The organism is Caballeronia sp. EK (assembly GCF_014384845.1).
GTDB classification, from domain to species: Bacteria; Pseudomonadota; Gammaproteobacteria; order Burkholderiales; family Burkholderiaceae; genus Caballeronia; species Caballeronia jiangsuensis.
In genome coordinates, this window is the sequence record NZ_JACSUE010000013.1 from 1 (window position 1) to 166749 (window position 166749).

The window sequence follows — 166749 nt, forward strand, 5'->3', positions numbered from 1 at the left end:
ATTGCCGGCAAGGTAGCCGGCCTGCACCAGCCACGAGAACATCACGTTCAGGATGACAGTCGCCTGGCGGTGGCTGGACGACGAGAGCGGCCCATAAAACGGCCGCCAGCGCGCGTCGCTGCGCGTAAATCAAATTAAGTCTGTCAACCCGGAAAGCCAGGAAACCACCGACTCCTCGGATATTTTGAGGACCGCATTGACATATTTATTCGCAATCCGAACGAAATAAAATCGTCAATTCGCATAAGTCCGCATTAACTTTGTCAATTCGCATTCTAGACTCCGAGTCACTGACCTAAGTACCTGATCCCATGGAACAAACTAGGAAGGCTCTGGAGCCGATCAGCATTGTCCGACCGCGTGGCTCGCATCGGATCGAAACGTTCAGTCCGAAGATGAACCGAAGGCTGACGCTATATCGTCGTAGTGAGTTGGATTTATGGGTTCGCATTGAGACGGACCCGACTGTTCGCTCTTTTTGCGAGCGCCCTGGGTATGTTCAGTACGATGGGCATCGGCAACTAGCGGATTTCTTGGTCGCGTATCGAGACAGCCAGGAGATTTTATTACTCACGGAGCGTGAACTTCCTGACGATCTGAGATACGACGGTAACGTCGAAAATCCGCTCAGCTTCCAGTCTGTTCGCGTGGCCGACCTGGCCGCATCACGGGCTTGGATTGACAACTGGAAGCGCATGCTTCCCTGCATCGTTATTACTCGGGGCCTCTTGTCGAACGCGCTCCTCGATGGGATTGAACATTTTTTAACAAGCCCTCAACCCTTGGCGGCCGTCGAACGCAAATTTTCAGGCGGGGATCCGATTCTTGCGCGCGCGGCAACCTTCGCGCTGCTCTATGCGGGACGGGTGAGTGCGCCGACGTTGCGAACAACGCCATTGTCGTCTTTGACTCCGTTCGTCTGCCATGGGATCTAGCATGAATCGTCGTAAGCCTGAACTGCAGACACTTGATTTAGCGACTTGGCCCGGCGTCGCGTGGACGGAACTCGACGCGGCGGCGCGCACGCTCATCGAAACGCGAATGCAGGCGATTGAGCGCTTCGCCCGTGGAGAGGCAATCACGTCCATCGAACAGGCCACTGGCGTGAACCGGCGTCAGTTATATCGTTGGCTGAAGCGCGGATTGTCGACTCACCCTGATGGACGGATTTTTGGGTTCCGCGGGTTGCATAGGTACCGGAGGGTCACGGAGTACGTACGCGTCAGCAAGATCACCGTGCAGGGTGAGCGAGGGAGTCGTGGTGCGGCAGGTGCGTTCTGCCAACTGCTCGATGCTCATCCCTCACTCCCGGCATGGCTACGATTACAGGTTAAGCGCCGGCGTGTGACACTGAGTCAGGTTCATACCGAAGATCGGCTTCGCACCAGACTGTGCGGGCTTCGAGCGCTTCACGCCGACTTTCTGCAACAGTGTCGTGCAGCAGGTCTGACCGTCGCCGACTATCCGTTCAATACTGACGGGCGAGCGGTCCGTTCACTTGCCGCCTATCTGAAGGGCGAGATGCTGCGTACGTTTGCCACCGGTGCACGGGCGGTCGGCGCTTCGCATCTCAAAGGGTTGCCTACCCACGACGAGGATAACGGCGCCCAACGTGTAACAAGACCGTATCAGGTGGTGGAATTCGACGGGCATCGCCTAGATATCCGTCTTAAAGTCGTGGTGCGAGATCAGTTGGGCTTTGAACATCAGTTTGAAATCGAACGTGTCTGGTTTCTAGCGATCATCGATGTGTGCACCCGAGCGGTGCTGGGTTACCACATCGCGCTGGGTCGCGAATATAGTCGCTATGATGTCGTAAAGACGATCGAGAACGCACTGGAGGGGCATCGAGCACGATGTTTCACGATTCCCGGTCTGAGCTACGAGGCAGGCGGAGGTTTTCCATCACAACGAATGCCAGAACTTGCCTATGCAACGTGGGAGTGGATCAAACTCGACAACGCGAAGGCAAACCTTGCCAACGAGTCGCTCGCTGCTCTGTGTGAGTTCGTGGGCTGTTGTGTTGATGCAGGGCCGACCTTTAGCCCGGACGAAAGGCCGTATATCGAACGATTCTTCGGAACCATCGCCAGTAGGCTGTCTTCTAGACTGCCGGGTTACACAGGCTCGCACCCGCACGATGTGCGTCGTGCATTGTCCGACCCCAAGGGTAACGTGCGATTGTACATATCGCTCGACGAGCTCGACGAACTGGTTGAATATGCAATCGCGACGTATCACGGAACACCGCACGCCGGCCTGAACAATGTTACGCCGCTCGAGGCAATGGAGTATTTCGTGCGCGGGCGTCAGCAGCTGCTCACGTGGCTCCCCGAACGTCATCGACGTACCCTGTGTCTGTTGCAATCCGCAAGACGCTGCCCTGTGCGTGCTTATCTGAACAAAGGCATCCGGCCGCATATCAACCTTTACGGCGTGCGTTATACGAGCGATGTGCTTGCGTGCAGCACGTCCTTGATCGGCCAGAGGTTGCTGATCTATTTAAACGCGGGCGATCTGCGTAGCGTTCGTGCGTTCCTGCTCGACGGTACGGAACTCGGCGTACTCGACGCGCAGGGCGCGTGGCGGGTGATGCCTCACAACCTCAAACTAAGGCAGGAGATTCTTAAGGAGAAGGGTCGTCGGCGATCACGAACGGCCGTCGAGTCCAATCCCATCGAAGAATATGTCCATGAAAAACTTCACAAGGCGAAGGGCGCACGCAGGGCAGCGTCCGACCTGTCTCAATTAGTGCGTCTTCTTGCGTCCGCACCGACAGTGCGAACACCCTTGGGACCGGGGACCGGCTCAGCTAAGGCAAAGCTAACGACGCACGACGGATCAGCTACAACGCGAGATGATGCCGCCAAGCCGTCAGCGCCAACACGCGCACGAAAGCTTGGGATCGGTACTGGTCAAGTCTTCTGAAGCCAGCTATGCGGGAGGAGCAGCATGCCAGTTGAGATAAAACGCCCGGTCGATTCGTCGCTTCACCCGCTCGCGACCGGGAACTACCGAATCGCCACGCCAGCGATCGAAGCGTTCTACGAGTTAGTGGTCCGGTGTCTTCGTTACCGGATCATGGGAGCGCTGATCTATGGGCCTTCTCGTATCGGTAAAACTCGAGCGATTGAGTATATTCGTCTTTTGCTGGCGCGCAACAATCCTCGCGTCACGACCTTTCACGCTCAATGCGAGCACAAGCCGCGACACGCTGAGGGACCATTCTTCGCGAACCTGCTTGAAGCGGTAGGTGATCCTGATCCGAACGGGGGTTCCAACACATCGAAGCGGATGCGTCTGACGCTGCGAATTAGACAAGCTGCTTCCTGCGCCGGGAGCGGTGTCGTATTGCTTTTCTGCGATGAAGCGCAGCGCTACAACGACAATGAATACGAGTGGCTGCGTGATGTTCATGACGCGCTCGACAGGCAGCAGATCAAGCTGTTCACGTTCCTCGTTGGTCAACAAGAGCTGATTGGCCAGAAACACGCGATGCAGGTCGCAGGCAAAACGCAGATCGTTTCGCGTTTGATGGTGGAAGACCTCGCATTTTATGGAATTCGCAATGCACACGACGTTGCGACATGCCTGAACGGCTACGATCAGACAGCTTATCCAGAAGAGAGTGACTGGAGTTTCTCGCGCTTCTATGTTCCGCGAGCGTTCAATTCCGGGTTTCGGCTCGTCAACGACGCTGATACGTTGTGGAGAGCATTCGAGGCAGCCCATCACAAGGCCAATCTTCCCGGCGAACTTGAGATACCGATGGAATCGTTTGCGCGGGCGGTCGAGATCGTACTGAAAGACAGCGAGCTACGCGATGGTCGTGGGTATCGTCCAGATGAAGTCCTCTGGGAGCACGCGGTGCGACAGTGCGGATACGTGCAGTCTCGTCACGCCACGGGACGAGTCCTTGTCGCCGCGGCGTAGAGCGATGCCGCTTCACGAGCTAAAATTCCCAATCCTCACAATTGACGAGAGCAGTCTGTCCCCTGCGCTCGGATATCTTTTCCAGAAAAGGTGGGTCTATCCTCACGAGTCGCTGGTCTCGATCTTGTGGAAGTTTGAGCGAGCCAACGCATTGTCTGGGGCAATGGTTGCGCGATTCATGGGCCCCGACATCGACCCTTACGAGGGCGTGGCACCATACCGTGATCTGATCGACCTACACCACCTATGCGAACATCTGCGATTGCCAGCCGACATCGTGCGAATGGCAGTCATTGACCGAATGGGCAAGCAACGGTACAGCGATGTGTTTCGCTTTTGCCGACGATGTCTTTCGCATGGATATCACAGCGTTCTGCACCAACTCGAGTCCATAACTCGATGCCCGGGTCATCGAACCGTCTTGGAATCGGTCTGTCGTCGTTGCTCACACCAGGCTGCGTATCGGATATGCGCGCAATCGCTTGAGGCCCGCTATCGATGCGCGAATTGCTTTGCACCGTACTGTCAGGCCGGCTGGACTCCGGAAAATCACCGGCAGCTAAAGCCAAGGCTTCGCAGCAAGTTCACACGATGTTTTCTCGAACGCTGTCGAGGCTAGCGTTTCGTAGAGTTCGCAACAGTCTGATCGATCGCTCCTGTTTTAGCTCGCCTATCGTAGAAAGGCTTGAGGCGGCAGCGGCGAGTATCAATCTCGCCCGATTGAAGCTTCGCGACTAGATCGCAGTGACAGATCTATTTCGCGGACGTCGGCTTCCTTATTGTAGAGGGACATAACTCCCTGGTCTCCCGTCATGTCGACGAGTTGACGGATTTATCTCGCAAACGGTGACAGAATTATTTTTATCTACGAATGCGCGGAAGCTTTTTCGAGCAGATCAGCCCGCGCGCTTGCCGCATCGTCGCGCTCCCGCAGACGCGCGGCGGCACCCGCGAACACGTTCTTCAAGATCGCGTGAAGCGCCGCGCACGTCTGGGCGCGTTCGTTTGACGCCGCGGCGCCGATCGGCAGACCCAGGGGCGTGTCCTCGTATGGAGCCAGTCGTAGCACGCCGAGCGACGATCCAGCGCAAAATCAGCATCGCGGCGTGCGACTTGGATTCCGGTTCAATTCGACGTGCGAGGTCCCCCCTACTTACGGGTGGGAGAATAAGCAGCACCATTGGCGTATCGTGCTGCTAGCTCGTATGCAGCGACGGTGGCCGAAATGAGAGCGAGCTTCGCGCGTTGCTTCACCACCAGCCGCGACACAATAGGCTTCGACGATCGCGGTGAGCGGCTACCTTTTTGTACCCGTACGAAACGCGAGACGAATACCCAAAAAGCCCGGACGCGTCAACGCGGGCGAATAAAAGAGTGGAGACATTCATGAGCGGTAAGAATTCGGGAACCCTGGTTCATCGCTTCCTGCATTGGGAGCTCGTCCAACCCGACGCGGTTTATCTGACCGAACCCACGCGGGACGGCCGCGTCGTGAATTACACGTGGAAGGAAGTCGGCGAGGAGGCGCGGCGGATGGCCGGCTGGCTTCGTTCATTGCAGTTGCCGCCTGGCAGTGCCGTATCGATCATCGGAAAGAACAGCGCGCACTGGATCATCGCAGATCTGGCGATCTGGTTTGCCGGACACATTTCCGTGCCGCTCTACCCGACCATCAGCGCAGATACGGCGAAGTTCGTCTTCGAGCATTGCGACGTGCGTGCCGTGTTCGTTGGCAAACTCGACGATAAGGCGGATGCCTTCCGGGCGATCCGCAAGGTCTTGGCCCCGCATGCGCGACTAGTCGGCCTGCCGATGTCGCCGGCAGTTCCGGACGCATCGCAATGGGACGATATCGTCGCCGACGTCGCGCCGCTTCAGAACGTGCATCTGCCGTCACCCGACGATCTCGCCACGATCATCTACACGTCGGGAAGCACCGGCCGTCCAAAGGGCGTCATGCACAGCTTTCGCACGATCTTCGCCTACGCGACGCAGGCGGGTCGATTTTGCGAGTTCTCACCCGCCGACCGGCTGCTGTCATATCTGCCGCTGGCGCACACGGCCGAGCGTTCGTTCGTCGAGGCGAACTCGCTGTGCCACGGCATTCAGGTGTTTTTCAACGATGGCCTCGCCACGTTCGTCCAGGACCTGCTGCGTGCGCGGCCCACGCTGTTCATCTCGATGCCGCGGCTGTGGACGAAGTTCTATCAAGGCATCTGCGCGAAGCTGCCCGAAGAGCAGCAGGCCCTGCTGCAGACGGCCACGCCCGAAGCCGAAGCGCTGAAGCACCGTATTCTGACGATGCTCGGCCTCGACGCGACGCGGATGGCGTTCACGGGCTCCGCGCCGTTGCCGGAGCAAATCACGCAGTGGTATCGCTCGCTTGGGCTCGAACTGCTAGACGTCTACGGGATGACGGAAAATTTCTCGTATTCACATTACAGCCGGCCGGGCCTCTCGCGGCTCGGCTATTCGGGGCAGGCGATGCCGGGCGTCGAATGCAGAATCGCAGAAGACGGCGAGATCCTGCTCAAGTCGCCGACGATGATGCTCGGTTACTATCGCCAGCCCGAGCTTACCGCGCAGAACACGACCGAGGACGGTTTCTTCAGGACCGGCGATCGCGGCGAACTCGATGAAATCGGCCGCCTGAAAATCACGGGCCGGGTGAAGGAGATCTTCAAAACGAGCAAGGGCAAATACGTCGCCCCCGCGCCCATCGAAAACAAGCTGAGCCATCCGAAAGTAGAGGCGGTCTGCGTCACGGGGCCCGCGTTCGCCCAGCCTTTCGCGCTGCTGATGATCTCGGCGGCGGCGAAAAGCGAGCTCGCGGACGACGCGGCGCGCGAAGCGTTGCGCGCGGAACTGCATGCACTGCGGGATGAGGTGAACGCCACGCTCGAAGATCACGAGAAGCTCGATTTCGTGGTGATCGTCGAGAATAACTGGACGACCGACAACGACTTCCTCACGCCGACGATGAAGATCAAACGCGCCAGAATCGAAGATCACTATCTGACGGCGGCGCGCGCGTGGGCGGAACTCGGACAGGCGGTCATCCTCGAAGGCGAAACCGCAAAGGCGCATTAGTAAGGCTACACTGTCTTCTCTCGCTGTGATCGACGCGCGCCTCACGAAGCGCGCGTTTTTGTTATGTGCCGCCAATATTGCTCGTGGGCCGCCGCGCGGCCCACGGCTCGCGGCGCGCGTCGGGATGTTCAGAACTGCGCGTCGGCGAGCGCGAGCACGCCTTCCTTGTCCCGCGCGCTGATCACGGCGACCTCATGCGCCACGGCCTGCGGCAGAATGTGCGTCGCGTAGAAGTGAGCTGTCGCCATCTTGGCGCCATAGAACGCCGGATTGACCGTCTCGCGGTCGTACGCGGCGATGAGCGCGCGGGCCATCATCCAGCCGCATAGCACGATGCCCGAGAGCTTCAGATACGGGACGCTCGCCGCGAACGTCGCATTGGGATCGGTCTTCGCGTTCGCGAGAATGAAGTCGACGGCTCGCGTCATCGACACCCGGCCCGCTTCGAGATGGCGATGCATCGCAGCAAACGCGGGATGGGAGCCGAATGCCCGATGCGTACGAAGCACGGCAAGCGTTTCGTCGATGCGCTTGAGCATGGATGCCGCCACGGCCCCACGATCGCGCACGGTCTTGCGGCCGATCAGGTCGTTGGCCTGAATCGCGGTGGTGCCTTCGTAGATCGGCAAGATGCGCACGTCGCGATAGTATTGGGCCGCTCCAGTTTCCTCGATGAAGCCCGTGCCGCCGTGCACCTGCACGCCGAGGCTCGCGACTTCCACCGCGAGCTCGGTGCTCCAGCCCTTCACGATGGGCACCAGAAATTCGTAAATGGCGCGATGCGCGGCACGCTCCGATTCGTCGAAATGCCGGTGCGCGAGATCGCCGTGCGCCGCCGCTGCATAGGCGAGCGCGCGCGCGCCTTCGGTCAGGCCGCGCATCGTCGAGAGCATACGCTTCACGTCGGGATGGCGGATGATGGGCACCGGCCCGTCCGATGAACCGTCCACGGGCCGGCTCTGCACGCGCTCCTTCGCGTACGCAGCCGCCTTCTGATAGGCACGCTCGGCGACGCCGATGCCCTGCAGGCCGACCGCGAAGCGCGCGGCGTTCATCATCACGAACATGTATTCGACGCCGCGGTTCTGCTCGCCGATCAGGTAGCCGGTCGCGCCGCCGTGGTCTCCGAACTGGAGAACCGCCGTTGGGCTCGCCTTGAGGCCGAGCTTGTGCTCGATCGACACGCAATGCACGTCGTTGCGCGCGCCGAGACAGCCGTCGTCGTCGACGAGAAACTTCGGCACGAGAAAGAGGGAGATGCCCTTGATGCCAGGCGGTGCATCCGGCGTGCGAGCGAGCACGAGATGCACGATGTTCTGCGCCATGTCGTGCTCGCCCCAGGTGATGAAGATCTTCGTGCCGAAGAGCTTGTACGTACCGTCCTCCTGCGGGACGGCGCGTGAGCGCAGCATCGCGAGATCGGACCCGGCCTGCGGCTCGGTCAGGTTCATCGTGCCGGTCCACTGGCCCGACACCAGCTTCGGAAGGTAGCGTTGCTTCTGCTCGTCGGAACCCGCGAGCAGAAGAGCTTCGATCGCGCCGTCGGTGAGTGACGGGCAAGTAGCGAACGACAGGTTGGCCGCCTTGAACATTTCGAGGCAGGGCGCGGCGAGAAGCCTCGGCAAACCCTGGCCGCCGTATTCGACCGGGTGAGCGAGGCCTTGCCATCCGCCTTCGACGAACTGCGCGAAGGCTTCGCTGAAGCCCGGCGACGCGGTGACCTCGCCGCCTTTCCAGACGCTTGGGTGACGATCGCCCGCGACGTTCAGCGGCGCCAGCACTTCGCCGCAGAAACGGGCGCCTTCTGCGAGGATGGCCTGCGCCGTCTCGCGTGTGGCGTCAGCGAAGCCCGGCAGAGCCGAGATGGTGTCGAGGCCGGCCAGTTCAGTCAACACGAACATCATGTCCGTGATGGGCGTGGTGTAGCTCATGATTCTCCCTGAGTGATCTGATCACGTTTGTGCGGGCAAAGCCGCGCGGGCGCGCATGCCCGCTCAGCCTGCATGGTCGCGCAAGCAAGCCGTGCCGCCGCCCCTCGAAATGAGGGGTGAGCGCGGCGCCGCCGAGCAGGTTCGCGGACCTTCCGACACCGCACCGGCGTCCCCCTCGTAACGAGGGGGAGGGACCATCCGCGAAAGGTGATTAACTTGCCGGACCCAGCATGCGGCCGTGCGGGCACTCGGCGCACGGCCGGAGGCGCCGCCCAAAAACATCACAACATCGAGACAGAGGAAACAGCATGACAGTGCAGTATCAGGTCCGTGACGGCGTGGCCGTCATCACGCTCGACAACCCCCCTGTCAACGGCTTGGGCCACCGCACGCGGATCGCGATCGCCGAGGCGATGAGCCGTGCGCAAGACGATGCGGCCGTCGGCGCGATCGTGCTGACCGGCGCGGGGCGGGCATTTTCCGGCGGCGCGGATATTCGCGAATTCGGCACCCCGAAGGCGCTGCAGGAACCGCATCTGCATACGGTCATCGAAGCGGTGGAGGGATCGGCCAAGCCGGTCGTCGCGGCGATCCATTCGGTCGCGCTGGGCGGCGGGCTCGAACTCGCGCTCGGCTGCCACTATCGGGTGGTCGCGAAGGGTACGCAAATCGCGCTGCCCGAAGTCAACCTCGGACTGCTGCCGGGCGCGGGCGGCACGCAGCGTCTGCCGCGTGCGATCGGTCTCGAAGCGGCGCTCAACGTGATCGTGTCGGGCAAGACGACGAAGGCGGAAGCGTTCGCCGGCACCCGCCTCTTCGATGAAGTCGTGGAAGGCGACGTGCTCGAAGCCGCGATCCGCTTCGCGCGGCGCGTCGCGAGCGAGGCCGCCGTGCATCCGCGCTTGCGCGATCTGAAGGTCACGCATGCCAACGCCGAGGCGTACCTCGGCGTCGCGCGGAGCACCGTCGCCGGCAGCGCGGGCCCGCTTCCGGCGCCGGTCGCGTGCGTCGACGCGGTAGCCGCGTCGCTCAAGCCGTTCGACGCGGGCATCGTGGCCGAGCGCGAAGGGTTCATGCATCTTCTCGGCACCGCCGAAGCGCGCGCATTGCGCCACGCGTTCCTGGGCGAGCGCGCCGCCGGCAAGATTCCCGACGTACCCGCCTATACCCCCGTGCGCGCGATCGCGAAAGTCGCCGTGATCGGCGCGGGCACGATGGGCGGCGGCATCGCCATGAACTTCCTGAACGCCGGCATTCCCGTCACGATGCTGGAGACGAAGGCCGAAGCGCTCGAACGCGGCGTGGCCACGATCCGCCGCAACTACGAGGCCACGGCGAAGAAAGGCAAGCTGACGACTGAAGCTGTCGAGCAGCGCATGAGCCTGCTTTCGACCACGCTTTCCTATCCGGACCTCAAGGACGCGGACCTCGTGATCGAAGCCGTGTTCGAGGACATCGGCGTGAAGGAGAGCGTGCTCCGCATGCTCGATGAAGTCATGAAGCGAGGTGCGATCCTCGCATCGAACACTTCGACGCTCGATGTCGATCGCATCGCGTCGTTCACGAGGCGGCCGCAGGACGTGGTGGGCCTGCACTTCTTCAGCCCGGCCAATGTGATGAAGCTGCTCGAAGTGGTGCGTGGCGCGCAAACCGCGCACGACGTGCTCGCCACGGTCATGCAGCTCGCGAAGAAGATCGGCAAGGTGGCCGTGGTGTCGGGCGTATGCGACGGTTTCATCGGCAACCGCATGATCGAGCAATACAGCCGCCAGGCCGGTTTCCTGCTCGACGAAGGCGCGCTGCCCGAGCAAGTGGACCGCGCCGCCGAGCAGTTCGGCTTCGCGATGGGCCCGTTCCGCATGATCGACATGGCCGGCAACGACATCGCCTGGGCGATCCGCAAGCGCCGCGCCGTCGAGCGGCCCGAGTTCAACTATTCGAAAGTGGGCGACCTGCTGTGCGAGCTGGGCCGTTTCGGGCAGAAGACCGGCGCGGGCTGGTACGACTTCAAGCCGGGCGACCGCAAGGCGTATCCGAGCCCGGTCGTGCGCGAGATGATCGAGCGGCATTCGAAGGACCTCGGCATCGCGCGGCGCCGGATCAGCGACCGCGAAATTGTCGAGCGCCTCGTCTTCGCGCTCGTCAACGAGGGCGCGCTGATCCTCGAAGAAAGCATCGCGTCGAAGGCATCGGATATCGACATGGTGTATCTCAACGGCTATGGCTTTCCGAAGTTCCGCGGCGGCCCGATGCTGTACGCGGACCAGGTCGGCCTCTTCAACGTCGCGCAGGCGATGCGGCGCTATGCGAAGGGCTATCAGGGACATGCCTGGACGATCGCCGCTTCGCTGCAAAAGCTTGCCGCCGAAGGCCGCGGCTTCAACGACTGAACACGGTCCGCGAATGCGGACATCTTGGACTAGCCAGGGATACGACATGAATGAGGCAGTAATCGTTTCGACCGCGCGCACCGGTCTCGCGAAGAGCTGGAAAGGCGCCTTCAACATAACGCACGGCGCGTCGCTGGGCGGTCACGCGGTGCAGCACGCGATCGCACGCGCGGGCATCGAGCCGGCCGAGGTGGAGGACGTGCTGATCGGCTGCGCGAATCCGGAAGGCGCGACGGGCGGCAACATCGCGCGGCAGATCGCCTTGCGCGCGGGCTGCCCCGTGAACGTGCCGGGCGCGACCGTAAACCGCTTCTGCTCGTCGGGCCTGCAGGCCATCGCGATGGCCGCGCAGCGCGTGATCGCCGACGAGGGAGATATCTTCGTCGCGGGCGGCGTCGAGAGCATCTCGTGGACGCAGAAGCAGATGAACCAGACGTTCGCCTCCGACCCGTGGCTCGTGCAGCACAAGCCCGAAATCTACTGGAGCATGCTGCAAACCGCGGAGCAGGTCGCGAAACGCTATGCGATCCCGAAGGAGCGTCAGGACGAGTACGGCGTGCGCAGTCAGCAGCGCGCGGCCGCGGCGCAGGCGGAAGGCCGTTTCGACAAGGAAATCGTGCCGATGACCGTGCTCGCCGGCGTGACCGACAAGGCAACCGGCCAGATCGTCACGCGCGAGGTCACGATCGCCGCCGACGAAGGCATTCGCGCCGACACGACGCTCGAAGGCGTCTCGAAGATCCGCACGGCCTTCGCGGGCGGCGTCATCTCGGCGGGCAACGCGTCGCAGTTCTCGGATGGTGCATCGGCCGTCGTCGTGATGAACGGGCGCACTGCGCAGGCGAAGGGCCTGCAGCCGCTCGGCCGGTTCATGGGTTTTGCGGTGGCGGGCTGCGAGCCCGACGAAATGGGCATTGGTCCGGTATTCGCCGTGCCGAAGCTGCTCAAGCGCGCGGGCCTGAAGGTCGAGGACATCGGCCTGTGGGAGCTGAACGAAGCATTCGCCGTCCAGGTGCTCTATTGCGCCGACACGCTCGGCATTCCGATGGAACGGCTCAACGTGAACGGCGGCGCGATCGCGGTCGGGCATCCGTACGGCGTGTCGGGCGCGCGGCTCACCGGTCACGCGCTCATCGAGGGCAAGCGGCGCGGCGCGAAGTACGTCGTGGTCACGATGTGCATCGGCGGCGGCCAAGGCGCCGCGGGACTCTTCGAAGTACTGTGAGCGGGAGTTGCCCATGTCTCTGATCCTTTCCCGGCGCGATCTGGAGTTCCTTCTCTACGAATGGCTCGATGTCGAGACGCTCAACGCGATTCCGCGCTACGCCGACCATTCGCGCGAAACGTTCGACGCCGCGCTCGACACCTGCGAGAAGATCGCCACAGATCTCTTCGCAACGCACAACAAGAAGAATGACCAGCACGAGCCGCATTTCGACGGCGAGACGGTCCACATCATTCCCGAAGTCGGACGGGCGCTCGACGCCTTCTGCTCCGCCGGACTGATGGCCGCGGGTCAGGACTACGCGCTCGGCGGCATGCAGTTGCCGCTCGTCGTCGAGAAGGCAGGGTTCGCGTATTTTCTCGCAGCGAACATCGGCACGGCGGCGTATCCGTTCCTCACCATCGGCAATGCGAACCTTCTGCTTGCGCACGGCAGCGAAAAGCAGATCGATACCTTCGTGCGCCCGGAAATGGAGGGCCGCTTCTTCGGGACGATGTGCCTGTCCGAGCCGCAGGCGGGTTCGTCGCTTGCCGACGTCGCGACGCGAGCGGACTACGAAGGCGAATCGCTGCTCGGCGCGCAATATCGGCTGCGCGGCAACAAGATGTGGATTTCGGGCGGCGAGCACGAGCTTGCGGAAAACATCGTGCATCTCGTGCTCGCAAAGATTCCCGGTCCGGACGGCAAGCCGATTCCGGGCGTGCAGGGCATCTCGCTCTTCATCGTGCCGAAGTATCTCGTGAACGAAGATGGCACGCGCGGCGAGCACAACGACGTCGTGCTTGCGGGCCTCAATCACAAGATGGGTTATCGGGGCACGACGAACTGCCTGCTGAATTTCGGCGAAGGGACCCGGTACACGCCGGGCGGCCGCGCGGGCGCAATCGGCTATCTCGTGGGCGAACCGGGACAAGGGCTCGCGTGCATGTTCCACATGATGAACGAGGCGCGTATCGGCGTGGGGCTGGGCGCCGCGGTGCTCGGCTATACCGGCTATCTGCATGCGCTCGACTATGCGCGCAATCGTCCGCAAGGGCGCACGGTTTCGAACGGCGGAAAGGATGCGGCCAGCCCGCAGGTGAAGCTCGTCGAGCACGCGGACATTCGCCGCATGCTGCTCGCGCAGAAGAGCTACGTGGAAGGCGCGCTCGCGCTCAATCTCTACTGCGCGAAGCTCTGCGATGAAGAACGCGCCGGCCGCGACGACGCACTCCTTCTGCTCGACATCCTCACGCCGATCGCCAAGAGCTGGCCGTCGCAGTGGTGCCTCGCGGCGAACGACCTCGCAATCCAGATCCACGGCGGCTACGGCTACACGCGCGAATACAACGTCGAGCAGTTCTATCGCGACAACCGTCTCAATCCGATCCACGAAGGCACCCACGGCATCCAGGGGCTCGACCTGCTCGGACGCAAGGTGGTGATGAAGGAAGGCGCGGCGCTGCGCTCGCTCGTCGCGACGATATCGGCCACGATCGCTCGCGCGCTGGAATGCGACGACGCGCAGGCGTCGGACTACGCGCGTTCGCTCGATGCGGCGCTTTCGCGTCTCACCGACGTGACGCGCCAACTGTGGAGTGCGGGCGATCCGAAGCTCACGCTGGCCAATGCATCGGTCTATCTGGAAGCCTTCGGGCACGTCGTGATGGCGTGGGTCTGGCTGGAACAGATGCTCGCGGCAAGCGACGCCCTGCGGCGCGACGACGCATCCGGCGACGAAGCGTTCTATCGCGGCAAGCTCGCGGCTACGCGCTATTTCTTTCGCTGGGAGTTGCCGCGTGCGTTCCCGCAACTGGATCTGCTCGCCTCGCTCGACCGGACCACGCTCGACATGCACAACGCGTGGTTCTGATGCGCCGCACCGAATCGACAAGGAAACCCAATGCGTACCGTGCAACAACTTTTCGCCCTGAGCGGCAAGACGGCTCTCGTGACCGGCGGCTCGCGCGGCCTGGGCTTGCAGATCGCGCAGGCGCTCGGCGAGCAGGGCGCGCGCGTCATGCTAGCGGCGCGCAAGCCCGGGGAGTTGAAAGCCGCCCAAGCCGTGTTGAGCGAACGCGGCATCGACGCCGGATGGATTGCCGCCGACGCAGCCCGCGACGAAGACATCGCGCGGCTCGCCGACGAAGCGCTCGCGCAAATGGGTCGCGTGGACGTCCTCGTGAACAACGCGGGGGCGACCTGGGGTGCGCCCGCCGAGGATTACCCGGCCGACGCCTGGGACAAGGTGATGAATCTGAATGTCCGCGGGCTCTTCCTGCTGACACAGCGCATCGGCAGGCTGTCGATGATTCCGCGGCGGTATGGCCGGATCATCAACGTCGCGTCCATCGCGGGCCTCAGCGGCAACGCACCCGGCACGATGCAGACGATCGCCTACAACACGTCGAAAGGCGCAGTCGTGAACTTCACGCGAACGCTCGCGGGCGAGTGGGGCGAGCACGGCATCACGGTGAACGCGCTCGCGCCGGGCTTCTTTCCTTCGAAGATGACGCAAGGATCGCTCGACCGCATGGGCGTTGAAGCCATGTGCGCGCGCGTGCCGCTGCGCCGCCTCGGCGACGACGAAGACCTCATGGGCGCCGCGCTGCTGTTCGCGAGCGATGCGGGCAAGCACATCACGGGGCAGATTCTCGCAGTGGACGGCGGCGTGAGCGCTGTCGTCTGAAGCACACGAACGTGGACTCGAACAAAGAGGAAGAAGCATGAAGCGAGACATCCGGCAAAACGCCAGATCCGCCATCGCCGCCGTGAGCGCGGCCGTGGCCACGGCCGCGCTCGTCAGCGCGTGCGCATCGGGCGGCGGCGCAGGCAGCGCGGCGCCTTCGCCATCCGAACTGGCCGGGCATCGCGCGGCGCTTGCGCAACTGAGCTTTGCGCAGGGCTATCCCACGAAAGACGAAGCCTCGGCGCTGCGCGACGAGCTCCTGTTCCAGCGCGCGACGCAGGTCTATCTTTGGGCGCTTCCGGCAGTGAACCTGTACTCGCTGAAGCAGGCGTCAGAAGGTCGGTTCGGTTCGGGCTACACGGTGTTTCCGGTCTGGAAGAAGCGCCTCGATGCGAAGACCATCATCCCCACGCCGAATTCGGACGTGATCTACGCGCTCGGCTATATCGACGTGGGCCGCGACGGCCCGATGGTGATCGACGTTCCGCCGCGTCAGCAAGGCATCCTGAACGATTTCTGGCAACGTCCGGTCGAAGGGCCGTCGCTCGACGGCAAGAGCTATGCCGGCGATGTCGGCTTCGCGGGCCCCGATCACGGCAAGGGCGGCAAGTTTCTCGTGCTGCCGCCGGGCTACCGGGGCAACGTGCCGGAGGGCTATTACGTCTATCGGTCGCGCACGAACAACGTGCTCGTTTTCTGGCGCGCCTTCTTCGCCGATCCGGCCAACCTCGCGCCGGCAAACGGCCTGATCGAGCAGACGCGCATGTATCCGCTCGGCAAGCCCGCCCAGCCGATGCACTTTCCCGACGCATCCGGCGTTCCGCTCGACATGGACTTTCCCGCCGATGGCCGCTTCTTCGACATGCTCGCGCGCTTCGTCGACAGCGAGACCCTCGACACCGCCGACGCCGACTGGCGCGGCATGATGGCGGCGATCGGCATCGTCAAGGGGCGCCCGTTCGCGCCTGACGCCCATACGCGCGCGATCCTCGACCAAGCCGCGCGAACCGCCTTCCGCATGAGCCACGCGATGATGTATGAAGACATCGAGATGCGGCCCGGCGGCCTGATCTACCCCGACCGTCATTACGTCTCCCCGACGCGCAACTTCGCTACAGACCTGGAGTGGAAGGACAAGAGCGGCCAATTCCTCGATCTCGATTCCCGCACCGCGGCCTACAGCATCATCTACGGTACGAGCCCCGCCATGCTGTCGCAGGTGCCGGGTCAGGGCGCGCGCTTCCTGACCACGTTCAAGGATGCGAACGGCGCCTTCCTCGACGGCAGCTGGTCCTATCGCTTGCATCTGCCGCCCAATGTGCCGGCCGCGATCTTCTGGTCGGCCACGCTCTACGACCCGCAAACCGCTTCCGGCCTCGACAACGGCCAGCCGCTGCCTTCCATCGGCTCACGAGACAAGCCGGTCGCGAACGCCGACGGCTCGTACGACCTCTACTTCGGGCCGCAGGCGCCTGCCGGCAACGCGCAGAACTGGCGGCGCACGGTGCCGGAGAAAGGCTTCTTCCTGATGTTCCGCCTCTACGGCCCGACGGAGCCCTTGTTCAACGGCAGTTGGAAGCCGAGCGACCTGGAAAGACTGGATTGACCGGGACACGCGTCGCGTGCCGGATGCCCTTTAATCAGACGATGGAAAACTCGAAGCAATGAGAAGAACGACGACATCCCGCGCGCTTGCGCTTCCGCTCGTCATGGCCGCGCTGTCCGCTGCCGCGCTTTTGCCGGTTTCCGAAGCCGGCGCGGTCGAAACCGTGCCGGAGTTTTCGCACGCGCAGCCGCCCGGCCCGGACGCGCGTGTGCGCATCACGGAGCCGTACGCACGGCTCGTCGCCCGCGACGCCATGTTCTGGGCATGGCCAATGGTCAACGTCTACAACCGTCGCCTCGCGTTCAAGCGCGCGCCGGAACCGGGTCTCGCCGGCGGCGTGCTGCCGCTCGCGCCGCCGAACCGGATGGCGATGCTGACCGACTACGTCGAGCCCGAGCAGCGTTGGGTGACATGCCCGAATCAGGACGTCGTGTACGGCGCTGGCGTGCTCGCGCTCGACGAGAGCCCAGCGGTGATCCAGGTGCCGGACTTCGGCAAGCGATTCTGGGTCTACCAGCTCGCCAGCACGCGGACCGACGGTTTCGCGAAGCTCGGCGCGATGTACGGCAGCAAGCCGGGCTTCTACATGGTTGTAGGCCCGCACTGGAAGGGCGATGTTCCGCCAGGCATCACGGCTGTGTTCCGCGCGCCGACGAATACGGTCTTCGTCATCCCGCGCGTATTCCAGGAGGATACGCCGGAAGACCGGCAGGCCGTCCAGTTGCTGATCCGCGACATCGACCTGTATCCGCTCGCGGAATACGACGGCCATGTGAAGCGGCACGACTGGAAGACGCTGCGGAATTTCCCCGCGCCCGGCGGCGGCCAGCCCGGCGAGGTACCTTGGGTGCAACCGGAGAAGTTCTTCGACGAGTTGCCGGCCGTGCTGGCCGATACGCCACCGCTGCCCGGCGAGGAAGCGCGCTATGCCGAGGTGCTCGCGGTGATCGCGGCCGCGCGCCAGGATTCCGTGCTGAAGGCCGCCATGATCGACGAGGCCGAAAAGGCGGACAAGGAACTGATCGATCCGCTGCTGCAGTTCCGCAATTGGGGCGTGCCGCTGCCGTACCACTGGACGACGATTCGCAACGGCGCCAAGTTCGGCACGGACTACTTCACGCGCACCGCCGTGGCGAAGTCGAACATCATGGTCAATGCGCCGGCCGAGACGAGCTACTACTATCAGGACCTCGACGCGTCCGGCACGCGCCTCTCCGGCGATGGCAAATACACCCTCACGTTCGACAAGGGACAGTTGCCGCCGACGCACGGTTTCTGGTCCCTGACGGTCTATGACGAGCATCACTTTTTCGTCAAGAACACGCTGAACCGCTACTCGCTCGGGACTCGCAGCAAGTCGCTGCAGTACGGCAAGGACGGCTCGCTCACGATCTACGTGCAGCCGGACTCGCCCGGCCCGAACAAGGAGGCGAACTGGCTGCCTTCGCCGGTAGGTCAGCCGTTCTCGGTTTACCTGCGCAACTACTGGCCTGCCGATGACGCCGTGCAGGGAAGATGGACGCCGCCGGCCGTCGTGCGCGTGCAATGAAGCGGATGCGCACGCGCCGCACACGGCGCGTGCAGCGCGTGCGGCTATTCGATGAGATTCTGCTTGCGCGCCCACACCATCGCGTCGTAACGGCTCGACACGCCCAGCTTGGCGAAGATGTTGCGCAGGTTCCACTTGACCGTTTCGAGCGTGATGTTGAGTGCAATCGCGATGCGCTTGTTCGACATCGCCTGCGCGACGAGGCCGAGAATCTCGACCTCGCGTTGCGTCAGCACCGGTTGCACCTTCGCGCCCGCCGGACGACGGCCCGAGCCCGCCGGGCCATCGGGGACGGTGCCTTCGGGGAATTTGTCGAGCAGTTCGTTCGCGTACTGCAGCGCGGCGCCCTCCAGCTTGCGCTCCCGCGCGAGACGTGCGAGCAGCCTGGCCGCCGGCGCGCCCTCGTCGATGAACGTGCGCACGAGGCCGAGCCGTCGCCCCGCCTCGATGGCGCGCACGAGGCACGCCTGCGCGTCATCGGCGTGCTTTGTTTCCGCGAAGACGATCGCGGAGAGCACGTCCGCGAGCACCGCGAGGCGGCCCCGGCCGAACGCCCGCGCATGGTCGCGCACGATCTCCAGCGCGCGCAAGGCTTCCTCCGGCTGGGCTTCGCACGTGACGCGCGCACGTGCGAGCGCTGCAATCGCGGGAATCTCGGTCATGTAGCCCTGTGGGGCGGCATGCGCTTGCGCGAGGTCGTCGAGCTGGCTCATCGCCTTGAGCGTGTGCGCGTGGTCGCGCTTGAGCAACAGCACCTTCACCTGTTCCGCCAGCATGTGCGCGACCGCGCGTGGCTGACGCACACTGGCGACGTGCGCCGTCTGATGCTGGAGAAACGCGAGCGCGGTATCGGCGCCTTCCTGAAGGAGATCCAGCCGCGCGCGGCATAGCGATGTGCGGATCATCACGTCCGGCCCCGAGGACTGGAGCAGGCCGCGACGGTTCGCGATCGTCTCGCGGGCGTCGTCGATGCGATCGAGCTCGTAGTACGCGTCGGCGACCACGCTCGCGCTCACGTTCGCGCTGATCGAGTAGCGCCCCACGGCGTGCAGCGAACGCGCGAGTAAGGCCGCGCTGTCGCGCTCCGCCTCGCGCACGTTGCCTTCGAAAATCGCCACGGAAGCACGCGACGCCTGGGCGACGAGCGCCATGTCGTTGTCTCGCTCGCCCGGTGCCACGGGATGCCGTTCGAAGAGCCGCTTCGCCTCGGCATAGCGGCCAGCGGCAGCATAGGCGGAGCACAGTTCGGCGACAAGTAGATAGCGGAGGAACGGGTTCTCGATCGACGCGTCGCGAAGCGGTTCGAGCACGTCGATCATCCGTTGGATGTCGTCGTGCTGGAACGCGATGGCGGCATGAATCAGCGGCAGGCTGTCGGCAATCTCGGGATGGGCCGCGAGCGCTTCGGTCCTGAGGTGCGCGAGCCACGCCTTGGCTTTCGAGGGACGTGTCGTGAGCGCGACGGTGAGGCAGGCGATGAAGAGCAGCTTCTGATGCCTGAAGAGCGTGTCTTCCGGCAGCCGTTCCAGCAGATGCAGCGTGGGGCTCAGGTATTCGAGGCTCCACGTCGCGGGCGCGGAGCGTTCGATGACCGCCGCCGCGAACTCCACGTCGCCGCCCGCGCTTGCGTGTCGCACCGCTTCGGCGAGCAGCTCGTGTTCGGCGAACCAGCGGCTCGCGCGGCGGTGCAACTCGCGCACCGCATCGGGCTCGCGCTGGACGAGCCGTGTCGCAAGGAATTCGCCGAAGAGCGGGTGAAAGCGATACCAAGACGCGCGATCTTCGGAGTCCACACGGTTGATCAGTAGGTTCTCGTCCTCCATGCGCTTCACGAGGTCGGCGGCGTGCTCGTTGCCCGTCACGGCGCGCGCGAGCGAGGCGCTGAAGCGGCGCAGGATCGACAGCTCCACGGCGAACCCGGCCAGATCCGCTGGCAGGTGCGCCATGACCTCCTCGCTCAGATAGGTCTGCAGATCGCTCGATCGCCAGACGAGATCGCGCAGCATCGCGCGTGTGTCGGGCCGGTTCTTGAGCATGATGACGGTGAGCTGGATGCACGACGGCCAGCCGCTCGTCAGTTCGTGAATGAACGTGATCTCGTCCGCGTTGACCTTGCCGGCGCCGAGATTTTCGTCGATGAAGGCGCGCGTTTCGGCAAGATCGAACGGCAGGCCGTCGCTGCTGATCTCGACGATCTGATCCATCATGCGCAGGCGGCTCAGGCTCAGCGGCGGCGCGACACGCGAAGCGATCACGAGATGCAGGTTGCCCGGCCCTTGGTCGATCAGCTTCTGCATGAAGCGGTGCGCGAGCGGCGCCTCGACGTGATGGTAGTCGTCGATCAGGAGATACAGCTCCTTCGGCTGATCGATCGCGGCCTCGACGATGGCCGCGACCGACGCATCCATTGCCGCGGCGCTCGCGCTTTCGAGCGGCAAGTCCATTTCCACGGCGAGGCCCGTGCGCTGCATCGCCGAAAAGAGCGCGGTGCAGAAGTCGATATAGCTCTTGTCGTCGGCCGTGAGCGAAAGCCACGCGACGTCCGCGCCCGCTTTCAGGCACGCCTGGCGCCACTGCGCGAGCAGGGTCGTCTTGCCGTAGCCCGCGCTGCCGGTGACGAGCGCGAGGCGGCAGTACTGCATGCGCGTGAGCTGGCCGAGCAGGTCCGCGCGCGCGACGTATTTGGCGCCGATGCGCGGTGGCGAGAACTTGGTGGACACCAGGTGCTTGGAGAAAGGCATATTCAGATCGTCACCCAGTCGAGGCTTCAAGACACGCGGAAATTCGTGCGCGGATAAGGCTTTTACCTTCGCAAACCCCCGACCGCCAAAGCCCCCCTCAAAACGAGGGGTGATAAATGATCTGCCGGAAACTAACTTACCACAACCGCATCGTCAAGGACGTGTGTACAAAGTTCAGGAGGAGAGATGAGTTATTCGCAGGCAGTGGTGGGCTCGGTGGGCTGGTTGACGATGGATCGTCCGGCCGCCATGAACAGTCTCAATCGCGAGATGGCCACCGGCCTGATCGCCCAGTTGAACGCATGGCGCGACGACCCCGCCGTGCGCGTCGTCGTCATGACCGGCAATGGCCGCGCGTTCTGCGCGGGCGCCGACCTGATCGAGGCTGCCGAGCCGCCGCACCCCGACAAGCGCGAGTTCCTCGAGCTGATCGTCGAATTCTTCGACACCCTGCGCGCGTTCCCGAAGCCAGTCATCGCCGCGGTCAACGGGCTCGCGCTGGCGGGCGGGCTCGAAATAGTGCTGGCATGCGACCTCGTGCTCGCCGCCGAGTCCGCGCGCCTCGGCGACGCGCATTCGAACTTCGGCGTGTTTCCGGGTGCGGGCGGCGCCGCGATCCTGCCGCGCAAGGTGCCCGCGAACGTCGCGCGCTATCTGCTGTTCACGGGCGACTCGATGACCGCCGCCGAGCTCAAGGGCTACGGCCTCGTCAACGAGGTGCTCGCCGACGCCGAACTCACGTCGCGCGCGCAGGCGCTCGCCGACAAGTTCGCCAAGAAGAGCCCGCTCGTGCTCGCGCGCATGAAGCGCGTGGCCAGCGAGGCGCCGGATAAATCGGCGGCGGACGCGTTGCGCCACGAACTGCTGGAACTGCGCAATCACCAGCGTTCGTATGACGTAAAGGAAGGGCTACGCGCATTCGCGGAGAAGCGTGAGCCGCAGTTCAAGGGCTGTTGAGATCAACTCGAAGACAACACACATACGACATGGAAAACATCTACATCGTCGGCGTCGGCATGACGCCCTTCGGCCGCCATCTCGACAAGTCGGTCAAGCAACTGACGGCCTGGGCCGTGGAAGATGCGCTCAAGGACTCGGGCTGCGAACGCGGCTGGATCGAGGCGGCGTATTTCGGCAACACCACGCAGGGCCACATGCAGGGCCAGCACATGATCCGCGGTCAGGTCGCACTGATCCCGCTCGGCCTGGGCGGCATTCCGATTCACAACGTCGAGGCCGCGTGCGCGTCGGCGAGCAGCGCCTTTCACCTTGCCGTGACGCAACTGCGCGCGGGCATGGCCGACGTCGTGCTCGCCGTGGGCGCGGAGAAGATGTATTCGCACGACAAGGCCCGCATGTTCTCGGTGTTCGACTCGGCCTGGGACGTGGAAACGGCCGAAGCCAACGCGGCGCAGATGGTCGAACTCGGCCGTGGCGTGAAAGTGCCGGACGGTTCGCAGTCCGACAAACCCTATAGCGTATTCATGGATGTCTATGCCGGCATCGGCCGCCAGCTGATGGACCGCTACGGCATCACGCAGCGCCAGTTCGCAGCGGTGTCGTCGAAGAATCATAATCACTCGGTGCACAACGAACGCTCGCAATATCGCAAGCCGATGTCGATCGAGGAGATTCTCGCTTCGCCCCCGATCACCTATCCGCTCACGCTGCCGATGTGCTCGCCGATCTCGGACGGCGCCGCCGCCGCGATCCTGTGCACGGAGTCCGGCCTCAAGCGCTACGGCTTCGACCGTAACCGCGCTGTGCGCGTGCTCGCGACGATCGTGCGCTCGGCCTCGCAGCGCTCGGGCGACGATCTCGCGAACCACATCACGGTGCACGCCGCGAAGCTCGCCTACGACGAAGCAGGCATCGGGCCAGAGGACATCAACGTGGCCGAACTGCACGACGCGTCGGCGATCGGCGAAATCGCGCTGTGCGAAAACCTCCGTCTGTGCAAGCCGGGCGAGAGCGGCGCGATGGCCGAGCGCGGCGAGAGCACGATCGGCGGCCGTCTGCCGATCAACCCCTCGGGAGGTCTCGAATCGAAGGGCCACCCGATCGGCGCGACGGGCATCGGGCAGATTTTCGAGCTCGTCGAGCAACTGCGCGGCGAGTGCGGCGCGCGTCAGGTGGAAGGCGCACGCTTCGCGATCCAGGGCAACGGCGGCGGTCTGTGGGGCGTCGAGGAAAGCATCGACCACATCGGCATCTTTGGCCGCGCCTGACCCAGCAACGAATCCAGGAATACACACCATGCCGTATCAACTGCCCACCGAAGAGCAGACGCTGGCTGTCGAGAGCTTTCGCAAGTTTCTGCAGTCGGAAGTCAAGCCGGTCGCCCGCGAATACCGCGACCGATTCATCCCGAAGGAGAGAATGCGCGAGCTGACGCAGCGCATCGCCGAATTCGGCTTGCCCGGCTGCACCATCCCCGTCGAGTATGGCGGCATGGGCTGGTCGTTCACCATGCAGGGCATGCTCTTCGAGGAACTCGTGGCCTGCTCGTGCGACATCGCGCTGTGCGTGATGCTCAACATGGGCCTTGCGTCGATGCTCTGCAACGCCCGCCCCGAAGTGCGCGAACGCTATATGCCCGACGCGCTCGCGGGCAAGATCTTCGGCTCGATCGGCATCAGCGAGCCGGACGTGGGCTCGAACGTGGCCGAGCTCAAGACGCGCGCCGTGCGCGACGGCGACCACTTCATCATCAACGGCGAAAAGACCTGGATCACGAACGGCGTCTACTCGGACGTGCTGATCTGCACCGTGCGCGGCGAGAAGGGCCTCTCGCACATTCTCATCGACCGCAAGGAGCACGGCTACGAGTCGCGCAACATCGACAAGATCGGGCTCTGTTCGCAGTCGACGGCGCAGATCTTCATCACGGATGCGCGCGTGCCGGAAACCAACCTGATCGGCGAGGAAGGCGACGGCCTGCGCAACACGATGAAGGTTTTCGAGGTCGCGCGGGCGCACGTGGGCACGCTGTCGGTCGGCATCATGCGCGCGTCGCTGGAGGAGTCCATCGTTTATGCGAAGGAGCGCAAGCAGTTCGGCAAGGTGATCGCGGCGCATCAGTTGATCGCGGCGAAAATCGCGAACATGGCGATCATGCTCGATGCCTCACGCCTGATGTGCCAGCGTGTGTTCGGCCTGATCGACGCGGGCGTGCGCTGCGACCTGCAGGCATCGATGGCGAAGGCATTCGCAACCGAAGCCGCTGTCCAGGTTTGCCGTGACGCGGTGCAGTTGCACGGCGGCAACGGCATCACGAAGGAGTTCAACGTGGAGCGCCTGCTGCGCGAGGCGATCATCATCCCGATTCCGGACGGCACGACCGAGATCCAGCAGCTCATCATCTCGCGCGCGCTGACGGGGGTCGCGGCCTTCTGACGGACCGGCTGCACGGACGGATGCCGCCGCCCGATTGGCGTCCGTCCGACGCGGGTTCTTCGTTTTTGTGAACGAGGAACCCCTTTTTCATGGCGCATGCACGGCGCGAACGGCGCGGGCTTGCGCAAAAAGGACGGAATGCGCATGAGCAGCGATGATTCGATGATCCTTCGCGCGCCCGGCGGCGCGCTGCGCTATCCGTTCGACGCACCACCCATGCAGGGCGCGGCGCTCGAAGTGGCGCCATCGGTGCACTGGTTGCGGCTGCCGCTGCCCGTGGCGCTCGCGCACATCAACGCCTGGGCTATCGAGGACGGCGAGGGCTGGGCGATCGTCGACACGGGGCTGTGCCTGCCCGATTCGGCGAGCGTCTGGGAGACGCTGCTCGCGGGGCCGCTCAAGGGCCGCCCCGTGACGCGCGTCTTCGTCACGCATCTGCACGCGGATCACGTCGGCATGGCGGGATGGCTCACGCAGCGTTTCGATTGCGCGCTGTGGATGACGCGCACCGAGTACTGGACCTGCCGCGCCAACGTGGCCGACGTCGCGCGCGCTGTGCCACGAGACGGCGTGCGCTTTTACCGGCGCGCGGGCTGGGACGAGAAGGCCATCGACGACTATCGCGGGCGGCCCGGCTGGTTCGGCCGCATGATTCACGCAATGCCCGACAGTTTCGTCCGGCTGGAGGATGGCGCGACGATATCGATCGGCGACCACGAATGGCAAGTCGTGGTCGGCCGCGGGCATACGCCGGAGCATGCGTGTCTCTATTGTCCGCGATTGAACGTGCTGATTTCGGGCGATCAGGTGTTGCCGCGCATTTCGTCGAACGTGTCCGTGAATCCGTCCGAGCCGGACGCGGATCCGCTGGGCGACTGGCTTGCGTCCATCGAGAAGATCCGCGCGGACGTGCCCGCCAGCGTGCTGGTGCTGCCCTCGCACAATACGCCGTTTTTGGGTCTGCACGAGCGCCTGGAACGGCTGGCGCAAGGTGTGCATCGCGGCCTCGAACGGCTGCGCGAATGTTTGTCGGAGCGGCGGCGAGCGGTCGACACGTTCGGCGTGCTGTTCGGCGGCGCCATCGACATTCAAGACCCGACCACGCGCACGCTCGCCACCGGCGAGGCGCTTGCCTACCTGAACTACCTGGTGAAGCGGAACGAGGCGCGCTGCGAGATCGACGCGAACGGTGTGGGCTGGTATCTGGCCATATCGTAAGCGCCGCTCGCCGTTTTCAGCCCACCTGCCGCGCTCCGTCGCGCCAGTATTTGTCGCGCACCCGGCGGCGCAACACCTTGCCGACCGCGCTGAGCGGCAACGCGTCGACGAACGCGATCGACTTCGGCGCCTTGAAACGGCCAAGACGCCCTTTCGCGTGCTCGATCAGCGCTTGCGCGTCGATTGCGGCACCGGGCTTAAGGACCACCTCGGCGTGGACCGCCTCACCCCATTCGTCATGCGGTACGCCCACGACGGCGGAAATGGCGACGGCCGGATGAGCGTCGAGCGCCGCTTCCACTTCGATTGCATAGACGTTGAAGCCGCCGGTGATGACCATGTCCTTCTTTCGATCGACGATGTACAGGTAGCCCTCCTCGTCGAGATAGCCGAGATCGCCCGATTTCCAGAAGCCGTTCGTGAACTCGCTCGCGGTGTCTTCGGGATTGTGGAGGTAGCCACGGATCGTGGCGCCCGCGCGCACCCATATTTCGCCGATGACGCCCTGGGCGACCGGTGCGCCGTCGGCTTCGACGACGAGCAGTTCGACGCCGCACGCGATGCGCCCGGCGGAGGCGAGCCGCGCGGGCGTGGCGACGGCATGATCGGACTTGTTGAGCGTCGCGACGGGCTGCAGGCATTCGGTCGAACCGTAGACTTGCACGAAGATATTGCCGAAGCGTTCCTGCAGGGGCGCGAGCTTCGCGGGACTCATCGGCGCGGCGCCGTAATAGATGGTGCGCAACGTCGTCAGGTCATGCTTCAGCGCTTCGGGCATGTCGAGGAGGCGATAGAGCAGCGTCGGGACGAGCATCGCCATCGTGATGCGCTCCGCTTCCAGATTGCGGCACCATTGCACGAGATCCGGCGTGTTCTGCGTCACCGTGCAGCCGCCGCGAAAGAGCGTCGGCAGCAGGCCGAGGCCGGAACCGTGGCTCAACGGCGCCATGTGCAGGAAGCGCGTCTGCGCCTCGAAGGTCTGTTCGCGTTCGAGATAGTACGAGTCGCGGCACGCGAGCCAGTTGGCGATCGTGTACTGGGCGCACTTGCCCTTGCCCGTCGTGCCGCCGGTGAAGCGGTGGATCAGGACGTCGCGATCCGTGTCGCTCTCGATGCCGGGATCGGCGTCGCTCACGCCTTCGAGCAGGTCCCAGAAGCCGTGCAGGCCGTCTCGCGGCACGGGCACGTCGTCCATGCTGACGACCGTCGCGCCAAGTTCGCGCAGCATGTCGTAGTAGGGCTCGACGAGATCGCCTTCGAGGAACACGGCTTTCGGCCGCATGAAACGGGCTTGCCAGCGGTGCTCGTCGGCGCTGTCGCGGCGATTGGTCCAGGCGGCCGCCGCTTCGCCCTTGAGCGCGGTCCACGCGTGCAGCAAAGAGAGATTATCGTTGTCGAGGACGCAGAGATAGACGTCGCCGCGCCGCAGGCCGAGGCGTTCGCGCATCATGTTGACGATCCGGTTCGTCAGGCGGTGCAGCTCGCGAAACGAGTAACGCCGCGAACGTTCGATGTTCACGAGCGCCTCGCGCTCACCGTGGCAGATGGACAGCTGTTCGACGGTTCGGGCAAAGTTGATGATCACTGCATCGGTCTCCGCTGAGTGGGCAGGGCCTGCCGGTTCGCGGAATATAAGTGCCTCATGCGTGCCGTATCGCCCCTCGTTTGGCGGGGGCGGGCAGACCCGGATGCGGCTGCCGGCGCCGGGTCGCGTGTCGCTGCCGCACCCCTTCAAACGAGGGGGGCGGCATGGCGGGCGACATGCCTATGATGGGCCAGTGCCGGTCAGACCGACCGGCGGCGATAACAACAAGGAGATTGTATGACGCGCAAAGTCGTCGTCGCGGGTGTGGGCATGGTCCCGTTCCGGAAGCCAGGCGCCAGCGAAACCTATGACCTGATGGGCGCGCAAGCAGCGCGTCTCGCGCTCGCCGACGCCGGCGTCGCGTATCAGGCGATCCAGCAGGCTTATGCGTGCTTCGTCTACGGCGATTCCACGGCCGGCCAGCGCGCGCTCTACCACGTCGGGATGACCGGCCTGCCGATCATCAACGTCAACAACAACTGCTCGACAGGCTCGACGGGCCTTTTCCTGGCGCGTCAGGCGATCGAGGCGGGCGCGCTCGACGTCGCGCTCGTGGTCGGCTTCGAGCAGATGAATCCGGGCGCGCTCGGCAGCTATTTCAACGACCGGCCACTGCCTTCGGAACTGTTCCTCGCGCAATGCGACCGCCTCGGCGTGCCGACCGAGATTGCCCCGGCGCTGCGCATTTTCGGCGGCGCGGGCATGGAGCACATGAAGCGCTTCGGCACGCCGCTCGCGAGCTTCGCCAAGATCCGCGCGAAGGCGAGCCGCCACGCGGCGAACAATCCGCTCGCGGTGTTCCGCAAGGTCGTGACCGCCGAGGACGTGCTCGCCGATCAGGTGGTATGGCCCGGCGTGATGACGCGGCTCATGGCCTGCCCGCCCACGTGCGGCGCGGCGGCGGCCGTGCTGTGCAGTGAAGACTACGCGCGCCGGCACGGGCTCGACGCGTCCGTGTGGATCGCCGCGCAGGCGCTCACGACCGACGGCCCGGAGTCGCTCCAAGGCGACGATCTGCGCGACGTCGCCGGCTTCAGCATGTCGAGGAACGCGGCGCGCCAGGTGTATGAGGCGGCGGGCATCGACGCCCAAGACGTGGATGTGGTCGAACTGCACGACTGCTTCGCCCACAATGAGCTGATCACGTATGAAGCGCTTGGCCTGTGCCCTGAAGGCGGCGCGGCGAAGTTCATCGACGATGGCGACAACACCTATGGCGGGCGGCATGTGGTCAATCCGTCGGGCGGGCTGCTGTCGAAGGGGCATCCGCTCGGCGCGACGGGCCTCGCGCAATGCACGGAGCTCGTGCAGCAACTGCGCGGCACGGCGGGCGAGCGCCAGGTGGACAACGCGCGCGTCGCATTGCAGCACAACGTCGGCATCGGCGGCGCCTGCGTGGTGACGATGTACCGCAACTGATTGGGAGACACGATGGACTTTCAACCCGACGCCGGTCTCGATGCCTTTCGCGTCACGGTGCGCGCTTTCCTGCGCGAGCATCTGCCGGCCGATCTGGCCAACAAGCCGGTAGGCAGCGTGCGGTCGATGCGCCCGGATCTCGTGCGCTGGCAAAAGATTCTGAACGGCAATGGCTGGGGTGCGCCCTACTGGGCGCAGAAGGACGGCGGCACCGGCTGGACGGTGCTGCAGCGGCTCGTGTTCGACGAAGAATGCGTCGCGGCGGGCGCGCCCACTCAGGACGGTTTCGCGCAGAAGCTGCTCGGCCCGGTCATCAACGCATTTGCGACGCCCGAGCAAAAGGCCGAGCACATTCCGCGCATTCTCGGCGGCGAACGGCTCTGGTGCCAGGGCTTCTCCGAGCCGGGCTCGGGCTCGGACCTCGCCTCGCTGCGCACGCGCGCCGATCGCGAAGGCGACCATTACGTCGTCAACGGCCAGAAGATCTGGACGAGCTATGCGCACGAATCGGACTGGATCTTCCTGCTCGTGCGCACGGATGCCGACGCGAAGAAGCAGGCGGGCATCAGCTTCCTGCTCGTCGACATGAAAACGCCCGGCATCACCGTGCGGCCGATCCGCAGCATCGACGATTGCCATCACCTGAACGAGACGTTCTTCGACAACGTGCGCGTACCGGTCGCGAATCGCATCGGACTGGAGGGCGATGGCTGGACGATCACGAAGTTCCTGCTCAACAACGAGCACGCGACCGCGGCGGATCTGCCGATGCTGCGCCGCTATCTGATGCAACTGCGCACGCTCGCCACGACGCAGCGCGCGGGCAGCAAGCCGCTGATTGCGCGTCCGGAATTCGCGCTGCGTCTTGCGCGCCTCGAGGCCGAAGTGACCGCGATCGCGACGATGGTCAAACGCGTGGCAGCGATGGAACAGGACCATAGCCCCGCTGCGCACGCGATGGGTTCGATGCTCAAGGTGCGCGGCACGGAGCTTCAGCAGCGCATGAGCGAGTTCATGGTCGAAGCCCTCGGCGATTACGGCGCGGTGGCGTATCCCGAGCCGCACGATGCCTGCCTCGAAACGCCGATGCCGCATCAGGACGTGGGCCGTGGCATCGCGAATGACATGTTCTTCCGGCGCGCATCGACCATCTATGGCGGCACGAGTGAGGTCCAGCGCGGGATCGTTGCCAAGATGCTGTTTCAACTCTGATTTCCGGACCGAACATGAACTTCAATCTCGATGCAGAGCAGCAACTGCTGCAGGATAGTGTCCGTCGTTTCGTCGACAGGGACTACAGTTTCGAAGCCCGCACCGCGCTCGTGAAGGCGCGCACGCCTGCGCGCACGGCGCACTGGCAGACCTTCGCCGACAACGGCTGGCTCGCCGCGGCGCTGCCGGAATCGTGCGGAGGCCTCGGCGGTTCGATCGTGGATACGGTGCTCATCGCCCAGCAACTCGGGCGGGGACTGGTCGTCGAGCCGTTTCTCGGCTGCGCGGTGCTGGCGGCGCAGACGCTCTCCGCCGCGGGCACGCCGGCGCAGCGCGAAAAGTGGCTTCCTTCGCTCGCCGACGGCTCGCGCCAGTTCGCGCTCGCCTACAGCGAGGCGCAGTCGCGAGGCTTTCCCGATTCCGTCGAACTGAGCGCGACGGCCACGGCGGACGGCTATGTGCTCACCGGCTGCAAGACGCTCGTGCTGGGCGGCGCAAATGCGGATGGCTTCATCGTCTCGGCGCGCGTGTCGGACGCGGACGGCATCACGGTCATGATCGTTGCTGCCGACGCGCGCGGCCTGACGCGTCGCGTATTGCCGCTGCACGATGGCAGCTTCGCGGCCGAACTGACGTTCGATGGCGTGCGGGTGACGCGCGACGCGGTGCTGGGCGAACCGGGCGGCGGTCTTGCGGCGCTCCGGCATGGTCTCGCGCACGCCACCGCCGCGCTCGGCGCGGAACTGGTGGGCGCGATGGAAAAGGCCATCGAGCTCACGGCCGAGTACCTGAAGATGCGCAAGCAATTCGGTGTGCCGATCGGCAGCTTTCAGACGCTACAACACCGTCTCGCCGACATGGCCGCCGAGCTGGAGCTCGCGCGCTCGATGCTCTACGCGCTGCTCGCATCGCTCGAAAACGACGACGCCCCGACGCGAGCGCGCACCGTCTCGCAGGCCAAATCGCTGATCGGGCGCGCCGCGCGCTTCGTTTGCGGCCAGGCCATCCAGCTGCACGGCGGCATCGGCATGACCGAGGAGTATCAGGTCGGCCATTACTACAAGCGTGCGGTCGTCGCGGACGTGCTGTTCGGCAATAGCGACCGTCATGACGCCGCGTGTGCGGCGCAGTTGGAAAAAGACCTGCTTCAAAAGGACAACCACGCATGAAGAGTTTCGAGAAAATTGCCGACCTGCAGCGGCTCGTCGGCGAATCGCTCGGCATGAGCGAATGGCTGCTGATCGATCAGGAGCGCGTGAACCGGTTCGCGGATGCGACGGGAGACCACCAGTGGATTCATGTCGACGTGGAGCGCGCGAAAGCAGGCCCGTTCGGCGGGACCATTGCGCACGGCTTCCTGACGCTCAGTCTCTTGCCCACCTTTAGCGCGACGGCGTTCGAGATCAAGGAGACGAAAAGCGGCCTGAATTACGGGCTCGACAAGGTCCGCTTCATCACGCCCGTGCCGGTGGGCAAGCGCGTGCGCGCGCATTTCCGGCTCGTGGAATGGACCGCGATCAATCACGGCGGCGCGCAGATGAAGATCGAAATGACGGTCGAATGCGAAGGCGCGGAGAAGCCCGCCTGCATCGCGGAATCGATCCTGCGTCTCTTTCCCTGACGTTTCCACTACTGACAACATTCGAGGAGATTCGAACATGAGCATTCGTTTCGATGGCAAGGTCGCGATCGTGACCGGCGCGGGCGCGGGGCTGGGCCGGGCGCATGCGCTGGCGTTCGCGGCGCGTGGCGCCACGGTCGTGGTCAACGATTTCGGCGGCGCGCGCGACGGCACGGGCGGTTCGTCGCAAGCCGCGCTCGCCGTGGTCGAAGAAATCCGGCAGGCGGGCGGCACGGCGATCGCCGACGGCGCGAACGTCGCGGACTACGAACAGGTTCAGGCGATGGTCAAGCGCGCGGTGACCGAGTTCGGCCGCGTCGATATCCTCGTCAACAATGCGGGCATCCTGCGCGACAAGAGCTTCGCGAAGCTCGAGATGAGCGACATCGAAGCCGTGCTCGACGTGCACCTGATGGGCTCGATCAACTGCTCGAAGGCGGTGTGGGAGATCATGCGCGAGCAGGGCTATGGCCGCATCGTGATGACGACGTCCTCCTCCGGCATGTACGGCAACTTCGGGCAGTCGAACTACGGTGCGGCGAAGATGGGCGTGATCGGCCTGATGAACGCGCTCACCACCGAAGGCCGCAAGAACGACATCCGCGTCAACACGATCGCGCCAGTCGCGGCCACGCGTATGACCGAAGGAATCCTGCCCGAAGCCATGCTCGCGCGCATCCAGCCCGAGCGCGTGACGCCGGCCGTGCTGTTCCTCGCGAGCGAGAACGCGCCGTCGAAGACCATCATCGCGGCGGGTGGCGGGGCGTTCGCGGCGGCCACGGTCGTCGAGACGGCGCCGGTGCTGCTGCCCGACGAAGCGGTCACGCCGGAGGGCGTCGCGGCGCGCTTCAGCGATATCGCGAACTGGGAAACGGCGCGTCCATACGAGGAGTCCGGCCATCAGGTGCAGACCTTCCTCAAGCTCGTCTGCGGGATGTAAGCAGTCTCGATTCGGTATGCAAACCGCCGCTTTTGCGGCGGTTTTTTTATGCCCGCGATTTTGCATGTGGCGCGAGCGCGAATAAAAAGCCCGCACGGATTGCGTCCGTGCGGGCTGAGCAAACGGCTAGTCGAGATTGCGCGAGATGATCAGCTTCTGGATGTGGCTCGTACCTTCATAGATCTTGCAGATGCGTACGTCGCGCAGAAAGCGCTCGACCGGGAAGTCGCTCAGATAGCCGTAGCCGCCGTGAATCTGCAAGGCGTCCGAGCACACCTTCTCGGCGATCTCGCTGGCGAAGAGCTTCGCGATCGACGCCTCCTTGATGCAGTCCACGCCGGCGTCGCGCAGGCGCGCCGCGTGCAGGCAGTATTGCCAGGCCACTTCGACTTGCGCGGCCATGTCGGCGAGATCGAACGAAACGGCCTGCAGCTTGATGAGCGGGCCGCCATAGGCCTCGCGCTCGCGCGCGTAGCGGGTGGCCGCCTCGAGCGCGCCGCGCGCGACGCCGGCCGCGATGAAGGCAATGCCGATACGGCCATCGGAGAGGCCGCCCATCACGGTGCGATAACCGTCGCCTTCGCCGCCGAGCCTTTCGCTCGCGGGGACGCGAAAGTCTTCGAGCGCGATCTGCGCCGTGTGCGCGGTGTGCTGGCCGAGCTTGCTCTCGATGCGCGTGACGGCATAGCCGGGCGCTTTCGGATCGATGATGAACGTGGTCGCGCCGCGCTTGCCCGCCGTTTTGTCGGTGATGGCGAAAGCGACACCGACGCCCGCCTCGCTGCCGTTCGAGATGAACTGCTTGGTGCCGTTGAGCACGTAGTGGTCGCCGTCGCGGCGCGCGCTCGCTCTCAGCGCGGCAGTGTCGGAGCCGGCATGCGGTTCGGTCAGCAGGAACGCGCCGATCGATTCGCCGCTCGCCATCGCCGGCAGATAGCGTCGCTTCTGCGCTTCGGTGCCGTGTTCGGCGATGCACAGCGCCGTGAAGTTGTGCACGTGCAGGATCGTCGCGAGCCCGGCGTCGATCGAAGCGAACTCATGCTGCGCGAGGCAGAAATCGAGCACGCTCGAGCCGCTGCCACCGTACGCTTCGGGCACCAGCATGCCCAGAAAGCCGAGATCGGCGAGCGACTTCAGTTCCGCGTGCGGCCATGCGGATTGGAGATCGCGTTCGGCTGCGGTCGGCGCGATGATCTCGCTCGCCACCCGGCGCGCGCTGTCGCGGATCATGATCTGTTGCTCGTTCAGAAACGAGCGCGTGGTGTCGGTCATCGGTTTTATTCCTTCGCGTGAGATGCGGAATGCAGCTGGACGACGGGGCAACGCGGGACGTCGCGCTCGACCGTCCATTCGTTCAGAACGATGTCGTTGTGTTCGCCCCGTCGCGGAATCGCGCCGGGGCGGCCTGCCGGTGTGACGGAGAAGCGCGGAGCGGGATTGGCCTGCAATGCGTCGTCTTGCAACGAATAGACTTCGCGAGCGCGCATGTGCGGATGCGCGGCGGCTTCTCCGGGGCTCAGCACGGGCGCGAAGCAGGCGTCGCTGCCTTCGAGCAGGCGGCACCATTCGTCGCGAGTGCGCTGTGCGAACAGGGTCGCGAAACGGTCGCGCAATTGTGGCCACTTGCGTGCGTCGTAAGGCTTGTCGAATTGCGGATCGTCGGCGAGACCCAGCTTGTCGCGCAACTCGCAGTAGAACTTCGGCTCGAGCGAGCCGACCGAGATGAAGCCGCCCTCGGCGCAGCGATAGGTGTTGTACCAGTGCGGACCGTCGAGCAGGCTTTGGCCGCGCTCGGTCTGCATATGGCCCGACGCCTGCAGCGCAAGGAGCAGCGTGGTCATGTGCGCGCTGCCGTCGACGATGGCCGCATCGACGACCTGGCCAGTATGGGTCGCGCGCGCGTTCATGATGCCGGCGAGCAGCCCCACCGCGAGATACATCGCGCCGCCGCCCACGTCGCCGACGAGGCTCGGCGGCGTCACTGGCGCTTCGCCGGGTTGTCCGGCATACCAGAGCGCGCCGGACAGTGCGATGTAGTTCAGATCATGGCCTGCGGCGTGGGCCAGCGGACCGCTCTGGCCCCAGCCCGTCATGCGCCCGTAGACGAGACGCGGATTGCGCGCGAGGCACACGTCCGGGCCGAGACCCAGGCGCTCCATGACGCCGGGACGCATGCCCTCGATCAGCGCGTCGCATTGCTCGACGAGCCGCAGCACGGTCTCGACGCCCTCGGGCGTCTTCAGATCCACTGCCACCGAACGCTTGCCGCGATTGGCGATCTGCGCGCTGCCCAGGTCGAGCGAGTCGGTTCCGGCCTCGGTGCGCTCGACCACGACCACGTCCGCGCCGAGGTCGGCAAACAGCATCGCGCAGAACGGACCCGGGCCGATCCCCGCGATTTCCAGCACCTTGAGCCCGGCGAGCGGGCCCTGTCGTTGTGTCGTCATTGACGGTCTCGATACATTGCCGATAGTGCGGCCAATGATAGAGAGCGCCGTGGGCGGGCACGCCCCCTATTCTTGAGGGGGACGGCCGGCTGAGGCCACCGCCTATCCTGTGCGCCACGTCAGGCTGCGTTCCTTCCGCGTTTCGCACGTGTGCACTTACCCGACGTCACCCGACGGTTGAACGGAACCCCCTATTCGCGAGGGGGAGAGTCCGGTTGGTGATCGGCCTATGCTTGGTCACACATCGATCGACAGCACGTCTGTCCAGTCCGTGATCGCATGTTCTGCAAGCGGGCAAAAGAAGAATCGTCCCGGCTTATGTCCCGTCGCACGCGGGACGCGTGCTTTTACAGGAACCGAGATTCCTGCACGCCTTGCAGTCCGGGCCGCATGACACCGCATCGGCCGCGTCCTGCCGGAGAAGGTGGAAATCGAAGGAGACATGCATGCATAACATCAGCAAGGCTTTGGTGGGCGCGTCGCTCTCGGTGGCGGCGGTCGGCGCCCTGGCGCAGTCCAGCGTCACGCTGTATGGCGTGGCGGACGTCTTCGTCCAGTATCTCGGCAATGGTTCAACCCATTCGTGGTCGGAGCGAAGCGGCGGCAACTCGGGTTCGAACTTCGGGCTGCGCGGAAGCGAGGATCTGGGCGGCGGTCTCAAGGCCGCGTTCGTCCTGGAGAACGGCTACACCATCAACAACGGCGGGTTCTTCGTCGACAGTTCGACGATGTTCTACAGGCAGGCATGGGTCGGCCTGAACCACGAGGACTATGGATCGCTGACGTTCGGCCGGCAGTATCAGCCGACCTTCTGGGCGATCTATCCGACCGACCCGTTCCGCGGCGCCGAAGTTCTTTCGCCGTTATCGGCCGCCGCCAATGCGGTCGACAGAAATACGCTCGCCACGCAGAGCGCGAGCGGGCGCAGCAGCAATGCCATCGTCTATCAGTCGCCGGTGACGGCCGGGTTCAAGCTCTACGCGATGTACGGCCTCGCGTCGACCGCGACGCAACCGGTGCCGCAATCCATCGGCAACATTCTGGACCTTGCGCTCACCTATCAGGGCGCCGGTCTCTACGCCGGGCTCGCGTATCAGAACCAGCATGCGGGCACGGAAGCGTTTCCCGGTTTGCCGGCCGCGCTGAACGTGCTTGGCACGGAGCGCTTCACGGGCGCGCTGGGCTATCGGATCGGCGTCGTGAACCTGCAGGCGAACTACACGTACAACCGCTCGAAAGACGCGCCTGCGGGCTCGCTCGCCGCGCGACTCGGTGCGAGCCACTCGTACAGCATCGCGGAGGTCGGCGCGACGATTCAGGCGACGCCCGCCGACGTCATCGAAATCGCCGGCATCGAACGCGACGTGCGCGGCGTGCACGACGAGACGCCGGGCATCGAACTCGGCGTCGAGCATCTGCTGTCCAAGCGCACCACGATCTACGCGCGCGCGGGCTACATGAAGAACAACGGCGTGGCGAAGATGAGCTGGCCGGCCGTGGTCGTCACCGAAGCGAATGCATCGCAAACGCTCGTCGCGCTCGGCGTGGCGCACCGCTTCTGACGTGCCGGCGCGCCTCGCGTCAGGCATGCGCTCACGAATCAGGTTTGAGATCAGTCAAGGAAAACAGAGAACATGAATCTGCAAAGGAAAGTAGCAATCGTCACGGGCGCCGCTTCGGGGCTCGGCCTCGCGACCTACAGGAAGCTTGCGGCCGCGGGCGCGCAGGTGGTGGGCTTCGACCTCGATCAGGCGAAGCTCGACGACGTGCTCGGCCCCGACATGAAGGGCATGGCTGTCGACGTTTCGAGCGAGGAGAGGGTGAAGGCGGCGGTGGATGCCGTGCTCGCACTGCACGGCCGCCTGCACGTCGCGGTCAACTGCGCGGGTGTGCTCGGTCCCTGCAAGACGCTGTCGAAAGGCCAGCTGTTTCCGAGCGAGCTCTGGAATCGCGTGCTGGGCGTGAACCTCACCGGCACGTTCAACGTGATCCGCCACGCGGCGCAGGCGATGGCCGCGAACGAACCGGGCGACGACGGCGAACGCGGCGTGATCATCAACACGGCGTCGGGAGCGGCGCGCGAAGGCCAGATGGGTCAGGCAGCCTATAGCGCGAGCAAGGCGGGCGTGATCGGCCTCACCACGCCGGTTGCGCGCGATCTCGCCGAGCACGGCATCCGCGTGGTGTCGATCGCACCGGGCCTGTTCGAGTCGGGCATGTCGAGCGGCATGCCGGAGAAGGTATCGGGCGCGCTCATCGACAAGATGCTGTTCCCGCGCCGCATGGGCCGCGCCGACGAGTTCGCGGGCCTCGTGCAGCACGTCGTCGAGAACGCCTATCTGAATGCGCTGACCATCGACATCCACTGCGGCATGCGTTGATGCGCCGTGTGTGCTCAAAGAAAAGGAAAGTAACGTGAAGGTACTCGTAGCAGTCAAAAGAGTCGTGGACGCCAACGTGAAGGTTGGCGTCAAGTCGGACGGTTCGGGCGTGGATCTCGCCAACGTGAAGATGGCCGTGAATCCGTTCGATGAAATCGCCGTCGAGGAAGCCGTGCGCCTCAAGGAAGCGGGCGTGGCGACCGAGGTGATCGCCGTCTCGTGCGGCGTTGCGCAGGCGCAGGAAACGCTGCGCACGGCGCTCGCGATCGGTGCGGATCGCGCGATTCTCGTGGAGTCCGCCGCCGAATTGCAGCCGCTCGCGGTCGCGAAGCTGCTGAAAGCGGTCATGGACCGCGAACAGCCGCAACTGGTGATTCTCGGCAAGCAGGCCATCGACGACGATTCGAACCAGACCGGCCAGATGCTCGCCGCGCTTGCAGCGCTTGCGCAGGCGACGTTCGCATCGAAGATCGCGATTGCCGAGGGCCGCGCCACCGTTTCGCGTGAAGTCGATGGCGGCGCGGAAACGCTGTCGCTGGCGCTTCCCGCCGTCGTGACGACCGATCTGCGCCTGAACGAGCCGCGCTACGTGACGCTGCCGAACATCATGAAAGCGAAGAAGAAGCCGCTGGAGACGATCAGGCCGGAAGACCTCGGCGTGGATGTGACGCCGCGCCTCAAGACGCTGAAGATTGCCGAGCCGCCGAAGCGTAGCGCGGGCATCACGGTGCCGGACGTGAAGACGCTGGTCGGGAAGCTGAAGACTGAAGCCAAAGTGCTGTAACGGAGCGATTTCGAAATGACGATTCTGGTAATTGGCGAACACGACGCCTCGCAGTCGGTCAAGGCCGCCACACTGAACACGGTCGCGGCCGCGCGGTGGATTGGCGCCGATGTTCACGTGCTGATCGCGGGTCACGATGTGCGGGGCGTGGCCGCGCAGGCCGCGAAAATCGCGGGCGTATCGAAGGTTCTGCTCGCGGACGCGCCGCAACTCGAAGCGGGTCTGGCGGAGAACATCGAAGCGACGGTGCTTCTCATCGCGAAGCACTACACGCACATCCTCGCGGCATCGACGGCTGCGGGCAAGAACGTCGCGCCGCGCATCGCCGCGAAGCTCGACGTCGCGCAGATCAGCGATATCACCGCCGTGGTCGACGCCGATACGTTCGAGCGTCCGGTCTACGCGGGCAACGCCATCGCGACGGTTCAATCGCAAGACCCGGTCAAGGTCATCACGGTCCGCACCACCGGCTTCGATGCGGTCGCGGCCGAAGGTGGCAGTGCGTCGATCGAGCCGATCGAAGCCGCGGCGGACTCCGGCCTGTCGCGGTTCGTCAGCCGTGAAGTGACGAAGCTCGATCGTCCGGAACTCACGAGCGCGGCGATCATCGTGTCGGGCGGCCGGGGGCTGGGCAGCGGTGAGAACTACACGAAAGTGCTCGAACCGCTCGCCGACACGCTCAATGCGGCGCTGGGCGCCTCGCGCGCCGCCGTGGACGCGGGCTACGTGCCGAATGACTATCAGGTGGGCCAGACCGGCAAGATCGTCGCGCCGCAGTTGTATGTCGCGGTCGGCATCTCGGGCGCGATCCAGCATCTGGCCGGCATGAAGGACTCGAAAGTGATCGTCGCGATCAACAAGGACGAAGAGGCGCCGATCTTCAGCGTGGCCGATTACGGCCTCGTCGGCGACCTCTTCTCGGTCACGCCGGAACTCGTCAGCGAGCTCCGGACGCAGTCGTGAGCCATGCGCCCGTAATCGGCCGACGCGGCCAGCCGGAGGATCCGATGAACAGCCGGGAAAGGTCATTGCGCGCACTGGTCGACAAGTGGCTTGGCTCCGATGACGAGCACGTTGCCTGCATCACGCGGCTGAGCCGTGGCGCACGCGGGCCGTGGCGCCATGTTTGCGTCGAGGCGCAGCGTGCGTCCGGCCCGTTCGCGATCGTGTTCTTCCGGCATGACGACGGATCGTGGTGTGTCTATCCGCCTCCGATCCGGCGCCCGGCCATGGCCATTGCGTGGCCCGTGCCACGAGTCGCGGCAGAACCGGTCGCCGCCTGAACGCCCGGTCATCCCTCAATCAGCAATCTGGAGTAGCAGCAACGTGTCAATCTCGGAGATGCCGGAAAGCGGCGTGGATAACGCACGCGAATCGATGGAATACGACGTGGTGATCGTCGGTGGCGGCCCGGCCGGACTGTCCGCGGCGATCCGCCTGAAGCAACTGGCGCAGCAAAAGGGCGTTGAGATCGGTGTGTGCGTATTGGAAAAAGGCTCGGAAATCGGCGCGCATATTCTTTCGGGCGCGGTCATGGACCCGCGTGCGCTCGATGAACTGATCCCTGACTGGAAGGAGCAGGGCGCGCCGCTCACGGTGCCGGTCACCGAAGACCGCTTCCTCTTCCTGTCGGAAACCGGCGCGAAGGCCGTGCCCAACTGGGCGCTGTCCGACAATTTCAGGAATCACGGCAACTATGTCGTCAGCCTCGCGAATGTCACACGCTGGCTGGGGGCTCAGGCCGAGGCGCTGGGCGTCGAGATTTTCCCCGGATTCCCGGCGGCCGAAATCCTGTACGGCGACGATGGCTCGGTGAAGGGCGTCGCCACCGGCGACATGGGCATCGGAAAGAATGGCGAGCCGACCGAGAACTTTCAGCGCGGCATGGAACTGCACGCGAAATACACGCTGTTCTGCGAAGGCTGCCGCGGGCATCTGGGCCGGCAGCTCAACGAAAGGCTCGGGCTCTCCGAGCATTCGAATCCGCAGGTGTACGGCCTTGGCATCAAGGAACTGTGGGAAATCGATCCGTCGAAACATCGACCGGGTCTCGTCATTCATACGGCAGGCTGGCCGCTCAACCAGAGCACGTACGGCGGGTCGTTTCTCTATCACACGGACAACAATCAGGTGATGGTGGGATTCGTCGTGGGCCTCGGTTACACGAATCCATACCTTTCGCCGTTCGAGGAATTCCAGCGCTACAAGACGCATCCGGCAATCCGCGCGTATCTCGAAGGCGGCAAGCGCGTGTCCTATGGGGCGCGTGCGATCACGGCAGGGGGCCTGGTATCGCTGCCGAAGCTCGTGTTTCCCGGCGGCGCGCTCGTCGGGGACGATGCGGGTTTCCTGAACGCCTCGCGCATCAAGGGCAGTCACGCGGCGATCAAGACCGGCATGCTGGCGGCCGAAGCGGCTTTCGATGCGGTGCGCGCAGGCCGCCAGAACGATGAACTCACGGCTTATCCGGAAGCGTTCAGGCGATCGTGGCTGTATGAAGAACTGCACAAGGCGCGCAATTTCAAACAGTGGATGAGCAAGGGCCTCTATCTGGGGACGCTGATGGTGGGCATCGAGCAGAAGCTGCTGGGCGGCAAGATGCCGTGGACGCTGCGTCATCGGCACCGCGATCACGAGAAGCTGAGAGCGGCGGCGCAGTGCAAGCCGATCGGGTATCCGAAGCCGGACGGCAAGCTCACGTTCGATCGCCCCTCCTCGGTGTTCATGTCGAATACGAACCACGAGGAAAACCAGCCCGCGCACCTGTCGCTCAAGGACGCGAGCGTGCCGGTGACGGTGAACCTGCGCACCTATGCGGGTCCGGAAGAGCGCTTCTGTCCTGCGGGCGTCTACGAGTATGTGAAGAACGAGCGGGACGAAGACCGTTTGCAGATCAACGCGCAGAACTGTGTCCACTGCAAGACCTGCGACATCAAGGATCCGACGCAGAACATCGTATGGGTCACGCCCGAAGGCGGTGGCGGCCCGAATTATCCGAATATGTGAGCCGCTGAGCGTCGGCCGGCCGCGGCGGCGCTCGGTTCTGCATCGCAAGCCCGTGCTGATCCTCGTCCCGACGCGTTGCGCAAGACGCTCGACGAGTCTCGGCAGCGCGGCGCTTTCGCAGCGATCGCGCGCTTCTCGATGAGAGCGCGCGCGTCGCAACGCTCGCATTCGCGTGGCTCCGGATTTCAAAAACCGATCCCCCCCATAACGAGAGGGTGTCATGTCGTCCGGGCGACAGTACCTTTCGATTCATGAGCCGTCCGAGGCGTTTGCCAACAGTGACGGGAATAGCGGGTAATTAGGCATGCAAAGAGAAATGCGCGATCGTCACTGGATTCATCGGGGCGCGTATCGCGGCGACAGGAGCGTCGACAGCAGAAGGAGGAATCAGTGATTCGTCATGCCGCCGGAGGGGACCGGCGCACAACCATCGGCAAGATCATCGACGTCCCGGTATTCAACTTCACGGCGTCGTAAACGAAAAAAAGTCAGGAGACAAAGATGTTGCGGGAGACACAACAAGGCGCCCGGAAGCGGAGACTGCCACGCCTCACCTTACTCGCCGCCCTCGTATCGGCGACGCTGCCCATGCATGCCCACGCGTTCAAGATCAACGCTGGATCGTCGGACTGGGACATCAACTGGGACAACACGGTCAGCTACAACCTTGGCATGCGCACGCAAGGTATTGACCCGATGATCGGCAATAACCCGAACTTCGACGACGGTGATTACAAATTCCGGCATGCCGGCGACATCGTGACCAATCGCGCGTCGATCGTATCGGAGTTTTCGGCTGCTTATCAGGGCTACGTCGGCTTCAAGCTTTCGGGCTCCGCGTGGAAGGACTTCGCGTACGGCAGCGGCAACGCGACGAACCCCGGCGTCTACTCCCCGGGCGTGACCTATCAGTCGATTCGCGCCTATCCCAACGGGCAGTACGGCTCGTTCACGAACCGCTACTACGTGCAGGGCGCGCAACTGCTCGACGGTTTCGCGTTCTACAACACCGAGGTCGCTGGCCACGCGATCTACGCGAAGGCCGGTCAGTTCACCGAATACTGGGGCAACTCGCTGCTGTCGCCGCTGCAAGGCATCTCGTATGGCCAGGGCGCCACCGACGGCATCAAGGGACTCAACTCGCCGGGCACCACGACCAAGGAACTTCTGCTGCCGCGTCCGCAGATCAGCCTGATCGCACAGGTGACGCCTGAGGTTTCGGTCTCGGGACAATACGACCTCGGCTGGCAGGCGAACCGTCTCGGCACGGGCGGCACGTACCTCGAAGCGAACGATGCGGTCGCACAGGGGCCGTCGGGACTGTTCATCGCCTCGTTGCCGGGCGCCGCCCGCCCGCTCTTCGGCATGCCGCCGGGCGGTGCGTTCGGCTATGTGATTCCGCAGGGCGACCCGGACAAACCGCGTCAGGTGAACAACAACTTCGGCGTGAAAGTGGGCTGGACGCCTCACTTCATGGACGGTTCGATGAACCTCTACTACCGTCGCTTCGACGAGTCGCAACCGTGGGTGCTGTCCGACTGGAAGCGGTTTCCCGGCGTCGGCGTACTGCCGACGGACTATCACCTGTCATACAACCAGGGCGTGCAGATGCTGGGCTACAGCATGGACACGACCCTCGGCAACGTGAGCACGGGCCTCGAAATCTCGTATCGCCGCAACACCGCGCTGAACACGGCGCTGAGTTCGGCAATCATGAATCAGACGCAGGGCGCGAAGGGTGACGTGCTCAACGTGGTGACCAATGCGATCGTTCCGCTCTCGCGCTCGCCGGTCTGGGATACCGGGACGCTGACTGCGGAAATCGGTTACACGCATCTGCTTTCCGTGACGCAGAACGCCGCACTATACAACGGCGTCGGCTATCCGGGCTGCCCGAGCAACAACAAGTGGAACGGCTGCTCGACGCGCGACTATGTGAACTTCGGCGTCGTGTTCCAGCCGCAATGGCTGCAGGTATTCCCAGGTGTCGATCTATCGATGCCGACGTCCGTCACGGGCGGCCTCTACGGCACGAACCCGATCAACCCGGGTTCGTCGGGCGGCGCGCAAGGCTTCTTCATCTATTCGATCGGCGTGCAGGCGCTGATTCGCCAGAAGGCCACCGTCACGCTCGCCTACAACGGCTATCACGCGCACGTCAGCGGCGTCACGCAGGCGGGGCAGTCGGGCAATCTCGCTGCATACAACAGCGCGGGCAACGGGCTTTACGACCTGAACGATCGCCCGTGGGTATCACTCACGTTTCAATCGTCGTTCTGACGATCGGACGAGAGATTTTTGGAGACAGGCATGAAAAAAATTGTACAAATCGCGGTCGCCAGTGCGGTGGCGCTGCACGGCGCGGCTTTGTTCGCTGTCACGGCGGAAGAGGCCAAACAGCTTGGCACGTCGCTCACCGCGTTCGGTGCCGAGAAGGGCGCGAGCGCCGACGGCGTGATTCCCCCCTACACCGGCGGTCTGACGCAGGCGCCGGCGGGCTTCTCGGCGAAGAGCGGCGTCTGGATCGACCCATTCAAGAGCGAGAAGCCGCTTTTCAGCATCACGCAGGCCAACATGGCGCAGCACGCCGATTACCTCACGCCGGGTGTGCAGGCGCTACTCAAGCGCTTCCCCGACTATCGCGTGGACGTCTATCCGACCCATCGCACGATGCACTACTCGCAGTGGGTCCTCGAAAACACGCTGAAGAACGCGACGAACGCGAAACTTGTCGGCAAGGTGAAGGGAGACGGCGTGGAGGGTGCGTTCGGCGGGATTCCGTTTCCGATTCCGAAGGACGGGTATGAGGTGATGTGGAACGCGCTGATGAGCTATCAGCGCACGCAGGTCAGGGTGAACAACGCGGGCGCATATCTGATGGACACGGCAGGCGGTCGCACCGACCTGCCGATCCTGAACTTCGCCGAATACCGTCCGTACTACGATCCCGCGAAGCAGTCCGATACCTACACCGGTCCGTACGATCGACTCTGGGCGCAGACCACGACACCGCCGACCACGGCGGGCACCACGGTGCTCGTCGATTATCCGAGTAACTACTCGGTGACGGACCAGTCGAGCTGGGCATATTTCCCGGCGCAGCGCCGCACCCGCATGGCGCCCGACTACAAGTACGACACGCCGATGGCGAGCTATGGCGGCGTGACCTTCTGGGACGAAGCGGCGATCTTCCGCGGCCGCATGGATCGCTTCGAGTTCAAGCTGCTCGGCAAGAAGGAGATGCTGATTCCGTACAACAATTACCGCCTCTCGCAGCTGGGCGGTGATGACGTGTTCGGTCCGAGGCACACGAAGGCGGAAGCGGTGCGCTGGGAACGTCACCGCGTCTGGGTGGTCGAGGCGGCGCTCAAGTCTGACGCACGCCACGCCTACTCGAAGCGCGTGTTCTACGTCGACGAGGATAGCTGGTTCTTCGCCGAGTCGGACGGCTACGGCCAGGACGGCAAGTTGTGGCGCGTGGGCATCGACTATCCGTTCAACTTCTACGACGAAGCCGGCGGCGTGTACCCGACGTCGCTCGGATTCTACGACCTCGACAAGGGCAACTACTTCGTCGCCGCCGTCGCGACGCCGAATGGCCCGATGACCGTGCGTCCGTCCGACAAGCTGGCCGACCCGAACCTCTTCACGCCGGCCGGCATGGCGGGCACCGGGTTGCGTTGATGGTTCGCCCCGCGTTTCGCGGGGCGTCCGGTCGAACGGACAGGGCCGGCGCAATTCGTTCGAGCCGAACAGGGGACAACCGGCAAGACAGGGGAAAGCGATGTTCCAGCAGTTCTGCGTGAGTGCGGTGAAGACCGTTGTTGCGCTCGGCGCGGCGGCGTGCATGGGGACGCATGCGTTCGCCGCGCCGTCCGCCGCCGATCCTTTCGTGGATCCGCTCGACGTGGCGGCGGTCGTGCACAGGGATATCGACGGCAGGCCGCTCATGGCGGTGGCGAATGCCGGTGAGCGCCTGGTGGCCGTGGGTATGCGGGGTCTCGTGGTCGTGTCGGAAGACGCGGGCAAGCACTGGACGCAGGTGCCCGTGCCCGTGCGCAGTGATCTGCTCGCGCTCAGCTTCCCGACCGCATCGGACGGCTGGGCGGTGGGGCACGACGGTGTCGTGCTGCACACGGCGGATGGCGGCCGAAGCTGGGTGAAGCAGTTCGATGGCCGGATGGCGAGCGTCGCGCTCGCCGCCGCCTATCGCAAGCGCATCGATGCGGGAGAGAAGACGCTGCAGCCGTTTCTCGACCAACTCGTGCTCAACTATAGGGCCGGTCCTTCGGTGCCGTTCCTCGGCGTGTGCTTCACCGATCCGCTGCACGGCATGGCCGTCGGTGCCTTCGGCATGGCGATCGCCACAGACGATGGCGGCAAGACCTGGACACCGGCGCTGGAGCGGATCGACAATCCGCAGTTTCTGCACCTCGACGCCGTGCGTGCCATCGCGGGCGTGCGCTACATCGTGGGCGAGCAGGGACATATCTATCGCGAGCAGGCCGACACCGGCCGATTCGCGGCCATCGACACGGGTTATTCGGGCAGCTTCTTCGGCGTCGCGGGCCAGGGCGATATCGTGCTCGCTTATGGCCTCAAGGGCACGCTCTACCGCAGCGACGATCGCGGCGCGAGCTGGCACGCGGTGAACACATCGCTGCGCGGCGCCATGACGAGCGCCGTGTGGATGCCGGACCGCCGGGCCTTCGCGCTCGTGACCGCGGCCGCCGAATCCGTGCTCTACGATCCCGCGGCCCGCACGTTCAAGGCGTTCAAGGCCGATCACCCTTCGGTCTTCACGGCCGTGCAGGTTCTTCCCGGCGGCGGCGTCCTGTTCGCCGCGCTCGACGGCATCGGCCACGCCTCGCTGAAATGAGCGGGCGCTTCCACGCACCACATCACGCGCAGGGATACAACGTATGAAACCAGATGCACAGCGGCTCGATGCGATGCCGGTGATCCGCGATCGGGCGGACTTCGACGCGGCATCGGGCTCCCGCCTCGAGCGGCTCATCTTCAATCATCGGCGGTGGATCGTCGTGGTCTGTGCGATTCTCACCGCATGTCTCGGTCTGATCGCGACGCAATCGAACATCAGCGCGAGCTATGAACGAATGATGCCGCAGTCGAGTCCGTTCATCCGCAACTATCTCGCCAATATCGGCTCGCTGCGCGGCCTTGGCAATTCGGTGCGCATCGTCGTCGAGAACCGGCGCGGCACGGTCTACGACGCGTCGTTCCTGCAGAAGCTGCGTGCCATCAATGACCGGGTCTATCTGATTCGCGGCGTCGACCGTTCGTTCGTGAAGTCGCTGTGGATGCCGGTGGTGCGCTGGACCGAAGTGACGGAAAAGGGTTTTCGGGGCGGCCCGGTCATGCCGGATGACTACGACGGGACCGCGCGCAGCGTCGCCCAACTGCGCATGAATGTGGCCCGCGCGGGCATCGGGGGAGCGCTCGTGTCGAGCGATGAGCGCTCGACGATGATATTCGTGCCGCTTCTCGACCGCTACGCCGATTCCGGCAAGCCGCTCGATGCGCGCGCCGTGCACGACGCGATCGAGAAGATCCGCCATGACTTAGCCGGCCCCGGCGCCGACGTCGATATCCACGTCATCGGCTTCGCGCAGCTCGTGGGTGACCTGATCGTTGGACTCATGCAGGTCGCCGTGTACTTCGGCGTGGCGGCGGCGATTGCAGCCCTCGTGATCTATGCCTACACTCGATGCGTGCGCAGCACGATACTCGTGGTCGCCTGTTCGACGATCGCCGTTCTATGGCAGCTCGGCATCGTGCATCTACTCGGCGTCGATCTCGATCCTTATTCGATCCTGGTTCCGTTCCTGATCTTCGCGATCGGCGTCTCACACGGCGCGCAGAAGATGAACGGCATCATGCAGGACATCGGACGCGGCACGGACCGCTACGTGGCGGCGCGCTACACGTTTCGGCGGCTTTTCCTCGCGGGCCTCACGGCGCTGCTCGCCGACGCCATCGGTTTTGCGGTATTGATGCTGATCGACATCCCCGTGATTCGTGGTCTTGCGTTGGCGGCGAGCGTCGGCGTGGCCGTGCTGATCTTCACGAACCTCGTGTTTCTGCCGGTGCTGCTTTCCTATGCGGGCGTCAGCGCGGCCGCAGCGGCGCGCAGCCTGCGCGCAGACGACCGGCATCCGTTCGTGCGGCTGCTCACGCCATTTACGCGTGCCGTGCCGGCGACCATCGTGGTGCTGGCGGCCGGGGTTCTGACGGTGGGCGGCCTGATCGTGGGCCAGCATCTGAAAATCGGCGATCTCGATCCCGGCGCGCCGGAGCTGCGTGCGAACTCGCGCTATAACCGCGACAACGCGTACATCACGAGTCACTATCGTCTTTCGTCGGATCAGTTCGCGGTGATCGTGAAGACGCCGCCGGGCGGCATCAACGACTTTCGGACGCTCATCGGCATGGACGGTCTCGAACAGGCGCTGCGCGACGTGCCCGGCGTGCAGACCACCACGTCGGTGAGCACGCTGGCTCGACGCAATACGGCAGCGGGCTACGAAGGCGATCCGCGCTGGATGACCATCAGCCGCGATCCGGCCGTCTCGACCGATGCGGTAAACAACGCCTACGTCTCCAATCCCGAACTCGTGGACGGGGCGCATGCCGTCGCGCCTGTGGTCGCGTTCCTCGCCGATCACAAGGCGGCGACGCTCGAACGCGTCGTGCAAACGGTGGAAGCCTTCGCCGCGCGCAACGATGCGCCGCAGCGCCAGTTCCTGCTGGCGGCGGGCAGCGCCGGCATTGAGGCGGCCACCAACATCGCCGTCGAGAAAGCCAACCGCATGATGCTCGCGCTCGTCTACGCGGCTGTCGTGGTGTTGTGTTTCATCACGTTTCGCAGCTGGCGGGCGGTCGTGGTCGCGGTGTTGCCGCTCGTGGTCACGTCGATTCTTTGCGAGGCGCTGATGGTCGTGCTCGGCATCGGCGTGAAGGTGGCGACGCTGCCTGTGACGGCGCTTGGCGTCGGCATTGGCGTGGACTACGCGCTTTATCTCGTGAGCGTGCAACTCGCGCTGCAACGGCAGGGCGTGGCGCTGACCGATGCGTATCGCGAGGCGCTTGGCTTCACGGGTAAGGTGATCGCGCTGATCGGCGTGACATTGGCGGTCGCCGTCGTGACTTGGGTATGTTCGCCCATCAAGTTTCAGGCCGACATGGGCATTCTGCTCACGTTCATGTTCCTTTGGAACATGGTCGGTGCATTAATGCTAATCCCGGCATTGTCGCATTTCATACTTCGGAAAGCGCCTGTTAAAAAGACTGAGTCCGCATCTATCGATTTTTCAGCCAATGGCCGTACTGCAGAATCGGACCGAAGACCCGAAAGCGGAGACGTAACGGCGCCATGGTAATTCGGTTCATCTGTAATTTCCCCGTAATGGACTATAGAAAATCTTAAGAAGCTGCAGGCCGCGTTACGCGTGAAGGCGACAGCGAGTATTTGAACACGTTGCTAACTTTGAGGCGACATCCGCAGCAGATGGACAATTGATTCCGAATACTATCCGTACAGACGTCGAGCAATATTGATCGCCGTTTTGACGGAGCGTATTCAACCGATGCGGCAACATTTCGGTTGGTCCCTCGAAAGTTCATACCCAAAGGCGCGAAGGTATTTACAACGATGAACGCGCGATCAGAGACAGTTGGGCAAAAGGAGAGCTTTCGCTCGGCGTGGAACAAGCTCCAACTTGCCCTGATCCCATGCAACCGGTTCTATGAGCCTAACTATGAGACCGGCAAGGCCGTTCGCTGGCGTATTGGAACGGCAGGTGGTGCGCCGCTGGCGATCGCGGGTCTGTGGCGCGAATGGAAGGATCCGACTGACGGCTTTAAAAGCTTGAGCATGACGATGCTCACGGTGAATGCTGATGATCACCCGCTGATGAAGCGGTTTCACAAGCCTGGCGCGGAGAAACGGTCGGTGGTGATAATCCCCCCGACCGAATATGAGGACTGGCTCTCTTGCAAGAGCACTGACGAAGCCCGGTCGTTTCTGCAACTGTACCCAGCGGACGCGATGCATGCGGAACCGTTTCCTTTGCCGCCTCGCGAGCCGGCGCAGCCGAAACAAGATCTTGCGCAGGCATCGCTTTTGGCCGACAACGGCGGCTGACCTGATGACAATCGCCCGCCTAGGGTCGGCTGGCTAGCGCACGCTCGATCTTGCGGTCGGTTTTGTACTGGCTCAATGCGAAGACCGACCAAATCGCGGCGGGCAGCCAACCGATGATGGTGAGTTGCAAGAGCAAGCAAATGATTCCCGCGATAGGGCGGCCGATCGTGAAAAACTGAAGCCACGGGACGATGATGGCAAGGAAGAGGCGCATTTTTTGATAAATGAGAGTCTGACGAGACTGGAATAACGGCGTATTAATCAGTTTCTTAATAGGGCGGTTCGTGCATCCGCCCCTTGAGCATGTTAGTTGACGAGCAAAGAGCCGCCATTGCCAAGGCCGCCTTTGACGTTCTGCGCACGATATTGCCGAACAGCGCCAATAAGGTTATTGAGCGAGTCGGTGAACGCCGCAACCACCACCTTGCCTTGTGCAGTGCGCGCATAGGCACTGCCGCCGGCGCCAGCTGCGCCGCCGAAGCCGCCAGCGAGCACGCCCGAGAGCATGCCGTAGTCGACGTTGCGCGCCGATCCCTCGGCTGCTGCCAGTTGGACACTCGAGCGGTTGTCGACGAGCGTCAGCATCGTCGAGGCTTCCTGCGCTTTCATCGTGCCCGCGACGCCGGCCAGGGCGCCACCGACGACAGGCACGAAGGCGAGCAGGCCTGCCGCACCGCCGCCCGCGTCACGGTTACTGAAGGTCACGCTCGGGCTGATCGTGTAGTCGGCCGCGACCATCTGGCCTTTGTGCATCTTCGAGGTCTTGCGCAGTTCGCCCGATGCGTTCAGGGCGCGCTCGCCCATAGCGGTGCCGAGCGCGCGGCCGCGATCGACGATCACGAAACAGTTGCTTTGCTGGACGAGCAGCTTGAGCACTGGCACCGTCGAGCCAAGCTGGTATTGACCAGTGAGAAGGCCGTACCACGGTGCTTCCGTATCCTCGACGATAGCGACAGTGCCGAGCGGCGCCGGGCAGTGCTGCAGGCCTGCATTGGCGTTCTGCGATGCTTCGCCGGCAGCGGAACCAGTCGCCGCCGTCTTGGCGGATTGCGCGCCCGGCTGCATCTTTGAGCAAGCGGACAGGGCGAAAACGGACAGGGCGGCGATGCCGATCATTTTGAGCTTCATGGTTCCTCGTTGTAGTCGTGAGTTCTTGATTTGTGGCGCAACGGCCGATTGAGCCAGCAGCGGTTGCGCGGTCACCGCGCAGACGCTTTCATGAGCGAAGACAAGGCTACCGCCCGTGGGCGCGCCTCGGATTTAGAAAGACGCCTGTTTTTGAGCGTCTTTTCGTTATCTGCGCTGTCTAACGCCAGCGGCGCTCGAGCGGGGTCACTCGCCACCACACGCCGTCGAGGCTCGATGCTTGCGCGCGAACGCGACGCATCGCCCCGCGCTTCACCATCAGTCCGCCGTCCTTGACGAACCCCATGCCTATCAATGCCTCAGTGGTGTATCGCTTTCTCAACGCCGCGTAGATGCGAGTCATGACGACTTGCCGACCGCAGCAGTGGCCACCTTCGGAGGGCAGTCGAAGCCAGTCCGCTCCCCGCGGATCACTTCCACATCCGCGCGGTTCGTTCGCACAAGAACGTCTCGCGACCCGTTTGTTTCGTCGAAGAGTCGAACATACGAACTGCCACCCACGCCATGCCACACGGCGCGGGCGTCGCGCGTGCCCCATTTATCCGTGTTGGGCAACTTGCAGAACTGGACCTTCACACCGCTGGCCGCTGCGATCGCGGCTAACTGCGTATGCTCAGCATCGGAGAAGATGACAACCTGGCCGGGCGCCGAGCGCACGCCGAGATTAACCATCGACAGATTCAGAATGGCGGGGCGGGTAGCTACGAGCGTGCCGAAAATGGCCATCGCCAAGAAGACCACGGTGAGACGAATATCGCGCTGCTGCACTTTCGCCGGAACGATCAGCACGATGATCGCCGTGATCGCGCCCACCGCCGCAAAGAACATCAAGGTCGCGTGCATGCGTGCATCAGGAGTCTGATCCCTGCCGAAGACCAGCAGATAGGCCAAGGGGAGCGCCACGAGAAACGACATAAAAACCATCGATCCGTTATCGACTGCGCGATGCAGCGAAGCCGCCGGCGGCTCCCCGCGGCGCTTGAGGCGGAAGTTGTTCGCGACAACGAGAAGCTTGAGCGCCCACAACGTCGAAAAGACACCGAAGCCGACGCCTACCAGCGCGATGCAGGTGAATGAGAACGCGGCGGACGCGAGGAAGAATGCATCGCCGAGCGACAGGCCCTCGGGCACGATGCTCTCGAAGTAGCAGTAGGCGACCAGGATCAGACCGCCGAGGAGGAGTACCGCTTTCCATGCGGCCGTGAATGCAGCTTGAATGACGTCGATGAGCGACTTGATCGCATCGACGGGCTCTTTCTTTTTTGGTTCCATGTAATGCCTCGCTAGGTGACTAAGGGACGCGAAACAGTCGCGTCATGAACAAGGCTAGAGAGCCACACTCAAAGTCAAGGATGACTTCTTAATCCTCAGGGAAGCCGCGGACAGCAACTCCTCCTGATCCAAACCTAAAAGCGGAGGTGGTGCCTCCGCTCCTTTGGGATCAACTCAGTTTGGTTGCTGTTGCGGCCTGCTCTTGCGTGTCATTCAGGCACGACGTGGAACTGCTTCTCGTTGCCCATGACTTTGGCTGATGCAATGGCTTCCGTTGTGAACGACCATGTGACGTCGATAGGATGCGTGTCGCCATGCAGCGCTTTAAGCACGCCGGTCACATGAACCGAATACGCGGTGCTCCCCTTGAGTGCGGTGTACGGGATGCACATGGCACTGTTCGTCACTTCCGTGTTGCTGTCGGGCGTGAGTTGCAAACACGGGACGTCATTGCCGCCGCTATCAGTGATTTTGATGCTTACCGAGGTCAGGTGCCCCGTTAGCTTCGCCTGAATCGTCACCGGATAGCCCACGTAGGTGTTCTGGTACTGCGGCTGACTGGCAAACGGATTCGGGTTTTCGGCCGCGAACCACCTAGCCGGCACACCCGTTTGACCGGAGTACGGATACGCGACGAACTGCGTATCGCCAACGACCGGGGTGAATCCGCCGAAGTCAATGTTGACCGCTTCCCACGTTGCACTGGTCGACGCGCCAACACCGAGCGATGTATAGCCCTCAAGCATCAAAAAACGGTGGAACGGTGCGTCGAATAGCGATGTAACGCCGGTCAACGATGTCGAAAAAGCCCGAATGTCCCCGGCTGTCGTAACTTCACCGAACACGGCATCTGAGCGAGTAAACGGCGACTGCCCCGTGTAGCCTGGAAGTCCTTGCGTTTCGTTATGCCCGGTAGCCTGGTTCAGAACCAAGTAGTTGGCGTGTTTCAGCGACGACGTAACCAGCTGCTGGTCAACGGTGAGTTGACTGAGACCGACGTTGTGGCGTACCGCGCTCATAAATGCGATGCTGTCCGCTGTCGGGTCCCCCGTGGGAGAGACATTCTGCGGCACAGATGCGGGCGGGAGCAGCGTTACCTTCTGCGACGAGGCCAGAGAGCCGGTCTGATCGCCCGCGTTTGTGGAACCAGTGCCGGCTTGGCTACTTGTGCTGTTCGAGTCGGAGGAACTAGAGCCGCCGCCGCACGCAGCGAGTACGGCGATGGTCAGCGCAGTCAACGCAGAGACGCGGGCGGACGGATATACAAAACACAATCTTTTCAAAATCAAGCCTCGTTAATTCGTAGGCGCCTGCGCGGCGTTCTGATTGTTTCGTCACCGATCCGGTCGTAAGCGCAGGATCGTTGACCACCAGTGTTGTCCGAAAAGGCACTTGTCAAGGCGGTGGAGTCCCGCCCACTGCATGGTCGCGCTGCGGACTATTGCGAATTCGGTATGCCAGCCCGGACCAGCATGAGCATGGTGAACAGAACGCCGGTTCCTGAGCGGGCGAAAGCTACGATTTTTCGAGCGCCTTTCGCCCGTAACTGACGATGGCCGGCGATGTATCGTTCGCAAGGGTGAGCGCGGCCGCTGAACGGAGCGGAACCGCTAAGGCCCGGCGTCAAGCGACCGATAGAAGGGTTGGCAGGCATTGGCACGTCATGTCGCGGTTCAGGCCGCGAGTGAAAGCAAAAAACGAGATGAGGCAGATGAAAATGGTTGGAAACAAAGTTGTCGCAATCGCGTTGATGGTGGCTGTCGGCGCGACCGGCTGATGAGAGCGCCGGGACAAGGCTCGGCCTTGAACTGACCGAAAAAAGATCGAACAATGGGAAACCCGGAGGAAAAATGCAGACGGAGGTTTTTATGACGGCACTCGTCGCGCTGCTTATTTGCGGGGTGTCATAGCTCGGATGATGTGGCCCGGCTCTCTGATCGGGCAAATCCTTCTCTTCTCCGCACCCGCCGTGTTTCTGGCATGGCAAGTGACGCATCGGATACGTGAGCGCTTGCGCAGCAATTAGAGCCGGAAAGCCTGAACGAAGATAACAACTCGAGCCGCTGCCAGATAGACGCCGCTGACTGACCCACAAACAACACGAATATGAGCGCCCTAGCCGAATCCGCGTCAATCAAAGCGATGGCCGAGAAGATCGTGCGTCTTGAGAAAGAGCTTGCGACCTGGCAGTCAGCGTCGCACCTCCCTTCACAGTTTGGAGACTTTGCGCGCATTCTGCGCAGTCATGGCATCGCCACCGTTTTTCACGCCGGAAAGATCGATCCCATAGACGGTGGGACCGCGGCCGAAAGCCTGCGGGCGGCAGTCGAACAGTTTGGCCTCCGCGAGCGCCTTACGCCCGAGTGCCAGGCGAGACTGATCGGCGAGATTTCCGGGTCCCTGTTCGACGCTACCGACGGCTTCGACGCAGTTAAGAAAGCCAAGGTGGCTTGAAAGTACAGCGACAAGTTCGGAGACGATCGACCAGTTTCGCGTGGGTAAAATTGGACGCGTCTACCTTTCGCGCGGAGGTCAGCGCATCCGACTCTATGGCTTTCTCGCATCGACGATCGACGGATCTCCGACTTGGCGCAGTGGAAGCCTACGCGCGCCGGAAGCGTCGCGTCATGAAAATCGCGGACAGTCCGGTCCTGTTCACCGTGCAGGCGGCTGACCCGATGATCATCCCCGAGTCGCTGTTCGCGCTGAAAGAGGGCGACTGCCTTTCTCCGAGTGACCTCGAGCCCGTTGTCCCCGGTCTCGCCGACACGCCAAGCTCCTTCGGACCGGCGACGGCGGCGAACCCCCTGCACACGCTCACGGCCCTTACCGACGGCATCCTCGTCGTTCTCGAGCTGGCGCAGGAGGCGCAAAGGGATTCCGCGCGAGCGGAGGCGAAGCTACGCGGAACCCTAGCGCGGTTCATCGTGACGATGCTCTGGCCGCCGGGATCCGAGGTGGACGAAGCGCAGCATGCCTTGGCAAGCCGACCGTTCGGATAGGTGGCGAGCTTCGACGCCGCGAAGATCTTCTTCTCGTTGAGCCGTTCACGCAGCAACGCAAGAGGATGCCGGTCGAACGTGAAGCCCGTCGAGCGATAGTCGCTAAGCGCCTGCGCCACATGGGTCGGCCCGGCTATCCGCGTACACACGCGTATTTACATTTACTCGTCAATCGCTTATAGTACATCCATCGTACATACGCAACGAGGAGCGAGATGCAGACCACGCGAGTTTTCAGGAACGGCAATTCCCAGGCCGTCCGCATTCCTGCTGACCTTGCCTATGAGCGCAGCGACCTTGAACTTGAGATCGAACGCGTGGGCGATGAAATCCGCATCCGACCGGCGCGCCGACCGCTCGCGGGTGTGTTGAAGAAATTCGCCAAATTCAGCCCCGACTTTATGGCCGAGGGACGAGGCGAGCAGGAACAAGCAGAACGCGAGGGCTTGTAATGCCGCGCTTCATGCTCGACACCAATATGTGCATCTACCTGATGAAGAACCAGCCCGAGCAGGTGGCGAAACGCTTCGCGGAGTGCTTTGTCGGTGACGTGGTCATGTCAGCTATCACGTATGCAGAGTTGGAATACGGTGTCGCCGTTTGTGCGAATCCGGCGAAAGAGCGGCGCACCCTCGCCGCGTTGACTGAGGACATTCCGGTGGCTCCGTTCGATGCTGCGGCGGCGGTGGCCTACGGCCCGATTCGTGAGGCTACTCGGGAGCGCAAGAAGGACCACCTAGATAAGCTGATCGCCGCACATGCGATTGCGCTCGACGTTGTCCTTGTCACGAACAACACAAAAGACTTTGTCAGTTATCCGGGCGTCAAGCTCGAGAACTGGCGGAGCGATTGAACACGGAAAACGAACCATGTCCAATTTGACTCCAGCGCTTGCTCTGCGGGCAGCGATCAACGTTTTGCGCGATTCTGCTGAGTCACGCAAGATGCCCAACGGTGAGCCGCTAACCGATGCCTCAGTGCAGCTCCATTTCGACGCGGCGGACTTGCTCGATGAGTCCTTGTCGGACCTTCGCGACCACGAGTAAAAGGAAGCGACGCAGCCCATTAGGGAGATGACACGATGCCGACTATCGAACTCCGAATCAACGATCGTGAACTTGAAGCCGAGCTTACTGCTGGACTTAGGGTAATCATTCGTGAGCGCGATGTGGCCGAGGTTGCTTACTCGCTGAGTGAAGCATTTGCCGCGCTGCTTCCGCACGGTCCGGAGTATGTGCTCCGGTCAACCGTCGACGATGCAATCAGGGCACTGTTACGAAAGCACGCACTGCCCAACTGAAGGGAGAAAGAATGGATGCGCTGTATGCCGCGGATGCGGCTCTAAAAGACGCCGTGCCTGCGGCGGTGCAACGCCATCGGACGGCAGGTACGCTGACCTGGGCGCTGATTCATAGAATTGAGTCGGAGATTCTCAGTGAGGTTGCGTCCAAGGGCGAACATAGCGCGAGGATGCTGGGCATGTTGCGAGCGTCTCCGGCATTGGGCTATCCAAACGACGACCGACCGGTTTCGTTCGAAGGCCACGATGTGGTTCCCTCGGTCTTCGGCGCGATCTACGCCGAGTGGAAGCGCATCAACTGACAACGAGAAACACTCAGCGATACCTTATATGGCATGGACCTAACAAGCTCATTCTCCCTTTGGGGAACGGATTGAGTGTGGCCGGTGTACCGCAGCGTCGGCTGCACGGCGAGGGACCCAGCGACCGAGAGACCACTTCCGTGTTCGGCCATTTTGGGACGTTCATCACCGCCTTCACATCGACGTTCAAGCGTCGGCTTTGTACAAGTAACGGACCTTCGCGTGAATCGGCCCCCCTCCGCCATCCTCACGCCGAACTATGCTTAGCAGTCACAAGCCAGTGGCACGTCGTGCCAAATCGAATAACTTGCTTAGCCACTCTACAGTGGCTGGTTTTGTTATCCAGTTTAAAGCTGACGCCTGCATGTTTCCAATCGAGTAAGCCATGCCGGCGTTCTTCAACTCGTCCTGCAAAATTGCGGAGAATGATGGGAAGGAAAAAGAGACAAATTCTCTCATAAGAGAATCTCGCTCCTCCTTTTGAGAAATAGCACGCGATAGACGCTCTTCCCGAAACCGCGATCTAGTTGTAAATTCGGCCCGAACGCGTTCGTCGAGTTCCTTTTCAATCTCCTGAACAGGGGGAACGGTGTACAAGACGGTGTCGACCTCCAAGCGCAGTTGTTGCTGAAGGCTTAACTTCAGCTGTTGCCATTCATCAGCCGTGTTAGGAGGCTGAAGCGTGTGTTCAGCAGGAAGAAGAGGAGCTATCGACCTGCGAAACACACGTTTTGGCTTAATCTCCAGCTCTGCATCGGTACCGAGAGATGCCGCGCAACGGTCTACATTCCACAGTGCGTCGGATAGTTTCTTTCGGTGGCCATGCGTCCTCGCTATGGAAACTCGCACGCACTCCTTGACTGCGCTCGGCAGTTCTAGAGCAGATAGGCACTGGAGCGTTTCGCCTTTTGCGCTGCCGCCGAGGAGACAGCGGCTTAACGCTGAAAACGATTCAGAGTAGAACTTGATCTTAGCAAGCTCCTCACTCCGAATGCCCTCTATCGTAGGCTCCTGTGGAACGTACGTCTCGTCGATCGCCTGATTTAACTGTCCTATCCTTTGAATTATCTTTATTTGTTCTCGATAGTGCGGCCCCGAAACTTTCCCAACGACATTCCTAAATAGCTTAATCAGGTTGTCAACAGCGAATTGATCAAGCGGAACAATGGTCGGATCTTTATGGGGTATCGCATCGAATACCAAGATGCACGGCAGCTTTGGGGTCGCCCCAAACCATCTTGCAATCTCATTGACAGCATCGGACATTGCGAGCAATTCGCCGCGATCTGATTTGGTGAACGCAGACCCATAGCTGGCAATACCACGGGCCTTTATGTAAGAGAGTCGATCCTTCTCGCACTGGACCGCCAGCGCGCTTTTGCTTGCGTAGTCCTCGTATGCTGCGGGTTCCCATTGAACGTTATCTATTGGAATGGATGCCTCATTGGCTACCAAAACATAGGCAAAAGTATCGCGGCTCAGCGACTCGAATTCTCCAAACTGTCGCGACAACTCTGAGATCAGCTGCTTCTCGTTCCCCGTTAGAAGAAACAGTAAGTAACCAAAAAAGGGTTTGTCGAACACCTCAGCCGGCGACTCACTTAGCAGATCACAAAGCCGTTGAGCGTCTCCGGAGTAGGATATCTTGACCTTATAGCCCACGACGATCTCCTTCTTTCTATGCGGCGGCTACAGCGGCACAGTTTAGTGCGCAGCGCCGTCAAATCCGGCCTACCGATGTTGGTAAAACTCGAAAAGAGCGACCGGCCGGCGCATGAACGGCCAACGTTCCTCGTGCCGGCTGTTTCCATTGCAGTCTTCAGATGCGTACGCGACCAACTGCGCAGTCGTTTTGTCGGCTTTGCCTTTTGCGGCTCTCCAGGCGCATTCCGCGGTGCCGCCGGCGGAATTCTGAATCCGTGCGTTGATCATCACATCGGCGATGGTGCCGTTAGGATCCGCCGCGATACGTTTGTACGACGGCCACCAATAGCGCGACAACCAGTTGGAAATTAGCCATACCTGGGAGTCTTTTTCGCGCAACATCAGTCTGATGTTATGGCGAAATATTTGCCAGTCTTTAGAGTCTGTCCGGCCCTTCGCATATTTCCGACAATATTTGTCTCCCCCGTATCCATATTCCTTGTAGCCGAATGGCTTTCCGTCCAAGTCGGTCGAGATCACGGAAACAGGCTTTGTGCAATGGCCACCGTTTGCATAGAGCACATCGAAATTCACGCCACGCAGCGCATAGAATCGCGCGGCTTCCGGCAGCGACGATCCCTTCCGCTTTTTAATGTATGTGATGAAGTCCGCGAGCAAGCCACTGTCGGCGTGAGCGATGCCAACGCCGCCCTTTGAATAACTCATAAGTCGCTTGCCGTCGCCGACGCCCACGCCACGCCAAGCCATGTGGGCGGGGTCCGCCGGCAACCCGTCGGACGGAACGACGCCCCATTCGGCCACGGACTCGGCCAGTGTGATCAGTCCGAGCGCCGAGACGGTGTTGGGAGCGGACGGATTCGCCGTATATCGATCTACGAGCTGCTTTACAAAGTCGGCCTGAAGCTGCGACGGCGCTGACGTGTCCTCGGCTTGAGGAGACCATCCACCTTGCTGCAGGAACGAATCAAGTGTGACTTGCTCAATCAACTCTTCGGGCACGCGGACATCCGGCAGTTTGGCCTCGGCACGTGAAATGCCGAAACATCCTGCGATGAGGACAATACTTACCAATCTGAGCCGTGCGGGGCTCATGACGACGTTTGGTCCGGATCTTGAGCGCATGCAGTTCTCCCGGCGGTCGAATGCAGTTGAGGCGAGTCGCAAGTGTTGCCATGAAGTTAGTAACTGGAAGCGGACTGCCCGGTGAAAACCTCGATTTTAGGTGATGCCCGAAATCCCCAGCAACGCAACAATTGTTCCGGACAGGTCGATGAGCGTGCCCGTCCTTAACACAAGCGAGAGTACGAGGCTGTTCCTCGTCTCTCGTCAAAACATGTGTTGCACCTTCCGTTGTGCTGTTCACGGTCCTACGGGACATCGCTTAGCACAGTGTCTAACATCGTCCTTCAAGTTGAGAGGCCCTGTCGCGCGTACGTCCGCTGGCGAGCTTGCGCGATGCGACGACCGGGAGCATACGTACTTGCAGTCTCAACTGCATACTACGGAGTATGTGCGTTCTGAACGCTCACGGCGCTGTCGCTGGCTGTCCATAAAGACCGTGAGGACATCCATCGCTTACACCACAGACGCGCTGTAGGTGACGGTCCCGCCATTGAAGTGCGCAGTCAGGATCTGTTGCCTGACCGGTTCGCCTGCGGGTGAAAGTCCGATATGTACCCATGTCCCTTCGAAAATCAACTGATCGAAAATCAGCGCAGAGCTTTTGATCTTGAGGCATATATCGCGTGGCCCGCCAAACGACGGACACGTGAAGTCGGCGGCGAGTCCCAGAAGATGTCTGCTATTCGGTGCGCCACCGACGGCAGCATTCACACCCGGCGATCTGTAACCCGATGAGATCGATATCGGCTGGTTGCCGAGTAGTGTGCGCACGCTTTCCAGCAATTGCGCCACGCGCGTGAGGTTGTCGATTGCCGCAGGCGAGGGCGTGTTATTAATGCCACGCCGTGTCGCTGTCTGACTTTGCGTAAATTCGGCGAGCCCAAAGTGTGTGGACAGTTGCGTCATGTTGACCTCCTTTGATCAGGGTCACGGGCTTACGAAGGCGTCGCGCGTCGGACCCGCAGATTCGCCAGCGGCGTCCTGCGACGCCGCTGTGCATGTTCACGATCATCCCTGGTCAGTCGAGGACGGCGCGCTTTTGCAATAGTCTGCAAACGGCCACGATTCCTTGAGGCCAGCGAGCGAACCGGCAAAGCAGTTGCGATCGGTGTGTCCCAAGCCGTTCACCTCCTGTGGCATCGGACCAGCATTGCCGTCTGTGTACTGCCATAGCGTGAATTTCGGCCAGGTATCTTCGGGCAATCCTATTGGTTGGTCACGATAGCGCGCATACCACAAGGGACAGTTCTTAAGGATCGGGTCCGCGCCATGTGATTGAACGGCGTCGCGAAGCATGTTCCCGCCATAGATCATTGGCCAACGTCCAGTTTTGTTCTTGATGGCCGTCACGAACTCGTGTGCCTGATCGAGTGTCATGTCAGGTCCGCTGGTACTCGGCTCGAAATCGAGGCAAAGCAGGGTGCCGGTGTTATCCACGCCGGCAGCGCCCCATTCGACGGCCTCCAGGAAATTGCGAACCTGGTCGGCGACGGGTCGACCGCTCGAGAAGTGATACCCGCCCCAGAGCAAGCCAGCTTTTCGCGCTGCTTCCCGGCGGGTTTTGTACTGGTCGTCCTTGAACGTCGCACCTTCGCTGGCTTTATGGATGACCGCGGCTATGCCGTCCGCTTTTGCCTTGGCGGCGTCGAACGGCCTGTCGTGATGGAGGTCGACGATCGCATCGATGGTTCCTGCAACGGTAACGGGCATGTCAAGCTCCTTTAACTGATCTTTGAACGGCTCCGTCCAGCTGTGAGCCTGGTCACGGCAGCATTCTCTGCGTGGCGACTTCGTTGCAGAACCTGGCCGCAATCTGCGCATACCCAGCGGAGGTCGGATGAATCTCGTTCAGCCAGTCGGCGCATTTGATCAGCGGGTTGACGTCGGCAGGCTGCAATGTGCCAAGCGTCTTCACGACATGGAAGTTCTTCAATGGCATGCTGCTCACCAGTCCGAACAGGCGATCGAGCAACACCTTGGCTAGCGACTGCCAGTCTGTGGCTGGCACCTGATAGCTGACCAAAGCGGGGAATAGCCACGGTCCGAAATGCAGCCCTGCACCGACGTCGCGCGGCATCGGGTAGTCGTATGTGTGCGTGATGATCGGCACGTCGCGATTGTTCTTGCTGGCCGCGCATCGAATCGAGCGCCACGAACTGTGCCTGCAGATGCGCGGCAAAGATCGCCCATCCGTCTTCGGACAGGTAACTTCCAGCAAGAAGCTGCGCACGCTCTGCCGGGGTCAGCAGCAGGCGGTCGCTTGGGGGATGCGGCGTACCGTGCGGATCGGTCGGTCCGACACCCAGTGCATCGATGAGATCGTTTCCGCCCGCCGAAAGCAGCATGGCGTCCCACGATCGTTCGCGCGGACCGCGCAGGTAGCTGGCGAACCACGGGTCTCGTCGCCAGTCCACCGTGTGTGCGAGCGTATCGCCGGGGTCCGCGCAGTTCACGACGATCGTGGACGCGCCGAAGTCCAGATGCGGCAGCAGGGATGACGCCCGGAACAGGTTCAGGCCATTAATCGAGAACCATGAGTCGCCTTGCGCCAGCATCCTGTATTTCGGCGAGGAGAAGTCAGGTGCCATTCCGCTATCGACTTGCGATGCGGGCACGATCTGGATATTCGACATGGCGCCTTTGCCTAAGAGGGTTTGCTTCATCACCTGACGCCCGGCCCCTGAATGCGGCCTATGCGTGGGCCCCTACCTGGTCAATACAGACGGCTTTGCGCTCCACTTTCAGGCCGCCACACGAGGTGCGACCAACGCAACCCCTGCCACACTGTTGATGGCGTCATAAATCGCCGAGACCACCGCATTAATCAATTTCTCGATTTCGATCTCGATAACCTGAATCACCGTCTGTGCAAGCCCCTTTGCCATTTGCTCGAGACCATCGAGATAGAAGATCTGTTCGGCGGCAGTGAACGCATTGGCCTCGATCATCCCAGCGACTAGCGCAGACTGTTGAGCAAGCGATTGAAGCTGGCTTTGAGCGAAACCGGCCGCGGCGGGCAGATCCTTTCGCGTCACGTTTTTGACGGCCGACAGGATGTCGGTCTTGAAAATAGAAGCGGTGTGGGTCAGATCCAGTGCCATGGCAGCTCCTTAAGTCGCGACGACCTATCTTTGCAACATGTACTCGTAGAAAAGTGCTTCTGAAATGAAGTGCTGTACTTCGCCTTTATTCGCTGCCACCCGGCCGCTATTAAGGCCGTGGGCGCAGTCGGTGTCGCGCAGGAATGCGATTGCGCGCGAAACCTGGGTAAGTGCCATCGCGCTTAGCGGGATGTACTGTTGCGTATCGGCAGGTACGGGGGCTACGGGTGGAATGGCTGGCGCTCGCGGTACATGCAGAGCATCGGCGCATTCGTCGGCTGCCATTTTCGTCGCACTGGTGGCAGCAGCGGACGGTTGCGGGTCGGAAACGAAGCGCGCGTGGAGGGCATTTTCGACTTTGTATCTGACGGCGCTATCGGGAACCGGGCGGCTTTGCGACTGCAACGCCAAGGCGTCAGCAGTTCCGATGATCTTGTTGTATTGGCCGGCCCGCTGCGGGAAACTGTCCTTCGTAGCCGCCATGCCTGCGGTCGCGTATAAGGTCATGATGTCGTTGTTCAGACCTTTGATTCCATCGCTCAGTGCCTTGTCAGGGGCGGGAGCCAACTGGACCGTGCAGGCAGAAAGAATCGTCGCCGCCACAGTGGCAAACGCGATGATCGCGGTCGATGATCGCCAGCGACGTGCCAAGCCGACCATGATCTGCTCCTCGAATCAAAGAGAAAGGGGACGTGCGCGTTCGAAGCACACGATGAGTGTCCTGACGGCAGGCGTGCAGAAATGCTCTGTAATGCCGCATCATCTGAGGCCCTCATGAAAGACGCGTAAAGTTCTCGTTTTTCTGCGCTAATGTTTTTGAAAGTAGCCGAAGGACGAGTGACTTTCTGTCAGGCATTCCCTAACGGTAAGTTGGCGAAATACGCTGGCTAGCGCACAGACGAAGTGCTTTTCGCGCCGATCAATGATCGCGTGTCGATTTGGGTAGCACTTCCTGGCCGGCTTCCAGACAAATGCTATTGTTCAGGGTTGAAACCATGGAACGCACGGAATAACTGAGCTTCATTGAATCGCGTTGTGAAACGGTGGGACGGTCTATAGTCAATGGCAGCTTTACGGCAGATTGGGTGAACGCTTACTTGCGGCCATGAGCCGTCACTCGCTCGCAACCATCGCAATGCTCCGTCGTCACGATGGCACTACATTCGCACCGCACGCGCCGTGTTCAAGACGGGATGCGCTGACGCATACTCTTCGGCAGCCGGCCAATAAGCGGCCTTCGCTGGCTACTCCGTGCGGACGTTCGGGGGACGCTTGCGCCGCAGAAGCGGCCATCGAAGTCGCAGAAAAGGAGGTCGATGAGTTGATGATGCTTCGTCGGTTATTGTAGAAACCGCTCCGCGGTAAGCCCGGTACCTGAATACCTCGTCCAGGTAGATCATTAGCAACTCGCAGCAATCGCTCTCGGACGGAGCAGGCTAATTTGAAGTCGTTCGCGAGTTGCCATGGCGGTTTCAAGGTTGAAGTGCAACAGCGGTTTTAATGTTTAGAGCCATGAGGTTGAGCTGCCGAAGCGAGTGTTGCAGCGAAGACCTCGAGCGGCGAATGGAAGGCGTGAGTGGCGCGAGGCCTGCTGTTCAGACTGTCGGCAATGGCGTCAAGTTCGTCCTGACTGTAGACGGAAAGGTCGGTGCCTTTGGGCAGATACTGGCGCAGCAGGCCGTTGGTGTTTTCACACGTGCCGCGTTGCCATGGGCTGTGCGGGTCGCAGAAGTACACCTTCACACCGGTGGCGGCGGTGAGCTCTGCATGCCGCGACATCTCCTTGCCTTGGTCGTAGGTGAAGCTCTGCCGTAATGGCTCGGCAATCGAATTGAGCTTGGTAGAGAAGCCTGCCAGCGCGGAAGCAGCTGTAGCATCTTCCATCTTCGCCAGCAGCACCAGGCGGCTGGTCCGTTCCACCAGCACTCCGACTGAAGAAGCATTGTTGGCGCCCTTGATGAAGTCGCCCTCCCAATGTCCGGGCAGCAGTCGGCCCTCGATTTCGGGCGGCCGCACACGAATACTGACCATGTCGGGAATCTGTCCGCGTCGGTCTGTACCCCGTGTGCGCGGCATGCGTGTGCTGTGGCCGTGGCGCAGGCAGGCGATAAGCTGACGGCGCAGTTCGCCGCGCGGCTGGGCGTAGATGGCCGTATAGATAGTTTCGTGGGACACGTGCTGGGTCGGGTCGGTCGGATAATGCGCTTGAGTGTGCCCGATATCTGCTGAGGTGACCATTTCCACTCGAGCAGGGTAAGAACGATGCGCCAGCACACACTCTGCGGGCAGAGCTTTGTGGGACGGCGACCCGCACTCCGACGCGCGGCGCTGAGCACTTCTGCAGGTGCGGATGCATAGCCCGCAGGAGAACGATTTCGCCTCAGTTCACGGCTGACGGTGGCTGGCGAGCGGCCGAGTATCCGGGCCATGGCCCGGATACTCGAACGCAAATGCAGGCTGGCAATGGTCAGGCGCTCTTCGGGTTGAAGCTGTTGATACTGGGTCTTTTCGTGCATCGCAACACCTTATACGAAACAGGTGTTGCACTTCAGATTTGAGGCCGCCCATTAAAACAAGAATGACGCAGATACAATCAATAGTAGACGTCTCATTCGAGCGGGGCCGCATCAGGTCGTTTTTCTAGAACACGCTGCAGAAGCGCGACAGCCTCCGTAATCTGCGCGTTAGACATCGGTATGTTTCGCTTTTTTGCCGCGTTCGCTATAAATCGCCGGGCATCTTGTTCGCTCAGTGGGAGCGCTGCGTTGTCCGCGTCGCTCATCGCCTGGATGGCTACGGCACTGACATCGTCATGACGGCGCAGCAAGCCCGCAAAGTACCAGCTCAGCCTTTCTGCGCAAGCACGAATTGTTGACGACGATATCTCTATCTTGTCTGTTGAAGCTCCTTTGGGTAACTCATCGCGAATTGCCTTTCGACGGACTCGCTCGTCTGGCGGCAGCGTAGCATCAAGCAGAGCGGTTTCATCAGCTTCGATTTCTAGCGTGGATTCAAGCATGGGCATGACCTGAAAAACGAGTTCGCGATATTGGCGCTCTGCGTTCTCGGCGGGCTTGCCTCCCGGTGGGAGACCGTCAAGGAGCTTGCCATTCGCATCGACGTCCGTCTTGCGGGCGCGTGCTTCGATGACTCGTTGTGCTGCTGCGCGGAGATCGACCAAGCGCTTATCCAGATCTTCTGTCGCGGGTGGGCGCACCAGGATGCCACCGACAAACACCACTTGTGACAAGCCAAGCACCCCAAGCATGGCATCTGGAATGGAGAAGGTTGCAAGATTGGAGGCGCCATCGACAACCAGGGCGGCGGCGACGGACAAGCTGAAAATTATGGTCTGTAGCTTGTAGACATCGAACTCTCGGTTGGTCATCACTAGGTCTTTCCACTCTGGCCCGCGCACCTTGTCCTCAGCTAGAACGTGGTTCGTTTGCAGCCAGGCCCAGTTATCGAAAGACAGCCGTGTCTTGGTTGTGTAGGTAATCTGCGATACGGTAGCGCCGAAACCGGATATGCCAAGGAGTGCGACGACGGTTGCGGACATATTTGCCAGCGTGCCGGTCCTCAAAACCAGTGAAAGCACGAGGGAGCCAATGACAAACGAAAACATCAGTACTTGCAGCTTCTGCACGCTGCCCTGATTGAAAGCGTTGGCGGCAAGCTGGATCGGATTGAAATAGTCGTAATTTCGGAAAGGTTTCATCGCGAAGACCGATGGATATTTTTCCGCCAAGCTCTTGCCCGTTTCGAGACCTTCCAGAAGTTTCTTTCGCGACCGGGAGACCGCCGTAATGGCCAGCCCGTAGATGAGCAAGGCAGTCGGAATCCACAGTACTCCGACCAGGGGCGAACTGACGCTGGCGTCGACTGGCGCCCAAGAGACGGGAGTATCACCCCGGCATTCGACGACCACGAAAGATCGCCGATGCCAAAAAGGAAAGCCGTCGCCTTCCTTGTCAATGTGAAGATGGATTACAAAGCTTCTGTCGGCGGGAAAGTCCGGCAGAACCTTTTCCGTAGTTTGCTCAACGGAGGTTACACGCGCGCGATCATAGTGGTACCGCTCGTAAGCGACAAAACGCTGCGGCGTATCGGGTTGTTTCTGCGCGCTGTAAGCGATGCGCGCGTCGCCCTGCGCTGGGAGAACCCGGGTCACAGGCGCTGCTGACGCCACTCTCAATGAAGGATCGGTCTCGACCGAGGTGACCATTTCATTCGTGCAGCTTGGAGCCGCGACCGCCGCGTGCAAAGCGGAACACGACAGCGCCCACAGCCACACAACTATCGCCACGCGAAACCTAGCCATTGCGGTCTCCGCAATCCAGTGAGCGCGTCCGTCGAAAGGCTGCCAAGCGGTTGCGATACGCGCATAACTGAAAAGCGTAGTAGACGCATCAATACAAAACACATAGGGTTTTTCCGGGGCAAATGCTGCCAGCGCAACGCGCTCGATCAGGGCCCGCGATCCGACGCTGCCCGACGGCTTGTTCGACAGGTCTCCTGTTGACGCGATTTTCCGCGCGCTCGACACGCGCGGCATGCCGGCCGGCAGTTTCGCAACCGGTCTAAACGGCATCGCGGCGTCCGACTATCTGTTTCCGAGCCGCCTTCGCGCGTCAGCGCACGTCTGGACGCGCTAGTGTGCTCGCATCGTGCATCGTTGGATCGCGTCAATCGGGCTCGATGACGCCGACTACGGTACGCCCACGATGCGCCGCACGAAGGCGTCGTTGATCTATCGATGCACGAACAACTTGCGGACCGGTTCAGCTGTTCCTGCTCCATACGAAGCTTGGGAGCACGGTGCGATACCTCGGCATCGAGCTAGACGACGCGCTCGAGACGGCCGAGCAAACCGAAGTCTGATAGCTGTTGCCCGGTGAGCGGGCGCTTGCCGGCCAGTTCCTGCCGCTCGCCTTTGTCATGGAGCGGCCACTCGAACGGCTGGTCCACTCCGAAACCCGCCCGACGCTCACCACGCGCATAATCGGCCATGAACGGTCGTTGGTCCGCGCGTTCGTGACGAACATTGACTGTCCGGTCCTTTGCTTACGTCTGCTACTATGCTTCGGCTGCAGGCCTAGTGTGGACAGATTCAGAACGAACAGTGTTATGTGCCATAACGCACCAAGGCAGTTGCATCGCTTCCTAACGAAAGTATCGCAACTATGCTGTGTGAGTTGGATGACACGCGTCGAAATCGCGAATATGAGGAGGCAGTATGCACAGCGAAGGCGATACAAGGGATCGGAAGCGAATGGGATGGTGGAGCTCATAAGGAGGCGAGCAAAGGCAGGTAACGACGTTCACACCACTCTCGACTACATGAAACTGGCTTAGCGACCGGAGATTACAAGTGAAGCGTCGTTTGCCCCAAAGGTTTCGCTGGATCCCGAAACGGGCGTCCACACCGCCACAGTTTTGGACCTCCGTTCTTCATGTAATACAGGTTCTCGGAATTGTCGGGTCCGGCGCTTGGACAGTGGTGACCTTCCTGACCTTCCAAAGCAAACAAGAAGAATTTCGCACACGGCAGATGGAGTTGACGAATCAGCAGCTGGAAATTCAAGCGCAAGAGACTCGCGCCCTCGCAGACATCGATGTCCGTGCCAAGCAAGATCAATTGAACTATCAGATTAGAGATTTAGAGTACGGAAAAATCAAAGTTACCCATTCGCTAAAAATAGCTTGTGAAGAACCTGGAAAATACACTGCGGAGTTTATATTCAAAATCGAAAATGTCTCCAAAACTGACGTCGAGGTATCTTGGACTCTCCTCCATAGATATTTGGGCATATTTATAACTCCCAAGGCCACAGACGTGATCATGCAGTTGAATCATCCACCCGTACCGGTGATAGGTCTTGCCCCATCAGGACCTATATCGTGGAGGGACCAGGGCTACTGGGGAGCGTACTACGATTCGCCCCGTGCTAAGTCCAGTGCGAACCATTTGAGAGAATATATCTTTCATCGCTACGGACAAGGCACTAAGTATTTGCATCCTGGCGAAAAGTCTGAGGGAAGTGATGACTTGGTCATATTTTCAAAACCGGGAAATTATATCGGCGTTGTTCTGAGCATGGAGTTGGACGATAAGAGTGCCAACGTCAATAATCGGAATCATGTTTTTGATTGGGAGGTGTTGAAACCTTGCGACAAAAGAAAGCGGGGATTGTCGCAGCCGCCCTCCGAAGCTCCCGAGCCTAACTCCAGCTCTTAATGCTGCAAAATTGCAACGTTCGGTGTCGCTAACAGACGGACTGTCGGACACCTCAAGCAGACATCGAGGTAAGTTTCGCGCGACGATCCTGTTTCGGTCGACTGCATGTCCGACGCGGCCAGTCTATGGCCGACCTCGCGTGCCGGTATGCGTCTGGCCGGGCTCGGCCAAGAAGAGACCTTCGTCCGATTGCGCCGCCAGACATTCGGACGGCTGTTACGTTCAGCAAGCGGTCATTCGCTCGCCGAGAGTCGGCTCCGTGTCGTCGGCCTTTGCGGACGTTGGAGTTGCTTGCGTTCAACGTCGGCAGCTCGGCGTGTGGCTGGCCGCGTCGCGAAGCGGAACTCTGACTGCCTGAATTAATAATAATGAAACGCCAAGAATGAAGTGCATCTGCGCTTCAGACTGCGCCCCCAAGGTATGCCAGCGTTTTATCGATGCGTTTGCATTTTTTCTTTTCACCGGGCTGTATCCCGCGGCGACGGCTTGCGATCGTTTCAAGTTGGCTGTCCTCCTGCGTTTGCACCTTTCCAGGCGTCTCGCACCATTGAAGCAATCCTCAGGAAATCGAGTGCTGCTTCGGAGCCGTCATCATATCTGGCACGATAATTCTGCCACCACTCATCAGATCCATCACCCGATCTTACAGCGTGATGGGCAGCTAATACTTGCGCTAAGGTGTCAATTGTAAATGCGAGGAACGTGCTGCCGAGTTTACGTTCGCTTACGAGGATACCTGACATGATGATGTGATTCAGGAAGACTGAATCTAAAGCACTTCCTCCTTCGACCACCGCCTGTACTGCCCTGTCATACGGAAACGGCTTCGGTGAGAATCCGTTCGCTAACGACAAGACGGCAAGCTGCTCACCTATGGCAATTACAGTGTCATAAGGCGGACTGCCCTTTTCCCCGCTTTGTACCGTCGAATAGAAATATTGAAGGAACGTTTCGATCGCGGTGTCTGGTAATTTAAGATCGCTCACTGACGGCTCGTAGGTGGTTCGCACGAAAATCTCGACAAACATCGCGGCGAGCAGCGGAGTTATTGACAAGCCAACCTCCTTTTCGAGACGGCTCGATAATTCCGTCACAAGCCAAGCACGCATCGAAAGCCGCTCGAAAACTCCGCGTCGATCTGCTCGAATAAGCTCGCGTTCTACGAAGTTTGTGAGGCGAGTAGCGCTGCGTATCGGCTGCGGCCAGATTTCAATCACGTGAGCGTCCGTCTCAATTTTGGTGCGCGTCGTAAACAAGCAAAGATCGAGAGCTGATGTCGCTCGGAACGCGCGCCGACCCGCTTCACGAGTGACGTCATCCTGCTCTGAGAATCGGTCGAATATGGGAACAATTCGTCGGTTCCGCAGAAGGGAAGAAAGGAGCGCTGGGCTAGGTGCATCGGACCCGAGCAAACCGCTCATCGCTTCCGAGAAAGCGCTCGACACATCAGAGAAATGCGTATCGAATGGAACTACCATGCATCGGTGTCCCAGGAAGCTCGAATCCGTCAACCAGCGGGCGACGGCTGCCGCCAAGGTTGTTTTCCCGATTCCGCCTATTCCGACAATCTGTATTGATATCGGCCCTTTCCTCAAGAACATTTGCCGAAGCGTATTCGGGCTGGGTTCAAAAGGATCCGATTCGCTCCCGTTTTCGTCTTTGGAGACGATCTGGAGCGGCGTGTATGTCGTGTTCAATCGTATGAACGTAAGCGCCTGCCACCTCGCCGAGAAATTGCTCCAAACGGAAACCATCCATGCGTCTAACACCCGTGGTCGCTCGCATAGATATTTTAGAAGCAGATATTTCTCGAACAAGACAAACGGGACGTCGAAGGGAAACGGTAAGCGGATCGTGGCAATTGCTTGCTGCAGTGTTAGAACGGATAGGGGGTGCAGAAGGTACAACGCAAACGAAAGAGCAGGAAGAATGACAGACAAGATTACTGCATAAACTGTCCTTAAACCGCCGGGGATGCGATCGTACCACCTTATCTGCGAAAACCCGTCAAACTGGTATTTATAGTTGAAGTTCGAGGTACATGCTGTCGATATGATTAAGCTCAAACCGTCCTTTGGAGTGTCGGGCGGGAGATCGAAAGTCAGCTTCACAGTTTTGCTATCAACGGTCGTTGCTTTAGACTGAACTGAAAGTTCCACTCGACCACCCAGCGCACGCATTGATGTTCCGAACTGCATTGCGTTTGCTCCGGCGCATGCTTTGCCGTCAGATAGTTGCACGGTTATCTCGTTAGCGCTAGTCTGTAGAACTCGATGCGCGCTTATAGATCTAATTACGGGGAAAATAGCTCCATCTGGGGCTCCAGTAACGACTTCACCCTCGTAAGTAGCGAGCCACAGCTTTCCGAACCCTTGTGCGGCACTCCCGCGGATGTATGTTCCGACGGCAGGATCCGGGGACTGGATCGAAAATGTTTTGCCATTGTCGACGGTGTACGACACGCCGTTTTCCTTTACGATCCACAAGAAGGGCTTCGCCCATATAAGATCTACGATCGCCGTGCTGCCAGGAACAACAATCTCTCTCCATGTGGCGCCACGATTGTCGGAATATGCAAGCAAGCCAGCAGCGGCATTCACCCATATTCTTTCTCCTGTCACAGCCACCGCTTTTGTGAAAGAGTCCGGACCTTCATCGGTGATAGTCCGGGTCGGCTGTTGCCATGACCTTCCGCCGTCTGTGCTTGTCATGACGGTCTCCCAATCTCCCACAGCCGCTAGCATTGAGTCATCGTCGTTGCTAGCTATGCGGGTAATTCTGCGACTGTTTTTGGACGTTCCTACTGTTCGCCAACCCACCTCGCCGGCCGCCCGGCGAAAGAATATGCCATTTGTGTTGGCAAGAACGACAACGTCGCCGCTCCCGCTCATCCACACTGCATGGATTGCTTCGCTGCTATCAGGCGGAGAGTCTCGCTGCCACGTCGTCGTTCCAAGAGCCCACCTATATACCGCGCCTCCGCTGCCAACGGCATACGCAACACTTCCTCTGGAATCGGTGGCGACACCGAAGAAAAAGACGTTTGGCGCCTTGAAATAGTCCCAATGTTCGCCAGCGTTCAGCGAGGTGCGAATGTAGCCGTCCGGCCCGACAGCAAAGATGTGCTTACCGTCCTTGGATGCTGCCAGCCCGCGAAGTCCCGAGACGTCAGCCGGCTCAGTCAGCAACGTTAAATTCTCACCGTCGCGACCACCGCGGTAGACGGCTCCATTATTTCCGCTTGCCCAGAGACGTCCTGTCGAATCGATGGTCAATGCTCGGAGATCGGCTTTGATCGATCGCTGGTCGAGAGTGAGCCATTGCCCGGTATGCGTATCCTGCATTTCGATCGCTGAGCCCGCAATAAATAGACGCTCAGTCGGCGGCAGAAAAGCGAGTGCCTCTATGTCCTGTTGGAACTTCCCATTGAAAGCGAATGCGGGTAACCAGGTTTTGCCTTGATCTTCGGACCGGCACAGTAAGCCGGCAGTGCCACCAAGCCAGATCTGCCCGCTATCGGCGTCAGTCGCGAATGCAGAAAACGTGGCGCTGTAGCCGCACGAGCGTCTTTCGAAACCGCTTCCTCCTTCACGCTTGATCGCGATGAGCCCGTTTCGCCCAGCGGCAATGAGAGTTCGACTTGCTTCTAAGAAGCGCAGTACCCAGAACGTTTCTCCACGTCCAGCATTTATTACAACGTCGAAGGGCATTTCCGCTATGCTGGAATGCCACACGTTCCCGTCACTACCCGCTACCCAGACCTCTGAGCCGTCGCTCGTTGTGGCGATTGCGAACGGCATAAAATTAAGCTTGTGGGGGAAAACTTTCCAAGTGATACCCTCATCTTGGCTATAGATCACTTCACCCTTGTTCGGATCTTCGCTCGTTGCCGCAAGCCATAAAATACGGCCGTCTCGCGACGATGCCATGCTTTGAAAATCCCACTTAGCGCTGTGATGCTCTTTCTTCCAATGCCGCCCATCGTCGTCGCTAGAAACAATACTTCCTTCCGATCCGACGCTTATAATTCGGCCGCCACGCGTTACAGCTATCGCATTGAGCTGCGGGTGAAGGGTGTGCAGGACGAACTCTGGGATGCCCTGATCAGCTAATCCCATATCCGTCTTTATAATTTCACCGCTACTTTGAGGCCGACATCCTGCGAGGCAATAAAGTACTACCAGGCATATTCTTAATATCGTACCTCTGCATGGGCATGCTCGCCGCTTGCACTTAGTCACGTCACGATTCCTGATACTGATGAAGGCTCGGACGATGAGCACTCTTCCGCAGTTATAGGTGTCACTAAGGAAGGAAGCAAGGAGTTTGCAAGCGACACTGCGCTGGGAACGCTAGTCAGGCTATCGAAAATTGGGGACCAGTATGGCCTAGTTTCTTCTAACCGACGAAGGCCGGATTGACGCCTTAGACAGCCTTAGCAGCGTCCACCGTCGAACGTCAGGACCCAACTTGAAACGTCATCAACTGCTGAAGCGTGAAGGTCGAATATCCGGCAGGACCCGGGCCATATGGGGTCATTGACTTCCTAGTCTGCGTGGACATTCAGGCGTCGCTTCCGCACCAGGGAGCGGACGTAAATTGCTCCATTGCCAGCAGCGCATAATCGGCCGTCTGCCGTCTGCCGTCTGCCGTCTGCCGTCAGAACGTCGCAAATGCCGAGCGACTTCGGCGGACCGCGATGTTAGTTAACCTGCATCGCTTCTGTAGTACCTGCTTTGCACCCACAACCAATACAAAGCTTTCGTCGGGAGAGAACCCTTTCTCGACCGTGCCGATGTCGTGGGATACATTCCCAGCCGTGAGCATTTGCAATAGCAATCGCGCTTCTTCCGGCATGTTGGCCACATCCCGCACTCCGATATGCACGCCCTGGATGTCGGGGCGAAGCCCCGGTATCGGGAAGCTCAATTCCGAGTGGCAACCTGCGTCCCTTAGGATTCGCACGAATACTGAAGCATAAGCCTGCGCCTCTTGATTACCATTCGCCGCGGTCACCGCAACTCGACCAATGCGCGGGCAGAACTCATTTGCTGCCGCCGCCATTCGGACGGCGTATTCCGGCGGCATGGTTCTAGGGGCGACCTTTGCCTCAAGCTTTAGGCGTTCGGCCCGCTCGTGTTCCGCCTGTTGCCGAAGAATCAGGTTGGACTCGCGTAACTTTTCGGTCTTTTCGTTTTCCACCGCGGCGCTCTCATTGGCGCGGGCTGCTTCCTTTCTAGCGGTCTCCGACATCGCCTCATATTGGACGCGTCTCTGGTCCGCGTAGTAATCTCGAATCTGGCTACTACGAAACGACAAAAACGTGCAGACGGCCGCGAGACAGGCCGCGAATATGGCTACTATGTTCGCATATGTATAAATCTTGTCCGCCCAGTCAGACGAAAAGGAAAATGAAAGCAATGTCGGCATTTTGTTTTTCATATTTGCGTTTTGGACTGGATCGCCCCGGTTGTCAGAAGAGCGGAGCGGCGAATCCGTAATATAGACCTAAGGCTTGCGCGTGATTCGTTCGGTGTGAGGGAGTTGTACGAACGGGCTTTGCGAAAGCTTGGACATTGAGTTCGAATTGCTGTTCTGGATCGTTCCGCCAGGAGGTTCAAAATGTCAGATCCCGTCGCGTCCACAATGTTCAGTGTTGCAGTTTCCGGCATAGCTGTAGTTGCAAGTGCGATCATGCAGTACCTAACTTTGAGGGTTACACGCACCAATACCCTGTCAACGCTCAATGTTGGCGTCGTTCAGGCAACGATTGCTGCTTTGCAGAATGCACTGGCCGAACACCTAACAACTATCTCCGAGCTGGCCAGATGTGAAGATGTGTGCCGACGAAACAATCAGCCGCTTACAGAGGAGCTCCACCAACTGTCTATAAAGGAAGATCAGCTTTATAACCTGATTCTTCTGCATTTGAATCCCAACGAGCCGACCCATGTTGAACTCCGCCACGCTGTAGATGAGATACGCGAATATGCCGCACCAGGCTACGTTTGGTGGAATAAACGCTCTGAAGTCGTTATCAAAGCCAATGCGGCTTTCTCGTATGACCGGACCGGAGCTCTTTTTGGCCGCTAGCGGAAGTGCCGTTTTAGGGGCGTCCTCCGTTCTGAATGGCCGGCTTCGCGATGGACAAAGGCAGCAACGGCCGATGACTGTTCCTCAACGGCAACAGGAGGATGACTGCTGTATTTCACCAAAAGATCACCGGCCTTCCGCGCGGCGAACGGCCGAAAGGGAGCGAACTGGGCCGGACGCCGTCGGACTCAGTACGGCTCATCCGCTGTCGGAGATGGGTTCGGCTAGGCCCGCGGCGGACCACCCGGAGAAGGTATTACTGCAAAGTTTATTTGTGGCTTGGCTTAAGGTTTCGGTTCAACCCAGTTTGGATCGTACTTCTTCACGTCGAGATTCTGTCGAATCCAAAAGAAGAAGGCTTGTACCCAGTCTTCCTTCTTTCCTGCAAGCACAACGTAGTTCGCCATCGCCTTGAGGATGACGGCGAGCGCGGTCTCGTCCAAGTTGCCTACTTCCACAGTCCCGTCTTCGCCCCTATTAAAATGCTTCAAAGCGTTAATGAGGAGCATGTCGTTGACCGCCTTGCCGACTTCCGCTCGCGTTCGCTCAGGCCCGCCCTTCTCGACTTCCATTCGAATGATCGAGTCGGTGAAATTCTCCTGTCCGGTATTGAGAACGAGCTGGGAAAGGATGACGTCTGCTGCGCCCGCGAGCGTGATCACCGAGAAACGGTCGCGACTTGCAACGAAAAGGCCGACGGCCGCACGAAGCTGGTCCGCCGCGATTTGAAGTCGAGTGTAGGTCTTGGTCATGATTCTGTTTTCGGCTTCATCCTCGTAGGTAACTCGGCATACTTCTTCATTAGACCTTGGCCGTCCATAGTCACCCAAGACCGTTGCAGGAACGCCTTAACGAACGGCTCTTCCTGTCCGTTCAACGCAATGTAGTCGCCGATTGCTTTAGTTAGTGCGTTTGCACCCTGCCGTTTGAGGTCTAGTTCAACCGCATCCGTGCCGGTCTTGTGCATGTGCTTGTGCGATGAGATACCGAACATCTTCTCGATGTAGTGGGCAAACTTGATTCGACCCGGCATCTGACCCTGTAGCTCGGCGTGAACCCGCCGCGCATAGTCTATGAACGGCTCCTTGTTCGCCGCTAGTACAAGGCCGTCCAGTATTCCGCTTGCCGCGCCCGCGAGCGTGATGACTGAGTGGTAACTGAGACCTTTCAGGAAGATGTCCACAGCTGTTTCAAGCTGTGCTCGCGCGATGTCGCTCTTGTGGAATGTCGGCATATGACGAGGCCCACCCGGTTTTCGGATTAGTCAAATATACCAGTGCGCCCGCGTTGCCCAGCAAGGAGAAGTGGGAGATGCGAGCGAGTCCCGTCCGCGTCCCGCGCAGCGGGAGTCCGGGCGGGAAGTCCCCGCCCCGTCTCGAGTGCGTACCGCCTAGTAAGGGCGGTAGCGCGGAGGGAAGGCAGGAGGGCCCGCACCGCGTTCAAATCCGGCAGAGCGAATGACAGGGCCGCCGATAACATGCCGGGCGCCAAGAGTGACAGGGGACCGTTGTTCTCCCATACCTGCCGTTACACAGCAATCGGCTTGAGCGTCGGCAACGGGTCGATTTCGCCCCTTGGGGCGCTGTGAGTAAGCAGCGCTGTGTTCGGCCGCGATCGTGGGCGCGTGTTACTGGATGGAGCTCGCAAGTTGTGAGCGGAGCTGGAGAGCGACCTCTTCGAGCGTGTGCGGAATGCTGAGTTGAGCGTCGAGAGGGCCGGCGATGCTGTAGCCACCATTTCCGGCGGCGTCGACGACTATCAGAGCTACGCAGGCGGCGCCCGTTGCCTCTCTGACTTGTGCGGCGAGTTCGCTGAATTGTCCGGGTGAGCCCGGTGCATGCGCGATCACTTTGGGAACCTGGTTGCTCATGTTTTGAATCCCGAAGATATAGGCAATTTGGCCCGCCGCGAAGAATCCGGTTTCGCGACGCGATCGATCCGCGACACGACAGAGGATGTCCGCCCAACGGGGAAGGGCAATGCACACCCACCGAAAAATAAGGCACAGAGCGTCGCTCGGCAATCTCTCAAAGAAACGGCCGCGAGATGGCGGTCGGCGACCGCACAATTTTGCAACTAATCGTCTGCCCCGCGAACGACCTCCACAGCTGCGCCAGCAACACATGCCACTAGCGACTCTCGCTCAGCCGCGGGAGAAGTCGGCCGTCGTTAATTCGAGGCGCGTCGAGGGACGCGCGAGTAGCTTGCGATGCGCAACGGCGTGAATACGGTGGACGCCATCGTGGAAGGTCTTCAACATCTTGGCATCATCCGCATCGGCTGGCAGCCAGAAACAGGCCTCCAGCGCGGCACGCACAATCATGCATTCGACCGCGCCGTTCTTTCCCGCTAGGACGAAGGTCACGCCGCGTCGGTTAGTCGAAATCTGTGCTTCAAAGTCAAGGGCTTCCATGGCGAGTTCATCGTGTTGCGCGGTCAAGCGATTTTGGCATGACCTCGCCCGGTTTGGGAGACGTGCCGCTCGAACGGGCGCAAGACACCGATGATGTCCGGTTCAGTCACCAGTCTACCCGGTGCTTTTCTTCGGTCTCTTGATGGCGCCGATCGTCGTCGACGTGCAAGTAGATGCTGGTCGTCGTCAGCGAAGCGTGGCCGAGGTTGTCGCGCACCATGCGCAGGTCAATCTTTTGGTCGGCCATGTGCGAGCCGGCGCTGTGCCTGAGCCAATGCGCGGAAGCTTTTTCGAGCAGATCGGCCCGCGCGCTTTGCGCATCGTCGCGTTCACGTAGGCGCGATGCAGCGCCCGCAAAGACGTCCTTGACGATGGCGTGAAGCGCCGCGCGCGTGAGCGGCGCGCACGTCTGGGCGCGTTCGTTCGACGCCGTGGCGCCTATCGGCAGGACGAGCGGGGTGTCTTCGCTGGGCGACGGCAGGGCGCTCAAGCCGAGGTGCTGCCGATAGCGGGACAGTTCCATCATCATCTCGCGGGTCGCGGGCACGAGCCGTTGCTTGTCGCCTTTGCCGTGCACGGCCAGCCACCAGCGCAGCGCGCCGTCCGCATCGTGTCGCACGAAGAACTGGCCCATGGTATTTGCGCCGACCTCTGCAATGCGCAGGCCGCCGAGATAGAGCAGAGTGAATAACCATCGGACGCGGTACGCGTGGGCTTTTTCCCGGTCCGTTTGCTTGGGCATCGTCGCAATGAAGTCCTTGACCTCCTGCCACACGCTCGGCTCCAGATAGCGGGTGATACGAGGCGCCGCGTGGCGCGTGCGTTGGCGTGAGAGCGACAGTGGATTGCCGGCAAGGTAGCCGGCCTGCACCAGCCACGAGAACATCACGTTCAGGATGACAGTCGCCTGGCGTTGACTGGACGGCGACAGCGGGCCGTAGAACGGCCGCCAGCGCGCGTCGCTGCGTGGATGCTTGCGGCCGCCCCCGGCCACCCACGTGCCGGCAGGCTGCGGGTCGGCCAGAAACTGCTGATAGCGCAAGCAGTCTTCATGGGTCAAAGAAGAGAGGGGTTTGCCCATCTCGACGACCGACCAGAGCAGGAGCCGTTCGGCTTCCTTGCGGTAATTCTCGAAGGTGGTTTTCGTGTCGACAAAGCGTGACAGCCATGCGCGGATCGCATCGAGGTCTTGATCGGCGGCAATCTGGGCGCGCCCTGTCACGGCCCGATTGAGCCCCGCGGACCCATCGAGCTCGGGGGGAATGACGAGCGTCTCGAGCGGTGTCGGCTGCAGTGCATACGGTGGTGAGGTCGGCGCAGCGGGCATGGAAGTCACGTTCGTTTTGGCGACAGCTCGGCATAGGAATATCAACATTATACGGTTAATGTCAAATCGAAAGCGCCGATGAGTTGGATAAACAGCGAAATACGTTGTATTATCATTGCATCCTCGGCTCTTACCCGTTTATGTCCGAACCACTTTCCGACGAAACCCGTCTCGCGGCGGACATCGAGCGCCTCAAGATCGAATTCCCCAAGACGCGCGAACTCTACCGTGAGGTGTGTGCGCTGCTGTTTTTCCGCTTCGGCGTCGCGCCGACCGCCAATCGTCTCTACAACCTGGTCCGCCGCGGCACCATGAGCACGCCGGCCTCCGTGTTGAGCGAGTTCTGGGCAGAGCTGCGCGAGAAAAGCCGGGTGCGCATCGAGCACCCGGACTTGCCGACGGACTTAAGCGAAGCGGCGGGCGAGCTGATCGGGACGCTCTGGACTCGGGCGGCGACGTCTGCACAGGCCGAACTGACGTCCCTGCGCGACGAAGTCGAAGCGAGTCGCGCCGAGGCAGAGCAAAAGGTCGTCGCCGCACGGGAAGAACTGGGTCGCACGGAAACGGCGCTGGAGCAGCGTACCGCGGCACTGCTAGCGGCCCAGGTCGAGATTCGGGAATTGGAGCGACAGCAAGCAGAAGAGGCCGCCACGCGTAAAGCGCTTGAGGCGCAGATCAAGCGTCTCGGCGAAGAGGCAGTCGCGCGCGAGCGGGAGCTGGAGAAGGTGCGCGACACGTTCTCGCGTGATCTGGAGAAGCTTCGCGAGACCGCGAGCCGTGCCGAGGAGCGCCTGCGCGCGTCGGAAAAGCGGGCGCTCCTGGAGATCGATCGGGAACGCAGCGTCACGGCCAAGGCTCAGAAGGAAGTGGCCGAGGTGGCCAAGCGGGCGGACAAGCGAGAGGCCGAGCATCGTCGCACCGTCGAAGCGCTGCAGGCGCAGCAGGGCGACACGCGCCATCAGAACGGGGTACTTCAGGGCAAGCTCGCCGCGCTCGAAGCGGCGCATCAGTCGCTTCAGGAGCAGCTGAAGGCGCTGCGCACAACGGCGCGGCCGTCCACGCGACGTCTGCCCACTGCCGAAGCCACCCCGCCAGCCAGGCGAGCCGCCCGCAAGGCAGTGGCTGGCAAAACGGCGAGCGTGAAAGGTCGCCCGTAGATAATGATCGGATGGCGCTGCGGGGCGGCGCGGTCCACGGCCAGTTGGCGTTGCAGTCGCGCCGACGGTCAAAAGGAGCGAACAGATGAGAAGATCGGCAGAGAATAAATTGCGGGTTGTAGCAGTGCGCATCGACCCCGTCATCGAACAGCGCTTGCGGGTGCTGGCAGAGGCAACGGGCCGGAAACAATCGTTCTTTCTGCAGCGAATGATCGAGGAAGGCATCGATGCGATGGAAGAAATCTGGCTGTCGCCGGACACGCTGGCAAAGGTTAGAAAGGGTGCTCTGCCCGAACTGCTCGCCGCTCAGAGCACCACCTCGGATCTGTTCGATCTGGATGCGACCGACGCAGCCTCGTAGCAGCGACGGTCACCTATTTTCGTCGCGGTTCGGTAAGATCGCGTTCGTTTTCACAGTGAGGAAGAGACTTCAATGAACAAGCAGGAACTGATCGACGCCGTGGCGTCGGAGTCGGGTACGAGCAAGGTCGCGGCCGAAGAGACCATCAATGCCGTTTTTGAGACGATTTCGAAAGCAGTGGCTGCCGGTGACGCCGTTCAGCTGATCGGCTTCGGATCGTTCGGGGCCGGCGAGCGGGCCGCACGAACGGGTCGAAATCCGCAGACCGGTGAGACGATCGAGATTGCGGCAGCCAAGACCGTCAAATTCACGGCCGGCAAGGGTTTCAAAGACGCCGTCAACCAAGCGTGAACCAGGGCGGCGTCAGTCATGCCGCCGCTTAGAAGAGCTGGTCGTCCAACGGCCGCAGATTGGTCAGCTTGACTGCCGTGAGGCGTTCGGTGCCGTCCGCGTGAATCGACCGGATCATGATCCGTTGGCCACGCGCTTCGCCCAGCACCTCGACGATGCGGTCCTCATAGCGCACAAGCGTGCCGCGAGGCGGTTTGCGTTTTATGCGGCTGCGACCGGTCGAAGAAGGCATAGGGCGTCAAAGCTCGTGCGTCGATCGCATTATGCCAATTCGCAGCGGCGATACCACATCGTTTAGCCGGCTACGGCACAAACAGAGAGGGCAAAGGTTATGCGCCGCATCGTGGTACGTTCTTCGCCGGTCCACGGACGCGGTGTATTTGCACTCACCCAGATCGGGGCTGGTGAGACAGTCCTGGAATACAAGGGCAAGCGCGTGTCTTGGGCACAAGCGCAGCGCCAGTATGCGCGTTCGGCCGCCGAGGACGGCCACACGTTTTACTTCGACCTTGACGACGGGCGCGTGATCGACGGCGCGCAGGGCGGCAACTCGGCGCGATGGGTCAATCACAGTTGCGCGCCGAACTGCGACACCGAGCAAGATGGCAGCCGGGTTTTCTTCCACGCGCTACGCGACATCAAGCCGGGCGAAGAGTTGTTTATCGACTATCGACTTTTTGTGGAAGGGCGAAAAACTGCTGCGCTCAAAACCCTGTATGCGTGCCGCTGCGGTTCCCACGCCTGTCGAGGGACGATGCTGGCCGGGTCCTGAACCGCCGACCGAATGGTGACCACGCACCACCGACTATCGCATCCCGACTACGGACCTGCTCGCGACCGCGACGACTTCGACGCACTGAAATGCTGCCGGAACGTGACTGTCATGCCCTCCTCAAAATGGACCTTCGCTTCGCGCTTTCGACGCAACGCATTCGGATGGAGATCGTCGCTGCCCATCCAACGCCTGAAGGAGGCGGTCTCCGAGATTCGTTCGGTCGCCCGCACCGATCGCGCGCTCGCGGCCGACGGCGCTGTTCTTCTTCTTGAAAAACTGTCGCCTGCACTCGAGCACGTCGATAGTTCATCGGGCGCACTGGGCAGCGCGGTCAATCGTGCAATCGAGGCGCTCGTCCCACTGATTGCCGCCGCCGACGTTGCGCCCGCAGCACGGGAGCGCTGGCTGGAAAGGCTTTTCGAGGCGTTGCAGGACGATCAGATGCCCTACATTGAGAGCCTCGGCGAACACTGGGGAACCTTGTGCGTGACGCCCTCGTTGGCATCTGACTGGGCCGACCGGTTGTTGCCGCTCGTCACCCATGTGCTGGAGGCGGAAGGATTCAACTACTTCGTCGGCGTGGTGCCGTGCTTGAGTGCGCTCTACGCAGCCGGCCGCTTCGAGGAAATCGTTGAGCTTGTGCGGCGCGATCGCCTAAGTTCCTGGTGGTATCGGCGTTGGGCCGTCGACGCGCTGGTCTGCCTCGGACGTCCGGGCGACGCACTTCGCCTTGCTGAAGCGAGCCGAGGGCTGAATGCGCCCGAATCCGCAATCGCGCGCACCTGCGAGACGATCCTCCTCGAGTCCGGCATGACCGAGGAGGCCTACGAGCGCTATGCGTTTGCCGCCAATCGTGCAGGCACGTACCTCGCAACTTTCCGCGCGATCACCAAGAAATATCCCGGGAAAGCCCCGGCAACGATCTTATCGGACCTGGTTCGAAGCGAGCCTGGGTCCGAAGGCAAATGGTTTGCCGCCGCCAAAGACGCCGGGCTGTTCGATCAGGCCATTGCGCTGTCCAGACAGAGCCCCACCGATCCCAAGACGCTCATACGCGCCGCGCGAGATTTCGAGACGAAGCAGTCCCGTTTCGCGATGGACTGTGCGCTGTGCGCACTGCAATGGATGGAGGCCGGCTACGGCTATGAGGTGTCGATGACTGACGTCACCGATGCCTATGATGCCCTCATCGCCGCGGCAAGTGCGAATCAGGTCTCTAAAGGAGCGGTGGACGATTGCGTGCGAAGCCTGATTCGCAATGCGGACTCGCTGGTTGGGCGAGCGTTGCACACGCGCATGGAGGCCGACCGGCGCTAGACAAGAAGAGAACAGGTTTGTGCTGACGTAGCGCGTCGGCGCCGCTTGCGCCTTTGCGTGAGCCCGGCAAGGACCTACCCTCCAGCGACACGGTCCGACACGCCCCCGCATGCTTCCTTGACTTCTCGTGAGCCTCGATACGCTGGTCTCAACGGATCAGGAGACGCACAGCGTATGAAGTCAATCGTAGCAAAGCGAAATCATCAAGTGCCGGATACTTCAGCCGACGTGCCGAAGCGGACGTCCCTGGAAGCGGATCGTGAACTCGCGCATATACAGAAAGTGGTGACGGCAGTACGGGCAACATCCGTTCCGTTGCCGATAAGCGTTCGGTATTGGAAAGTGCGCCTGCATGAGCTTCGCATTGGCTACATGTTGCTTCCCGTCCAACTTGCCCGGCTGTCCGCGCTTGAGATTGACGTCGAGAATATCGCACAAGGACAGGCGGACGTCGGCGCGGGCGACGGACGCCGCGTGGCGTAGTGAGTGAGGCCGGCAAGCGGTCTGTGACCGATGCGGTTCTTACGCGTCGACCCCGACAACTCGGCATTCGCGCACGAAGCCCCGCGCGCAGCGCGAATTCGATTGTCCTGGCGCCCTGTGTTCATAGGTCGTGACGTTGCCGCTAGAGCAGAACCGCCTGTTGTAATAACTCCAACGCCTTCAATTCGTCCAAGCGACCGGTGCGTGCCTTGCCGGCGAGCGTCTTCAGGAGCGCCTCTGCGATAGGTGAGATCCCATCGAGACCGTCCAAGTTGGTCGCGGAAGTGGGGGAGGACGGCGTGTCAGCGGGCGGTGACATTGCAACCGCAGGCTGCGACGCCACCGGTGCGGAAACGGCTGCTGGCGTGTGGCTTTCGATGCGTTCCACGGGACCGTCGGCGCGCATCGCAACTGCGCTGCTGACGTTCTTGTGCTGAGCGCTCGCAACGCTGCCGCCGTCGCCCGCCGCATCAGTTGGCAATGGCTCGGTGTGCGGATCGCTCGTGATGCTAGGTACAGCTCGATCGTTTTCGCTCGTCGGAGTGGCTGCGACCGGTGTGTCCTCATACGCCGCCGCGGCGGTGGGCGCCTGTGCTTGACCCGGCGCGCGCGCGCGTGATGCGGGCGCGAGCAGCTGCGCGACTGACTCGGGAATATCGGCTTCGGCGCGGGGTGTGTCCAGCCACCCCGCAGGCAGACCCAGCCCCGCGGTGAAGCGCTCGGCTTCAGCATCATCCATGCGCTTTTTACCGTGGAGTCGGTGCGCCATATTCGATCCGCTCAAACCCAAGACTGCGCCGAGCTTGACCTTCGAACCGTTGCGTGTGGTGAGAACGTGAAGGTTGGCCTGCCTGATGCGCTCTACGGTCACACCGCCGTTTCGTTGCGCTGCTTGTTTCCGCCCGGCCACTTGATGCGACTGATGCGGTGTGGGCGAACCTCCTGCTCTTGCAGCGTGACCGCTTGTCGGCGCAGAAGCCTTTTGGACACGGGTCTTGGGCGCACCCGACGCTTCTTTAGAACTCTTAGACGGCATGGTCATATCCTTGGGCGAACTGCTGACAAGCAGCGATGGCTTCTGCGCACTTGAAAGAATGGGTGTTGCCTCGATGTCACCTTCATCGGTCATCTCGTCCGTATGGACGAACTCGAGCGGCGCCTTCAGGCGCGCAATCGTCTCCGGGGAAAGGACCGGATGAAGTTGGTCGAAAAAGCCGGAAGGCAGCCCAAGCGTCGTTTCCATGTGGAAGGCGGTCTCGGGCGTGAATCGCTCTCCGCGCATCAGTTCGGCGATCCGGGTCATGCTTGAGTCGAGCCCCAGCGCGATATTCTCCGCGCCGACCGCATCGACGAGGAATCTCAAGGAACGAGTCTTAATAATCGACGCCGGCGTGGCTCCGCCATTAGTCTCTCTTGGAGGAGGTTGGCGTCGCGCTGGGTGCTTCTGATTCGTCAGGTGATGAGGTTGGCGGCGACTGTTTGGCTTGCCTCGATATCCCGCATTCGGTCCGCGGGTTTGACTCATAGGAGAACTCCGGTGCGATGCGTGAAATTTCCGCGGTCCATTATATCGGCCGTCGTTCGGGCTGAGCGACTATCGCCACGCACGCGTAGAGTGTGGTGCTAATGGGCACTTTCGCGCTGCGTGGCCGATTGCGATTAGTGGCGTGCCGCCGTGGACGGGAGCGGCGAGGCGCGCCCGCTAGTGGCGAACCGTTTGAGCCTGTCCCGTGCAGCAACATGAACATATCTTGGCGCGCTCGCTAGTTGACGGTCCGCCTGCTGCAACAACGCTTCGAACAACGGCAGATCCGCCGCCTCAAGGTTCCACCGTCGCTCTAGCTCGGCGCGTTCCAAGCCGCGCTCGAGAGCCGCTTCAGCGCGTGCATAAATAATTACATCCGTGTCGCCATAACCCGCATCTTGCACAAAGAACGTGCCGTAGACGAGTTGGATAAGCTCGTTGAAAAGATAGGCCGATCCAGCGCCGACCCGACAGGCGGCGAACGTCAAGTGATTCGATAACGCGACGGTCTGCGCCGCCGACGGAGGCAGGGGCAGCAGCATCTCTTTGCTGAGCGGTTTGCGAGACAACGACCGAGCAGCTTGCGAGGAAGGGCGACGAGATGACATCGGGAACGAAGGAACTGGAGGTGCCTGGAAAACGGATGCCGCAAAATCATAACAGGCTGGAAGGGAGCGTTATTGTGGCGCGTGCCTCGTTGGCGCACGGACAGCCCGACCATTTGTGCGTCGGCGAACTTGGGGGCATCTGAATAATGCGTCGCTCTTCTTTTGGCAGTCGATAATCAGCGCAGCGTTTCGTCGAACGATCCATGGCAGCTTCTTCGACGCGGCGAAATCGATTAGCCTGTATCGTCTTCATGGACCTTCTTGAGCGCGACGACAATGCAGCAACTCGACATATTTGCCGACAGCCGGGACGTAGCGCTGCGCAATGATGTGGTGGAGCAGTTGCAGCTTCGCGACGCCGCCGCGGCGCGAACGGCACTCACAGTGCTCGCCGGCGAATACCCGAGCGACAGTGCCCTGCCTTCCATGACGGTGCTTGTCCAGCAACTTGAGAACGCATCAACGCTCGCCGTGACCGACCACGCTGAGTTGGCCGTGATCTGCCGTCACTTTGAGAATGAGGTGGCGCACGCTGCCCGACAAGTTTTGCCCGAGCGGTACGCCCAGTTGTGGATGACACAATGCTGGCGTGAACTCGCTCAGCGCGCCGCAGCGTTGAGGTACCGTGCCGGTGACCCGGACAGTCACGCCGCACCTCTGTGGCTTCGGGCAGGTGACTGGGCCGCTGCAAGCGATGCTATCGAATCGATTGAGTCCTGGTGGCGCATTCCATCGCCGCTCGCGTGGATGACCGAGGCGCGCTATCGTTCCGCCGGAGTCGATGCTGCGTGGCCGCTAATTGCGGAGTTGGCGTGGTTGGCGCCGGCCCGGTTCACCCCGCTCATCGTCACCCTGCAGGACGCTTCGCTCAACGTGCTGCGTCGACGCTTTGATGCAGATTTCCGAGGCACAGGCGAAAGCGAAGATTACGCGTGGTTTCCAGCGTGGCTGCTGATCATCAAACCGGCAGTCACAGGCAGGCTCGGCGAGGCGCGCGTACAGCGCGATCTGCCGGCATCGCGTGCGACTGCCTTACTCGGAGAGATTCTGCGTCGGGAACGTGAAGGCGAACAGCACGAACTGATTGCCCTGCGTCAAGAGATCCGCCGCCTGCATTCGGGCCTTTTTGACATATACATGGCAACGCGGAACGTGCAGCACCGATGAGACCACGCCGCGTACGTTGCCGGGCCTTGGACCACCGCGTCCCGAACGAAAACCGACTCACTGACTCGGAAATCTTCGCTGCAGACTTTCGGCTGCGCGTGGAAAGGCGATGCGGACTGTGACGTTTGCACTTCCGGTAGACATTGGATCACCGATCGTGCAGGACGTCGCGCGCCTCCCGAGCGTGTCAATGGTTCCGGTGTCGCGCATGCCCGACGGATGCGACAACGTCGCATCGGAAATCAGCGAAATTGTCACCGCTCAGTAGCGGTGACATAGGGTTATCCCGAATATAACAAGTATTTGTTGTTCAAAAGCTCATTAATTTTAAGCGGCTGCTTACCTATACTGAAGTCACTGAAGCGCAAACAGGGCTGTTTGCGAAAAACAAGACTCGGAGGTAAGTATCATGAAACTCGCAACTCTCGTCGTCGCCGCTGCACTCGCTATTCCGGCAGTTTCTTCGTTCGCTCAAAGCCAACCGCTGACCCGCGCGCAAGTTAAGGCAGAACTGGTCCAACTCGAACGCGCTGGATATAACCCGAGCATGGATCGCGTGACCTATCCGGCCGAGATTCAAGCAGCCGAAGCGAAGGTCGCGGCGCAGACCGGGCAAACGAGCTACGGCGGCGTGGCTGACACTGCGTCGGCTTCGGGCGGCCCAGCTCACACCGGCAATAGCATCGCTCCTGTCTATTTCGGTCACTAATCGACCGGCAGAGCAAGAGGCTCTTGCTCACTACAAGAGGACTGGCCGCTGTGGTGGTACTGCAGACGGCCAGTTTGCCTAATAGCACCTCCGCCACCGGCGTAGCCGATGGGTTGCCCAGCACCTAACTCGTCCTGGGCCTTTTTTCGTGGGTGTGTCTAGGGGAAAAGGATAGCGGCGATGTCTCTGGCGCTATGTAGGACGTGAATTACGTCAATGCGCTCGGGTTGCCCAGTGACGCGATAGAAAATCTGGTAGCTGCCGTGAACACGATGTCGCACGCCGCGATCTTCGTATCGAGGCACGAGCGGGTAGGCGAGCGGCATATCTGCAAGGCTCATGCACCTGTCACGCATCTCAAGAACGAAGCTCAAGGCGCGGCGTGGATTGTCGCGGGCGATGTAGTCGCCGATGGCCTCAAGCTCGGCTTCCGCAGCCGGTAAGATGCGAACAATCATGCCTTGCTGTCGATCATCGCCTGATACTTAGCCTCAAGCCGGTCGAACACTTGTCGGGCGGATTTTCCTCGGCCAGCATCTGAATCAACGGTGCCGCGCTCGATCACGGCATCTAACGCGGCAAGCTGCGTCTCGCGATCCTGGATCAATCGCACGCCTTCGCGCAACACTTCGCTCTTTGAGCCGTACCGTCCCGTTTCGACCAGCTTCGTGATGAATCCCTCAAGCTGTTGTCCAAGGTCTGCACTAATCATGGTTGTGCTCTCCAGGCTAGTCATCCCACAGTATAACACTTATTAACTATTATCAAGCCTAGTCAGCGCCGTCTGCTGAAAGGACAGCTGGCAGACATCGGTGCACGAGGAGGCCGGTGTCAATGGTTTTCAAAAAAAGACCGCTGACGAGAAGTGGGACGATACGGTTGTAGAAGTCCATCGGCTCCGCGATCGCCCGCGAACCTGCACCTTGCAGGGCCTAGCGGAAAGCGTTCGCGCACTCCGTGCACGATGTTGGCATTGACGAGGCACGCAGCCGGATCGGTAAAGGCGGCGACAAGCTGCTGTCGGCGTTTGTCTCCACATGCCAGATCCGCGATCACGGGCAGCCCTGAAGCGCGGCGGGGCAACCATCACAAGGCACATTGCTTGCCGCTTTTGCGGCGATTCCCGGCCCGTCAACGAAGTCGGCGAAAAGAGGAGGGCCGCACTGCTCGCTAATCGGCCTTTGCCGACGTTCGCCGCTCATCCGCCGTGCGGCTGCAGCGCGCCGCTTTACGGTCATTCGCGATTCGAGGCAGCTGATCGCCGGCGTCGGGGGGCTCGAACGAGTCTTGACGGTCAACTACGGACTCTGTCTCGCGGTTTCACAGGGACGTTCGGAAGTCGGCTCCGCACTAAGCAACCGACATCCGTGTGCGAATAGCGCCGGTGGCAGCGTCAACCATTTCAACAATCCGCCGTGCGCGAAAGGATCACTCATCCGGAGGATGTCAGGCAATGAGCGACCGCGGTGGCTGCGTTCAAGCTCTTGTCGCATTGCCGATCCTGAAGGTTTGTGCGCTACCGTTCGAGCATCATTTGAGGCTGCGATATTTCTCGAGCCGAAGAGTATGGCGATGAGCGACCGATCGCAGTAGCGCTCGCAATTTGCTGCGCGCTTTGTTGTGCGCCGAAAAAAGCGAGGCAGACCGGGTCCAGTGTGGACGGAGTACCGCTACACCCCCACCTGATATCTGCGCTAGACTTCCGCGACCGGGTAATGGTGATCCCTGCGGCGGTCAAGCGTGCACCTTGCGGCCACGTAACGTCGCGTTCTTTCGCGTTCAATGCGTTGCATGACGTACGATGAACACATTTGGAAGCTGAATTAGACGTATGGTTTCTGCGAATCGCCGCCGTTTCCTCGGCCGGTTGTTGGTCTCTGCGGGTGCCGCAGCCTCTATGGGCGCGGTGCCCGAGTCGATCCGAAAAGCCTTGGCAATTCCCGCGTCATCCCCCACTCGCACGATCGCGGATGTCGAGCACATCGTCGTACTGATGCAGGAGAACCGCTCATTCGACCACTACTTCGGTCACTTGCGCGGGGTGCGTGGCTATAACGACCGATTTCCTGTACCGCTCGTGAACGGTCAGCCTGTGTGGTGCCAGCCGTCGAAGGCGGACCCTGGGAAGCCCGTTTTGCCGTTCCATCTCGACACTGCTACGACGAGCGCCCAGTGCTTCGGCGATCTCGATCACGCCTGGTATCCGACGCATCGCGCAATCAACAATGGACGCAACGATCGCTGGCCGGCCAACAAGACCGACATGTCGATGGGCTATCACCTGCGCGGCGATATCCCGTTCCACTACGCGCTCGCCGATGCGTTCACCGTCTGCGACGCCTACTTCTGCTCGATGCCCGGCCCGACATTCCCTAACCGCGCGTATCTGATGTCCGGCACCGTCGATCCCAGCGGCGCGAAGGGCGGCCCGCTGCTCGACAATAACGTCTACGTCAGCAATCACAAGCCGCCGGAGTATCAACTGCTTTCGTGGACGACCTATCCGGAGCGGTTGCAGGAAGCGGGTGTGACGTGGCGGATCTATCAGCAGGGAACGACGGGTCGCGACCTTTATCAGGGAAACTTCGGCACCAACATCCTGCAGAACTTCGAGAACTACATCCAGGCGAAGCGCGGAAACCCGCTCTACGACCGCGCGCTGACGGCGCGTACGATCGCCGATCTGCGCGCGGACGTCATGGCGAACCAGCTCCCGCAAGTCTCGTGGCTCTTGCCTTCGGCGATCTACTCGGAACATCCCAACTTCATGCCGGCGTTCGGCGCCGCGTATATCGAACAAGTGATCGACGCGCTCACGGCCAATCCGGAGGTCTGGAGCAAGACCGTGCTCTTCCTGATGTACGACGAGAACGACGGCTTCTTCGACCACGTTCCGCCGCCTCAACCTCCCGCCAACGATGCGCAGGGACGCTCGACCGTCCGGATCGACGAGGAGTTGCATACGGCCGTGAATCCCCGGCGGGGCAAAGCCTATACCGCCGACGGTCTGCCTTATGGACTCGGTCCGCGCGTGCCGATGACGATCATATCGCCATGGACCAAGGGCGGATTCGTCTGTTCCCAGGTGTTCGACCACACGTCGATCATTCGCTTCATCGAGACGCGATTCGGCGTGCATGAACCGAACATCACGCCGTGGCGACGCGCCGTTTCCGGCGACCTGACTTCGGCGTTCGATTTCAGCGCGCGCGATGCGCGCATGCCCTCGCTGCCGAATGCGAGCGCGCAGGTCTCCGAAGCCACGCGGCAGTGCATGGTCAATCCCAGGCCTGTCGTTCCCGCGGTTTCAATGACGATCGACGCGCAGGAACCCGGCGTGCGCCCGGCGCGCGCGTTGCCTTACGAATTGCACGCGAACGGCGCCGTGGCCCGCGACGGCCGCTCATTCGAGTTCGTTTTCGATAACACCGGCCGGCAAGGCGCGCACTTCTACGTATATGCGATCGCCAGCAACGACGGGCCGTGGCGCTTTACAGTCGAAGCGGGCAAGTCGCTTACGGCCGATGTACCGTTGCCTCCGGAGGGCAAGTACGAATACGAGATCCACGGGCCGAATGGTTTCGTGCGGCGCTTGCGCGGCACAAGCGAGGGAGGACGTGTCGGGGTGTCCGTCGATTACGACATCAAGGCCACGGGCTTGCGCATCAGGCTCGCCAATGCGAGCGGTGCGAGCGCGCATGTCACGATCGCGGACAACGCCTATGGCGCACAGGCGCGCAAGCTGAGCCTCGCGGCGCAAGCCGAGCGCGTCGAAACGTGGCCGCTGGAGCGCAGTTCGCGCTGGTACGACCTGAGTGTGACGATCGCTGAAGATGAAGCGTTCCTGCGTCGCTTCGCGGGGCATCTCGAGAACGGCGAGGCCGGCATCACCGACCCCGCCGCGACCGTCCCCGTCACCGCGCTGGATTGATCAGAAACCGTGCAGCGCGTAGGTCAGCCACGCCAGCGATTTCTCGACGAAAGAGGGCGCTTCGCCGGAACCGAACAGGAGCATCGCGGCACCCGCGCCGGCGAAGCGCATCAAGACCCCGCGGGCGAATTCGCGCCTCGGCGCGCGCAGGCTCGAGACCACATAGAACGACGCGTTGACCTGCGTCGTATGCATCATGTAGCGATAAAAGCGCGTGAAGTGCGCGCGATTCGGTTCGACGGGCTCTTGCCAGAAGTCGTCCATCACGACGGACTCGACGATTCCCGGCCGTGCGTAGAATGCCGAGCCCGTCACGCACACCGGCACGCCGTGATAGAGCGCCTGCAGTCCGACCGTCGAATTGATCGTCACCACGCCCTTGCTGCGCTTCAGTAGCGAGGGAACATGGCCGTCGTGGATGTAGCGCACGCGCTCGCCGACTCCATACCGCCGCGCATGCGTGCCGATCGCGCGTTCGTAGTCGGCATGTCCCCGTTCGAGCGGATGATGCTTGAAAACAAGTAGATCGGAATCGAATGCGTGCTCGGCGAAAGAACGGATCGTGGCTTCGATAAAAGCGTCGTTATCCTGCCAGTCACTCGCATGCACGATCTGACTGTCGGTGCTGATCTGCAGCGGAACCAGAAAGAAATCGGGCCCATAAGCGTCGAGCAGGAGCCCGATGGTCTGCCGCTCTCTCGACCGGTACACATGCTTGCGATAGGCGGAGCGCAGCCAGCGAAACATTTCCGCTAATCGAAACGGCTTATGGTGCTCGTAATGCGGATATAGACGATGCGCCGACATGCCCGCCGCGAAATAAAGAAACGAATACCAGGCCATTCGCGTGAACGCCAGGCGGAACTGACGCGGCCGCTGAATCTGCGGATAGGTCGGCAACGCGGCGGGCACGACCGTGCAGAGCTGCGAAGCATGATTGACGCCGCCTTCTTCCATGGTGATCCACCATGGCCTCATATAGCCTTCCTCGAAGACCACGACCGTCACGCCGATTTCACGCGCGAGCAGGAGTGCCGCCTGATGCATCGGCCGATATTGCCCGAATAGCAAGATCGCGCGAATGCTCCGCTGCTCGATCAGAAGCCGAAGAAAGCCGGGCCATGCATTGGCGCGGTCCCGATATCTAATCGCTGAGGAATCCCGATAAAAAAACGAATCGCCGCCGTTGAAGTTGACCTTCGTGACGGATGCGCCGAGTTCACGCATGCGACCGGCGAGCTGCTCGAAAAATGGTCCGTTAGGACCTTGGAGAAGCAACAGATTTTGATGGCGACTGAGTTCATCAAGCCTTGAACCGGCAAAGGCATGAGCGGACATATGAAAATTTTTTGAGTAATTGTTACCGGGATTGCAGTGGTTCTTGGCGACTAGCTGACATCTGCCCCGTCGGCATTTTTTGGTTCGAATCTGTTCGTTTTGCCTTACTGGAATGGAAAAGCGGTAACGTCAAGGGGCAGCATGCGCATTTCTTACTTTGCAATGTCAAAGAATGTAACGCATAATCCACATTTCTAACAGGGTTTGTAATAACAGCGTAATGAGTTCGTCGAGGAAAATGCGCATTGGATGCGAGGGCAGGCGGCGCGTCGGTAATTCTGACGGGTCGTCTTTCATCGGAAACTTCGATGCCCGGACCGTTCCTCAAAGCCGAATTCCGTCGACGCATGCGTTTCGCCGTGCCTGTCACGAGCACCGGCGCACGCGATGAATGGAAATCTGACTTCCGTCGGCCCTCGTTCGTCGTGGGCCGTGATGCGCTCGGTCATCTACGCGCTCTTTTTGCGCGAAGCGGTGACGCGTCTTTCGCTGGGGCGCGGCGGCTGGGTCTGGATCATCGTCGAGCAGGCCGAGCATCTGGTACTGCTTATCATCTGGCACGGCATCGTCCAGCATCATCTGATTCCCGGCATGAATGCGCCGCTTTTCATCGGTCTCGGCCTTCTGCCGTACTTCATGATGAAGAGCATTGCGCTGCGGGGTATCGACGCCATTCCGGCGAACCGTGCATTGTTCGTCTATCGGCAAATCAAGCCGCTCGACGCGGTCATCGCGCGCGCGATTCTCGAAGGGCTCATCTTTCTTTCGGTCGGCGTCGTGCTGATCGTCGCGTTCGCGCTGTTCGGCGTCGATGTCTCAATAGGCAATCCGTTGCTGGTGGCGGGCGTGTTCGCGCTGTTCTGGCTCTTCGGGCTGGGTCTCGGGCTCGCGCTCTCGGTGCTGACCGAGATGGTCCACGAGATCGGCACGGTGACGCGGATGGTGTTCGGCATCATCTATTTCGGGTCCAGCGTGCTGTACCCGACTTCATGGATTCCCGCAGCCTGGCAGCACGTGTACTTTTTCAACCCGATCGTGCACGCCGTCGAACTGATGCGCGCCGGATATTTCGCGCACTACCGTCCGAGTGACCTCGTCAGTCCCGCCTATTTGATGGCGTGGGTTTTCGGCTGGATTCTCGCTGGCCTCTTTCTTCACGTTCGATTCGCAAAGCGGCTGGTGGAGCGATGATCGTAGTCAGCAACATGAGCAAGCGTTATCGAGGCAGCAACGACGAGCAGTACGTGCTCAGAGACGTCAGCTTGAATATTCCCCGCACGGCCAAGCTTGCCGTGATCGGCCGCAACGGCGCGGGCAAGTCGACCCTGCTCAATCTGCTTGGCGGCATGGACCGTCCCACGAGAGGCACGGTGACGCGGCAATGCCGTGTGTCGTGGCCGCTCGGGCTGTCGGGCGGTTTCCAGGGATCGCTTTCCGGCACTCAGAACGCGAAGTTCATCGCGCGGATTCACGGCGTCGATGAAGACGCGCTGCGTCAGCGCATCGCGTTTATCCGCGAGTTCTCGGAACTGGGCGATGCACTGGAGCGCCCCGTGAAGAGCTACTCCTCGGGCATGCGTTCGCGGCTTGCATTCGCCATCTCGCTCGCCTTCGATTTCGACGTCTATCTCGTCGATGAACTGACTGCGGTGGGCGACGCGGCGTTCCGCAAGAAATCGCGCGACGCGTTTCGCGACATCGCCGTGCGCGCCGGGCTGATCATGGTCTCGCACGACGAAGGGACCCTGAAGGCGTTCTGCGACACGGCGCTCTGGCTGCACGAAGGACGGGCGCTCTGGTTCGATGATCTGGCCGAAGGCCTTGCCCGTTATAAAGAGAGTCTTGCAGCATGAATCGGGATTTACCTCTGGATGTGATCGCGCCGCGCAAACCTACGCTGCGCGAGCGTGTCAAGGCGGTGCGCTGGCGCCGTCACTGGCTGCGCACGCTGCTGGTCGCGGCGATCGGTCTCGCATCGCTCTACTGGGGGGCGATCGAGTCGGATCAATACGTTTCGGAGGCGCACATCGTCGTCACACGGACGAACGTGGAGGCGACCGAAACGGCGAGTGGTCTTCTGTCGCTGATCTCGGGCTCGGGCAATTCGCGCGACATGATGCTGTTTCGCGACAGGCTTCTGTCGATGGACATGATGCGCAAGCTCGATCACCGTCTCGACATGCGCACGCACTACAGCGATCGCAAGCACGACTGGTTGTCGATTCTCTGGGATCGCAAGGCGCCGGACGAAGAGTTCCAGCGTTACCTGCTCGGCCGCCTGTCGGTGACTTACGACGACTACAGCCAGAATCTCGTGGTGACGGCGCAGGCCTACACGCCGCAGATGGCGCAGTCGATCGTGCGCATGCTGGTGGAAGAGGGCGAGGTGGACTTGAACCGCATGGACAACGCGGTGGCGGAGCAGCAGGTCTCGTTCATCGAGAACGAACTGGTAGCGATTCGCGACCGCATGTTCGCCGCGCAAAAGCGTCTCATCGCATTCCAGAACGAAAACGGGCTGGCCTCGCCGCTTGCCACGGCAAAAGGCGTCTCGGAGGTCGTGGATCGTCTCGAAGCCGAGCGCAGCCAGCTCGAAGCGCAGAAGCTCGCGATGCTCGGCTATCTGACGCCGCAAGCGCCGGACATCGTGCAGATCGAAGGGCAAATCTCGGCGCTTCAGCAGCAGATCAAATTCGAGCGCGGCCGGGTTGCATCCAAGAACGGCACGGCGCTCAATCACCTGGCCGAAAAGCAGCATCGTCTTCAGGTCGAGGCGACTTTCGCCGAAGACGTCTATAAGACGGGACTCGCCGCGCTCGAAAAGTCGCGCGTCGATGCGACGCGCAAGATCAAGAGCGTTCAGGTACTCCAGTCGCCGAGCTTGCCGCAGGCCTCGATGGAGCCGCGCCGTCTCTACAACATCGTTGTCTTCATCATCGTTTCCTTGCTCGTAGCCGGTGTCATTCACCTGATCGGCGCGATCATCCGCGATCACCGGGACTGACCGATTCATGCTTCGTTCTTTTGCTCTGACTTGCTTTCTCTTTTGCGCGCTCGGCTTCGGCCACGCGCAAGCGGCTTCCTCTGCGAGCCGTGAGCTCGGGGGCGATGCGTCCAGCATCAGCCGCCTGAGAACCAGCGATTTCACGAATATGCCATCGATGGCGCGCGGCAATGCGATGAATGTCGCGGCCCTCGGCGCGGGCATGTCGGAGCCCGCCGAGCAGCACAAGGACGCCGCGTCGGCGGTCGGCACGCAGTCGCATCTAGCGGCGCTCACGCCCGCGCAGCGCGCCGACTATCAGGCCAACGGCGCGAGCCAAGTGTTCGGCGCGAATCTCTTCACGGGCGCGTTCGCGTACGGTTCGTCGGTGGACTTCAATCCCGGCTATGTGATCTCCGTCGGCGATCAGTTGCGCGTGCGCATGTGGGGCGGCTACGAGTTCGATTCGGTGCTCACGGTGGACCAGCAGGGCAATATCTTTTTGCCGCACGTCGGGCCGCTGCATGTGGCCGGCGTGACGAACTCGGAACTCCAGCCCACGGTGACGGGCGCGCTGCGCAAGGTGTTCAGCAGCCGTGTGTCGGTGTATTGCAACCTGCAGATGGCGCAGCCCGTGCGTGTGTACGTCGCAGGCTTCGTACGTCATCCGGGCATGTATAACGGCACCTCGAACGACAGCGTGCTGCGCTATCTGGATCAGGCGGGCGGCATCGACCCCAATCGCGGATCGTTTCTCGACGTGCAGATCAAACGCGGCGAGCAGGTGCGCGGCACGATCGATCTGTACGACTTTCTCCTGCGCGGCACGCTGCCCTCGGTGCCCCTCGCGGACGGCGATGTCATCTTCGTGGGCCCGCGCCATAGCACGGTGTCAGTCACCGGGCTCGCGGAGAACGCGAAGCAGATCGAGTTCCTCGGCGACACGACGCCGCTCGGCGACATCATCGCGGCGGCGCATCCACAGCCTTCCGCGACGCACGTACGCATCACGCGCAACACGGGGCCCACGCTGAACGTCGAGTATGTCGCGCTCGCGGATGCGGCCAATGTCAGGCTGCAGAACGGCGATGTCATTGCCTTCACGGCCGACAAGCAACCAGGAACGATCACGGTGCGCGTCGAGGGCGAGCATCTGGGTCCGCAGGAATACGTGCTTCCTTACGGTAGCCGCCTCGGCAGTCTGTTGCAGCGCGTGTCGATGACCGAGCGCTCGGACGTGGCCGACATTCAACTGTTCCGTCCGAGCGTGAAGCTGCGCCAGAAGCAGATGCTCGATTCCGAACTCAACCATCTTGCCGAAGCGGTTCTGACGGCGCGCTCGGGCACGCAGGAAGAAGCGGCGCTCCGAAAGGACGAGGCGAGCCTCGTGTTGCAATGGGTCGAACGCGCGAAGCATATTCAGCCGCTCGGTCAGACCGTGGTCGGCAAGCCCGAGATTCGCGACCAGTTGCTGCTGGAAAACGGCGACGTGCTTTTCGTGCCCGTGAAAGACGGTCTCGTGCTGGTGGGCGGCGAAGTGCTGTTCCCGACGGCGATCGCGGCGGATTCGAGCTACTCCGTCGAGGACTACATCGCGAAGGCGGGCGGCTTCTCGCAGGACGCGGATACGTCGCGGGTGGTGGTGGCGCACCTCGACGGCACGTTCAGCGACGGCAAGCGCGACAAAAATGTGGTCGCGGGAGATCAGATCATGGTGCTGCCGAAGGTCGACTTCAAGACGCGCCAGTTCGCGAAGGACGTCTTCCAGATTCTGTATCAGATCGCGATCAGCGCGAAGGTGGCGCTCGGACTTTAAGCGCACGGCAGGTTAGCGGGGAACACACAAGGAAAGCGGCCATCCGGCGTCGCAGCCGGCAATCAATCTCGGGGATAGGGATGAGAACTGTCATTACGTATGGAACGTTCGACCTGCTGCATGTGGGTCATCTGAACCTGCTGCGGCGCGCGAGGGCGCTCGGAGACCGGCTGGTGGTCGCGCTCTCGACCGATGAGTTCAATCTGAACATGAAGAACAAGCGCACCGTGATTCCGTTCGATGACCGGCGGCACATGCTGGAAGCGTTGCGTTGTGTGGACCTCGTGATCCCGGAAGAAAACTGGGAGCAGAAGGCGCTCGACGTGAGCCGCTATGAAATCGACACCTTCGTGATGGGCGACGATTGGGTCGGCAAGTTCGACTTCCTCGGCGAGTACTGCGACGTCGTCTATTTGCCGCGCACGGAAGCGATCTCGTCGAGCGAACTGAAACGCCACATTCGCGACGGCGCGTCCGGCCCGCTCGCGGCCGGGAGCTTCGGAATGGAGCAGGCCAAAAGCGGCGACGCCCGCTGGCTCGCGGCCTGAATGCGTTACGTCGAAAAAATGATCGCAAGGCGCCGCACCCGGCTCTGGCTGGCGCGGCTTCTCGATCGTTTCCTCCCGATCCGCGCGCACCGCGTGGTGTTCGTCACCCGCCCGAACGTGGCGGTGACGGGCAATCTGCGCGCCGTGCTCGACGCGCTGACCGACGCGGCCGGCGGCCCGGCGCGCCGGGAGATCGCGGTGTTCAAGGACGGCCCCATCGCGCCTGAAACCGCGGCCGCGCTTGCGGAAAAAGGCGTGAAGGTGTTCGAGCGCTTCAGCATCGAGGCGTTGTGTTTCGTATTGTCGAGCGCGACGGTGGTCCTGAGCCACTCGGCGCGCGACGCGTTTTTGCCCGGCCGCCGACGCGGGCGCCGCGTGATCAATCTCTGGCATGGCGTCGCGTTGAAGCGCATCGAACTGCTGATGGAACCGCGTGACGATGCGCGATCGCGCGCGCGGCGCACGCTGATGCTGCGCAACGCGCGTCTCTACGATGCGCTGATCGCGAGCAGCCCCGTGGACCGCGTGGTGAATGCGCAGGCGTTCGGCATCCCGTTCGAGAAAGTGCATGTGACCGGCTTGCCGCGCTTCGACTACTTGCGCACGGACTGGCCGCTCCCGCCCGATCTCCGGCGTCAGGCCGATACGCTCGATGCGCTCGTCGCCGGCCGACGGCTCGTGCTCTATGCGCCGACGTTTCGGGAGACCGCGAGTTCGGCGCTCGACTGGATGGACGACGCCAGCGTCGCGGCCATCCGCGCGCTTTGCCGGCGCATGGGCCTGGTGTTCGGCTTGCGTCCGCATCCATACGAGAAGCGCCCGCTCGATACGCTCTGCGACGGTGTCGATATCGTCGATGCATCTCCCGCACGGTTTCCCGAAGCCGCGATCCTGTTGCGCCGCACCGATGCGCTCATCGTCGACTATTCGAGCATCTGGGTCGACTTCCTCGCGCTGCGCAAGCCGATTCTCGGGCTCGTGCCGGATTACGACCGCTACTGCAGCGAGGAGCGCGGTTTCATCTACACGCAGGACTCGGTGTTTCCCGGCGCCCTGCATCGCGACTGGCAAGGCGTGCTCGCCGAGCTCGGGCGTCTCGCGCGCGCGAACTTCGAGCCTGCCGATGCCCACCGTATCGACGCGGCCGCGGGTCTCTTCCTGCCTCCCGACCGTCTCGCGGGCTCATGCACGCAGCGTTGCCTCGACATGTTCTTCGACGAAACCAAACCTGGCGCTCGCACGTCCGCGCTACTCGGAGGCGCCGCACGATGACGAGCACGGTAGGCATTCTGTCGCGGGGCATCTGGCGGATTCCGCATCTGGACAACCTGCTCTCGGGCAAGCCGGTCCGTGTGCGTGGATGCGCCCGCGCACGACAGTCCGAGATTTCCGCCATCGCGGGCTGGGGCGCGAAGCCGAGCGCCGAACGGGCGCGGCGGCTCGCGCGCGCGCAGGGTCTGCCGTATCTCGCGCTCGAGGACGGCTTTCTGCGTTCGCTCGGCCTCGGCGTGAACGGCGCGCCGCCGCTTTCGATCGTCGAGGACGATCTCGGCATCTATTACGACGCGCGCGAGCCTTCGCGGCTCGAACGGTTGATCGCCGAATGTGGCGACGACGCGGACCTGTTGCAGGAAGCGCGACGCGGCATCGATGCGATCGTGCGGCATCGGCTCTCGAAGTACAACGACGCGCCGGTGTTGCACCTGCCGCCCGTTCAGATCGCGTCGCGCGTGCTGGTCGTCGATCAGACCGCGGGCGATGTGTCGGTGTCGCTTGGCGGCGCGGATGCCGGTACGTTCGCGCGGATGCTGGCGGCGGCCAGGGCCGAACACCCCGACGCCGAAATCTGGGTGAAGACGCATCCCGACGTATCGAGCGGACGCAAGCGCGGCTACTTCGGCGGTGTGACGGAGGAAGGGCGCGTGCGCGTGCTCGCGAAGGCGTGCTGCCCGCTGACGCTCATCGAACAGTTCGACCACGTCTACGTGGTGACCTCGCAGCTCGGCTTCGAGGCGCTGATGCTCGGCAAGCGCGTGACGTGCTTCGGCGTGCCCTGGTACGCGGGATGGGGCTTGACCGACGACCGGCATTCCGGCATCGATGACGTGCGCCGACGGCGCGCCGTGCCGCGAACCGTCGAGCAACTTTTCGCCGCGGCGTATCTGCGGTACGCGCGCTATCTGCATCCGGCCAGCGGCCGGCCCGGCACGCTCTTCGACGTGATCGAATGGCTGGCGCGCAATCGCGAGATCAACGAGTCGAGCCGGGGCACGCTCTATTGCATCGGCATGAGCCTGTGGAAGCGCGCCGTGATCCGGCCATTCCTCAGCACGCCGTCGAATCGGCTGCGCTTCGTGCCGCACTTCGACGCGGACCGGCTCGACGCGCTCGAAGACGACGCGAGGCTCGTCGTGTGGGGCGGGCGGCACGCCGACTTGTGTCGCGCGGCGAAGGCGCGGGGGATCGGCGTCGCGCGCGTCGAGGACGGCTTCGTGCGTTCGGTCGGGCTCGGGTCCGATCTGCGCGGGCCGCTCTCGCTGGCGGTCGATGACGACGGCATGTACTTCGATCCGGCGTCGGGCAGCCGGCTGGAGCGTCTCGCGCAAACGGTCGAGCTCGATCCGCACGAGCGTCTGCGCGCCGTGCGGCTTCGCGAGGCGCTCGTGCGCATGAAGATCAGCAAGTACAACGTGGGCGCGGCGTATCGCTGTGCGCCGGAGGCGGCCGGACGGCGGCGCATTCTCGTGCCCGGCCAGGTGGAGGACGATCAGTCGATCCTGGCCGGTTCGCCGCATGTCAGACGCAATGTCGATCTGCTTGCGGCGGTGCGCGAAAGAAACCGCGATGCATGGATCGTCTACAAGCCGCATCCCGATGTCGTGGCGCGCAATCGCAGCGGTGGCGTCGATGCGGCGCTATGGGCGTCGCTGGCGGACGAATGCGTCGTCGACGCCAATATTTCCGATTGCATCGCCGAAGTCGACGAGGTGCATACGATGACCTCGCTCGCCGGCTTCGAAGCGCTCTTGCGCGGCAAAGTGGTGCATTGCTACGGCGGCCCGTTCTACGCGGGCTGGGGGCTGACCGTCGATCACATGATGCTGCCGCATCGCACGCGCAGGCTCTCGCTCGACGAGCTGGTGCACGTCGCGCTCTGTGCGTACCCGCGCTACCGCCTGCCGGGCGTGCAGGGCTTTTGCGCGGTCGAGGACGCAATCCGGTCCCTGGCCGAACAGGGTGCGGGCCGCCGCGTGCCAACGGGAAGCCATCGGCTGAGCCGGCAGTGGCGCAAGGGATTACAGGTGCTTCGCGCCTTCGTTGCTTCCAGATCGGCCTAGCTTCGATGCCGTAAAAGCCAGCGTTGAACAATCACGCGGCGTCCCGTTGAGCCGGAGCCAATTTTCACACGTCCGAAGACGTCAATCCGCTTAAAACATGAATCTCGTCGCGACATATCAAAAAGCCAAAAAGCGATACGGCGTGTATCTGCTCAATCAATCGGTCGCCAACCTGCAGCGCGTGTCGGAGTGGGCTCCTCAATGGGACTATCCGCGATATCTGCGTGGATTGTGCCTGCTCACGCTTGGCCGTGCGGTGGCCGCCGACCAGGCGCTGCGCGAGGCGATCGCGCTGAAGCCGGGCCGCGCGCACGCACAGTATCTGCTGGGCCTCGCGCTCAGCAAGAAGAGCAAATGGTGGCAGGCAGTCGCGGCGTTCGAGGCAGCGGTGGAAGGCGACGGGAAGCAGGCTCGCTGGCACTATGAACTGGGCAAGGCGCGCGAGCGCATGAAGCGTTTCGACGAGGCGGCCGAAGCATTTGGCGATGCGGTGGCGCTCAAGCCGAAGCGATCGGTCTGGCATTACCGGCTCGGGCGCGCGCTGGAGCGTGCGGGAGATCTGGAAGGCGCGGAGAGGGCGTATGCGATCGCCGCCAAACTCGATGCGACCGGCCAGTTGAACAAGCTCGGCCCCGGCGCCTGGCATCAGAAGGAAGGTCTCTGGACGCTCGCGCTGGCGTCGTATCAGGGGCGCACGCGGCGTGCGCCCGGAAGCGCGGAATTGCGCTACCGAACGGGATTCGCGCAGGAGCGCGCCTATCGCTGGGACGCCGCGGCAGCCTCGTATCAACACGCGTTGGCTCTTCTGCTCAAGCCCAAGGCCGACTGGAGCTATCGCCTCGGGTTCGTGCTGGAGCGCCAGGAGAAGTGGCGCGAAGCGGCGCTCGCGTACAACACGGCGATCGTCGCGGACGCCGTGCATCGTCCCTATCGCAATTACCGGCTCGGCTATGTGCTCGCGAAGGCCGGCGATCATCGCGCGGCGTGTGCGGCGTATCTGAACGTGCGCAAGAACGTGCCTTACGCCGCGCAGAATCCGCTCGATCTCGCGCTGCGCGATCGCGACAACTGGCTGCTGCGAATCGAGCAGCTGAAGCTGCGCATCGAAGCGAACACGACCGACGAAAATCTGCACCTCCAGCTTGCCCGCGCGCACGAGGCGCTCGGCGACTGGGAAGCGTGCGCGCGCGCCTATCGCGATGCGATCCTGCGCTGTAGCAGCTACAAGGCGGACTGGCACTACCGTCTCGGGCGCGCCCTCATGCACACGGGCTCCTACGAGGAAGCGGCCGCGGCGTTTGCCGACACGATCGTCTTCAGGTTGCCTCACGGCGTGGACGCCAGCAAGCACAAGACGCTCGATGTGACCCGCGCGCTCGCGTACACGGAGTACTACGAGACACTTCCCGTCGAGCAGAACGTGATCCTCTACGAGTCGTTCCACGGCGCGAACATGAGCTGCAATCCCTATGCGATGTTCAAAGAGATCGTGGACGATGCGCGCTACCAGTCGTGGCTGCACGTCTGGGTGCTGAACGATCGCAGGCTGATCCCGCCGGAATATCGCACGCGTGCGAACGTCGTGTTCGTGGCGCGGGAGTCCGATCGTTATCGCCGCTATCTGGCGAGCGCGAAATACCTCCTCAACAACAACACGTTCCCGCCGTATTTCATCCGGAAGGACGCGCAGCGGTATCTGTTCACCTGGCACGGCACGCCTCTGAAGACGCTCGGCAAGGACATGCGCACCGTGCAGCCGAACGCCGCGCGCAACATGCTGCAAGCGAGCCACCTGCTCAGCCCGAACGCGCATACGTCGCGCGTCCTGCTGGAATCGCACGACGTCGCCGCGTGCTTCCCGGGCAAGCTGCTGGAGGCCGGCTATCCGCGCGTCGATTCGACGCTCAATCTGTCTCAGTCGGCGCGGCGTCTGTTGCGCGAGCGGCTCGGCCTGTCGGCGGACAAGCCGGTCGTGCTCTATGCGCCGACCTGGCGCGGTGAACTCGGCAAGGAACAGACCGAAGTCGCGCGCGTGGCGGGCGATCTGGCCCGCCTTCGGACGCTGCCCTGCCAGTTGCTCTTCAAGGGGCATCATCTGGTCGAAAAGAAGCTCGCGGAGAAGCGCATCGCGACCGTTCCGGGCGATGTCGAGACGAACGAGCTGTTGTCCATCGTCGATATCCTGATCACGGACTATTCGAGCATCTTCTTCGACTTCATCCCGACCCGCCGGCCGATCGTCTACTACACGTATGACTACGAGGAATATTCGACCCAGCGTGGCCTGTACTTCGGCTTCGATGAGATGCCGGGGACGCAGTGCTTCGACATCGATACGCTGTCGTCGACGCTCACCGGCATAATCGGCTGCTGGCCCGAATACGACGAGGCGTCCGCGTCCGCCGCCGCGACGTTCTGCCCGCACGACGACGGCAAGGCGACGCGCCGCGCCATGTCCTTCTTCTTCGACGACGAGGCAACGGGCAAGATCGTCACCGCGCGAGCCGAACGTCCGCGCCTGCTCTTTTATAACTTCTTCGACGTGAACGGCATCACGTCGTCGTTCGTCAGCCTCATACTCAAGCTCGCACAGGTCGGGCGCTATGACATCGCGGTCGCGCTCGATCACCAGACGATCGATGCGAACCCCGCGTGCCGCGCCGCGCTCGACGCTTTCGACGGCAGCGTTCGCATTCTCGGCCGCACGGGGGCGATGGTGGCCACGCTCGAAGAAAGGGCGATCGTCGAGCGATTCTACGATCCGCTCGAAACGGCGATGCAAGGCGAGCGCAAGGAGATCCATGCGCGTGCGTTCCGGCGCGAGTACAGGCGGCTGTTCGGTGAGTCGCAGTTCGACGTGTTCGTGGCTTTCGAAGGCTACAACCTCTTCTGGGCGTCGCTGTTCGCTGAAGCGGGCACGTCCGATATCGGACGGATCATCTATTTGCACAACAATATGCTGGAAGAGGCCAAGGTTCGGTTTCCGAAGCTCGAGTCGCTGTTCAGTCTCTATCGCCAGTACACCGATCTGGTGTCCGTTTCGAACAGCGTCCATGAAGCGAATTCGACGACGCTCGGACCGCGCCTCGGAATCGATGCGTCGCGCTTCTCGTGGCTGAATAACCTCATCGACACGGATCGCATCGTCGCGCTCTCCGAAGAGGCCGTCGATCCCGAGATCGAGGCGTGGTTCGGCGACTCACGCGTCGTCGCCACCGCCGCGCGTTTGTCGCCCGAGAAGGGACAGGAAAAGCTCATTCGAGCCTTCGCCACGGTTCGCAAGGAGGTGCCGGACGCCAAGCTGATGCTCATCGGTGACGGCCCGCTTCGCGCGAAGCTCGAAGGTCTGGTCAGGGAGATGGGAGCGGGCGAGTATGTCAGGCTGGTGGGACGCCATACGAATCCTTTCCCGCTGATGCGCCGCGCGGAATCGTTCATCCTCTCCTCCGATCACGAAGGCCAGGGCATCGTTTTGCTGGAAGCGCTCGCGCTCGGCAAGCAGGTCGTCTCGACCGACATTCCCGGGCCGCACAGCGTTCTGGAAGGCGGCTATGGCCTGCTGGTCGACAACACGGAGGACGGCGTCGTTCACGGCCTGAAGGAACTGCTCGGTGGCTGGACCGCGCCGAAGCGTTTCGACGCGCAGCAGTATCAGAACGATGCGCTGAACGCTTTCATGGCGCTCATCGATCGTCATACCGCGGTGCGCCGCGATACGCCGATGCAAGCCGAAGAGCATGTCGAGCTCGTCTGATCCATACGACAGGAACCGCCGATGCTCGACACCCTGAAAGAACGCATAGCCGGCGTCATGCTGATGACCGTCATCGTGCCGCTCGCCGTGCTCGGCTATCTCATGATCGTCTACGTGGGCTTCTTCGGCAAAACGGAGCGCGGCCGCGCCGGCGTGCGCGCGCTCGACCATTTCGTCAACGCGACCGTGTTCAACGGCTATGCGTGGGAGTCGATTTCTTCGCACGCATGGCGTGAGCGAGATCGCCGCTGGGCGAAGTTCATCATCGCGGTGACCGACAGTTTCCAGACCGACCATTGCCGCCGCGCGAACAAGCGCGAGCAGGCGGTCGTCGATCTGGTGCTGCGCAAGCGCCTGCACGACCGGACCTTGTAATGGAAAGGCCGCCGACCACGGACGCCGACGCCCGCGTAAGGACGCGCCGTGTCTATTACATCAGCGGGTTCGATCCTCGCGGACCCGGCTTTTATCACCGGCTCTATCGCGAAGAGGCGGCCAAGCAGGCCGCGCTACATGGCGTCCGCATCGCCACCGGCCCGCGCACCCGCGCGGGCGAACACGCGAGCATGTGGCGCATCGACGCCGACTGGAAGGGGCACGCCGTATCGACCGACTATCAGTTCCTGCACTGGGACGATATCGTGCGCGGCAACTGGGAGCGCAATCTGGCGAAGCTCGCATGGGCCGGTCTTGCGAGCCTCGTGCATTACATGCGCTGCGGCGCGTGGGCGCAATTGCGTCGCGAATTCCGCGGTCCTTTTTTGAGCTCGCTCTATCCGTACGCCTGTCTGCTGCTCATTCTCGTAGTCGCGCTTCTCGGCGGACTCGGTGTGTCGTGCGTCGTCGCGCGCGCGAGCGGTTGGGTCGAGGCCGGCGCGGCGATCGGCATGGCGAGCGCGGCGGCGATGTGTGTCGCCGGCGTGCGCCTCGCGAACCGATCGGCGGTGTTCTGGCTGATGCGGATCTACGAGTTCGTCGGTGCATGGACCGACGAGAAGCAGCACGAGGTGCAGGCACGCGCGGATCGGCTCGCCACGCACATCCTCGATGAGGCGCGCCGCGCGCCGTGTGACGAGGTGCTGCTCATCGGTCATAGCGTGGGCTCGATCGTCGCGGTAATGGTGGGCGCGCGTCTCGCGACGGCCGCGCGCGCTAGCGAGCGTGCCAATTTCGCGCTCGTCACTCTCGGGCAGTGCATTCCGCTGCTCGGCATGCAGCCTTCGGCGAAAGCTTTTCGCGCCGCGCTGCGCACGCTCGCGGGGCATCGCGAGTTGCCGTGGCTCGACATGAACGCGCGCGCGGATGCGCTCGCTTTCTCGCAGATCAATCCGCTGCAAGCGTCGGGCGTCGCGGGCGCGGCGGCGCGTCCGGTCGAACAGATCGTGCGACCGTTCCGCATGTTCGACGCCGCCACTTACGCCAGGATGCGCCGCGACAAGATGCGTCTGCATTTCCAGTACCTGATGGCGAGCGATCGTCCCGACCAGTACGACTACTTCCGCATGACGGCGGGACCGAATCGTCTTGCGCCTTACTGACACCGATGAACTTCACTCCTCCTTATCCGAAGCCGCACAGCAACAAGAGCTCCTTGCTGCTGCGATTCTTGCGCGGCTGGCATTCGTGGATCGACGTGCTTTTCGAGCGCAGCTATTCCATGAAAATGGGCAGCATCTCGCAGTTCGGCATGAAAATCTTCATGCTCAACGACACGAAATGGGTACCTAGCATTCTCGCGGATGCGAAGCGCTATCCGAAGCATGCGCTGATGCACCGGATGCTGGAACCGCTGCTGGGCGAGAGCATATTCACGACGAACGGCGAGGTCTGGGAACGTCAGCGCCGCCTCATGGAACCGGCGTTTTCGGCGGCCCGTCTGAAGCTCGTGTTCTCGTTGATGCGGCAATCGACGGCCAACATGCTCGAGCGTCTTGATAGCGTAGCCGATGGAAGGTCTTACGAAGTCGACGAAGAGATGACCTATGTCACCGCCGACATCATCTTCCGTACGATTCTGTCTCAGGATCTGAGCGAGAGCGAAGCGAAGGAAATTTATACGGCGTTCACGGAGTTCCAGGGTCACGCGCAGCGCGCGGCCATCCTGATGATCTATCGTTTGCCGCCATTTTTTTGCACGCGCGCGAGCCGTCATTCGGCGAAGCGCATTCGGGCCATTCTGTCGCGGATCATCGAGCGGCGCTGCGCCGAGCGAGACGCCGGAAAGTCCGGCGCATACGCCGACATTCTTGGCGGCATGATGGACGCGAGCGACCCGGAAAGCGGCGACCGGTTCAGCTTTCCCGAACTCGTCGATCAGGTATGCATGCTGTTCCTCGCAGGTCACGAGACGTCGGCGAGCGCGCTTACATGGGCGCTCTATTTGCTGTCGAATTGTCCGCATCTGCAAGAGCGGATTTATCAAGAGATGCGTGAGGCGGTCGGCGAGCGCGAATTCGAGATGGGCCACATGAAAGCGCTCGCGACGATCGGCAATGTGTTTCGCGAGACGCTTCGGCTCTATCCGCCGGTGGGTTTTCTCGTGCGCGAAGCCATGCAATCGCAGTGCATTCGCGACAAGAACGTCGCCGCCGGCTCGCCCATACTGATCTCTCCGTGGCTGCTGCATCGTCACAGGCAGATCTGGGAGCGGCCCGACGAATTCGACCCTGGGCGCTTCGACACCGAAGCGGGCAAGGAATCGGCGCGCTGCGCCTATATTCCCTTCAGTAAGGGGCCTCGCGTCTGCATCGGCGCGGCGTTCGCCACGCAGGAAGCCGTGTTGATCCTGGCGAGCATCGTGCGGCGCTATCACATCGAGCCCGACACGAGCCACATTCCGCGTGTCGTGGGCCGCGTGACGATCCGCTCGGGTAACGGTGTGCGCGTGAAGCTGCGCAGACGCGAGGCCGTGTGACATGCACCGCGACGCAAACGGGCCCGGAGCCAGTCACATTAATGCATCGTCGCCTGGCGTCGGATGCGCACAATTCGAGACCACGAATGTTCGATAACAAGATCGCTACGGTAGACAGCCAGCGGCTGCTCGATGCCGATCTGGCAGGAGACACAGGTTGCCTCAGAATCCTCAACGTCGACATGACGTCATACGGGGACCCCGAAAAAAACATCATCGCTCTTGCATACAGGAACCCTCCGCTCAGGAAGAAACTCGTCGAGCTGACGAACAAGGGGTTCTACGTATACAAGCACGTCGGTTCCGTGTCGTCGCTGTTGCATCACAGCGAAATTCCGAAGGTCTGGCAGAAAATCACCGAAGGGACACTGAAGACATTCCGTTCTCTGACCTACGGTCTCGCTGCGCCCGAGATCACATCGGGGCCGGCTCGCCTCGTCGTGGTCTTTTCCTCGATGAATGAGGATCTGTTCAATGCGAGTTTTTCGACGCGCTATTTCTGCGGAAATTTTCCGAGCATCCAGAAGTACCTGCCGGCTAATACCTATGTCCTGCGGATTGCCGATATCGGGAGCGTCGTCGGAAGCTTCTATCTGAACACGCACTATTCCAGCGAAACGGAGCGCGATGTGCAGGACCTCATCCGCGACATCTGTCAGACGCATGGCATGAGTGTCGATCGAGACGTGGTGCTGTATGGCGCGTCCAAGGGCGGCACAGCAGCGCTTTATCACGGCTTGATAGGCGGCATGAAAGCGGTCTCGATCGACCCGATCGTATCGGACGATTACTACCTGACCAGGTGGAAAGACACTCACTTCACCGAAGGGACCTTTCCGGTGACGAAACAGGAGAAGTTCACGTCCACGCTTGCTTCGACGAAATTCGTCAATCACATCAACGTCATCTGTTCCGAGCGTTCGCCGCAGTTTCGCTATATCAACGAGATTCTGCGGGCGTCGTCTCTTGCGAACGAGATCAATTTCTTCAATTCGCTGCATCCCGAGATTACCGATCATCCGCACGTCGCGCCGAATACGATCAACATCGCAGTCGCGCTGATGAACGGGCTGTTTTACGGGTTCGTCACGCCGCGCGGCATCGGCGGTGCTGTCATCTAGTCGGCCCGTAGGCGCTTTGTGCGCCGTTGGGAGGTTGCGATCGTCCAGCCAACGCCGCTTCACATGCCGCATACAATCTGGCGCATTGTCTTTTGTGTGGTGGAACGAGTAGCCGCTTTCTTCCAGTCTATCGCAGCACGCCAGCCGGCTCATCAGTCATGGCGACGACGGTGCTGGTAACGAGCGCGTACGGCGAACACCGTAACATCATTGGCCGCCGCTTGGTGGCGGCTCCATACTGCTCGGCTCTGAAACTCGCGTCCTGGTGAAAGCGAAAGCGTACTGTCCAAAGAAAGAGCCGGCCAACATCGACCCGTCGTTCGGAAGGAGAAAAATTCGGCTGATATGACTCCGCCTGTCAATAGCGATCGGTTTTGGGTTTGTTGATGTGCGCATCTTGCCGAATTTCCTGAGGGCGACGTAGCAGTAAGTCTCGACGGTGGATCATGCTGATATTCGCGGGTTGGGTACCGCATTACAGAAATCCGCCCAATGAGCCTGCCGCTATCTAATGTCGCAAGTCGGATAGAAATCGTTGCGTAGCCGAATCGCGGGTTACTCGAAAAGCGCCAGTTGACGACGGCATCGCGCAACGCGGCCTCCAGCCGGTCGCATTGCGCCAGGCGATCCTCAATGGTGCGTCGATACTCCTCGAACGCCAGTTGCTGCCACGAGCTCTCGAATGCATACGTGCTCACCCAGCGCCGGTGCGCCGGCCCCCAGTCGGCTCGGCCCGTATAGCGCACCCCATGCGAGAGCAGAAAGCCCTTCAACCGTTGTCTGGCGCGCTTCAGATCGTCCTTGGCGCTGACCCACGCGCGAGCCAGATCGCGGAATGCTTCGTCCTCCACGCTGGGGACGTACACCGCTGACAGATCCCCGGCGCGCAGCGACCTCACGAGCTTGACGGCGTCGCGCCGATCGGTCTTGACTCGCTCACCAGGCTTTTTGGGAATCAATGACGGCGCGCACACCATGCAGTCAAACCCCTTCTGAACGAGCTGACGGTAGAGTCCATAGCCGCACGGACCCGCCTCGTAGACGATGACGATGTGCCGAGCCTTCGACTGAAGGCGCTTGCACAGGCGATCGATATCCGTCTTCGTCGTACCGATCTTGCCGAGAAGTTCGACCTCGCCTGTGCCCAGCGCATAGGCAACTGTAATCGAGTCCTTATGGACGTCGAGCCCTACGTACAGTGTGCTATCGTTTTCCACGCTGGCCTCCGTGATGGATATCGCCGGGTGTGGCCCTGTCCACACCGTGCGGCTCTGGCAGCGATGCTAACCCGCGTCTGAGTCCGCGCGCCAGGCCAGCCCCTGCCTCGCGGAGTCATACTGACTAATGGAACATCCGCGCGACCTGATAGCAGTCCTTCGATGTCCGGCCACGCGACCGGCTGCAGTGGGTCGGGTACGGCCTTTTGGTCGGGAGGCGAACCGCTGTTCGCGATGACCGTAGTTGTGAGCGACCGGTGTCGAGGGGTGAAGAGCCGTCCCGCCGGCAAACGACGAACGTCGGCAAAGGCCGATTCGCGGAACAGTCGACGACGCGCTGCCTGCCGACTTCCTTCCGTCGCTCAGAGAGGCAGGTCGCTTGCGCGTTCCAGGAAGAAGCTAGGGGATGCGGCGACTCAATGAGCGAGAAGGGCGCTTCGCGATTCTTAAAAGCGAGTTGTGGTTAGAAATCGGCGTATCAAAATAAAGCAGAGGATTTTTAGCGAAGCGCAGACGGCGCAATGATGCTGCTATCGATATGTCGTATCGGCCGTCTGCGCTTCGCTAAAAATTCGTTGAGCTAAGCCGCTCCGCTGAGCGTCGTGGCTATGGGAATTGAATTGATGTGCTTACTTGGGATGTTGCTGGCAAGCCGGTTTGCAGCCTTAAATGCAGAGCATGTGCCCATGTTTGCATGCGGGGCATTCGTGTAGTGAGCGGCCGGTGAGCTGCGCGTACCGATCGCGATAATCGGGTTTGGGCGTGCAGGACGTTACTTCCGCGGGTGCGACGCCCAGCAATTGACGGCAGGTGCTCAAGCGCGACTCACGCAGTCGGTTGCTCAGCAAGCCGTAGTGACGGATGCGTTGAAGACCACGGGGCAGTACATGCAGCAGGAAACGCCGGATGAACTCGTGAGCGTCCAGCCGCAATAGGCGTGGTTTTCCCGGATGTCGGTAGTCTTTCCAGCGAAAAGTGACATGACCGTCGGTCAGACTACAGAGACGGTTGTTGGAGATCGCCACGCGGTGCGTGTAGCGGCCAAGATAGTCGAGGACCTGCTGTGGACCGCCAAGCGGTTCCTTCGCATAGACAACCCATTCAATATGCTTCAGGTCTCTAAGGTAGCGGCTGAATTCGGTCGGTTCTGATAGGCGCATCAACGACGAGAAGAACCGCAACTCCCCTGCGTCGAAGGCATGTTGTAGCCTCTCGAGAAACAATCGCCGGAACAGCCGCGAGAGGACCCGAACGGGCAGGAAGAAGCCGGGTCTGCAAGGTACCCAGCGGTTGCAGTCGGGGGCCAAGCCGCCGCCGGGGACAACGCAGTGCAGATGGGGATGGTGCACAAGATTCTGTCCCCACGTGTGCAGAATCGCAATGAAACCGATCGTCGCACCAAGATGGCGTGGATCGGCGGCGATCGTTTGCAGCGTCTCGGCAGTGGCTTGGAACAGAATGTCGTAGACCACTCGCTTGTTCTGGAAAGCGATAGACGCGACCGGCTCGGGAACGGTGAATACTACGTGGAAATATGGTACCGGCAGTAGGTCGGCCTGGCGGGCGTCAAGCCATTGCGCGCGGACTAATGACTGGCACTTTGGACAGTGTCGATTTCCGCAAGAGTTGTAGGCGATGCGTTGATGTCCGCAAGCGTCACATTGTTCGACGTGGCCGCCCATCGCTGCCGTGCGACATTGTTCAATCGCAGCCATGACGCGCCGTTGCGCGTGGCTGACAGAGTGAGCATGCAGCTCCCGATAAGTCGGACCGTGACGACGCAGGACGTCCGCCAATTCCAGCGCGGCGCACATGATTGCACTCAGCTGCCCGTAGGTGTGAGCGTGGAGCCGATTGGCGTAGAAGATTGTGGAGGCAGTCGGTCGAACGGGCTGGCCGTCGCGCAGACTGTGCTGGTGGCCACCTTCAGATAGCGTGACGTCGTAGCTAGGCTACGATGGCCAAGCAATAACTGGATCGTCCGTACATCGGTACCGGATTCGAGCAAATGTGTCGCGAATGCGTGACGCAGGGTATGGGGCGTCACAGGTTTGGTGATACCGGCGCGACGACGAGCGGCGTGGCATGCTTGCCGCACGGTGTTGGGATCGATGGGTTTATCGGGTGGGGATCCGGGAAACAGCCAGTGCTGAGGCCGGCCAATGCGCCAGTAGGTGCGAAGAAACTCTAGCAGTCGCGGCGAGAGCATGACGTAGCGGTCGGTGTTGCCCTTGCCTTGTTCGACGCGCAGTACCATCCGCTGGCTGTCGATGTCACGGACCCTAAGGTGGGTGGCCTCCGAAATGCGCAGTCCAGCCGCATACGCCACCATCAGGACAGTTCGATGTTTGATACTTCTGATTGATTCAAGAAGCCGAATAATTTCGTCTGCGCTGAGAACCTGTGGCAACTTAAGCGGCACCTTCGACATGGGGATCTCATCGATCGACCAGTCTCGCTTGAGCGTGACGATGTACAGAAACCGCAGGGCCGCAGTGGCCACCACCAACGTGCTCCGAGATCGCTGCTCGATCTCGATCAGATGAATCTGATAAGAGCGAATTTCCTCAGGGCCTAGCAGCGTAGGCGAGCGTCCAAAGTATTTGGCGAAGCGAGCAACGTGCTGAAGATATACCCGCTGAGTATTGGCTGCGAGGTTGCGCACGCGCATATCCTCGACCATGCGTTCACGTAGTGCGGTCATGGCAAACTCCATCGAAATGAAGAGGCAGGAACTGCACTGCCATCGTCTCATTCGAGGGAGAGCGCTTCACGTGACGATGCCGAAGCCGATATCGCCGGCCAAACGACCTCTCCCGCGTCAGCGGGTTAGTTCAATGGTAGTTATCTGAATAGCTGTGTTTTTCACGCGTGAGCGAGCTGAGCCGACGATTGCTTGATACGCTTTCTGCGCCGACCCGGACACCAGCGAGGCATTAAAACCATGCCTGATACTACGAATTATCACGCATGGCCGGCGCACGGGCCGCCCGCGACGGGGCATCTAACTTGCGCTGACCGCAGTACACCTGCATGCCGCAGGCAAACCGGAAGTGACCATGAATGAAGACCCAGGTGAAGGGCGTCCGCGAGAAGGTCAAAGGCAAGATCAATGAGGGCGTTGGCAAAGTGACGAACGATCCTGTGCGGGAAGCAAAAGGCGACGCGCAGCAAGTCGAGGGCGAAGCGCGTAAGGACGTTGGTGACGTCAAGGAGGACTTGAAGGACGCCACGGACGATACGGCGAAGCCGTAATTACGATCGCGCGCAGGGTTGCCAAGCTCGCTCGACGCTCTAGTCCGCAATGCATTCGATCGCCACGTCGCGCGGTCACATTGAAGACGCGGATGTCGAAGCTGTGCGGGCCGCAGCGTCGCGTCGATGTCGGTCTTGAACGTGTTGTTGAAGAGGTTGGTATAGAGCTGAAGGCTGTCTCGGCGACGATGTCCACGACCATGCGCGTCGCTTTGCGCACTGGTCGGCCGGCCCCGCGCGGCGAACCGCACGGGGCTCTGTCGCGCAACGAAGTGGAAACGCTTTCGTCCCAACCCTCACAGAAGATCGCGCTGTTTTACCGGGGAGCAAAACGCCCGCTCAAGGCGGGCGGTGACGATGGCCCGCATGGAGGCGGGAACGTGGGATCGTTCTTTCATCGATGCGATCGAGGCGCGTTGCAACAACTGAAGCGGAACTTTCGACGGCGCCGTGGTTGATGACAGGAGACCTTCCTGTGAGATGCTTCAGTCGGAAATGGTTCGGGCTCGGGCTCGCGTGTAGTCGCGGTAAGCGGCCCTCGACTCCGCGCAAGCGGGGTGTTTGAATGACATGAACGCCCCTATCTGGTCGCAGATTTGCCGCGGCCGCCACGTTTGGACGTCGAAGCATTCGTTTGGATCGGAAGAGCCGTGCGGCATGTTGAGTTTCGGACGTCAAAACACGATGACTTGCTAGGACGTGCTCAATGCCGACATCCCGAAACCGGGCCCTATTAGTGAGCCGCGAATGGAGCACGCAGCTCAAACATGACCGCGCGTTTCTCGGCGTCGCTGCGGTTTCCCATTGTGGGGCAAAGCGGCGATCCGTCCATGGATTGCACGAACTGCCGCTTCACGCTCTGACTAAACTAAACCACGACTACGATCTTCCCGATCTGTTGTCCTCGCTCCATGTAACGATGCGCCTCTGTAATATCTGAGAGGGGGAATATACGATCAATTCTTGGCTTGATCTGCCCACTGACGAGCTTCTCATATACGTAGCGCTTTGCATGCGCAAGCGCTTCGGCGTTGCCGGTGATTGAAAACATCGTGTAGCCCATCATCCGGAAGGGTCTACCCTGCGCTCCTTGGGCCCAGGCCTCGAACACCGGAAATGGTGTCAGTTCAGGTGCCAGTGTTCCGTACACCATGATTAGGGCGTCTTGGGCCGTGGCCTTTGCGAGCTCAAGGATGCCCGTTCCCGCAACGGCGTCAAAGATGATCTTCGCACCGACTCCGTTGGAGATCTGCAGGATCCTTGCCGCGATTTCATTCTCTTCGCTGGTCACGATGACATGGTCGGCGCCGGCCGCGAGCAACTCATCTCGCTTATCGGCACTGCGAGAAGTCGCAATAACGATCCCGCCTTCGGCCTTGACGACCTGGATGGCCGCAATGCCAACTGAGCTCGTTGCCGCGGTAAGGACTACATAGTCTCCCTTCGCGACGCGTCCATTATGGACGATAGCGCCGTAGGCGGTAATGTACTGCATCCAAATGCTCGCGCCCTCCTCAAAGGATAGGTGGTCCGGGTAGGCAGCGAGGACATCAGCGGGAACGATTGCGACCTCTCCATAGACCCCGTACTTATTCAGCGGGAACGCTGGCACAGTGGACTGCACGGTGCTCACGAGCTGAGGGTCTACGCCAGGACCTACCGCTTCGACAATACCAGATGCTTCATAGCCGATGTTTGAGGGAAGCTTTGGCTCGAGGAAATATTGACCCTCACGAAACATGACTTCTGCCCGATTGAGGCCAATGGCTTTGACGCGAAGCCGTACCTCGCCCGGTCCCGGGTCGGGCAGCGGTAGTTCGTCGATACGCAGTACGTCCGCGCCACCGGTTTCATGAAAGCGTACGATTTTAACCAGGTCCGACATTTTTCTCTCCCAGATTCGTGGGCTTACGGTTGTTAGGACGCCTAAAGTGCGTTCGCTCAGTGTTTGGCCTTATACATTGGCACGGAGTAACTGCTGACGACCACTTCTCCCGGCGAACGGTTCGCCTGAGATCCACGCGCCCAATCTGTTTGAGTCCGATCGTCGGATCCAACACGAACGTTGGAGATCTTGCTCGCGCGGCTTTGTTGGTAACCGTCGCTGTCAATGTCGCGTTGTCCAATGGTGGTAGTATCTGCTGCTCGACCGTTTTGCGTCTGCGCATAAGCAAGATGGACTAAGCAGAAGGAGAGGGCTGCTGCACCAATCCCCAGCTTGAGAGTTTTCAAGTTCGGTAACGGGTTATTCATTCGGGTGACTCATGATCTTGTGCTCTAAGGAATCGGGCCACTTCGATGCGCTCCATGACCAGATTGTCCGCACGACCCGGCACAAGCTGCTCATCCAAACGCTATCGCTGATGAGAAAAGTCGGGCAGACAAGCGCGATTCAGTAGAACTGTCACACGCCATTTCCACGCTGTTACTGGCCGACCATTCGAATCAGAACCTTTTCATGGCCCGCGAAACGCCGGCACCTAGCGGGAGGTCAGCCTCGACTAGGATCGATTAGGAACTTCTCCCCGGTCGCTTTCCGATTGAAGGCGCGCAGTACCTCAGGATTCAACGCTTCGGCCAGGCCGACGGTGCGCGTGTAGTGACTAGCGAAGGTCGTAGTCAATTCCTCCACAACACGCTGACGAAGGCGTTGCATAGTTGCAGGATCGATTCTGCGCAAATAATGAAATAACAGCCACGCCGAGACGCTCCATGCGTACCCGAGCGCGGAGCGGTCGAGAACGGTCGGCGCCGGGTCGAGGCTGCCATAGATATAGAGCTGCTTGAGGACGTCCGAGCCGTATCGGCTGTAGGTGCCCGAATTTCGGGAAGACGCGCTTTCCATGGCTAGCAAAATGTCGCTGCCTAACTTGCCGCCGCCAACAGCATCAAACGCGATCGTCGCGCCGGTCTCAGCGACGGCGTCAAGCAGAGACGTACCGAACCGCTCGTCCTTCATGTTGAGTACGTGACTGGCGCCGAGATCTCGAAGAATGCGCATCTGCGGGTCGGAGCGCACAATGTTCACCAACGGGATGCCGTCGGCGAGGCATATACGCTGCAGCATCTGGCCAAGGTTGGACGCGGCAGGATTGTGAATGATCGCTCGATGACCGTTTCGGTTGGCGGTTTCAACGAAGCCCAGCGCGGTGAGCGGGTTGATAAACATTGACGCACCATCGGCTGCGCAGGCACCCTCGGGTAGTGCGATTGCATCAGCCACCTTGATCTTGCGGTAGTCGGCGTACATGGCGCCGCCGAACATGCCGACGCGCCTGCCTTGGAGCAACGTCGCATTTCTTCCAGCCGCTATCACTGTGCCAGCCCCTTCGTTGCCGACTGGAAGCGACTTACCGATCCGACCGGCGATTGAAGCCAGGTGCGCCCGGGGCACCGTGAGCTTCACTTGCGACAGGCTCCCAGATTCATTTGTCTCGATCGATGAGAGATCCGCAGGGCCCAGGAGCAATCCAATATCACTTGGATTGACCGGCGTGGCTTCAACGCGCACCACGACTTCATCATCGCCCGGTTCTGTCACTTCGACTGTGTCGAGCGAAACGGTAAGCGTGCCGCACCTGTCTACGGTCGATCGCAATTCTCGTCCCATCCAACCCATTGCTTGCCTCCGTCTCATGCGTTCAATTGGGCATCTTTCATACAATGAACCGTTCGAAATCGATTTCGATTTTGACGAAGCATAACATGAACGAGTTCCGCGCGCGCAAGCGGGAGGCAAGAGGGTATTAGCTCAATGGAGATGAAAAGGGACAGCTACTGAATCGCAGTCGCCGCGCCCCCCAAAGGCAGAGCAGATGGGAAGTAATGCGCAGGCAACTGCTCAATAGTTCAGGAAATCATCGCATTAAAGGATCTTCGCGGCGGGGATAGACGCTTGAGCAGGTCATCTACTTGAGTTCACCACGCCGTGCTTTTCGGTGAGGCTGGTCGTTGCTTTTGCGACACGCGCGTTCATCATCGCGAACGAGTAGACGAATGGAAAAGCTGCGCACCGCAGACTGCGCGGAAGTCGATATACCGTAAGGTGGACTGCAACGACGGCTCAGCATTACGACGGCGTACCGATTCAACTCGGACGAGCGCGCAGGTCGGGGAGCAGTGTTCCACCTTTTTAAGCCCGCAACGCGCGTGGCCGCCTGGGCGTGCTTGTATCGCCGCGCGCGGGAATTCGGCGCGGGCCATCGGAAGCTCGGATCATCAACTCAGGCTCCCAGATTTCCTGGAGCGAATGCGGTGACGCCCCTTCGAGCCGTTGAAGCAACATTTCCGCCATCCGCTTTCCGGCTCGATGCGTCTCGGCTGAGAAGGTGGTCAGTGCGGGTTGGACATAGCGCCCGATCGGATGATTATCGCCGCCGATCACGCCTACGTCGTGCCCGGGGGCCCTCCCGGTCTCCGCGATCCCCCGAAGCACCCCGAGTGCGATTAGATCGTGACCGCACACGATCGCGGTGGGCGGGTCGGCCAATTGCAGCAGACGGCGTGCGGCGTGGGCGCCGCCTTCTTCCGATATATCCGCCTCGATACAAAGCGATTGGTCAAACTCAATTCCAGCTGCCCGCAAGGCCTCTGAATAGCCCAATCTCTCGAGGTGGCTAAACATAAGGTACTCCGGAGCATGGACTAATGCGATTCGGCGATGCCCCAGCGCGATGAATCTCCCGCAGCCGGTGCGCCCAACGACCTGATGATCTATGTCGACAAACGGAAACGCATCCGATGTCTCACTTCGGCCAAAAGCGACGAATGGAATGTCGCGCTCGAGCAGATACGCGATGCGTTCGTCCTGCCGACGGGTGCGTCCGAAGAGTATTGCGTCCACACGCTGCCGTTCGATAAGCCGCTTGAACAGGTCGAGTTCCGTCTCCACGCTACGCCCGGATGCAACGATCACCTGAAGACCGCTGTTTTCCATCGCGTCGTTCACACCCATCAGCATGTCCAAGAAGAAAGGGTGAGCAAAGGATGTCTGCGGCGGCGAGACCACGAACGCGACCGTGTCGGCCGTTTGGCGGCGTAAGCGACGCGCGGCCGGGTCGGGGCAGAAGCTATAGCGCTCGGCGGCCTCCAGAACCCGCTTGCGCGTTGCCGCACTCACGTCTTCGCGGCCATTTAGCGCCTTCGAGACGGTGCTAACGGACAGCTTTAGCTTCGCTGCGAACTCTTGGATGTTCATATGGGCTGCGCTCTTCCATGTCTGCTTCGTCGAGGCGTCGAAAACGATTTTTGGCATTTTACCCTTTCTGAGACCACAGCGTGCGAGTTAACGTTCTGTTTTCAGAAATCGATTTCGGCCAGTGTTTTCGTCGACAGCGGGTCGGTGTTTACCCGCCTCGAACGTCGTCTAACTAGTCGTTGAACCTCGGCGTGACCGGGCCGGAAAGCCTGTCTGCCTTACCTCTGCAAGACGCAAGAGCCTAGGTCATAGACTAAAACGATTTCGGGACGAAACAGTCGATGCTTGAACTTTTCGTGACCGGGTGCTAACTTGTATTCGAAATCGTTTTCGACAAACGATAGCGGCGCGGCAAATCCATGCCGAACATGTTTATTCCATGGTGAACACCTTGATCGAATATATCGTCACACCCAACGCACCTCTGCCGCGCGGACACTACGCTCAGGCTACCAAGGCCAATGGTCTTGTCTTCGTGTCCGGACAGTTGCCACTCAAGAATCAGGACGGCGTTGCTTTACCTGAAGGACTCGACGCACAGGTTCATCAGGCGTTGTCCAACATGCGCGAGGTTCTGCTTGCGGCAGGAAGCGATGTGGACAAACTGCTGAGCGTACAGATCTATGTGTCCGATATCGAAAACTGGCCGAGGGTGAACGAACTCTATCGCGCCTTCATCGGCGAAAACGCACCCGCTCGCACAGTCGTGCCGTGCGGCTATTTGCACTATGGCGCGCAAATCGAAATTAGCGCCATCGCCCTTTCTGGCGCGCCGATTCAATAAGAAAAACGCTGGCGCGACAAGAGCGCATGGAACACACATCCACGGAGTTCAGTGAGGAGAGAATCATGCAGGCGCTTAACTGGTACAAGGAAGCGGCTCCGGCCGAGCGGCGTACGTTTTGGGGATGCTTTTGCGGCTGGACACTGGACAGCTTTGACAATCAGGTGCTGTCGTTTTTGTTGCCCGCGCTTATGGCAGCGTGGCACTTCTCGAAAACCGAAGCGGGGCTTATCGCCACCTCATCTTTGCTCGCAGCCGCCGTTGGTGGATGGATCTCGGGCATCCTGAGCGATCGTCACGGTCGCGTGCGGGTGTTGACGGGCTCGATTATCTGGTTCACAGCGTTCAGCGTCGCTGCAGGATTCACAACTTCATATCACCAGTTACTCATCGTGCGTGCACTGCAGGGGCTGGGGTTCGGTGCGGAATGGGCCGTCGGTGCCGCCTTGATGGCGGAGGTCATTAACCCGATCCACCGAGGTAAGGCACTTGGGCTCGTGCAGAGCGGCTTCTCTGTCGGCTGGGCACTCGCTGCTGTCATCACGGGGTTGCTGCTCGCATATCTTCCTGCTTCGATCGCATGGCGTTCGGCGTTTTGGGTCGGTGTTGTGCCGGCGCTCGTTGTGCTGCTGATCCGCCGATACATACCCGAGCCCGAAGTGTTCCGCGAGATGAAGAAGGCTACGGGCGGTGCCGTTGTGGCAACGTGGCGTTCGTCTTTTCGCCGAGATGTGCGACGGTGGAGTCTGCTCGCAGCGCTGCTCGTCACTGGACTCCAGGCCAGCAGTTACGCGATCATGATCTGGCTTCCGACGATGCTCATTCAGGTCCGGCACTTGCCGGTGTCGAGTGTTGCAATGATGGCGACGATGATGAGCGTCGGCTCGTTCATCGGCCAGGTCGGTTTCGCTTACCTCAACGACTCATTCGGCCGCCGCTTCACCGCAATCGCCTTTTGCATCTTTTCCGCGTCGATCACAGCCTGCTACCTCTTCGTCCCGATGGATCCGTGGATGCTCGCGCTGCTGGGCTTTCCGGTGGGCATGGGCATCAACGGTGCCTTTGCCGGAATCGGGCCGATGCTCTCGGAACTGTTCCCCACGGAGATCCGCACCACCTGCATGGGATTTTCTTACAACGTCGGCAAGTCGGTCGGCGCCATGAGCGTCGCTTTGGTCGGAGCCGTTGCCGAGCGCATGGGCATGGTTGGATCGATCGCGCTTTTTAGCTTCGTTGGCTACTTCTGCGCGCTGCTTGCGTTGACGTTCCTGCCCGAAACACGCGGGCGGGACCTTTCCAACGTCGTCGCTGACAACGAATCCTTGGAACAAGCAGACTTGCTCGAGCAGGTCAGCGCCACGCGCAGATGAACGTCTGACCCAATAGACGTCGGAAACATGGAGACACGTATGAGCAGTGAATCGGGGGTCGAATTTTACGATCCCGCCGAGGGGCATGGCCTGCCGCATGACCCCTTCAAGGCGATTGTCGCGCCTCGCCTGATCGGCTGGGTGTCGACGCGTTCGCCGCAGGGACAGCCGAACCTTGCGCCGTACAGTTTCTTCGGTGCATTTGCGAGTTCGCCGCCCATCATCGGCTTCGCGAGCGAAGGGCGGAAAGACAGTTTGCGCAATATCGAGGCAACGCGTGAATTCGTGTGGAACCTCGCGACCCGGCCACTTGCGGAGCAGATGAACCTGACCTCCGCCACCGTTGGGCCGGAAATCGATGAATTCCAGCTGACGGGGCTCACGCCTGCGGAGGGTCGGAATGTGTCGGTGCCGCGGGTAGGTGAATCGCCAGCGGCGCTTGAGTGCCGATTGTTGCAGGTTATACACCTTCTTGATCTGCACGGGAGCCCGACCGACAGCTGGCTTGTACTTGGTCAGGTCGTGGGCGTGCACATTCAGAAGGCTTATCTGAAAGACGGTTTGTTCGATACGCGTGCCGCGCAGCCGATTATGCGGGCTGGCTATCGAGCGGACTACGCGCAGATCGGCGAGATGTTCGAGATGTATCGGCCGGTAATCTGAGCGATTCCTACAAGTTCGAGAACATGCGCCTTGGAACGAAAACGATTTCGACAGTGAGATTGAGATGACTCAAATCGACAACGAAGTATCGATGATCCGCGAAACTGCCCGCCGCTTCGTGCGCAACCGGCTTGTTCCGCTTGAACAGCAAATTGAGACGGACGATGACGTAAGTCACGAGTTGCTTGCCCAACTGCGATCCGAAGTCGCGGCCCTCGGCCTGTACGGGTTTAACCTTCCAGAGAGTATCGGTGGCCCCGGGCTATCGGCTGCAGCAAAAGTGGCCATTCTCGAGGAGCTCACATACACGTCTGTCCCGTTGAGCGAGGTGTTCGGCCATCTGCCGCTTCAACTGTCTCAGGCGAACGACCGTCAACGCGCCGAGCTGTTGCCCGACATCCTCGCCGGCCGAAAGATTGTCACGTATGCGCTGACGGAGCCTAACGCCGGCTCAGATCTCGGTGGCCTGCGCACGCGTGCAGAAAGGGCGTCGGGCGGATGGGTACTCAACGGAAGCAAACATTTCATTTCTCACGCGGAGACGGCCGACTACATCATCGTGCTTGCCGTAACCGATGCAGGCGCATCCCTCAAGGGTAAGCTCAGTACTTTCATCGTCCGCAAGGGAAATCCGGGTGTAGTCGGCATGACGCGCTACCGCAAGATGGGATGGCGAGGCTACCACCTCAATGGTTTCACGCTCGAAAACTGCTTCGTTCCCGAGGAGGACTTGCTGGGCGAGGTCAATGCGGGCTTCCTCGGCATGATGCAGTCGATCAACCAGGATCGCTTATTGTCGGCGAGCCGTTCGCTTGGTCTTTCGGCACGGGCCCAGACGATGGCCTGTGAGTATGCGCAAGAGCGCAAGGCATTCGGCGCGCAGCTTTCCCAACATCAGGCAATCCAGTTCATGGTTGCTGATAACGATGTGGAAATCGAAGCGGCGCGCATGCTGATTGGCGCGGCGGCGCAGATGATCGAAGACGCCGATCCGCGCGCACATGTCGCTGCATGCCGCGCGAAGCTTTATGCGAGCGAGATGGGTTGCCGCGTGACCGATCGCGTGCTCCAGATCTTTGGCGGCATGGGTTACATGACAGAACTGCCTATTGAACGTTTTTACCGCGACGCGCGTGCATTCCGCATTGGTGAAGGTACGTCAGAGATGCAACGCATCCAGATTGCGCGTGCTGCCTTCGCATCGGGAGGTCATCATGGCCTTTGACCTGCTCGACGCGGGAAACCTCGAACTGCCCGCTCTGCATCACGGAGTGCATAGTTATACGCGCGGCGATCTGGGACTTGCGGGGCGGCGTGCCGCGTCATTTCTTCATGAACTCGGTGTAAGACGAGGCCACACCTTCGCGGTGTGGCTTCCCGATGGCGCTGTATGGATGCAACTCTTCTTCGGCGCAGCTCAACTTGGCGCTCTGATGGTGCCAGTGAGCACCCGCTTCCGAAAGCAGGAAGCGCTGCATGTCGTGAAAACATCGAAGGCGCGTGTTCTCTTCGTGCCAAAGCGTTTTCTCGATTTTGACTACGCCGGCTCGGCGCGCGAGATCGACGCTTCGTGCGAGGCGTTGAGCCATGTCGTCGAAATCGAACGATTCGACGGTCTCGCATGGAGCGAGCGCGAACCTTACCCACATTGGGACGGGCGTGATACCGATCTTCTCTGCACTTTTATGACCTCGGGCACGACGGGGCAACCGAAGCTCGCGGCACACACGGCGGGCGGAATTGCTCGTCATGCGCGCAATGTCGGTTCTTACAACGATATGCGAACGAACGACGTAGTGCTCTGCGCGCTGCCTCTTTATGGCGTGCTTGGTTTCGTGCAGACTATCGCGGCCCTCGCATCGGGCGCTGCGTGCGTGTTACTGCCCGTGTTTAAAGCGGACGCTGCAGCGGCGGCTATCGAACGGCATCGCGTCACGCATTTCTTCGGTTCGGACGCCATGTTCGACATGGTGCTCAACGCTGGAGACTACTCCCTTGCTACCTGGCGCCGCGGCGCATTCCCGGAATATGCAGGCCTTGGTCGCAGTGTCATCGCCAAGGCGTGGGACGCTTGGGGGGTTCGACTGACAGGTTTGTACGGCATGTCCGAATGTTTCGCGATGGCGGCGATGCGCGACCCGCAAGGCGACGCGGAGCAGCGGGGGACGCCCGGAGGCAGACCGATCTCGCCCGAGATCGCCTTCCGAATTGCCGACCCGGAGAGCGGAGAGACGCTTGCAGACCGTCAACAGGGCGAACTGCAACTGCGCGGCTACAACATTATGGCAGGTTACCTCAACAATCCCGCTGCAACGGCGGCAACCTTCACCGCGGACGGCTGGTTCAAGACGGGCGATTTAGCCTACGCCGATGGTGGCTCTTTCCGCTATGTCGGCCGCATTAGGGACAGTCTGCGCCTGCGAGGCTACCTGGTTGATCCCGTCGAAATCGAGTCCTTCCTCACGCAGCATTCCGGCGTAGAGGCGGCCCAGGTCGTCGGCGTACACGTCGAAGGAGAAGGGGACGTCGCGGTCGCATTCATTCGCGCGTCCACGACACCGGAAACTGAGGAGGCGTTGCTTGCCTGGTGCAAGCAAGGCATCGCCGGTTTCAAGGTGCCTCGCCGCATCATCGCAGTTGAGGCGTTTCCGCAAAAGGAAGGTCCTAACGGCGTCAAAATCCTGAGAAACGAGTTGCGTGAAATGGCCGGACGTTGTCTCGGTATTGCGCAGCCGGCATCGGTATGACATGGGAGATTCGACAAATGAAGCAAGCTGACATTCGCTCCGACATTGCGTGGGCGACACCAAAGAAGGTAGTTATTCACGGTCTCGATTTGTGCGACGACATTGTTGGGAAGATTGACTTTGGCCAAATGGCGTTCTTGCAATTATTCGCGCGCCTGCCGCAGGAGCGTGAGCTACGCATGTTCAACGCGATGATGGTCATTCTTGTCGAGCATGGCATCACGCCTTCGTCACTCGCCACTCGCATGACGTATGCGGGCGCGCCGGAAGCCGTTCAGGCGGCCGTGGCTGCAGGTTTGCTTGGTCTCGGCTCGGTTTTCGTGGGTTCGCTTGATAACGCTGCCCGACTATTGCAAGAGTCGATTCCCAACCCGGAGAATGCGCCCGACATCGATGCACTCGCCCGCCTGATTGTCGAGAGCTACCGTGAACGCAAGGAGATTTTGCCGGGAATCGGGCATCCGTTTCACAAGCCGATTGACCCGCGCGCGCCGGCGCTCTTCAAAGTCGCTAAAGAGACCGGCTACGATGGCCCCTACATCCGCCTCATGACTGCGATCGGCACAGAGGCGGAACACAAGCTTGCTCGCGCGCTGCCGGTGAATGTCACGGGCGCGATGGCGGCGGTGGCGTCTGAAATGGGCATTCCGTGGCGCATCTGCCGTGGGTTGGCCGTTGCAGCTCGCGCGGTTGGCTTGGTCGGTCACGTACTTGAAGAGATGCGGCAGCCATTCGCGACCGCCCTATACCTTCGTACGGAGCACGAAGCGAGCGCACATCTGATCCCAACGCAAGACCGAGAACAATCGTGAGTGCGCCGCTGCCAAACGCCTTTCGCTTCTGGACCGAAGAGAAGCTAAGGAATGCGGATACCGACCAATTCCGGCATGTCAACAATGCGGTGATCGCAACGTTCTTCGAAGCGGCGCGGATGGAGATCTTCTCACCGCCGCAGATTCGTTCACTGATGGATGGCGCGAATCTCGCAGTTGTCAGACTACTAATCGAATTTCGCACGGAGTTGCATTTTCCCGGCCACGTTGGCGTCGGAAGCGCGGTCATCGAAGTGGGAAATACATCGTTCAGAGTGCGGCAGAGCATGTTCGATGACCATGACGAGACGCTTTGCGCAACGGCGGAAGCGGTTTGTGTCCTTGTACACGGTGAGACCGGACGTCCGCATCCGATTGCACCCGAACTTCGGGCATATCTTTCCAAGGACGCCGAGAAGGAGACTTACTCATGACGACAGGCACGGTTATGTATGAGCGGCTCGGAGATATCGCGCTCGTGACGCTGAATGATCCGAGCCGCCGCAATGCGCTGTCCCGCGAGATCGTCCGTGGCGTGTCAGCCGCTTTGGACCGGGCGCTGGAGGACGGCGCTCGCGCGGTCGCTATCGCCGCAAACGGGCCCGCGTTTTGTGCCGGCGCAAACATCGACGATCTCCGTTCTGGATGGATGGAAAGTCCGCCGCCCGACGAAGATCCCGCACTGATGTTTAAGCGCATTGCAGAGTTCGAGCGACCGGTCATTGCGGCGGTTCACGGCCCGGCAATAGGGGGTGGCATGGAACTCACCCTCGCCTGCGATCTGGTTGTCGCAAGCACCACCGCATGGCTGTCGATGCCTGAATTGGGGCACGGTGTCATTCCGAACACTGGCGTCGCGCTGTTGTCGCGGATCGTCGGATTGCGCCGCGCATTTGATCTCATCCTGACGCGCAGACGTGTTCCGATCGAGGAAGCGCTGGAACTCGGCCTGGTGAACTGCGTGGTTTCTTCCGAGGAACTGAGCGACAGCGTTCTGTCTTTGGCGCATCAGGTGGTTGACACTGTGCCGCCCGGCGCGTTGAGAGCGGCCAAGCTCAACCTTTGCGCACACGCGGGGATAGATTGGGAGCGCGTCGTGAGCTCGCCACGAGATGTGCCGAAAGAAGAGTGGCAGGAAGGGCTCGATGCCTTCACTCAGAAGCGGAACCCCAACTACGCACGCTTTTGGAGCTGAGGTGCAACGCTGTGCTATGCATTGAAGGGAGATCAAAGTGAAAGTACTCGTATCGGTCAAGCGTTCGGTGGATCCCAACGTGAAGGTGAGCGTCAAACGTGACAACACCGGCGTCGATATTTCGAACGTCAAAATGTCGATGAATCCGTTCGACGAAATAGCAGTGGAAGAAGCGGTACGCTTGAAGGAAGCGGGCGTCGCGACGGAAGTGGTCGCGGTGTCAGCAGGCAACGCGCAATCTCAGGAAACGCTGCGCACTGCTCTGGCCATTGGCGCGGATCGCGCGATCCTAATCGAATCAACCGGGGAGTTGCAGCCTCTCGCTGTGGCAAAGCTCCTCAAGGCGATCATCGACAAAGAGCAGCCTTCTCTCGTCTTGCTAGGCAAGCAGGCGATCGACGACGACTCGAATCAAACGGGTCAGATGCTTGCTGCGCTGGCGCGCTTTCCCCAGGCGACTTTCGCATCGAAGGTCACCATTGCGGACGGGAAGGCCACAGTTGAACGCGAACTGGACGGTGGCGCAGAAACGCTGTCGCTCAGGCTTCCCGCAGTGGTGACGACCGATTTGCGTCTGAACGAGCCGCGCTACGTCACGCTACCGAACATCATGAAGGCCAAAAAGAAGCCACTCGAAATCATCTCATCCGGATCGCTCGGGGTCGATGTTTCCCCGCGTCTGGAGACACTGAAGGTCACCGAGCCACCGAAGCGCGCCGCTGGCGTGAAGGTCGCTAACGCGAAGGAACTGGTCGCAAAACTGACATCCGAAGCTAAAGTGCTTTGACGCTCGAATGGGCGGAGAACGAACATGACGATTCTTGTTATCGCTGAACACGACAACCAAACGCTTAATGCGTCGACGTTAAACACCATCGGCGCCGCGGCCGTGATCGCGACTTTTACCAATCATCCGATTCATGTGCTCGTCGCAGGACACGGTGCAAAAGCGGTCGCAGAAGAGGCCGCGAAAGTGGCGGGGGTCGAAAAGGTGCTTCTCGCCGATGCTCCTCGGCTTGCTGAAGGCCTTGCGGAGCCTGTCGAAGCCACGCTCGTGGATCTTGGCAAAGACTATTCGCACATCTTGGCGCCTGCGACTGCCTATGGGAAAAACATTGCGCCGCGCGTTGCAGCCCGGCTGGATGTCGCTCAAATCAGTGAGGTCATATCTGTTACTGATGTCGACACGTTTGAGCGGCCAATCTATGCGGGAAATGCCATCGCGTTGGTTCGGTCTCGCGATCCGATCAAGGTGCTGACGGTTCGTGCAACCGCTTTTGATCCCGCGGCATGTGAGGGAGGTGGTGCTTCGATTGAAGGGATTCGCGCAGCCGATGATGAGGGCCTGTCGCAATTCGTGAGCCGGGAGGTGACAAAGCTGGACCGGCCTGAACTGACATCGGCGAACGTGATCGTGTCCGGTGGACGCGGCCTGGGCAGCGGCGAGAGCTACCGGGCCGTGCTGGAGCCTCTGGCTGATCGGCTTGGCGCGGCGATGGGCGCGTCACGAGCGGCAGTCGACGCTGGGTTCGTACCCAACGACTATCAGGTCGGCCAGACGGGAAAGATCGTTGCGCCGCAGTTGTATATTGCGGTCGGCATATCCGGTGCGATCCAACATCTCGCAGGCATGAAGGACTCGAAAGTGATCGTGGCGATCAACCGAGACGAAGAGGCGCCCATCTTTAGCGTTGCGGACTATGGCCTTGTCGGTGACCTCTTTGAGTGCGTTCCTGCGCTGCTCGACGAGTTGGATGCGCCGCGATGAACGCGCAACTTCCGATCCGCGCAGAATCCGGCCTGAGGCCTATCCACAACTCTCGCTTACAGGGCAGGGCGATCGCTAATGCGGAAGATGCGGAGTTGTGGCGATGGTTTTCCCTGTTGGTGCATGACTCACGCATTCGATGGATACACGCGCACGAAGGCTGGCTTGTATCCATCGACCATCGGCACGTAGCTACTGAGTCGTCCTTCGACGAAGCAATGCGCTCGGCGATGTTGCGCTTTAAGGAGCGGTCCGGACACCAACAAACAAAGTTTTAATTTCGGCTCTTTCGAGTCGATGCTTTCCGTTCAAAGAACGAACAACTTATAGCTAACGATGACTTTTCAAACGATCAACCCGGCAACCGGGAAACTTGTGAAGGAATTCCCTCTTCAATCTGATGATCAGGTCTTTGCGGCCTTGGATGCTGCCCACAGGCGCTATCATGAAGACTGGAAGCAGCGTCCTGTGGCGGAACGTGCTCGCATCGTCGCTCGCGCTGCGAAGATTCTCCGTGAGAAGCGAGATGAGTACGCTACGCTGCCTACCCTCGAAATGGGGAAGGTTACCCGTTTCAGTTATCTCGAAGTCGATCTCGTAGCTGACATCCTCGACTATTACGCGCAAAACGGCGAAGCGTTCCTGAAGGCACAGCCGGTCCCTGGGGAGCCCGACGCGACAATCCTGGCCGAACCCATTGGTGTTGTTCTCGCCATTGAGCCATGGAACTTTCCGTACTATCAACTGGCTCGTGTCGCGGCGCCCCAACTGATCGCAGGCAATGTCGTCCTGATGAAGCACGCCGAGAACGTCCCGCAATGCGCGCTCGCTTTTGCGCGCTTATTCGAGGAGGCCGGCGCGCCAGAAGGCGTGTACACCAATCTATTCTGCAGCATCGATCAAGTCGCGAAGCTAGTAGACGACTTCCGCGTGCGCGGCGTCGCGCTGACGGGAAGCGAGCGAGCGGGCGCGTCCGTGGGCGAGCGTGCGGGGCGAAGTCTCAAGAAGGTGATACTTGAACTGGGTGGAAGTGATCCTGCGCTTATCCTCGAAGGCGCCCCGCTGGATCATGCCGTCGAGCAAGTTGTGATGGGGCGCACGTTCAACTCGGGGCAAGGATGCGTGAACATCAAGCGCGTCATCGTGGTCGGGAAGGACCGTGGGGCTTCTATGCTCGCGATGTTGAAAGAGAAATTTGCGGCGATCAAAGTCGGCGATCCGACGGACGAGTCTACGGTGCTCGGGCCGCTCGTCAGTGAACGCGCGCTTCAAGGCCTGCTGACACAGATCGATGAGGCCAGAGCCGCGGGCGCCCGCATCGTGCACGGAGGTAAGCGGGTGGAGCGTGATGGCTTTTATCTTGAGCCTACGATCATCACGGATATCGCAGAGGCCAACCCGCTGTTTCAACAGGAAGCGTTCGGTCCGGTATTGTCCTTTTATATCGTCGATAGCGAGCAGGAAGCTATCCGGTTGGCCAATGCGACAAAGTACGGACTGGGCGGGTATGTCTTCGATGCAGACGTCGGCCACGCGAAGGATGTTGCAAGGCAGATCGAATCTGGCATGGTCTACATCAATTCCTGCTTCGCCGATTCGCCGAAACTGCCCTTCGGCGGCATCAAGAACTCCGGGTTCGGGCGTGAACTGTCCGAGCTAGGTATGGGTGAATTTCTTAATAGAAAACTTATTCGCGTGTCAGGCGCCGCATAAGGCACCAGGGGAGAACTCTCATGCATACGAGAAAAGGGGGCTGTCTGTGCGGGGCGGTGCGCTACGTCTTGAAGGGGGAGCCGCAGGCGACCGCAATCTGTCACTGCACTCACTGCCAGAAGCAGAGCGGGAGCTTGTTTTCGTACAACTTGTTCGTTCAGGAAAGCGATTACGAGCAGCAAGGCGACACGGTGTTCTTTGAAGATCAAGGCGACAGCGGACAGCCTTCGTATCGGCACTTCTGCGGACAATGCGGGTCGCCAATTCTCACCAAGGTCGCGCTGATGCCAGGGGTCGTGTTAGTGAAGGCTGGTACGTTAGATAGCCTTGAAGGAATTCTGCCTCCAGGGACGGAAATATACACTGATCGTGCGGCAGAATGGCTTTCGTCTTTTAAGGGCGCGAAACGATTCCCGCGAAGTCCGTAGCTCGTGCCGCAGTCGGGGATAGGTTGGATTTTCCTGCAAATTTCGGGTTAGAGCCATCCAAGCCTGGCGGGCCTCTCCCTTGCGGCCCTATATACAAATTCAACAAAAGCAGACACTTGCTGTCTACCCTTAGGCTCCGCATACGCAAGGGCGGGTACGAGGATTGTCTCCGAAAACAGGCGGAGCGAGCCTGCGTCGCGTCGGGTATTCGAGCGGTAAGCGAGACGTGATCCGCCCGCGATTGAGAAATCCGCGACAGACCAGCAGCGTGAAGCTGACCATTCCTGTCGGGTGGCGCCCCGCAGGCGTGCCGCCAGTTCGTCATGCTCATGCTGCCGTCCAGCCGCCGTTTGAGATTGGCGGCGTGCTGCTGCCGCCAGGAGTCGTATTGTTGCGACGCTTAGTGGAATGCCGGCGACTTTGCCTTCGAAGCAGTCTGATAAAACTCAGCGAGATCGACGGAGCCTTGATCCGATGCTGCGTTCAACGCCTGCTCCCAAATGTTTCGGACGGAGTTTACAATCAGTAGTGGGGCGCCGAGCCGGATTGCAAGCGAGCAGACCTGGTTTAGATCCTGAATGCTCTGTTGAACATCGATAATCGATGCGTCTTTCCCGTCAGCAAGCAAGGGGAGCAGGGTCCGTGAGCTTGCGCTCCATCCTGAACTCTTATTCACAACATCCGAAATGTCCTTCATCGCGAGTCCATACTTGACACCAACCATCGCGCATTCGTAAGTGATGTGAAGACAGAGCGAAGCAATGGCTTGTTCCAACAGTTCCTTGGTGCGCTGTTGCTCCTGCGTTGCCGGAGAGTGACGGGCGCCCGCTTCTTTCCGCGGGAATTCTCCTTCGGAAGAGGCCAGCCGAGTACCCGCAAGTTTTTCGATCACGCCGACCATGTCCTCAAGCTTGGCTCTCTCGCCAAGGGTATTCGCGCCGATTTGAAGGAGCGCCCGGACGATGCTGGTCACGGGCATCGGCGTCCCAACTGCCATGCCGAGGGACATAGCCTGATTTACATCCTTAAGCATCAGGGCTAGAGCGAAGTTCGTCGAGGACTTACCCTCGACGAGCGCCGGGAGCATCTTGTCTGTTGTTTGATTGCGCGCGGAACCTTCATTGAGAAATGCGGCCATGTCTGCCAGCGACATTCCGGATTTGCGACCTAACACTGCAACCTCTAGCGTGCCAAGCCGGGTCGTCGCGTTCATCGCGTTATTGACGATTTTCATGGCTTGACCATCACCGACCCGAGTCCCGCATCGGTAGATCGTTTCCGTGATCACACGAAGAATCGGTGTTGCCCTCTCAAGAATCTGATCGGGTGCGCCAACCATCAACGTAGCGCCTCCCAATGGCACGATATGAGGGCTTGCCGAGACGGCAGCGTCGATCAGGGCGACTCCGCACTTTGCGAGTTCGTTGGCGATCTGCCGCGTTTCTTCGGGAACACCGCTCGTCTGATCGATGATTAATGAGCCGCGAGTCAGGCCAGCCGCCAACCCGTCTTCCGCAAAAACCATGTTTCTGACATCGGAGCTACGCGGCAGGCATACGAAGATCGTCTCGCAATTGCGCGCGACGTCCGCCGCGGAGTTCGCGACGTGCACACCCGACTCCCTCGCGAACGCTGCACGTGTTTCAGCATTCACGTCCCAGACCCACAGGTCCGCGGAGCCGATGAAGCGACGCGCAAGCTGACTGCCAAGCGCTCCCAGTCCCACATAACCTACTTTCATCTTTGACACCTCGAATATTTCAGGGTAACGCACGAGCGAGTCGAGGCAGGATGGTTCACTTGCGTCGCACGGGACAATTCATCTAATGAGGATAACGTATTGATACATAAAGCTAACAAGGCGGCTTATACCCAGCCCTCAGTCGCCGCACAGCTCCTTTCCAACTGACTCAAGATGACCGATGAAGCTGCGATGCACATCGGTGAGCGGTGCAGCTTCACGGAAAATCACCGCGATATTCCGTCGCAATGCCGGAAACGTGATTGGTAACGCTTTGATGAGGCCTTCTTTTACGTCGGCAATTGCAGAGTGAGCGGGCAGAAGGGCAAGGTGATTGCTCTCGGCGAGCAACGTTTTAGTGAACTCGATCGAGCCACTCTCGATGAACTGTCGTGGTGGCGGCACACCTTCCGCCTCGACCAGCTTTTCGAGGACTGCACGTTGTTGCCATCCAACCATCGGACTGATCCAAGGAAATTGGGCCAGGTCTGCCCAGGTCAGCTCAGAGAGTCCGAAGAGGTAGTGATCGGAGCGCGCAAAGACGCAAAGCTGGTCGCGGAATATGACGCGCTGTTTGAGCCCTTCAGGAAAGATATCGAAAAACTCTGTCTGCGCGATGATGAAGTCAAACTCACGGCGGAACAGTCCCAGCAGAAGATCGACCTGACGTCTCTCGATGACCCGCAACATGACGTCGGAAACCTGCTCCCTCCATCGAGCAACCGCCAGAGGGAGGACTCGGCTCGCAAGGCTGGGCAGGGTGCCGAGCGTGACGATGTTGGTCGTCGCGGAATCGCCCCGAAGCCGAGATTCTGCGAGGCCAATTTCGTCGCGGATCAGCTTCGCATGGGAATAGACGCGTTCACCGAGGGGCGTTGGGACAATTCCCGTCGGCGTTCGCATCAGCAATTGCATTCCGAGCTCGCTTTCCAGACGATCCATCGACTTCGTCAAGGCGGGTTGCGAGATCGACAACTTCTTTGCCGCCTTGGAAAGACTGCCTTCCTCGATGGCTGTGACCATGTACAAAAGCTTGCGCGGGTCCATGCCCACGTTGGGAATCGTGGCGGAGTCGTTCGTCTCTGCTTCGCCTTGCGGCATGTCTTTCGCTCGATCCGGCATGGCTGCAATCGTCATGGCATGTCTCTGTCGTTATCTTACGGGGTTTCGAACGCGATGATTGCCCCATAGTCGGACCGACAGGTCGAGCGGCTCCGAAGAGAACGCCGGCCGTCACTTCTCCGTCAACACTTCTCTTTCGGATGACGCGGTGCGATGGTCCTGTCGTGTTCCCTTACACGAAACGATTGGTCAGGGTTCCCAGACCCGAGATCGATATTTTCACTTCGTCGCCCTTCTGCAGGAATCGCGCTGGCGTGAAGCCGATGCCGACGCCAGCCGGCGTACCGGTCGCAATGACGTCGCCAGGCTCGAGGGCGAGTCCGGCTGAGATCGTCGCGATGAGTGTCGGAATGGAGAAGATCAGATCCCGCGTGTTGGCGTTCTGTCGGAGCTCGTCATTGACCCAACATTGGACTTTCAGCTGGTCCGACTGCACCTCGTCGGCGGTCGTGATCCACGGCCCCATCGGGCAGAACGTATCGAGGGACTTGCCGAGGAACCACTGCTTGTGATGACGTTGACGGTCACGAGCGGTCACGTCATTGACGATCGTGTAACCGAAAACATGGTCGAGGGCGTTCTCAGCCTTGATGTCGCGACCGCCCTTACCGATGATGACTGCGAGTTCGGCTTCGTAGTCGACGGACTGGGTAACGTGCGCATGCAACTGCACATCATCTCCGGAGGCAACGATCGTGGACGGGGGCTTGCTGAAGACCGCGGGGTATTCATCGATCTCCGCGCCCTTGACCGCACCAGACTCGTAGCCGCTGCCCGCAAACTCCTTCGCATGCTCGCGGTAGTTCTTCCCGACGCAGAAGACGTTACGGCGAGGAACGATCGGCGCCAGCAGCCTTACCTCGTCAAGCGGAATTGCTTCGCTGTCGGCCGCCGCGGAAGCCAACTCTGCCGTCTGCGCGATGACCTGAACCATGTTCTGAGCTTCGGCGCCCAGCGGCCGAATAACGGACTTCTCCAGATCGACAAGACCAATTTGTTCGGTCGAACCCAACGAAAAGCGTGCGAACCTCATGCAGTTTCTCCTGAAATGCAAATCAATAATCAGAAACTAGAATTTAGGCAGAACGATCCGAAGAAATTCGGTCTGTTCCAATGCGGAAATCTTGATCGGACCTTCATTCGCTTTGAATTCGAATGCAGATTGCGGCCCGTACTCTTTTTCGTTCACAGAGACGCGGCCTTTGACTAGGTACATCAATTCGGTTGATTCCTGCAAGCCCGCTGAAAAAACGGAATTGGCTTCGATCCTTGCAAATCCGATCCGAGTACTTCGCTCGGTGAAAGTGCCGACCCATTTCGAGAAAACACCTGGTTCGGAATCCGGGAGCCAGTCGTAGCTTTCCGGGTTCATCAAGACCAGATCATGATAGCGAGGTTTCGCGTATTCCAGTTTCTTTCCGGTCACTTCTTCATAGCACGCCTCGAAACCATCCTGATTATGCTTTTTATTATTTTCGTCGAAGTACGTGAATACGCCGTCTTTAAACTGACCTTTGGCCTTCAATACTTCGTTTGCCGCTTCCCGACGCTCCACGCTGATATATCCGTTGCCGCTGGCGCCGCCGAACTGGCACACGACCATCTCGAGCCCTTCCGGCCGGTCCTGGGGACCGTAGTACACGCTCTCGGGAAAATATCCGATCCATCCTTCCGGAAGCGTCTTGTCCTTGGCGTAAGGAAAAGCTCCTTTGATGACATAGCGGATCTGATCGAAATTATGGCGATGGCGAGGCGCTTGCCACCCGCCAGCGCCTGTCCGTCCAACGTTGAGCACATAGTTGTTGGGCATATCGTCGTCGCCCGTCAACAGGAACTTCTGCGTCAGCACACCCTCACGCATATTCCCCACATTTCCCGATCCGACCTTAGCCGCTTCAGTTACTTTCACTGTTCCGCTCCTCTGTCAGTACACGAGTGCGAGAGACATTTCCTCGCCGCTTGCCATCAGTCTAGGTTTGCAGAGCGCCATAAACCAGATTAGGGCGGAATCGGATATAACCGGGGGTTATTACCTTCAACCCAGTGCTTGACTCTGCGCTTCCTGGTGCAGATCATGGTATCGAAACAAGGCGGCTCAACTGAATTACCGCGAACTACGTTATATGAAGTTGTTTCAAAAGGAGCTTAATCGATGAGCGACATGGCGACGGAATTAATTGGTAATTCCGTAAAAGACAAGCTGGCGGCTAATGAAGTCGTGCTTTCCATGACGGTGCGGCTGGTGCGCACCGCGGAAATCGCCCTGATTGCAAAAACGGCTGGCTTCGACTCGCTTTACGTCGATCTCGAACACAGCACTTTTTCGATCGAAACGACTTCGCAGATCTGTCTTGCAGCATTGGGGCAGGGCATTGCGCCATTCGTGCGAGTGCCGAGCGTTTCGCCAGACTACATTACGCGGGTTCTGGATGGAGGCGCGCTCGGCGTCATCGCGCCGCACATTCAGTCGGCCAAAGAAGCAGCGGCCGTTGTGGATGCGGCGAAATATCCGCCACTCGGAACGCGCTCTTTTACCGGCGGACTGCCGCACATTGGATTTCGAAGCGTGCCGACCGAGCGACTGTTCTCCGCCATGAACGCCGCGACGATGGTCACGGTCATGATCGAAACGGCCGAGGCGCTCGAGAACGTCGACGCGATCGCTGGTGTCGAGGGCGTGGACATGTTGTTTGTCGGGACCAACGATTTGTGCGCGTCGCTTGGAATTGCCGGCCAGTTGCAGCACGACCGTATCAAGGACGCCTTCGCGCGTTGCCAGGCGGCTTGCGACAAGCACGGGAAGCGGCTGGGCATCGGTGGTCTGAGTGGCAGCCCCGAATTCCTCAAGGAACTCGTGCAACGCGGGGCGCGCTATATCTCAACCGGGACGGATCTCTCGTTCCTGGCGAGCGCCGCCACAGAGAAGGCGAAGCGCATGCGGGCGCTTTGAAGGTTTCAGGTCAGGTTGGTCAAACACGGCGCGCATCTGCAAGCAGCCGAATTTTTACTTCAGTGTGAGCCCACACTGTGCAATTGGAGGTGTTATGTCGAAGGCCTATTGGATCGCTGCGTACCGAGCTGTCAAGAATGCCGACGCGCTCGCGGCGTACGGCAAACTCGCGGGCCCGGCCATCCAGGGGGGCGGCGGCCGCTTTCTTGCCCGTGGCGTCCCGGCGCAAGTGTATGAGCAAGGGCTGCAGGAGCGCACGATCGTGATCGAGTTTGACAGTCTCGAGCAGGCAGTTGCCACGCACGACGGGGCGGCCTATCAGGCTGCGCTCGAAGCACTGGGCGATGCAGCGGATCGCGACATCCGGATCATCGAGGCAAGCTGAATTTTCCGGATGCGATTGGCGCTCGCTTCTCGAGCGACGAGTATGAGCAGGGCGTGATGGCGTCGAGTCGAGCAATAGAAGGACCTGACGGCGATCCGAGCGTCGATTGCCTGCCATGCGGCTCGCGGAAAAGGTCGTCAGACAGGCATCGGGATGCGGCGGAAAGCCAACCCGTCTTTGACGCGCACGCGGTACCTAAAATTCCAGGAGGAGCGAAGTGAGGTCCTACGACGACATCTATATCGACGGCGAATGGGTTCGGCCCGCAGTCGATGAAAAGTGGACGTTGATCAATCCCGCCACTGAAAAACCTTTTGCGACCGTCGCCTTGGGCGGGGCCGAAGATGTGGATCGGGCGGTCAAGGCGGCTCGTGCAGCGTTTGCGCTGTTCAGCGCTACGTCGAAGGAAGAGCGGATCGCGCTTCTCGAGAGGATCATCGAGCGATTCGGCGCGCGGGAAGACGAATTGTCCGCAGCGGTCACCGAGGAACTCGGCACTCCCGTTAGCCAGAAAATTCACACGACGGCTTCGCTGGCGTCATTCAAACAGGCAGTCGCCACGCTGCGCCGTTACGACTTCGAGACGCGAATCGACGGCAACATCGTTCGCCGCGAGGCGATCGGCGTATGTGCACTGATCACCGCGTGGAACTGGCCGATCCAGTTGATCGCGACGAAGCTGGCGTACGCGCTTGCCGCCGGGTGCACGACGATTCTGAAGCCGAGTGAGTTCACGCCGGTCACGGCGCTTCTTCTCGCGGAAGTCCTCGACGAAGCCGGGGTCCCGAAAGGCGTGTTCAACCTCGTCAACGGTGATGGCCCTACTGTCGGCAACGCGTTGAGCAAGCATATGGACGTCGACCTCGTGTCCTTCACGGGATCGACGCGTGCCGGTGTCCTCGTCGCCGAGGCAGCGGCTCCGTCGATCAAGAGAGTCTGCCAGGAGCTAGGCGGCAAATCCGCCAACATCATTTTGGACGATGCGGATCTTCGCGCTGCCGCGCAATGGAATGTGGCGCGTGCATTCGCGAATTCCGGTCAGTCGTGCCATGCGCCTACACGCATTCTGGTTCATGAACGCCAGCGGGAAGAGCTTCTCGAGATGCTCCAGGCCGAGGCGCGCAAGATGCGAGTCGGCGATCCACTTGACCCTTCGTCGTCGATGGGGCCGGTTGTGAATGCGGCGCAGTTCGAGCGCATCCAAATGTATATCCAATTGGGTATCGACGAAGGTGCTCGTCTGATTACAGGTGGTCGAGGACGCCCCGACGGGCTTGAACGCGGATATTTTGTTAAGCCGACGATCTTCGCCAACGTGAAGCCAACGATGCGGATCGCCCAGGACGAGATTTTCGGTCCCGTACTCGCGGTCATCTCGTATTCCACAGATGAAGAGGCGCTGGAGATTGCCAACGGGACCGCGTACGGACTGGGTGGCTATGTCTTTAGCTCGAGCCGCGAGCGCGGACGCGCGGTCGGCTCACGGATCCGCGCGGGGCGCGTCTTCCTGAACGGCGTTCCGAGCAACCCTGCGGCGCCGATGGGCGGATACAAGCGGTCAGGGAACGGCCGTGAGATGGGCGTGTTCGGTCTGGAAGAGTATCTCGAAGTGAAAGCCATGATCGGTTTCGAGGACTAGCGCGACAGAGACTCAAGGAGGCAGGTGGTAAGGACAAGCGGGCGATATACGGATAATGATTCGCCATACTAATAAACCTATACTTATAAAAATCTTGGAGGATGACGGTGGGAAGATCTACGTGTCTCAAACTCGCGTTCACAGGTAGCGCGGCCATGTTTGCGAGCATGCCGGCCCTCGCGCAAAGCAGCGTAACGCTTTACGGCATTCTGGACAACGGTTTCGCATACGCCTCGAACCAATCGACGCTTGGCTCCAACAGCGGCGGCAAGCATGTCGTGAAGATGATCACCGGGGTCTGGTACGGAAGCCGCTTCGGGCTCAAGGGCGCCGAGGATCTCGGCGGCGGCAACAAGGCAATTTTCACAATCGAAGCAGGCTTCAACAGCCTGAATGGTGCGGCGACCACCGACGGGCTCATCTTCAACAGGCAGGCCTTCGTGGGATTGACCAATCCGGCATACGGTAGCCTGACGGCCGGTCGACAGTACATGTCTTACTACCACATCATGTATCCGTTCGGCCCGACCGTTCAACTCACCGGTTTTGGCGCTCACCCAGGCGACGTCGACGGACTTGACACTGTCTATCGAACCAACAATACGCTGCTCTATACCTCGCCAGCCTTTGCAGGGTTCACTGCGAGTGGCTCATACTCGTTCGGCGGCGTTGCCGGAAGCTTCAATCAAGGATCGTCGTGGAGCGTTGCGGCTCGATACGATCTTGGTCCTTTTGGGGCAGGTGTGGGGATATCGAGGATCAACAACTCGACGCTCGGCGGTGGACCGTTCGGCGCGGCGTCGACCACCTCGAACAACGGGGCGCAGGCGGGCGTGTCGGCGTTGACGAATGGATATCAGACCGCTCAGGGTCAACAGCGCTTCGCCGTGGGGGCGATGTATGCGTTCACTTCGTCGCTCGACATCCGCGGTACTTATACGAACACGCAGTACATTCCCGGCGTCGGTTCCGCATTTCGCGACCTGGCGATCTTCAACACCGGCGGTGTCGCGCTTCATTGGAAGCCCGCGGTTGCGTTGGATCTGGCGGCCGGATACAGCTACACGCGCGCCACCGAAGCCAATGGGATCACGGACAGTGCCCGGTATCAGCAATTCACCCTCGGCGAATATTACTCGCTCTCAAAGAGAACGGCGTTTTACGCATTGGAGGGATATACCCGAGCGGCCGGACAAACATTGGGTACGCGTGGTGCTGGCAATATCATTAATGCGACTGCTACGATCGGCGACACGTTCAACGCGACGCCGTCATCCTCACGCAGCATGGCAGCGGTTGCCGTAGGCCTGGTTCACAAGTTCTAGTCCGGGCAGCCGAACGGCAGCGACCCCGAGAGTCGCGAGCGGTATCGAAGGAGACACTTCATGATCATAGGCAACATCTTCCACATTGCAATCCGTGCCAGCGATCTGGATACGACCGTTGGCTTCTACCGGGACGCGCTGGGTTTGGTCGAGGTATCCAGGCCCGGCGGACTGGCTTTCTCCGGAGCATGGATGGGCCTTCCGCCAGGCGGAAGCGCCGTGTTGCATGTGTATTCCGAACGTGCGGCCGCGGGCGTAACCGGAACCATCGCCACGGACAACGACCGCGGAGCGGTTGACCATGTCGCGTTTCACGCCCGTGGCTATTCAGGCTATAGAGACCGATTGGTTCGACTCGGCCTCTCCTTTCGTGAACAACATCTGAGCGGTAGCGCCGTCTGGCAACTATTCGTTCACGACCCGAACGGCATAAAGCTCGAACTCAGCTTTAACGAGGCCGAAGAAGCTGAACTTCTGCCAGCAATCGAACCAGGCCTGACGTATTCCGCGAGCGAGAGGTTTTTCAGCCCGAGCGAATATTCGCAGTTCACGCATAAGCCAGCGGATCTGGCGATTCATCATGGATCAAGCGCCGATGGGATTTCTCAAATCCATTGAGACCGACCGAACCACGAACATCGTTTCTTTCAGGTAATTCAGGAGTTGTCCATCATGATGACCAATGTGAACGCAGGCGCCAGATTGGACCGCCTCTCGATCGGCCCATTCCATCGTCGAGTGTTATGGCTCGTTGGCATGGGTATGTTTTTTGACTCGTTTGATAACACGCTGTCGGGTTCCGTTCTCGCGGCGATGCTGCACGATGGTTGGTCGACGTTGCAGCTTAACTCGTATTTCATGTCCGCGACGTTTCTCGGACTCACCATCGGCGCGGCGTTGTCAGGCTGGTTGAGCGATCGTTTCGGCCGCCTGTTCGCCTACCAGTTCAATCTGGCTATCTTTGGCGTGATGGCCCTCGTATCGGCGTTCGCGCCTTCCATGTACTGGCTCATCGGCATTCGCTTCGTGATGGGTATCGGCATGGGCGCCGAGTATGTGATGGGCTACGGGATGGTCATCGAGTTCGTGCCGCCAGAGAAGCGTGGGCGCTATCTGGGGCTGCTCGGGGTCATCACCGGCGCAGGGGTTTTTGTGACTTCGGTCGTTGGGCTGGTCGCGATTCCGCACCTCGGCTGGAGATCGATGTTCGTTATCGGCGGTGTCGGTACGCTTTGGCTGTGGTATCTGCGTCGTCATCTTCCTGAATCACCGAGATGGCTCGAGAGCGTTGGTCGAGGCGAAGAGGCAGATGCGATTCTCCGTCGCATCGAAGAGGAAGCGTGTGTAACAGCGCCGATCGCGCCGGTGACGCCGGTAGCGGCGACGCCAGCGAAGCCCCGCGTCAACGTTTCGGTGCTGTTTACCCGACCGGTGATCCGTCGGACCTTGGTTGCGCTCGTTGTGAACGTGATCGTGTTGTTCGGCTCCTACACGATCACCGGATGGATGCCGACCTTCTTTGTGAGTCAGGGCATGAGCGTGACCCATTCGCTCGGTTTCAATGCGGCAATGATGGGCGGCTATGTCGCCGGTCCATTCCTATGCGCGTTCATCGCAGATCGACTCGGCCGTCGCTGGGGCGTGGCGCTCGCGGCTGTGTACTGCGCGGCCTTGTGCGCTGTGTACCCGTTCCTGACGTCGCCCGTTTCGATCACTCTGTGCGGCTTTTTCCTCGTGGGTGGCGTTGCTGTGGCGCTGATTCTCGGTCTGGGCGGCACGCCTGAACTGTTCCCCACCGAGTACCGTTTTCGCGGTGCCGGCTTTGCGCAGACCGCCGGCCGCATCGGCCTGATCGGCGGACCCTTCGTGATTCTCGATGTGTTCAAGCACTACGGGATCGGTGGGGTAATCGGTGCTGTATCGGGCTTGTACATTCTTGTTGCCTTGGTCCTCGCCGTAGCCGGCATCGAAACCAACAAGAAGTCGCTCGAAGCTGTCGAGCCCGACGCATCTCCTGAGAACGATTTGATAGACGCGGCCAAAGTCCAGAGCAACATCTGACTGTCTACACCTTGAACTGAATATGGGCGTCGACATCGCGATGAGTTCGCGCGAATTCAATATCGACGCTTCTTAGCGGGAAAAATATCATGCGCGGAATTGCGTTTCGTGGCGACTGCAAGGTCGAACTGATTGAAGTTCCGGATCCGACACCGGGCCCGGGCGAGGTTGTCATCGAGGTCAAGGCGTCGGGCATGTGCGGCAGCGACCTCCATTTCTATCGGCGCGCCAGCAACCCGGCGTCTCCCATCATCATTGGCGGACATGAACCGTGCGGAATCGTCGCTGCCATAGGTCCGGGCGTTCAAAGTCCGCACGCTCGCATCGGCGCTCGCGTGATGGTACATCACTATCGAGGATGTGCGGGTTGGAAGATTGTCGTTCGGGCTGGCCCCAAATGTGCCGAACAGTGCCTGTGACGGTGTACGGAACGGATGCTCACGGTGGCCATGCGCCCTACATGAAAGTGCCGGCCGATACGCTCGTTCCACTTCATGAGCGGCTCAGCTTCGCAGCGGGTGCCGCAATCTCGTGCGGCACAGGCACCGCATGGGGCGCATTTGAACGCATGGGCATAACCGGACGCGACGTGGTCGCTGTTTTCGGACAAGGCCCGGTCGGTCTTTCCGCAACGCTCCTTGCAAAGGCACAGGGCGCCGAAGTGATCGCTCTCGACATCGATGAAAGTCGTCGAAGTAAGGCGAAGGAGTTCGGTGCCGATCATGTCATCAACCCACTCGAGGGCACTGTAGCTGAGCGTATTCGCGACCTCACCGGCGGCCGGGGAGCGAGTATGGCGCTCGAGACCGCTGGCGCGGCGTCAGCCGGGATCGATGCCCTCAACTGTGTGCGTCCCTGGGGAACTGTTTGTCTCGTAGGTATCGGTGCCGAGGTTAGCCTCTCCGTGGCCTCGATGCTGCGCCGGCAACTCAAGATCATGACGTCGTGGACCATGTCGATTCAGGCACAGCACGCGTGCGCCAATTTCATCGTCGAGCGAAACCTGAACGTTGACGCGCTGTTCACGAGCGAGTGGAAGCTCGACCAGGCGGAACTCGCGTACGAGACATTCAATCGTCAATCCGGAGGCAAGGGCGTGTTCACGTTCTGAAGCCGAGGCGCTAGCGGATCCGGCATGCGGAGGGTAGGGATGCCTCGCGATGCTAGGTCCACTTTTTCCCAGATTGATGGGACATGACTGGTTAATGAAGGACGACGGTATGAGTACCCAAAATTCTCTTTCTCAACTCGGCGCCGCGGCCACTCGATTTCTGTCGAGGAGCCAGCATGGATTGCTGATCGACGGGCAAACCGCGCCATGCGTCTCCGAGGAGCAGCTCGAGATCAGAAATCCGTCTTCCGGTGTGGTGATCGGCCAACTGGCAGCCGGCGGCGAGGAAGACATCGATCGAGCGGTTCGCGCGGCGCGCGCAGCATTCGAGGGACCTTGGAGCAGCTGGACTCCGTACGAGCGGCAGGCACTGCTCTATCGCGTTCACGAGTTGATGGATCGCAACTTCGACGAGCTTGCGGAAATCGAGTCAGTGGACATGGGCGCACCCATATCGAAAACGCGTGCGACGAAGGCGTCGGTTCTCAAGATGATTCTGTTCCTTGCTTCGCAGAGCAGCAACATCGCCGGTGAAACGTTGCAAAACGGGCTTCCGGGAGAGGTTGTTACGATGTCGCTCAAAGCGCCGGTGGGCGTAGTGGGCGGGATAATCCCCTGGAATGGGCCGTTGGGCAGCCAGTGGTGGCTGCTGGGTGCAGTGCTGGCGACCGGTTGCACCACCGTCCTCAAGCCAGCCGAGGACGCGTCGCTTAGCGTGTTGCGTGTCGCCGAACTGCTGCAAGAGGCGGGGCTTCCCCCTGGCGTCGTCAACGTGGTCACTGGACGCGGTGATGTGGCGGGCGCGGCGCTCGCGCGGCATTCTGGCGTCGATCGCATTGCCTTCACCGGCTCGACTGAAACCGGAAGAAAGATCATCGACGCATCGAAGGTGAACATCAAGAAGCTTCAATTGGAACTGGGAGGGAAATCACCTGACATCATCTTTGCCGACGCCGATCTGGACAAGGCGGTGCAGGGCGCGGCGATGGGTGTGTTCGCGAACTCCGGACAGATCTGCTTCGCGGGAACCCGGGTTTTCGTTCAGCGCGAGATCGTCAAGGAATTCTGCGAGCGCGCGGCTTTCTTCGCAAGATCAATCAAGGTTGGTCACAGTCTCGATCCTGAGGCACAGCTTGGGCCCTTGATTTCGAACGACCAGCTTGAGAAGGTCATGTCCTATGTGCAGATCGGAGCAAATGAGGGCGCCCAGCTGGTTTGCGGCGGCGAACGGCTCCAGGGATCGCTTGCCGACGGCTACTTTGTGAGCCCCACTGTCTTCGCGGACGTCCACAATGACATGAGGATCGCACAGGAAGAGATTTTTGGTCCGGTCATGTCGGTCATCCCTTTCGACACTGTCGAGGACGCAATCACTCAGGGCAATGCCACGGAATTCGGACTCGGTGGGGCAGTCTGGACGCGTGACATCTCAAAGGCTCTCAGAGTCGTGAAGGGGATTCACACGGGCGTGATGTGGGTGAACTGCTATGGCTTGATCGATCCGCTCGTAGGTTTCGGTGGGACAAAGATGAGTGGCTACGGCGCGAAGGGAGGCCGTGCACATCTGGATACTTACCTGTACAGCAAGTGCGTGTATATCAATACCTAGACTTGCTGGCGATCCTCAGTCCGGGCCCGAAACGCGTCGACGATTGGATGGGAAGAGGCTGGCGGCGACGAGGGAGAAGTGGCAATTTTTCGGGTGTCAGTCAGTCACGCGCTCGACGGTGGCCTTGAAGGTGCGGGCCTTCGCGAGGGCGTCCAGGCCCGAAACGATCCTTCCCAGATTGACCAGCGATTTCGAGTAGCCGAAGTCCTTGTAAAACAATGCGATGTTGCCCCACGGTGCGTAGTAGGCAATGGTTCCCACAGAGGGATCGTATCCGTCTGGAGCCTCCGACGTGGCCAGCTTTCGCGGTGGGTAAGCGATTTTTTCCGTGGCGTGATAGTCCTCGAAGCTCAAGGTCAGGGGCAACTGCGCAAGGAGATCGCGGCTGGTCGCGTTGTCTTCCAGTTCGGCTATGATCGTTTGATCATCGAACTTCACGGCTATCTGCATCGTGTGCTCCTGGGTCCCGGGCTTCGATTGATCGTTGGCTGATGCGTGAGCCGACAGCATCAGGGTTACGACACCAAGCAGATATGCACGTGCGAGATGTCGTCGCAAGAGTGTGTGCCGTGCGATCACGCCATCCCCGCCAGCAGCTTGTCGAGCGTAAGCGGATAGTCGCGCATGCGCACGCCGGTCGCGTTATACACCGCATTCGCGATAGCCGCGCCTACTCCGCATAGTCCAAGTTCACCGACGCCTTTCGCCTTCATCGGTGATGAGGTCGGATCGGGTTCATCGAGAAAGACGACCTCCTGATGGGGAATGTCGGCGTGGACGGGCACTTCGTAGCTGGCCAGATCGTGGTTGATGAACATACCGTGCCGCCTGTCGACCACGAGGTCTTCCATGAGTGCCGCGCCCACTCCCATCGTCATCGCGCCGATCACCTGGCTGCGCGCGGCCTTTGGATTGAGAATGCGCCCGGCCGCGCAGACCGCCAGCATGCGGCGCACGCGAATCTCGGCGGTCACCGCATCGACTCCGACTTCGACGAAGTGCGCGCCGAACGTCGATTGCTGATAACGCTTCGACAGGTCGCCGTATTCCATCGTATCTTCGGCGACGAGCTCACCCGACGCCGCGGCGTCAGCAAGCCTCGCGGTGCGCTTTCCCGAGCGAACCTGCTCGCGCATGAAGACCACGTTCGGGCCCTGCATGTCGAGCCGCGCCGCTACCGCTTCCCGCAGCTTCATGCAGGCCGCGTAGACGCCGGCGGTCGAACTGTTGGCGCCCCATTGGCCGCCCGATCCCGACGACACCGGAAACGTCGAGTCGCCCAGGCGCACGGAGACTTTCTCGAGCGGTACGCCCATCATCTCGGCCGCCGTCTGGGCGATGATCGTGTAGGTGCCGGTGCCGATATCGGTCATGTCCGTCTCGACCGTCACCATGCCGCGACGGTCGAGACGCACGCGCGCGGCCGACTTCATCACAATGTTGTTTCTGAAGGCCGCGGCCGTGCCCACGCCGATTAGCCAGCGACCGTCACGCACCTGGCCCGGACGCGCGTCGCGCTTCTGCCAGCCGAAACGCTCGGCGCCGACGCGAAAGCATTCTACGAGCTGACGCTGCGAGAACGGACGTTCCGGTTTCTCCGGGTCCACCTGCGTGTCGTTGATGACGCGAAATTCGATCGGATCGATGTCGAGCTTTTCGGCCATCTCGTCCATGGCGACTTCAAGCGCCATCAAGCCCGGTGCTTCTCCCGGTGCGCGCATTGCATTGCCCTCGGGCAGATCGAGCGTCGCGAGGCGCATCGCAGTCATGCGGTTCGCGCCTGCGTAGATGAGGCGCGTCTGCGCTACTGCGGTTTCCGGTTGGCCGTGCGGTTGGTCGCCGGACCAGCTTTCGTGCGCGATCGCCGTAATCTTGCCGCCTGCATCGGCGCCGATACGGATGCGCTGGATCGTCGCCGGCCGATGCGTCGTGTTGTTGAACATCAGCGGGCGCGTGAGTGCGACCTTCACGGGGCAGCGCGCAGCTCTTGCGCCGAGCGCCGCGAGAAGCGCATCGCTGCGCACGAAAAGCTTGCCGCCGAAGCCGCCGCCGATGAACGGCGAGATCATCCGCACGTTTTCTCGCGGGATACCGAGCGTCTTTGCGACGTCGCCCGCACCCCAGGCGATCATCTGGTTCGATGTCCATAGAGTAAGCCGCTCCCCGGTCCACGCAGCGATCGATGCATGCGGCTCCATCATCGCGTGGCTCTGGTCGGGCGTGGTGTAAGTGGCGTCGAGGCGCACGGTCGCAGCAGTGAATGCGCCGTCGAAATCTCCAGTGCGCGTCGCCGGCTCGCCCCAGTATCCGCTGCCTGCCATCGGCGCCGAGTCCTTGGCTGCGGCAAGGTCGTAGCGTCCGTCTTCGCGTATGTAGTCGATCCGAATCTTCTGGGCGGCGTCGCGCGCCTGCTCGAAAGTGTCGGCGACAACCACCGCCACGGCCTGATGATAATGATCGATGTGCGGACCGCCGAGCAGCCTGACGGTGTTGAAATCACCCGTCTGCAGGACACCGGCATTGTCGGCGGTAACGATCGCCAGCACGCCGGGCGATGCCTTTGCGGCTGCGAGATCCATCGACGCAATACGTCCGCGCGCGATCGCCGCGCCCACGACGAAACCATACGCCGGATCGCGCGAGGGATCATGCCACTCATAGGCGTAAGTCGCCGTGCCCGTCACCTTGTGACGTCCGTCGATACGATCCGTCGCGCGGCCGATGTGCGTCAATCGGTCGATCGGGTTATCGGTGGCAGGGGTGTCGAATTTCATCGCTCAGCTCCTGGCTTGGGTCAACACCGCGTCGAGCGTGCGCCCGGCCAGCGTGATCTTGTAGGCATTGTCATGCGTCGGCTTCGCGTCGGCCAGAAGGCGCGACATCACCGCACGCGCGCCGTTCGGCAACGCGGCTTCGGCTTCTTGGATGCGCCATGGCATTGGCGCGACGCCGCCGAGCGCCACGCGCCCCGTACCGTCCTTGTGCACGATCGCGGCGACCGAGACCAGCGCGAAGGCGTAGGAGGCGCGATCCCGCACCTTGTGATAAACGTGCGTGCCACCGACAGGCTTCGGCAATGTCACGCTCGTGATCAGCTCGCCGGGTTCCAGCGCGTTCTCGACATGCGGCGTGTTGCCCGGCAATCTGTAAAAGTCGGCGATGGGGATGCTCCTCACCATGCCATCGGCGCGCACAGTCTCGATGGTCGCGTCCAGCGCGCGCATCGCGACCGCCATGTCGCCCGGATACGTCGCGATGCAGGCTTCGCTGCCGCCGATCACGGCTAGCGACCGGCTGCTGCCGTGAATTGCCGCACAGCCGCTGCCGGGTGCGCGCTTGTTGCACGGCAGATTGGTGTCGTAGAAGTAAGGGCAGCGCGTGCGTTGCAGCAGGTTACCCGCTGTCGTCGCTTTGTTGCGCAATTGGCCCGATGCACCCGCAAGCAACGCGCGAGAGAGCAGGGGATAGTCACGCCGCACGCTCTGATGCGCCGCGAGCCCCGTATTGCGCACCAGCGCGCCGATCCTGAGTCCACCCTCGGACGTCGCCTCGATCCGGTCGAGGCCGAGACCGTTGATATCGACGAGGTGCAACGGCGTCTCGATCTGCAGCTTCATCAAATCAAGAAGATTGGTGCCCCCTGCGATGTAACTCGCGCCGGGTGTATGTTGCACGGCAGCCGCCGCCGCGGCCGGGCTCGATGCGCGCTCGTAAGTGAAGGGTTTCATGCCAGCCTCCCCGCCACTTCGGCCATCGCTTCCGCGATATTAGAATACGCGCCACAGCGACAGATGTTGCCGCTCATGCGCTCGCGCAACTCCAGATTGGTGGGACGCGGCCTGGCGAGCAAATCCGCGCTGACGTGGCTCGGTATGTCTGCCTTGATTTCGTCGAGCACGGCAACCGCGGAGCAGATTTGTCCGGGCGTGCAGTAGCCGCACTGGAAACCGTCATGCTTCACGAACGCGGCCTGCATCGGATGCAGTTTTGCCGGCTTGCCGAGTCCTTCGATGGTCGTGACGTAGGCACCCTCGTGCATCACGGCAAGCGTGAGGCACGAGTTGATGCGCCGTCCGTCGACGATCACCGTGCACGCGCCGCACTGTCCGTGATCGCAACCCTTTTTCGTGCCGGTCAGATGCAGGTGTTCTCGCAACGTGTCGAGCAGGGTGGTGCGGGTGTCGAGGGACAGTTCATGCTGCGTGCCGTTCACATGCAGCGTGACCTTCGCGGTCGACACGCCTTCGGCTGCCGGACGAACTTGTTCAGCCGACAACGCGCGCATTGGCATCGACACGACACTCAACGATGCGGCGCCCGATCCGGCCAGTTTCAGCAGACTGCGCCGGCTGATTTTCGGGCTGTGGTCGGTTAGCTCGACGTCTTCGACGACCTTATCGGCCTGCGGGGGACTGGGATTCATGAACCGTTCTCCTCGGATGCGCGTGCAGTGGAAGTCTGATTGATCGTCAGATCTTAAAGCCGAAATGAAGTGCGATTCATGAGCCAGGTGCATAGGCTCGATCGTTTTTTATGGCTTAATCAGATAGTCAGGTGCGTGTAAATTTGCTCGTTGTCTACCGGGCTCGCGGTTTTTGTCCTTGTCGCCCGGCGCATCGAACGCACTAAAACTCTTTGATGACTCCATCCACCCTCTCGAACAGACAGGTGTGGAGCGCCGTGCTTGCCATGTCGCTCTGCGCATTCGCCCTCGTCGCATCGGAGTTTCTGCCGGTCAGTCTGCTGACACCGATCGCTCACGAACTCTTCCTGAGCGACGGACAGGCAGGTCAGGCCATTTCCGTGTCCGGCTTCCTTGCCGTTGTGACGAGCCTTAGCGTTTCGAACTTGACCAGGCGTCTGGACCGCAAAAAGGTCCTGCTGACGCTGACTGCGCTGATGGTCGCCTCGGGCGTGCTCGTTTCCATCGCACCGAGCTACGCCGTGCTGATGCTCGGGCGTGCATTGCTGGGCGTGTCGATCGGCGGCTGCTGGTCCATGAACACCGCCGTGATTATGCGGATCGCGCCGCAGTCTTTCGTGCCGCGCGCGATCGCGATCGTGCAGGGCGGTACGGCGCTGGCCACGGCGGTTGCTGCGCCTGCGGGAAGTTTTCTCGGCTCGATCGTCGGATGGCGCGGCGCGTTCTTCTGCGTGGTGCCGCTGGCCGCGCTGGCTCTGGTCTGGCAAGCGTGGACCCTGCCGAAGCTGCCTCCAGCGCTCGAAACCGGCGCGAAAGGCGGTGTCCTCCGTCTCCTCGGCGACCCGCGAGTGCGGTGCGGAGTCAGCGCGGTGGCGCTCCTGTTCATGGGACAGTTTTCGTTGTTCACCTATCTGCGTCCGTACCTCGAAAACGTGACGAGGGCGAATGTGTCTGTGCTTTCATTGATTCTGCTCGTCATAGGCGTTGCCGGTCTCGCAGGCACCATCCTGGTCGGGAAGCTGTTGAGTAAGGGCGTGCATCGGGTATTGGTTGGCATACCGCTGTTGATGAGCGGCATCGCGCTCGCGCTGATCGTGTCGGGCAGTTCCGTTGCGACGACCGCGGTGCTGCTTGGCGCGTGGGGGTTGATCGCGACGTCGGCGCCGGTAGGCTGGTTTACGTGGCTTTCCGAAACGCTTCCGGGCGATGCCGAAGCCGGTGGCGGACTTATGGTCGCCGTGATTCAGCTCGCCATTACGCTTGGCGCGACGCTCGGCGGTGTGCTGTTCGACGGCAGTGGCTATCGTGCGACCTTCGGGCTGTCCGCTGCGCTGCTCGTGTGCGGCGCGATGATGGCGGCGGTTACCTCGCGTACGAACCGTGCCGCGGTCGATCGTGAATCGTCGCGTGCCGCACGCGCGTCGAACGTATGAGACTCACCGCGCATGCCTCAGCGCGTCCAGCACGATCGTGAACGCCCTCGAGCTCTGACGCCGGCTCGGGTAGTAGACGTGCATGCCTGGAAAGCTGGGGCACCAATCTTTCATCACAGCCTGCAGTTTCCCGCTCCGGATGTGAGGCTGGACCGCCTCCTCCGGAACAAACGCCAGGCCGTAGCCGTCAAGTGCGGCGCGGATCATCTGCGGTTGAGAGTTGAAGATCATCTGTCCGCTCACGCGTGCCTGAACGGCGCGCTTGCCCTTTTGCAGCTCCCACGCATAGATTCCTTTCGTCGTCGTGAGCCTCAATGTGATGCAGTCATGCTTCAACAGATCCTCCGGTGAGCGCGGAAGCGGTCTGCGCTTGAAATACGCCGGCGCGCCGACGATCGCCATCGGCACGTCGGCACTGATGCGCACGGCAATCATGTCCTTGGCAACCTGGTCGCCGAAGCGAACGCCCATGTCGTAGCGGTCTTCCACGATGTCGACGAGTCCATAGTCCACGGTCAACTCCACCTGAATCTCCGGATAGTCTCGCAGCACCGCACGAAGCTTCGGCCAGACGATGGCGTCGATGGTGTGATCGGTGGCCGTGATGCGGATGAGGCCTGCAGGCTTCTCGCTAAATTCTGAAAGGGCGGCGAGCTTGGCATCGATCTCCTCGATTCTCGGAGCGGCGGTCTGAAAGAGCGCTTCGCCCGCCGCCGTCATCGACACGCTACGGGTCGTGCGGGTGAGCAGGCGCACGCCGAGCCGAGCTTCGAGTTCGCGAATGGTGTGGCTGAGCGCCGATTGCGAGACACCGAGTTTCGCTGCCGCGCGCGTGAAGCTTTGCTCGCGGGCGACCGCGAGAAAAACGATTATATCGCTGAGATTATCGCGGGCCATGACATCTGAGGTAGCCGTTTCGTCGAAATGAATGCGCCACGTTTCGCGCACTGCGAGTCAAAGCAGGAGGAAATGCATTCATGAGTGGTATTCATAACCGCAAGCATACGCTGCTACTTAATCAGATAGAAACGAAGATGTAAAGTGGATTTAGACGTCGCACATGTTCGCGGCGCTCGGAAAGGCGACCCCGCCTCGCACGAATGCATCACGGAGTGTTATCTCAATCTCTTTGATATTAGGAATACGTGTGACCCGTAGAAGTAAATCTATGCAGGCCGCCACTGCACTTCTGTTTGCCATGTCTGCCTATTCGACATTCGCAACATCGCAACCACTCTCACGCGAGGACGTTCAACGAGAGATGATTTCGTATAAGGCCGCTGGCTATAACCCGGCCCGTCAGAATCCTCGCACCTGGGTTGACGACGCGCAGGCAGCATCGGCCAGGGTAGAAGGCTCGCGCATGATCGCCGAGCGATCGATTCCTTCCGTTACCAACGAAGTTGCAGTGACGAGTGAATAGTACCGCTCTCACGGGCGCACATATAAAGACTGGCATCACGTTGCGATGTCAGTGATGGAGTTTGGTTTTCACGCGCTTTAGCGCGCTCTGAATGAGTGACGCAGTGCGCACGCGTCTGGCTCAAGCTTGAGTAGGAAGATCATGGCGCGGCGCCGGGTGTGGATGCGCCGCGCTGGAACAGCTATCTTCGGCAATAGACCATCAACAGGCATTCGCCCAAGCAGGACGTGCGACTTTCAGACGTCGGTTTCGACGATGAGCGCACGTGAACGTTGCTTTGTCGACCTCAAGGGGTAACGCTCAAAGAGCCTGCGGGACGCTAACAAGCTGCATTGTGAGTTCACACAGCTACGCGATTCTGACGTAGCAGTTGGATAGCCACCCCAGCAGTGCAGGCGACAATGACCGCGGCGACCAGGAAAACTGCGTGCAGGCCGGCCCGCGCGCCGATCCATCCAAGCGCCGGGCCGCCTGCAGCCATGGCGACATCGAGGAAGGCAGTGTAGAGGCCCATCGCCATTCCGCGATTCTTGGGCGTTATGCTCCTGACTGCCTCGACGCCGAGCCCTGGATACACGAGTGAATAACCGAATCCGGCAAGGGCGGCCCCTACGGACGCTAGCAACGTCGTCTTCGCCATCCACATGAGCAGCAGGCCGATCGCCTGAATGACGACGAATACAGCCGCTACCTTCGCCCCTCCGAACCGGTCAGGAAGATGGCCCGCAACCGTGCGGGCCGCGATCAGTGCGACGCCAAAGGCAGTGAAGCCGATCCACACTGGCTGCCAGTGCATCGCCGTAAAGAACAACGAACTAAACGCCAGTATTGCGCAGTATCCAACGCTGGCTAGCGCCGCGCCTAGACCGGGCAGCCAGACGACCGTCAGGATCGAATTGAACGAGGCCTGCTCCCCGTGCGGTTGCGACTCAACTGCGGGCATCCTGGTAAGCCAGCACGATCAAGGGAAGCAGCGTCGTTAAAAGTGCGATCGCAGAAAAACCGAATGACTCGTAAAGCAGGATCCCAATGGGACCGCCCAGCGCCATGGCTGCAAACATCGCCGTTCCCACCCAGGCGATCACTTTCCCGGCATGATGTCTGTCGACGAGCCCAAGCCCCCAGGCGACGCCACCGGTGATGATGAAGCTCTCCGCCCCGCCCAGAACGGCGCGGCCGACAAGCAAAATTGAAACGGAGAGCGTTGGTGCCTTCACGAAAGCGAGGGACAGCAAGTACAGCAGCCCGGCCGCTGCCGCAGCGACAAGACCGACGAGCACGCCGCGCTTGGCACCGCGCCTATCAGAATATGACCCCGCCCACACTCGCGAGAAGAGCGAGGCGGCAAGCTGTGCTCCGGCCACGAGGCCGACGACAAATGGACCGAAGCCCAAATCATCGTTCACGTGTAAGGGCAGTACAGGAAGCGCTACGCCGATGATAGTGAAGCCGGCGAGAACTGCGGTCATCACCGGCGTCAGCGTCGCAAGCACGGACTGCCCGTCATCTTCTGTCGAACGTGACTCGACCATAAAACAGCTCCTATCGTGCGACCTTCGGCGTCGGCTGATGGCGCAGGTAATGACGATTACTTTGCCGTTAATGTTCTAGTCATGGTCGTTCCTTTGGTGAAGCTTTCCTTAAGGCTCCGGAGTGTCGGCCGCGATCGCTGTAAGCCGGCATGATGGTCATGTTGCGCGCTTCGCGAACACGTCTTTGAACACTGGCATCGCTGAGAAGACGTTCGGCCATCCCGCGTAGAATGCCAACTGCGTCAGTGCTTCGGACGCTTCGTCCTTCGTGAGCCCGTTGTCCATGGCGCGGTTCAGGTGATAGGGGATCTGCGCAACCTGACCGTTTGCGACGAGCGCGCTCACGGTGATCAGACTGCGATCACGAGGCGCCAACCCCGGACGCAGCCAGAGATCGCGAAAGAGCACATCGGTCGTGTACTGGACAACGCCGGCAGCAACCGCGCCGAAGCTCTCTTCGACCATCTGCGCGCGCTGCCGTTCTGCGGCTTCGTTTAGTGGCAGCGGGGCTACGTCGGCGGGAGCGACTCGATCCGATCCGATACCGCGCTCATCGAAGATGGGTTTTGCGATAGCTGATGCGGCGGTTGCATTGGCCCACCCGGCATAGAAGGCCAGATGTGCGATCATCTCCGAGATTTCCGCTGGCTTTACGCCGTTATCGAGCGCGAGTCTGATATAAAAAGGCATCTCGACGCTCTGGCTGCGGGCGATCAGCACGGAAAGCGTAACCATGCTGCGGTCGCGCGGCGAGAGTTGTGGTCGCTTCCAGAGACCATTGAGCACGGTCTGCGTGGTATAGCGCTCGAAGGCGGGAGATACCGCCTTGAGATCGGCGAGGGAAGGGGACTCTTGCATGGTTGTCGTCCTTTGCGGTTGTACGCAGGCAGACAAGAGTACGGTCGCTCCTGCCGTCGCAAGCATCCATGTCAAGCGGCTGACTTTCTCGTTACGGATAACGGTATTGCTCATCCGTGACCTGTTCCAGCCAATCGACGTTTTTTCCATCGAGCGCCTCCTGTAGTGCGATATGCGTCATGCCCGCGGTGGATGTGGCACCGTGCCAATGCTTGACGCCCGCCGGAATCGAGACGATATCGCCGGCGACGATCTCACGCCGCTCCTGGCTCCACTGCCGGATCCAGCCTGTTCCGGACATGACGATCAATGTTTGCCCCAGCGGATGCGTATGCCACGCCGTACGAGCACCGGGTTCGAACGTGACCATGCCACCCGACAGGCGCGAAGGCGATGTCGATTGGAAGAGCGGATCGATGCGCACCGAGCCGACGAAGCGCTGACTTCCGCCCGGCAGAGACGGCTGTGATCCCGCGTGCGCGATCGTTATGACGGGAGACTCACCGGCAACCGCCGATGCTGCCGGCGAGACGCAGAACGCCGCCGAGACGATGATGGCTGCGGAAAGCCTGATCATTTGTGCTCGCCGGTGCCGAGATACTGCTCGTCACTCACCTTCTCCAGCCAATCGACGTTCTTGCCGTCGAGCGCTTCCTGAATGGCGATATGCGTCATCGCGGTCGTCGATGTCGCGCCGTGCCAGTGCTTGTGGCCGGCCGGACACCAGATGACGTCGCCTGCGCGTATCTCGACGCGCGGCTCGCCTTCGCATTGCGTCCAGCCGCATCCGGCCGTGACGAGCAGCGTCTGCCCGAGCGGGTGCGTGTGCCACGCGGTGCGCGCGCCCGGCTCGAACGTGACGCTTGCACACGATACGCGCGCCGGTGGCGGCGGAGCGTTCAGCGGATCGATCCGCACCGTCCCGGTGAACCATTCGTCGGGGCCTTTGATTGAGGGCTGCGAGCCCGCGCGCTTCAATTCCATGATCTTCCTTCCTCAGCCGATGTCTTGCTGGCGTGATGCCACACGACACTAATTTACTGCCTCGCCATTCATGCGACTAGATGGCAAACTCGGCATGGTCTTATGCTGTGGCGCATGAATCGATGGAAGATTTCAATGATCTAGTGGCGTTCATGGCGGTCGCGCGCGAGCGAAACTTCACGCGGGCTGCCGCGCAGCTAGGCGTGTCGCAATCGGCGTTGAGCCGCACGGTGCGGGCCCTGGAGGAGCGCATGGGGCTGCCGCTGCTCACGCGTACGACTCGCAGCGTTTCACCGACCGGAGCCGGCGAACGCCTGATCGCGTCGGTCGGGCCGCGGTTCGAGGAGATCGAGGCGGAGCTCGAATCCTTGCGGGCAATGACTGACCGGCCGGCAGGAACGGTGCGGATCACGACCACGGACTACGCCGCGAATACCTATGTCTGGCCGCGGGTGCAGGCCGTTCTTCGCGAGTATCCCGAGTTGAGAATCGAACTGGTGAACGACTATGGCTTGTCGGATATCGTGGCCGACCGGTATGACATCGGGGTACGACTCGGCGACCAGGTGGCCAAAGACATGATCGCGGTGCGCATCGCACCCGATATGACCATGGCGATCGTGGGCTCGCCAGACTATCTGTCAACGAGGCCGCGGGCCAAAGCACCAACAGATCTGACGCTTCACAATTGCATCAATCTTCGCCTGCCGACGCGAGATTCACTGCTGCCGTGGGAATTGAGCAAGGGGCGACGGGAACTGCAGGTGCGCGTCGAGGGACAACTCACCTTCAATAACGTCTATCAGATGCTCGATGCGGCGCTCTGTGACTTCGGACTCGCCTACGTGCCTAAGGATCTCGCCGAGCCACATGTCCAGGCAGGTCGACTCGCCTGGGTGCTGGACGACTGGTATCCCACTTTCGCTGGCCATCACGTTTATTACCCGAGTCGCCGAAAATCGTCGCGTGCGGTCGAACTCGTCGTACATGCGCTGAAGCTGGGCTATCGCCGCCGGCCGCAGTAACGTCGGGAAAGAGTGCCCAGTACAGCCGGCGCACGCAGCGGTGTCCTGCGTGGAGGAAAAAACCGGGATCCCGGCGCTCGACCGAAAGGACCAGATGCTGTCGCTGGGGCAGGCCGAACGTCACGCCTTCGAGTACAAGCGCAACGGGACGCTCGGCGTGTTCGCGGCGTTCAAGACGGTTACCAGCGAATTGCTGGGAAGACGGTAGCGAGCCACGTCAGTGAGCAGTTCGTGCCTTTCTTATTGACGTCGTCGCACGCCACCGCGCGATGGCAAAAATTCGCGTGATCTGCGACAGCGCGTTCCGAAAGATCAAGGGCCAGGCATCTAGCGTAGTCACTTCGGATTACTACATAGTTGACATAAAAGGAATAATGGTAAGGAATGCTGTAGGTCCCAAGTTCAAATGTCGTGTTTCTGCCAAATAGAGATGTCGCATTTTGACGTAGCTTCGTTGCCAGACAAGCGTTTGAGGAGCGCTGGCGATGAACACGACCGGGACCATCACCATGTCGATGCGCGAACTGGACCGACTCAGAGTGATTCAGGCAGTCGCCGAACGCCAACTCAAGCCAGGCCGTGCCGCCGATCGGCTGCGCGTGAGCGTGCGGCAAATCGAGAGGCTTGTCTTGCGTTATCGTGCGGGCGGTGCACGCGCTCTGGTGTCCGGCAAGCGCGGACGCGCGAGTAACCACCGGCTGCCGGACGGCGTGGCGCAACGTGCGCTCGCGCTGATCCGTGAGCGCTATGCCGATTTTGGTCCGACGCTGGCGTGCGAGAAGTTACGGGAATGCCACGGCATTGAACTGGCCGTCGAGACGATTCGTTCCCTGATGACGGCTGCGGGCCTTTGGGTGCCTCGCAAACAGCGCCCGCCGCGGATTCACCAGCCCCGCAACCGCCGCTCGTGTCTGGGCGAGCTAATCCAGATCGATGGCAGCGATCACCGCTGGTTCGAGGATCGCGCGCCGGCCTGCACGCTGCTGGTATTTATCGACGATGCCACGGGTCGGCTGATGACGTTGCATTTCACCGCGACCGAATCGACCTTTAGTTACTTTGAAGCGCTGTCGAAGTATCTGCACGCGCACGGTAAGCCCGTCGCGTTCTACAGCGACAAGGCCAGCGTCTTTTACGTCAAGAACCGCTCGCAGACCGCTGGCAAAGGCGTGACGCAGTTCGGGCGAGCCTTGTACGAACTGAACATCGATGCGTTCTGCGCGAATACGAGTCAGGCCAAGGGGCGTGTCGAGCGCGCCAACCTGACCCTGCAGGACCGGCTGGTCAAGGAGTTGCGCTTGCGCGGGATCAGCACCTGGGAGACGGCTAATGCCTATGCGCCCTCCTTCATCGCTGATTTCAATCAACGTTTCGGCAAGCCGCCACGCAGCGACCACGATGCCCATCGGCCCCTGCGCGCCGACGACGATCTGACGCAACTGCTGGCATATCGCGTCTGGCGTAAGGTCACGCACGCGCTGACGGTGCAATACGACCGCGTGATGTATCTGCTGGAAGACACGCCTGCCAATCGCCTACTGATTCACCAGCAAGTTGAGGTGGTCGAGTATCCGAGTGGCTGCGTCGAAGTTCAGGCTGGTGGCGAGGTGCTTTCCTGCGGCACGTACGACCGTATTGCCCGGATTGATCAAGGCACGGAAGTCGAGAACAAGCGCTTGGCGCATGCACTCGAAGCCGCACGATTGCTGCAAGCCAAACGAGATGATCGTCGTGCGTGTGATGCACCGTCACGCACGCATCGCGGTGAACAGGTTCGAGCCAAGAAGGCGCTTGAAGGACTGAAGAAGCAACGCGCACTGAGCATCGCCGACATGAACGAAGCGATTCTCGAAGTCAGCGCAAAAGCAATGCGGGAACGGGGGGCGGCTGCGCCGCCCCAACCCCGAAATCCGAACGTAAGCAAGCAAAGCATTCGTTCGAAACCCGACATCTCTACTTAGCGGCAACCCCGACATTTGAACTTAGCGGCAACAAATGCTGTTGAAATGCGACACGACTGAATTCAGAGCCAGATTTGACGATTTGACGGACAATGAGCCTCTATCGCGCGGTTAGAGCGCTAAATTCGGCGCGATATCGGCAGATTTTTTGGCGTTCGTCTCTGTAGCAGGCGCTGAGAGTTTCCAGATTTAGAAAGCGTCTTCCGCCTGCCAATCAGCACCGCCTGGATCGGCAACGCCGATATTGAAACGGTCAAGGAATGCCGGAAGAGATGGATGATCGATAAGAGGAACTGAGGTGCCGCATCTAACGAGACTTACACGGTCGCTGAATAGGGCTACTGATGCCGCATTTGCGAAGCGTGAGTGAAAATAGATGCCGTCCAAGATTGCGTCATTGTCGTGAAGGGCTGCGCTCCATCTATTCGGAGCGAAATAGTTTGGCGTTGAGAGAACCTGCGTGTCGAATCCCAACTGCCAAAGGGGTTCAGTGAGATCCGCAAGACGCAGCGGGCGGGAGTTCTCCATTTCCAGTACAGCTACACAGCGATCCGTAATGAGCTTCTCATCAATCACGTGCGGCGTTCCTGCGTCAACATCTCGGAAGCGGCCACGCATCAAAGTTTCGGCCATACACGCCTCGAAGGACGAGGCCGCATACAGAACGCCGTACTCATCATTGGGCGCATCGAACCGGAAAACTGTAGATGAACTGGACCGGCGATTGTAATAGACCGGATCACGGTGTCGCCAATGAATACGCAGCAGCGGCGTTACTGAAAGATCGATTTCTCGAACAGGGATGCGAGCAGTGTGAAAGCCAGGTGGGGGCAGGGGACACGAATCAGGGGACTCGTCGTGAACCTCGTTGATCACGCCGCCCCCTGTTCACCACCAACCTCTTCAACCGCTAAATCGATGACTCGAGCCACGGACGCGTTGGAGTCAAGTATGACGTCCGCGGGCGAGCGCCCGCCGAGTTCCTCACGCTTCGTGCGCATAAAAGAATGGACAGACCACGAATTGACCTTAGCGGACACAAACGGTTCAAGTACCGCTTTCAAGCGTGAACCATCAGCGTCGAACTGCCACTTGGGGTAACGAAAACCACGCTCCTTGCCCGCAGGTAGCAGCGCGTACAACGCTCCCTTTTGACGGTCCTCATTAATGGCGCGCTCATTGCGCCCTGCATAGTCGCGCGCGTCGAGGAGTGTCAAATTGGCGGGATTTCGATATTCCTCAATGGCGAATCGGCGGCCGCGAGATCGGGCCGCTGCAAGTGGATCGGCGTTTCCCGCCGAAAACAGCTGATTCGCGTAATGCGGATCATTGCCGACGCCGCCACTAACCACTTTATCGAAAGCGTCTTTGAGGTAATTGATCACCTCGGGCCGGCCATCAGCGCCGAGTGCTCGGGCCGTGGTCGCCGCCAGTTCTCGGGTCGAAATTCCGTCCAGCGCGCTCATATGGGCTCCTCAGTCATGAACTCCATGACATTCATGACCGATTATGCACGGTTTGACGTATCGGTGCAATGAGTCGGGTTGGCGGCCAAGAGCACCCGATTCGGAGCAACCCGCCATTGCTGCCCAATCGCTGAGTGTCTTGTCGACAACACGACGCTGTATGGAGGACGACGCGCGAGAAGTAGCGGCCCTGTGCCTCGCCGTCGAACTGCGCCATCTCGGTGATGTAGCAGTTGCGGTCAGCCAGATAGTTGCCAATGGCCGCGACGATGCCGCGCGTGCCGGGACAGGTGACCTTCAGCAAGAAGGATCTGGTGGCGGGAACAGCTGGAGATGCGGAATTCGGTGACATGCGATATATCCCGGGTGTTGGAACGCTCACCGGTGTTTACCCGCTAACCCCCTTATAACGATTGCAACGCGTCGAATCGCCGCGCAGTATGTAAGCGCTAACACGTGACTTTGGAAGGCAATATCTAAAAAATATGAACCTGTCGATCATTTCTAAATGTCGAAATGTAAGCGCTAACGAAGGCAAATGAGGTAGCCAATTGAGCAACGCCACCCGAGAAAATATCGTTGTCGCCGGAAGCACAAACATGGATCTCGTCGTGCGCGCCGCCCGCTTGCCGGCCTCGGGCGAGACCCTGATTGGCGACGGCTTCGAAACTTGCCCCGGCGGCAAGGGCGCCAATCAGGCAATCGCGGCGGCACGCCTCGGTGCATCGGTGGCGATGATCGGATGCGTCGGCGACGATGCCGTCGGCACGACCCTGTCGGACAGCCTGGCGAACGATCGCATCGACATTGCACATGTGCACCGGTTGCCCGCCATACCGAGCGGCATCGCGATGATTACGGTCGCCGCCGATGGCGCGAACACGATCGTCGTCGCGCCTGGCGCGAACGGGCAGCTCACGCCCGAGCTCATCGACGCGGCGGCCCATTTGATCGCCGATGCCGGCATGCTGATCTGCCAGCTCGAAATCCCGCTCGACGCGGTCCGTCGCGCAATTGACACCGCCGTGCGCCACGGCACGACGGTTCTGCTCAACCCGGCGCCTGCGCAGCCGCTGCCGGGCGACCTGTACGCGCAAATCGATTTCCTGATCGTCAACGAGACCGAGGCGCACGTGCTGACCGGCATCGCCGTGAGCGACGCCGCCACCGCCTGCCGCGCCGCCGACGCTTTGCGCACCGAAGGCGCGCGCACCGTCATCGTGACGCTCGGCGCAGGCGGCGTCTGGTACGCAGGCACTGACGGCGAGGCGCACATGGTGGCACCCCGCGTCGATGCGGTGGACACCACAGCCGCCGGCGACACCTTTGCGAGCACGATCGCCTTCGCGCAGCAGGCCGCCGCGCTCAGCGTGATGCGCCGCAGCGCGCAGACCTCGATTCCCACGCGCGCCGAAGTCGACGCGCAGCCTCTGGCCGTGTGACACACGCATCAGTGCAGCCGTTCACCCAAGACATGAAACGGAGACAACGATCATGAGCGCAACCCCCAGCCACGAGCAGGCCCCGCCGCGAATTCGCCGCGCCCAGATCGTGGCGCTCACGTTGCTGATGGTGAGCGGCATCGTCAACTATCTGGACCGCGGGACGCTCGCTGTCGCCAATCCGCTGATCCGCTCCGACCTCGGCCTCTCGCTCGGACAGATGGGGCTGCTGCTCTCCGCGTTCTCATGGAGCTACGCGCTCTTCCAGTTGCCGGTGGGCGGGCTCGTCGATCGCGTCGGACCGCGCAAATTGCTCGGCATCGGCCTGATCGTCTGGTCGCTCGCGCAGGCGTCAGGCGGCTTCGTCTCGACCTTCGGCTGGTTCATCCTCGCGCGGATCGTGCTCGGCATCGGCGAGGCGCCGCAGTTTCCGTCGGCGGCGCGCGTCGTCAGCAACTGGTTCCCGCTGCGCGCACGCGGCAAGCCGACCGGCATCTTCAACTCGGCGTCGCCGCTCGGCACGGCACTCGCGCCGCTCTGCCTCTCGATCCTGGTCGTCAATTTCCACTGGCGCTGGGCCTTCATCGTGACGGGCATCGCCGGCCTCGTTGTCGCGGTCGTGTGGCTCGCCGTGTACCGCGATCCCGTGAAAGCCACGATGACCGAGGCAGAGCGCCACTATCTCGAAGGCGACGAACTCGACCGCAAGCCCGCGCCTTCGCTCACTTTCGCCGAATGGCGGTCGCTGTTTTCGCACGGCACGACGTGGGGCATGCTGATCGGCTTCTTCGGCTCGGTCTACCTGAACTGGGTTTATCTCACCTGGCTGCCCGGCTACCTGACGATGGAACGCCACATGAGCCTGATGCATACGGGCGTCGCGGCATCGATTCCGTTCTTTTGCGGCTTCCTCGGCTCGCTCACGGCCGGCTGGTTCTCCGATCTGATTACGAGCCGCAGCGCGAATCCGGTCGGGAGCCGCCGCAACTCGGTGGTGATCGCGATGCTCGGCATGGTCGCGTTCACGATTCCGGCAGCACTCGTCGAGAGCAATACGATCGCGATCGTGTGCATCTCGGTGGTGATTTTCCTGGCCAATGCCGCGTCCGCCAGTTCGTGGGCGCTCGCGACGGCCGCCGCGCCGCCGAACCGCGTCGGCTCGCTCGGCGCGATTCAGAACTTCGGCGGCTTCCTCGGCGGCGCGCTCGCGCCGATCCTGACCGGCTACATCGCGCAGACCTGGTCGTTCGTCCCGGCGCTGCTGACGGCGGCGGGCATCGCGTTCGTCGGGGCGATGAGCTACCTGCTGTTCGTGAGGAAGCCGATCGAGGACAAGCCGACCCACACCGATACCGTCCGGGCCCCGGCCTGATACCCCCCTTATTCGAGACAAAACCATGATGACCGCTACCCAAATCGAAGGCATCGTGCCCGTGATGCTGACCCCGTTCGACGGGTCCGGCGCGATCGACTACGCCGGACTTGAACGCCTGATCGAGTGGTACATCGCGCACGGCTCGGACGCGCTTTTCGCCGTCGCGCAGTCGAGCGAGATGCAGTTCCTGAGCCTCGCCGAGCGCGGTGAACTCGGACGCTTCGTCGTCGAGAAGGTGGCGGGGCGCATTCCCGTCGTGGTTTCCGGCCACATCAGCGACGATCCGGACGCGCAAGCGGAAGAACTCGGCGTCGCGGCATCGACGGGCGCACAAGGCATCGTGCTTGTAACGAACCGGCTCGATCCGAAGCGCGAAGGGACGGAGGTTTTCTCGGCGAACCTGAAACGCCTGCTGGCGCGCCTTCCGTCGGACATTCCGCTCGGTCTTTACGAATGCCCGGCGCCCTACCGCCGCCTGCTTTCCGACGACGAACTGAAGATGTGCATCGATACCGGCCGCTTCATCATGCTAAAGGACGTGAGCTGCGATCTCGATACCGTCAAGCGGCGCGTCGCGATGGCGCAGGGTTCGCCGCTGAAGGTCCTGAACGCCAACGCGGCGATCGCGTGGGACGCGATGAAAGCCGGCTCGGCGGGCTTCAACGGCGTATTCACGAACTTTCACCCGGATCTCTACAAGTGGCTGCGCAACGATTCGGCGCAGGACCCGGCGCTCGCTGAGGAACTGTCGACGTTTCTCGTGCTCGCGGCCGTGTCGGAATCGCTCGGCTATCCGGCGCTCGCCAAGATCTACCATCAGCGCATCTGCACGTTCGACTCGATTCGCTGCCGCGTGATCGACTACGACGTGCGTGAGCGCTTCTGGGCGCTCGACGCGGTGCTCGACAAGATCGTCGCCGGCACCGAGCATTTTCGCGCGCGCATCGCGGCGCTCGGCGGCGGTGGAAAATCCGCGACGGTATGATGGCGTGCCCGCCCACTTCTGATTCCGATGTCTCGCTCCATTGACCCCTCGACGCCTGCCGTGCCACGCGCCCGCCGCAATACGGGCCGCACCGTGCTTTCCGACGTGGCGAAGCTCGCGGGGGTATCGACGGCGACCGTCTCGCGCGTCTACAACGAGCCCGACAAGGTGTCCGAGAGCGTGCGCGAGCGCGTCGAACATGCAGCGCTGACGCTCAACTGGTTCCCGAACGCGGCGGGACGCGCGCTCGCTTCGACGCGCAGCCACATCGCGGGCATCATCATTCCGACGCTCGACGACCAGGTGTTCGCCTCGCAGGTCAGCGGCATGCAGGCGGCGTTCGCGGCGCGCGGCATCACGCTCGTGCTCGGCTGCTCAAACTACGATCCGGCGCAGGCACTCATGCAGGTTCGTGCGATGCTCGCGCGCGGAGTCGAAGCGATGGCGATCGTCGGCGAGGCGCATCCGGCCGAACTGTTCGACGCCTTGCGGCTCTATCGCGTGCCGTATGCGGTCACGTATGCGTATCGCGAGGGCAGCCCACACGACTGCATCGGCTTCGACAATCACAAGGCGTATGTCGAACTCACGGAACATCTGATCGGGCTCGGACACCGCTCGTTCGCCGTCTGCATCCAGCAGACGCGCGACAACGACCGCGTGCAGGCGCGCGTCGCGGGCATCCGCGCGGCGCTCGAACGCAACGGCCTCGCGGTGCGGCCGGAACACATGCTCGAAGGCGAATCGACGATCGGATTCGGGCGGCGCAGCCTGCGCGCGATCTGGGAAGCGCCCGGCGAGCGGCCGACTGCGATCGTCTGCGGTAACGACCACATCGCGCTCGGCGTGCTGCGCGAGGCGGAAGATTTGGGAATCGCGATTCCGGGCGAATTGTCGATAACAGGTTTCGACGACCTCGCGATCGCGCGGGAAATGCGTCCCGCGCTGACGACCATGCGCGTCGATACCGCCGAGATCGGCAGGCTCGCGGCGCAACATCTGCTCGACGCGCTCGACGGCAAGCAGGCAGCGTGTGGACATGAAGTGCGCGCGTTGCTTCAGGTGCGCGAATCGACCGGGCCGCGTCCTGCCTAGAGGCGGGACTTCACTGAGAGTCCCGCATTTGCGCCGGCATCATCTGCAGCATCTTGTTCGATGCCAGCGAGAGCTTGCGCCCAACCCGCTTGATCGGATGCGCCTCGGCTTTTCCAACAGCGGATAGCTGATTTCGATTGCGAACAATTCCCCGGCGGCGATCTCCGTCGTCACGGCGAACGTCCGGTCGACACGTAATTCCGAGGTCCGACTTCACAAACTCATTGAGAATCGCGATGGAATTCGTCGTGACGACTAGCGCGTGCCATAGGGCGGGTGTGTCGACCGGCAAGATGATGCTTACCTCGCAAGCGAATGGCTGACCTCTTATAATCGAATGCTTCGACGCAGAATTTGACATAAATAGTATTGCCCCTTTTTTTGGCAGAGCCGTAGGAGGGTGGGCGAGCAGGTTTCTGCTGGGCAGGGATCGTTGCAGGCGAGGGCGGAAACGAGTAGGATTAAATCCTACTGACCGGAGGCTGCCATGAGAACAACGCAGCAGATGAGCATCACTTTACCCAACGAGATGGCCGAATTCGTCCGCACAAAGGTCGCAAGCGGCGACTACGCGTCTGACAGCGAGGTGCTGCGAGACGCGCTTCGCGTGCTCCGCGAGCGTGACCGTGCCGTTGAAGCATGGTTACGAAACGAAGTCGTTCCTGCAGCGCAAGCACTTCGGGACGATCCAAGCCGTGCACTATCAGCAGACCAGGTACGTGCCGAACTGAAAAAATCTCGCACGCGCCACGAATGAATTGGCGCGTTCAGTTTGCGCCCGAAGCGCTCGATCAGCTGCAGAGCATTGAAGAGCGCATCGCAAACGCGGGCGCTCCGATGACGGCCGAACGATACGTTGATTCGATCGTCGATTTCTGCGTGAAGCTCCAGACATTCCCAGCGCGCGGTGTCGCACGTGACGATTTGCTGCCCGGACTTCGAGTCACTCATTTCCGCAAGCGGACCATCATCGCCTATACGGTGGAGAAAGAGGTCGTTTCGATCGTTGGTGTCTTCTACGGAGGCCAAGATTACGAGGCGGCGCTTACCCTTGATGAAGACCAGTAAAGCACGCTCTCATGCCCGTCATCCTTCAAAAGTCCGTGAACTCACGTATCTCGGTAAGCGAAAACGGTCGTGATTTTACATAAGTAACATGATCATTCGTACGTCGAAATACATGGAGCGGAATTGAAAACGGCAAACCAGATCCATTGATTCTCGAACGTACTCGACGCAGCGATTTGATACAGCTGAATCCATCTGAGGCTAGGGCACACGACAAGCGATGATTGATCGCAACTTTACGCGACGCGGTTTGAAGTCTGCGGCCGCGGAGGGCAAAGTTTGATCCGATATTTGAAGGCAAGCGGCCCAGAAATTCTTGGCTATCGACCTCGCGGAGTTGGACGAGTCGGCCAAGTTCGCGTCGGTCGAACGGCATTTGGTGCGCGTGGCGTTGGCATACGGCAATCGATCGCCCAGCGATCCACACAAATCGTCCAACTTGAGGAAACACGCGTCTGGATATACAATTGTCCCTACGTGTATCCAAGGAGCTGATCATGCAGGTCGCAAAATGGGGTAACAGTCTTGCGGTGCGACTGCCTGCGAGCGTCGTCGACGCCCTCGATTTGAAGGAGGGAGACGATATCGAGATTTACGCTCACAACTCCGGCGCATTTTCGGTGATGAGAAAGCCGACCGTTGCACAACGTATCGAGCGCCTGCGGCAATATCGGGGACGACTCCCTGCGGACTTCAAGTTCGATCGGGAATCGCTCAGTGAACGGGATAGCTCCGAATGACAGTCGCGGCGCCAAACCGATTTGCCGTCGATAGCAATGTCATCGTCTATTTGTTTTCTAACGATGCTGCGAAGGCTGACAAGGCTGAGGAGTTAGTGGCTGGCGAGAAGTCGAAACCAGTCATCAGCACTCAGGTGATGAATGAGGTCACGCTCGTGATGAGCCGGAAAATGGGCCTTCCGTGGCCGGAAATCGAGAGCATTCTGGAAGATGTCGAGGTGCTTTGCGAAGTCGTGCCGCTGACTCTCGAAGTTCACAAAGAAGCACGCCGCGTCGCAGCGCACTACAGATTTAGGTTCTGTGACTCTTGCATTATCGCGTTCGCGCTGCTCAACGATTGTGAAGTTCTCTACAGCGAGGACATGCACCACGGTCAAGTCATTTTCGACCGATTGACCGTGATTAATCCCTTTCTTTGAACACACCAAAGAAGGTTCGATCGGTATCGAGGAAAACATTCCCGACGGGCCACCGATCGCTCGCGCGGCGGGCCACTCGGTGCCTAGGCGCGCAATCCACGGCTGTCTGTGCCGGTCAGCGCAGTGACTAAGATGGGGCGTCTTAGGATCCGGATTCCTGAAGGCTACGGCCTGGCATGGCGAGCTCCCGCGAGCGGGCTTCCGGCGAAAGGGTCGTTTGCCCAGTCCGCCTCAGCTTGACTTGCTGTCCAGACGTGCGTCCCGATCGGAAGTTCGAAGTGCCTGATGGATTGTCCCGCGCTAGTGGCCTGTTTGAGCCATTGCGGCATCTCGCCGTCGCCGCTCCAGGTATCACCGCCCGCGCTACCGTAGCGACCCATATCGGGTCCGGCAGGCTTGGTCCCCAGGAAGGAAGCGAGGTCATTAGGGCTAATGCCGAAGTCATCCATGCGGTGGCGGAGATACACAATCATGCTGTCTCGCTTTCTTTCGTCCATAAGAAATTCCTGTAAGGGTTTTGCCAGGGTTGCGATGTAAATCGTGAACCCGCAGTTGCTCGCTTGCTCTGTGCGCGCCCGCCGGCCACCTTAATATTTTCATTGCCGCCCCGCATAACGCCTTACAGACGCTGGACAGCACTCACGTAGGATTTTGCCGCTTCGCTCAGTTGCCCGGCGGCGGCCTGTACGCGGGTCGGCAGTTCGCTTAGCGCGAGCAGGGCGTCCACGCCGTCCAGCCGCCTGCGAAGCTCGATCACGAGATCCATGACGCTGGCCTCACCCACCCGCCGGCGATTGCTCTGTCTGGAGCTGACCGTGGAGCGTAAGCGGCTCGCCTAGGCCGTGTGTAGAGGCGTGCGCGCCTGGGCGCAGGATTGCCTCAGGTGGAGCGGCTAGATATCTTGATGTGGTGAACTTGCCGCTGCGTGCAGCTTCTCGGCCACAC

General features: G+C 61.0%; 156 protein-coding genes and 5 pseudogenes. 98 read left to right on the forward strand and 63 right to left on the reverse strand.

Translation table 11 applies throughout. The features are described 5' to 3' along the window. Positions 1 to 123, reverse strand: a pseudogene (locus tag IAG25_RS41630) (tyrosine-type recombinase/integrase); the annotation flags it as partial. A gap of 188 nt (positions 124 to 311) precedes the next feature. Here IAG25_RS41630 and IAG25_RS30935 point away from each other — a divergent pair. Genes IAG25_RS30935 through IAG25_RS30945 form a run of 3 tightly spaced genes read left to right on the forward strand, consistent with a single transcriptional unit; the run spans position 312 to position 3933 of the window. After that, positions 312 to 935: a hypothetical protein gene (locus tag IAG25_RS30935; RefSeq protein WP_187608238.1), complete on the forward strand. Its 624-nt coding sequence runs from the start codon at positions 312 to 314 to the stop codon at positions 933 to 935. 1 nt (position 936) lies between these two features. After that, a complete protein-coding gene (locus IAG25_RS30940) occupies positions 937 to 2928 on the forward strand; it encodes an integrase (protein WP_187608239.1) in 1992 nt (663 codons plus the stop codon). A gap of 24 nt (positions 2929 to 2952) precedes the next feature. Further along, positions 2953 to 3933: an ATP-binding protein gene (locus tag IAG25_RS30945; RefSeq protein WP_045463095.1), complete on the forward strand. Its 981-nt coding sequence runs from the start codon at positions 2953 to 2955 to the stop codon at positions 3931 to 3933. A gap of 865 nt (positions 3934 to 4798) precedes the next feature. Here the strand turns inward: IAG25_RS30945 and IAG25_RS30955 are convergent. Further along, a complete protein-coding gene (locus IAG25_RS30955) occupies positions 4799 to 5002 on the reverse strand; it encodes a hypothetical protein (protein WP_255504063.1) in 204 nt (67 codons plus the stop codon). A gap of 317 nt (positions 5003 to 5319) precedes the next feature. Between IAG25_RS30955 and IAG25_RS30960 the strand changes: the two genes are divergently transcribed. Further along, positions 5320 to 7023 carry an AMP-binding protein gene (locus tag IAG25_RS30960; RefSeq protein ID WP_187608241.1) on the forward strand — a complete coding sequence of 568 codons (1704 nt, stop codon included), beginning with the start codon at positions 5320 to 5322 and terminating at the stop codon, positions 7021 to 7023. Between the two features lie 128 nt (positions 7024 to 7151). Here IAG25_RS30960 and IAG25_RS30965 read toward each other — a convergent pair whose 3' ends face one another. Beyond that, positions 7152 to 8954, reverse strand: a complete 1803-nt coding sequence (locus IAG25_RS30965; protein ID WP_187608242.1) for an acyl-CoA dehydrogenase — start codon at positions 8952 to 8954, stop codon at positions 7152 to 7154. 308 nt (positions 8955 to 9262) lie between these two features. Here IAG25_RS30965 and IAG25_RS30970 point away from each other — a divergent pair, with 308 nt between their 5' ends. From IAG25_RS30970 to IAG25_RS30995, 6 genes are read left to right on the forward strand one after another with little or no spacing between them, the layout of a single operon-like run. Then, positions 9263 to 11344 carry a 3-hydroxyacyl-CoA dehydrogenase NAD-binding domain-containing protein gene (locus tag IAG25_RS30970; RefSeq protein ID WP_187608243.1) on the forward strand — a complete coding sequence of 694 codons (2082 nt, stop codon included), beginning with the start codon at positions 9263 to 9265 and terminating at the stop codon, positions 11342 to 11344. 46 nt (positions 11345 to 11390) lie between these two features. Beyond that, positions 11391 to 12569 carry an acetyl-CoA C-acyltransferase gene (locus tag IAG25_RS30975; RefSeq protein WP_187608244.1) on the forward strand — a complete coding sequence of 393 codons (1179 nt, stop codon included), beginning with the start codon at positions 11391 to 11393 and terminating at the stop codon, positions 12567 to 12569. Between the two features lie 13 nt (positions 12570 to 12582). Then, positions 12583 to 14421: an acyl-CoA dehydrogenase gene (locus IAG25_RS30980; RefSeq protein WP_187608245.1), complete on the forward strand. Its 1839-nt coding sequence runs from the start codon at positions 12583 to 12585 to the stop codon at positions 14419 to 14421. Between the two features lie 30 nt (positions 14422 to 14451). Then, positions 14452 to 15237, forward strand: a complete 786-nt coding sequence (locus IAG25_RS30985) for an SDR family oxidoreductase (protein ID WP_187608246.1) — start codon at positions 14452 to 14454, stop codon at positions 15235 to 15237. Positions 15238 to 15274: 37 nt separating this feature from the next. Next, the gene (locus IAG25_RS30990; RefSeq protein WP_187608247.1) at positions 15275 to 16843 is read left to right on the forward strand and encodes a DUF1254 domain-containing protein; all 1569 of its coding nucleotides are present in this window, start codon (positions 15275 to 15277) and stop codon (positions 16841 to 16843) included. A gap of 58 nt (positions 16844 to 16901) precedes the next feature. After that, positions 16902 to 18392 (forward strand): DUF1254 domain-containing protein, encoded by a 1491-nt coding sequence (locus IAG25_RS30995; RefSeq protein ID WP_222946725.1) that lies wholly within the window; start codon positions 16902 to 16904, stop codon positions 18390 to 18392. Between the two features lie 44 nt (positions 18393 to 18436). Here IAG25_RS30995 and IAG25_RS31000 read toward each other — a convergent pair whose 3' ends face one another. Continuing rightward, on the reverse strand, positions 18437 to 21133 hold the full coding sequence (locus tag IAG25_RS31000; protein ID WP_187608248.1) for a LuxR C-terminal-related transcriptional regulator: 2697 nt from the start codon (positions 21131 to 21133) through the stop codon (positions 18437 to 18439). A gap of 186 nt (positions 21134 to 21319) precedes the next feature. On the opposite strand from IAG25_RS31000, the gene IAG25_RS31005 reads away from it, so the two are divergent. The 4 genes from IAG25_RS31005 to IAG25_RS31020 all read left to right on the forward strand — a co-directional run bounded on the left by IAG25_RS31005 (position 21320) and on the right by IAG25_RS31020 (position 25747). Next, positions 21320 to 22090, forward strand: coding sequence for an enoyl-CoA hydratase/isomerase family protein (locus IAG25_RS31005; RefSeq protein ID WP_187608249.1), 771 nt, complete (start codon positions 21320 to 21322; stop codon positions 22088 to 22090). A gap of 29 nt (positions 22091 to 22119) precedes the next feature. Then, on the forward strand, positions 22120 to 23361 hold the full coding sequence (locus IAG25_RS31010) for a thiolase family protein (RefSeq protein WP_187608250.1): 1242 nt from the start codon (positions 22120 to 22122) through the stop codon (positions 23359 to 23361). A 28-nt stretch (positions 23362 to 23389) separates the two neighbouring features. Beyond that, entirely contained in the window at positions 23390 to 24529 is a 1140-nt protein-coding gene (locus tag IAG25_RS31015; protein ID WP_187608251.1) for an acyl-CoA dehydrogenase family protein, read from the forward strand. Between the two features lie 144 nt (positions 24530 to 24673). Beyond that, a complete protein-coding gene (locus tag IAG25_RS31020) occupies positions 24674 to 25747 on the forward strand; it encodes an MBL fold metallo-hydrolase (protein ID WP_187608252.1) in 1074 nt (357 codons plus the stop codon). 16 nt (positions 25748 to 25763) lie between these two features. Here the strand turns inward: IAG25_RS31020 and IAG25_RS31025 are convergent, their stop codons facing one another. After that, positions 25764 to 27332, reverse strand: coding sequence for a class I adenylate-forming enzyme family protein (locus IAG25_RS31025; protein WP_187608253.1), 1569 nt, complete (start codon positions 27330 to 27332; stop codon positions 25764 to 25766). A gap of 237 nt (positions 27333 to 27569) precedes the next feature. On the opposite strand from IAG25_RS31025, the gene IAG25_RS31030 reads away from it, so the two are divergent. From IAG25_RS31030 to IAG25_RS31050, 5 genes are read left to right on the forward strand one after another with little or no spacing between them, the layout of a single operon-like run. Continuing rightward, entirely contained in the window at positions 27570 to 28751 is a 1182-nt protein-coding gene (locus tag IAG25_RS31030; protein ID WP_187608254.1) for a lipid-transfer protein, read from the forward strand. A 12-nt stretch (positions 28752 to 28763) separates the two neighbouring features. Next, complete coding sequence (locus IAG25_RS31035) at positions 28764 to 29963, forward strand: acyl-CoA dehydrogenase (RefSeq protein ID WP_187608255.1); 1200 nt, start codon at positions 28764 to 28766, stop codon at positions 29961 to 29963. Positions 29964 to 29977: 14 nt separating this feature from the next. Further along, the gene (locus tag IAG25_RS31040) at positions 29978 to 31132 is read left to right on the forward strand and encodes an acyl-CoA dehydrogenase family protein (RefSeq protein ID WP_187608256.1); all 1155 of its coding nucleotides are present in this window, start codon (positions 29978 to 29980) and stop codon (positions 31130 to 31132) included. After that, positions 31129 to 31584 carry a MaoC family dehydratase gene (locus IAG25_RS31045; protein ID WP_187608257.1) on the forward strand — a complete coding sequence of 152 codons (456 nt, stop codon included), beginning with the start codon at positions 31129 to 31131 and terminating at the stop codon, positions 31582 to 31584. Before IAG25_RS31040 ends, IAG25_RS31045 begins: the two co-directional genes overlap by 4 nt. 37 nt (positions 31585 to 31621) lie before the next feature. Beyond that, positions 31622 to 32524: an SDR family NAD(P)-dependent oxidoreductase gene (locus tag IAG25_RS31050; RefSeq protein ID WP_187608258.1), complete on the forward strand. Its 903-nt coding sequence runs from the start codon at positions 31622 to 31624 to the stop codon at positions 32522 to 32524. A 126-nt stretch (positions 32525 to 32650) separates the two neighbouring features. On the opposite strand, the gene IAG25_RS31055 is transcribed toward IAG25_RS31050, so the two are convergent. Further along, positions 32651 to 33796 (reverse strand): acyl-CoA dehydrogenase family protein, encoded by a 1146-nt coding sequence (locus tag IAG25_RS31055; protein WP_187608259.1) that lies wholly within the window; start codon positions 33794 to 33796, stop codon positions 32651 to 32653. Positions 33797 to 33801: 5 nt separating this feature from the next. Then, positions 33802 to 34971: a CaiB/BaiF CoA transferase family protein gene (locus tag IAG25_RS31060; protein ID WP_187608260.1), complete on the reverse strand. Its 1170-nt coding sequence runs from the start codon at positions 34969 to 34971 to the stop codon at positions 33802 to 33804. Positions 34972 to 35417: 446 nt separating this feature from the next. Here IAG25_RS31060 and IAG25_RS31065 point away from each other — a divergent pair, with 446 nt between their 5' ends. The 11 genes from IAG25_RS31065 to IAG25_RS31115 all read left to right on the forward strand — a co-directional run bounded on the left by IAG25_RS31065 (position 35418) and on the right by IAG25_RS31115 (position 49306). Then, the gene (locus tag IAG25_RS31065; RefSeq protein WP_187608261.1) at positions 35418 to 36533 is read left to right on the forward strand and encodes a porin; all 1116 of its coding nucleotides are present in this window, start codon (positions 35418 to 35420) and stop codon (positions 36531 to 36533) included. A gap of 72 nt (positions 36534 to 36605) precedes the next feature. Beyond that, entirely contained in the window at positions 36606 to 37352 is a 747-nt protein-coding gene (locus IAG25_RS31070) for an SDR family NAD(P)-dependent oxidoreductase (protein ID WP_187608262.1), read from the forward strand. Positions 37353 to 37386: 34 nt separating this feature from the next. After that, entirely contained in the window at positions 37387 to 38136 is a 750-nt protein-coding gene (locus IAG25_RS31075; RefSeq protein ID WP_187608263.1) for an electron transfer flavoprotein subunit beta/FixA family protein, read from the forward strand. Positions 38137 to 38151: 15 nt separating this feature from the next. After that, entirely contained in the window at positions 38152 to 39099 is a 948-nt protein-coding gene (locus tag IAG25_RS31080) for an electron transfer flavoprotein subunit alpha/FixB family protein (RefSeq protein WP_187608264.1), read from the forward strand. A 44-nt stretch (positions 39100 to 39143) separates the two neighbouring features. Continuing rightward, complete coding sequence (locus IAG25_RS31085) at positions 39144 to 39419, forward strand: hypothetical protein (protein ID WP_187608265.1); 276 nt, start codon at positions 39144 to 39146, stop codon at positions 39417 to 39419. A gap of 94 nt (positions 39420 to 39513) precedes the next feature. Further along, positions 39514 to 41142, forward strand: a complete 1629-nt coding sequence (locus tag IAG25_RS31090; RefSeq protein ID WP_309243989.1) for an electron transfer flavoprotein-ubiquinone oxidoreductase — start codon at positions 39514 to 39516, stop codon at positions 41140 to 41142. Between the two features lie 501 nt (positions 41143 to 41643). After that, positions 41644 to 43422: a DUF1302 domain-containing protein gene (locus tag IAG25_RS31095; RefSeq protein WP_309243987.1), complete on the forward strand. Its 1779-nt coding sequence runs from the start codon at positions 41644 to 41646 to the stop codon at positions 43420 to 43422. 30 nt (positions 43423 to 43452) lie between these two features. Beyond that, complete coding sequence (locus IAG25_RS31100; RefSeq protein ID WP_187608267.1) at positions 43453 to 44826, forward strand: DUF1329 domain-containing protein; 1374 nt, start codon at positions 43453 to 43455, stop codon at positions 44824 to 44826. 100 nt (positions 44827 to 44926) lie between these two features. Next, positions 44927 to 46021, forward strand: coding sequence for a YCF48-related protein (locus tag IAG25_RS31105; RefSeq protein WP_187608268.1), 1095 nt, complete (start codon positions 44927 to 44929; stop codon positions 46019 to 46021). Between the two features lie 43 nt (positions 46022 to 46064). Continuing rightward, positions 46065 to 48542, forward strand: coding sequence for an efflux RND transporter permease subunit (locus tag IAG25_RS31110; RefSeq protein WP_187608269.1), 2478 nt, complete (start codon positions 46065 to 46067; stop codon positions 48540 to 48542). A 173-nt stretch (positions 48543 to 48715) separates the two neighbouring features. Beyond that, the gene (locus IAG25_RS31115; protein ID WP_309243990.1) at positions 48716 to 49306 is read left to right on the forward strand and encodes an SOS response-associated peptidase; all 591 of its coding nucleotides are present in this window, start codon (positions 48716 to 48718) and stop codon (positions 49304 to 49306) included. A gap of 19 nt (positions 49307 to 49325) precedes the next feature. Here IAG25_RS31115 and IAG25_RS31120 read toward each other — a convergent pair whose 3' ends face one another. From IAG25_RS31120 to IAG25_RS31140, 5 genes are all read right to left on the reverse strand, one after another. Further along, positions 49326 to 49520 (reverse strand): YqaE/Pmp3 family membrane protein, encoded by a 195-nt coding sequence (locus IAG25_RS31120; protein WP_187608270.1) that lies wholly within the window; start codon positions 49518 to 49520, stop codon positions 49326 to 49328. 92 nt (positions 49521 to 49612) lie between these two features. Beyond that, positions 49613 to 50434 (reverse strand): CsgG/HfaB family protein, encoded by an 822-nt coding sequence (locus IAG25_RS31125; protein WP_187608271.1) that lies wholly within the window; start codon positions 50432 to 50434, stop codon positions 49613 to 49615. Positions 50435 to 50612: 178 nt separating this feature from the next. Then, positions 50613 to 50795: a hypothetical protein gene (locus IAG25_RS31130; RefSeq protein WP_187608272.1), complete on the reverse strand. Its 183-nt coding sequence runs from the start codon at positions 50793 to 50795 to the stop codon at positions 50613 to 50615. Then, positions 50792 to 51724, reverse strand: coding sequence for a hypothetical protein (locus tag IAG25_RS31135; protein WP_187608273.1), 933 nt, complete (start codon positions 51722 to 51724; stop codon positions 50792 to 50794). The genes IAG25_RS31130 and IAG25_RS31135 overlap by 4 nt, the downstream gene beginning before the upstream one ends. A gap of 209 nt (positions 51725 to 51933) precedes the next feature. Then, positions 51934 to 52743, reverse strand: a complete 810-nt coding sequence (locus IAG25_RS31140) for a CAP domain-containing protein (RefSeq protein ID WP_255504065.1) — start codon at positions 52741 to 52743, stop codon at positions 51934 to 51936. A gap of 1123 nt (positions 52744 to 53866) precedes the next feature. Between IAG25_RS31140 and IAG25_RS31145 the strand changes: the two genes are divergently transcribed. From IAG25_RS31145 to IAG25_RS31175, 7 genes are all read left to right on the forward strand, one after another. Continuing rightward, positions 53867 to 54178 (forward strand): hypothetical protein, encoded by a 312-nt coding sequence (locus IAG25_RS31145; protein WP_255504066.1) that lies wholly within the window; start codon positions 53867 to 53869, stop codon positions 54176 to 54178. Between the two features lie 173 nt (positions 54179 to 54351). Further along, a complete protein-coding gene (locus IAG25_RS31150; RefSeq protein ID WP_187608276.1) occupies positions 54352 to 54726 on the forward strand; it encodes a hypothetical protein in 375 nt (124 codons plus the stop codon). Positions 54727 to 54941: 215 nt separating this feature from the next. Further along, entirely contained in the window at positions 54942 to 55178 is a 237-nt protein-coding gene (gene vapB, locus IAG25_RS31155; protein WP_008345055.1) for a type II toxin-antitoxin system VapB family antitoxin, read from the forward strand. Beyond that, the gene (locus IAG25_RS31160; RefSeq protein ID WP_187608277.1) at positions 55178 to 55579 is read left to right on the forward strand and encodes a type II toxin-antitoxin system VapC family toxin; all 402 of its coding nucleotides are present in this window, start codon (positions 55178 to 55180) and stop codon (positions 55577 to 55579) included. The genes vapB and IAG25_RS31160 overlap by 1 nt, the downstream gene beginning before the upstream one ends. 16 nt (positions 55580 to 55595) lie before the next feature. Then, positions 55596 to 55772, forward strand: coding sequence for a hypothetical protein (locus tag IAG25_RS31165; RefSeq protein WP_008345052.1), 177 nt, complete (start codon positions 55596 to 55598; stop codon positions 55770 to 55772). 35 nt (positions 55773 to 55807) lie between these two features. Continuing rightward, positions 55808 to 56026: a hypothetical protein gene (locus tag IAG25_RS31170; RefSeq protein ID WP_062268030.1), complete on the forward strand. Its 219-nt coding sequence runs from the start codon at positions 55808 to 55810 to the stop codon at positions 56024 to 56026. Positions 56027 to 56037: 11 nt separating this feature from the next. Further along, the gene (locus tag IAG25_RS31175; RefSeq protein ID WP_187608278.1) at positions 56038 to 56328 is read left to right on the forward strand and encodes a DUF2471 family protein; all 291 of its coding nucleotides are present in this window, start codon (positions 56038 to 56040) and stop codon (positions 56326 to 56328) included. 270 nt (positions 56329 to 56598) lie between these two features. Here the strand turns inward: IAG25_RS31175 and IAG25_RS31180 are convergent, their stop codons facing one another. From IAG25_RS31180 to IAG25_RS41635, 5 genes are all read right to left on the reverse strand, one after another. After that, on the reverse strand, positions 56599 to 57990 hold the full coding sequence (locus IAG25_RS31180; protein WP_187608279.1) for a hypothetical protein: 1392 nt from the start codon (positions 57988 to 57990) through the stop codon (positions 56599 to 56601). A 69-nt stretch (positions 57991 to 58059) separates the two neighbouring features. Then, positions 58060 to 59115, reverse strand: coding sequence for a hypothetical protein (locus IAG25_RS31185; RefSeq protein ID WP_222946727.1), 1056 nt, complete (start codon positions 59113 to 59115; stop codon positions 58060 to 58062). Positions 59116 to 59568: 453 nt separating this feature from the next. Next, positions 59569 to 60021, reverse strand: a complete 453-nt coding sequence (locus tag IAG25_RS31190) for a D-Ala-D-Ala carboxypeptidase family metallohydrolase (RefSeq protein ID WP_187608281.1) — start codon at positions 60019 to 60021, stop codon at positions 59569 to 59571. Positions 60022 to 60123: 102 nt separating this feature from the next. Continuing rightward, positions 60124 to 60825, reverse strand: a complete 702-nt coding sequence (locus tag IAG25_RS31195; protein ID WP_187608282.1) for a glycoside hydrolase family 25 protein — start codon at positions 60823 to 60825, stop codon at positions 60124 to 60126. A 52-nt stretch (positions 60826 to 60877) separates the two neighbouring features. After that, positions 60878 to 61225, reverse strand: a complete 348-nt coding sequence (locus IAG25_RS41635) for a hypothetical protein (protein WP_255504067.1) — start codon at positions 61223 to 61225, stop codon at positions 60878 to 60880. Here IAG25_RS41635 and IAG25_RS41640 point away from each other — a divergent pair. Next, a complete protein-coding gene (locus IAG25_RS41640) occupies positions 61215 to 61613 on the forward strand; it encodes a hypothetical protein (protein ID WP_255504068.1) in 399 nt (132 codons plus the stop codon). The genes IAG25_RS41635 and IAG25_RS41640 overlap by 11 nt on opposite strands. A gap of 243 nt (positions 61614 to 61856) precedes the next feature. On the opposite strand, the gene IAG25_RS31205 is transcribed toward IAG25_RS41640, so the two are convergent. The 4 genes and pseudogenes from IAG25_RS31205 to IAG25_RS31220 form a co-directional block, all read right to left on the reverse strand. Continuing rightward, complete coding sequence (locus IAG25_RS31205; protein WP_187608283.1) at positions 61857 to 62216, reverse strand: hypothetical protein; 360 nt, start codon at positions 62214 to 62216, stop codon at positions 61857 to 61859. Between the two features lie 24 nt (positions 62217 to 62240). Beyond that, positions 62241 to 62876 (reverse strand): hypothetical protein, encoded by a 636-nt coding sequence (locus IAG25_RS31210; RefSeq protein WP_222946728.1) that lies wholly within the window; start codon positions 62874 to 62876, stop codon positions 62241 to 62243. A gap of 837 nt (positions 62877 to 63713) precedes the next feature. Then, positions 63714 to 64732 (reverse strand): annotated as a pseudogene (locus IAG25_RS31215) (IS30 family transposase). Positions 64733 to 64824: 92 nt separating this feature from the next. Further along, on the reverse strand, positions 64825 to 66807 hold the full coding sequence (locus tag IAG25_RS31220; RefSeq protein ID WP_187608284.1) for a hypothetical protein: 1983 nt from the start codon (positions 66805 to 66807) through the stop codon (positions 64825 to 64827). Here IAG25_RS31220 and IAG25_RS41645 point away from each other — a divergent pair. Beyond that, positions 66803 to 67097 (forward strand): annotated as a pseudogene (locus IAG25_RS41645) (integrase); the annotation flags it as partial. The gene IAG25_RS31220 and the pseudogene IAG25_RS41645 sit on opposite strands and share 5 nt — an antisense overlap. Here IAG25_RS41645 and IAG25_RS31225 read toward each other — a convergent pair. After that, positions 67056 to 67226, reverse strand: coding sequence for a hypothetical protein (locus IAG25_RS31225; RefSeq protein ID WP_187608285.1), 171 nt, complete (start codon positions 67224 to 67226; stop codon positions 67056 to 67058). The pseudogene IAG25_RS41645 and the gene IAG25_RS31225 overlap by 42 nt on opposite strands. 361 nt (positions 67227 to 67587) lie before the next feature. Between IAG25_RS31225 and IAG25_RS31230 the strand changes: the two genes are divergently transcribed. Beyond that, positions 67588 to 68454 (forward strand): hypothetical protein, encoded by an 867-nt coding sequence (locus IAG25_RS31230; protein ID WP_222946729.1) that lies wholly within the window; start codon positions 67588 to 67590, stop codon positions 68452 to 68454. A 297-nt stretch (positions 68455 to 68751) separates the two neighbouring features. Here IAG25_RS31230 and IAG25_RS31235 read toward each other — a convergent pair whose 3' ends face one another. From IAG25_RS31235 to IAG25_RS31245, 3 genes are all read right to left on the reverse strand, one after another. Further along, entirely contained in the window at positions 68752 to 68955 is a 204-nt protein-coding gene (locus IAG25_RS31235) for a hypothetical protein (RefSeq protein WP_187608287.1), read from the reverse strand. Next, complete coding sequence (locus IAG25_RS31240; protein ID WP_187608288.1) at positions 68952 to 72572, reverse strand: YCF48-related protein; 3621 nt, start codon at positions 72570 to 72572, stop codon at positions 68952 to 68954. The genes IAG25_RS31235 and IAG25_RS31240 overlap by 4 nt, the downstream gene beginning before the upstream one ends. A 541-nt stretch (positions 72573 to 73113) precedes the next feature. Then, a complete protein-coding gene (locus tag IAG25_RS31245) occupies positions 73114 to 73896 on the reverse strand; it encodes a hypothetical protein (protein ID WP_222946730.1) in 783 nt (260 codons plus the stop codon). A 180-nt stretch (positions 73897 to 74076) separates the two neighbouring features. Between IAG25_RS31245 and IAG25_RS31250 the strand changes: the two genes are divergently transcribed. Further along, entirely contained in the window at positions 74077 to 74547 is a 471-nt protein-coding gene (locus IAG25_RS31250; RefSeq protein WP_187608290.1) for a hypothetical protein, read from the forward strand. Between the two features lie 284 nt (positions 74548 to 74831). Here the strand turns inward: IAG25_RS31250 and IAG25_RS31255 are convergent, their stop codons facing one another. The 5 genes from IAG25_RS31255 to IAG25_RS31275 all read right to left on the reverse strand — a co-directional run bounded on the left by IAG25_RS31255 (position 74832) and on the right by IAG25_RS31275 (position 78287). Continuing rightward, on the reverse strand, positions 74832 to 75299 hold the full coding sequence (locus IAG25_RS31255; RefSeq protein WP_187608291.1) for a hypothetical protein: 468 nt from the start codon (positions 75297 to 75299) through the stop codon (positions 74832 to 74834). After that, positions 75296 to 75781: a hypothetical protein gene (locus tag IAG25_RS31260; protein ID WP_187608292.1), complete on the reverse strand. Its 486-nt coding sequence runs from the start codon at positions 75779 to 75781 to the stop codon at positions 75296 to 75298. The genes IAG25_RS31255 and IAG25_RS31260 overlap by 4 nt, the downstream gene beginning before the upstream one ends. 393 nt (positions 75782 to 76174) lie before the next feature. Next, the gene (locus IAG25_RS31265) at positions 76175 to 76417 is read right to left on the reverse strand and encodes a hypothetical protein (protein ID WP_187608293.1); all 243 of its coding nucleotides are present in this window, start codon (positions 76415 to 76417) and stop codon (positions 76175 to 76177) included. 273 nt (positions 76418 to 76690) lie between these two features. After that, positions 76691 to 76960, reverse strand: coding sequence for a DUF1488 family protein (locus IAG25_RS31270; RefSeq protein WP_187608294.1), 270 nt, complete (start codon positions 76958 to 76960; stop codon positions 76691 to 76693). 106 nt (positions 76961 to 77066) lie between these two features. Then, positions 77067 to 78287 carry a tyrosine-type recombinase/integrase gene (locus tag IAG25_RS31275; protein WP_187608295.1) on the reverse strand — a complete coding sequence of 407 codons (1221 nt, stop codon included), beginning with the start codon at positions 78285 to 78287 and terminating at the stop codon, positions 77067 to 77069. A gap of 140 nt (positions 78288 to 78427) precedes the next feature. On the opposite strand from IAG25_RS31275, the gene IAG25_RS31280 reads away from it, so the two are divergent. The 3 genes and pseudogenes from IAG25_RS31280 to IAG25_RS31290 form a co-directional block, all read left to right on the forward strand. Beyond that, positions 78428 to 79444 carry a DNA-binding protein gene (locus IAG25_RS31280; RefSeq protein WP_187608296.1) on the forward strand — a complete coding sequence of 339 codons (1017 nt, stop codon included), beginning with the start codon at positions 78428 to 78430 and terminating at the stop codon, positions 79442 to 79444. Between the two features lie 85 nt (positions 79445 to 79529). Further along, on the forward strand, positions 79530 to 79805 hold the full coding sequence (locus IAG25_RS31285) for a hypothetical protein (RefSeq protein WP_187608297.1): 276 nt from the start codon (positions 79530 to 79532) through the stop codon (positions 79803 to 79805). 69 nt (positions 79806 to 79874) lie between these two features. Next, positions 79875 to 80156 (forward strand): annotated as a pseudogene (locus IAG25_RS31290) (HU family DNA-binding protein); the annotation flags it as partial. A 28-nt stretch (positions 80157 to 80184) separates the two neighbouring features. Here IAG25_RS31290 and IAG25_RS31295 read toward each other — a convergent pair. Next, the gene (locus tag IAG25_RS31295; RefSeq protein ID WP_187608298.1) at positions 80185 to 80388 is read right to left on the reverse strand and encodes a hypothetical protein; all 204 of its coding nucleotides are present in this window, start codon (positions 80386 to 80388) and stop codon (positions 80185 to 80187) included. Positions 80389 to 80487: 99 nt separating this feature from the next. Between IAG25_RS31295 and IAG25_RS31300 the strand changes: the two genes are divergently transcribed. From IAG25_RS31300 to IAG25_RS31310, 3 genes are all read left to right on the forward strand, one after another. Further along, a complete protein-coding gene (locus tag IAG25_RS31300) occupies positions 80488 to 80928 on the forward strand; it encodes an SET domain-containing protein (protein ID WP_187608299.1) in 441 nt (146 codons plus the stop codon). Positions 80929 to 81039: 111 nt separating this feature from the next. Next, on the forward strand, positions 81040 to 82248 hold the full coding sequence (locus IAG25_RS31305) for a hypothetical protein (RefSeq protein ID WP_187608364.1): 1209 nt from the start codon (positions 81040 to 81042) through the stop codon (positions 82246 to 82248). Between the two features lie 174 nt (positions 82249 to 82422). Next, entirely contained in the window at positions 82423 to 82731 is a 309-nt protein-coding gene (locus IAG25_RS31310; protein ID WP_086961707.1) for a hypothetical protein, read from the forward strand. 142 nt (positions 82732 to 82873) lie between these two features. On the opposite strand, the gene IAG25_RS31315 is transcribed toward IAG25_RS31310, so the two are convergent. Continuing rightward, positions 82874 to 84256 carry a hypothetical protein gene (locus IAG25_RS31315; protein ID WP_187608300.1) on the reverse strand — a complete coding sequence of 461 codons (1383 nt, stop codon included), beginning with the start codon at positions 84254 to 84256 and terminating at the stop codon, positions 82874 to 82876. Between the two features lie 134 nt (positions 84257 to 84390). Next, positions 84391 to 84798: a hypothetical protein gene (locus IAG25_RS31320; RefSeq protein ID WP_255504072.1), complete on the reverse strand. Its 408-nt coding sequence runs from the start codon at positions 84796 to 84798 to the stop codon at positions 84391 to 84393. A 342-nt stretch (positions 84799 to 85140) separates the two neighbouring features. Here IAG25_RS31320 and IAG25_RS31325 point away from each other — a divergent pair, with 342 nt between their 5' ends. Next, positions 85141 to 86031: a hypothetical protein gene (locus IAG25_RS31325; protein WP_187608301.1), complete on the forward strand. Its 891-nt coding sequence runs from the start codon at positions 85141 to 85143 to the stop codon at positions 86029 to 86031. A gap of 409 nt (positions 86032 to 86440) precedes the next feature. Then, on the forward strand, positions 86441 to 86740 hold the full coding sequence (locus tag IAG25_RS31330) for a DUF4148 domain-containing protein (RefSeq protein WP_062265583.1): 300 nt from the start codon (positions 86441 to 86443) through the stop codon (positions 86738 to 86740). Between the two features lie 158 nt (positions 86741 to 86898). Here the strand turns inward: IAG25_RS31330 and IAG25_RS31335 are convergent, their stop codons facing one another. Together IAG25_RS31335 and IAG25_RS31340 are read right to left on the reverse strand one after the other, a co-directional pair. Next, positions 86899 to 87198 (reverse strand): type II toxin-antitoxin system RelE/ParE family toxin, encoded by a 300-nt coding sequence (locus tag IAG25_RS31335; protein WP_041733659.1) that lies wholly within the window; start codon positions 87196 to 87198, stop codon positions 86899 to 86901. Next, entirely contained in the window at positions 87195 to 87452 is a 258-nt protein-coding gene (locus IAG25_RS31340) for a type II toxin-antitoxin system ParD family antitoxin (protein ID WP_187608302.1), read from the reverse strand. The genes IAG25_RS31335 and IAG25_RS31340 overlap by 4 nt, the downstream gene beginning before the upstream one ends. Before the next feature lie 1119 nt (positions 87453 to 88571). Here IAG25_RS31340 and IAG25_RS31345 point away from each other — a divergent pair. Then, complete coding sequence (locus IAG25_RS31345; protein ID WP_187608303.1) at positions 88572 to 90671, forward strand: phosphocholine-specific phospholipase C; 2100 nt, start codon at positions 88572 to 88574, stop codon at positions 90669 to 90671. On the opposite strand, the gene IAG25_RS31350 is transcribed toward IAG25_RS31345, so the two are convergent. After that, entirely contained in the window at positions 90672 to 91898 is a 1227-nt protein-coding gene (locus IAG25_RS31350; RefSeq protein WP_187608304.1) for a capsular biosynthesis protein, read from the reverse strand. Between the two features lie 276 nt (positions 91899 to 92174). Next, the gene (locus IAG25_RS41650) at positions 92175 to 92306 is read right to left on the reverse strand and encodes a hypothetical protein (protein ID WP_255504074.1); all 132 of its coding nucleotides are present in this window, start codon (positions 92304 to 92306) and stop codon (positions 92175 to 92177) included. Positions 92307 to 92396: 90 nt separating this feature from the next. Between IAG25_RS41650 and IAG25_RS31355 the strand changes: the two genes are divergently transcribed. From IAG25_RS31355 to IAG25_RS31410, 12 genes are all read left to right on the forward strand, one after another. Further along, complete coding sequence (locus tag IAG25_RS31355) at positions 92397 to 93200, forward strand: ABC transporter permease (protein ID WP_187608305.1); 804 nt, start codon at positions 92397 to 92399, stop codon at positions 93198 to 93200. Next, positions 93197 to 93862: an ABC transporter ATP-binding protein gene (locus IAG25_RS31360; RefSeq protein WP_187608306.1), complete on the forward strand. Its 666-nt coding sequence runs from the start codon at positions 93197 to 93199 to the stop codon at positions 93860 to 93862. The genes IAG25_RS31355 and IAG25_RS31360 overlap by 4 nt, the downstream gene beginning before the upstream one ends. After that, positions 93859 to 95013, forward strand: coding sequence for a chain-length determining protein (locus tag IAG25_RS31365; RefSeq protein ID WP_255504075.1), 1155 nt, complete (start codon positions 93859 to 93861; stop codon positions 95011 to 95013). The genes IAG25_RS31360 and IAG25_RS31365 overlap by 4 nt, the downstream gene beginning before the upstream one ends. Before the next feature lie 157 nt (positions 95014 to 95170). Continuing rightward, entirely contained in the window at positions 95171 to 96808 is a 1638-nt protein-coding gene (locus IAG25_RS31370) for a polysaccharide biosynthesis/export family protein (protein WP_255504076.1), read from the forward strand. 80 nt (positions 96809 to 96888) lie between these two features. Next, positions 96889 to 97356, forward strand: a complete 468-nt coding sequence (tagD, locus tag IAG25_RS31375) for a glycerol-3-phosphate cytidylyltransferase (RefSeq protein ID WP_187608307.1) — start codon at positions 96889 to 96891, stop codon at positions 97354 to 97356. A gap of 18 nt (positions 97357 to 97374) precedes the next feature. Further along, the gene (locus IAG25_RS31380) at positions 97375 to 98628 is read left to right on the forward strand and encodes a CDP-glycerol glycerophosphotransferase family protein (protein ID WP_222946731.1); all 1254 of its coding nucleotides are present in this window, start codon (positions 97375 to 97377) and stop codon (positions 98626 to 98628) included. Beyond that, positions 98625 to 100694 (forward strand): capsular polysaccharide biosynthesis protein, encoded by a 2070-nt coding sequence (locus IAG25_RS31385; RefSeq protein ID WP_187608309.1) that lies wholly within the window; start codon positions 98625 to 98627, stop codon positions 100692 to 100694. The genes IAG25_RS31380 and IAG25_RS31385 overlap by 4 nt, the downstream gene beginning before the upstream one ends. A gap of 97 nt (positions 100695 to 100791) precedes the next feature. Then, complete coding sequence (locus tag IAG25_RS31390; RefSeq protein ID WP_187608310.1) at positions 100792 to 104448, forward strand: CDP-glycerol glycerophosphotransferase family protein; 3657 nt, start codon at positions 100792 to 100794, stop codon at positions 104446 to 104448. Between the two features lie 33 nt (positions 104449 to 104481). Continuing rightward, complete coding sequence (locus tag IAG25_RS31395; protein ID WP_187608368.1) at positions 104482 to 104823, forward strand: hypothetical protein; 342 nt, start codon at positions 104482 to 104484, stop codon at positions 104821 to 104823. After that, a complete protein-coding gene (locus tag IAG25_RS31400; protein ID WP_187608311.1) occupies positions 104823 to 105986 on the forward strand; it encodes a hypothetical protein in 1164 nt (387 codons plus the stop codon). The genes IAG25_RS31395 and IAG25_RS31400 overlap by 1 nt, the downstream gene beginning before the upstream one ends. 5 nt (positions 105987 to 105991) lie before the next feature. Beyond that, positions 105992 to 107362, forward strand: a complete 1371-nt coding sequence (locus IAG25_RS31405) for a cytochrome P450 (RefSeq protein ID WP_187608312.1) — start codon at positions 105992 to 105994, stop codon at positions 107360 to 107362. Beyond that, complete coding sequence (locus IAG25_RS31410) at positions 107359 to 108483, forward strand: XcbB/CpsF family capsular polysaccharide biosynthesis protein (protein WP_187608313.1); 1125 nt, start codon at positions 107359 to 107361, stop codon at positions 108481 to 108483. Before IAG25_RS31405 ends, IAG25_RS31410 begins: the two co-directional genes overlap by 4 nt. A 566-nt stretch (positions 108484 to 109049) precedes the next feature. On the opposite strand, the pseudogene IAG25_RS31415 reads toward IAG25_RS31410, so the two are convergent. The 3 genes and pseudogenes from IAG25_RS31415 to IAG25_RS31425 form a co-directional block, all read right to left on the reverse strand. Further along, a pseudogene (locus tag IAG25_RS31415) lies at positions 109050 to 109700 on the reverse strand (IS110 family transposase); the annotation flags it as partial. Positions 109701 to 110365: 665 nt separating this feature from the next. Next, entirely contained in the window at positions 110366 to 111517 is a 1152-nt protein-coding gene (locus IAG25_RS31420; RefSeq protein ID WP_375336553.1) for an IS91 family transposase, read from the reverse strand. A 5-nt stretch (positions 111518 to 111522) separates the two neighbouring features. Next, positions 111523 to 112404, reverse strand: coding sequence for a tyrosine-type recombinase/integrase (locus IAG25_RS31425; RefSeq protein WP_187608315.1), 882 nt, complete (start codon positions 112402 to 112404; stop codon positions 111523 to 111525). A 359-nt stretch (positions 112405 to 112763) separates the two neighbouring features. On the opposite strand from IAG25_RS31425, the gene IAG25_RS31430 reads away from it, so the two are divergent. Both IAG25_RS31430 and IAG25_RS31435 read left to right on the forward strand, forming a co-directional pair. Next, positions 112764 to 112955 carry a CsbD family protein gene (locus IAG25_RS31430; protein ID WP_187608316.1) on the forward strand — a complete coding sequence of 64 codons (192 nt, stop codon included), beginning with the start codon at positions 112764 to 112766 and terminating at the stop codon, positions 112953 to 112955. A gap of 92 nt (positions 112956 to 113047) precedes the next feature. After that, positions 113048 to 113413: a hypothetical protein gene (locus tag IAG25_RS31435; protein ID WP_187608317.1), complete on the forward strand. Its 366-nt coding sequence runs from the start codon at positions 113048 to 113050 to the stop codon at positions 113411 to 113413. A gap of 410 nt (positions 113414 to 113823) precedes the next feature. Here the strand turns inward: IAG25_RS31435 and IAG25_RS31440 are convergent, their stop codons facing one another. The 4 genes from IAG25_RS31440 to IAG25_RS31455 form a co-directional block, all read right to left on the reverse strand. Beyond that, a complete protein-coding gene (locus tag IAG25_RS31440) occupies positions 113824 to 114840 on the reverse strand; it encodes a zinc-dependent alcohol dehydrogenase family protein (RefSeq protein WP_187608318.1) in 1017 nt (338 codons plus the stop codon). Between the two features lie 56 nt (positions 114841 to 114896). Then, positions 114897 to 115208, reverse strand: a complete 312-nt coding sequence (locus IAG25_RS31445; RefSeq protein ID WP_187608319.1) for a hypothetical protein — start codon at positions 115206 to 115208, stop codon at positions 114897 to 114899. Positions 115209 to 115446: 238 nt separating this feature from the next. Further along, positions 115447 to 116574, reverse strand: coding sequence for an NADH oxidase (locus tag IAG25_RS31450; protein WP_187608320.1), 1128 nt, complete (start codon positions 116572 to 116574; stop codon positions 115447 to 115449). A 513-nt stretch (positions 116575 to 117087) separates the two neighbouring features. Further along, entirely contained in the window at positions 117088 to 118209 is a 1122-nt protein-coding gene (locus IAG25_RS31455) for a LacI family DNA-binding transcriptional regulator (RefSeq protein ID WP_255504078.1), read from the reverse strand. A gap of 322 nt (positions 118210 to 118531) precedes the next feature. On the opposite strand from IAG25_RS31455, the gene IAG25_RS31460 reads away from it, so the two are divergent. The 12 genes from IAG25_RS31460 to IAG25_RS31515 all read left to right on the forward strand — a co-directional run bounded on the left by IAG25_RS31460 (position 118532) and on the right by IAG25_RS31515 (position 129632). Beyond that, positions 118532 to 118936 (forward strand): RidA family protein, encoded by a 405-nt coding sequence (locus tag IAG25_RS31460; protein ID WP_222946732.1) that lies wholly within the window; start codon positions 118532 to 118534, stop codon positions 118934 to 118936. Positions 118937 to 119001: 65 nt separating this feature from the next. Further along, on the forward strand, positions 119002 to 120306 hold the full coding sequence (locus tag IAG25_RS31465; RefSeq protein WP_187608321.1) for an MFS transporter: 1305 nt from the start codon (positions 119002 to 119004) through the stop codon (positions 120304 to 120306). 39 nt (positions 120307 to 120345) lie between these two features. Beyond that, complete coding sequence (locus IAG25_RS31470) at positions 120346 to 120969, forward strand: flavin reductase family protein (RefSeq protein ID WP_187608322.1); 624 nt, start codon at positions 120346 to 120348, stop codon at positions 120967 to 120969. A 64-nt stretch (positions 120970 to 121033) separates the two neighbouring features. Further along, the gene (locus IAG25_RS31475; protein ID WP_187608323.1) at positions 121034 to 122194 is read left to right on the forward strand and encodes an acyl-CoA dehydrogenase family protein; all 1161 of its coding nucleotides are present in this window, start codon (positions 121034 to 121036) and stop codon (positions 122192 to 122194) included. Continuing rightward, on the forward strand, positions 122184 to 123716 hold the full coding sequence (locus tag IAG25_RS31480) for an AMP-binding protein (RefSeq protein WP_187608324.1): 1533 nt from the start codon (positions 122184 to 122186) through the stop codon (positions 123714 to 123716). Before IAG25_RS31475 ends, IAG25_RS31480 begins: the two co-directional genes overlap by 11 nt. A 17-nt stretch (positions 123717 to 123733) precedes the next feature. Beyond that, the gene (locus IAG25_RS31485) at positions 123734 to 124528 is read left to right on the forward strand and encodes a citryl-CoA lyase (RefSeq protein ID WP_187608325.1); all 795 of its coding nucleotides are present in this window, start codon (positions 123734 to 123736) and stop codon (positions 124526 to 124528) included. Next, positions 124525 to 124962: an acyl-CoA thioesterase gene (locus IAG25_RS31490; RefSeq protein ID WP_187608326.1), complete on the forward strand. Its 438-nt coding sequence runs from the start codon at positions 124525 to 124527 to the stop codon at positions 124960 to 124962. Before IAG25_RS31485 ends, IAG25_RS31490 begins: the two co-directional genes overlap by 4 nt. Next, complete coding sequence (locus tag IAG25_RS31495) at positions 124959 to 125723, forward strand: enoyl-CoA hydratase/isomerase family protein (protein ID WP_187608327.1); 765 nt, start codon at positions 124959 to 124961, stop codon at positions 125721 to 125723. Before IAG25_RS31490 ends, IAG25_RS31495 begins: the two co-directional genes overlap by 4 nt. Before the next feature lie 37 nt (positions 125724 to 125760). Further along, the gene (locus IAG25_RS31500; RefSeq protein ID WP_187608328.1) at positions 125761 to 126510 is read left to right on the forward strand and encodes an electron transfer flavoprotein subunit beta/FixA family protein; all 750 of its coding nucleotides are present in this window, start codon (positions 125761 to 125763) and stop codon (positions 126508 to 126510) included. A gap of 24 nt (positions 126511 to 126534) precedes the next feature. Further along, on the forward strand, positions 126535 to 127491 hold the full coding sequence (locus IAG25_RS31505; RefSeq protein ID WP_187608329.1) for an electron transfer flavoprotein subunit alpha/FixB family protein: 957 nt from the start codon (positions 126535 to 126537) through the stop codon (positions 127489 to 127491). 336 nt (positions 127492 to 127827) lie between these two features. After that, positions 127828 to 129204 carry an NAD-dependent succinate-semialdehyde dehydrogenase gene (locus IAG25_RS31510; protein ID WP_187608330.1) on the forward strand — a complete coding sequence of 459 codons (1377 nt, stop codon included), beginning with the start codon at positions 127828 to 127830 and terminating at the stop codon, positions 129202 to 129204. 20 nt (positions 129205 to 129224) lie between these two features. Then, positions 129225 to 129632, forward strand: a complete 408-nt coding sequence (locus IAG25_RS31515) for a GFA family protein (RefSeq protein WP_187608331.1) — start codon at positions 129225 to 129227, stop codon at positions 129630 to 129632. 400 nt (positions 129633 to 130032) lie between these two features. On the opposite strand, the gene IAG25_RS31520 is transcribed toward IAG25_RS31515, so the two are convergent. From IAG25_RS31520 to IAG25_RS31535, 4 genes are all read right to left on the reverse strand, one after another. Further along, positions 130033 to 131373 carry an NAD(P)-dependent oxidoreductase gene (locus IAG25_RS31520; RefSeq protein WP_187608332.1) on the reverse strand — a complete coding sequence of 447 codons (1341 nt, stop codon included), beginning with the start codon at positions 131371 to 131373 and terminating at the stop codon, positions 130033 to 130035. A 138-nt stretch (positions 131374 to 131511) separates the two neighbouring features. Continuing rightward, positions 131512 to 132510, reverse strand: a complete 999-nt coding sequence (locus tag IAG25_RS31525; RefSeq protein ID WP_187608333.1) for a LysR family transcriptional regulator — start codon at positions 132508 to 132510, stop codon at positions 131512 to 131514. A 157-nt stretch (positions 132511 to 132667) separates the two neighbouring features. Further along, positions 132668 to 133528, reverse strand: coding sequence for a fumarylacetoacetate hydrolase family protein (locus tag IAG25_RS31530; RefSeq protein WP_187608334.1), 861 nt, complete (start codon positions 133526 to 133528; stop codon positions 132668 to 132670). A gap of 36 nt (positions 133529 to 133564) precedes the next feature. After that, positions 133565 to 134404: a hypothetical protein gene (locus IAG25_RS31535; RefSeq protein WP_187608335.1), complete on the reverse strand. Its 840-nt coding sequence runs from the start codon at positions 134402 to 134404 to the stop codon at positions 133565 to 133567. A gap of 243 nt (positions 134405 to 134647) precedes the next feature. On the opposite strand from IAG25_RS31535, the gene IAG25_RS31540 reads away from it, so the two are divergent. The 9 genes from IAG25_RS31540 (at position 134648) to IAG25_RS31575 (ending at position 143575) form a co-directional block, all read left to right on the forward strand. After that, entirely contained in the window at positions 134648 to 135445 is a 798-nt protein-coding gene (locus IAG25_RS31540) for an HpcH/HpaI aldolase family protein (RefSeq protein WP_187608336.1), read from the forward strand. Between the two features lie 94 nt (positions 135446 to 135539). Then, on the forward strand, positions 135540 to 135830 hold the full coding sequence (locus IAG25_RS31545; protein ID WP_187608337.1) for a DUF1330 domain-containing protein: 291 nt from the start codon (positions 135540 to 135542) through the stop codon (positions 135828 to 135830). A 217-nt stretch (positions 135831 to 136047) separates the two neighbouring features. After that, the gene (locus IAG25_RS31550) at positions 136048 to 137469 is read left to right on the forward strand and encodes an aldehyde dehydrogenase family protein (protein WP_187608338.1); all 1422 of its coding nucleotides are present in this window, start codon (positions 136048 to 136050) and stop codon (positions 137467 to 137469) included. Positions 137470 to 137624: 155 nt separating this feature from the next. Further along, positions 137625 to 138794 (forward strand): porin, encoded by a 1170-nt coding sequence (locus IAG25_RS31555; RefSeq protein WP_255504079.1) that lies wholly within the window; start codon positions 137625 to 137627, stop codon positions 138792 to 138794. A gap of 60 nt (positions 138795 to 138854) precedes the next feature. Then, on the forward strand, positions 138855 to 139412 hold the full coding sequence (locus IAG25_RS31560) for a VOC family protein (protein WP_187608340.1): 558 nt from the start codon (positions 138855 to 138857) through the stop codon (positions 139410 to 139412). 54 nt (positions 139413 to 139466) lie between these two features. Then, positions 139467 to 140855, forward strand: coding sequence for an MFS transporter (locus IAG25_RS31565; RefSeq protein ID WP_187608341.1), 1389 nt, complete (start codon positions 139467 to 139469; stop codon positions 140853 to 140855). 89 nt (positions 140856 to 140944) lie between these two features. Continuing rightward, positions 140945 to 141274 carry an alcohol dehydrogenase catalytic domain-containing protein gene (locus tag IAG25_RS41655; RefSeq protein WP_255504080.1) on the forward strand — a complete coding sequence of 110 codons (330 nt, stop codon included), beginning with the start codon at positions 140945 to 140947 and terminating at the stop codon, positions 141272 to 141274. 41 nt (positions 141275 to 141315) lie between these two features. Beyond that, positions 141316 to 141966, forward strand: coding sequence for a zinc-binding dehydrogenase (locus IAG25_RS41660; protein WP_255504081.1), 651 nt, complete (start codon positions 141316 to 141318; stop codon positions 141964 to 141966). A gap of 109 nt (positions 141967 to 142075) precedes the next feature. Further along, positions 142076 to 143575 (forward strand): aldehyde dehydrogenase family protein, encoded by a 1500-nt coding sequence (locus tag IAG25_RS31575; RefSeq protein WP_187608342.1) that lies wholly within the window; start codon positions 142076 to 142078, stop codon positions 143573 to 143575. A gap of 96 nt (positions 143576 to 143671) precedes the next feature. Here the strand turns inward: IAG25_RS31575 and IAG25_RS31580 are convergent, their stop codons facing one another. The 4 genes from IAG25_RS31580 to paoA form a co-directional block, all read right to left on the reverse strand. After that, positions 143672 to 144025 (reverse strand): cyclophilin-like fold protein, encoded by a 354-nt coding sequence (locus IAG25_RS31580; RefSeq protein ID WP_035970206.1) that lies wholly within the window; start codon positions 144023 to 144025, stop codon positions 143672 to 143674. Between the two features lie 125 nt (positions 144026 to 144150). Further along, the gene (gene paoC / locus IAG25_RS31585) at positions 144151 to 146349 is read right to left on the reverse strand and encodes an aldehyde oxidoreductase molybdenum-binding subunit PaoC (protein WP_187608343.1); all 2199 of its coding nucleotides are present in this window, start codon (positions 146347 to 146349) and stop codon (positions 144151 to 144153) included. Between the two features lie 3 nt (positions 146350 to 146352). Beyond that, positions 146353 to 147303 (reverse strand): FAD binding domain-containing protein, encoded by a 951-nt coding sequence (locus IAG25_RS31590; protein ID WP_187608344.1) that lies wholly within the window; start codon positions 147301 to 147303, stop codon positions 146353 to 146355. Beyond that, positions 147300 to 147998: an aldehyde dehydrogenase iron-sulfur subunit PaoA gene (gene paoA, locus IAG25_RS31595; protein ID WP_081851019.1), complete on the reverse strand. Its 699-nt coding sequence runs from the start codon at positions 147996 to 147998 to the stop codon at positions 147300 to 147302. Before paoA ends, IAG25_RS31590 begins: the two co-directional genes overlap by 4 nt. A gap of 215 nt (positions 147999 to 148213) precedes the next feature. Here paoA and IAG25_RS31600 point away from each other — a divergent pair, with 215 nt between their 5' ends. After that, positions 148214 to 149431: an MFS transporter gene (locus IAG25_RS31600; RefSeq protein WP_187608345.1), complete on the forward strand. Its 1218-nt coding sequence runs from the start codon at positions 148214 to 148216 to the stop codon at positions 149429 to 149431. A 3-nt stretch (positions 149432 to 149434) separates the two neighbouring features. Here the strand turns inward: IAG25_RS31600 and IAG25_RS31605 are convergent, their stop codons facing one another. Further along, positions 149435 to 150328: a LysR family transcriptional regulator gene (locus IAG25_RS31605; protein WP_187608371.1), complete on the reverse strand. Its 894-nt coding sequence runs from the start codon at positions 150326 to 150328 to the stop codon at positions 149435 to 149437. A gap of 271 nt (positions 150329 to 150599) precedes the next feature. Here IAG25_RS31605 and IAG25_RS31610 point away from each other — a divergent pair, with 271 nt between their 5' ends. Next, entirely contained in the window at positions 150600 to 150854 is a 255-nt protein-coding gene (locus IAG25_RS31610; protein WP_075583235.1) for a DUF4148 domain-containing protein, read from the forward strand. A gap of 340 nt (positions 150855 to 151194) precedes the next feature. Here the strand turns inward: IAG25_RS31610 and IAG25_RS41665 are convergent, their stop codons facing one another. From IAG25_RS41665 to IAG25_RS31630, 5 genes are all read right to left on the reverse strand, one after another. Next, positions 151195 to 151797 carry an MFS transporter gene (locus IAG25_RS41665; RefSeq protein WP_255504083.1) on the reverse strand — a complete coding sequence of 201 codons (603 nt, stop codon included), beginning with the start codon at positions 151795 to 151797 and terminating at the stop codon, positions 151195 to 151197. Then, entirely contained in the window at positions 151784 to 152386 is a 603-nt protein-coding gene (locus tag IAG25_RS41670; RefSeq protein WP_255504084.1) for an MFS transporter, read from the reverse strand. Before IAG25_RS41670 ends, IAG25_RS41665 begins: the two co-directional genes overlap by 14 nt. A 156-nt stretch (positions 152387 to 152542) precedes the next feature. Further along, on the reverse strand, positions 152543 to 153310 hold the full coding sequence (locus tag IAG25_RS31620) for a carboxymuconolactone decarboxylase family protein (protein ID WP_187608372.1): 768 nt from the start codon (positions 153308 to 153310) through the stop codon (positions 152543 to 152545). A 25-nt stretch (positions 153311 to 153335) separates the two neighbouring features. Continuing rightward, the gene (locus IAG25_RS31625; protein ID WP_187608346.1) at positions 153336 to 153821 is read right to left on the reverse strand and encodes a (R)-mandelonitrile lyase; all 486 of its coding nucleotides are present in this window, start codon (positions 153819 to 153821) and stop codon (positions 153336 to 153338) included. Next, positions 153818 to 154228, reverse strand: coding sequence for a (R)-mandelonitrile lyase (locus IAG25_RS31630; RefSeq protein WP_187608347.1), 411 nt, complete (start codon positions 154226 to 154228; stop codon positions 153818 to 153820). The genes IAG25_RS31625 and IAG25_RS31630 overlap by 4 nt, the downstream gene beginning before the upstream one ends. Positions 154229 to 154350: 122 nt before the next feature. Between IAG25_RS31630 and IAG25_RS31635 the strand changes: the two genes are divergently transcribed. From IAG25_RS31635 to IAG25_RS31645, 3 genes are all read left to right on the forward strand, one after another. Further along, complete coding sequence (locus IAG25_RS31635; RefSeq protein ID WP_187608348.1) at positions 154351 to 155253, forward strand: LysR family transcriptional regulator; 903 nt, start codon at positions 154351 to 154353, stop codon at positions 155251 to 155253. A gap of 49 nt (positions 155254 to 155302) precedes the next feature. Then, positions 155303 to 155461, forward strand: a complete 159-nt coding sequence (locus tag IAG25_RS31640; protein ID WP_187608349.1) for a hypothetical protein — start codon at positions 155303 to 155305, stop codon at positions 155459 to 155461. Positions 155462 to 155738: 277 nt separating this feature from the next. After that, positions 155739 to 157214, forward strand: a complete 1476-nt coding sequence (locus tag IAG25_RS31645) for an ISNCY family transposase (protein ID WP_375336552.1) — start codon at positions 155739 to 155741, stop codon at positions 157212 to 157214. Positions 157215 to 157403: 189 nt separating this feature from the next. Here IAG25_RS31645 and IAG25_RS31650 read toward each other — a convergent pair whose 3' ends face one another. Then, positions 157404 to 158090: an RES domain-containing protein gene (locus tag IAG25_RS31650; RefSeq protein ID WP_187608350.1), complete on the reverse strand. Its 687-nt coding sequence runs from the start codon at positions 158088 to 158090 to the stop codon at positions 157404 to 157406. Further along, entirely contained in the window at positions 158087 to 158680 is a 594-nt protein-coding gene (locus IAG25_RS31655; RefSeq protein WP_187608351.1) for a hypothetical protein, read from the reverse strand. Before IAG25_RS31655 ends, IAG25_RS31650 begins: the two co-directional genes overlap by 4 nt. 575 nt (positions 158681 to 159255) lie before the next feature. On the opposite strand from IAG25_RS31655, the gene rbsK reads away from it, so the two are divergent. From rbsK to IAG25_RS31675, 4 genes are read left to right on the forward strand one after another with little or no spacing between them, the layout of a single operon-like run. Further along, the gene (rbsK, locus tag IAG25_RS31660) at positions 159256 to 160122 is read left to right on the forward strand and encodes a ribokinase (protein ID WP_187608374.1); all 867 of its coding nucleotides are present in this window, start codon (positions 159256 to 159258) and stop codon (positions 160120 to 160122) included. 52 nt (positions 160123 to 160174) lie between these two features. After that, positions 160175 to 161494, forward strand: coding sequence for an MFS transporter (locus tag IAG25_RS31665; RefSeq protein WP_187608352.1), 1320 nt, complete (start codon positions 160175 to 160177; stop codon positions 161492 to 161494). Positions 161495 to 161519: 25 nt separating this feature from the next. Beyond that, positions 161520 to 162482: a dihydrodipicolinate synthase family protein gene (locus tag IAG25_RS31670; protein ID WP_187608353.1), complete on the forward strand. Its 963-nt coding sequence runs from the start codon at positions 161520 to 161522 to the stop codon at positions 162480 to 162482. A 27-nt stretch (positions 162483 to 162509) separates the two neighbouring features. Continuing rightward, complete coding sequence (locus IAG25_RS31675) at positions 162510 to 163577, forward strand: LacI family DNA-binding transcriptional regulator (protein WP_187608354.1); 1068 nt, start codon at positions 162510 to 162512, stop codon at positions 163575 to 163577. Between the two features lie 10 nt (positions 163578 to 163587). Here IAG25_RS31675 and IAG25_RS41230 read toward each other — a convergent pair whose 3' ends face one another. Beyond that, the gene (locus IAG25_RS41230; protein WP_255504085.1) at positions 163588 to 163869 is read right to left on the reverse strand and encodes a LysR family transcriptional regulator; all 282 of its coding nucleotides are present in this window, start codon (positions 163867 to 163869) and stop codon (positions 163588 to 163590) included. 195 nt (positions 163870 to 164064) lie between these two features. Between IAG25_RS41230 and IAG25_RS31680 the strand changes: the two genes are divergently transcribed. The 4 genes from IAG25_RS31680 to IAG25_RS31695 all read left to right on the forward strand — a co-directional run bounded on the left by IAG25_RS31680 (position 164065) and on the right by IAG25_RS31695 (position 165804). Beyond that, the gene (locus IAG25_RS31680; RefSeq protein ID WP_074171510.1) at positions 164065 to 164334 is read left to right on the forward strand and encodes a type II toxin-antitoxin system ParD family antitoxin; all 270 of its coding nucleotides are present in this window, start codon (positions 164065 to 164067) and stop codon (positions 164332 to 164334) included. Then, positions 164331 to 164645, forward strand: coding sequence for a type II toxin-antitoxin system RelE/ParE family toxin (locus IAG25_RS31685; RefSeq protein WP_187608355.1), 315 nt, complete (start codon positions 164331 to 164333; stop codon positions 164643 to 164645). Before IAG25_RS31680 ends, IAG25_RS31685 begins: the two co-directional genes overlap by 4 nt. Positions 164646 to 165142: 497 nt before the next feature. Further along, positions 165143 to 165385: an AbrB/MazE/SpoVT family DNA-binding domain-containing protein gene (locus tag IAG25_RS31690; protein WP_187608356.1), complete on the forward strand. Its 243-nt coding sequence runs from the start codon at positions 165143 to 165145 to the stop codon at positions 165383 to 165385. Further along, on the forward strand, positions 165382 to 165804 hold the full coding sequence (locus IAG25_RS31695; protein WP_187608357.1) for a PIN domain-containing protein: 423 nt from the start codon (positions 165382 to 165384) through the stop codon (positions 165802 to 165804). Before IAG25_RS31690 ends, IAG25_RS31695 begins: the two co-directional genes overlap by 4 nt. Before the next feature lie 164 nt (positions 165805 to 165968). On the opposite strand, the gene IAG25_RS31700 is transcribed toward IAG25_RS31695, so the two are convergent. Both IAG25_RS31700 and IAG25_RS31705 read right to left on the reverse strand, forming a co-directional pair. Beyond that, entirely contained in the window at positions 165969 to 166301 is a 333-nt protein-coding gene (locus tag IAG25_RS31700; protein WP_187608358.1) for an H-NS family nucleoid-associated regulatory protein, read from the reverse strand. 122 nt (positions 166302 to 166423) lie between these two features. Next, complete coding sequence (locus IAG25_RS31705; RefSeq protein WP_187608359.1) at positions 166424 to 166570, reverse strand: hypothetical protein; 147 nt, start codon at positions 166568 to 166570, stop codon at positions 166424 to 166426. Between the last annotated feature and the right edge of the window lie 179 nt (positions 166571 to 166749).

What these genes read in the sequence shown, in the direction of transcription:
- IAG25_RS30935 (WP_187608238.1), top strand. Translation starts at nt 312, where the DNA reads ATGGAACAAACTAGGAAGGCTCTGGAGCCGATCAGCATTGTCCGACCG.
- IAG25_RS30940 (WP_187608239.1), top strand. Translation starts at nt 937, where the DNA reads ATGAATCGTCGTAAGCCTGAACTGCAGACACTTGATTTAGCGACTTGG.
- IAG25_RS30945 (WP_045463095.1), top strand. Translation starts at nt 2,953, where the DNA reads ATGCCAGTTGAGATAAAACGCCCGGTCGATTCGTCGCTTCACCCGCTC.
- IAG25_RS30960 (WP_187608241.1), top strand. Translation starts at nt 5,320, where the DNA reads ATGAGCGGTAAGAATTCGGGAACCCTGGTTCATCGCTTCCTGCATTGG.
- IAG25_RS30965 (WP_187608242.1), bottom strand. Translation starts at nt 8,954, where the DNA reads ATGAGCTACACCACGCCCATCACGGACATGATGTTCGTGTTGACTGAA.
- IAG25_RS30970 (WP_187608243.1), top strand. Translation starts at nt 9,263, where the DNA reads ATGACAGTGCAGTATCAGGTCCGTGACGGCGTGGCCGTCATCACGCTC.
- IAG25_RS30975 (WP_187608244.1), top strand. Translation starts at nt 11,391, where the DNA reads ATGAATGAGGCAGTAATCGTTTCGACCGCGCGCACCGGTCTCGCGAAG.
- IAG25_RS30980 (WP_187608245.1), top strand. Translation starts at nt 12,583, where the DNA reads ATGTCTCTGATCCTTTCCCGGCGCGATCTGGAGTTCCTTCTCTACGAA.
- IAG25_RS30985 (WP_187608246.1), top strand. Translation starts at nt 14,452, where the DNA reads ATGCGTACCGTGCAACAACTTTTCGCCCTGAGCGGCAAGACGGCTCTC.
- IAG25_RS30990 (WP_187608247.1), top strand. Translation starts at nt 15,275, where the DNA reads ATGAAGCGAGACATCCGGCAAAACGCCAGATCCGCCATCGCCGCCGTG.
- IAG25_RS30995 (WP_222946725.1), top strand. Translation starts at nt 16,902, where the DNA reads ATGAGAAGAACGACGACATCCCGCGCGCTTGCGCTTCCGCTCGTCATG.
- IAG25_RS31000 (WP_187608248.1), bottom strand. Translation starts at nt 21,133, where the DNA reads ATGCCTTTCTCCAAGCACCTGGTGTCCACCAAGTTCTCGCCACCGCGC.
- IAG25_RS31005 (WP_187608249.1), top strand. Translation starts at nt 21,320, where the DNA reads ATGAGTTATTCGCAGGCAGTGGTGGGCTCGGTGGGCTGGTTGACGATG.
- IAG25_RS31010 (WP_187608250.1), top strand. Translation starts at nt 22,120, where the DNA reads ATGGAAAACATCTACATCGTCGGCGTCGGCATGACGCCCTTCGGCCGC.
- IAG25_RS31015 (WP_187608251.1), top strand. Translation starts at nt 23,390, where the DNA reads ATGCCGTATCAACTGCCCACCGAAGAGCAGACGCTGGCTGTCGAGAGC.
- IAG25_RS31020 (WP_187608252.1), top strand. Translation starts at nt 24,674, where the DNA reads ATGAGCAGCGATGATTCGATGATCCTTCGCGCGCCCGGCGGCGCGCTG.
- IAG25_RS31030 (WP_187608254.1), top strand. Translation starts at nt 27,570, where the DNA reads ATGACGCGCAAAGTCGTCGTCGCGGGTGTGGGCATGGTCCCGTTCCGG.
- IAG25_RS31035 (WP_187608255.1), top strand. Translation starts at nt 28,764, where the DNA reads ATGGACTTTCAACCCGACGCCGGTCTCGATGCCTTTCGCGTCACGGTG.
- IAG25_RS31040 (WP_187608256.1), top strand. Translation starts at nt 29,978, where the DNA reads ATGAACTTCAATCTCGATGCAGAGCAGCAACTGCTGCAGGATAGTGTC.
- IAG25_RS31045 (WP_187608257.1), top strand. Translation starts at nt 31,129, where the DNA reads ATGAAGAGTTTCGAGAAAATTGCCGACCTGCAGCGGCTCGTCGGCGAA.
- IAG25_RS31050 (WP_187608258.1), top strand. Translation starts at nt 31,622, where the DNA reads ATGAGCATTCGTTTCGATGGCAAGGTCGCGATCGTGACCGGCGCGGGC.
- IAG25_RS31055 (WP_187608259.1), bottom strand. Translation starts at nt 33,796, where the DNA reads ATGACCGACACCACGCGCTCGTTTCTGAACGAGCAACAGATCATGATC.
- IAG25_RS31060 (WP_187608260.1), bottom strand. Translation starts at nt 34,971, where the DNA reads ATGACGACACAACGACAGGGCCCGCTCGCCGGGCTCAAGGTGCTGGAA.
- IAG25_RS31065 (WP_187608261.1), top strand. Translation starts at nt 35,418, where the DNA reads ATGCATAACATCAGCAAGGCTTTGGTGGGCGCGTCGCTCTCGGTGGCG.
- IAG25_RS31070 (WP_187608262.1), top strand. Translation starts at nt 36,606, where the DNA reads ATGAATCTGCAAAGGAAAGTAGCAATCGTCACGGGCGCCGCTTCGGGG.
- IAG25_RS31080 (WP_187608264.1), top strand. Translation starts at nt 38,152, where the DNA reads ATGACGATTCTGGTAATTGGCGAACACGACGCCTCGCAGTCGGTCAAG.
- IAG25_RS31085 (WP_187608265.1), top strand. Translation starts at nt 39,144, where the DNA reads ATGAACAGCCGGGAAAGGTCATTGCGCGCACTGGTCGACAAGTGGCTT.
- IAG25_RS31090 (WP_309243989.1), top strand. Translation starts at nt 39,514, where the DNA reads ATGGAATACGACGTGGTGATCGTCGGTGGCGGCCCGGCCGGACTGTCC.
- IAG25_RS31095 (WP_309243987.1), top strand. Translation starts at nt 41,644, where the DNA reads ATGTTGCGGGAGACACAACAAGGCGCCCGGAAGCGGAGACTGCCACGC.
- IAG25_RS31100 (WP_187608267.1), top strand. Translation starts at nt 43,453, where the DNA reads ATGAAAAAAATTGTACAAATCGCGGTCGCCAGTGCGGTGGCGCTGCAC.
- IAG25_RS31105 (WP_187608268.1), top strand. Translation starts at nt 44,927, where the DNA reads ATGTTCCAGCAGTTCTGCGTGAGTGCGGTGAAGACCGTTGTTGCGCTC.
- IAG25_RS31110 (WP_187608269.1), top strand. Translation starts at nt 46,065, where the DNA reads ATGAAACCAGATGCACAGCGGCTCGATGCGATGCCGGTGATCCGCGAT.
- IAG25_RS31120 (WP_187608270.1), bottom strand. Translation starts at nt 49,520, where the DNA reads ATGCGCCTCTTCCTTGCCATCATCGTCCCGTGGCTTCAGTTTTTCACG.
- IAG25_RS31125 (WP_187608271.1), bottom strand. Translation starts at nt 50,434, where the DNA reads ATGAAGCTCAAAATGATCGGCATCGCCGCCCTGTCCGTTTTCGCCCTG.
- IAG25_RS31130 (WP_187608272.1), bottom strand. Translation starts at nt 50,795, where the DNA reads ATGACTCGCATCTACGCGGCGTTGAGAAAGCGATACACCACTGAGGCA.
- IAG25_RS31135 (WP_187608273.1), bottom strand. Translation starts at nt 51,724, where the DNA reads ATGGAACCAAAAAAGAAAGAGCCCGTCGATGCGATCAAGTCGCTCATC.
- IAG25_RS31140 (WP_255504065.1), bottom strand. Translation starts at nt 52,743, where the DNA reads ATGAGCGCGGTACGCCACAACGTCGGTCTCAGTCAACTCACCGTTGAC.
- IAG25_RS31145 (WP_255504066.1), top strand. Translation starts at nt 53,867, where the DNA reads ATGGCCGAGAAGATCGTGCGTCTTGAGAAAGAGCTTGCGACCTGGCAG.
- IAG25_RS31150 (WP_187608276.1), top strand. Translation starts at nt 54,352, where the DNA reads ATGAAAATCGCGGACAGTCCGGTCCTGTTCACCGTGCAGGCGGCTGAC.
- vapB (WP_008345055.1), top strand. Translation starts at nt 54,942, where the DNA reads ATGCAGACCACGCGAGTTTTCAGGAACGGCAATTCCCAGGCCGTCCGC.
- IAG25_RS31160 (WP_187608277.1), top strand. Translation starts at nt 55,178, where the DNA reads ATGCCGCGCTTCATGCTCGACACCAATATGTGCATCTACCTGATGAAG.
- IAG25_RS31165 (WP_008345052.1), top strand. Translation starts at nt 55,596, where the DNA reads ATGTCCAATTTGACTCCAGCGCTTGCTCTGCGGGCAGCGATCAACGTT.
- IAG25_RS31170 (WP_062268030.1), top strand. Translation starts at nt 55,808, where the DNA reads ATGCCGACTATCGAACTCCGAATCAACGATCGTGAACTTGAAGCCGAG.
- IAG25_RS31175 (WP_187608278.1), top strand. Translation starts at nt 56,038, where the DNA reads ATGGATGCGCTGTATGCCGCGGATGCGGCTCTAAAAGACGCCGTGCCT.
- IAG25_RS31185 (WP_222946727.1), bottom strand. Translation starts at nt 59,115, where the DNA reads ATGCGCTCAAGATCCGGACCAAACGTCGTCATGAGCCCCGCACGGCTC.
- IAG25_RS31190 (WP_187608281.1), bottom strand. Translation starts at nt 60,021, where the DNA reads ATGACGCAACTGTCCACACACTTTGGGCTCGCCGAATTTACGCAAAGT.
- IAG25_RS31195 (WP_187608282.1), bottom strand. Translation starts at nt 60,825, where the DNA reads ATGCCCGTTACCGTTGCAGGAACCATCGATGCGATCGTCGACCTCCAT.
- IAG25_RS41640 (WP_255504068.1), top strand. Translation starts at nt 61,215, where the DNA reads ATGATCGGCACGTCGCGATTGTTCTTGCTGGCCGCGCATCGAATCGAG.
- IAG25_RS31205 (WP_187608283.1), bottom strand. Translation starts at nt 62,216, where the DNA reads ATGGCACTGGATCTGACCCACACCGCTTCTATTTTCAAGACCGACATC.
- IAG25_RS31210 (WP_222946728.1), bottom strand. Translation starts at nt 62,876, where the DNA reads ATGGTCGGCTTGGCACGTCGCTGGCGATCATCGACCGCGATCATCGCG.
- IAG25_RS31220 (WP_187608284.1), bottom strand. Translation starts at nt 66,807, where the DNA reads ATGCCGTTTAGACCGGTTGCGAAACTGCCGGCCGGCATGCCGCGCGTG.
- IAG25_RS31225 (WP_187608285.1), bottom strand. Translation starts at nt 67,226, where the DNA reads ATGGCCGATTATGCGCGTGGTGAGCGTCGGGCGGGTTTCGGAGTGGAC.
- IAG25_RS31240 (WP_187608288.1), bottom strand. Translation starts at nt 72,572, where the DNA reads ATGGGATTAGCTGATCAGGGCATCCCAGAGTTCGTCCTGCACACCCTT.
- IAG25_RS31245 (WP_222946730.1), bottom strand. Translation starts at nt 73,896, where the DNA reads ATGAAAAACAAAATGCCGACATTGCTTTCATTTTCCTTTTCGTCTGAC.
- IAG25_RS31250 (WP_187608290.1), top strand. Translation starts at nt 74,077, where the DNA reads ATGTCAGATCCCGTCGCGTCCACAATGTTCAGTGTTGCAGTTTCCGGC.
- IAG25_RS31255 (WP_187608291.1), bottom strand. Translation starts at nt 75,299, where the DNA reads ATGACCAAGACCTACACTCGACTTCAAATCGCGGCGGACCAGCTTCGT.
- IAG25_RS31260 (WP_187608292.1), bottom strand. Translation starts at nt 75,781, where the DNA reads ATGCCGACATTCCACAAGAGCGACATCGCGCGAGCACAGCTTGAAACA.
- IAG25_RS31265 (WP_187608293.1), bottom strand. Translation starts at nt 76,417, where the DNA reads ATGAGCAACCAGGTTCCCAAAGTGATCGCGCATGCACCGGGCTCACCC.
- IAG25_RS31270 (WP_187608294.1), bottom strand. Translation starts at nt 76,960, where the DNA reads ATGGAAGCCCTTGACTTTGAAGCACAGATTTCGACTAACCGACGCGGC.
- IAG25_RS31275 (WP_187608295.1), bottom strand. Translation starts at nt 78,287, where the DNA reads ATGCCCGCTGCGCCGACCTCACCACCGTATGCACTGCAGCCGACACCG.
- IAG25_RS31280 (WP_187608296.1), top strand. Translation starts at nt 78,428, where the DNA reads ATGTCCGAACCACTTTCCGACGAAACCCGTCTCGCGGCGGACATCGAG.
- IAG25_RS31285 (WP_187608297.1), top strand. Translation starts at nt 79,530, where the DNA reads ATGAGAAGATCGGCAGAGAATAAATTGCGGGTTGTAGCAGTGCGCATC.
- IAG25_RS31295 (WP_187608298.1), bottom strand. Translation starts at nt 80,388, where the DNA reads ATGCCTTCTTCGACCGGTCGCAGCCGCATAAAACGCAAACCGCCTCGC.
- IAG25_RS31300 (WP_187608299.1), top strand. Translation starts at nt 80,488, where the DNA reads ATGCGCCGCATCGTGGTACGTTCTTCGCCGGTCCACGGACGCGGTGTA.
- IAG25_RS31305 (WP_187608364.1), top strand. Translation starts at nt 81,040, where the DNA reads ATGCCCTCCTCAAAATGGACCTTCGCTTCGCGCTTTCGACGCAACGCA.
- IAG25_RS31310 (WP_086961707.1), top strand. Translation starts at nt 82,423, where the DNA reads ATGAAGTCAATCGTAGCAAAGCGAAATCATCAAGTGCCGGATACTTCA.
- IAG25_RS31315 (WP_187608300.1), bottom strand. Translation starts at nt 84,256, where the DNA reads ATGAGTCAAACCCGCGGACCGAATGCGGGATATCGAGGCAAGCCAAAC.
- IAG25_RS31320 (WP_255504072.1), bottom strand. Translation starts at nt 84,798, where the DNA reads ATGCTGCTGCCCCTGCCTCCGTCGGCGGCGCAGACCGTCGCGTTATCG.
- IAG25_RS31325 (WP_187608301.1), top strand. Translation starts at nt 85,141, where the DNA reads ATGCAGCAACTCGACATATTTGCCGACAGCCGGGACGTAGCGCTGCGC.
- IAG25_RS31330 (WP_062265583.1), top strand. Translation starts at nt 86,441, where the DNA reads ATGAAACTCGCAACTCTCGTCGTCGCCGCTGCACTCGCTATTCCGGCA.
- IAG25_RS31335 (WP_041733659.1), bottom strand. Translation starts at nt 87,198, where the DNA reads ATGATTGTTCGCATCTTACCGGCTGCGGAAGCCGAGCTTGAGGCCATC.
- IAG25_RS31340 (WP_187608302.1), bottom strand. Translation starts at nt 87,452, where the DNA reads ATGATTAGTGCAGACCTTGGACAACAGCTTGAGGGATTCATCACGAAG.
- IAG25_RS31345 (WP_187608303.1), top strand. Translation starts at nt 88,572, where the DNA reads ATGGTTTCTGCGAATCGCCGCCGTTTCCTCGGCCGGTTGTTGGTCTCT.
- IAG25_RS31350 (WP_187608304.1), bottom strand. Translation starts at nt 91,898, where the DNA reads ATGCGTGAACTCGGCGCATCCGTCACGAAGGTCAACTTCAACGGCGGC.
- IAG25_RS41650 (WP_255504074.1), bottom strand. Translation starts at nt 92,306, where the DNA reads ATGAAAGACGACCCGTCAGAATTACCGACGCGCCGCCTGCCCTCGCAT.
- IAG25_RS31355 (WP_187608305.1), top strand. Translation starts at nt 92,397, where the DNA reads ATGAATGGAAATCTGACTTCCGTCGGCCCTCGTTCGTCGTGGGCCGTG.
- IAG25_RS31360 (WP_187608306.1), top strand. Translation starts at nt 93,197, where the DNA reads ATGATCGTAGTCAGCAACATGAGCAAGCGTTATCGAGGCAGCAACGAC.
- IAG25_RS31365 (WP_255504075.1), top strand. Translation starts at nt 93,859, where the DNA reads ATGAATCGGGATTTACCTCTGGATGTGATCGCGCCGCGCAAACCTACG.
- IAG25_RS31370 (WP_255504076.1), top strand. Translation starts at nt 95,171, where the DNA reads ATGGCGCGCGGCAATGCGATGAATGTCGCGGCCCTCGGCGCGGGCATG.
- tagD (WP_187608307.1), top strand. Translation starts at nt 96,889, where the DNA reads ATGAGAACTGTCATTACGTATGGAACGTTCGACCTGCTGCATGTGGGT.
- IAG25_RS31380 (WP_222946731.1), top strand. Translation starts at nt 97,375, where the DNA reads ATGATCGCAAGGCGCCGCACCCGGCTCTGGCTGGCGCGGCTTCTCGAT.
- IAG25_RS31385 (WP_187608309.1), top strand. Translation starts at nt 98,625, where the DNA reads ATGACGAGCACGGTAGGCATTCTGTCGCGGGGCATCTGGCGGATTCCG.
- IAG25_RS31390 (WP_187608310.1), top strand. Translation starts at nt 100,792, where the DNA reads ATGAATCTCGTCGCGACATATCAAAAAGCCAAAAAGCGATACGGCGTG.
- IAG25_RS31400 (WP_187608311.1), top strand. Translation starts at nt 104,823, where the DNA reads ATGGAAAGGCCGCCGACCACGGACGCCGACGCCCGCGTAAGGACGCGC.
- IAG25_RS31405 (WP_187608312.1), top strand. Translation starts at nt 105,992, where the DNA reads ATGAACTTCACTCCTCCTTATCCGAAGCCGCACAGCAACAAGAGCTCC.
- IAG25_RS31425 (WP_187608315.1), bottom strand. Translation starts at nt 112,404, where the DNA reads ATGACCGCACTACGTGAACGCATGGTCGAGGATATGCGCGTGCGCAAC.
- IAG25_RS31430 (WP_187608316.1), top strand. Translation starts at nt 112,764, where the DNA reads ATGAAGACCCAGGTGAAGGGCGTCCGCGAGAAGGTCAAAGGCAAGATC.
- IAG25_RS31435 (WP_187608317.1), top strand. Translation starts at nt 113,048, where the DNA reads ATGTCGAAGCTGTGCGGGCCGCAGCGTCGCGTCGATGTCGGTCTTGAA.
- IAG25_RS31440 (WP_187608318.1), bottom strand. Translation starts at nt 114,840, where the DNA reads ATGTCGGACCTGGTTAAAATCGTACGCTTTCATGAAACCGGTGGCGCG.
- IAG25_RS31445 (WP_187608319.1), bottom strand. Translation starts at nt 115,208, where the DNA reads ATGAATAACCCGTTACCGAACTTGAAAACTCTCAAGCTGGGGATTGGT.
- IAG25_RS31450 (WP_187608320.1), bottom strand. Translation starts at nt 116,574, where the DNA reads ATGGGTTGGATGGGACGAGAATTGCGATCGACCGTAGACAGGTGCGGC.
- IAG25_RS31455 (WP_255504078.1), bottom strand. Translation starts at nt 118,209, where the DNA reads ATGCCAAAAATCGTTTTCGACGCCTCGACGAAGCAGACATGGAAGAGC.
- IAG25_RS31460 (WP_222946732.1), top strand. Translation starts at nt 118,532, where the DNA reads ATGGTGAACACCTTGATCGAATATATCGTCACACCCAACGCACCTCTG.
- IAG25_RS31465 (WP_187608321.1), top strand. Translation starts at nt 119,002, where the DNA reads ATGCAGGCGCTTAACTGGTACAAGGAAGCGGCTCCGGCCGAGCGGCGT.
- IAG25_RS31470 (WP_187608322.1), top strand. Translation starts at nt 120,346, where the DNA reads ATGAGCAGTGAATCGGGGGTCGAATTTTACGATCCCGCCGAGGGGCAT.
- IAG25_RS31475 (WP_187608323.1), top strand. Translation starts at nt 121,034, where the DNA reads ATGACTCAAATCGACAACGAAGTATCGATGATCCGCGAAACTGCCCGC.
- IAG25_RS31480 (WP_187608324.1), top strand. Translation starts at nt 122,184, where the DNA reads ATGGCCTTTGACCTGCTCGACGCGGGAAACCTCGAACTGCCCGCTCTG.
- IAG25_RS31485 (WP_187608325.1), top strand. Translation starts at nt 123,734, where the DNA reads ATGAAGCAAGCTGACATTCGCTCCGACATTGCGTGGGCGACACCAAAG.
- IAG25_RS31495 (WP_187608327.1), top strand. Translation starts at nt 124,959, where the DNA reads ATGACGACAGGCACGGTTATGTATGAGCGGCTCGGAGATATCGCGCTC.
- IAG25_RS31505 (WP_187608329.1), top strand. Translation starts at nt 126,535, where the DNA reads ATGACGATTCTTGTTATCGCTGAACACGACAACCAAACGCTTAATGCG.
- IAG25_RS31510 (WP_187608330.1), top strand. Translation starts at nt 127,828, where the DNA reads ATGACTTTTCAAACGATCAACCCGGCAACCGGGAAACTTGTGAAGGAA.
- IAG25_RS31515 (WP_187608331.1), top strand. Translation starts at nt 129,225, where the DNA reads ATGCATACGAGAAAAGGGGGCTGTCTGTGCGGGGCGGTGCGCTACGTC.
- IAG25_RS31520 (WP_187608332.1), bottom strand. Translation starts at nt 131,373, where the DNA reads ATGAAAGTAGGTTATGTGGGACTGGGAGCGCTTGGCAGTCAGCTTGCG.
- IAG25_RS31525 (WP_187608333.1), bottom strand. Translation starts at nt 132,510, where the DNA reads ATGACGATTGCAGCCATGCCGGATCGAGCGAAAGACATGCCGCAAGGC.
- IAG25_RS31530 (WP_187608334.1), bottom strand. Translation starts at nt 133,528, where the DNA reads ATGAGGTTCGCACGCTTTTCGTTGGGTTCGACCGAACAAATTGGTCTT.
- IAG25_RS31540 (WP_187608336.1), top strand. Translation starts at nt 134,648, where the DNA reads ATGAGCGACATGGCGACGGAATTAATTGGTAATTCCGTAAAAGACAAG.
- IAG25_RS31545 (WP_187608337.1), top strand. Translation starts at nt 135,540, where the DNA reads ATGTCGAAGGCCTATTGGATCGCTGCGTACCGAGCTGTCAAGAATGCC.
- IAG25_RS31555 (WP_255504079.1), top strand. Translation starts at nt 137,625, where the DNA reads ATGTTTGCGAGCATGCCGGCCCTCGCGCAAAGCAGCGTAACGCTTTAC.
- IAG25_RS31560 (WP_187608340.1), top strand. Translation starts at nt 138,855, where the DNA reads ATGATCATAGGCAACATCTTCCACATTGCAATCCGTGCCAGCGATCTG.
- IAG25_RS31565 (WP_187608341.1), top strand. Translation starts at nt 139,467, where the DNA reads ATGATGACCAATGTGAACGCAGGCGCCAGATTGGACCGCCTCTCGATC.
- IAG25_RS41655 (WP_255504080.1), top strand. Translation starts at nt 140,945, where the DNA reads ATGCGCGGAATTGCGTTTCGTGGCGACTGCAAGGTCGAACTGATTGAA.
- IAG25_RS41660 (WP_255504081.1), top strand. Translation starts at nt 141,316, where the DNA reads ATGAAAGTGCCGGCCGATACGCTCGTTCCACTTCATGAGCGGCTCAGC.
- IAG25_RS31575 (WP_187608342.1), top strand. Translation starts at nt 142,076, where the DNA reads ATGAGTACCCAAAATTCTCTTTCTCAACTCGGCGCCGCGGCCACTCGA.
- IAG25_RS31580 (WP_035970206.1), bottom strand. Translation starts at nt 144,025, where the DNA reads ATGCAGATAGCCGTGAAGTTCGATGATCAAACGATCATAGCCGAACTG.
- paoC (WP_187608343.1), bottom strand. Translation starts at nt 146,349, where the DNA reads ATGAAATTCGACACCCCTGCCACCGATAACCCGATCGACCGATTGACG.
- IAG25_RS31590 (WP_187608344.1), bottom strand. Translation starts at nt 147,303, where the DNA reads ATGAAACCCTTCACTTACGAGCGCGCATCGAGCCCGGCCGCGGCGGCG.
- paoA (WP_081851019.1), bottom strand. Translation starts at nt 147,998, where the DNA reads ATGAATCCCAGTCCCCCGCAGGCCGATAAGGTCGTCGAAGACGTCGAG.
- IAG25_RS31600 (WP_187608345.1), top strand. Translation starts at nt 148,214, where the DNA reads ATGACTCCATCCACCCTCTCGAACAGACAGGTGTGGAGCGCCGTGCTT.
- IAG25_RS31605 (WP_187608371.1), bottom strand. Translation starts at nt 150,328, where the DNA reads ATGGCCCGCGATAATCTCAGCGATATAATCGTTTTTCTCGCGGTCGCC.
- IAG25_RS31610 (WP_075583235.1), top strand. Translation starts at nt 150,600, where the DNA reads ATGCAGGCCGCCACTGCACTTCTGTTTGCCATGTCTGCCTATTCGACA.
- IAG25_RS41665 (WP_255504083.1), bottom strand. Translation starts at nt 151,797, where the DNA reads ATGCCCGCAGTTGAGTCGCAACCGCACGGGGAGCAGGCCTCGTTCAAT.
- IAG25_RS41670 (WP_255504084.1), bottom strand. Translation starts at nt 152,386, where the DNA reads ATGGTCGAGTCACGTTCGACAGAAGATGACGGGCAGTCCGTGCTTGCG.
- IAG25_RS31620 (WP_187608372.1), bottom strand. Translation starts at nt 153,310, where the DNA reads ATGCTTGCGACGGCAGGAGCGACCGTACTCTTGTCTGCCTGCGTACAA.
- IAG25_RS31625 (WP_187608346.1), bottom strand. Translation starts at nt 153,821, where the DNA reads ATGATCAGGCTTTCCGCAGCCATCATCGTCTCGGCGGCGTTCTGCGTC.
- IAG25_RS31630 (WP_187608347.1), bottom strand. Translation starts at nt 154,228, where the DNA reads ATGGAATTGAAGCGCGCGGGCTCGCAGCCCTCAATCAAAGGCCCCGAC.
- IAG25_RS31635 (WP_187608348.1), top strand. Translation starts at nt 154,351, where the DNA reads ATGGAAGATTTCAATGATCTAGTGGCGTTCATGGCGGTCGCGCGCGAG.
- IAG25_RS31645 (WP_375336552.1), top strand. Translation starts at nt 155,739, where the DNA reads ATGAACACGACCGGGACCATCACCATGTCGATGCGCGAACTGGACCGA.
- IAG25_RS31655 (WP_187608351.1), bottom strand. Translation starts at nt 158,680, where the DNA reads ATGAGCGCGCTGGACGGAATTTCGACCCGAGAACTGGCGGCGACCACG.
- IAG25_RS31665 (WP_187608352.1), top strand. Translation starts at nt 160,175, where the DNA reads ATGAGCGCAACCCCCAGCCACGAGCAGGCCCCGCCGCGAATTCGCCGC.
- IAG25_RS31670 (WP_187608353.1), top strand. Translation starts at nt 161,520, where the DNA reads ATGATGACCGCTACCCAAATCGAAGGCATCGTGCCCGTGATGCTGACC.
- IAG25_RS31675 (WP_187608354.1), top strand. Translation starts at nt 162,510, where the DNA reads ATGTCTCGCTCCATTGACCCCTCGACGCCTGCCGTGCCACGCGCCCGC.
- IAG25_RS31680 (WP_074171510.1), top strand. Translation starts at nt 164,065, where the DNA reads ATGAGAACAACGCAGCAGATGAGCATCACTTTACCCAACGAGATGGCC.
- IAG25_RS31685 (WP_187608355.1), top strand. Translation starts at nt 164,331, where the DNA reads ATGAATTGGCGCGTTCAGTTTGCGCCCGAAGCGCTCGATCAGCTGCAG.
- IAG25_RS31690 (WP_187608356.1), top strand. Translation starts at nt 165,143, where the DNA reads ATGCAGGTCGCAAAATGGGGTAACAGTCTTGCGGTGCGACTGCCTGCG.
- IAG25_RS31695 (WP_187608357.1), top strand. Translation starts at nt 165,382, where the DNA reads ATGACAGTCGCGGCGCCAAACCGATTTGCCGTCGATAGCAATGTCATC.
- IAG25_RS31700 (WP_187608358.1), bottom strand. Translation starts at nt 166,301, where the DNA reads ATGGACGAAAGAAAGCGAGACAGCATGATTGTGTATCTCCGCCACCGC.
- IAG25_RS31705 (WP_187608359.1), bottom strand. Translation starts at nt 166,570, where the DNA reads ATGGATCTCGTGATCGAGCTTCGCAGGCGGCTGGACGGCGTGGACGCC.